The sequence below is a fragment of the Ciceribacter ferrooxidans genome (assembly GCF_004137355.1).
Classification (GTDB): domain Bacteria; phylum Pseudomonadota; class Alphaproteobacteria; order Rhizobiales; family Rhizobiaceae; genus Allorhizobium; species Allorhizobium ferrooxidans.
Genome location: NZ_SDVB01000170.1, coordinates 466,826 through 687,767, shown reverse-complemented (window position 1 = coordinate 687,767; position 220,942 = coordinate 466,826). Strand labels below are relative to the sequence as shown.

The window sequence follows — 220,942 nt, the reverse complement described above, 5'->3', positions numbered from 1 at the left end:
TGCAGCGCCCCCGAGCGCAGCACCTCGCGGGCTGCGAGCCCGTAGAAGAGGGCGGTGAGGAAGAGCAGCAGGTTCTTCAGCACGCTGAGCACCGCGATCGAAAGCCCGAAGGCCGAGATCATGCCGTGTTGCAGCCAGTCGTAGAGCGGCGGCTGGCGGCCGTAGCCGAACGCGAGGAACTGCGAGATGTAGACGAGCTCGGACTCGTCCACTTCGAGCGACGGCGGCAACGCGATGCGCAGGAGAACCGCCAGCAGGTAATAGCCGGCGACGGCGGCGAGCACGATGCCGAGCGCACGACTGCCGCCGACGGCTTGCCTCATTCGGCGCTCTCCCGGGTGATGACCTCCCGGACGATGTAATTCGGTGTCTCGTCACCGCGATAGTAGGCGCGCGCCAGCATTTCTGCGAGGATGCCCGTCGTGATCAGCTGCAGCGACGACAGGAACAGCATAACGGCGATCAGGAACAGCGGCCGGGTGCCGATGTCGTTGCCGAGGATGAACTTGTCGACGAAGAGATAGGCGAGGATGAGGCTCGAAACGGCGCCGATGCCGAGGCCGAGCGAACCGAAGAAATGGCCCGGCCGCGCCTTGTAGCGCATGAAGAACATCACCGAGAGCAAGTCGAGGATGACCCGGAAGGTGCGGGAGATGCCGTATTTGGAGACGCCGTACTGGCGGGCGTGATGGGTGACCGGCATTTCGCCGATGCGCGAGCCGGGCACGACGCCGGCGACCCAGGCCGGGATGAAGCGGTGCATTTCGCCCATCAGTTGCACCTGCTTGATGATCGCGCCGCGATAGATCTTCAGGCTGCAGCCGTAATCGTGCAGCTTCACGCCGGTGAAGCGGCCGATCAGGTAATTGGCGATCCACGACGGGACCTTGCGCATCAGCAGGTCGTCCTGGCGGTTCTTGCGCCAGCCGACGAGAAGGTCGAGCTTGCGCTCCTCGAGCGCGGCGACCATGCCGGGAATGTCCTTCGGATCGTTCTGCAGGTCGCCGTCCATGGTGGCGATCAGGCGTCCGGCGGCGGTGTCGATGCCGGCCTGCATGGCGGCGGTCTGGCCGAAATTGCGCTGCAGTTCGACGATCTTGAGCTCCAGCCCCTCGCGGTCGAGCGACTGGCGCGCCCGCGCGACGGTGGCGTCGGCGCTGCCGTCGTCGACGAGCACGAGTTCCCAGGGCTTGCCGAAACCGGCCATGGCGGCGCTGATACGCTCGATCAGCGGACCGACGCTTTCTTCCTCGTTGAAGAGGGGTACGACGATCGAAAGTTCGAGCGCGTTCTCTGCGCCCTCACGGGCGCCGGCGGATACGGTACGGCCGTCCAATTCTTCTGCTCCTCGGCTGCTCATCGCGGTCTCTTTTCGCTGGGTGATAGTCTCTATTGCCCGATCGGGATAGGGCCGAAAAGCCACAACATGGTGAAATGATCCCAGAAATCCGGCGGTTTCGCCGCTCAACGCCCCTTCGGAACCAGGTAGGAAAACGCGACGTGGTAGAGGTCGCCCGTCCGTCCGTAATGATAGGGCAGGGCGACCTCGCCCGTCTCGGCGACGGTGAATGTCGTGCTCCCGGCGATCCACGAGGCGAGCGCCTCCGGCTGACGCGGCTCGGGACGGCCGTCGCGCGTGCGCCAGACGACGAGCACGGGACGGGTGGCGTCGACGACGGGCTCGACGGGACCTTGTCCGGGCACGAAGACGGGCAGGTCCGGCCGGTGCAGGCGGATATTGCCGGCCATCTGCAGGTCGGAGGTGATGACGACAGCGGGAGCGGCGGCAGCCTCGGCGAGCATATGCTCGATCGCCGGGCCGTAGGGCACGTTGATCTTCTCGTAGCGGCCGATCATCCCGAGCACGGGGATGCGCAGGAAGAGAACCGCCGGCACCAGCACCATGACGGCGAGCGCGACCGGCAGGAACCGGCGGAGGGCGGCCGAAACGTCGGTACCGGCGGCCTCGGCCTTCAGCGCGAGATAGAGCGGAAGCGCGAGATAGAGCGGCGTCAGCCAGCGGTCCTTGATGTTGGTCGCGCCGAAGAACACCATCAGTATGAGCGCGACTGCGGAGATCAGGAAGATGCGCGCGAAAAGCCGCGTCCATTCGCTGCGGGCGCGCAGGATTGCCTTCAGGTCTTCGCGGAAGATGAGCGCGAAGGGAAGGAGGGTCAGCGCCGAGAAGCCGATGAAGGCGAGGACAAGCGACGCGAGCCCGGTCAGGATCTGTTCGGCCCGGCCCGACGTTTCCTCGGAAGTGAGCTTGCCGAGCGTGCGGCCGGTCGCGTCGCCGACATGGTCGAGGAACCAGAGCCCGTGCGGCAGGAAGACCATGACCGCGACGAGGCCGGCGAGAAGGATGCGCCAGTCGAACAGGCGGCGGAAGGCGGGCTCCGGCAGCACGGCGAGGGCGGCTGCGGCCGGCAGCAGCACGAAATTGTATTTCGAGATCACGCCGAGGCCGACGGCGAGGCCGGTCAGCAGGTAGGAGAGGGAGGTGCCGGTCGTGAGCGTGCGGAGGAAGGCATAGAGGAAGAGGCTGGTCGCGAAGATGACGGCGACGGTGTGGGAAAGGTCCCGCTGCGCCTCGAAGCTGACTTGTGGGATGGTGAGGAGGCCGAGCACGGCGACGATCGCAAGCTCGCGGTTGCGCAGGACGGTATTCGCGGCGAGGCCAAAGAAGACGTAGGACGCAAAGAGCATCAGGTTCTTGAGGAGGGCCAGCGAGAAGAGCGTCGGGCCGAGGAGCGCGACGACCCCGTATTGCAGCCAGTTGTAGAGCGGCGGCTGTGAATTATAGCCGGCGGCGAGCCACTGTGCGAGGAAGAGCTGTTCGCCCTCGTCGAGGTCGAGCGAACGCGGCAGCAGGAGCCGCAGCGCCAGATTGGCGGCGAAATAGACGGCGAGCAGCGCGAAGACGAGATTGGGACGCTGCCTCAGGGATGCGAGCACCGGGATGTCCTTGTCATGACGGCTTCCGGGCGGCGGTTCCGAGGGCGGCGGCAGCGCGAGGCGGCTCGGGCGCGGCGGCAGGGCTCCGGAAAACTCTGGCGTTTGCTCTCGCGGTTGTTATAGGAACGGGTCTTCGAGTGCAATCCGGAAGTGCCTGGCCGATGCAGACAGACGAGAAAGCCGCAGCGCCGTCGGCCCTTGCGCGTCACCGCGTGACGATCGTCGCGGTCGCCGCCGTGCTCTTCTATCTCGGCTTCGTGCAATATCTCTGGGGCTGGCGGCAGATCCTCGGCCAGTGGAACGAGATCGGTTACGGCCCGGCAGTGCTGGCCTCGGCGCTCCTCGTCTCCACTTACTTTGCCCGGACCTACCGGCTCTACGACTATTTCCCTGCCGAGACAAAAGGGCGCTTCGTTGAGCTCTTCCACGTGGCGCAGGTGCACAATCTCCTGAACATCATGCTGCCTTTCCGGAGTGGCGAGACCAGCTTTCCGCTGCTGATGCGTTCGGAATTCGGCGTGCCGCTCTTGCACGGGACGTCGGCGCTTCTCGTCATGCGGCTTCTCGACCTCCACGCGCTGCTGGCCGCCGGCGGACTCGGCCTCGTCGCCGCCTCCGGCAACCGGGCGCTTGCGGGTGCCGTCTGGCTCGCCTTCCTGCTGTCGCCGCTTCTCGCCTACCAGCTCAAGGCGCCGGTCCTGGCACTTGCCAAGCGCCGGCTGACCGGCAAGCTGCTCCGCATCACGGAAGGGCTGGAGGACGGATTGCCAGCCTCGACCCTCGGCCTCGTGCGGGCCTGGGGCATGACGGTGCTCAATTGGGGCGTCAAGGTTCTGGTGCTCGCCTGGGTGCTCGGGCTGATGGGCGTCGGGCCGATCGCCGCGGCCTTCGGCGGCGCCCTCGGCGGCGAGCTTTCCTCGGTGCTGCCCGTCCATGCGCCGGCCGGTGTCGGCACCTATCCGGCCGGCATCGTCGCCGGTGCCGTCTCTCTCGGCGCCTCCACCGCCCGGCCGGCGATGGACATTCTCGGACGCGCGAGCGTCAATCTGCACTTGATCCTGATCATCTCGGCGTTGCTCGGCACGCTGCTTTCGGTGGCGCTCTCCACGCTCGACCGTCTGCGCCGCGGCGGCTGAGGCCGGGCGAGCGCCGCCCGGCCGGTTGTCGCTTGACGGAGGCCGACCGCCTTACTGGAAGGCCGTCTCGAAGAAGCTTCTGAGCTTGCGTGAATGCAGCCTTTCCGGCGGCATGGCGCCGAGCTTCTGCAGCGCCCGGATACCGATCTGCAGGTGCTGACTGACCTGCGTCCGGTAGAAGGCGGTCGCCATGCCCGGCAGCTTCAGTTCGCCGTGCAGCGGCTTGTCGGAGACGCAGAGCAGCGTCCCGTAGGGGACGCGGAAGCGGAAGCCGTTGGCGGCGATCGTCGCCGATTCCATGTCGAGGGCGATGGCACGCGACTGCGACAGGCGCTTGACCGGTCCGCGCTGGTCGCGGAGCTCCCAGTTGCGGTTGTCGATCGTGGCGACGGTGCCGGTGCGCATGATGCGCTTCAGCTCGAAGCCCTGGTAGCCGGTGATCTCCTCGACGGCCTGTTCGAGCGCCACCTGCACTTCGGCGAGCGCCGGGATCGGCACCCAGACCGGCAGGTCGTCGTCGAGCACGTGGTCCTCGCGGACATAGGCGTGCGCGAGCACATAGTCGCCGAGCCGCTGGCTGTTCCTCAAGCCCGCGCAGTGGCCGAGCATCAGCCAGGCATGCGGGCGCAGCACGGCGATATGATCGGTGATGGTCTTGGCGTTCGACGGGCCGACGCCGATGTTCACCATGGTGATGCCGGCATGGCCGGGCTTCTTCAGGTGGTAGGCCGGCATCTGCGGCAGGCGCGGCGTGCCCTGTCCGGCTTCGGGCTCGCTCTGGCCGGCCAGCGTCTCGATATTGCCGGGCTCGACGAAACAGGTGTAACCGCCGCCGCCTTCCGCCATCAGGTTGCGGGCGAAGGCACAGAACTCGTCGATGTAGAACTGATAGTTGGTGAAGAGCACGAAGTTCTGGAAATGCGCCGCGCGCGTCGCCGTGTAGTGCGAGAGCCGGGCGAGCGAATAGTCGATGCGCTGGGCGGTGAAGGGTGCCAGCGGATGCGGCTCGCCCGGCTGCGGCTCGTATTCGCCGTTGGCGATTTCGTCGTCGGTGGTGGTCAGGTCCGGCGTGTCGAAGATGTCGCGAAGCGACAGGTCGGCGAGCCCGCTTGCCGCCGCCTCGACATGGGCACCTTCGCCGAAGGCGAAATGCAGGGGGATCGGCGTCGACGATTCCGAGACGAGGACCGGCACCTGGTGATTGCGGATGAGAAGCGCGATCTGCTCTTCGAGATAGTGGCGGAAGAGATGCGGCTGCGTGACCGTGGTGGTGTAGAGTCCCGGCGAGGTGACATGGCCGTAGGAGAGGCGGGAATCGGCATGGCCGAAACTCGTCGTCTCGATCGCCACCTGCGGATAGAAGGCGCGGTAGCGTCCGGCGATCGGTGCGCCCTTGGCGATCCCGCCGAAGGCATCGATCAGGAAGGCGGTATTGCGCTCGTAGAGAGCCGTCAGCGCGTCGACTGCCGGCTTCGCTTCAGTGAAGACCCGCGGCTCATAGGGCTCGGGACTAATGAAATTGATGGGTGTCTGTGTCGAGATTCGCTTGTTCATGCGTCATTATAGAGTGGACTTTCTGACAAGCAAACGACGTGGGGCCGCCGGCGGTGGATCGAGTGGCCGGCCCCTGCCGCCGTTTCAGCTCATCGACTGCCGCTGCAGGCTGACGAAGAGGACGAAGCCGGCGCCGGCCTTGCCGATCACCGGACCCTCGGCCTTGGCAAATCCGAGGGCGGTCAGCGGGCCGAGCATCAGGGCGGCGAAGAGAGCGATCCTGAGACCGGAAGCAGCGGACTGGAGGAGCGTTGCGGACATGATCGGTTCCCTCAGGAAGGCATTGTTGTTGTTCAATGATGCCGTTTTGACACGCGGCGTCTGAACGCGCGCTGAGATGCCGGTTCATCGGCCGTTCATCGTCCGGGCCGCGGCCCGGCAGGCGGGCGGTCACGCGGACGTGAGGCGCAAGTGGGGGCGCCGGACTTGACGGTGGCGGCATCATTCCCAAATTGTGGAGGCATTCCCCATGCGCGACCGGCCGAGGGCCGGTGAAATGATCCGAAATCCTTTGTGCCAATCCGGAAAACCTTCTTGAAGGAAACATTCATGGCCGCACCGATCGAACTCTATTACTGGCCGACGCCCAACGGCTGGAAGATCTCCATCATGCTCGAGGAACTCGGCGTGCCCTACGAGGTCCGCTACGTCGACATCGGCAAGGGCGAACAGTTCGCGCCCGACTTCCTGAAGATCTCCCCGAACAACCGCATGCCGGCGATCATCGATCCCGACGGTCCGGACGGCGCGCCGATCTCTGTCTTCGAGTCCGGTGCCATCCTGCAGTATCTCGGCCGCAAGTACGGCAAGTTCTACCCGACCGACGAGCGCGCCCGCGTCGAGGTCGAGCAATGGCTGTTCTGGCAGGTCGGCGGTTTGGGTCCGATGGCCGGCCAGGCACACCACTTCCGCCAGTATGCGCCGGAGAAGATCGAATACGGCATCAACCGCTACACCAACGAGGTGAACCGCCTCTACGGCGTGATGAACAAACGGCTCGCCGACCGCGAATTTCTGGCCGGCGAATACTCCATCGCCGACATGGCCTCGATCGGCTGGGTCGTGCCCCACAAGAACCAGGGCCAGGACCTCGACGATTTCCTGAACCTGAAGCGCTGGTTCGAGACGATGATGGCGCGTCCCGCCGTCGAGCGCGGCATTGCCGTCGGCCAGGAGAAGCGTCGCAACGTCGCGACCGACGAAGAGGCGAAGAAGGTGCTGTTCAATCAGACGGCCCGCTGACCGTCACCTTCTGAAAACAACAAAAAAAGGCCCGGAGGTCGCAAGGACCGCCGGGCCGTTTTGCTTCTCGCGCAGGCTCGTTCAGAGGCGCGACCAGGTCTGGCTCTTGCAGAGGATCGAGAGCACGCAGCCCTTCATCTTCAGCGCGTTGCCGGAGACGGTACCGTAGCCCGAATAGGTCTTGTCGGTTTCCGGATCGGTGATCTCGCCCTTGTAGCTCTCGCCGTTGCCGCTCATCTTGCCGATCTGCTTGCCGGCGAACTTGCCGCTCTTCAGCGTGACGCAGAAGGCGCCGCCGCAGGGCGCGATCTGCGCCGTGGAACCGCTTGCCGTTTTCCAATTGCCTTCGATGGGCTCGGCGGCCTGGGCCGAGACGGCTCCGAACGCCAGCGCCATCGCCAGTATGATCTTCCGCATGTAACTCTTCCTCCCGAAATGATGCCCCAAGGCTGTGCGGACGGCCCGGCCTTCGCGAAGACAGGGGACGCTCTTCCCTTCCTCGCCCACTCCGGGGCCGTCTCGACGTGGAAAATTATCTTACGCGGACGTAAAGGTAAATAGGGCTTCCGGCCCAAAATCTCGGGGGTCCGAGAGGTGTGCTGGCCACGTCTCGCACCGCGACGACGCCAAGACAATCGATTTCGTGGTTAGCGTTCGGTTGACGTCGAGATCTGAACGAAAGGTTAAAGGCGCTCGGAATTCCTTAATTTCCAGCGTCTCCAATGCTTAACGAAAACCCAATTTTACCAAGCATTTGTACTTTGTTTTCAGCAAATTAAGCATGGCTTTTAAGCGCCCGTTGAAGGCCCCGTGGCATAGTGGAGCCATCAAACGAGCAGGGAAACTGCCGAACCGGAAGCCTCCACAAAACGCCGCAAAAAGACGGCCGGGAGGCGGACGGAAAACCCCGAAAGGGGAAACAGGGAAAGAAAAGAAACGACAGGCAAGACAGGGACAGAACCGATGGCACGCTCAGACATGCAGACTTCCGAAACGACCTTCGCCGCAGGCGACCTGCGCCCCGAAGCGCTCTGTGACATGGGGCTCATGTATGCGACCGGCCGCGGTTGCGCTCCCGATCTCGTCTCGGCCCACAAGTGGCTGAACATCGCGGCGATCCGCGGTTGCGACCGCGCCGCCGAGCTCCGGGCCGATCTTGCCCGGTCGATGACGAAGGCCGATCTCGCCACGGCTCTTCGCGAAGCCCGCGAATGGATGACGATGCACTGAGCCGCAGGAATTCTCCCCCGGCACCCGCCGGGGGACCTGAGACACGACCCTGGGGGAAACGGGGGTACGTGGGAGGGTTTCGGAAACGGAATCCAATGACGAAAGGTCCGCGACCGGCAAGCCGGCGCGGCCCTTTTCGTTTCTCCGGGAAAGCCTCGGCCGCTCAGAGCGTCTTCAGCACCTTCGGCAGGCTCGCTTCGAAGAGATCGAGGTCAGCGGCGAGGCCGGCACTCACGCGGATGCAGCGGTTGAGGGGCGCCACGCCCGGCATGCGGATGAAGACACCATGCTCCATCAGCCCGTCGACGATGGCGCGGGCGCGGACGCCGTCGCCGCCGCAGTCGATCGCGACGAAGTTCGTCGCCGACGGCAGCGGATCGAGCCCGTTCGCGCGCGCGATCGCGCTGATGCGGTCGCGGGCGGCGGAGATGCGCCCGAGCACCTCGGCGAGATAGGCCTGATCGGCAAGGGCTGCGAGCGCCGCCTCGGTCGAGAGGCGCGCCATGCCGAAATGGTTGCGGATCTTGTCGAAGGCCAGGACGGTGCCGGGCGTGCCGATCGCATAGCCGACGCGGGCGCCCGCAAGACCGTAGGCCTTCGAGAAGGTGCGGGTGCGCAGCACGTTCGGCAGGTCGATGAGGTCGCCGATCGGCGGCGTCGAGCCCGCGGGTGCGGTCTCGCAATAGGCTTCGTCCAGCACCAGCAGCGTCGTTTCCGGCAGCGCGCGGGCAAAGGCGGTGATGCTCGCCGCATCCCACCAGCTCCCCATCGGATTGTCGGGGTTGGCGAAATAGACGAGCGGGGCGTTCTCCCGCTTCACCGCGGCAAGCAGGCCTTCGAGATCCTCGCGGTCGTCGACATAGGGAACGGTGACCAGCCGCCCGCCGAAGCCGTTGACGTGGAAGTTGAAGGTCGGGTAGCCGCCGAGAGAAGTCACGACCGGCATCCCGGGCTCGATGACGAGGCGCACGATCAGCCCAAGCAGGCTGTCGACGCCTTCTCCGACGGCGATATTCGCCGGTGCCGTGCCGAGATGGGCGGCGAGGGCCGTTTTCAGGGCGTGGTTTTCTGGGTCGTTGTACTTCCAGATTTCGCCGGAGCTGGCGGCGATTGCCGCGAGTACCGAGGGCGCCGGGCCGAAGCCGCTTTCGTTAGCGCCGATACGGGCGAGCACCGGTCGGCCGCGCTGGCGCTCGATGGCCTCGGGGCCGACGAAGGGAACGGTGGAGGGCAGGGCGCTGATCAGCGGCGTGAAGCGCGAGAAGGCGGTCATTCGGCAAATTTCCCGGCGAGTTGCGAAACGCCGGTACAATAGGAACAACGGTGGCGGGCGCAAGGCCGGATTGACCGCTTTCGGTTCAGCGGCGCTTCGCCTGATCGAGATTATCGCCGATCATGAAATCGGCGCGCACGATCCGGTGCAGCATGTTCTCCGGAAGCGCCATGATGAACTTCACGCCGATCCGGCTGCCGTTGCGGTAGATCTCGGCGCAGCCGATCCGTTCGGAGATGCCGAGCACCTGGAGATAATAATGCTCCGGAAGGCCGATGGTGGTCGTGACGTGAATGCCCGCTCCACCCTGCGAGATGTCGACGATCTCGCAGTGACGCATGGTGATGCCGGAAAGACCGCGGTTCACCGCGACGATGCGGGCCGGACGCTTGACGTAGAAGCGTTCCCATCGTCGTTCGTACATTTCCGATTGCACCTTCGCCAGATGCGTTGCGCGCAGCATGCTCACGTCCCAAAACCCCCGAAAGACGGCGCCTTTTGTCGAGGCTGCAGCAAAACCGTTGTCTTGCCGTCAACGGAATCCATCGCCTTTTAGCGAAATGGCATTTTGCTGGATTTCCGGGGATCGGGACGTCGCACAGGGCGTTATTATTTGATCACAATCAATGTTGCGAGGTTCCGACTGGCCTAGCTTTTGAAAGAACGGAGGCCCTTGCCGCTGCGTGCGGGAGGGAAGCACCGGGGCAGGTATATTCGAGCTTGCTTGAACAGGCCGGACGACATGCCTACAATCATCAAAAAGGGGCGTATGGCCCCGCAACCAAGGAGGCAGACATGAGCCGGATCGTTATTGGTCGGAAAGCCTGGGTGGTGGTATGCGACGGCGGTAAGGCGCTGTTCCTGCGCAATGACGGGGACGCCGATCTCGTCAACCTGACGGTCGCCGATCACATGGGCCAGCATGTCGAGGCGACCCGGGATCTCGGCGTCGACCAGCCGGGCCGCGCCTTTTCGTCAGCGGGAACGCACCGCAGCGCCATGGGGGAAACCGACTGGCACGATCAGGCCGAGACGGACTTCCTGAAGGAGATCGCCGAAAAGGTTTCCGAACTGGTCGAGGCACATGAGATCAAGGCGCTCATCCTCGTGGCGCCGCCGAGGGCGCTCGGCATCCTGCGCGATGCGCTGGACGGGCTGCCGGAGGGCGTCATTCGCGCCGAGGTGGCCAAGGACATGGTGAAGGAGACCGTTCCGGAAATCGAGAAGCACCTCGCTTCGCTCGAATAGTCGTCGGCGAGAGCAAACGAAAAACGCCTCCGGTCTTGCGGCCGGAGGCGTTTTCGTTGAGTGGCAGAGGCATTTCCTAGAGTTCGAAAGACAACCGTACCACGTGGTGCAGGAATTCCGGGTCGATCAGCATGTTGAAGCCGACGGTCACCTTTTCCTCCTCCCGGCGGATGAAGGTGCAGCCGATCTCATCATGAATGCCGAGGATCTCGAGGAAGAAGTGGTTGGGCAGCATCACGTGCGGGCTGAGCTCGATCTCGGCGCCGTAGAGCGAGATCGTCCTGACGAGGCAGCGCAGCGAATTCTTGGTGCTCAGGTGACGGCCGACGAAGACGATCTTGCCGGGCCGGTCGACCGAGTATTTCTCGTAGACCTGGTCCTGCGGAATTTCCCTCTTGGCGTCCGGTGTGATCCTCAGAGGCATGTTACCCTCCCTGAATTGACGTCATGCCTTCAATCTAGCGAAAGATTACTGACGTTTTCTCAACGCCGCCGCTCAATTTTTCCCGCTTCGGGGCGGCCGCCCGCGTCTGTTCCCGCGGCGCTCCTTGACAGACCGGCGCCGGCACCCCATTAAAAGGGCCGGTTGAGGCGCCGGCCGCTCGCGGGTGAAAACCTTTGGTGAAGTCCTCCCTCGTTCATGGAAAGCCCATCACGTGCATGCGTCATGGGGTAATGCGAGCCCCCTGTTCAAGAATACGCGTGCGACGGAAGAAGGAGGCTGCCATGACCATGGCCCATCTGACCATTGACGATTTGAAATCCCAGGCCCGCCGGCTGCGCGAGGCGATGTCCGCCGCGGGAACGCCGCTGACCCACAGCGCCGCGCTCGAGCTTGTCGCGAAAAGCCACGGCGCGCGCGACTGGAACACGCTGTCCGCACTTGCCGCCAGAACCGACAACGTGCCGGCACCGCCCGCCACCGTCGGCGCGGTCGTGACCGGCGAGTATCTCGGCCAGCGATTCCGCGGCAAGGTGCTTGCGCTGCGCAAGCTCTCGAACAGCGACTACCACGCGATCACGCTGCATTTCGACGAACCGGTCGATATCGTGACCTTCGACAGCTTCTCGGCGTTTCGCCAGCGCGTCAGCGGTACGATCGACGGGCGCGGGGTCTCGCCCCAGCGCACCTCGAACGGCCGTCCGCACATCGTGCTCGACGCATAGCGCCGGTCGGTTCCCACCCTTATCAAGTTCAAAGACGCGGTCCGGAACGGCTTCATTGCCGGTCCGGCGCCCGTCGTCAGGATTCGTCATGACATCCCAATCCCTCGGAAACCCCTATCTCGCCGGAAGCATTCCCCGGCTCTTCCTGCGCACGGCGACGCCGATCGTCGCCATCATGCTTCTGAACGGCCTCTACGTGATCGTCGACGCCTGGTTCCTCGGCGCCTATGTGGGTGCTGCGGCGCTTTCCGCGGTCACGCTTCTCTTTCCCGCACTGATGGCCATGCTGGCATTGCAGTCGCTTGTCGCCTCGGGCATGGCGAGCATTCTCGCCCGGCGTCTCGGTGCGGGAGACGGGGCGGGAGCGTCCTCGGTCGTCGCCTCCGCGCGCCGGCTGGCACTCGCGATCGCGGCCCTTCTCAACCTCTTCTGCTGGACGCTCGGCCGGGATCTCATCCCTCTGGCGGCCGGTGGCGACGGGGAAGTGTCGATGCTCGCCGAGGCGTTCATGGGGGTCGCGGTCGTGGCTCATCCCGTGGCGATGCTGTTGGCCGTCGAGATCGACCGGCTGCGCTGCGAGGGGAGGATCGCGATCATGACCCGCATCACGGTCGCCGCCGCACTCCTCAATATTCTCCTCAACTGGCTGATGATCGCCGTGCTCGGGCTTGGTGCGGCGGGCTCGGCGCTGAGTTCCGCCACCGCCCAGGCGGCGTGCCTCGCGGCCGTCCTCACATGGCGCAGGCGCCACGCGGCAGGGGATGCGAAGGAGAGCGGGCGGCGGAGCCTCGGGGAGATGCGCGGTATCCTCGCCCTCGGTGCGCCGGCAAGTCTCGGGCTTCTCGGCATCTCGCTCGCCTCGGCCGCGATCATCGTCAATCTCGCGCACTGGCAGACGGTGCACTACGTCGAGACCGTGGCCGCCTACGGCATCGTCACCCGCATCCTCTCCTTCGCCTACCTGCCGTTGATGGGGCTGGGGCTCGCCTTCCAGACGATCTGCGGCAACAATTTCGGTGCCGGAGAGCGTCAACGGGTGGCCGGGAGCCTGGCGATCGCCGTCGTTTCGGCCTTCCTCTACTGCTTCGCCGTCGAGGTGCTCGTCGTGCTGGCGGCCGGGCCGATCGGCCGGACGTTTTCCGGCGATGCGTTGGTGGCGGCCGAGTTCGTACGGATCATCCCGTGGATGCTCGCGGTCTATGTCCTGTTCGGCCCGGTGATGATGCTCGGGGCCTATTTCCAGGCGATCGGCGATGCGGGACGGGCGGCCCTCTTCGGACTGGCGCGGCCGTACCTGCTCTCGATCCCGCTCACCTTCCTCTTGCCGTTCTTCTTCGGCGAGGCGGGGATCTGGCGGGTCGCGCTCTTTGCCGAGACGGGCATGCTGGCGCTGACGGCGCTGGTGATGGTACACGGCCGGCGCCGCGGCCTGCCTTACGGATTGCTGCCGCGCTGAGCGGCGGAGGTCGCGGCGTAAGGCATTGACACGGCGCGCGAAGTCACAGCAAGGTTCGCCCATGCCGATGCCCGAAGAACTCGCCGACTGCCTCGTCCTCAACACGGTTTCCGCAGCGCGCGCTCTGCTGCGCCGCTACGACGCCAGGCTGAAACCCTTCGGCGTCACGGTGCAGCAGTTCTCGCTTCTCGGGGCGATCCGCTCCCACCCGGAGGAGCCCGTAGCCTCGCTGGCACAGCGCATCTCGCTGGACCGCACCAGCCTGACCCGCAATCTGGACCTCCTCGAACGCAAGGGGCTCGTCCGCCGTCTGTCCGGCACCTCCGGCAATGCCAGGTTCTGCACGCTGACGGAGGCGGGCGACGCATTGCTCGACCAGCTCGTCGTCGAATGGCGCAACGCCCAGCCCGGCCTCCTGACCGGCCTTACCGCCGAAGAGATCGCTACCTACCTCAAGGTCGCCCGCCATCTGGCGCGATGAGTCTTTGCTCATGGCGGCAAGTTGCGTCTTGTGTCGTGCATATGCACAGTGTAAATGCACGGCAGCAAACAATGCAAGCAGGAGATCGCGGATGCATGAACCAATCGTCATAACGGGCCTCGGTGCCGTCTCGCCCCTGGGCGCCGGCGTCGATGCCACCTGGAGCCGGCTGCTTGCCGGCGAGAGCGGCATTCGCACCAATACGCGCTTCGACACCGAAGGCTGGAAATGCCAGATTGCTGGGCTGGTGCCGGGCCGCGCGGAGGACCCGCACGGCTTCGATCCCGAGGCGGCGATGGATCCGAGGGAACTCCGGCGCAGCGACCTCTTCATCCATTACGCCATGGCGGCGGCAAAGGAGGCGCTGGACCAGGCCGGCTGGCATCCGGAAGAGCCGGCAGACGGCATGCGTACGGCGACCATCATCGGCACCGGCGTCGGCGGCGTGCCGGCGATCACGGCGGCGACGGAGCTGATCCGCACCTCCGGCACGCGGCGCCTCTCGCCCTTCGTCGTTCCCTCCTTCCTGCCCAATCTCGCGGCCGGGCAGGTCTCCATCCGCTTCGGCTTTCGCGGCCCGTCAGGCGCCCCCGTCACGGCCTGCGCCGCCTCCGCGCAGGCGATCGGCGATGCCATGCGCCTGATCCGCAACGGTGAGGCCGACATCGCGCTCTGCGGCGGCGCGGAGGCTTGCGTGGACCCGGTCGCGATCGGCGGCTTTACCGCGGCAAAGGCGCTCTCCTTCGGCTTCAACGACGAGCCGCATCGCGCCTCCCGTCCGTTCGATGCCCATCATGACGGCTTCGTCCTTTCCGAGGGGGCCGCCATGCTCGTCATCGAGCGGCTCGGTCATGCCGAGGCGCGCGGCGCCCGTCCGCTGGCGGTGCTCTCCGGTTACGGCACCACCACCGACGCCCACCACGTGACGGCGGGCTGGCCCGACGGGCGCGAGGCGGCCCGGGCGATGGAGCTGGCGCTTGCCGTGGCAGGGCTCGCGCCGGAGAAGATCGGCTACGTCAATGCACACGCGACATCGACGCCGGTCGGCGATGCGGCGGAACTGGCAGCGCTGGAGAGGGTCTTCGGACCGCGCGGTGGCGGCGTTGCGGTGAGCTCCACCAAATCGGCGACGGGGCACATGCTCGGGGCAGCGGGCGCGATTGAGGCGGTCTTCTCGGTGCTCGCGATCCGCGACGGCCTGCTGCCGGCCGGCCTCAATATCGAGGAGCCGGCGCCGGAGGCGGAAGGCTTCAACCTGCTGACCGGCACGGCGTCGCCGGTTCGCGTCGACCATGTCCTGTCGAACGCCTTCGGCTTCGGCGGGGTGAATGCCGCTCTGGTGTTCAGCCGTTTCGCGTGACGCTCAAAGAAGAAGCCGCGCCGGTCCCCCGGCACGGCTTCGTTCTCGTCGGGAATGTCGCCAAGGCTTACTGGAACGCCTGCAGGCCGGTCTGGGCGCGGCCGAGGATCAGCGCATGGATGTCGTGCGTGCCCTCGTAGGTGTTGACGGCTTCGAGATTCATGACGTGGCGGATGACGCCGTATTCGTCGGAAACGCCGTTGCCGCCGTGCATGTCGCGGGCGACGCGGGCAATGTCGAGCGCTTTGCCGCAATTGTTGCGCTTCATCATCGAGATGAGTTCGGCGGGTGCGCGATGCTCGTCGAAGAGGCGCCCGAGGCGCAGCACGCCCTGCAGCCCGAGGGCGATCTCGGTTTCCATGTCGGCGAGCTTCTTCTGGACGAGCTGGGTGGCGGCGAGCGGCTTGCCGAACTGCTTGCGGTCGAGCGTGTACTGCCGCGCGGCATGCCAGCAGAATTCGGCGGCACCGAGCGCGCCCCAGGCGATGCCGTAGCGGGCGCGGTTGAGGCAGCCGAAGGGACCGGCGAGACCGGCGACGTGCGGCAGCAGGTTTTCTTCCGGAACGAAGACTTCGTCCATCTGGATCATGCCGGTGACGGAGGCGCGCAGCGAGAACTTGCCTTCGATCTTCGGCGTTTCGAAGCCCTTCATCCCGCGTTGGAGGATGAAGCCCTTGATCTTGCCGTCATGGGCGTCGGACTTCGCCCACACCACCGCGACATCGGCGATCGGCGAATTGGTGATCCAGTTCTTGGCGCCGGAGACGAGATAGCCGCCGTCGACCTTCTTCGCACGGGTGATCATCGAGCCCGGATCGGAGCCGTGGTCGGGTTCGGTGAGGCCGAAGCAGCCGACCCACTCGCCGCTTGCAAGCTTCGGCAGGTATTTGGCGCGCTGTTCGTCGGTGCCGTAGGCGAAGATCGGGTGCATGACGAGCGACGACTGCACCGACATGGCGGAGCGGTAGCCCGAATCGACGCGCTCGACCTCGCGGGCGACGAGGCCGTAGGAGACGTAATTGGCGCCGACGCCGCCGAATTCCTCCGGAATGGTCGGACCGAGAAGACCGAGTTCGCCCATCTCGGTCATGATCTCGCGATGGAAGATCTCGTGACGGTTCGCCTCAGTCACGCGGCTCGCGAGTTTGTCCTGGCAGTAGGCGCGGGCGGTGTCGCGGATCATGCGCTCTTCGTCGGTCAACTGTTCCTCAAGGAGGAAGGGATCGTCCCAGACGAAGGCGGCCATCTTGGCGCGCGCCTGTTCCGGAGTTGCTGGATGGTGGTCTGTCATGTCGCCGTCCCTGCATGAATTCGATGGATTTTGGCCTATTGCTACATCACCTTTCATGGAAGGAAAAGCCTTAAATTTGCGGCGATTAGCCAAAATCGTTTGAATTTTCCGGGCGCATGACATCATTCTATTTTGGAATGATGTGGGCCAATCCTTTGACCGCGAAACGAAAAAGGCCCGACACCTCTTCCAAGGTGCCGGGCCTTCGCTTCATCCCTGGTGGATCAGAGATAGAAATCGGAGGTGTACATCTTCGAGAGGCCGGACACCGCCACCTGAAAGTCGGCGACGCCGTCGCCGTTCACGTCGCCGGAGAGCACGCCGCCGGAGAACCGCAATTCGCCCTCGGTGTGGCTGAAGGCCGCCGTGCCGATGAAGTCGAAGGCCTGGTTGCCGGAAAGGCCGCTGTCGGCGTCGATCGAGCGGAGATCGATCCTGTCGCTTTCGCTGTGATAAAAGTCGGTGATGACGTCGCGAGAGGTGCCGACGCGGCTGTCGGTGAGCTTGGTGAAGTGGAAGATGTCGGCGCCGGTGCCGCCGGTCATCACGTCGCGGCCGGCATCGCCGTAGAGCCGGTCGTTGCCCGAGCCGCCGTAGATGCGATCATTGCCGTTGCCGCCGAGCAGGATGTCGTTGCCGGCATAGCCGTTCAGAAGGTCGTTGCCGTTGTCGCCCCAGAGCGTGTTGGCGACGTTTGATCCGAGGATCGTGTCGGCATAGCCGGTGCCGACGGCGTTCTCGATGCTGATCAGCGTCTCTTCCTCATAGCCCGTCGCAGTGGCATAGCCGTTGCCGAGATCGATCTTGACACCGTAGCCCCTGAGGTCGGCGTCCCCGTCCTGGATCTTGTAGCTGATCAGGTCGGTGCCGGTGCCGCCGTGGAAGGTGTTCTCCCAGCCGACCGAGTAGAAGCGGTCGTTGCCCGCCTCGCCGTTATAGATGCTCTGGTACGTGTAGACCTGGATCGCGTCATTGCCGTCGCCGGCATTGACCTGGTCGACGTAGTCCGCCGCGGTCGAGAAGCCGGTGCCGAGATAGACGTCGTCGCCGAGGCCGAGATAGATGCGGTTGCCGCCCTCGAAGGTGTTTTCGACCCAGTCGTTGCCGCTGCCGGCGTTCACGTAGTTGAACCCGCCATAATTGCCGCCCAGGTTCAGGTAGATCCGGTCGTTGCCGCCATAGGCGTAGATATTCACGTAAGGGTAGCCGTCCTGGTAGATGACGTCGTTGTAGCTCGTGCCGTAAATGTTGGTTGCCATCGGGATATCCTCCTGGATGCGGGCTTGGCAGGGATAGTCGCCTCGCATGGCTGAATGCAGGCTGAACGGCGGAATTGTCGTGGCAGGAGCGCTGTTTGCTTGACGGGCCGGCGGCTTTGGCGGTACCCCTTGAAGCCATTCCTTGCCGGCGGGCCGGCGACTTCCCACGCCATTTTTCGGATTTTGCAGGAGAGCAACGTGACGGGCAGACTGGTCATCGTCGGGGCAGGTCAGGCGGGATTTGCGGTCGCCGCCAAGCTGCGGAGCCTGAAGGACATGCGGCCGATCACCATTCTCGGCGCCGAGGACTGCCTTCCCTATCAGCGCCCGCCGCTCTCGAAGAAATACCTGCTCGGCGAGATGACCTTCGACCGGCTGCTGTTCCGTCCGGAAAGCTGGTTCGCCGAAAATGCGGTCGAGATCCGGCTGTCGACGCCGGTCGAGGAGATCGCCCGCGACGAGAAGGTCGTGCGTCTCTTCGACGGAAGCGCAATCCCTTATGAAACGCTGGTGCTGGCGACCGGCGCGACACCACGACGGCTGCCGGCTGCAATCGGCGGCGATCTCGACGGTATCTACACGGTTCGCGACCGCAAGGATGCGGACCTGATGGCCGGAGAGATGAAGGAGGGGCGCCGGCTTCTCATCATCGGCGGCGGCTATATCGGCCTCGAGGCGGCGGCGGTTGCCCGCAAGCTTGGCGTCGAGGTCACGCTGATCGAAATGGCCGACCGCATTCTCCAGCGCGTCGCGGCGAAGGAGACGGCGGACGCCATGCGCGCCATCCACCGGAAGAACGGCGTCGACATCCGCGAAAAGACCGGCCTCGTGCGCCTGATCGGCGAGGCGGGCAGGGTCAAGGGAGCCGAGCTTTCCGACGGATCGGTGCTCGACGTCGACTTCGTGATCGTCGGTATCGGCGTGACGCCGAACGACCGGCTGGCCGTCGATGCCGGTCTCGACACCGCCGGCGGCATCGTCGTCGACGCCTTCGCCCGTACCTCCGATCCGTCGATCTACGCGGCCGGCGACTGCACGGTCTTCACCTGGAGGGGCGCGCAGGTGCGGCTCGAATCGGTGCAGAATGCCGTCGACCAGGCGGAGGCGGCTGCCGCCGTCATCGCCGGCGGCTCCGAGCCCTACGACCCGAAGCCGTGGTTCTGGTCCGACCAGTATGACGTCAAGCTGCAGATCGCCGGCTTCAACATGGGCTATGACGAAACCGTGCTGCGGCCCGGCAGCCGCGAGGAGAGCCTCTCCGTCTGGTATTATAAAGAGAGACAATTGATCGCCGTCGATGCGATCAACGACGCCAAGGCCTATGTGACCGGCAAGAAGCTGCTGGAGCTCGGCCGAAACGCCGACAAGGCGGTGGTCGCCGACCCCGCCTTCGATCTCAAGACGCTGCTCTCCTGAGGTGAACCGATGGCTCCCCGTGAAAACCTGTTCAAGACGGCAATCCGCGAAGGCCGGCCGCAGATCGGTCTCTGGCTCGACATGGCCGATGCGCTCGCCGCCGAGATCGCCGGCCATGCCGGTTTCGACTGGCTGGTGATCGACGGGGAGCACGGGCCGAACGACCTGCGCAGCATTCTCGCCCAGCTGCAGGCGCTCTCGTCGTCCACCGCCGAGCCGGTGGTGCGCGCGCCGGTCGGCGAAACCTGGATGATCAAGCAACTGCTCGATATCGGCGCGCGGACGCTGCTGATCCCGATGGTCGATTCGGCCGAACAGGCGCGTGAGCTGGTGCGGGCGGTGCGCTATCCGCCGCATGGCGTGCGCGGCGTCGGGGCCGCCGTTGCTCGCGCCTCGGCCTTCAACACCATTCCCGACTATGCCGACACCGCCTCCGACGGTATCTGCCTTCTCGTCCAGGCCGAAAGCAGGGCGGCGATCGCCGATCTCGAAAACATCGCCGCAGTCAACGGCGTCGACGGCGTCTTCATCGGGCCGGCCGATCTCGCCGCCGACATGGGCTTCCTCGGCCGGATGGATGCGCCGGAGGTGCAGTCGGTGATCGAAGACGCGATCGCCACCATTGTGAAGGCCGGCAAGGCCGCCGGCATCCTGACCTTCAGCGAAGAGCTCAACCGCCGCTATCTCGCACTCGGCGCGAGCTATGTCGCGGTCGGCGCGGACGTCACGGAATTCTCCGGCGCGCTGCGCAGCCTGCGGTCGCGCTATCGCGACGGCGGGGGCGACCCCGACCTGGCCACCCGCGCTGGCTATTGACCGGCAGCGCGGGTCAAGCCGCAGGGGAGGCGACGTCTGAGACGCCACCGCGGCGCTTTTGCGAGATATCTGCGAATTTGGGAAGGGCGATGCCCGGACGGGCGGAGAACGACGCTGCCGAAGGGCCTCCGCAGCGATTACTTGGCGGAAGCGGCGCGCTCCAGGATCGGAACGCACATATCGAGATCATGGGAGGCGAGGTGCGCATAGCGCATGGTCATCTGCAGGGTCTGGTGGCCGAGCCACATCTGGACGCGGCGGATATCGATGCCGCCCTGCACGAGGCGCGAGGCACAGGTATGGCGCAGAATGTGCGGAACCACGTCCTTGTCGTCACCGAGCCCGATCGCATCCTTCGCCTGGTGCCAGGCGATGCGGAAGCGCTGCTGGTCGATGTCGCTGAACGGTCCCGGCTTGCGCTTGTCGGAGGCGGCGATCGCCTTCGCCGCACGATGGGTGAGGGGGACCGAACGGCTGCGCCCGGACTTGGTGACCCAGAAGGTGACACGGCTTTCGGTGATGTCACCCCAGCGCAGGTCGAGGCCCTCGCTCAGGCGCGCACCGGTATCGACGAGGAAAATGCAGAAGCGGTAGTAGAGCTCGGACTGCGACCGGATCTCGCTGAACAGCGCAGTTTCTTCTTCTCCGTCGAGGAAACGGATGCGTCCGGCCTTTTCTTTCTGCCGCTTGAACTCCGGCAGGCTGTGTATGTCGCCCATCTTGTACGCCTTTCGCAGTAGCTTGCTTAAGGCCGCCATCTTGCGGTTGATGGTGGCATTGCTGTTACCGCGCTTGCGCAACTTACCAATCAGTTGGTCGAGCATTTCCTGGGAGAAGGAGGAAAAGCTCGGAGTATCCAGAAGATCGTGAAGCTCACTAATGAAATTGGTGACATTGTATTTATGGCTGCCGTTGAGCCAGAGGAGATCGCCGTACTTGCCGAACATGGCCCGCAGCGAGGTCTCCTTCACCTCCATCGGCGTGTTGAGGCGATACTGGTAGTGAACAAGATAGGACGGCAGTTCGACCTGCTGATCGAAATCCAGTGTCTTCGTCTCTGCCTTGCTCACACTCAAATCCCTCAAGAACGCAAAAACCCTCGTCCCGCAAAAGCGCGGGCTCATAAAGCTATGCCTAAAATCTATCTTCAACAACCATGCAAATGCGCGGGGTAGTCATTCCATGCCAATGCAGACTGTGGACTTATCCAGACCTCCTTCTCTCTTTCAGGTATGATCTCTGATGCCGAAATCGCTGCGAACAAAGGAAAGATCTTCAGACCCGACGCCTCCCACGATCGGGAAAGGTCCGGCTCGAAAGCCGGACCTCAATTTCACGTGATCGCCTGACGATCAGAACGAACGCTGCAGGCGGAAGAAGCCTTCCCATGCACCGTCGTCGCCAGCGGCGTCGGAGTCGCCGTACTGAACGGAGACCTTGGCGTCGAGGCCGGTAGCGATCGCGTAGTCGAGGGTTGCACCAGCCTTCCAGGCGTCGACGTCGACGAAGCCGACATCCCACCAGTACTGGGCACCGGGGGTCAGGGTCAGCTTGTCGGTGAGCTTGGCAGCGTACGAAGCAGCGACGGTCCATTCAGACGCGCTGTAGTACTGGTTGACGCCGGTCGAGTAGATGGCGGCAACGCCGAGGGTGCCCGGGCCGACTTCAGCTTCTACGATACCGCGGATAGCGCCGTCTTCGCGAGCGAAGTCATAGGCGCCGAGCAGGTAGGCGGTAACCGGACCGAAGGTGGCCGAAACCTGACCTTCGATGCCGACGCCGTCGTTTTCAAACGGAGCCGAAGCGATCAGTTCGTCAACGAAGACGCCGACCTTGAAGGCGTCGGCAGCGTATTCGTAGCCGATCGCGTTGATCAGGTTCGAACCGAGTTCGTCGGTTTCACCATTGAGGCCGGAATCCCAGTAGTTGTACATGTAGCCGACCTTGAAGCCGCCGACGGTGATGTAGGCTTCGTCGAGCTCAAAGGCGGTGTTGTCGTAGTCTTCGTCACCCCAGGACTTGAACGCGAAGTAGGAACCGATGGTGCCGAGTTCCGAATCGTTCTTGGCCTCTACAGAGAGGTAACCACGCGTAGCGGCATCCCAGAAGTCTTCGTCGGTGTTGTTGTCATAGCCCCAGTCGAGCTGAGCACGGACGTAACCACCGATCTTGAGGCAGGTTTCGGTGCCGGGGATGTAGAAGTAGCCGGTGCCGAAAGCGTCGCAAACGCGAACGTATTCCATCGGCTCGGGCTCGGCAGCAACGATAGCGTCGGCAGCCTGGGCGCCGGAAACTACTGCGAGAGCAGCAGCGGAGCCGAGAAGAAGGCTCTTGATGTTCATATTGACCTCCAGTCAAGTTTCGTATGGGTCTGGGTTCTTTGGCTGAAGGACAGCATTCCCTGCCCCATCCCCGTCGGTTTCAGAAGACGGACGATCCACCGCCTCGCTTCCGAGATTGAAAATACAAAACGCGACCGGTCATGCAATCACCAAACAGCCGAAAGGAAGTTATCGCACCCCCCTTCCCAACGGGCTGTTGCCGAAAGGACACAAACCGGCCTGCGGACCGGCGAACTTCTTTACCCTTTATTAAGAAAGTCCTTTCTTATGCGGCACTTAACGAAGCCCCGCGGCGGGCGGGCTCATTTGGGGATCGCGCCGATTCTGCTTCTCTCTTGCGGAAGGACAGGCGGTTTTCCGGACGGAAGACATGCAAGATGAGTGGTCGGGTGTCCCGAATTGGCACGCGGACGCCCTGGTCCAGGGGATCGAATCTGCCTTTCGGGGCGATTGGCACCGAATCGCCGAGCCCTCGAGCGGACGATTCTTTGCCGGAGGAGCTCGGCGGCGCCGGACCATAGGGAAAATGTGAAATCCGGCGAAAAGGCCTTGCAATCGGACCCTTATGCAAATAATCAGGCCGCACCGGAGAGGTGGCCGAGTGGTCGAAGGCGCTCCCCTGCTAAGGGAGTATACGTCAAAAGCGTATCGAGGGTTCGAATCCCTTCCTCTCCGCCACTTATGTCTGTGTCGACGTCGTCGATCCTATGCCCCGCGCGGCACACTTCATCTTTACCCCTTTCCTTTGATCGCAGCACCCGCTGAGCACTGTCTCGAGCGACCGTGAAGCCGTGCATTTCAGACCTCTAACGTCATCGAGAACTACGCCGAACGAGGCTTTCTCTTCGGGAGGAGAAACTGCCTGTCCAATTAAGATATTGATTCTGAAATTAATTATTGATCTTTGATCGTGGCCTCCCCTTAAAATTGACTGGAGGTCAATATGAACATCAAGAGCCTTCTTCTCGGCTCCGCTGCTGCTCTCGCAGTAGTTTCCGGCGCCCAGGCTGCCGACGCTATCGTTGCTGCCGAGCCCGAGCCGATGGAATACGTTCGCGTTTGCGACGCTTTCGGCACCGGCTACTTCTACATCCCCGGCACCGAAACCTGCCTCAAGATCAGCGGTTCGGTTCGCGCTCAGTTGAACTGGGGCTATGACAACAACACCGACACCAGCGACTGGGATGCCCGTACGCGCGGTCTCGTTCAGTTCGACGCCAAGAACGACTCGGAAGTCGGCACGATCAGCTCGACGGTCGTTTTCTACGCCTGGGGTGAAGAAGACGGCACCAACAGCGCCTTCCAGCTCGACGAAGCTTCGATCTCCGTCGGCGGCTTCAAGGTTGGTTACTTCTACAACTACTGGGATTCCGGTCTCGCTGGCGAAACCGACTCGCTCGGTTCGAACCTGATCAACTCGATCGGTTACGAATACGCTTCCGACGCCTTCAAGGTCGGCGTTTTCGTTGACGAGCTGCACGCTTCGGCTGCTGGCGAAACCGACGGCGTCGGCATCGAAGGCCAGGTTTCGGCTACCTTCGGTCCGGTTACGGCCTACCTGCTCGGCGCCTACGACTTCGCTCGCGAAGACGGCGCTGTCCGCGCTATCGTAGAAGCTGAAGTCGGCCCGGGCACCCTCGGCGTCGCCGCTGTCTACTCGACCGGCGCGAACCAGTACTACGACGCTTCGGAATGGACCGTTGCTGCTTCGTACGCTGCCAAGCTCACCGACAAGCTGACCCTGACCCCCGGTGCCCAGTACTGGTGGAACTACGGTACGGTTGGCGAAGGCTTCGCCAATGTCGACGCCTGGAAGGCTGGCGTAACCCTCGACTACGCAATCGCTTCCGGCCTCGATGCCAAGGTTTCGGTTCAGTATGCTGACACCGACGCCGCTGGCGACGACGGCTCGTGGGGTGGTTACTTCCGCCTGCAGCGTTCGTTCTAATAAGATCACCTGATCTTATAGGGAAAGCCCGGCCTTCGTGCCGGGCTTTTTCGTTTGCAAAGATGGAGATGAGGCTTCGCGCGTGCGCCGCGACGGTGAAGGTCAACCGACGCTTTCGACGAAAAAGCGGTGGATGTCCTCCGGCAACTCGTCGAGATGCAGGAGCGGGGCGTGCCCCTGACCGGCCGCCGTCGACCACCGCAGCGCGGGGTGGTGCCGCATCATCTGCCTAACCGTTTCCTCGGACAGAAGCGTCGAGTGCTCGCCGCGGATCGCCATCAGCGGCAAGCCGGCGAAACCCTCGAACTGTGGCCAGAGGTCCGGCAGCGGAGCGCTGAAATCCGCAGCGACCGTCGCCGCGGCAATCGCCGGATCGCAGTCCGCCTCGATCACGCCGTCCCGCTCGCGGTAGATGGCTTGCGCCATCTCCTGCCAGTCGTCGTCGCCGAGCGCCGGGAAATGCGGTCCGTGGACGGCCTGCAGATGCACCGCCGCCTGCCCGAAATCCGAGAACCGGGCGGTTCGCCCGAGATAAGACTGTATGTGCCGCAGTCCCTCCGCCTCGATCACCGGGCCGATGTCGTTCAGGATCGCAGCTGCAAGCAGGTCGGGTTTCAGCGCGGCGAGGATATGGAGGATGAGGCCGCCGCGCGAAGTGCCGATGAAGGCGGCGCGGGCAATGCCGAGTGCCGCGCAGACGGTGATCACGTCGCCGGTCTCGACCGGGACCGTGTAGCGGCTCGGGTCCGGATCGCGATCGGATGCCCCGCGGCCGCGCGAATCGATCGTCACCACCTTGAAGGGACGCTCGGGATGGTTCGCCAGCCATTGGGCAAGCGGGGCAAAGTCGCGGCCGTTGCGGGTGAGCCCGGCGAGGCAGACGACCGGCGTTCCGCCGACCGCCTCGCCGAAGATGCGGCCGCGCAGCGTCAGCCCGTCCGGAACCGTCACCTCGAACGCTGCGCTCCCGTCTGCCGCCATGTCATCCTCCCGGTCTTCACCTGCAGGGCGGCCAGGTTGCCGCCTTGTCGTAAAGTTCCACGAAAACAGTGGGTTGTCGAGAGACGGCCTCAGCGCCCGTAGCGCAGGTCGTGGACGATGTCGGCCTTCTGTCCGAGGCGGGTCTTGTAGATCTGGTAGTTCTCCATCACCCGCTGCACATAGTTGCGCGTCTCGGGGAAGGGGATGCGCTCGATCCAGTCGACGACCTCGTCGATCGATTTACCGCGCGGGTCGCCGTAGCGGGCGATCCATTCAGGCACGCGCTTCGGCCCGGCATTGTAGGCGACGAAGGTGAGCACGTAGGAACCGCCGAACCGGTCGATCTGTTCGCCGAGATAGTGCGCGCCGAGCGTCGCATTATAGCCGGCGTCGGAGGTGAGCTTTTCCGGGGAATAGGCAAGGCCGTAGCGCCCGGCAACGCCTCTCGCGGTCCCCGGCATCAGTTGCAGGAGCCCGCGGGCGTCCGCCGGCGATACGGCCGCCGGATTGAAGGCGCTTTCCTGACGCGCGATCGCGTAGGCGAGCGCCTTGCCCGAACCCGCGATATTGGCGGAGCTCGGAATGACGCCGATCGGGAAGGCGAGTGCGGGCACGTCGATGCCGCGGGCATAGGCGGCCTTGCCGATCTGCAAAGAGAGCTGGTGGCCGACGCTCTTCTCGGCCTTGGTGGCGAGAAGAGCCAATTCGCCGGGGCTGTCGAGTTGTTGGGCGAGCGCCCGGTAGAGGCTTTCCGCCCGCCAGCCGTGGCCGGCCGCCTCGAAGCGTGCGATCGCCTGCACCGCCTCGCGATTGGCGAAGGTCTGCCGCTCCTCGGGCGTCGGCGCGGGGTAGGGGATGGCGAGCCCCGGCGACTCGAGCCGTGCGGCGGCAAGCTGGCCGTAGAAGGTGCTCGGATAGCGCGCCGCCTTCAGGAAAAAGTCCTTCGCATCCGCCTTGCCGCCCGCCTCGGCGGCGCGGCCGAGCCAGTACCAGGCGCGTGAAACCGAAAGCGGCTTTTGCGACACGGTGAGGATCTTGCGGAAATGCGTCGCTGCGGTCTCCGCGTCGCGAAGGCCGCGCAACGCATACCAGCCGGCGTGGAATTCCGCGTCGACGATGTCGCTCGATTCGGCCGCGGTATGGCGCGACGCGAGGCGGTAGGCCGCCTTGAAGTCGCCCTGGTCGGCGAGGCCGCGGGCGACGATGCGCTGCTCGTTCCACCATTCGGTGGTGTTGACGAGCGCGGCGGCATCGCGCGGCGCCTTCGCGAGCAGGGCGGCCGCTTCCTCGTACTTGTCCTGGCGGCGAAGATGTTCGATCCGCGCGAAGAGCAGGGCCGGGTCCTTCGCCCAGCGCGGATCGACTGCCTTGAGAAGCTGCGGAGCCTTCGACGAGCGATTGAGCGCCGCCGCCCACGCACTGTAGAGCGACTGCGCCTCGCCGAGGGTGGAGAAGCGTTTCGCCTGCGTCACGCGTCCGCGATAGAGGAGATAATCCATCCGCGTCTTGTGGTCGGCGGTGGTGAGCAGCCCCGAAAACTCCTTGAGGATCCGGTCCTCCGTCGGCTTGTCGAGCGCCTCGCCGTGCCAGATCGCGCGAAGCGTGCGGGCAGCCGCTGCCCGGTCACCGGTGGCGAGCTCTGCCCGCGCCAGGATCACCGCGCCTTCCGGCGTTTCCGGTTTCGTCGCCCCGAAAGCGGAGAGGACGGCATCGGCCGGCGGGCTTTCGCGGTAGAGCGCCCGTTCGGAATTGGCCCGGAAGGCTAAAAGCCCCGGCCAGCCCTTGAGCTCGCGTTGGGCCGCGGCGATGGCGGAAGAGGGGATTCCCGGCAGGCCGGACATGGCGATCGACCAGGTGAGCATGTGCCGGTCGAGCGAGGCTCCCATGCGGTCGCGGATGGCGAGCGCCTCGGCGCCGTCCTTGTTCGAGAGCGCGTCGAGCCCTTCTTTCAGCAGCGGATCGGCGACCGGCAGGCGTCCCGTCCGCGGGTTCGCGCCGGTGATCTCGAAGGTCGGCATCAGGGCCGCCTCGATCGGGCGCATGGCGGGCTTCGAAAGCGGCAGGGGCACGGCGCCGCCGTCCGGCGGGCCGGCCATGGCGGCCGTCGCCGCCAGCCCGAAACCGAAGGCGGAGGTCAGCAGAAGCGCTCTTTTCATCCCCGTACCCGATGGCAGATGTGGAATATCTCCATTAGCTGCCGAGCATATTAACGAAACCTTACCGCGGCGCCAGATTTTCCCGCTTTTACGCCGCCTGAAACTGTCATAAAACCGCGCCCGGTGCGCTTGCCGCGGCCCGGAGGCCGCAATAAGCTGCGCGCGTTCGTAACCGAGGAATGCGGCCGAAGCATGAATGCCGGCCGTGAGGAGTTTTATGCATGTTCCAGGGATCCATTCCTGCTCTCGTGACGCCGTTTACCGAAACCGGTGCGGTCGACGAGGCAGCCTTTGCCGCGCATGTGGAATGGCAGATCGCCGAAGGCTCGACCGGTCTCGTGCCGGTCGGCACGACGGGTGAATCGCCGACCCTTTCCCATGCGGAGCACAAACGGGTCGTGGAACTGTGCGTCGAGGTGGCAAGCAAGCGGGTTCCGGTGATCGCCGGCGCCGGCTCCAACAACACGAACGAGGCGATCGAGCTTGCGCAGCACGCCGAAGCCGTCGGCGCCGATGCGCTGCTCGTCGTCACCCCCTATTACAACAAGCCGACGCAGAAGGGCCTCTTCGCCCACTATGCGGCGATCGCAGAAGCCGTGAAGCTGCCGATCTTCATCTACAACATTCCCGGCCGTTCGGTGATCGACATGAGCCCGGAAACCATGGGCAGGCTCGCGAAGGCGCACAAGAACATCGTCGGCGTAAAGGATGCGACCGGCAAGATCGAGCGTGTCTCCGAGCAGCGGATCACCTGCGGAACGGATTTCATCCAGCTCTCCGGCGAAGACGCGACGGCGCTCGGCTTCAACGCGCACGGTGGCGTCGGCTGCATCTCGGTGACGGCGAACGCCGCCCCGCGGCTCTGCGCCGAATTCCAGGCGGCGACGCGCGCCGGCGACTACAAGAAGGCGCTCGAATACCAGGACCGGCTGATGCCGCTCCACAAGGCGATCTTCATCGAGCCCGGCCTCTGCGGCGTCAAATACGCGCTCGCCAAGCTCGGCCGGATGAGCCGCACGGTGCGCCTGCCGCTCTTGCCGACGCTCGAACCCGCCACCGAAGCGGCGATCGACGCGGCACTCGCGCATGCGGGGCTGATGGGGTGAAGGAATGAGGAGAGGCCGGGGCGACCCGGCTTTTTTTGTTGGCGGACGGGCAGGGGCCGACACGGTCAGTCTGCTTCGGCTCAAAGGGCGTGATGGTTGCAATTCAAAGGCAGGGGTGGCCGGAAGAATCCCCAAGCGGAATGATCTCCTGCATTTAAGAGCGCGAAGACATTCTATTAGCTACTATGCCCAAAACCCCCGGATCGGGAAACTCCGCTGACCAACCTGCAGCGAACGATATGTCATTAGAGTTTGGTCGCTTCTCTGGAGGCAGATGGGTAAGCTTGATTCTTGCGGGTAGAGCCGCAGCCTCACCTACGAACAGAGCTTCTCGTCGTGGCAACGATGGCAGTAGTTTTGTCAGGCCCGCCATCGTGTCCGGCAGAAAGCGCCCGACGTGTTCTTGGTCAGTACCGTTCGTGAGGCGTAAGACGACCCAAGAATTGCACTGTGATAACACTGTGCTCTCCACATCGGATGGTCGCTGGGAAACTAACATCAAGCCGATCCCATATTTGCGCCCCTCTCGCGCAATCCTCCGTATGGCGTCCTGAGCAGCAGCATATTGAGCCTCTCCTCGATCCGGAACGTACCGGTGAGCCTCCTCGCAGACGACCAGAATTGGATCCTTCTCGCGTTCTTCTCGCGTTTGCGCGAGCTTATAAGAAAATAGTAATCTGGCAATCGCTGCCGTCAAGGGGCCGGCCACCTCCGTGGGGAGGCCAGAGATATCTATGATGCGAATAGGCGCGTTTGGCCTTTCTGCATCGGCTCCTACGAACTGAGCAAGAACATCGGCCAGGCTCGGATCACCATCGGCATAGTTGCGCATCAAGAAGTCAATTCTAGCATCTAGGCGCAATACAGATAACTTATCGAGGATCGACGCAAATTTCTGTTGAAATTCACTGTCAGTTACAGGCTGCCAAGCGCCGTTCTGCCTTCTATTATTTTGGCAAATTTCGATATGTCGCTTGAATTCATCAAGGTCAAACGGGACGGGCCAATCCCTGTCGAACTCCGCAATCGCCGCAGCATCTACACCGTTGGCGGGCCGAGGCAGATCGGGATGTCCAACAGCGTCTGTTTTGCGCCCGGCAGCACTGGCATCAATCACCAGCTTAAGCATATGCATTCGGGCATGCGACAAGGCTTTGTAGACGACGTTTGCTTGAGAGGTTGCCTCGAATTCTCCCTTTCCGACAACCAAACGTCGGAACTCATCACTGGACATGAGCCAGTAGGGCAACTTTATCTGTCGCGTGCCTGCAGCCCCCGCATCGGCATCGTCGTAAGCACGATACACAATAGCCTTATCGCCGAAAGCAGCTCCGTACTCCCCATGAGGGTCGATGATGATGACTCTGGGCTTAGAGGTTGGGCCACCTTCGACAGCCCGGTGGTCCAGAACGGCATGAAGGATAGCAGCCACTGCCGTGGATTTACCTGAACCGGTGGAGCCGAGAACTGCAAAATGCTGCCCAAAAAGTTTGTCCATATCTGCGTGGCAAGCGACACCTTCAGCCCCGACATAAGCGCCAAAACTGATGAAGCGATTAGGTCCATCGCCACCTTTCTTTTCAATGGCAGTGTAAAGACGGCGCGTCTCCGAGGCGGTGACTAAATACGCCGCCTGCAACGGAAGTGGGGAGTTGCGGACACCCCTATCAAACGACAAAGTTTCGTCGCTCATTTGCCATCGGGCCTCGCCGAAGAGGTCAGCTTCCAACACACGGCGATCCGAGGCCTCAGAGGCGCCTTGGGCAGCGGCCTCCTCTTCTGTTTGCAGGCGCAAAAGACGCACCATGGCGAATAAGATTGTTCGTCCCATGTGCAGCTTGATGAGGCTGCCGATCTGCCCAACAGAGTAAACGGTTCCCCCGTGTGTCTGCACGAGCTCAGTCAAGCTGCGCCGAAGCGATATCTTGAGGGTAGTGCCCGATGTTTCAAAGACGGTTCCGATCTGCAGATTTGGATTGAGACCAAAATCGCTCATTCGATCACCTCTGCAATATCCGTAGGCAACCCATTCTCCAGTAGCGAAGTTGTACCCTCAAAACTCCACCAATCTCGTTTGATTGTGACTGTAGGAGGGAAGAAAGGACCTGCACTTCCCCGATAAAGTCCATCCTCCGCCAGGACGAATATCCTCTCGCCTGCGCGACTTTCCCCCCATCGCTTTAGCTTGGCATTACGGGTTTTAGATAGCGCAACAAGGGTAGTCTTGCTGTCAATGTGTAGGAGATTTTGCTCAATGATTGCATCAATATGATCATCACCAAAAGAATACCCGCAAACGAACAAGACCTGCTGCCGTTCCGCAGACAGAAGACCTCGAAAGCGTTGAAACATGAATCCAAATGGATCTTCGCGTGAAGCCATATATTTCGTAGACTGTGGGTAGATGACTACGTTGCCGTTACTATCAGAGCGGTCAGGGTAAGCATCATCATGTCGAACCCTAAATACGCGGCCATTTTCCTTGCCACTTCTGTACCAGTCAATGGAGCCGTGAAGCTTCGTGATCACGGCTTTGACCGTCGACACGCCCGCCGCCAAAGGCAACGACTGTTCATCCCATCCTGCAATTGCGCCACCTGAGAAACCATCGATATACGAAATGAGTTCGAGAGCCAGCGCATCCTCAATAAGTGTATCATAATTCGTGGTTATGAACTGGATTGCTTCACGTCGCTCGTCGAGACCTGCCCGGTTCACCTTGTATAACGCCCGAATAAAACGACGGTGGTGATCGATCTTAACGATAGGCTTTCCAAGTTTCCCTTCCTGCTCGGGAGATGTTGCAGAAGCAGGAATATAACCCCAACGCAATGTATCCCTGATGTGTCGCAAGATTGTATGATGCGCCGCCTGCAGTTTCGTCTTATGTACCCGATCAGAACCGACAACCGCTGAAGCATCTTTCGCACGCTCTGCAAGAGCTATGAGATCACCGAGATGACTTAATACATGCTCTATATGTAGCGCATCAGGAAGATCATCTCGAATCGCTTTGACCAGCGCCAACGCTTCTGTGTCCGCGGGATTTGTCTCGAGTAAATGAAAAATTCGACCTGTCAGAGGATACATGAGAGGTAGTCCGGCACCGCAGCTAATACCGGCGCCGGTGAGCCATACTTGCCGTGGCGAACGAATGTGTCGATCCAACTGGCGCGCAGCTTCAACGTCGTTGCTCATGATCCCCCCAATTCGAACAGTACGGTAACTTTCGGTTGAATCTACCGCAACAACTTATTTTCTCGTCAAGCAATAACTATGACCCGATAAGCGAGTTGTTTCAAAAACCATAGGGTTAAAGAAGGTGTTGGGCATGCGCGAACAGGCGGGAAGCATCGCGGTAATTCTGTAGATGGGGTGAGCCCATTCAAGTCAAGATTACAGCTCTTAGTTCAGTCGCTGCCGCAGAGATTATCATCTAAGGTGTCTGCTTCCAAACGCAGCAAGAGGCGCCTTAACACCCGAAACGCTGGCCTAAGGCGCCCCATCACGCCCACCCGCCTTTATTTCCCCGCCGCTCTGTACTACATCCATGCGACAAGAGCCGGCGGGTGCCCGTCGCCGGTCAAGAGAAGAACGGTCCGGGCAGATTGGAAGACGAGATCATGGCCCCCAAAGGCAGCCAGCGCACGGTCAACAAGATTGTCGCGGAGAACCGCAAGGCCCGCTTCAATTACGAGATCATCGACACCTATGAAGCGGGGCTGGTCTTGACCGGCACCGAGGTCAAGTCGTTGCGCGAAGGCAAGGCCAACATCGCCGAATCCTATGCCTCCGACGAGGGCGACGAGATCTGGCTGATCAACGCCTATCTGCCGGAATACCTGCAGGCGAACCGCTTCAACCACGAGCCGCGCCGTCGCCGCAAGCTTCTGCTCTCGAAGCGCGAGATCAACCGTCTGCGCGCCGCCGTCAACCGCGAGGGCATGACGCTCGTGCCGCTCAAGGTCTATTTCAACGAGAAGGGCCGCGCCAAGCTCGAACTCGCGCTCGCCAAGGGCAAGAAGCTGCACGACAAGCGCGAGACCGAGAAGGAGCGCGACTGGAACCGCCAGAAGAGCCGGTTGCTGAAGGCCGGCTGATGAGCGGAACCCCTGCCGAACTCTTGAAGGTGACCGTCGGTCCCTTCGTCTTCGTCGCCCGCTTCGAGATCGAGAAGGCGCCGGAAACCTGCCGTATCTTCAAAAGCTTCCTGCCGTTCCGCAACCAGACGATCCATTCCCGGTGGAGCGGCGAGGCGGTCTGGGTGCCGCTCGGCGATTTCGCGTTCGGCGCCGGCTTCGAGAATCATACCAGCCACCCCTCGCGCGGCGACATCCTGCTCTATCCGGGCGGGTTCAGCGAGACGGAGCTGCTCTTCGCCTATGGCAGCTCGCACTTCGCCAGCAAGATGGGCGTGCTTGCGGGAAATCATTTCCTGACGGTGGTCGAGGGCCGCGAGCACCTGGAGCCCATGGGCCGCATGGTGCTCTGGCAGGGCGCCCAGGATATCGCCTTCGAACCGCTTTCGGCGTAACCGGCGTCGTCGCTACTCCGCGGCTTCGACCCGTCCCCGCCCGGCGGCCATCCGCCGTTCGTGTTCGAGAAGCCAGCGCTTGCGCCACAATCCACCCCCGTAACCCGTGAGCCCGCCGTCGGCGCCGATCACCCGGTGGCAGGGGATGACGATCGCGATCTGGTTGGCGCCGTTGGCGCGCCCCACCGCCCGGACGGAGCCGGGCCGGCCCATCGCGGCAGCGAGTATGCCGTAACTTTGCACGGTACCGGGTGAGATCTGCCGGAGCGCCTCCCAGACCGCGCGTTCGAACGGTGTGCCGTGGCCGGCGATGCGCACGTCGAAGGCGGCCCTGTCGCCGTCGAAATACCGTTTCAGCTCCTGCTCCACGAGATCGATCGGTGCGGCGCGCCCGAGCACGATGCCGCAGCCGGTCCTCTCCCGAATGCGCCGGATTTCGGTCGGCAGGGCAGGGCGGTCGGCGAATTCGAGGAGATGCAGCGCATGGTCGTCGGCAATCGCCATCATCGGACCGATCGGCGTTTCGATCCAGTCGGCCTTGAGGAGGCCCTTGCCGCGCAGGTGACGCGGCGCGCTGCCGATGAGCTGGGTGATCGCCGCGCGAAAGCCGCTGCCGGATTCGAAGCCGGCGTCGAGCTGCGCCTCGATGACCGGGGCACCCTCGGCAAGCGTTTCGGCCGCGAGCCCGACGCGGCGCAGCCGGGCGATTTCGAGGAAGCTCATGCCGAACTGCCGCTTGAAGGCGCGCCGCACGGTCGAAAGATCGAGCCCCATCGCCAGAAGATCGCTCTCGCGCCAGCGCCGCTCCGGCTCGCACTCCAGCGCTTCGAGGAGCGAAGTGACGGTCGGGTCGTTGTCCTTGTAGCGCAGCATCGGCCGGCAGCGCAGACAGGGTCGGTAACCTGCTTCCAGGCAGGCGGCGATGCTCTCCTCGAAGATGCAGTTCTCGCGTTTGGGCTTGCGGGCCGGGCAGGTCAGCCGGCAGAAGATCCGCGTCGTGGTGACGCAGACCCAGGCGAAGCCTTCATAGGCCGCATCGCGCTTCAAAAGCGCGTCATAGAGGGTGTCGTCGGTGGGTCGGTTAAACAGCATGCATCTGTTTTACCCCGGACGGCGAACGAATGCCGCCGGAAAAAGAGCATGGATTCTCTTTTCCGGCGGTTCGTGAACAGGAACGTCAGGCCGCGTAGGACGGGCGGTACTGCGTCGATGCCGGCGTGTGGACCTGCGAACGCGAGACATTGAAGCGCGACAGCAGGCTGTTCAGGTGTCCGGCGATCTGGTTGAGTTCGTGGGTCGAGGCATTGGTTTCCTCGACCATCGCGGCGTTCTGCTGGGTCATCTGATCCATGCTGTTGATCGCCTTGTTGATCTCGCTGATGCCGGAGGACTGCTCCTGCGACGAGGTGGCGATCGCCGTAATGTGCTCGTTGATCGCGTGCACCTGGCCGCCGATGGTGCGCAGGGCCTCGCCGGTGCGATTGACGAGCGAGACGCCGTGCGCGACGTCCTGCGACGAGCGATCGATCAGGATCTTGATCTCGCGGGCGGCCGAGGCGGAGCGTTGTGCGAGCTCACGGACCTCCTGCGCGACGACGGCAAAACCGCGCCCGCTTTCGCCGGCGCGCGCCGCTTCCACGCCGGCATTGAGCGCCAGCAGGTTGGTCTGGAACGAAATCTCGTCGATGACGCTGATGATCTGGGTGATCCTGCGCGACGATTGCTCGATCTCACCCATCGCGCTGATCGCTTCTTCGACGATCTCGCCGGAGCGAACGGCTTCCTGCGCGGAGGCGTGCACCACGGTCATCGCCTCCTGGGTGCGCTGGGCGGCCTGCCGGGAAACGGCGGTGATCTCGTCGAGCGCGGCTGCCGTTTCTTCGAGCGCTGCGGCCTGCTGTTCGGTGCGCTGCGCCATGTTGTCGGTCGCCGCGGAAAGCTCGCGCGTGCTCATCGATACGCGGTCCGTCTCGTCGACGATCGCCGCAAACGCGGTGCCCAAAGCTTCCAGCGCCTGATTGTAGTTGTCGCGCAGGCGGGCGAAACGCGGCGAAAGGGGCTGGCTGATGCTGGCGGAAAGGTCGCCCGTTCTCAGGGCGTCGAGGGCGCGGTCGATCGCGGTGAGCGCCTCTTCCTGCTCCATTTCCAGAGTGTGGCGTTCCTGCTCGGCCTTCTCACGCTCTTCGGCGAGTGCCTGCAGATAGACGGAAATCGAATAGTCCATGTCGAGCATGGCGGCCTTCAGCACGGCGCTGATGCCGTCCGAAAGGCGCTTGGCCTTCTTCGCCTGCAACATGCCTTTCAGCTCGCTCTTGACGACCGCATCGAGAAGACCCTCGAGCACGAGCGCATAGCCGCCGATGTACCATCGCGGCTCGAGGCCGAGCCGGGCATGGGTCCTGCCGATGGCGGTGACCGCGCCGACATACTGTTCGTCGAACCGGCCCGAGGTGATCAGCGCCCAGTGATTGCGCTGCTTTTCCTTGGCGTGGGAAATGTGTGCATCGCTTGAAAAGAAGCGGGCTGTCTCCGGGTGCGCTTTGGCCGCCGCGTAGAAGGCGTCGAGCGCGGGGCCTACGGAGGCGTTGATTGCGGGTTGAAGGGCGATCAGCGTTTCAATTTGCGCTTTATCAATTTTCAGAAAAGAGAGGCGGTCTGCAAGGTCGGAACGGGTCCGTGAGGCACTGGTCATTGGTATACTGCTGTCTGTCAATGCTGTGCGGTGGCGAGCCGCGAGGCGAATTCCGGAAGCAATTCTTCCGTATTTCACCCTCCTCTCAAATGTTTAAGAAACAAATAAATAGTGTGAGGGCTACGTATTCGCGCCGGATCTATGCCCAAAAAAGATGCGAACGACGAAAATCCCGGCACGTCGCGGTGCCGGGTTCGGGCGGCTGACGGAACAGCCGAGGTTCCTATTCCTCGATGTCTTCGCCGGGATCCGGCTCGACCGGCGCGCGCGCCATGCGCTCGCTCGGATCGCGGCCGATCTCGGCCTTGAGGCTGACGAGATCGATGAAATGATCGGACTGGCGGCGCAGGTCGTCGGCGATCATCGGCGGCTGCGTGGCCATGGTCGAGACCACGGAAACCTTGCGCCCCTTGCGCTGCAGCGCCTCGACCAGCGTGGTGAAATCGCCGTCGCCGGAAAAGATCACCAGGTGATCCGCCGTCTCGGCCTGCTCCATCGCGTCGATGGCAAGCTCGATGTCCATGTTGCCCTTGACCTTGCGGCGCCCCATGGAGTCGGTGAACTCCTTCGCCGGCTTGGTGACGACCTTGTAGCCGTTGTAGTCGAGCCAGTCGATCAGGGGACGGATGGACGAATATTCCTGGTCCTCGATCAGCGCCGTATAATAATAGGCGCGCAGCAGGTAGCCGCGCTTCTGGAAGGCCTTCAACAGCTTCCGGTAGTCGATGTCGAAGCCGAGGCTCTTGGAGGCCGCGTAGAGATTCGCGCCGTCGATGAAGAGTGCAAGCTTTTCGCGTGGGTCAAACATGCGCAATATCCCTTTGGATTTAAACGAGCAATGCGGAAAACCTATGCAAAGTCAGGATGTTGTCCTTGACGTATGAACGGCCCGGTAAAATTATGAACTGTTCATATAAGAATCATGTAGTGCACGACGGATCACATTCCAAGCACGTTTTGGTTGAGGCGTGAAAATTTTCCATGCAGATTGCAGCGTGGATTGGGGTGCAATGTCACGCTGCGATCAAGGAAAAACTTGAATTCGCCGCCCATTGATTGTATCGGGCGTGTTAATCCCGAAAGATCATGACCGTAAAGGACAGGCTATGGCCCGTGTCACCGTTGAAGATTGCATCGACAAAGTAGAGAACCGCTTCGAGCTCGTTCTGCTCGCCAGCCATCGTGCACGGCAGATCTCGCAGGGTTCGCAGATCACCGTCGATCGCGACAATGACAAAAATCCGGTCGTCGCCCTGCGCGAGATCGCCGACGAGACCCTTTCTCCGGGCGACCTCAAGGAAGACCTCATCCACTCGCTGCAGAAGCATGTCGAAGTCGACGAGCCGGAACAGGATGCAGGCGCGCTTCTTTCCGCCGCCGCCACGCGCAGCGAGGAAGAGGAAGACCTGCCGGAAACCGTGACCTTCGACCAGATGTCGGAAGAAGACCTTCTGGCCGGTATCGAAGGCCTTGTTCCGCCGGAAAAGAGCGACGATTACTAATCGTCAAGCAATGTCGGGTTAAGCTTGCGCCGACGACAATGTGCTCATGTGCGCCGACCCCACGGGTTGGCGCGCTTTTCGTTTGTTGGAGTGGCTTTGGATGATGCGGCAATACGAGCTCGTGGAGCGGGTTCAGAAATACAAGCCCGATGCCAATGAAGCGCTGCTGAACAAAGCCTACGTCTATGCGATGCAGAAGCACGGCAAGCAGACCCGTGCGAGCGGCGACCCCTATATCTCCCATCCCCTCGAAGTCGCAGCGATCCTCACCGAGATGCGTCTCGACGAATCGACGATCGCCGTCGCCCTGCTGCACGACACGATCGAGGATACGACGGCGACCCGCGCGGAGATCGACGAGCTCTTCGGCGAAGACATCGGCCGGCTGGTCGAGGGACTGACCAAGCTCAAGAAGCTCGACCTCGTCACCAAGAAGGCGAAGCAGGCGGAAAATCTCCGCAAGCTCCTGCTGGCGATTTCCGACGACGTGCGCGTGCTTCTCGTCAAGCTCGCCGACCGCCTGCACAACATGCGCACGCTCGAGCACATGAAGCCCGAGAAGCGCGCCCGCATCTCCGAAGAGACGATGGAGATCTATGCGCCGCTCGCGGGCCGCATGGGCATGCAGGACATGCGCGAGGAGCTGGAGGACCTGTCCTTCCGCTACATCAATCCCGAAGCCTACGAGACAGTCACCGAGCGCCTGGCGGAGCTTTCCCGCCGCAACGAGGGGCTGATCAAGAAGATCGAGGACGAGCTGCGCGATCTCCTCGTCGCCAACGGGCTGATCCACGCGGCGGTCAAGGGGCGGCAGAAGAAGCCCTATTCCGTCTTCCGCAAGATGCAGTCGAAGTCGCTCTCCTTCGAGCAGCTCTCCGACGTCTACGGCTTCCGCATCCTCGTCGACGACATTCCGTCCTGCTATCGCGCGCTCGGTATTGTCCACACCCGCTGGCGCGTGGTTCCCGGTCGCTTCAAGGATTACATCTCGACGCCGAAGCAGAACGACTACCGTTCGATCCACACCACCATCGTCGGGCCGTCGCGCCAGCGCATCGAACTGCAGATCCGCACGAAGCGGATGCACGAGATCGCCGAATACGGTATCGCCGCGCATGCGCTCTACAAGGACGGCGAGGGTGGCGGCGACGGCGAACTGCTGTCGCGTGAAGGCAATGCCTATTCCTGGCTCCGCCATACCATCGAGGCGCTGGCCGAAGGCGACAACCCTGAGGAATTCCTCGAGCACACCAAGCTCGAGCTTTTCCAGGACCAGGTCTTCTGCTTCACGCCGAAGGGCAAGCTGATCGCGCTTCCGCGCGGGGCAACCCCGATCGACTTCGCCTATGCGGTGCACACCAACATCGGCGATACGACGGTCGGTGCCAAGATCAATGGCTCGATCATGCCGCTGGTCACCCGCCTCAACAACGGCGACGAGGTGGAGATCATCCGCTCCGGCGTGCAGGTGCCGCCGGCCGCCTGGGAGGAGATCGTCGTCACCGGCAAAGCCCGTTCGGCAATCCGCCGCGCCACCCGCATGGCGATCCGTAAGCAGTATTCCGGCCTCGGTCACCGCATCCTCGAACGCACCTTCGAGCGCGCCGGCAAGATCTTCTCGCGCGACGCGCTGCGGCCGGTGCTGCACCGTCTCGGCCACAAGGACGTCGAGGACGCGATCGCCGCCGTCGGCCGTGGCGAGATGTCCTCGATCGACGTGCTGCGGGCGGTCTTCCCCGATTACCAGGACGAGCGCGTGACGGTGAAGCCGGCAAGCGACGAGGGCTGGTTCAACATGAGTGGTGCCAACAGCATGGTCTTCCGCCTGCCGAACAAGGGCAAGCTTGCGGAAGGTGTCGGCGAGGGGCCGGAACCTCTGCCGATCCGCGGACTTTCGGGCAGCGCGCAGGTGCATTTTTCGCCGGCGGGCGCCGTGCCCGGCGACCGTATCGTCGGCATCATGGAAGACGGCAAGGGCATCACCATCTATCCGATCCAGGCCTCGGCGCTGCAGCGCTTCGACGAGGAGCCCGAACGTTGGATCGACGTCCGCTGGGACCTCGACGAGGCCAACAAGGCGCGCTTCATCGCGCGCATCCTGATCAATGCGATCAACGAGCCCGGCGCGCTCGCCAAGGTCGCGCAGACCATGGCCGGCCTCGACGTCAACATCCGTACCCTTACGATGACGAGTGTCGCCATCGACTTCACCGAAATGGCGATCGACGTCGAGGTCTGGGACCTCAGGCAGCTCAACCAGCTGATTGCGCAGCTGAAGGACCTCGACTGCATCTCGACCGTCAAGCGCGTCTACGACTGAGCCGCTCTCGCCAGCGCGCTGGACGAGGGCTTGTCGCTGTGGTGAACTGCACCGACGGGGCAGGGAGGCCGAAGGGGATGTCGAAGACGGCGGTGATCGGTTGCGTGCTGGCGATGCTCGTCGCCGTATCGGGAGCACGTGCGGCGGAGGGTGACGAAACCCTGCTCTACGGTCGGGAGCTGCGCGCCGGCGAGATCGCCTCCACCTGCTTCGCCCGCCGCTATGACAAGACGCATCTGCAGGGCCATCCGCGGCAGAATGTAACGGAGATGCGCGTTCTTGCCTACCGGCCGGACTGGCCGCATGCGGCGAGCATCGTCAACCTCGAATTCCGGTTCCGCGGCGTCTCGGAGGCCTTCCAGCTTTCGGGTGAGTGCCGCGCGGTCTCCGGCAAGGCGACGGCGCTCGACTGCGCAGTCGAATGCGACGGTGGCCTCTTCAGCATGCGGCGGGATGCGTCCGGAGCGCTGATGGTCGACATTCCCGCCGGCCTTGCACTCTGCGACGGTGACGAGGCCCTGCCGGCCGGTGCGCGCTTCGGTTCCGACGACCGCCGCTTCCGGCTTGCCGCAGAGACGCTCGCCACCTGCCGCGATCTGATCTGGGACGACGAAATCCGACCGAAGCTGCTGCAGTCCGGTTCGCCCTGAACAGAGGGGCCTTGTGCCTCGCAATTAAGCAGAACGTTAGCTGGATACATGTCGTCATGCGATTTCTGCATGGCTGGGCACCGCTTCTATGCGTGGTGCTTTGTGCGCTGCACCATTATATTCGTGACCAGTGGAAATGATGAAAGAAGAGAGGGAAGACAATGTTTGCTCCCATTCGTAAACTCGCCCGCGCCCTGCACGTCCCGACCATCGCCGAACGCGAAGCAGCCTATCTGAACGGCTCGCGCGACCTGGTCGACCTGGAATACCGCCAGCGGCAGATCGACCGCGGCCTGTTCCGCAACAGCCGCTGATCGTTGGCAAACGTTGCGCGCCGTAAAGGGCGCGCAAACGAAGAAGCGGTGACGATCCGGTGAATGAAGCCGGTCCGCCCTTGTGTGGCGACGGACAGATACACTAAATGTGGCCCATGTCTCGTCGTCGCCGCAAAGCTCCGGATTTTCGCGCGCCCCTGCCGGGCGCGTGCGCGTTCTCCGTCTCGCCGCTTTCCCTGCCGGCGGAACGGGGCCGGTTGCGGTCACCCGAACCGGGGCCGCGATGATGTCCGCAAAAGTGCAGGGGGCCTCATGATCATCGGCATCGGCAGCGATCTCGCCGACATCCGGCGTGTCGAACGCTCGATCGCGCGTTTCGGCGAGCGTTTCACCGGGCGTTGCTTCACCGACGCCGAGCGCAAACGCGCCGATGCAGGCAAGAACCGCGCAGCCTCATACGCCAAGCGCTTTGCCGCCAAGGAGGCGCTGTCCAAGGCGCTCGGCACCGGCATGTCGCAGGGCGTCTTCTGGAAGGACATCGGCGTCGTCAATTCCGCGCACGGCAAGCCCTCGCTCGTGCTGACCGGTGCCACGGCGGAGCTCCTGCGCTCCATGACGCCGGCGGGCCACGAGGCCGTAGTCCATCTCACCATGACCGACGAATTTCCTTACGCCCAGGCCTTCGTGGTTATCGAAGCGCGGCCGGTTGCGCCGTGACGGAGCGTTTGGCGTCATTCCGGCCGTTGCGCCGGCGGTGCGGCGGAATTTCACGGGCTTTCCCGTTGCCGCCGCGGGCCGAAGCGACTAGACAGGGCGTAATTTTGCGAAGAAGGAACCAAGCGGCGTGACCGAGCAAGCTGAAAAGAAAGCCAGTGGGCTGTGGGAAAACATCAAGGTCATCATCCAGGCTCTTCTGCTGGCGGTGATCATTCGTACCGTCCTCTTCCAGCCCTTCACCATCCCGTCCGGCTCGATGATGCCGACGCTGCTCGTCGGCGACTACATCTTCGTCAACAAGTTCGCCTACGGCTACTCGAAGTATTCGCTGCCCTTCTCCCCCGACCTCTTTGAAGGCCGGATCTTCGCCAGCGAGCCGAAGCGCGGCGACATTGTGGTCTTCCGCTTCCCGCCGAACCCCGACATCGACTACATCAAGCGCCTGATCGGGCTTCCGGGCGATCGCATCCAGGTCATGGGCGGAGTGCTGCTCGTCAACGGTCAGCCGGTACCGCGCGAGCCCGACGGCAGCTTCACCTCCGACTACCGCCAGGATCCGGGCGCGGACGTGCCGGTGTTCCGCGAAACGCTCGAAAACGGCGTGACCTATGACACGCTCGACCAGTCGCCGACCTCGCGCGGCGACAACACCCGCGAGTTCATCGTGCCGGAAGGCCATTACTTCATGATGGGCGACAATCGCGACAACTCGCTCGACAGCCGCTTCGACGTGGGCATGGTGCCTGCCGAGAACCTCGTCGGCCGCGCGTCGATGATCTTCTTCTCGCTCGGCAACGACACATCGTTCCGCGAAGTCTGGAAGTGGCCGGCCAACATGCGCTGGGATCGGCTGTTCAAGGTCGTTCAATGAAGAAGGCAAGGGGGCTCTCGGCGGAGGACAGGGCGCAGGCCGAGGCCGTGATCGGCTACGCCTTCACCGACAAGGAGCGGCTCGATCGCGCGCTTACCCATGCGAGCGCCACGCTCGCCCGGGGCGGCGATTACGAGCGGCTGGAATTCCTCGGCGACCGCGTGCTCGGCCTCTGCATCGCGGAGCTCCTGTTTTCCTCCTTCAGAAACGCGACTGAGGGCGAGCTTTCCGTTCGCTTCAACCAGCTCGTCAGCGCCGAGACCTGCGCGGCGATCGCCGACGAGCTGCAGCTTCACCGCTTCATCCGCACCGGTGCCGACGTCAAGAAACTCACCGGCAAGAACATGCTGAACGTCCGCGCCGACGTGGTGGAAAGCCTGATTGCCGCGATCTATCTGGATGCCGGTCTCGAGGCCGCGCGTGCCTTCGTGCTGAAGCACTGGAGCGCACGGGCCGCCCGTGCCGACGGCGCGCGGCGCGACGCCAAGACGGAGCTGCAGGAATGGGCGCATGCCAAGCGTGGTGCCACCCCCGTCTACAAGGTTGCGGAACGCAGCGGACCGGATCATGATCCGCGCTTTACCGTGACCGTCGAAATTCCGGGGATCGCCCCCGAAACGGGAACCGAACGTTCCAAGCGCGCGGCCGAGCAGGTCGCCGCCACGAAAATGCTGGAGCGCGAGGGCGTCTGGCAGAAAACCGCCCCTTGAGGCTGATGGATATCTATGACCGACAATGACAACATGACCGCTGCGGGCGGCGAGCATTCCGGCGATCAGCCGACCCATTCGGGCTTCGTCGCCCTGATCGGCCCGACCAATGCCGGCAAGTCGACGCTCGTCAACCGCCTGGTCGGCGCCAAGGTGTCGATCGTCAGCCACAAGGTGCAGACGACGCGCGCGGTGATGCGCGGCATCGCCATCCATCAGAACGCCCAGATCGTGTTCATGGACACGCCCGGCATCTTCAAGCCGCGCCGCAAGCTCGACCGGGCGATGGTGACGTCTGCCTGGGGCGGTGCCAAGGACGCTGACCTGATCCTGCTCTTGATCGACAGCGAGCGGGGATTGCGCGGCGATGCCGAGGCGATCCTGGAGGGTCTGAAGGAGGTTCCGCAGCCGAAGATCCTCGTGCTCAACAAGATCGACCGGGTTCAGCCGGAACAGCTGCTGAAGCTCGCCGCGGCTGCCAACGAGGCGGTCAGGTTCGAGCGCACCTTCATGATCTCCGCGACCACGGGTTCTGGCTGCGAGGACCTCATGGACTATCTGGCCACGACGCTGCCGGAAGGCCCCTGGTACTATCCGGAGGACCAGATCTCGGACCTGCCGATGCGCCAGCTCGCCGCCGAGATCACCCGCGAGAAGCTTTTCCTGAGGCTGCATCAGGAACTGCCCTACGCCTCCCATGTCGAGACGGAGAAGTGGGAAGAGCGCAAGGACGGCTCGGTGCGCATCGAGCAGGTGATCTATGTCGAGCGCGAGAGCCAGAAGAAGATCGTGCTCGGCAAGGCCGGCGAGGCGATCAAGGCGATCTCCACCGCCTCGCGCAAGGAGCTCTCGGAAATCCTCGAGCAGCCGGTGCACCTCTTCCTCTTCGTCAAGGTCCGGGAGAACTGGGGCAACGATCCCGAGCGTTACCGCGAAATGGGTCTCGAATTCCCCAAGGGCTGACCGGCCGGGCCGCGGTCAGGCCTTCAGCCGCCGCGCCACCATCTTCGCGATCGGCGGTCCGATCAGGATGATGATGAAGAGACGCGCCGTCTGCAGGGCCATCACGAAGGAGATGTCGACCGGCGTCGAGGCGGCGATGATCGCGACCGAATCGAGCCCGCCGGGGCTGGTCGCGAGATAGGCGGTCAATAGGTCGACGCCGAGCGTCGCCCAGAGCAGGACCGCGAGCGCGCCGCAAAAGGCAATCAGCACGACGATCGAGAGCATGATCTGCGGCAGGGCATTGGTCGCATGGCGGAGAATCCGCCGGGTGAAGCCGAGGCCGATCTTCCAGCCGAGCACGCCGTAGGAGATGGCGAGCAGCCATGGTGGCAGCTCGATCTGCAGGTAGCCCGTCGTCGAGAGTGCGGCGGTCGTGATCATCGGCAGCAGCATGGTGCCGGCCGGGATATTGAGGAGCGCGCCGGCGGCGCTTGCCGCGAAGGCGACGGCAAGCGTTTCGATGAGCGCAAACATGTCGACCGGACGGAACCAGTCGATCGGCTGGGCTTCCCCGCCGGCCGCATGGAAGGCGAGCGCCGCGATGACCGAGGCGGCGGAGGCGACGCAGACCACGCGGAGATACTGCATGAAGGCGACGAGGCGGGCATCCGCGCCGTAGGCCTCCGCCATCAGCATCATTGCCGAGGCGGCGCCGGCGGACGTGCCCCAGATCGCGGTGGTGCCGGGCAGGACGCCGCTACGGGCCATCAGATAGCCCGTGACCGTGCTGGCCAGCACGATCGCCAGCACGACCGAGAGAAAGAGCGGCCAACCGTGCAGGAAGGTCTCGGCAATCTTCAGGTCCAGCGCGCGGGCGATCACGCAGCCGATCATCGAGTGCGCGGCGATGTATGGGAGGCGTGGAACCGAGAGCCGCGCGCCATTGGTGGCGACGGTGATCGCCGCCAGCATGGGGCCGAGCAGCAGGGCGCCGGGAATGCCGATCTCTTCGAGTATCGCGGCAAGCACGACGGAAAGCAGGAGGAGGATCGCCCAGCGCAGCACCGCCGGCAGTCGTGTCAGCAGGCCGGGTTCCAGCGCGGGTTCGGTCGACGGGCGGTCGTCAGATGACATTCGGGGGAGGCTCGCATCGGGAAGGGCGTCGTGCTCCCGCTACTATACCGATTCCTGATGAAATGTATCGCGCAGGTGCAGGAATTCGCTGCCGGATCGCCTTCTCGGCGCCGATGGAGCTGTGCCCGGCGGCCGATTTGGTATAGAACGGCCTCATGCAATGGAGTGACGAAGCGATATTCCTGGGCGCCCGGCGCCACGGCGAAACGAGCATCATCGCCGAGATGATGACCCGCGAGCACGGCCGGCATCTCGGCCTCGTGCGCGGCGGACGCTCCCGCACCATGCAGCCGATGCTGCAGCCGGGAAACCGGCTCGACGTCGTCTGGCGCGCCCGCCTCGACGAGCATCTCGGCGAATACCGGGTAGAACCGCTGACGTTGCGGGCCGCCCGGCTGATGGAGACGGCGACCGCCGTCTACGGCGTGCAGGCGCTCGCGGCGCTCTTGAGGCTTCTTCCGGAGCGCGATCCTCATCCGCATCTCTTCGGAATGCTAGACATCATCCTTGAACACCTGCACGAGGCACAGGCAGCGGGCGAACTCTTCATCCGCTTCGAGCTTGCAGTGCTGAACGATCTGGGTTTCGGGCTCGATCTCGCCCAGTGTGCGGCGACCGGCACGCGGGAGGAGCTCGTCTACGTTTCTCCGAAATCGGGCCGGGCCGTCTGCCGGGAGGCGGGAGAGCCTTGGGCGGACAAGATGCTGGCTCTGCCGCCTTTTCTTTCCGCCGGTGGGTCGAGTGCGGCGACGTCCGAAAGCCTGGCCGATGCTTTCCGCCTGACGGGTTTCTTTCTCGGCAGGCACGTCTACGAGCCGCGGGGCATTACGCCCGGCGCTGCTCGCGAGGGCTTTCTTCAGGCGGCATTGAAGGCCTTGCGTGCCGGCGAGCCGGAGAGCGCATTGGCGGCGTGCGAGAAGATCGCCTGACCGTCTCCACCGTTCTTCTTCATGTGGTCGTGGATCGCGAGCTGCAGCTCGACGATGTTGCGGTAGGTGCCGCCATCCAGCTCGATGACCGGAAACTTGACCGCGATGAACTTGATCCGGTCACCGTCCGGAACGGAAATCCCGACCGGGACTCCGGCATATTCGATAACTCTCTTTTCCATAATCAATATCCCCGCCCGCGCATCCCGCGCGGACAATCGTTGGACTCAGCTTGTGAAGTTCAGTGATTGTTCGGCGTCACATTCGACATACGGATCGGCATTTGCCGGCCGTGCGCACGCCATTGGGGGATAGATGCCAAGGACGGGCGGCATGAAGGAATACAACACGCATTTCGCTGACCTCCTTTTGGCAGGGACTCGTTGATCGGGCGTCCCGGGTTGAAACTGTTGGTCCGTCGATCGAACCAGCTGGCTCAAGGTAGGCGCGAGGTGCTTCTCCGTCAACCTTCAGGGGATGAAAAATAAAATAATATTTTGTGACACCGGGATTGTGAGTGCATTGCGGCAAAAAATCATCGCCTTTGCCGCAATTGCTAAAAAATGTGTTCGATCGTGAAGACTCACGCCGCAGCCGGCAGCGCCCGCTCCACCGGACGTTCGGCGATCGGCCAGTGGACGATGGCCGCGAACACACCGAGCGCCACGCCGAACCACCAGACGGTGTCGTAGGAGCCCATCCGGTCATAGAGATAGCCGCCCATCCAGACGCCGAGGAAGGAGCCGATCTGGTGGGAGAGGAACACCAGTCCGCCGAGCAGGCCGAGATGGCGCGTGCCGAACATGATCGCGACGAGCGCATTGGTCGGCGGCACGGTCGAAAGCCACAGCAACCCCATCACGATCGCGAAGACGATGACCGAGAGCGGCGTTTGCGGCAGGAGCAGGAAGGCCGTGACCGCGACCGAGCGCGCGAGATAGATGTAGGCAAGGAAGTAGGGCTTCGAATAACGCTGGGCGATGAAGCCGGAAGCGAGCGAGCCGATCACGTTGAAGAAACCGATCAGCGCCATGGCGATCACCGCGTAGCGGGCGTCGATGCCGATATCCCCGAGATAGGCCGGGAAGTGGGCGGTGATGAAGGCGACCTGAAAACCGCAGACGAAGAAGCCGCTGGTCAGCAGCAAGTAGCTGCGGTGGCCGAGGGCTTCCCGCAGAGCTTCGGCGACCGTTTGCTGGGCCTGCGCCTTCGACTGGGTACCGGAATTGGCATTGCCGCGCAGCGGGTAGGCGAGCAGCGGCACGATGAGCATCAGGGCGCCGAGCCAGACGAGACTGTCGGACCAGCCGAAGTTGGAGATCAGCGCCTGGCTGAGCGGTGCAAAAAGGAACATGCCCGCCGATCCCGCGGCGGTGCCGATGCCGAAGGCGAAAGAGCGCTGCTCGGGCGTGACGTTGCGGGCAAAGGCCGACAGTACGATGCCGAAGGAGCCCGCGGCGACGGCAAGACCGACGAGCAGGCCGCCGCCGATATGCAGCCAGACCGGCGAAGATGCATGAGCCATGACGGTCAGGCCCGCGGCATAGAGCAGGCCGGAAAGCGTCAGCACCCGCCCGGTGCCGTACTTGTCGGCGAGCGCGCCGAAGAACGGCTGGCCGAGCCCCCAGGCGAGGTTCTGGATCGCCATCGCAAGCCCGAAGGTCGAGCGATCCCAACCGGTGTCGGAAAGCATCGGCAACTGGAAGAAACCCATGGCCGAACGAGGCCCGAAGGTCATCATCGCGATCAGCGAGCCGCTGACGATAATCAGCCAGGGCATGGGGTTTCGCGTGGTCGTGGTCGTCATGGATTCCGTCTCCTGTGTCGGCAGCAGACGATAGAGCGCGTGAGGATCACGGAAAAGCGCGTTTTCCTGAATGAACCATCAGGGGAATTGATGGCCGTCAATATCGGGTCGCAGGGAAGTTATGGGTTGGCCGCGCCGTCACCGCTGCTTGATCGCCCAGCCTTCCGGCCGCGTATCGACGACGGTCACGGCATCGCCGAGCGCGATCTTTCCGTCGCCGCGGGGCACGGCGTTCCAGCCGAAGAGCGGACCCGGAACGCGGCGGTCGGCCGACATGCGCAGGCGCCCCATCGCCGGCATCGGGCTTGCGCCCTCGCGGGAGCCGGTCTGCTGGTCCTGGGTGGTGATGACGCAGCGCGAACAGGGTTTGACGAGATCGAGCCGCAGGCCGGCGATCTCGATCGCAGTCCAGCCATCCTCGGCCCAGGCCTCGTCGCAGTCGACGACGATGTTCGGGCGGAAACGCTCCATGCCGACGGTGCCCTCGCCATGAGTCTCCATGTCGGCATTGAGCGCCCTCAACGATCCGGTGGTCGTCACCAGCACCTGGTAGCCGTCGGCGAACGCGACCGGCGTCTCCGGGCCTGCCCATTCTGCGCTCGCGGTGCGGTGCGCCGCGCCGTCGAAGAAGACGAGCTTCAGCTCCCGTCCGAACCACTCCGAGAGACGGGCATTGACGCTCTCGTCGGCGACCGCGGCGCTGACGATCGATTTCCACACGGCAACGTCCATGCGGCGGTCGGGATGGGGTGGCGCCACCATCATCTCGCGGCCGTCGTCGAGGCGCAGCATGAGGTGAGAAGAGGCGGGCAGTGCCGTGAGGCGGGCAAGCTCCGGCAGCTCGCGCTGGGTGACGAAGTGGCCGTCCGGCCCCGTCAGCATCATCCGACGGTCGCCGCCAAGCCCGCGGGCGTCGATCGAGGCGGCGGGCAAGGGAATGCCGCGGGCGCTCTTCAGCGGATAGATGTTCAGTTGGATGACCTGCATGATGATCCCTCAGATTTCGTCGATGAAGAGGTCGAGGATATGACGGAGGCGCTCGTGCCGCTCGCGTGCGAGCGCCCGCCCGCTTTCCGTCTGGAAGCCGTCGGCGAGCCGGAAGAGCTTCGTCTCGAAATGGTCGATGGCGAAGCGCTTATCGTCGAGCGGGCGGTTCTCGCCGAGCGGGTCGGCGGGGTCGTAGAGCGCCGAGCCTAGCCGTCCGGCGATGTAGAAGCAGCGCGCCGCACCGATCATACCGATCGCGTCGAGCCGGTCGGCATCCTGCAGGATCTTCGCCTCCGGTGTCTCCGGCGTGATGCCGGCGGAAAAGCTGTGAGCCTCGATGGCATGGCCGACGCGACTGATGTCGGTGTCCGTCCATCCGAGGTCGGCGAGGATATTTGCCGCCTTCTCCGCCGCCAGCCGCGAGGCGCTCGCCCGAAGCGGCGAGTTCTTCTCGACGGCCACGCAGTCGTGCAGGAGGACCGCGGCGGAAAGAATCCGGGTGTCGCCACCCTCGTTTCCGGCGATCCGCATGGCGTTGCGGAACACCCTCAGAACATGGGCGACATCGTGCGAGCCGTCATCGCTGTCGGTGGCATGGGCAAGGAGTTCTGCCGCAAGCGCCTCATGCGGGGCGAAGGCATCGGCGATCGGAGGACGGGACATCGGCGGGGAACCTGCAGGAGCGTGGAGGGCGGCTTCTCTCCTCCCGTACCCGCGTCCCCGCCGAAGCGCAATGCCGGCTCCGTCGCCCGCCGTGCCGCCATGTCGCATGTCATCGGAACGACACCGCCTCTTGCAACTTGTCACAAAAGTTTCTAAATCGAGCGTACCGGCACGCGCCGGTTTTCTTTGACTTTGCTTATGCTCAAATTGAGCATAAATGGAAGCCGGCGACGGCGGGGAGATCAGGATGCAACAGGTGCAAGGTGCGACCGCCGCAAAGGCGCCGGCTGGCAGTGCCGCCGAACGATACGGAATTCTGGAGCGCCCGGACCTCTCCTTCACCCCGGCCGTGGCCAAGGAAACCGAGCATCTCTACGAGCGCGTCAAGAGCTTCATCCCGGCGATCGAATGGCCGGTCTTCGCCCCCTATGTGCACGCGATCAACCGGCTGAAGAAAGAGCGCGGCGCAGTCATCCTCGCCCACAATTACCAGACGCCGGAAATCTTCCACTGCGTCGCCGACATCAAGGGCGATTCGCTGCAGCTTGCCCGCGACGCGACCCGCGTCGACGCCGGGATCATCATCCAGTGCGGCGTGCACTTCATGGCCGAGACGTCGAAGCTGCTCAATCCGGAGAAAACCGTGCTGATCCCCGACGGCAGGGCGGGGTGCTCGCTGTCGGAATCGATCACCGGTGACGACGTGCGGGCGCTGAAGGCGCGCTATCCCGGCGTGCCGGTCGTGACCTACGTCAACACCTCGGCCGACGTGAAGGCGGAAACCGATATCTGCTGCACCTCGTCGAACGCGGTCGCCGTCGTCGACAGCCTCGAATCGGACACCGTGCTCTGCATCCCCGACGAATACCTGGCGATGAACGTTGCCAAGAAGACGAAAAAGAAGATCCTCACCTGGCAGGGTCACTGCGAAGTGCACGAGCGCTTCACCGCCGAGGAATTGCTCGAGTACAAGGCCGCCGATCCGTCGATCGAGATCGTCGCCCATCCGGAATGCCATCCGAGCGTGCTTGCGGTTTCCGACTATGCCGGCTCGACCTCGGGCATGATCGACTACGTCAAGACGAAGCGCCCCGGCCGCGTGCTGCTGGTCACCGAGTGCTCGATGGCCTCCAACATCCAGGCGGAGGTCAAGGACGTCGACTTCGTCAAGCCGTGCAACCTCTGTCCGCACATGAAGCGCATCACGCTGCCGAAGATCCTCGACAGCCTGCTCTTCATGACCGAGGAAGTGACCGTCGATCCGGCGATCGCCGGCCGCGCCCGGCTCGCTGTCGAACGGATGATCAACCTGAAGCAATAGCAGTACCCGCAAGATCGGCCCTGGGCCGGGGGAGACCAGTCAGATGCCCACCAATATCGAATCCATCCGGCCGCAGTCGTGGCAGGGCATCGACGACATCGTGATCGTCGGGGGCGGGCTTGCCGGCCTGTTCTGCGCGCTGAAGCTCGCGCCGCGTCCCGTCACCGTGCTGGCGGCCGCGCCGATCGGCCACGGCGCCTCCTCCGCCTGGGCGCAAGGCGGCATCGCCGCGGCGATGAGCCCCGGCGATACCGTCGAGAAGCACCTTGCCGATACGCTCGCCGCCGGTGCCGGCATCGTCGACGAGAAGATCGCCCGGCTGATGATCTCGGAAGGGCCGGACCGCATCCGCGACCTTCTCTCCTACGGCGTTCCCTTCGACCGTGATCTCGAAGGCAAGCTCCTGCTCTCGCGTGAGGCCGCCCATTCCGAGCGCCGCATCGTGCGGGTGAAGGGCGACCAGGCCGGCAAGGCCATCATGGAAGCGCTGATCGCCGCCGTCCGCAACACGCCGTCGATCCGCGTCATGGAAGGCTATGTCGTCGAGGAACTGGTGGTCGAGGGTCGCTTCGTTTCGGGCGTCATCGCAAGGCCCGACGCCGGCAAGTCCAAGACCCGCGTTGCCTTCCCGGCACGCGCGGTGGTGATGTGCTCCGGCGGTGTCGGCCACCTGTACCAGGTGACGACCAATCCGGCGGAGGCGCGCGGCGCAGGCCTCGGCATGGCGGCGAAGGCCGGCGCGATGGTCGCCGATCCCGAATTCGTCCAGTTCCATCCGACCGCGATCGACATCGGCCGTGATCCCGCACCGCTCGCAACCGAAGCACTGCGCGGCGACGGCGCGATCCTCGTCAATGCCGCCGGTCATCGCTTCATGACCGACCTGCATCCCGATGCCGAACTCGCCCCGCGCGACATCGTCGCCCGCGGCGTCTTCGCGGAGGTGAAGGCCGGCCGCGGCGCCTTCCTCGACTGCACCAAGGCGGTCGGCGCGCATTTCCGGGAGCTCTTCCCGACCGTCTACGCCTCCTGCATGGAAGCGGGCATCGACCCGGTGACCCGGCCGATCCCGGTGGTTCCGGCCGTCCATTACCACATGGGCGGGGTGCTGGTGGATGCCGATGGCAAGACGACCGTCGACGGGCTCTGGGCGGCGGGCGAGGTCACCTCGACCGGCGTGCACGGCGCCAACCGGCTCGCCTCCAACTCGTTGCTCGAAGCCATTGTCTTTGCCGCTCGCATCGCCGAGAACATCAAGGGCATCCTGCCGGAATCGACGCTCTACGAATGGCCGAAGAACGCCGGGGAAAACGACGAACTGGTGACGCTGGAGGACAGCCCGCAGTTGGCCGAACTGCGCCGGCGGATGTCGGAGGAAGCGGGCGTCATCCGCACAGGCGAGGGGCTGAAGGCCCTTATCCGCGACATCGCAAGGCTGGAGCGCGAGAACACCCGCATCCGCTTTTCCAACATGGTGGCCGCCGCAAAGCTCATTGCGACCGCCGCCTACCGCCGTCAGGAGAGCCGCGGCGGGCATTTCCGCGCCGACTGCCCCGATACGGTCGAGAGCTGGCGCCACCGCACCTACATGACGCTCAAGGATGCCGAACAGACGGCCGCCGAGATCGCCGGATAACGGGACAAGGGGAGTGACGACCATGACCGCAGAGATCTTCCGGCCCGTCCTTCCGGTGCTGATGATCGAGGACCAGGTGAAGGCGGCGCTCGTCGAGGATCTCGGCCGTGCCGGCGACATCACCACCTATGCGACGATCGCGCCGGAGCGAGTCGCGACAGCCGAGATGAACAGCCGCGAGGAGGGCGTCGTCGCCGGAATCGAGCTTGCCCGCGCAGCCTTCCGCATCGTCGATCCCGCCGTCGTCTTCGAGGCGATGGCCGCAGACGGCGACCGGGTCGGTCCCGGGACGCCGATCGCGCGGGTGAGTGGCCCCGCCCGCTCGCTGCTCTCGGCCGAGCGCGTGGCGCTCAACTTCCTCATGCATCTTTCGGGCGTCGCCTCCTACACGGCGCGCTTCGCCGCCGAGATCGCCCATACGCGCGCCAGGGTCACATGCACCCGCAAGACGCTGCCGGGGCTCCGGGCGGTGGAGAAATATGCCGTTCGTCTCGGCGGCGGCTCGAACCACCGCTTCGGCCTCGACGACGCGATCCTCATCAAGGACAACCACATCGCCGTCTGTGGAGGCGTGGCCGAGGCGGTGCGCGCGGCCCGGGCCTATGCCGGCCATCTGGTCAAGGTCGAGGTGGAGGTCGATACGCTGGAGCAGATGCGCGAGGCGCTGACGGCGGAACCGGACGCGATCCTCCTCGACAACATGGGGCCGGACACTCTCCGCGAGGCCGTGGCGATCAATCGGGACCATAGCGGTCTCGACGAGGCTCGCTATTGGGCTGCGGGCCGCCGGGTGATGCTCGAAGCCTCGGGCAACGTCAACCTCTCGACCATCCGCGTGATCGCCGAGACGGGTGTCGACTATATCTCGACCTCGAAGATCACGATGGCCGCGCCGACGCTCGATATCGGGCTGGACGTCACGATCGCCTGAGGCCCGTTGCGAACATCGCGGCGACCGCTCAATTCTCGTCGGCCGGGCGTTCGGGCGGCGCGATCTGCGGCGGCGTTCCACGAAGCGTCACCTGCGGCAGCGGGATCGAAATTCCGTTTTCGTCGAAGGACTTCTTCACCTTCTTGATCATCTCGCGCGAGGTCGGCCAGAAGTCCGAAGCACTCGTCCAGTACCACACGGTGAGGACCACCGCGCCCTCGGTCAGCTGGTCCACATGGGTCGCGACGGGTGGGTCCTTGAAGACGCGCGGATCGGATTCGGCGTGGTCGCGCATGATGCTCTCGGCGAGGTCGATGTCGTCGTCGTAGCCGATGCCGATCTTGAACTCGAAGCGGCGTGTGGCTTCGCGGCTGAAATTGGTGATCGGCACGTTCCAGAGCGTGGAGTTCGGCGCGAGCCGGTAGAGCCCGTCGGGCGTGCGCAGTTCCGTCGCGAAAAGGCCGATCTCGACGATCGTGCCGGAGATCGTGCCGGTGTCGATGTATTCCCCGACGCGGAAGGGCCGGAGCACGAGCAGCATGATACCGGCGGCGATGTTCTGCAGCGTGCCCTGCAGCGCCAGCCCGATGGCGAGACCCGCGGCGCCGAGTGCGGCGATGATCGAGGCCGTCTGCACGCCGAACTGGGCGAGCACGGTGACGAAGACGAGAAGCAGCGCGCTATAGCGCACGACATTGGCGAAGAAGCGCGCCAGCGTCTCGTCGATGCCGCGCACCTGCAGGAGACCCCTGTGGGTCCAGCGGCTCAACTGCCGCGAGAGCCACCAGCCGAGGAACAGCAGGAGAAGCGCCGCGACGATGGAGAAGGAGTATTGCACGGCGAGTCGGCTCGCCTGCGCCAGCGCCGCCTGCGTCGCGAGTACGACTTCGTTCGTTTGCAGCTCCATGCGCGGTGCTCCCTTGCCGTTGGTCTGAACGGCTACATGGGGCACGCGCGGACGAGGTCAACCGGTGCTGCGTCCTCCGACTTTGAGGCCGGGAGCAGGGCGTTCCTCGAGGATTCGGTGGCGGAAGCGGAAAAGCGCGGCCGGGCGCCCGCCGGTCGCGGCCATGGTGCCGCCGGTCGGCTCGACCAGTTCGGCACCCTCGACGAGGCGGCGGAAATTCTGCTTGTGGAGATGGCGGCCCGAGATCGCCTCGACGGTCGCCTGCAATTCGGTGAGCGTGAATTCCGGCGGCATCAACTCGAAGACGACGGGGCGGTACTTGAGCTTGCCGCGAAGCCTGGCGATCGCCGTCGCCATGATGCGTCGGTGATCGAAGCGCATCGGCACGCCGAGCCGCGCGGTTAGCCCGGTATGCCAGACGCGACCATCGGCCACCGCTTCGTCGATGAGGCCGGCCTCGTAGAGCAGCTCGTAGCGTTCCAGCACCCGCTCCTCGTCGAAGGGGAAATCATCGAGCCCGAAGGCGAGCTTGATGCGCGAGCGCCGCGACAGCCGGGCGGCTCCCGCGGCATCGCCGCCGGCCTCCTCCGCCCATTGCCGCAGCGCCGGCAGGATGATCTGGTCGAGGAGGACCGGGCGCCCCTGACGCCAGTCCTCCCACGGAAGATAGCTGTACCAGTCGCGCCAATGAACGCCGGCCGCAGAGAGCGCCGGCGTCCGTTCCGGGTCCATGCGCGTCAGCGCCAGATAGCCGACGGAAACGAGATGCGGGCCGGCATCGCCGGGCATCTTGTGCCGGCCGCGGTCGCCGAAGGTGTAGAGCTGCTCGATATAGCCCATGTGGAGCGCGGTCCGCGCCTCCACGGCGACGCGCAGCGACATCTCCATTGTGCGGTAGCGCGCCGGGTCGAACGGCCCGAACGGCAGGCTTTCGAGTTCGCTCGCCGGATCGCTGACGACGAGGATCTGCGGATTGCCGCCGGAAACGGCGACGATCGCCGCGTCGAGGCTGATCTCGATCGGCGAGCTTGCCGCCGCCGTCATGGCAGGCGGCCTCCGGAAGGCGTCAGCGGCAGAACGAAGGGTGCATTGCCGTCGGCATCCGCACCGCGGCCGATCGCCCTGACCGCCGCAACGAGCCTTCCGCCGCGCCCGAGCAGCCGGTCGCCGATCTCGACGATGCGGGCGTTCGGCGTCGCATAGGGCGAGACCTGCCGAAGGCGCGTGGCGAGGTCCACCTCGTCGTCGTCTGGCCGGACCGCGAGGCTCGCGACGAGTGCTGCCGCCGGCGAGCGCGACACGCCCATCCAGCAATGGACGACGAGGGGCGCTGCCTGGTCCCAATTTCGGGCGAAATCGATGATCTGCGCGACATGCACCTCCTGCGGCGCGACGAGATCGCCGGTGCCGGCGAAACTGATGTCGTTGACGCCGAGCTTCAGGTGCCGCGCCGGGTCGATCACGCCGGGCCGATGGAAATCCTGCCCTTCCGCAAGCAGGCTGATCATTTCCCTCGCCTTGTGACGAACGGCCATTTCCGCGATGCGGGCGAGGGGGGAGACGACGATCGCGCTCACGGTGCCGCCTTTTTTGCTTGCATGCGTACCGCCTCGATCGCCTCGAAGCGCTCGACGAAGCGCTTCTGAGCTTCGAAGGCCGGGACCGGTGCAACCATCAGCGTGGTGCGGTCGAAGCCGCGCGGCTGCCCGAAGAACTTCCGCGCTTCCGCCGGCTCGAAGCCGGCCAGCTCCGTCGCCTCGAAATAGGCGGCGATCCGGTCCGCCTTCTTGATCTCGTCCTTGAGGTCACGCGAAGGATGCGGCGGCAGGCCGAAGCGCAGGTGCACGGCCGCTTCGAGCCGCTTCTCGACCACCTTGTAGTCGCCGCCGACGACCGCCTTGAAGGGCGAGATCATGTCGCCGATCACATATTCGGGCGCGTCGTGCAGCAGCGCCATCTGCAGGTCGTCGGCGCTCGCCTTCGGATGGCTGCGGCGGAAGATCTCCTCGACGAGAAGGCTGTGCTGGGCGACGGAAAAGGCATGGTCGCCGGAAGTCTGGCCGTTCCAGCGGGCGACGCGGGCAAGGCCGTGGGCAATGTCGGTGATCTCGACATCGAGCGGCGAGGGGTCGAGCAGGTCGAGCCGCCGGCCGGAGAGCATCCGTTGCCAGGCCCGCGACTTCATCTGCGTGAGCGGCGGCACCGGTCAGGCCTCCTCGGCGACGGTCGGGAAATCGAGACCCGACCAGGCCGGAAGGTCGACGGTCAAAGCGGTTTCTCCCGCGAGAACGGGTACGCCCGTCGCAAGCGCTTCGCCGACGCGGTCGATGCGGACGATCGCAAGGCCGCGCGCTCCGTGGACCGAACCGAGCGTGCCGACGGGCTTTCCGCCGGCGGTGATTTCCGTGCCCGGCGCGGGCAGGGCCGCCTCGCCGCCGATGAGCACGACGCGCCGGCGGGCCGTCCCGCGATGCTGCATCCGTGAGACGACCTCCTGGCCGACATAGCAGCCCTTCTTGAAACCGACGCCGCCGTTGCGATCCATCAGGACGTCATGCGGGAAGGCGTCCTGGAGTGCGAAGTCGGCACCCGATTCGGCAATGCCCGCGGCGATCCGGAGATCGAGGTAGGCGCTGTCATCCTCCCCGGCGTGCCGGCCCGGCCGGCGGCCGAGCACCGCCCCGGCGATCGCAAACCGCTTGTCCAGAAGGGCGGCAGTGTCGCGTTCTTCGCCCCAGGAGACGGTGACGCCGGCTTCCGGCTCGGCCGCGATCGTGACTGCCGAGCGCAGCTTGTACATGGTGAGTCGTTTGACGAGATCGGCCTGCTGACCTGCCGCGGTTTCAAGAAGGAAACCGTCGCCGTCGCGCGAAATCAGGAAATCGAAGAGGATCTTGCCCTGTGGCGTCAGGAGCGCTCCGGGCCGGGCTTCGCCGGCAGGCAGCGCCGCCACGTCGGTCGTGACGAGGTTCTGGAGAAAATGTTCGGCCTCCGGTCCGGAAACCCGGATGAGGGCGCGATCGGGAAGAAACGCTGCTGGCATCGTCTGCGATTTTCCGAAGTTGCGATGTCAGAGAGTTAAGGTCTCGGCGGGCAAACGGCAAGCGCCGGCGTCAGTCGCCGGCCGTGAAGAATTTCCACTGACCGTCCGGCGAGATGCCGGCGCGGAAGAAATTGTAATTGCCGGATTCCTGCATGTCCGCGAAGTCGCCGGCGGTGACGATCCGGAAGAGTTCCACCTTCTCCGGCGGCGTCAGCGTGGCGAGTGGCTTCTCGGCGAAATAGGGCCAGACATACATCTCCTCCGGCGTACCGGCATTGACGTGGACGAAGCCGGTGGAGAGCACGTCGAGTAGGATCGCGAGGATTTCGACGCCCTCGCTGTCGCCCGAAAGGCCCTTGAGCGTGGCGATCGGATCGGGATCGGCCGAATCGAGCATGACCTGCGTCTGGTTAGGGCCGGGATTGAGAAGGGGCCTGAGCCGCTCGATGTCGCCGGATGCGGCCGCCTCTATGATCAGCTGCCGCAGCTTGCGCACCGGCTCCGGCGCCTTTTCGATGTCGTAGATCACCTCGGGCGGCGGCCCCTGGTCCTCGGGAGCGCCTTCGGTCGCATCGGTTCCGTCCGTCGTGTCCGCCTTGTCGTCCTGCGTGCTGATCAGCGGGTCGGGGTCCGGGATGCCGGTGACGCTGCCGGAGGGCGGCGCGGCTCCGGGCACGTCCTCGACCGTTGGGACGGGGTTCTGCGCCGGCTCTCCGCCGACCTGCTTCAGCTCGGAAAGCGCGGCCGCACTTCCTACGGTTCCGATGAGCATGACGCCCGCGAGGAGGGTGGTCACCAGACGTCGCAAATCGCGCTGCCGGCCGGCCCGGGCGGACACCTTTCCCATAGCCGTCCCTCTTTGTCGATTACTGGATGTTGCGCGTCGGGGAGAACTCGCCAGCGACCATGCGGGCCTTGAGCTGCTCGAGGATGGCCTCGGCGCCTTCCTCACCGTGAATGCGAATCGTCTCGCGCATGGCGAGCGCGAAGGCCGCGTCCGCGATGATTTCCGGCTCGATGCCGTCGGCCATACCGTCCGCCCAGGCTTCGTTCTGGTACTCGAGGGCGGCCTGCATCTTCTCGTGAACGATCATGTCGTCGATGTCGTTGCGGCGCGGTTCCATGATACTCATCCTCGATGCGGTCAGTTCTTACTCACGTGTTAACAACACTAGCAGCCTTTTCCTGAAACGACACGGGGTCGCGTCGAAACAGGTTAATTATTCGCTAATTTCCGTAACGGGTTGCGATTTCCGTGGCAAGTGTTGCGCCTTCGGCACGGTAGCGTTCGGCAGCCGTGACGGCCGAAGGCGTGCAGGTCGTATAGACCGATGCGAAGGAGCGATAGCCGCGATTGTAGGCCGCAACCATGCGTTCGCGGCGTTTCGGCTCGCCTGCGGTCTCCGTTTCCAGCAGCTTTTCCATCTGCCGGCGCCATTCCGGTTCGCTGGACCCGCTGCAGAGATTTCGAAGATACTGGACCGCGCCGATGACCTCCGAAAGGCGAATCAGTTGGCTGTCGTAAGGGGCGGGCTTTTCCTGCGGTTCCACCGGCGGCGGCGGCGCCTCCTGCGCAACCACCGGCAGGGCGCCGAGCAACGCGACGAGAAGGGCGACGGCCACGGCGGTGGAGAGGCGCGGGCGCGCGTTGATGTCAGCGCTCATCACGGGCACGCGCCAGCCGTTCGAGGCAGTCGATGATGCTCGGCGGCACGGGCAGCCCGGCAATCTCGTCGGGCCGGTACCAGCCGAGATCGGAGGCATCGTCTGCGGCGAGCGCCTCGGTATCACCCTCTACGTCGACCAGGAAGACCGAGAGCAGGAAGCCGCCGCTGCCACTCTCCGCCTCGGCGGCGAGTTCGTAGCGATGGAAGAGCCGCGGGTTCTCTCCGCGGAGGCCCGTCTCCTCCTGCAGTTCGCGCAGCGCCGTCTCGGCGGGCGTTTCGCCGGGTTCGGCCCTGCCGCCCGGAAAGGCATAGAGGTCGGCGGCGGGCGGGTTCAGCCGGCGCACGAGGAGGAAGCGGCCGTCACGCTCGACGATCGCCGACGAGGCTGAGGCGAAGGTCGTCCTGGTCATGCTCATGAATATCGGTTGTCCTCTCCTGCAAGAGGCGACGTCCGTCGAAGCGGCGCCGCCTCACCGAGTATTGCTGTATCCGGCGGACGGTTGCAACGCCCCGCCGCCTTCTCCTTGACCCGTTGCCGCCATGGTGCCATCAATCCGCGCATGTGCGGACGCTTTTCCCTGTCGGTGATGCCCGAAGAGGTGCGGGACGCGCTCGGGCTCTTCGAGCTCGACGCGTTTCCGGCGCGCTACAACATCGCGCCCACCCAGCCGATCCTCGTGGTGATCCAGTCGGAGCGCCGCGAGCCCGGAAGCAACATGCCGGAGCGCCGGGCGATGCTGGTGCGCTGGGGGCTTTTGCCGTCCTGGGTGAAGGACCCCAATGACTTTCCGCTGCTGATCAACGCCCGTGCGGAGACGGCGATCGGCAAGGCCTCCTTCAAGGCGGCCATGCGCCATCGTCGCGTGCTCGTCCCGGCCTCGGGCTTTTACGAATGGCACCGGCCGGAAAAGGGAAACGACGAGAAATCGCAGGCCTACTGGATCAGGCCGCGCAACGGCGGCGTCATCGCCTTCGCCGGCCTGATGGAGACTTGGTCGTCACCGGACGGTTCCGAGGTCGATACCGGCGCCATCCTGACGGTCGGCTCCAATCGCTCGATCGCCCGCATCCACGACCGGATGCCGGTGGTCATCGCCCCGGAGGATTATGACCGCTGGCTGGATTGCCGGAGTTACGAACCGCGTGAGGTCACCGACCTCCTCGCCGCACCGGCCGACGATTTCTTCGAGGCGGTTCCCGTGTCGAACCTCGTCAACAAGGTGAGCAACACGGGACCTGCAGTTCAGGCAGCCGTCGCCGAGAGCCTGCCGCCGGTCGAGAAGACGGACGGCGCGGCGGGATCAGGCCAGATGTCGCTGTTCTGACCGCCGTCGATCAGCTATGCGGCCTTCTTCGAGGAATTGCGCTTCAACATCAGCGCCGCCGCAACGACGGCCTTGAGGCCGAGCGGTCGGTAGTTGCCGTCGAGATTCTGCTTCGGGGGCGCGGCCTCGGCCGCCTTCTTCCCAGTCATTTCCGTTCTCCTGAATTGCTTCCAGTCCCTATGATTTTTTTATAGTTTTGCCTTAGAACTTGGTCGAAACGACGGTTCCGGCAAATCACGTTTCGTCAACGCGGACATAATCCGAGAGCAAAGCACGTGACAGTGATTCGCCCGGATGATGGCGGGAGGCGGATAGAGACTTCAGAGACCGCGGTCAAGTTCCGCTTCGTTGCTGTCGCTGCCCTCGCCGACGTCGTCCATGACGACCAGCGTTCCGAACCGCCTGTGCCAGGCGCGCGCGCCGAGCGGCAGTGTGAAGAGGTAGGCGACGACGGTGACCGAGAGCACTTCCCAGGTGAAGCTCATGAGAAGGGCGACGTAGAGCACGATGCCGAGCGTCACCGGCAGGACCAGGTCACGGCGGATCTTCCGCGTCTCGGACTTGCCGGACCAGACCGGCAGCCGGCTGATCAGCAGGGCGGCGATCAGGACGGTGTATCCGGCGGCGATGTAGGCGACGGATGTGGTCGGTTGCACGCCGAGGAAGCCGAGGTAGATCGGAAGGAGCACGATGAGCGCGCCGGCCGGGGCGGGGACGCCGACGAAGTATTCCGACTGCCAGGGCGCCTTGTGGTCCCGCTCCGCCATCACGTTGAAGCGGGCGAGCCGGAGGCCTGCGGCAATCGCGTAGATGAGGGCGGCGATCCAGCCGATGGAGCGGGCCTGGTCGAGGATGAAGACGTAGAGCACGAGCGCCGGTGCAACGCCGAAATTGACGATGTCGGCAAGCGAGTCCATCTGGGCGCCGAATTTCGACGTCGCCTTCATCATCCGTGCGACGCGCCCGTCGATGCCGTCGATGAAAGCAGCGGCAAGCACCAGCATCACCGCGAGTTCGTAGCGGTTCTCGAAGGCGAGGCGGATACCGGTGAGGCCGGAGCAGATCGCAAGCACCGTGATGAGGTTGGGCACGATGAGGCGCAGCGGGATTTCCCGGAGCCTCGGGCCGCGGGCGCCGTCATGGCTGTTCCTCGGTTCGCTCGGCGGTACTTGCGCTTCCATCTCGCCCTCCTTGCCTCCGCGATCAGCTGCGGCGGCTGACGACGGGGCCCTTGGCCGAGCCGAATTCGGCGATCACCGTTTCACCGGCGACGGCCGTCTGGCCGAGTGCCACGCGCGGCTCGGCGCCGGCAGGCAGGAAGACGTCGAGGCGTGAGCCGAACCGAATGAGGCCGAAGCGCTCGCCGGCGTTGAGCGTTTCGTTCGGGTTGGTCCAGCAGACGATGCGGCGGGCCACGAGACCGGCAATCTGTACGACACCGATATTGCCGCGCACGGTCTCGATCACCAGGCCGTTGCGCTCGTTTTCCTGGCTCGCCTTGTCGAGCTCTGCGTTGAGGAAGGAGCCTTCGCGATAGGCGATGTTGGTGACGCGGCCACGCACCGGCGCGCGGTTCACATGGCAGTTGAAGACGTTCATGAAGACGGAGATGCGCAGCATCGGCTCGTTGCCGAGCTGAAGCTCTTCCGGCGGAACGACCATCTGGATCGAGGAAACCTTGCCGTCTGCCGGGCTGATGACGAGATCGTCGTCCTGCGGCGTCACGCGCTCGGGATCACGGAAGAAGTAGGCGCACCAGACGGTCAGCACCATGCCGACCCAGAACAGCGGCTCGGAAATCCAGCCGAGAACCAGGGAGCCGGCAAAGAAGGCGGCGACAAAGGGATAGCCTTCCTTGTGAATCGGAACGATGGTGTTGCGGACGGTGTCGAGCAAATTCATGGGGATCGTCTCCTTGCGGAAAATCAGGCCTGCTGACTAGCGCGAAAGCCCGTCCGGGGCAATGGCGCCGGCTCAAAAGACCGGGTACGCGGCAATCTGTATCATTCGGGAACAACCGCGTCCGACATTTGGCAAGTGTCATGCACCAAGCATCAACGGTTGTTCCCTAATATCGGTGCCGGATCGTCGGATGCAAGAACGTATCCGGCGGCTCGTCACTGCGCCTTCTACTTGGGAATTATTCCTTATGCACGGTTCCTACAGCACCGTGGGGGTGAATGCTCGGCAGGAAACCTCCCCGCTTCACTGGCTCTCCACGGAGGAGCGGTCGATTCCGCCCGAACTGGAAGAACTCGGGCTCCGAGAGGGCAGGCCTGCCGGAGCGGGAGCGACGATCTGCTTCGTGTCGCTTGGCACCGTCCATTCCGTGTCGACGGCCGTCGCGGTCCGCAGGGTCCTCGGTCCGGACGACTATCTGATCGGTGTCGCCGACCCGGCGACCGGCGAAACCCGTGCGGAGAACATCCTTCAGGCGGGGTTTGACGACGTCCTGCTGCTCGGCCGCCCCGGCGATGTCGCCCTTTGCGTCGCGCGGGCTCGCGCCGCACTCGCACGACGGCTGCAGATGCGGCGCGAGCAGGCGCACGTCGCACTGGAGCGCGATTATCTGCAGGCCTGCATCGACAGCCTTCCGACACCGATCTTCTTCAAGAACGCCGAGGGCATCTATGTCGGTTGCAACAAGGCCTTCGAGGGTTTCATCGGACTGCCGGCGGAGAAGGTGATCGGAAGCTCCGTCTATGACGTGGCGCCGGAGGATCTGGCGCGCCGCTACCAGCAGGCGGATGATGCGCTTCTCGCCCGTGGCGGCGAGCAGGCCTACGAATGCGAGGTGCGCTACGCCGACGGCTCTCTCCATCACGTCGCCTTCCACAAGGCGGCGATCGCGTCGGAGGACGGACGCCTTCGCGGGATCGCCGGGGCCATGCTCGACATCACCGATCGCAAGAACCTCGAAGGTCGGCTGATCGACGCTGCCGAACGTGATCCTTTGACCAATGCCTACAACCGCCGTAAGTTCTTCGAGATCGCCACCGAGGCGATCGATCTCGCCCGCAGGGAAGGGCGGCCGGTCTCCGTCGCGGTCGTCGACCTCGACCGCTTCAAGTCGATCAACGACCAGTTCGGCCATGCGGAGGGCGACCGGGTGCTGTGTGCGACTGCGGCCCTGCTCGAAAGCGCCGCAGGCGAGGGCATCACGGTGGCACGGGCCGGCGGCGAGGAGTTCTACGTGCTGTTTCCCGGCCTTGCCCTGATGCGGGCGGCGGAGATTGCCGAAGCCATGCGCCGGCAGGTGTCGGATGCCGGCTTCGTTCCGGCGTTCGACGAGACGACCGGAACGCTCAGCATCGGCGTCGCGGAGCTCGATCCGTTGCGCGGCACCCTCTGGGACGCCCTGACGGAGGCCGACGAGGCGCTCTATCGGGCGAAGCGCAGCGGGCGCAATCGCATCTGCATCGCCATGCGGCAGTCGGGCTACGCCAGCGCAGGCTGACGGCGGTCAGAGCGCCGGCGTGCGGCGGACCACGACGCCCATGTCGTCGCTCTCGCGGACCTGGCGCAGATGTTCCTCGGCCTGTGTCGCTTCGCGCTGGCGGTTCCACATCGAGGCATAGAGCCCGTTCATGGCGAGCAGTTCGCCGTGGGTTCCCCGTTCGGCGATCTCGCCGCCCTTGAGCACGATGATTTCGTCGGCACCGATGACGGTGGAGAGCCGGTGGGCGATGACCAGCGTCGTGCGGTTTTCCGAAACGACGTCGAGGGCCGTCTGGATCTCCTGTTCGGTCGTGGTGTCGAGCGCCGACGTCGCCTCGTCGAGGATGAGGATCGGCGGCGCCTTCAGCACCGTGCGGGCGATCGCCACGCGCTGCTTCTCGCCGCCCGAGAGCTTCAGCCCACGTTCGCCGACCTTGGTCTGGAAGCCGTCCGGCAGGTCGCCGATGAAGCGGGCGATCTGGGCGACTTCGGCCGCAGCCTGGATTTCCGCGTCGGTCGCGGAGGGCCGGCCGTAGCGGATGTTGTAGGCGATGGTGTCGTTGAAGAGCACGGTGTCCTGCGGCACCATGCCGATCGCCGAGCGCAGGCTCTTCTGGGTCACCTCGCGGACATCCTGTCCGTCGACGGTGATCGAACCCTTCTGGATGTCGTAGAAGCGGTAGAGCAGGCGCGAGATGGTCGACTTGCCGGCACCTGACGGGCCGACGACGGCGACCGTCTTGCCGGCCGGAACCTCGAAGGAGATGCCCTTCAGGATCGGCCGCTGCGGATCATAGGCGAAGTGTACGTCCTTGAAGCTGATGGCACCGTTCGCGATCGCGAGGTCAGGAGCGCCGGGCTTGTCGGTCACCTCAGGGTCGACTTCGAGGAGGTCGAACATCTGCTCGATGTCGGTGAGGCCCTGGCGGATTTCGCGGTAGACGAAGCCGATGAAGTTGAGCGGCATGGCAAGCTGCAGCAGCATGGCGTTGACGAAGACGAAATCGCCGATCGTCTGGTCGCCGCGCTGCACGGCGAGTGCCGACATCACCATCATGATGGTCGTGCCGATGCCGAAGATCGCCGTCTGCCCGAAGTTCAGCCAGCCGAGCGAGGTCCAGACCTCGGTCGCCGCCTTCTCGTAGCGCTCCATCGACTTGTCGTAGCGCTTGGCTTCCATCTCCTCGTTGCCGAAATACTTGACGGTCTCGAAGTTGAGGAGGGAGTCGATCGCCTTCGTATTGGCTTCCGTGTCGCTGTCGTTCATCGACCGGCGGATGCCGATGCGCCAGTCGCTCGCCTTGATCGTGAACCAGATATAGGCCCAGACGGTGATCGCGGTGACAGCGAGGTAGGAGAAGCCGTAGCCCCACCAGAAGATCACCGCCGTCAGCAGGAATTCGAGCAGGGTCGGCACGGAGTTGAGGATCGTGAAGCGGACGATCGTCTCGATGCCCTTGGTGCCGCGCTCGATGATGCGCGAGAGGCCGCCGGTCTTGCGCTCCAGGTGAAAGCGGAGCGAGAGCTGGTGGATGTGGACGAAGGTGCGGTAGGCGAGCTGGCGCACCGCATACTGGCCGACGCTGGCAAAGAGCGCGTCACGCAGTTGGTTGAGGCCGACCTGGGCGATGCGGGTGAGATTGTAGAGGATGACGAGCGCGACGGCGCCGAGCAGGAAGGCGGGTAGCAGCCCGACCATGTCGAGCCGGCCGTTCAGCGCATCGGTCGCCCATTTGAAGAAATAGGGAACGAGAAGCAGGACGAACTTCGAGACGACGAGGAAGACGGTCGCCCAGACGACGCGGGCCTTGAGGTCCGGCCGCCCGGTCGGCCACATGTACGGCCAGAGATTGACCAGCGTTTCGAGCGGATTGGAGGCATCCGCCGATACGGTCTTCTTCTTCGTCATGTTGCCTGCCCCTCGCGTCAACCGTCCTCAGATGAAATCGGCGGCCTCCCGGAGGCCGCCGACTTTCGCCACATAGGGTTTCGAATATGCGCGTGCAATGGAGGACCCCGAAACTTTTGACGGGTCCCGCCGCCGCGCCCGTCAGTCGATTGTCTCGCCCTTCAGCCGCTTGCGATGCAGCTCCTCCGCATTCGGAAGCGCATCGTGCGGCACCTGGAAGACCTGGCCCGGCTCGATGAGGTCCGGATTGGTGATCTTGTTGGCGTTGGCGAGGTAGATCGTCGTGTAACGAACCCCGAGACCGTAGACGCGGCGCGATATCTGCCAGAGCGTGTCGCCGCGGCGGATGATGACCGTGTTCTTGCTCTCGGTGAGCGGCGCCTGCTCGATCGTCTTCGGAGCATCGGCGGCCGTCTCCGTCGGAGCCTGCGCCGGTTCCGCTGCCGGAGCCGGTGCCTGTGGCTCGGCGGCCGGTGCGGTGCTTGCGTTGGGCGCGGCCTGTGCCGCGGGCTTCTCCGCAGTCGTTTGCGCTTCGGCGACCGCTGCGGCCGGCAGCGGCTCGAGGACGGCGTTGATCAGCTCCGCCACCTTCGGCAGCCCTTCGCGGACCGCATCGGCGTCGGCCGCAAGCGCCTTCAGCGCTTCGAGGGCGTTGCGGGCACGCGCCGCCGTCTGCGTGACGAACTGGGCATAGTCGGAATCGACGCCCGCGCCGAGGCGATAGTCGATGAGCGACTGGAGCCCGATCTCGGTCGCCGAACGCGCGGCCGCGACTTCTTCGGCTGCCGGCTTCTTGCCGTCGGCAAAGAGCCCCTGGAGGATCCCGAAGGCCTTGCCGACCGAACCCCGCATGGTTTCGAAGGTTGCGCGGTCGAGCGGCACCATGGCCTCCGGCTGACCGGCTCCGGCCGTTTTCGACTGCGCGACCACGGCGACCTGATGCCCTTCGGGACGGTTGAACGGCACGGAGGCGCGCACGAGCACCTTGCCGTCTGCGTCGAGCAGTTCCGCGCGGATCGTGTGATCCCCGACCGCGAGCGCAGTGGTGCCTTCGATAACGAAGTGCCCGGTATTGTCCGCTGTTGCCGCACCAATCAGGGCGTCATCCGCCCAGGCGCGAACCGCGCTGCCCGGTGCCGCCGTGCCGGCGACGAAGATCCGGTCGCCTTCGATCTCGACGGCGCTGACCTGGACTTCCGGAGCCGGTGCCGGCTTGGTGGCCTCGGTGGGCTGCTGTGCCGTCGCCTCATTCTGCGGTTCTGCCGTGGCCTGCGGTGCTTCGGCCGTCTGCGCCGCCGGCGTCTCTTCGGCCGGAACGCGCGCCTTCTTGTCGGCCTGGTTGACCGTTTCCGGTGCCGTGATCACGCGGCTTGCCTCGCCGGGCCTGGTAACCATGGCGAGCAGGTTGCCGTTGCCGTTCTCCGGAATGGAAATCGTCGCGACCTCTTCCGAGGTGACGGGCTTGCCGTCCTTGCCGGTGACGCGCAGCTGCAGCGAATGGTCACCGGGCGAAAGCGGCTTGTCGAGGATGACGGCGAAATCGCCGCTAATGCCCACTTCGGTTTGGAAAATCACGGTGTCGCCGTCGAGAATCTCGAGTTTGGCGCCCGGTTCGGCATTACCGGCGATGACGGCCGAGCCGTCCGGCTCGACACGCAGCACGTCGAAGCGCGGAACAATCGGGCCGGTCGTCGCCGGTGCCTCGGCTTGAGCCGGCTGCTCCGTCGTGGCCGGCGCCTCGGTCTGCGGTGCCGGAGCTTCGGGCGCCGTCACCGCCTTGCCGGCGAGCGCGTCGACGACCGTTCCGATCGCAGCGCCTGCGGCAGCCGGGTCGGAGGGCAGGGTCTTGAGGAGGGCGAGCGCCTTTTCAGCATTTCCGCGTGCGGCCGTCATCGTTTCCTTGAGGCTGGCTTCGAGCGCCTCGGGGACGTCGAGGGCGGCGAGAGCGGCGAGCGCCTTTTCGGCCTCCGCCTTCGCACCGGCATAGGCTTCCGCCGCCGGCACCTTGCCGTCGGCAAAGAGCGACACGAGTGCCTGGGCGGCCTTCTCGGCTTCGGCTTTCAGTCGTCCCATCTTTTCAGTCGCGACCGTCGCCAGGTCTTCCGCCGGTTTGGCGGGTTCGCTCGCAGGCGTTTTCGCAGCATCGCCGCTTGCCGTCGTCGGGGCGTTGTCCTTCCCGTCGTCCGAAATTCTCGGCATGACGAAGAACACCATCAGGATCGTCGCAATCGCGAGCACCAGCAAGGCCAGCAAGCCGGCACGATTTTTCATCATAGTCACTCTCCGGGCGGAAAGGCCGCCATATCCCTTGGAATTGCTAGCCTTATCTCGCCGCTTTCACAAGCTTTCTCAACGGTTGGCGGCTTTGCGCCGACAGCTTTTTCCTCAATTCGGTTGACCTTGACGGCGCATGATTGTCTTTCTTCCTTCATGAGCAAAAACATGAATACGATTCGATCCGTCTGCGTTTATTGCGGCTCCCAGCCGGGGCGCGATCCCGACCATATCGCCGCCGGCCGCGCGCTCGGCCGGTCGATCGCCGCGCACGGGTTGCGGCTCGTCTACGGCGGCGGCACCCGCGGCATCATGGGCGCGGTCGCGGGCGGCGTGCTGTCGAACGGCGGTCAGGTCACCGGCATCATTCCCGAATTCCTGGTGGACATGGAGGCGACACGCCATTCCCTCGGCCAGCTCAACGAACTGATCGTCACCGAGGACATGCATGCCCGCAAGCACAAGATGTTCGAGCGCGCCGACGCCTTCATCACCCTGCCGGGCGGCATCGGCACACTGGAGGAGATCGTCGAGATCATGACCTGGGCGCAGCTCGGCCGTCACGAAAAGCCGATGGTCTTCGCCAACATCAACGGTTTCTGGAACCCGATGCTGGAACTGCTCCGCCACATGCGCGAGCAGGGTTTCATCCACACCGCGGAGCGGGTGCAGCCGCTCGTCATCGACAATGTCGAGGACATCATCCCGGCAATCATCGAGAAGGTCGAGGGCGCGCGTGACCTCGACGGCGCCGACGAGGTCATCGCGAAGCTCTGAGCGCGAAGTTACTGCTTGCGGTACTGCCTCAGCATCGGCCAGACGAAGATGCCGAGCGCCAGCCAGATCAGCGGGAAAGCGATCATCTTGGCGGCGCCGAAGGGCTCCTTGAAGACGAAGACCGCGATCAGGAAGATCATCGTCGGCGGCAGGTACTGCATGATGCCGATGGTCGAGAGTCGCAGGAGCTTGGCGCCGTTGGCGTAGAAGAGCAGCGGTACGGCGGTCACCAGGCCGGTTCCGAGCAGGAGCAGTGCGTCAGCCGCGCCGGTCGCGAAGAAATGGCCGTGGCCGGTCGCGCCGAGATAGGCGATGTAACCGAGCGCGGGTACGCTGAGCAGCAGCACTTCGAGAAGAAAGCCCTGGTTCGGCCCGATCGGCAGGGTCTTGCGGAAGAAGGCGTAGAAGCCCCAGGAGAAGGTGAGGCCGAGCGCCACCCACGGCAGCCCACCGGCGTCGTAGGTCAGCACCGCAACGGCGATGGCCGCGAGCGTGATCGCCACCTTCTGCGCCGGCGCAAGTTTTTCCTTCAACAGCACGGCGCCGAGGAAGATCGAGAAGAGCGGGTTAATGAAGTAGCCGAGCGCGGTGTCGAGTGCGCGGCCGGCGCCGATCGCCCAGACATAGATGCCCCAGTTGATGCTGATGAGCAGCGCAGTGACGGCGGCCATGCCGAGCATGCGCGGATTGCGGATGGCGAGCTTCAGGTCGTCCGTGCGCCGGAGGATAAGGAGCACGCCGCCGGCGATCGGGATCGACCAGAGAATGCGGTGGGCGATCACCTCGGTCGGCGGAATGTGTGCGACCGCCTTCATGTAGAACGGCAGGAATCCCCAGAGCATGTAAGCGGCGAGCGCGAAGGCGAAGCCGCGCGCGCTGTCTTCGTTCTTGACCTCGACTGCGGTGTCGGTCGCCATGGCGTTTCCATCCTTTGTTGTTTTAGGCGCTTGCGATACTCCATGCGTCACGAATGGACAAATTCATTCCGGTGAAGGGTCGGTGACCGGAATTGAACAGCGGATCGCGCACCGCGAGGCCTGTCGCGGCGCGTCATCACCTGGCGAATGTCAACTGCGGACCTACTCCGCCGCGATCTTGCCGGCGAGCTGGCGGTTCTTCATCAGCTTGTAGACGATCGAATCCATCAGCGCCTGGAAGGAGGCGTCGATGATGTTTTCCGAGACGCCGACCGTCCACCAGCGCACGCCCGTCGCATCGCCGGATTCGATGAGCACGCGGGTGATCGCCTCGGTGCCGCCATTGAGGATACGCACCTTATAGTCGGTGAGCTCGAGGTCGCCGATCTCCGCCTGGTACTTGCCGAGGTCCTTGCGAAGCGCGATGTCGAGCGCGTTGACCGGACCGTCGCCTTCGGCGACCGACATGACGCTCTCGCCGTCGATGACGAGCTTCACGACGGCCTCCGACACGGTCTTCAGGTGTCCGTTGGCGTCGAAGCGCCGCTCGACCATCACCCGGAAGCCGTCGATCGAGAAGAAGTCCGGAACCGTGCCGAGCGTGCGGTGGGCGAGCAGCTCGAAGCTCGCATCCGCGCCCTCGTAGGCATAACCGGTCGCCTCGCGCTCCTTGACGATCGAGATCAGCCGGTCGAGGCGCGGATCGTCCTTCTCGACCGCGATGCCACGGCGCTTCAGCTCGTTGATGAAGTTCGCCTTGCCGCCCTGATCGGAGACCATGACCTTGCGGAAATTGCCGACGCTCGCCGGATCGACATGCTCGTAGGTGCGCGGGTCCTTGAGCAGGGCGGAGGCGTGGATGCCGGCTTTCGTCGCGAAGGCCGAGGCGCCGACATAGGGTGCCTGGTGGTCGGGCGAGCGGTTCAACAGCTCGTCGAAGGCGTGCGACAGCCGGGTGAGGCCGGCAAGCTTCTCGCGGTCGATCGCCGTCTCGAAACGCTCGGCATAGGTCTCCTTGAGACAGAGCGTCGGGATGAGCGTCACGAGATTGGCGTTGCCGCAGCGTTCGCCGATGCCGTTCAGCGTTCCCTGGATCTGCCGCGCGCCGGCCTCGATCGCCGCAAGCGAATTGGCGACGGCCTGGCCGGTGTCGTTGTGGGCGTGGATGCCGAGCGCGCTGCCCGGCACGCCGGCGGCGATGACGGCGGCAACGATCGTGCCGACCTCCGGCGGCTGCGTGCCGCCATTGGTGTCGCAGAGCACCACCCAGCGTGCGCCGGCCCCGTAGGCGGTCTTCGCGCAGGCGACGGCATAGTCCGGATTGGCCTTGTAGCCGTCGAAGAAGTGTTCGCAGTCGACCATGGCGGTCTTGCCGGCGGCGATCGCCGCCTCGACGCTCTCGCGGATGCTTTCAAGGTTCTCCTCGTTGGTACAGCCGAGCGCCACCTTGACGTGATAGTCCCAGCTCTTGGCGACGAAACAGACTGCATCGCTCTTCGCCTGCAGGAGCTGGGCGAGCCCCGGATCGTTGGAGGCGGAAATGCCCGCTCGCTTGGTCATGCCGAAGGCGACGAAAGCGGCCCGGTTCGTGCGCTTCTGCGTGAAGAAAGCGGTGTCCGTCGGGTTGGCGCCGGGATAGCCGCCCTCAACATAGTCGAAGCCGAACTCGTCGAGCATCGAGGCGATGGCGATCTTGTCCTCGACGGAAAAGTCGATGCCCGGCGTCTGCTGTCCGTCGCGGAGCGTCGTGTCGAAGAGGTAGATCTTTTCGCGTGTCATGCTGCAATCCTCAGGCAAACGCTCGTATTCGGGGTTTCACCCCCCTCTGTCACTGCGTGACATCTCCCCCACAAGGGGGGAGAGTGGTGGCCGCTGGTGCCGCGCACCCCACCTCCCCCTTGAGGGGGGAGGTCGCCGCGAAGCGGCGGGTGGGGGTGAACCACACCGCGAGTTCGGCGCGTGGGTCCGGGGTCCAAGCTACGACCGTCACCCCACCCCGGAGCTTCGCTCCGACCCTCCCCCTCAAGGGGAGGGTGAGGCCGCGCCGCATCCCCAGGCCGATCTCCCCCCTTGTGGGGGAGATGCCCGGCAGGGCAGAGGGGGGTGGCAAGGTCGATCGTCATTTCAATCCTTCCCCGCAAACCGGTCGGTCGCGCGGATGAGCTGGTCGAGGATGCCGGGTTCGAGATAGGCGTGGCCGGCGCCCTCGATCAGGTGGAAATCCGCCTTCGGCCAGGCCTTGTGCAGCTGCCAGGCATATTTCGCCGGGCAGGGCATGTCGTAGCGGCCGTGGATGATGACGCCGGGGATGTCCTTGAGCTTCACCGCATCGCGCAGTAGCTGTCCTTCCTCCAGCCAGCCGGCATGGACGAAGAAATGGTTCTCGATGCGGGCGAAGGCGAGCGCGAATTCCGGATCGTAGAAGTGGTCGGAATAGTCCGGGTTCGGCAGCAACGTGATCGTCTCGCCCTCCCAGGAACTCCAGGCGACGGCGCAGCGCAACTGCTCTTCACGATTGGTGCCGGTGAGCCGCCGGCGATAGGCCGCCATCATCTCGTGGCGCTCGTTCGCCGGGATCGGCGCCTGGAAGCGCTCCCACTTGTCGGGGAACATTTCCGAGACGCCGAACTGGTAGTACCAGTCGAGCTCGGCCCTGGTCAGTGTGTAGACGCCGCGCAGCACCAGTTCGGAGACACGCTCGGGATGCGTCTCGGCATAGGCGAGCGCCAGCGTCGAGCCCCAGGAGCCACCGAAGACGAGCCATGTTTCGACGCCCATCATCTCGCGCAGCCGTTCGATGTCGGCGACGAGATGCCAGGTGGTGTTTGCCTCGATGGAGGCGTTCGGGGTCGATTTCCCGCAGCCGCGCTGGTCGAAGAGGATGACGTCGTAGAGGGCCGGATCGAAAAGGCGCCGCTGCGTCGGGCTGATCGCGCCACCCGGACCGCCATGCAGGAAGACGGCGGGCTTGGCGCCCTTCGTGCCGACGCGTTCCCAATAGACGCTGTGGCCATCGCCGACATCGAGGAAGCCCGTCTCGAAGGGTTCGATCTCGGGATAGAAGCCGCGCAGTTCGTTGGTCATGATCGGTCCTCTCGGGGCGGCCAGGCCGCCGTATCGTGGTCGGGATGCTGGTGATTGCTGCGGCCGACGGCGGCGGTCCCGCCCGGCAGGTCGGAGCGGTCGGTCTCGCGTTCCGGCAGGCCGAAGAGCCGGTCGAAATAGGAGACCCTCGATTCGACCCCGTCCTGCGACACCGGCGCGCAGGCCTCGGGATCGTCGAGGCTGCCGATGGTGACGCTGATATAGGGCGAGCCGACGGTCTTGAAGAAAAGCGGCGTGCCGCATTTCGCGCAGAAGCCGCGGCCGCAGGGATCGGAGGAGCGGAACCAGCTCGGCTCGCCGCGGGTCAAGAGGAAATCCTCGTTGCGGGTGCCGGCGAGCGCCATGAAGAAGTTCCCGCCGGCCTTCTGGCACATGCGGCAGTGGCAGATGTGCGGATAGCCGAGTTCGCCGGCGATGCGATAGCGCACGGCACCGCACTGGCAGCCGCCGGAATGGACTTCGCGGGTGCTCATGCCTTGTCCTCCTCGGGCGGCCAGACGGTGGTGTCATGGTCTGGATGCTGGAAGGAGACGACGGCGGCGAAGGCCTCCTCCATTGCCGGGCTGCTGTAGGCCGGCTTTTCGAAGAGATGGTCGATCCACGGCAGGCGCTTGTCGTGGTTCACCTGCACCTGCGGTTCGAGGAGCTCCGGATGGTCGAAGGCACCGATTGCAAGTTCGATCTCTTCGCCCTGCTGGTAGGTGAGCGGCGTGCCGCACTTGTTGCAGAAGCCGCGCTTCACCTTGGCAGAGGAACGGAAGAGCGTCGGCTGTCCGCGCGTCCAGGTCAGATGTGCATGATCCGCCGTCACCAGTGCTCCGAAGAAGGAGCCGAAATGCTTCTGGCACATGCGGCAATGGCAGATCGACGGCCGTCCGAGCTTATCCGCCCGGAACCTGACCGCGCCGCATTGGCATCCGCCGGTGAATACGCCTTCCATGAAGCTTCTCCGCGCTTTCTATTTCAACATGACGTAGGCGACGACCGCCACGGTGACGACGAGGACAAGAACGCCCTTGCCGATCAGCCCATAGAGCAGCCATTTCGGCATTTCCGTGCCCGGCTTCTTCCCGGTCATCGCTTGTCCTCCGGCCATGTCTCGGTGTCGTGATCGGGGTGCTGGAACGAGACGATCTCTTCGAGGAACGGCGCGTTGTCGAGATCGTCCAGCGTGGAAAGCTCCGGCAGTTCATGCAGATGGTCGAAGAAGCCGAGCTTCGCCTCGACGCCGTACTGGATCGCAGGCGGCACGGCGGCGGGATCGTCGAAGGCGCCGGCCGCGATCGCCATCCCGTCCGGTGCCTCGTAGGTCAGCGGCGTGCCGCAGTCCCCGCAGAAGCCGCGCAGGACGAAATTGGAGGAGCGGAACTTTTTCGGAGCACCGCGGGTCCATTCGAAATCCGTGCCTCGTACCGAAACGAGCGGGGCGAAATAGCTGCCGAACGCCTTCTGGCACATGCGGCAGTGACAGATCGAAGCGTCCTTCAGCGCACCACGGACGCGGAAACGCACCGCGCCGCACTGGCATCCACCGGTATGGATCGTGTCAGTCATGACAGTCCTCCCGTGAGTCTGGCGCCGGGTTACCCCCCTCTGTCACTTCGTGACATGTCCCCCACAAGAGGGGAGACTGGGGCTGCCGACGCCGTGAAAGCCTCACATTGCGGTGTTCGCCCCGAGCCGAAACGGTCAACGCAACCCGATCTCCCCCCTTGTGGGGGAGATGCCCGGCGGGGCAGAGGGGGGTATCGAGGGCCACCAGTGCCAACATGATTACCGCTTGACCTCCCAGGTCGTGACCCGCTCGCCGGTGACGGGGTCCTTGCCGTCCTTGAGCTGGATGCCCTTGGCCAGAAGATCGTCGCGGATCTTGTCGGCTTCGGCGAAGTTCTTGGCTTTGATAAGCGCCAACCGTCGTGAAACGATACTGTCGATCTCGCCTCCGTCTAGTTTGCTTTCTTCGCTGATAGCCTCCAGCGTAACGGCACCGTGCTCATGCAATACGACTTTGACGTGATCGCTCGCGAGCTCAGGAAAACGAGTTTGGAAAAGCTCATTGAGTTCAGTTCGCGAGCGATTGCGTGCGTCAATCTCGCCAGCCCAATTATAGTAGTTAAGCACTAACGCGCGCGCGTCCTCGAGTGTCTCCCCATACTTGCTCAGCAGTTGGGGACGAGCGCTATGCATGCGTGCATCGAAATATGCTTCTTTGAGGTAGCTTCGGAAAAGCCCAAGCCAGATAAGATTGCTACCCAACTCATTCGCGGCGTTAGGATTCCCGGCGGCTTGTTGCGCCAAATGGTCGATATGGACAATAGCTTCCTGAAAGTTGAGGTCGTCGGACAGCGCTGCCACCACTTCCGGAGATGGAGCGACAGGGGATTGCCCGACGTAAAGACCATTTTGAAACTTGGCATCGGCGTGGTTGGCAAATGTCTTAACCCATCCAGAAAGCTTGTCTCTCCAATAGTTTAGCTTGGCCTCACTAAAATCAATGGGCTGGCGATAGTGTGTCGCCAACATGGTTAGGCGGATCACTTCACCCGAAATTGGCTTCCTGGACGTGCCAGCCAGCAACTCGTTGATGGTGACGAAATTGCCCTCCGACTTCGACATCTTGCGGCCCTCGACCTGCAGGAAGCCGTTGTGCATCCAGACATTCGCCATCACATGCGTGTTGTAGGCGCAGCAGGACTGGGCGATCTCGTTCTCGTGGTGGGGGAAGATGAGGTCGAGGCCGCCGCCATGGATGTCGAACTGGTGCGGTTTCGCCTTGCCCCTCGGCGACAGCCGCTCGCGGGCCTCCTGCCAGAGATAGCGGTCGGACATCGCCGAGCATTCGATATGCCAGCCGGGGCGGCCGTAGATCGAGACGGCGCTGCTCGCGACGGTGAAGGCGGCAGCCCAGCCGGGTTCGGTCGCCGCCGACTCCTTCCAGAGCACGAAATCGGCCGGATTGCGCTTGTGCGCCTCGACAGCGATGCGCGCACCCGCCTGCTGGTCCTCGAGCTTGCGCTTCGAAAGCTGGCCGTAATCCGGCATCGAGGCGGTCGAGAACAGCACTTCCTGGCCTTCCGCGCCTCTCGCCACATAGGCATGGCCGGCGTCGAGGAGCCGCTGGATGATCTCGATCATTTGCGGGATGTTGTCGGTCGCCCGCGGCTCGACGTTGGGCGAGAGCGTGCCGAGGGCCGCCACGTCCTTGTGGAACTGGCTCTCGGTCTTTTCGGTGACGGCGCGGATCGCCTCGTTGAGGCTCATCGAGCCGTCGGCGATGCGGGCGCCGAAGTCGCGCAACGCCCGCGCGTTGATCTTGTCGTCGACGTCGGTGATGTTGCGCACGTAGGTCACGTGGTCTTCGCCGTAGACATGCCGGAGCAGCCGGTAGAGCACGTCAAAGACGATCACCGGCCGTGCATTGCCGATATGGGCGAAGTCGTAAACGGTGGGGCCGCAGACATACATGCGCACGTTCGTCGGGTCGATCGGCTCGAAATCGACCTTCTCGCGCGTCAGTGTGTTGTAAAGCTTGAGGCTCGCGGCCATCGAATGTCTCCCAAAATCAAACTGCCGGCTGGGCCGGGTCGTTTGTCATCTGGGACTGTTCAGGAGACGAAAACGGCCGGGCCAGCGGTTGCGCTAGCGAATAATAATCCCGCAAATGCAGATCGTCGTTTTCATGGCGAGCGTTATGGCGCGCCGGCTGTAATTGGTCAAGGGCCCATGCCTCGGGTTCCCGCCGGTGCCACACTCAGGGCGCGGCCGGTGCCTTGAGCCTCAGGGGCAGGAGGCCGAGCACCATGGCGCAGCCGGCGATGATCACCGCCGCTCCGGCGAACTGGATCGTGGTGAGCCGCTCGCCGAGGACACCGGCCCCGACGAGGACGGCGACGACGGTGACGGCGAATTCGACGCTGATCGCGCGCGTCGCGCCGATCCGGGAGACGAGGCCGAAATAGACGACATAGGTGAGTGAACTCATGACGCCCGCGAGCACAACGAGATAGAGGTAGTCGATCGGAGCAGGCACGCCGGGCACCGGAACCAGATAGACGAGCGGCAGGGTGAGAAAGCCTCCCGAGAGGAACGCGCCGATCGTCACCTCCCACGCGCCGGTGGTCTTCAGGTGCCGGCTTGCGTAATTGCTGCCGAAGGCCGCCGAGAAGGTGGAAAACAGCATGCCGAGGCAGCCGAGCACGAAGGTGCCGTCAATCGGTGCCGCCGGAAAGCCGACCAGCATCACGATGCCGAGGGTGCCGAGAACGAGACCGACGACGCGCGCTCGCGTGATCCGCTCGATCCCCCAGAGCTGCCCGATGACCATGGAAAAGAGCGGGATGGCGGCCACGAAGATCGCCGCCATGGCGGTGCCGATCAGCGGCGTCGAATAGGAAAGGCCGATGAGCTGGCCGGCGACCGTCGTCGCCCCGACGGCGAGGAAGGGCAGGGGGCCGCCGGAGAAATCGAGCCGGCGTCCGGTCGCCTTCGCCGCGGCGAGCAGGATCAATCCGGCGAGGAAGCAGCGGAAGGTGACGGCGCCGATCCAGCCGAAGGCCTCGACGACCTTCAGGAGCAGCAGGAAGGACAGCCCCCAGGCGAGCGCGAGAAAGACGTAGCCGACGATGTCTCTGGGTCGCATAGGGAACCGATCACGGAAGGAGGGGAGTCACGGAGTTCCTAACCCCGGCTGGCGATAGGACAAAGCACTCAGTCCGGTTGACCGAGCTCCATCCACTGTTGCATCGCATCGATGACGTCGACCGTCGGATATTGCCGAATGTCATCCTCGGACGCGCCGGAAGACAGTTCACGTGCCCAGTACCATTCCTGGAACACGACATAGCGGCTCTCGATCAGGGTGGCGCCTCGTTGTGGTGCGCCGGCCTGCCGAATCAGCCATCCCCGAACTTTGCGGAGTGCGGTCTGAAAATCGCCGGAGTGGGCTTCGATGTCCCAACCCGCTATGTCCGAGAGGCACTTCTGGTAGTCATAACGTCGCTCTTCGAGCACAAGGATGCATTTGCTGGAAAGCGGCGCCGGGCCGAACGTCTTGCAGCCATAGTCAATGCCGAGTTCGAAAGGCATATTCATGCGGGCGAACGCGCCCTTGGCCTTTGCCTTGTTTCGGCTGAGGTCGTGGATGCCGTATTGCGATGTGCGGATGATGTCTTCGATGCGGCTCAGGCGGTTAAGCGCATTGTCGCCGTTCTGGGGAGCGAGGCGAGGGCGAAAGCCGAGATAGGTGACGCAAAAGGCAACCGCCTGCAGGATCGGCGCATAGTCGTCATCGAACGGGCAGTTTATGAAAACCGAGCGTTCGAACATCGAGGTTGCCGTCAGCCTTTGGGCTGCGCAGGGTCATTACCGAAAGAGCTTCTCTCGCGAATGCGCCCGTCTTTTCCGTGGATGTAGAGTTCGGTCCCATGTGACCTGGCAATCTCGCGGGCAGTTCTGATTGCTTCGTCCTGCGTCGAGTGCAGACTGCTTGCTCGCGACGCGCCCGAGCTGAGCACGCCCCATTTTCCCGATCTCGGCACTACGTGTTGTGCTTTCGACTTTGCCATCGTGCTCGCCCGCGTGAATATCTTTGAATGTAGTCGAAGCGGAACAGTCCCGCTAGAGGCTTCCTTCACTCCGGCATGCGGTAGTCGACGAGGCGGTTCTCGCGCACGGCGAAGAGTTTGCCGGTCTCGGTGAGCTCCGGACCGCAGAGCGGCAGGATCCGGGCGGCGACCTCGGACGGGTGCGGCAGCGTCGACGGGTCCTCGCCGGGCATGGCCTGGGCGCGCATGGCGGTGCGGGTGGCGCCCGGATCGACCGAGACGACGCGCAGCGGCAGGCGCTGCGTTTCTCCGGCCCAGGTGCGGGCGAGCGCCTCGACGGCGGCCTTGGAGGCGGAGTAGGGACCCCAGAACGGCCGGCACTTGTGGGCGGCCGCCGACGACATGATGAGAGCGCGGCCCTGGTCGGACTTGGCGAGCAGCGGCTCGACCGAGCGGATCAGCCGCCAAGTGGCGGTGACGTTGATCGTCATCACCTTTTCGAAGACCTTCGCCTCCACATGGCCGATCGGCGAGATCACGCCGAGGATGCCGGCATTGGCGATGAGAATGTCTAGCTTGCCCCAACGCTCGAAGATCGAGGCGCCGAGGGTGTCGATCGCCTGCATGTCGGCGAGGTCGAAGGGCACCAGCGTCGCCGAACCGCCGACGGCCTTGATCGCATCATCGAGTTCCTCGAGCCCACCGACGGTGCGTGCGCAGGCAATCACATGCGCGCCGGCCCTGGCGAGTTCGAGCGCGGTGTAATAGCCGATGCCGCGCGATGCGCCGGTCACGAGCGCGATGCGGTCCTTCAGATTGACGGTCATGGAGTGTCCTGACGGTTGGGCGCTCAGCCGTTGCTGGCCAGCATGGAAACCTTGCGGCCGACCTTTTCGCCTTCCCGGTCAAGGAGGCGGGTCGGATAGTCGCCGGTGAAGTAATGGTCGGTGAACTGCGGCCGTTCCGGATCACGCGGCGCTCCGCCGACCGCCCTGTAGAGCCCGTCGATCGACAGGAAGGCGAGCGAATCGGCGCCGATATACTTCGCCATGGCATTGACGTCGGCATACTGGTTGGCGAGCAGCTTGTCGGCGTCCGGCGTGTCGATGCCGTAGAAATCGGGATGGAAGATCATCGGCGAGGCGACGCGGATGTGCACTTCCTTGGCGCCGGCATCACGGATCATCTGCACGATCTTGAGCGAGGTGGTGCCGCGCACGATCGAATCGTCGACCAGCACCACGCGCTTGCCCTCGATCATCGCGCGGTTGGCGGAATGCTTGAGCTTCACGCCGAAGGCGCGGATCTGCTGGGTCGGTTCGATGAAGGTGCGGCCGACATAGTGGTTGCGGATGATGCCGTATTCGAACGGGATGCCGCTCTGCTGGGCATAGCCGAGGGCGGCCGGCGTGCCGCCGTCCGGAACCGGCACCACGACGTCTCCTTCGACCGGAGCTTCCTTGGCGAGGTTGATGCCCATGTTCTTGCGCGTCGTATAGACGTTGCGGCCGCCGACGACCGAGTCCGGCCGGGCGAAATAGACGTATTCGAACAGGCAGAGCCGTTCCGGCTGGGGCTTGCTCGGCTTGCGGGCGTCGATGGTGATCGAGCCGTCCGGCTGGATTTCGCAGATGATGACTTCGCCGTTCTCCACGTCGCGGATGAACTTCGCGCCGATGATGTCGAGGGCGCAGGTTTCCGAACAGAAGATCGGCTTGCCGTCGAGCTCGCCCATCACGAGCGGCCGGATGCCGATCGGGTCGCGGGCGGCGATCAGCTTGGTGCGGGTCATCGCCAGCATCGAATAGCCGCCTTCCATCTGGCGGATGGCGTCGATGAAACGGTCGGCCGTGGATGAATGGCGCGAGCGGGCGATGAGGTGCAGCACGACTTCGGTGTCCGAGGTCGACTGGCAGATGGCGCCGGTGGCAATGATCTGGCGGCGTAGCGTCAGCCCGTTGGTGAAATTACCGTTATGGGCAATGGCGATGCCGCCTTCTTCCAGTTCGGCGAACAGCGGCTGCACGTTGCGGAGCGCCACTTCGCCCGTGGTCGAATAGCGGGTGTGGCCGATCGCGACCGTGCCCGGCAGTTTCGCCAGCGTCGCCGGATCGGTGTAATGGTCGCCGACGAGGCCCATGTGCTTTTCGGTGTGGAACTGCTGGCCGTCGAAGGAGACGATGCCGGCCGCTTCCTGTCCGCGGTGCTGCAGCGCGTGCAGGCCGAGCGCCGTCAGCGTCGACGCGTCGGGATGTCCCAAAATGCCGAACACCCCGCATTCTTCATGCAGGGTGTCGCCGTCGAGACCGTCTTCGAGGGAGGTGAAATCAGACTGGTTCATGGAAGCAGGCCTTTGCTCGGTGCGGGACAGGTACACTATACACGGTTCTCAGAGCGCTTTCGCCGGATGATCCCGCTCCGGCGGCGCCCGATTTGTCTTTCACGTCCTATATAGGAAGCGGCAGCCGCCGCTGCCCGTCAGTTTTCGGCCGGTGGCGTCGTCTCTGCCGGCGGAGCGAGGGTCTGCGACGGTGCCGCCTGTCCGGCCGGCGCCTGGTCTGCGGGTGCCTGCTCGGCCGGCGCTTCGCCTTCTGTTGGTTCCTTGCCGAGGATGCGGGCGCGCAGCTGCGGCTCGATGTCTTCCGGCAGCACCGCTTCGAGCTTCAGCACCAGCGCGTCGAGGAACGGTTTCGACTTGGCGTTGTTGACCCAGTCCGGGCGGTGCTTGACGTCGATCAGCCAGTTCCAGAAGGCGACCGCGACCACCAGCAGCAGGATGCCGCGGGCCGCACCGAAGAGGAAGCCGAGGGTGCGGTCCAGCGCGCCGATGCGGCTGTCGATGATGAAGTCGGCGATGCGCGTGGTGATGAAGGAGATGACGATCAGCGCGATCAGGAAGACGATGCCGGCGGCACCGGCAAGCGCGATGCGCTCGTCGCTCGTGTAGTTCTTGATGTAGGGAAGCACCAGCGGATGCAGGTAGTAGGCGGCGGCGACGGCGCCGACCCAGCTTGCGATCGAAAGCACCTCGCGGGAGAAACCGCGAACCATGGCGAGAACGGCGGAAAACAGGACTACGCCGATGACAATACCGTCAAAAATAGTGATGGGCATCTAAATCAACTCCAAGACGGCCGGCCCCGGCCTGCGTGATCGTCATCGCGTTCGGTGATCCCATACACCGCATTGCGGCCGAAAAAGGATCAATTGCCGTCCATCTCCTCTACGGCCCTCACCCTGGACCCGGCGATGCGCGCGACCAGGTCGGGAAGGCTTTCGATCTCGCTCCACCGCCCCGCCGTGCCTTTCGGCAGATCGGGCGAGGCCGAAGGGAGCACCGCACGTGCAAAGCCGAGCTTTTCCGCTTCCTTCAGCCGTTGGGCCGTGTGCGCAACCGGCCGGACGGCGCCGGACAGGCTGACCTCGCCGAAATAGACGCAATCGGCGGGAAGGGCAAGTCCGGCCAGCGAGGAAACCAGGGCCGAGGCCACAGCCATGTCCGCGGCCGGTTCCGAGATGCGGTATCCGCCGGCGACGTTGAGGTAGACGTCGTGGCTGCCGAGCCGCACGCCGCAATGGGCCTCCAGCACCGCGAGGATCATCGAAAGGCGGGAGGAATCCCAGCCGACGACGGCCCGTCGCGGCGTGCCGAGCGAGGTCTGGGCCACCAGTGCCTGCACCTCGACGAGAACCGGCCGCGTGCCTTCCATGCCGGCAAAGACGGCGGCTCCCGGGGCTTTTTCGTTGCGTTCACCGAGGAAGAGCTCGGACGGATTGGCGACTTCGCGCAGGCCGCTGTCCGACATTTCAAAGACGCCGATCTCGTCCGTCGGGCCGAAGCGGTTCTTGACGGTGCGCAGGATGCGGTAGTGATGGCCGCGATCGCCCTCGAAGTAGAGGACCGCGTCGACCATGTGCTCGACGACGCGCGGGCCGGCGATCTGTCCGTCCTTGGTGACATGGCCGACGAGCACCATGGTGGCGCCGGTCTGCTTGGCAAAGCGAATCATTGCCTGCACGCCGGTGCGGACCTGGGTGACGGTGCCGGGCGCCGAATCGGCGGTGTCGCTCCACAGCGTCTGGATGGAATCGATGATGACGAGGTCCGGCCGTTTGCCCTCGGCGAGGGTCGCCAGGATGTCCTCGACATTGGTTTCGGCGGCGAGCAGCACGTCGGTCTCCGCCGCCTGCAGGCGCTGCGCCCGCAGCCGGACCTGCGCGACCGCCTCTTCGCCCGAGACATAGATGACGCGCCGGCCCTTGCGCGAGAGCGCGGCTGCCGCCTGCATGAGAAGCGTCGACTTGCCGATGCCCGGATCGCCGCCAATCAGAACGGCCGAGCCGCGCACGAAACCGCCGCCGGTCGCCCGGTCGAGCTCGGCCATGCCGGTCGGGATGCGCGGCGCCTCCTCGATCTCGCCGGAGAGCGAGGTGAGCGTCACCGGCCGCCCCTTCTTCGGCACCTTGCCGGGGCCGGCACCGATGCCGCCCATCGGGTCTTCCTCGACGATGGTGTTCCACTCGCCGCAGCCGTCGCACTTGCCGGCCCAGCGGGTGTGGACGGTGCCGCAGTTCTGGCAGACGAATTGGGTTCGGGCTTTGGCCATGGATCAGGTTTCGCTTTCGGGGAAGTCTTCGGTGGTGGTGTCCTGGCGGCCGTGCATCACGCGGAGGACAGTGACGGCTTCGTCGGTGACACGGACAAAGAAGCGCCGGTTTCGATAGACGAAGACACGGATGTCGCCGCCCATGTCTTTCACGCTCGCGCCGGTGAGGCCGAGGCGCGCCAGGTTTTCGATCTTGTTGTAGAGGTCAAGCGCAAACCGGTTGGCAGCGACCGGGCTGAACCTTGCAATATGGCGATAGATCGACCGGAGATCCTGCCGTGCCTTTCTCGACCAGACAACCTCACGGCTTTTGGGCATCGTTCTCGGCGCGCTGCAAATCCGCCAGGAACTCCTCGGCACTTTCGTAGGTGTGGACGCGGCCGGCTTCCACGTCGTCGACCCCTTCCTGGATCAGCATGCGAAGGTCCGCTTCGTCCCGTTCGCGCAAGAGCCGGAGACCTGCGGTCACCACCTCTTCGGCGCTGTCGTAGAGGCCAGAGCTGATCTGCTTCTCGACGAACTTCTCGTCGCGCTTATTCAACTGGATGTTTGGCACGGTCAGCTCCGCTTGGCAGATGGTGCAAGGGTCGTTCGCGAGAACAATAGCAGAACAAATCCCTGCTTGCCAGAGGTCAATTCTCGTCTTCGAGATAGTGCCGCTCGTAGCGAAGACCGAGGCCGACGAGCATTTCGTAGCCGATCGTGCCGCCGGCGCGGGCGACCTCGTCGACCGGCATGTTCGGGCCGAAAAGCTCGATGTAGTCGCCGGCCCTGACCGCACCATCCGGCAGGTCGGTGACGTCGAAGATCGTCAGATCCATGGTGACACGGCCGGCGACCGGCACGCGCTTGCCGGCGATGAAGCCGCTGGCGCCGGGGATGTTGGTCTGGCGGAGCGGAACGCCGCTGCCCGAGAGGCTGCGCAGATAGCCGTCGGCATAGCCGGCCGAGGCGATCGCGAGCCGGCTGTCGTGGGCAAGCGTCAGGGTGCCGCCATAGCTCACCGTCTCGCCCGCCGCCGCCTCGCGGACCTGGAGAATGCGCGCCTCGGCCTTGGCGACCGGGCGCATCGGGTTTGCGACGCCGTTGACGGCCTCGCCGCCGTAGAGCGCGATGCCCGGACGGGTGAGGTCGAAGTGGTAATCGGACCCGAGGAAAATTCCAGCAGAAGCTGAAAGACTTGATTCGATCCCTTCGAAAGCGGCGCTAACCTCGCGGAAAGATTCCAGTTGCCGGCGGTTCATCGGCGATGAGGGGTCGTCCGCGCAGGCGAGATGGCTGAGCACGAGCACCGGCGAGAAGCTCGCCGGACGCGATACGTCGCCGGCCAGTTCGAAGGCTTCCTTCATGCTGAGGCCGAGCCGGTTGAAGCCGGTATCGACATGCAGCGCACAGGGGTGGTCGCCTCGTTCCGAGACGGCCGCCATCCACAGCGCGAGCTGTTCCTCGGAGGCGATCACCGGCACGAGGTCGTTGTCGAAGAAGGTCTGCTCGGCACCGGGCCAGAGGCCGGAGAGCACGAAGATGCGCGCGTCCGGCGCATAGGCTCGCAGTGTCGCTCCTTCCGAAGGAACCGCGACGAAGAAATCGCGCGCGCCCGCCTCGTAGAGCGTGATGCCGGCGTCCTCGATCCCCATGCCGTAGGCGTCCGCCTTGACGACCGCAGCAGTGCGCGCGCTGCCCGAGCGCCGCGCCATGTCGCGCCAGTTGTCGGCGAGTGCGCCGAGATCGACGGTGAGCCGCAGCGGCGCGTTGAGAAAGTCTTCGGGAAGCTCCGGGATTTCGGTGAGAGCGGTCATCTGGCACTATGCATCGTATGGGGGGAAGCGGAAGGGTCGGAGAGGCGACCCGGCGACAGCCCGACCCTATCACTTTTGTTCAAGACTGGAATGGTCGAGTGCGGTAATATTTTGCGATGCACAACGTTTCGCAGACAGAGGCGGCGAGCGGCATGCCGCTGACGATGGCCGAACGCACCAATTTCTGGCGCGACGGCCGCTTTGCGGGCATGGAATGCCTAAGCGCCACCTTCCGCACCCACGAATACGCCCCGCACGCCCACGACACCTTCTCGATCGGCGCGATCGAAAGCGGCAGCCAGATCGCCCGCATCCGCGGCAGTCGCGAGGAGACCGGCCCCGGCCATCTCTACCTCATCAACCCGGAAGTCGTGCATGACGGCGCGCCGGGGGCGGACGGCTATCGCTACCGCATGATCTACCCGAGCGAGGCGCTCTACCGCGATGTCCTCGAAGACGTCACCGGCAAGGCCTGCCACGGGACGCCCGCTTTCGCCCGCGGCACGCCGCTCGACCCGGAACTGGCGCATGCCTTCCACCGGGCGCACCTTGCGCTGGAAGACAATGTCGGCGCGCTCGAGGCGGAGGAGAGCATGTTCTCGGTGCTCGCGGCGATCTTCGTCCGCCACGGCAGCCGGCGCATCTCGCCCGTCGATACGCGCGAGCGTACCGCCGTCTGGCGCGCGCGCGACCATCTCTCGGAGAATTTCGCGAAAGACATCGGCCTCGACGAACTCGCGACGACGGCCGGCCTGTCGCGCGCGCACCTGATCCGCGCCTTCCGCAAGGAATTCCATATCACCCCGCATGCTTTCCTGACCGACATAAGGGTGCGGCAGGCACGCACCCTCTTGCGGCTCGGGCGGCCGATCGCCGATGTCGCCCTCGATTGCGGCTTCGCCGACCAGGCGCATTTCAGCCGGCATTTCAAGGCGCGCACCGGCGTCACCCCCGGCCAGTTCCGCAAGGGCTGATCACTTTCCTTCAAGACCCGTCGGTCGCCTTTGCCTATGAGCAGGGTCTCATCGACAAACAGGATGCCTGACATGCCGGACCATCGTGGCGGCCGCGCCGCCGAAGTCTTCTCCGCCATGCGCCGTATGGCGCCGCTGATTACAGCCGTGATCCCGATCGGCCTCGTCTTCGGGGCGGCGGCGGCGGGCAACGGCCTTTCGCCGCTCGAAGCGACGCTGATGAGTGCGCTGGTCTTCGCCGGCGGTTCGCAATTCGTCGCCATGGATATCTGGACGCATCCGGCGAGCTGGGCGGCACTCGGCGTCTCCGCCTTTCTCGTCAACATCCGCCACGTCCTGATGAGCGCGTCGCTCGCGCCGAAGCTCGGGCATTTTCCCGGCTGGCGGAAGTATCTTTCGGTGCTCTTCCTGACCGACGAAGGCTGGGCGGTCGCCGAAACCCACGCGGCGACCGCCACGCTCACACCGCTCTGGTACGCCGCCGCCGTCATTCCCTTCTACCTCGCCTGGGTGGCGTCCGGCCTTGCCGGTTCGCTCGCCGGCGCCTTCCTCGGCGATCCGGCCGTCACCGGGCTCGATTTCGTCTTCTCAGCCGTCTTCATCGTGCTCGTCATGAATTTCTGGAAGGGCGCGCGCACCGGACTGGTACTCCTTGCAAGCGGGCTCTCTGCCGTGCTGGTGCATGCGGCCGTGCCGGGCGTCTGGTATATCCTCGCCGGCGCACTGGCCGGTGTCGCCACGGCCGTTCTCATGCCCGAGCGCAAGGAGGTCACGGCATGACGCTCGATCCGCAGACCCTTCTCGCGATCCTCGCCATGGCGGTCGCAACCGCCGCCACCCGCATCGGCGGGCTCGTCCTCTTCGGCTTCCTGACGCTCGACCGGCGGCAGAAGCGGGCGATGGAGGCGATCCCGCCGGCGGTGCTGATGGCAGTCGTCGCACCCACGGCGCTCGCCACCGGACCGGCGGAGACGATCGCCGCGGCCATCACGGCGCTGGCGGCGCTCCGCCTGCCGCTGCTCGCCGCAACCGCACTCGGCGTCGCGGCCGTCGCGGCGTTGCGGGCAATGGGGCTCTGAAGCCGGCCCGCGACGTTACAATCGTCAGCGAGCCGAATAGGCGACCGCGGCACGGCGCTCCAGGTATTTGCTGAACTTCGACAGCGGGAAGCAGATGACGAAATAGATCAGAGCCACGAAGCCATAGACGATGAACGGCTGGAAGGTCGCGTTCGTGACGATCGTTCCCGCCTTTGACAGCTCGACAAAGCCGATGATGGAGGTCAGCGCCGTGCCCTTGACGACCTGGACGGAAAAACCGGCGGTCGGAGGGATGGCGATGCGAAGCGCCTGGGGCAGGATGACGAGGCGCATCTGCTGGACATGGTTGAGGGCGAGGCTTTGTCCGGCCTCCCATTGGCCCTTCGGGATCGATTCGACGCAGCCTCGCCAGATCTCGGCCAGGAATGCGGCGGTCCAGCAGATCAGAGCCGCCGCTGCCGCAAGCCATGCCGGTACGTCGATCCCGAAAAGCCCGAGGCCGAAGAAGGCGAGAAACAATTGCATCAGCAGCGGCGTGCCCTGAAAAAGCTCGATATAACCGCGCGCCAGATTCCGGACGAATTTCGACTTGCCGATCCGCAGGAACAGGATCGCCAGCGCGACAACGCCGCCGCCGAGGAACGACACCATGGACAGTACCAGTGTCCAGCGGGTGGCCAGCAACAGATTGCGCAGGATATCCCAGGTCGAAAAATCGCTCATCGTGCCGGCACTTTCGGGAATATCCGGCGGCCGACCAGGGCGAGCAGTTGGCGCAGGATGATCGCCAATGCCAGATAGATTGCTGTCGAGAGCGTGTAGGCCTCGAAAGCCCTGAACGTGCGCGACTGGATGAAGTTGGCCGCGAAGGTAACGTCTTCGGCGGCGATCTGCGAGACAACCGCCGATCCGAGCATGACGATGACGATCTGGGAGGAGAGTGCCGGCCAGATGCGCTGCAACGCCGGCACCAGTACGACGAGGCGGAAAGTCTGCAGGGGCTTGAGAGCAAGCGCGGCCCCGGCCTCGAACTGGCCCTTGGGCGTCGCTTCGATACCGGCGCGGATGATCTCGCAGCTGTAGGCGCCGAGATTGATGATCATTGCAAGATTTGCGGCCTGCAGTTCGGAAAACCGAACCCCCAAAGAGGGCAAGCCGAAGAAGATGAAGAAGAGCTGGATCATGAACGGCGTATTGCGGATCAGCTCGACATAGGCGGCGACCGGCGGGCGCAGCATTCGCGGTCCGAGTGTCCTTGCCCAAGCGCACAGAACTCCGAGAAGGACGCCGACCACGGCGCCAACCAGTGTCAGTTCGACGGTGATGAGAAGGCCGTTGAAGATGATGGGGCCGTATTCCCAGACCCAGCCGAAATCGAAAATATAGTGCACGGCGCCCGCCTGTGTCTGCAGAATGGGCCGCCACCCGTCCAGGCGGGCGGCGGTGTCCGGTCAGTCGATCAGAGATCTGCCGGCAGCGACGTGCCAAGCCACTTCTCGGCAATCGTGTTCAGCGAGCCATCCGCCTTGGCGGCGGCGATGATGCCGTTGACTTCTTCGAGCAGGGCGGGTTCGTTCTTGTTTAGGCCCACATAGCAGGGCGAGTTTTTGATGAGGAACTTGGGTTCCGGCCGCTTCGGCGGGTTCTTCTCGAGAATTGCGGCGGCGACCACGTTGCCGGTCGCAACCGCCTCGACCTGTCCGGAAAGGAAGGCGGAGATCGTGCCGTTATTGTCCTCGTAGCGCTTGATGGTGGCGTCTTGCGGCGCGACCTTCGTCAGTTCGAGATCCTCGATGGCGCCGCGAGTCACGCCGACGGTCTTGCCGGCGAGATCGGCGGCCGATTTGATCTCCAGACCCGCCGGAGCGAAGACGCCGTTGTAGAAGGGGGCGTAAGCCGCAGAAAAATCGATCACCGCCTCGCGCTCGGCATTCTTGCCAAGGCTCGATATGACCAGATCGACCTTGTTGGTTTGCAGATAGGGGATGCGGTTGGCGCTGGTCACTGGAACGATCTCGACCTCGACGCCGAGCTTGCCCGCGATCAGCGTCGCCATGTCGATATCGTAGCCCTTTGGTGCCATGTCTGCGCCAACGCTGCCGAAGGGTGGGAAATCCTGCGGTACGGCGACGCGCAGCTTGCCGCTGGATTTGATGCTTTCCAGCGCGTCGGCCAGGGCTGGAAGCGGTCCGGCGAGAGTGGCCGCGACGACGGCTGCTGCGGCGACGGCACGTGCCATGAAGGTTCTGCGTTGCATGAAATGCTCCTGTTCTATCTGGAACAGCAGGAGCAATCCGCGTGCCACTTTCGCCGAGCCTGTAAGGACGCAGTGTCGTCCGGTTTCTCAGGATTTGCCGAAATGCCCCGGAAGGCCGGGAATTTGACAAAACGCAATCGAATTCGCGCAGGGGCGTCGGAGACGCCGTCGCGCAAGGTGAAACCCTGCCGCATCCCGCGACCACAACCTGTAAGATCGATGATCTTTGAAAGCCTGCTATCAGCAGAAGCAGATGCAGGATTTCGATGATCAAAAGATGGGCACGCGGCCCTTCGCGTCAATGCTCTTCGTACTGCGTGAAACTCGGGTCGGCGAGGTCGGCGAAGCGGGTGTATTCGGCCTGGAAGGCGAGCTTGACGGTGCCGGTCGGCCCGTGGCGCTGCTTGGCGATGATCACGTCCGCCGTGCCCTTGACCTTGTCCATCTGCGCTTCCCATTCGGCATATTTCGGGTCGGCGGGATCGCGCGGTTCCATGTTCTTCACGTAGTATTCCTCGCGGAACACGAAGAGCACGACGTCCGCGTCCTGTTCGATCGAGCCCGATTCACGCAGGTCCGAGAGCTGCGGGCGCTTGTCGTCGCGGCTTTCGACCTGACGGGAGAGCTGCGAAAGCGCGACGATCGGCACGTTGAGTTCCTTGCCGAGCGCCTTGAGGCCGGTGGTGATCTCGGTGATCTCCTGCACGCGGTTCTCGCCGGCCTTCTTGGAGCCGGTCATCAGCTGCACGTAGTCGACCACCAGGCAATCGAGGCCACGCTGGCGCTTCAGGCGACGGGCGCGCGCGGCGAGCTGGGCGATCGAAATGCCGCCGGTCTGGTCGATATAGAGCGGCACCTTCTGCATGGTCTGCGAGAAGCCGACGAGTTTTTCGAAGTCGTGCTCCGTGATGTCGCCGCGGCGGATCTTCGAGGACGAGACCTCGGTCTGCTCGGACATGATACGGGTGGCGAGCTGTTCGGACGACATTTCGAGCGAGTAGAAGCCGACGACGCCGCCGTTCCTGGCCTTGAAGGAACCGTCGGGCAAGACCTCCGGCTCGTAGGATGCCGCAATGTTCCAGGCGATGTTCGTCGCAAGCGAGGTCTTGCCCATGCCCGGCCGGCCGGCGAGGATGATAAGGTCGGAGCGCTGCAGGCCGCCCATCTTCGAGTCGAGCGAATGGATGCCGGTGGAAATGCCGGAGAGATTGCCGTCGCGTTCGAAGGCGGCGCCGGCCATGTCGACGGCGAGTGCCACCGCATCGCTGAAGGCCTGGAAGCCGCCGTCGTAACGGCCGTTCTCGGCGAGCTCGAACAGGCGGCGTTCGGTGTCCTCGATCTGCGCCTGCGGCGGCATGTCGAGCGGCGCATCATAGGCGATGTTGACGACGTCCTCGCCGATCTGGATCAGCGCGCGGCGCAGTGCCAGATCGTAGATCGCGCGGCCGTAGTCCTCGGCGTTGATGATCGTCACGGCCTCGGAGGCGAGGCGGGCGAGATACTGCGCCACCGTCAGGTCGCCGACCTTCTCTTCCGCCGGCAGGAAGGTCTTGATGGTGACCGGGTTCGCCGTCTTGCCCATGCGGATGATCTCCGAGGCGACCTCGAAGATCTTGCGGTGCAGCGGCTCGTAGAGATGAACGGGCTTCAGGAAGTCCGAGACGCGGTAATAGGCGTCGTTGTTGACCAGGATCGCGCCGAGAAGCGCCTGTTCGGCCTCGATGTTGTTCGGCGCTTCGCGATAGAGCGGTTCGGCCTGCTGGGGGGGCGTGATCTTGCGCACAGCGTCGTTCATTGTGGGCTACCGTTTCCCTCTTTCGTGCTCGTCGACAGCCATCCGGTTTGACGATCGACGACAGGATAGTCAACAGCAATCGGGCGATTCCACGCCCGCTCGCGCGGCGGACGGCCGATGCCGGCAGTTGTCCCTTTTATCCACAGGCCGGCGGGTTTTCCGCGTGGACAGGCGGGAATTCCGCTTGCGTACCGCTGGCGGGCGCGAATCGCCTGGCAGGGCTGATTCTACACCGTGGCGGAAACGTTCGGAGGGGATTCTGCGGTGCGCCCCCCGCAAAAGAAAACGCCCGGGCCAGAGTGGCCCGGGCGTCCAAATCCGGCTTGCGACGGATATTATTCCTGTTCGCCTTCGAATTCGGCTTCCGGGTTGAAGAAGTCTTCCGGACGCAGGGCGTCTTCGTCGACGCCGTAGATCGCGTCAGCCGAGGTCAGGCTTTCGCCCTTGGCCTGGCGTTCGGCTTCTTCGGCCGAGCGGGCGACGTTGAGCTCGATAGACAGCTCGACTTCGGCATGCAGGTGCAGGGTGACCTGGTGCAGGCCGATCGACTTGATCGGCTGGTTGAGTTCGACCTGGTTGCGCGAAACGTTGAAGCCTTCGGAGGCCAGGATCTCGGCGACGTCGCGAGCAGCGACCGAGCCGTACAGCTGGCCGGTTTCGCCGGCCGAGCGGACGACGATGAAGGACTTGCCGGAGAGGGCGTCGGCGACCTTCTGGGCTTCCGACTTGCGCTCGAGGTTGCGGGCTTCCAGCGTGGCGCGTTCGGCTTCGAAGCGGGCCTTGTTGGCGGCGTTGGCGCGCAGCGCCTTGCCCTGCGGCAGGAGGTAGTTGCGGGCAAAGCCGTCGCGAACCTTCACGGTTTCGCCCATCTGGCCGAGCTTGGCGATGCGTTCGAGAAGAATGACTTCCATTTTCGTTTCCTTTCAGTCTCAAGTTCAGGTGTTGCGGTTGTCAGGTTTGTCGGCGGATCGCGCCGGCGTCAGCGCCACGGTCCGCCGGGTGTCCGACAGGCCGAGGACGAGAATGAAGAAGGCGGGCAGCAGAAGCAGCGCCGAGAGATAGGCGAGCACCAGCGCCGGCACGCGCCAGTCCTTGCCGCGGGTGCGCAGGTGCAGGGAGGCGAAGCCGGCGACGAGGAAACCCGCGCCGAAGGCGCCGCAGACGGTCGCGCCGACAAGGGCCGGCACGCCGCCGTAAAACGTCGCGAGAATGCCGGCCAAAAAGACGAAGAGCGCGTTGCGGTTCATCCTGAGTGCCGACGGGATGTCCTCCCTCGGACGCAGGCCGTGGCCGGAAGCGGCGACGATCCGCACGGCGACGTAATAGGCAGAAAAGAGCATCAGCACCCAGGTGCCGCCCTGCACGACCGGCAGCATGGTCAGCATCAGGCGCTTCAGCTGCGCGACGCTCGCCGCATCCGGCGCCATTGCGGGGTTCTCGCCGCCCTGGACCGACTGCAGCAGCGTGTCGACCATCTGGCTGACCAGGTCCGGGCCGTAGCCGATCATGATCCCCAGGACGACGACGGCGAGCGCAACCAGCGAGCAGAGATGCAGCAGGATGTCGGAGAGCGGATACCAGGCCATCAGGTTCTGCGGTCCGCCGAGCTCGGAAGCCGGGCGCGCGAGGTTCGCAAGATGGCTGAGCCAGCCCGCCGGCAGCAGGGTGAAGATCGCCATCGCGAAGGCGAAGAGCGGCGAGACTGCGAGCGCGCCGATGGCGGCGGCGGTGATGACGGCGGTGATCGCGGCGATATTGCCCCAGCCGAGGCCGACGATGAGAACGGGAAGGGCGGAGGCCGCGTAGAGAAGGGAGGCAAACGACGGCTGCGCGTTCGCGCCCAGCACCAGCAGGGCGGCGGTGATGCCGGCGAGAACGCCGGTCAGCAGCAATGTCGCATTCACCTGTTTCACGTCGCTGTCCTGCTTTTCGAAGCAGTTAGGGGAAAATCCGGATTCAACTTGCGAGGTCCGGTCCCCAACATGGGTTTTCAAAGGTGCCGATCCGCGCCCATCGCGGAAGGGCGAAATCGACCCGCCGACCATTGGTCAGCGGGTCGAAATGTCGGATTACGCTACGACGTAGGGCAGCAGGCCGAGGAAACGGGCGCGCTTGATGGCCTGGGCCAGTTCGCGCTGCTTCTTCTGCGAAACTGCAGTGATACGGGACGGAACGATCTTGCCGCGCTCGGAAATGTAGCGCTGCAGGAGACGAACGTCCTTGTAGTCGATCTTCGGTGCGTTCGCGCCCGAGAAGGGGCAGGTCTTGCGACGACGGTGGAACGGACGGCGTGCCGGAGCAGAGGATGCATCAGCCATTGTGTTTTCTCCTTGTGCTCGAAATTACGCGCGGTCTTCGCGCGGACGACGCTCGAAGCCACCTTCACGGGGGCCACGGTCCGGACGCGGGCCACGGTCGCCGAAGTCGCGGCGCGGGCCACGATCGTCGCCTTCACGGCGCGGACGGTCGTCGCGGTCACGCTTCTGCATCATCGCGGACGGGCCTTCTTCGTGGGCTTCGACGGCGATGGTCATGTAACGAAGAACGTCTTCGTTGATGCGCATCTGGCGTTCCATTTCATGGATGGCGGCCGCCGGAGCGTCGATGTCCATGAGGGCGTAGTGCGCCTTGCGGTTCTTCTTGATGCGGTAGGTGAGGGACTTCAGGCCCCAGTTCTCGATGCGCCCGACCTTGCCGCCGTTAGCTTCGATGACGCCCTTGTACTGTTCGACGAGGGCATCAACCTGCTGAGCGGACATATCCTGCCGGGCAAGGAATACATGTTCGTAAAGAGCCATTGTAAGCTTTGCCTTTCTTGCGGTTGTCGTCACCCGGATCCGGCGCTAAGCCTCAACGACTGCTCTTGGAACTGGAAAACCAGGCAAGAAAAGCGTTTGATCGAGACGGTCGAGAGCGGAGACACGGGAGGCCGGCAACCCTTCGATGCCTGCGATCCTTGGTTCAAGGACCTGCCCTCCGTTCAGCCACCAGCCGAAAGACCGGGTGTTTTGAACAGCGCGCTTATACGGATTTTTCCGGGAAAGGCAAGGCTGAAATCCGGTGACGCACCGCGGCTCAGGTCAGGAAAGCCAGATATCCGGCGTAGGAGAGGAGCAGCGCGACCCCGAACAGGCGGCCTACCGGCCGGTCGAGCAGGATGGCAGCCGTGAGGAGGATGGCTGCGGCCAGCATCACCGGGACGTCGAGCCGGGGAAAGCGCGGCGCCACGGGAACGGGCAGCACCAGCGCCGTCAGGCCGAGGATGAAAAGAATGTTGAAGATGTTCGATCCGACGACATTGCCGACAGTCACATCCGATTGCCGGCGGGATGCCGCGACGACGGCGGTCGCGAGTTCCGGCAGGCTGGTGCCGACCGCGACGACCGTCAGCCCGATCACCGCCTCGGAGACGCCGAAGTCGACGGCTAGCTTCGTTGCGCCGCGAACGAGCAGTTCGGCGCCGGCAAACAGCGCCATAAGGCTCGCGGTGATCAGGATGACGATCCGCGACCACGGCAGTTCCTCGCCTTCGATCGTCTCGACGATGCGCGTCGACGGATCGCGCCGGGCCTTGCGGTAGCCCTGCCGCAGATAGACGCCGAGGAGAACCACCATCACCAAGCCGGCAAGCCGTCCGACGGCGCTGAACTGCACGAGCAGGAGCATCAGCACCGTGGCGGCGAGCATCACCAGCGCGTCACGCCGCACGGCACCGTCCCATTCCTTCATCGGCGAGATGACGGAACCGACTCCGATGATGAGAAGCGTATTGGCGATGTTGGAGCCGACGACGTTGCCGAGCACGAGGCCCGGTGAGGCCGCGAAGGCGGCCCGCAGCGACACCAGGAGCTCCGGCAGCGACGTGCCGAATCCGATGACGACCAGCGAGACGAGAAGCGTCGGAATATCCAGCCGGCGGGACAGGGAAACGGTGCCGCGCAGCAGCCATTCCGCGCCGAAATAGAGGCAGACCAGGCCGCTCGCTACGAGGAAGTAATCCATGTCGCTCCGCTTCGCCGTCCAGACCGCTCCATTGGAGCAGCCCGGACGGTCATGCGCAACCTGTAATGGCGTCTTCTGCCTGCTTCGTGATGCCGCGGGCGGTCTCACATCGGCATGGGATAAAAGCGATGGACCTTGGCGATCTCGGCGAGCACCTCGTCGGAGAGCGTAAGGTCTGCTGCCGAGACGTCGGTCTTCAGTTGTTCCATGCTGGTCGCGCCGATGATCACCGAGGCCATGAATGGCCGGGTGAGGCAGAAGGCGAGTGCCATCGCGGACGGATCGAGGCCGTGCTTGCGGGCGATCTCGACATAGGCGCGTGTCGCCGGCTCCTGGCGTGGTTGCAAGCGCCCGCCGATATCGCCGTTGATCGAGCCGCGGGAGCCCGCAGGCTTTTGTCCGTCGAGATATTTGCCCGAGAGAATGCCGCCGGCCAGCGGCGAATAGGCGAGCAGGCCGACATCCTCATGGTGCGAGACCTCGGCGAGGTCGAGATCGAAGCTCCGGTAGAGGAGGTTGTATTCGTTTTGCAGCGTCGCCACGCGCGGGAGACCCTTCTTTTCCGCGAGCGCGAGATACTTGAGTGTGCCCCAGGCCGTCTCATTGGAAAGGCCGATCGCACGGATCTTGCCGGCCTTCACGCAGTCGTCGAGCGCGGACAGCTTCTCCTCGATGTCGGCGACCGCCTTCTCGCGATCCTGCTTGAACGGATTGTAGGTCCACGCCTGGCGGAAGTGGTAGTGGCCGCGGTTCGGCCAGTGGATCTGGTAGAGGTCGATATAGTCGGTCTTCAGCCGCCTCAGGCTCGCATCGACCGCCTCGCGGATCGCCGCGCCGGTGATCGGCTCGCCGCCGCGGATATAAGGCCGTCCGGCGCCGGCGACCTTGGTCGCCAGCACGACATCCTTGCGCTTGCCGGTTTTCTCGAACCAGTTGCCGATGATCGTCTCGGTGTCGCCGTAGGTCTCGGCGGAGAGCGGGGTGGTCGGGTAGAGTTCGGCCGTGTCGAAGAAATTGATGCCGCGGTCGAGCGCGTAGTCCATCTGCGCGAAGGCTTCCGCCTCGGTGTTCTGCGAACCCCAGGTCATCGTCCCCAGGCAGATTTCGGACACGGTGATGCCGGTGCGGCCAAGTTTGTTGTACTTCATGAAGACGTTTCCGTTGCTGGAAAGAATATCGGAGGGCGGGAATAGCCTTCCGAATCTAGGTCGATTTCGCTGCACTGCAAGCGCGTTCTTTCCATGCCTGCACCGGCACGCCGATCCCGCTCTTCCGCCTCTGGACAACGCACTGCGAGCGGGGCAAAGCGGCCGGCCTGCACTTGACTCCCTTTGAAAACCCGTCAAAGGGAGAGAAAAAAGTCAGGGAAGAACATAATCCCGAGAAGGATTGGACCATGAGTGTGGCATTTACGTTCCCCGGCCAGGGCAGCCAGGCCGTCGGCATGGGCAAGGAGCTTGCGGAGACCTATCCCGAAGCCCGTGCGGTTTTCGAGGAAGTCGACGAGGCGCTCGGCGAGAAGCTCTCCTCCGTCATGTTCGACGGCCCTGAAGAGACCCTGACGCTGACCGCCAACGCCCAGCCGGCGCTGATGGCCGTGTCGATGGCCGTCATCCGCGTGATGCAGGCTCGCGGCCTCGATCTCAAGTCGAAGGTCGCCTTCGTCGCCGGCCATTCGCTCGGCGAATATTCCGCGCTCTGCGCCGCCGGCACCTTCTCGCTCGCCGATACTGCCCGGCTCCTGCGCATCCGCGGCAATGCCATGCAGGCTGCCGTTCCGGTCGGCGAGGGCGCCATGGCCGCAATCATCGGGCTCGAGCACGGCGACGTCCAGTCGATCTGCGTCGAGGCTTCTGCCGTCGGCCCCTGCCAGATCGCCAACGACAACGGCGGCGGCCAGCTGGTGATTTCCGGCGGCAAGGCCGCGGTCGAAAAGGCAGCTGCCCTTGCGACCGACAAGGGCGCCAAGCGCGCCATCATGCTGCCTGTCTCCGCACCCTTCCATTCCGCCCTGATGGGCCCGGCCGCCGAGGCCATGCGCGAGGCGCTCGCCAAGGTCGAGAAGAAGGACCCGGTCGTGCCGCTGATCGCCAATGTCCGCGCCGCGCCCGTCACCGCCGCTGACGAGATCGCCGCCCTGCTGGTCGAACAGGTCACCGGCCAGGTCCGCTGGCGCGAGACGGTCGAATGGTTCGCCGCAAACGGCGTCACCACCCTCTATGAACTCGGCTCCGGCAAGGTCCTGACGGGGCTTGCCCGCCGCATCGACAAGTCCGTGAACGGCATCGCCGTCAATACGCCGGCGGATATCGACGCCGCGCTCGCTGCTCTTCTCGCCTGATACCCCGTTTCAAAAAACAAGGATTGCGATCATGTTTGATCTGACCGGCCGCAAGGCTCTCGTCACCGGCGCAACCGGCGGCCTCGGCGAGGAAATCGCCCGCCAGCTGCACGCGCGCGGCGCCATCGTCGGCCTGCATGGAACGCGCGTCGAAAAGCTCGAGGCGCTCGCCGCCGAGCTCGGCGACCGGGTCAAGGTCTTTCCGGCGAACCTGTCGAACCGCGACGAAGTGAAGGCTCTCGGCGAGAAGGCGGAAGCCGATCTCGAAGGTGTCGACATCCTCGTCAACAATGCCGGCATCACCAAGGACGGCCTCTTCGTGCGCATGAGCGACGAGGACTGGGACAGCGTGCTCGAGGTCAACCTGACGGCGGTCTTCCGGTTGACCCGTGAACTCACCCATCCGATGATGCGCCGCCGCTTCGGCCGCATCATCAACATCACCTCGATCGTCGGGGTTACCGGCAATCCGGGTCAAACCAATTACTGCGCCTCGAAGGCCGGCCTGATCGGCTTCTCGAAGTCGCTCGCCCAAGAGATCGCCACCCGCAACGTCACCGTCAACTGCGTCGCGCCCGGCTTCATCGAGAGCGCCATGACCGGCAAGCTCAACGAGAAGCAGAAGGACGCCATCATGGGGGCGATCCCGATGAAGCGCATGGGCACCGGCAGCGACATCGCCGCTGCCGTCCTCTATCTTGCCTCCAACGAGGCGGGCTACGTCACCGGCCAGACGCTTCACGTCAACGGCGGCATGGCGATGATCTGACGCCTGCGCACAATGTGCGCGGGATTTGCATGTTGAGCAGCCTCTCGCCGGTAATTTTCAGGCTTTGCGAAGGGCTTAAAGCATGTTAAGCGGGCCAAGACTGTGTACAGTCGCCCCGAAATGACAGGCGGCAGTTGTGCCTAGGTTGCTGTTCGTTGTGGATTGGGCTGAACGAGTTTGCCGGTGAGGTTGCAAAAGCATCGATCGCCGGTTTGATACAGGGTAGGGGACCGTCGCGGCGCCCCGATGTAAAGAAGGTCGAGGAAACCGACATGAGCGATATCGCAGAACGCGTGAAGAAAATTGTAATTGACCATCTCGGCGTTGATGCCGAGAAAGTCGTCGAAGGCGCAAGCTTCATCGACGACCTGGGCGCCGACTCGCTCGACACGGTCGAATTGGTCATGGCTTTCGAAGAAGAGTTCGGCGTTGAAATCCCGGACGACGCGGCCGATTCCATCCTGACGGTCGGCGACGCGGTAAAGTTCATCGAGAAGGCTCAGGCCTGATCGTTGGCATGCAAGGCAGGCGGATCGCCCTAGATCCGGCCTGCGGAGGCCCGCTCCTGGCGGGCCTTGCTGTTTTCAGACCGAAAGAACAGGTGGGCTGCGGACTATGAGACGGGTCGTTATCACCGGTACCGGCATGGTATCGCCTCTGGGGTGTGGAACCGAGGTGACGTGGTCGAAACTCCTGGCCGGGCAGAGCGGCGCGCGCCGCGTGACCGAGTTCGAGGTCGATGACCTGCCGGCACAGGTCGCCTGCCGTATCCCGACCGAAGGCGAGGGCGCGTTCAGTCCCGACGACTGGATGGAGCTCAAGGAGCAGCGCAAGGTCGACAATTTCATCATTTACGCGATCGCTGCCGCCGACATGGCGCTCGAGGATGCCGGCTGGCACCCCAAGAGCGACGAGGACCAGATCGCGAGCGGCGTGCTGATCGGCTCCGGTATCGGCGGAATCGAAGGGATCGTCGAGGCGGGATTCATCCTGCGCGACAAGGGTCCGCGCCGCCTGTCACCGTTCTTCATTCCCGGACGTCTCATCAACCTCGCGTCCGGCCAGGTCTCCATTCGCCACAAGCTGCGCGGCCCGAACCACTCGGTCGTCACCGCCTGCTCGACCGGCGCCCATGCCATCGGCGACGCGGCGCGCCTGATCGCGCTCGGCGATGCCGATGTGATGGTCGCCGGCGGCACCGAATCTCCGATCAGCCGCATTTCGCTTGCCGGCTTTGCCGCCTGCCGCGCGCTGTCGACCGCCCGCAACGACGATCCGACCCGCGCCTCGCGTCCCTACGACAAGGACCGTGACGGCTTCGTCATGGGCGAGGGCGCCGGCATCGTTGTGCTGGAAGAGCTGGAGCACGCAAAGGCCCGCGGCGCCAAGATCTATGCCGAGATCGTCGGCTATGGCCTTTCCGGCGACGCCTACCACATCACGGCGCCGTCCGAAGACGGTGAAGGCGCGCAGCGCTGCATGGCGATGGCGCTGAAGCGCGCCGGCCTGACACCGGCCGACATCGATTACATCAACGCCCACGGCACCTCGACCATGGCCGACGTCATCGAGCTCGGTGCGGTCGAGCGGCTCGTCGGCAATTCCGCCTCGAAGATCTCGATGTCTTCGACGAAATCGGCGATCGGTCATCTGCTCGGCGCCGCCGGCGCCGTCGAGGCGATCTTCTCTGCGCTCGCGATCCGTGACAATATCGCGCCGCCGACGCTCAACCTCGACAATCCCGAAGTGGAAACGGCGATCGACCTCGTGCCGCACAAGGCGCGCGAGCGTCAGATCGATGTCGCGCTTTCCAATTCGTTCGGATTCGGAGGCACCAATGCCTCGCTGGTCCTGCGTCGCTACCAGGGATAACCTGCCGGCGGGCCGGATGCGCCGGAACGACGCTTTCGGGAAGGATGCCGTGTACCGGTTTTCGCCGCAATGTCCGGCGAAAGAGCGGCTGGACCGAAATGAAGAGGAGTGCCGGTGAGCGAGATCGATCAGAACAGCGGGAATGAAGTCGGCCGCGGCGCGGAGCCCGCGTCCAAGGGACCGATCATTCCGAAATCGCCGGCCGAAGCGCTGAAGCCGGAACGGGTTCCTGCACCTCCGAAGCGCTCGCGCAAGGCGCGCAGCCAGCTGGTGATCTTCCTCAATTTCCTGATGACGCTGACGGTCACGGTTTTCGTGATCGCCGTCGCCGGTTTCTATTACGTGATGTCGGCCTATCAGGAGCCGGGACCGCTGCAGGCGAATGTCAATTTCGTCGTGCGCAACGGCGCCGGTCTCAACGAGATCGCCAACAATCTCGAGCGGAGCGGCGTCGTCACCGATTCCCGCATCTTCCGCTATGTGACGGCCACCTATCTCGACGAGAACGAGACGCTGAAGGCCGGCGAATACGAGATCAAGGCGAAGGCTTCGATGAAGGAGATCATGGATCTCCTGAAGTCGGGCAAGTCCATCCTCTACGCGATCTCCTTCCCGGAAGGGCTGTCGGTCAAGCAGATGTTCAAGCGGCTCGCCGACGATCCGGTGCTCGAAGGCGAACTGCCGGCGGAACTGCCGGCCGAAGGGGCGCTGCGGCCCGACACCTACAAGTTCTCCCGCGGCACGAAGCGCGACGAGATCATCAGCCAGATGATCGCGGCGCAGCAGAAGGTCATCGACCAGGTCTGGGAGAAGCGCGACCCCGATCTGCCGCTGAAGAGCAAGCTCGAACTGGTCACGCTCGCCTCTATCGTGGAAAAGGAAACGGGCAAGCCGGATGAACGCGCCCATGTCGCTTCCGTCTTCTACAATCGTCTGCAGAAGGGCATGCGTCTCCAGTCGGACCCGACGATCGTCTACGGCCTCTTCGGCGGCGACGGAAAGCCGGCCGACCGCCCGATCTTCCAGTCGGACCTGAAGAAGGAAACGCCCTACAACACCTACCTGGTGAAGGGCCTGCCGCCGGGGCCGATCGCCAATCCGGGCCGGGAGGCACTCGAAGCGGTCGCCAATCCCTGGCGCACCAAGGACCTCTACTTCGTGGCCGACGGCACTGGTGGACACGTCTTCGCGGCGACGCTCGAAGAGCACAACGCCAACGTCAAGAAGTGGCGCAAGATCGAGGCGGAGCGTGGGGTCGAACCCGACGTGGTGATGGACGCTCCGGCGCCGAACAACTAGCGGTCCGATACCGGCGTCCGCATTCCCGGGCTCCGGCCTGCACGGCGAACGCCGGATGAATCCTGTCCTTCAGAGCCTACGGAGTAGAGCGATGGCACTGCAATCCATGACCGGCTTTGCCCGCAGCGAAGGCACCAGCGGGCGCTACCGCTGGGCCTGGGAACTGCGCTCGGTCAACGGCAAGGGACTGGACATCCGGTTACGCCTGCCGAGCGGCATGGAAGCTCTGGAAGTAGAGGCGCGTCAGCGCCTGTCCGAAGCGCTCTCCCGCGGCAACCTGCAGGTGACCCTTTCCGTCACCATCAGCGAGAACCGTGTCGAGGCCGTCGTCAACGAGGACGCGCTTGCAGCCGTCCTCAAGCTGCGCGATGCGCTCGGCTCCTCGGTCATCGATCCTTCGCCGATGCGCCTCGATGCACTTCTCAGCATCCGTGGACTCGTCGAATTCCGCGAGGCTATCGACAGCGAGGAGATCATCGCCGCGCGTGACGCGGCAATCCTCGACGGGCTTTCGAGAGCCGTCGCCGCGCTCGGCGACATGCGCCGGCGGGAGGGTGATGCACTCGGCCGTCTTCTGTCCGGACACGTCGACAGGATCGAAGAGCTCGCCCGTCGCGTCGAGGCAGATCCGTCACGCTCGCCGGAGGAGATAGCCCGCAAGCTCGAGGCGCAGCTCCAGGCACTCCTCGAAAGCGCCCCGTCGCTCGACCGCGACCGGCTGCACGCCGAGGCAGCGCTGCTGGCGACGAAGGCGGACCTCCGAGAGGAGATCGACCGGCTGAAAGCGCATGTCGCCGCCGCCCGCGAGCTTCTCGCCGAAGGCGGCCCGATCGGCCGCAAGCTCGATTTCCTGGCGCAGGAATTTAACCGCGAATCGAATACCATCTGTTCCAAGTCCAATGCCGTCGCGGTGACCTCCGCCGGCATCGAACTGAAGGTCGTCATCGACCAGTTCCGGGAACAGGTCCAGAATTTGGAGTAGACAATGGGTAAGCCGAAGGGGGGCGTGGTGGAGATCGCCAGGCGCGGATTGATGCTGGTGATCTCGTCGCCGTCGGGCGCGGGCAAGTCGTCGATCGCGCGCACGCTGCTCAGCCAGCCCGACATGCAGATCAGCGTGTCGGTGAGCGTCACTACGCGCGAGCGGCGCCACAGCGAGGTGGAAGGCGTCCACTACCGTTTCGTCTCGCAACGCGAGTTCGAGGCATTGCGCGCCTCCGACTCGCTGCTCGAATGGGCCGAAGTTCACGGCAATTTCTACGGTACGCCGCGCGATCCGGTGGAGATCGCGATGGCCGAAGGCCGTGACATGCTCTTCGACATCGACTGGCAGGGCGCCCAGCAGCTGCAGGAAAAAATGCCGGCCGACGTGGTGTCGATCTTCATTCTGCCGCCGACCATGGCCGAACTGCAGTCGCGCCTGCATCGGCGGGCGGAAGATACGGAAGAGGTGATCCAGACGCGGCTTGCCAATTCGCGTTCCGAAATCGAGCACTGGCGGGAATACGACTACGTGATCGTCAACGACGACCTCAACACCGCGATCGACTCGGTCAAATCGATCATAAAGGCGGAGCGGCTGCGGCGCGACCGGCGCCACGGCCTGTTCGACTTCGTCAACGGACTCATCACCGAGGCATGACGACCGGAGGCATTGCCTCCGGCCGACCCTAATTCAGATGCTGCAGCTTGTCGGGATTGCGGACGACGTAGATCGCCGCGATCTTCCCGTCGACGATATCGAGCGCCGTCGTCTGGAGCTCGCCGTCGGCCTCCAGCGAGATGAACCCGGGCAGGCCGTTGATGAACCCGGCGCGGACGAGTTGCGAGCCGTTTTTCCGGAACAGATCGGCGAGGTGGCTGTGCAGCCTGATGACCGCCTCGACGCCGAAGACAGGCGCGCCGGCCGCAGCGCGTTTTCCGCCGCCGTCGGCATGGACGCTGACATCGGCCGCGAGCATTGCTCCGAGCGCTGTCATGTCGCCGCTGCGCGAGGCCGCGAAGAAGGCCTCGGCGAGTTCGATGCCGCGTTTCTTGTCGACCTGGAAGCGTGACCGCGCCTCGCGCACATGGCCGCGCGCACGGGCGGCGAGCTGCCGGCAGGCGGCCGGGTCCCGCTCGATCGTGGTGGCGACTTCCTCGAAGGCGAGGCCGAATACGTCGTGCAGCAGGAAGGCCGCGCGCTCCAGAGGGGAGAGCCGCTCCAGTGCCAGCATCAGCGGCAGCGTGACGTCTTCCTCCTCCTCTTCCTCCACTACCGGATCGGGAAGCCAGGGGCCGACATAGGTCTCGCGCTGGCGCCGCGCCGATTTCAGCTGGTCGAGGCAGAGCCGCGTCACCGTGCGGCGAAGGAAGGCCTCCGGCTCTCGAACGGCCTGGCGGTCGGCCCCCATCCAGCGGATGAAGGCCTCCTGCACCATGTCCTCGGCGTCGGCCACCGAACCGAGCATGCGGTAGGCGACGCGGACGAGTTTCGGACGCAGCGGGTCGAAGCTCGCCGCCGCGTCCTCCTGGGGCTGGGGCGCCATCAGGCCGCCACCTCCGCCTGGACTGCCTTCGCCACGGCGGGGTCGACCCACAGGCCGAAGCCGACGGCGAGACGGTTCCAGCCGTTGATGACGTTGATCATCAGTGTGAGCTTCACCTGTTCGTCCTCCGTGAAATGTGCCTTCAGCGCTTCATAGGCGCGGTCGTGCGAATGGCCTTCCGAGAGCCGGGTCAGGGCGTCAGTCCAGCCTAGCGCGGCGCGCTCGCGATCGGAATAGCAGGGTGCCTCGCGCCAGGCGGAGAGGAGATAGATGCGCTGCTCGCTCTCGCCCTTCGCCCGCGCTTCGACGGTGTGCATGTTGAGGCAGTTGGCGCAGCCGTTGATCTGCGAGGCACGGATCTTCACGAGCTCGATGAGGCTGGGCTCGAGGCTGGCGGCGGCGTCCATCGACACACCCATCCACTTCTTCATCAGGGCGGGAGCGGCGGAGAAGATATCAAGTCTTGCACTCATGGTTCGTATCCTTCTGTTGGTTACGACACCATGACGAGCGAGCATCGCCCGATGTGACATGCCGGCGAGTTTTTCCGAAAATTCCTGCGTGGAGGTTCACGCCGCCTCAGAGCGAATTCGCCAGCCGGACGAACTCTTCCACCGACAGCGTCTCGGCCCGCCTCGCCGGATCGATGTCGGCCTTGACGAGCAGGGCCTCGCCGCCGAGGGATTTGAGGCTCTGGCGCAGCATCTTGCGTCGCTGGCCGAAGGCGGCCTGCGTCACGCGCTCGAGCCGTTCCGCCGAGCAGGGCAGGGGATTGGCCTTCGGAACGAGATGAACGACGGTCGACGTCACCTTCGGCGGCGGCGTGAAGGCCTGCGGCGGCACGTCGAAGGCCATGTGGGCGTCGGTCCGCCAGCCGCAGAGCACACCGAGGCGGCCGTAATGGTCGTCGTCCTCGTGCGCCACGATGCGCTGGCCGACTTCCTTCTGGAACATCAGCGTCAGCGACTGCCAGAACGGCGGCCAGGCCTTCGGCAGCAGCCAGTTGACCAGCAGCTGCGTGCCGACATTGTAGGGCAGGTTGGCGATTATCTTGACCGGACCTTCGGGCACGAGCGCCTCGAAATCGGTCTTCAGCGCATCGCCCTCGATCACCTCCAGCCGGCCCGGATAGTGCTCGGCGACCTCGGCGAGTGCCGGCAGGCAGCGGGCGTCGCGTTCGACGGCGATCACCTTTTTGGCGCCGAGCGCGAGGATCGCGCGGGTGAGGCCGCCCGGTCCGGGGCCGACCTCGAACACGGTCACGCCTTCGAGCGAGCCTGCGGTGCGGGCAACCTTCTGCGTCAGGTTGAGATCGAGCAGGAAGTTCTGGCCGAGCGCCTTGCGGGCGTCGAGCTCATGGCGACGGATGACGTCGCGCAGCGGCGGAAGACCGTCGAGGGCCGCCATCAGGAGGCGGCGCCCGCGGGGCGGGAGATCTCCGAAGCGAGCTTCAGTGCGGCGACGAGGCTGTCGTGGCGGGCGATGCCGGTGCCGGCGATGCCGAAGGCGGTGCCGTGGTCGGGCGAGGTGCGCACGAAGGGAAGACCGAGCGTCACGTTGACGGAGTCGTCGAAACCGAGCGCCTTGACCGGGATCAGCGCCTGGTCATGGTACATGCAGATCGCGACGTCGTAGCGACGGCGGGCCTCGTCGTGGAACATGGTATCGGCGGGCAGCGGCCCGAAGGCGTCGATCCCTTCCTCCCGCAGTTGCATGATCGCCGGATGGATGATCTCCTCGTCTTCGAGCCCGATCGCCCCGCCTTCGCCCGCATGAGGGTTGAGCCCGGCGACGGCAAGCCGCGGCGAGGAAAGGCCGAAACGCTCCTTGAGATCCCTGGCGGTGATGCGGCAGGTGTCGAGGATCAGCGTCTCGGTCAGCGCGGCCGGAACGTCCTTGATCGGAATGTGAATGGTGACCGGTACGGCCTTCAGCTTCGCCCCGGCAAGCATCATCACCGGACGGAAGCTCTGTCCCGTGGCGCGGCTCGCGAGATGGGCCAGGAACTCCGTATGGCCCGGAAAGCCGAAGCCGGCTTCATAGAGCACGGCCTTTGCGATCGGGTTGGTGACCATGCCGCGCACCTTGCCGTCGAAGCAGAGCTGAACGGCCTTCTCGATCGCGGCGATCGTCGACTTGGCGGTCGAAACGTGCGGGCTGCCCGCCACCACGTCGACGCCGGTCGGAACCGGCAGCACAGGGAGCGCGTCGGAGAAAACGGACACGGCGCCGGCGGCATCGGTCTCCTTCAGCGGAACGTCGATGTCGAGCTGTCGGGCGCGAACAGCGAGAACGGCCGGATCTCCAATGAAGAGGAACGGCGGCAGGTCGTGAACCGTCCGCTCCAGCCAGGCCGAAAGTGCGATATCAGGACCCACGCCCGCCGGGTCCCCCTGGCTGAGTGCGAGAGGAAGGCTCTCGGTCTGTGTCATCGTCGATTGCCCCGGGGATCAGCGATAGACGATCTGCGCCTTGGAGCGCAGGTCGTCGAGGTACTTCTTTGCGTTCGGATTGTCCGCTGGCTTATCCTTGCCGAGGTCTTCGGCACGGAAGACGACTTCCGCCGCGACGTCGTCCGACACCTGGCGCTGGTTGCAGATCGCCAGGTACTCGACGCCGCGTTCGGTGACGCGCGTTCCGGTCGTCGTGCCCTTCGCCTTCTCGATCAACGGCTTCCAGTCGTCCGGCAGTTCCGGCGCGAGGACGCGGCCGAGATTGCGGATCGACACGTCGCGGTAGTTCTTGGCGAATTCCATCGCCTGGTCGCAACCGGGGAACTTCGACCGCGAGGCTTCCGCCTCCGACTTGCGCTTGCCGACGATGCCCTTCTTGTTCGCAGGGACGACGAAGATCACCTGCTTCAGGAAGTATTCCGTGGTGACCGGCTTCTCCTTGCGCTCCAGGAGACGCGTCGCGACCTCCTGGCTTGAAAGCTTGCCGCGGGAACCGTAGCGGGCGTTGACGAGGCGCGGCCAGCTCATCGAGACGGCGATATACGCCTTGAAGTGGTCGGCCGTGACGCCGGCCTGGCCCAGGATGCCGGTGAGTTGCTGGACGGAGAGCTTGTTGGAACTCGCGAAACGGGCAAAGGCGGCATCGACCTCATCGGTGCTGACCGACATGCCGACACGTGCGATCTCCTGCCGCTTCAACGTCTCGTCGACCATCTCTTCGCGCGCCATCTTCTTCAGGTCGCCCTTGCGGCGCTGAAGGCGCAGGAAGGCGACGCGCTTGGCGACGTCACCCGTGGTGATCGCCGTCTTGTTGACGACCACGGCGACCTCGCTTGCCGCATGGGCGACGGGAACGCCGGGCAGCGGGCCGGGACCCGCGGTGAAGGCGAGCGCTGCCGCACAGAGAAGCAGGATACGTGTCTGCTTTTTGCCAAAAGTCATTGGCATTCCTTTCCCTCGGGCGCGCATTCGTCGGCGCGACCCGGCATTTCGTTGGCCACCGAAGTATAATGTGCCGCAGGGATTGCACAATCCGTGCGGCGAAACAATGACATTCGCGCCGGCCCGCCGCCGGTGTTCGCCGCGGATGCTCGAGGGGATGACCGCGATACGCTCATGCCTGACCGCTCCGGCCCCCGATCAATCGAAGCCGGCGAGGTTGGTCTTGCCGACGCGCACGTCGCCGAGTGTGCGGAAGGTCAGCCGGGCGCCGATCGTCCAGTCGCTCGCGGACTCGTCTTCCGGGTCGCGCTTGTCGGAATAGACCAGCGAGAAGATCGTGCATTCGTCGGCATAGGAGATGCCGATCCCCTTGCGGTTGATCGTGGCGTTGTTGATGTCCCAGGTGAGCGAACCGAAGACCGACCAGTATTCGTCGACCTTCACCGAGCTTGCTGCCTGCAACTCGTCGTTCTTGTCCTTGAAGCCATATTCCGGCTGTGCGGCGATCTGCGTGTAGGTGAGGTTCGCCAGCAGTCGGTCGTTGGTGAAGCCGAGGCTCGCATCGGTGCGGCGCACGTCGAACGTTCTTTCGTCGAAACGCGCATTCGCGCTCAGCGTCAGGCCGTTCGGTATGTCGATCCCGGCCATGCCGACATAGTCGGAGCGGTCGGTCTCCAGACCGGAATCGGCGCCCGCATGGACGAGATCGTCCGTCGCAAACGAGTTCAGGCCCGCAAGATGGTAGGACTGGCCGAAGATGGCGCGCAGGCCGAGGCCGTTGTCGAGCGTGCCGGTATAGCGAATGCCGACATTGGCGCGGGTGCCGCCCTCGACGCGGTCGAAACCGGAGAACTTGTCACGCTCGAAGAGATTGGTGGCGTCGAAGACGAAGCTCTGCGCGTCCTCGTTCGGCAGTCGGCCAGCGAGCTGCTCGTCGTTGCGCGCATAGATCTGCGCGATCGGCTCGACGATGTGGCTGCTGTTGTCGGTGGTGATCAGGATCGGATACCGCGCCTCGAGCCCGGCCGTCAGCATGTAGCGGGTCGCCGTCGCCTCGTCATAGTAGTCGCCGGTATAGCCTGTCGGGCTGTTCATATCGAGCCAGTAGGCGTCGCCGCGCCCGGCAAGCAGCGGCGTGAGCTGAAGCCCGCCGGGGACGGAGAAGGTCCGCTTCCACTCGGTCTCGGTGGTCAAGCGACTCATCGAGCCCTTGAGCCCGCGGAAGCGGTCACTGATGCCGTCCGCATCCGTGTCGACTTCGTCGGTCTTGAAACGCGACAGCCCGGTGAAGTTGAGCGTGCCGGACAATTGTCCGCCTGCCACCGGCTCCGGTGCCACATAACTGTAGTCGAGAGACGGCAAAACGACCGGCTGGCGTTTCTCGGCATTGCTCTCGGGATCCGCGTCCTGCACGTCGAAATAGTAGCCGTGCAGGTCGAAATAGTTCCGTTCGCCGAGACCTGTCAGGTAGACGTCGTTGGCATGGGTCGTGCCGTCGAGGCCGTCGAGATTATAGGTACGGGCGAAGTTGTTGTCGCTCTGCAGCATGACATCCCAGCCGAACGTCCAGCGGGGATTGATCTTGAACTCGCCCTTGGAGGCCACCATGCCGCGCTGGTCCCTGCGCGCGTCGCTGGTGCCGGCGTCGAAATTCTCGCTGTTGAGCTGCTGGATGCCGGCGAAGCGGATCGTCGCCGTTCCCTTCTCGAAGCGCTGGCGGACTTCCGTCTCGAGCAGCAGGCCCTGGCTGGTGAAGCCGGTCGCGCGGATCGTCGCGTCGCGCTGGTTCGAAAGGGCGATATAGTAAGGAACCGTCAGGCCGAAGCCGAGGTTTTGCGAGGTCTGCATTTCGGGAAACAGGAAGCCCGATTTGCGCTTGACCGTGTGATCCGGCACCTCGATGAAGGGGAGCACCGCCACCGTCTTGCCGAAGAGCTCGAAGCGGGCCTTTTCGAGACGGATCGTGTGGGTCTCTCCGTTCTGCACGACACGCTCGGCCTTGACCTGCCAGAGCGGCGGACGCTCTGGGTGATCGGCGCAGGGAAGGCAGGCCGTATAGACGCCCTTGTTGAGAATGATGTCCCGGCCGCCGACGCGCTGGCCGCTTTCCGCCGCGAGCCGCGTATTGTCCGTCGTCTCGATCCGGAGCGCCTTGAGGAAACCGTCCGCGAAGTTGTCGGTGACGTCCATCGTGTCGGCATAAAGGCGGTTACCGCCCGGTTCGACCAGTTCGATGTTGCCCGTCGCCGTCATGCGGCCGCTCTTCTGATCGTACTCCACCTGGCGCGCGACCATCTGGTAGCCGGCATAATTGATCTGCACGGCGCCGCGCGCCACGACGCGCTCGGCGTCACGGTCATAAACGAGTTCGTTGGCGGCAAGCAGAAGCTTCGCGTCCTCGGGAATGCTGGGTTCCAGATTGCGCAGCTGCCCGCTGTCCTGCGCGCGCACTTCGGCCGTCGAGGACAGGTAGGAGCACACAGCGGCACTCGTCAGCAGGGCCAGGAACAGCCTTCTGATATTTCCGCGGTCTGTTACCGCCACTAACCATCCTCCTGGTGAAGCAGGATCGTCGCTCCGAGTGCCATCGCTACGACGACGGGTACCCATGCCGCGACGAATGGCGGCATGACACCGCTGCTTCCGAATGCTTTGACAAGCGTGGTTACAACATAAAGCACGAAGCCCGAAAGGATTCCACCCAGAATCACCGACCGGGACTGGTTGAATCTACTGAATTTTAACGAGACGGTGGCGGCGATCAGGGTCATGGCGACGAGCAGGAACGGAAGCGAGAGCAGCGAGTGAAACTGCGTTTCAAGCGCTTTGGTCGAGACGCCGAACGATCGTGCAACTGCAATTTTCTGAGAAAGATCATAAAAAGCAACAGTCTCCGGCTGTGCAAGCCGCTGCTGGACGAACTCCTGTTTCAGATTGGTACTGACCTTGGCTGTCGCGAGCCTTGTCGGAACTTCGCCCGGCCGCGTCTCGGTGACGTCGGTAAGAAGCCAGTAACCATCTTTCAATTTTGCCGATCGTGCATCCTGCCGCAGGATGATCCGGCCGTCGCTGTCGAAGTGGATGAGGACGGCATCCGTGATCAGGGTGCCATTGTCCAAAACGGTCCTTCCGCCGATGACGACGTCGTCCTTGCCGCTGATCTGGCGAAGCCACGGAACCGCGGTCGTCTCCTTACGGCGATTGCTCGCCTCCCGCCAGGTCGATTCGATGTTGAATGCCTGGCTCTGTCCCCAGGCAGCCAGCGGATTGATGACCAGCGTGGTGACGAGGCCGACCATCAGCGCCCCGACGACGAAGGGCATCATGAACTGCCAGACCGATATGCCGGCGGCGCGCGCGACGACCAGCTCCGACTTGCGATTGAGCGCGATCAGCGTCGTCATGCCGACGAAGAGGGCGACGAACGGGATGGTCTGCTGCAGGATCAGTGGCAGGCGCAGCGCCGTCAGATAGAGAACGCCGGGCAGCGAATAACCGGTGAGGCCCGCGAACCGACCTGTCGTCTCGCTGAAATCGATCAGATAGATGATCGAGGTCACGCCGACGAAGAACCAGAGCGTCGTCACGACGTAGCGGCGGAAGAAGTAGCGGCCGAGTGTGAAGATCATCGTGCCTCTTCCTCTCCGCTTGTCTCGCTGCCGGCAAGCCGCACGTTGATCGCACGCATGGCACGCGCCGTGCTGTCGGAGAGTGGGCGCGGCAGGCGCCAGGCCTTGCCCTGCCAGAGTTTCAGCGCCGCGATGCCGCCGCTGACGAGCGGCAGGAGATAGATGAGAGGCGCATAGGCCTCGTTCTTCTCCGTCAGCTTCACCGTGTAATTGCCGAGCCAGAAGATGACGAGCGCGATCGTCAGCGCCGTCGCCATCGGCGGAATGCGCGCCTCGCGATGGGAGCGGGCATTGCCGGAAAGGGCAAGCGCGATCAGCGCGAAGACGAAAGGAAAGGTCCAGGTCGTGAGTCGCTTGTGCAGCTCGCTCCTATACTCGCCGTAGTTCCGCTTGACGTCCGGGTCCGTCATGTCGGGGCTGAAGAGGTAGGGCAGGTCGCGGTCGAGGGCGTGCAACTGCGCCTGGCCGCGCGTCTGTGTCAGGTCTGAAAGGTCGAAGGAGTAGGAATCGAAACGCACGACCGAGACGTTGCCGTCCGGCGCCTTGCGGTGCACTTCGCCGTCGCGCATCACCAGCGCGGTGCCGGTCTCGTCGACGGCGCCTTCGCGTGCGTAATAGATGAGGTCATAGGCCGGGTCGCGGGAATCGGCGACGAGAAGCCCTTTCAGGACGCGGCCGGACAGCCGCTCCGAAATCTGCACGTAGAGGCCGTCCTCGATGCGGCGGAAGGTCTTTTCCTCGATGACGGTCGACAGGAGGTCGGCATAGGCGGCGGCGACCATCTCGCGGGCCGCGACCCGCAGCTTCGGTTCGACGAAATTCGCCATGAAGAAGGAGAATATCGAAAGCAGGATCGTGAATACGACGATCGGCCGATTGATGATGCTGCGCGGCGCCCCTGCCGCGTCGATCACGGCCAGTTCCGAATCGTTGTTCATCGCCGAAAGCGTCTGGGTGATGCCGATCACCAGCGCGAAAGGCAGCACCGCCGGGATGATCGTCGGCAGGATCAGGGTGGCGAGCTTCATGAACGAACCGACCGATTGTCCGCTGTCGGTCACCAGATTGATTCGCCCAAGCACCTGCGTGGTCCAGATGATCGCCAGGACCGGCAGCAGGGCGGTGAGCATCATCTGAAAGACGCGCCGCAGGATGTAGTGTTCGAGAAGCTTCATTCCATTTCCCGAGGGCGTGACGATCGGGCCGCGCCGGCGACTGAGGACACCGGTTCTCTACGACGGTTGGGGCGATTTGGCGACAGGACCGATGCGGATTTTCGTGTGTCTACCGCTCAATTTTCCGTTTTCGCGATATTTCGAACACGGCGAAGACGGCCGCGAAGACGACGAGCGAGGAGAGCCAGCCGAGCACGACGTCTGAGAGATAATGGCCGCCGAAGGCGAGCCTCATCGCCGGTGTCACCAGCGCGACGACGAGGATCGGCGGCGCGAGGACCGGACGGAGCTTCGCCGGCAGGAAGAGGAGGAGGCAGGCGACCCAGCCTGCACCCGCGGCCTCGCCCGAGATGAAGGAGCAGTTGTTGTCGCACTGCCCCATGAAAGAGCCAGCAGGCACGAAGGGCAGGTCGCCGCCGAAGAGGTCGGTCTGGTAGGGGCGGGGGCGCCCGGAAAAGCTCTTGAGCAGCAGGTTCACCAGCACATAAGGGCCGAGGAGGAGAGCCGCGAGCGCGAGGCCGAGCTGCTGCAGCCTTGCCGCACCGTAGGCCGCGCTGCGCCGGGCGAGGCCGTTGACGAGAATGCCGAGGAGCAGCGCGCCGGCGGCGGCGGGTACGTAGAAGAACACCTTCCTCACGGCGACGGCGAGAGGATCCTTGCTCCACGGAAAGCTGCCGCAGACGGTGCTTTGCGCATGGGCACCGGTGCAGGGACCGGGCTCGAAGAAGGCGGCGGCGACGGCGCGGTCGATGTCCGGCCAAAGATAAAAGACGAGCAGCAGCGCCCACCAGAGCACGAAAAGGGCGACGGCGGCGCGGAGCATCTTTCGCGTTCCGGTCTGTTGCAGGTGCCCGCTCTCGGCGGCTTGTAGGTCGATCTTCACGTCGGTTGTTTCCGGTCTTTTCCAGGCGGTGCGACCCTATCCGCTTCCCCGCCCGCCAGGCAAGAGGGGGAGGCGGCAGGTCTTGCCAACGGTGCAAAGAGCGGTATGTCGGGACAATTGATGCTTGCGTTCATGACCGAAAGGGCCATGATCCCGGCTTTCGTTTCGACCTTCCCCCGGAGTCTCCATGTCTTCCAAATTCGACATTTCCTTTGCCAAGGACCACCGGATCAGCGGCGGGCTCGCCGTGCTTCTTCAGGTTCAAGGAGCAGACGCGGCCGCCGGCGCCGAGGTTGCGGACCCCGAGGGCGTGATCGCCAGGGCCGCCAAGATCGGCAAGTTCACCGGCAAGGCGCGCGCCGCACTCGACATCCTCGCACCGCATGGATCTTCCGCCGACCGGATCGTCGTGCTCGGGCTCGGCAAGGCCGCCGAGATCACCGCCCATGACTGGCTGCGCGCCGGGGGTGCGGCGGCCGGCACCTTCAAGTCCGCCGAAAAGGTGACGGTCTTCTTCGACGCGCCGGGCCTCGACGCGGACGGCAAGGCCGCCGCCGACTTCGCGCTCGGAATGCTACTGCGCAACTATGATTTCGACACCTACAAGACCCGCAAGGGCGACGACAACGGTAACGGCAAGTCCGAGCCGAAGGAGGTCAAGGTGACGATCGTCACCGCCGAGGCGTCTGCGGCGCGCAAGGCGTTTGCCGACAACGAGGCGGTCGCTCAGGGCGTGATCCTCGCCCGTGACCTCGTCAACGAGCCCGCCAACGTGCTGGGGCCGGAGGAATTCGCCGACAAGGCGAAGGCGCTCGAAGCCCTCGGCGTCGAGGTCGACATCCTGACCGAAAAGGACATGAAGAAGCTCGGCATGGGCGCGCTGCTCGGCGTCGCCCAGGGTTCGGTCAGGCCGCCGCGGCTCGCCGTCATGCAGTGGAAGGGCGGCAAGCACAAGGACAAGCCGATCGCCTTCGTCGGCAAGGGCGTGGTCTTCGACACCGGCGGCATCTCGATCAAGCCGGCCGCCGGCATGGAGGAGATGAAGGGCGACATGGGCGGCGCCGCAGCCGTCACCGGCCTCATGCATACCCTCGCCGCCCGCAAGGCGAAGGTGAACGCCGTCGGTGTCATCGGCCTCGTCGAGAACATGCCGGACGGCAATGCCCAGCGCCCCGGCGACATCGTCACCTCGATGTCCGGGCAGACGATCGAGGTCATCAACACTGATGCCGAAGGCCGCCTCGTGCTGGCCGACGCACTTTGGTACTGCAACGACCGCTTCAAGCCCGCCTTCATGATCAATCTCGCGACGCTCACCGGTGCGATCACCGTCGCGCTCGGCAATCTGCACGCCGGCCTGTTCTCGAACGACGACACGCTTTCCGGACAACTGCTGGCGGCGGGTCTTGCGACCAACGAGCGCCTGTGGCGGATGCCGCTCGGCAAGGATTACGACAAGCTCATCGATTCCAAGTTCGCCGACATGAAGAACACCGGCGGCCGCCAGGCCGGCTCGATCACGGCGGCGCAGTTCCTCAAGCGCTTCGTGCAGGAGACTCCCTGGGCGCATCTCGACATCGCCGGAACCGCCATGGGTTCGCCGAGCGACGAGATCAACCGCTCTTGGGGATCGGGCTTCGGCGTCCGGCTCCTCGACGAGCTGGTGCGCGCGCACTACGAAGCGTGACGGGAAGGGCGGGCGTCTTGGCCGAGATCCTCTTCTACCATCTGACGGAATCGAAGCTCGAGGACGCCCTGCCGCCGCTTCTCGAAAAGAGCGTCGAACGCGGCTGGCGGGTGGCGGTGCAGACCGCCGATCCCGCCCGCCGTGACGCGCTCGACGCCCATCTCTGGACATGGCGCGACGAAAGCTTCCTGCCGCACGGAACGGATGCCGCCGAAGACGCCGAGCAGCAGCCGGTGCTGTTGACCGTCTCGCCGGAAAATCTCAATGCGGCGAGCGTCCGCTTCCTCGTCGACGGCGCCGAGCCGCCGGAAGCGCTGGACTATGATCGTGTCGTCTTCGTTTTCGACGGCTACGACCAGACGCAGCTCGAAGCCGCTCGCGCGCAGTGGAAGAAGCTGAAGGGCGAGGGCCATACGCTAACCTACTGGCAGCAGACGGCCGAGGGACGCTGGGAAAAGAAGGCCTGAGCCAGACCCGCCGTCAGTATTGGCGGAGATCGGTCTGCGAGAAGCCGTCGCCGGCGTAAAGGAGTGGCACGTTGGCCGCCCGGCTGCCCGCATAGGAGAAGCAGTCGCCGAAGTTCAGCGCTGCCGGATGACGGCCCTTGCCATAGAGGGCGAAGGCCTCGAGCGCGCTCGCCGCCATCTCCTCGGTGACCGGCGTGACGCGGATTTCGAGGACGTCGAGGAATTCCTTCACCAGCCGGTCGGCCGTCGGAGGTTCGAGCTCCAGCCTCTTGCCGAGCACGGTCGTCGCCTCGAAGACGGCGGTCGGCGTCGTCATGCGCGGCGTGGCGCTGGCGTCAAGACGTTCGATGAGCGCGCCGGCCTCCGGTGCGTCGATCAGGATCGCGACGATGGCGGAGCTATCGACGAACATCGGCGTCTCCCCACATCTGATCCAGGAAGGCTTTGTCGTCGAAGGGGCGGAGGCTCGCATGGTCGGCGAGCGCATACTTCTCGCGCAGCCGCGCGACCCGTTCGCCGAGCGAAGGCTTTGCCAGCTCCTCATCGATCACACGCTGCAGCGCGAGGCGGATCGCCTCGGTCTTGGTCGGCGCTTTCAGGATCGCCCGGGCCTGTTCGGCCAGGGCGTTGACGCTCTCGTCACGCACGTAGAGAGGCATGGTGATTCCCTCGGGATATACGGTTTCATCATACCGTATATTCAGGGGTATTCAAACCTCAGCCTGCCATCGCCTCTTCGTATTCAGTCGACAGTTCGAGCCACTGTTCCTCGGCCGCCGAAAGCTTCGCTGCGGCCTCGCCGCGCTGCTTTGCCTTTTCCGCCGCCTTGGCCGGGTTCTTCTCGTAGAGCGTGGGATCTGCAAGTTCCGCATCAAGCGCCTGAATCAAAGTCTCTAGTTTCTTCGTCAGGGACTCGATTTCGTTGATCTTTTTCCTGAGCGGCGCGAGGCTCGCCCGCTTGTCGGCGGCGGCCTTGCGCTGGTCGGCCTTGTTCACCTGGGCGCCGGTATCGGCCTTGTCCTTCTCATCCGGCTTGCGCGCCGCGGCGACCACAAGGCTGCGATAATCCTCCATATCGCCGTCGAAGACGCTGACGGTGCCGTTGTTGACGAGCCACAGCCGGTCGACCGTCGCCTCGATCAGATGCCGGTCGTGGGCGATCAGGATGACGGCGCCGTTGTAGTCGTTGAGTGCTTCGATGAGCGCCCGGCGGCTGTCGATGTCGAGATGGTTGGTCGGCTCGTCGAGGATCAGGAGATTCGGCGCGTGGAAGGCGGAGAGCCCCATCAGGAGTCGCGCCTTTTCGCCGCCGGAAAGATCCTTGGCGGCGGTCGCCATCTTCTCTGTCGCAAGTCCCATCTGCGCGACGCGGGCGCGCACCTGCGCCTCACCCGCCTGCGGCATCAGCCGGCGCACATGGTCGACCGGCGTCTCGTTCGGCACGAGGTCGTCGAGCTGGTGCTGGGCGAAGAAGCCGACGGAGAGGTTCGGCGCGAGCTTCATCTCGCCGGCCTGCAGGTTGAGGCGTCCGGCGATCAGCTTGGCGAAGGTCGACTTGCCGTTGCCGTTCGAGCCTAGGAGCGCGATGCGGTCGTCATTATCGATGCGCAAATTGATGTTCTTCAGGATCGGCTTGCCGAGCTCGTAGCCGACGGCGCCGCCGGAGATCGCGACGATCGGCGAGGCTGGCTGTTTCTCCGGTTCCGGGAAGGTGATCGGCTGGACGTGATCCTCGATCACGGCCGCGACCGTGCCCATGCGCTCCAGCGCCTTGATGCGGCTCTGCGCCTGCCGCGCCTTCGACGCCTTGTAGCGGAAGCGGTCGATATAGCTCTGCAGGTGCTTACGCGCCGCGTCGCTCTTCGCCTTCGCCTTCATCTGCAGTTCGTTGGCTTCTGCCTTCTGCCGCTCGAACTGGTCGTAGCCGCCGCGATAGAAGGTGAGCTTCTTCTGGTCGAGATGGACGATCGCGTTGACGGCGGTGTTCAGGAGGTCGCGGTCGTGGCTGATGATGATGACGGTGTGCGGATAGCGCCGCACGTAATCCTCGAGCCAGAGCGTGCCTTCGAGATCGAGATAGTTGGTCGGTTCGTCGAGGAGCAGGAGGTCCGGTTCGGAAAAGAGCACGGCTGCGAGCGCCACGCGCATCCGCCAGCCGCCGGAAAACGACGAGGCCGGGCGAAGCTGTGCCTCATGGTCGAAGCCGAGGCCGGCGAGGATCGTCGCGGCGCGCGCCTCAGCCGAATGGGCGCCGATATCGGCGAGCCGCGTCTGGATCTCGGCGATGCGGTGGGGATCGGAGGCCGTCTCTGCCTCCTTCAGGAGTGCGGCGCGCTCCTTGTCGGCAGCCATGACGATCTCGATGAGCGCGTCTTCGGTGCCTGGCGCTTCCTGCGCCACCTGGCCGATGCGGGCGTTCTTCGGGATGGTGATCGATCCCGTTTCGGCGGAGAGTTCGCCGGTGATGATCTTGAAGAGCGTCGACTTGCCGGCGCCGTTGCGGCCGACGAGGCCCGCCTTCGTGCCCTCCGGCAGCGAAACGGTCGCGTGGTCGATCAGGAGCCGCCCGGCAATGCGGGCCGAGATGTCGTTGATGGTAATCATGGCCTTGGCTTTTGGCGGAAGCGCTCGCCAAAGGCAAGACGGGACCGGCCCCGCCGGCGGTGTAGGTATGCGGGCTCTGCGCCGGGGTGTCCGGCAGGCAACATTCTCCGGCCGTTGCCGCCTTGGAGTGTCAGGCGGCGCGGCGGCCGCTGACGCCGGGCGCAAAACACGCGATGGGCGCGCGCGGGTCCGCCTTGGCGACGGTGAGGGCCTGTTCCGCCTGGGAGACGAGATGTTGCGCGCTCTCGGCACCGTCACTGAGGGCGATCCCGATCGACAGCCCGAGTGCCCCGTTATCCTCGCCGGCCGCGGTCGCGAAGACCAGCCCATTCTCGACCGAATCGTGGATGCGTCCGGCGATCGCCCGCGCGGCGGCGATATCGACCTCGGCGAAGAGGAAGGCGAATTCGTCCGCCCCGATGCGGGCGACGAAGTCGTTCTTCTTGATCGATTTGCGCAGGATCGCGGCGAGCCGCTTGAGAATGCGGTTGCCGGATTCCGTTCCGTAATCGCGGTTGACGGCGCCGAACCCGTCGATATCGGCGATGAGAAGGGCGACGCCGTGCGGCAGTTCTCCGGACTCGTAGAGGCTCTCGATGCGGTTGGCGAAGGCGATGCGGTTCGGCAGCCCGGTCAGGCGATCGCGCAGGATTTCGGCCTTGGCCGCTCGTGCCGCGCGCTCCGCGGCATCGAGCCGGTCGAGCCCGGCCTTCAGCGCCTGTTCGGCCCGGCTTTCGCTCCGGAGAAGCTCGGCGGCGGAGGATTGCAGGAAATCGATGTCGGCGAGGAGATCCTCGACGCTACAATCCCGGTCCTCGCGAACCGAGTGCAGGATCGTCTCCATGGCCTTGACGAAGGCCTGCTTCTCGCGAATGGCGGCGGCCATCTCGTCTGCGGCCCCGGAGAGGACACGCGCGGCCTCCACGCAGGATTTCTCCTCAATGAGCCCACAATGGCCGGTAAGCCGGTAGGCGAGGCCGATCCGGTCGAGTGCATGTTGCGGCGGGCTCGCCGCAAGCGAGGCGACGTCGCGGGCGAGCGCCGGATCATGGCCGAAGAGCGCCTCGTGGAAGAGCTCGTAATTGCGCGGCAGGGCGTCGACCTTGAGCCGCGCCATCGCCTGCGTGACGCGCTGCAGCCGGTCCGTCGCCTCGTTCTCCGCCGATGCCGTCCCTTCGTTCCGATGGCCCATCCCGCTTTCCCCGTCCAAAGCTCGTTTACTTCCCTGGCTTTTTCCGGAAACCAGATGAGGCGGAAAGCCTGTGCAATCCGTAAACAGCTGGGGACGCTGGCGTGCGATGAACAACGGAGTTTGCCGGAACGGTTAAAGGACCGTCTCCAGACAGGTCAGATCCACTGCTGCCCTTCCTGCCGCTGGAAGTAGACGAGGTCGAGGATGAGGGACGGCTTGCCGAGCGCCGTCAGCGCCATATGCGCCTGACCACGGTGATGGGTCTGGTGGTTGAAGAAATGTGCGACGGCGGCGCCGAGCTTGTGGCTGATCGGCTCCGGCTTGACGATGGTCGTGTAGGAGATGCGGGCGTCGAGCGACGCCTCGTCGAGCCCGTCGACCCAGCGGATGATGCGCTCGTCCTCGGCCTTTCGGGCGGCGGCGAGCTCGGCGAACGTTTCATAGGGGCGTTCGTCCAGCGCCCGCGGCACGGGGCCTTCGCCGGTGAAGCGCCGCATCCAGACACGGTCGCCGACGAGGATGTGGCTGAGCGTGCCGAAGAGCGAGCCGAAGAAGGCGCCGGTGTCGCGGAAGAGCTCGTCCTCGGTGAGCTCCGCGGCGGCGGCGTAGACCCGCTCGTTGGCCCAGCGGTTGTAGGCGGCGAACATCTGGCAGTGCTGCAACATTTCGGGTCTCCGGAACGAGTGACGCCTCAGTCTAGGCGAGGGGAACTGAAGCGTGGGTGATGGGTTCGATGAAATTTCCTGATTTGATTGCGCCGCGGCCATGCCCTTGAATGCCGGCGATCATTCTTGGAACAAGGAGCCTCGCGATGTCCAGAACCCTTTACTCGCTTTGCGGCAGCGATCTCTCCCGCCCATTCTCTCCCCATTGCTGGAAAGTGGTGATGGCTCTGAAGCACAAGGGGCTTTCCTATTCCGAGCGGCCGCTGCCGTTCACGGCCATTCCCGATATCGAAAACGGCGCGACGCGGACGGTGCCTCTGCTGCGCGACGGCGACCGCCTGATCTCCGACAGTTTCGCCATCGCGCTCTATCTCGACGATGCCTATCCCGACGAGCCGACGCTGTTCGGCGGCGAGGGCGGCAGGGCCATGGCGCGTTTCGTCGAGGGCTTTTCGCAGACGGTGATCCATCCGGCGATCACCCGCATCGCCATCATGGACATCCACGACATGCTCGACGAGGCGGACCAGGCCTATTTTCGCCGCAGCCGCGAACAGCGCTTCGGCATGCCGATCGAGGAGGTCGCGGCCGCCCGTGAGCAGGAGATCGCGGCCTTCCCCGGCAAGTTCACGCCGCTGCGCCACATGCTCAACTTCCAGCCGTTCATCGGCGGCGACGGTCCGCTCTTCGCCGATTACATCCTCTTCGGCGCGCTGCAGTGGCTGAGGATCACGACCGGTTCGGTGCACCTGCCGCAGGACGATCCGGCCTATGCCTGGTACGAGCGCTGCCTCGACCTCTACGACGGCGAGGCGCGGAAGGTGGCGTGACGCCTCTCAGCGGCCGTAGGTCACGGTGATCGCGGCCTTGGCGAGCGCGTTCGCATTAGTCATGAAGCCGATCAGGGCGCCGCTCGCATTCTGGTCGAGATCGAGCTTGTCGACCGAGAGCGCAGTGACCGTGAAGATGTAGCGGTGCGTCTCTCCGGCCGGCGGGCAGGCGCCGAGATAGCTCGCGAAGCCGGCATCCGCCCGGCTTTGCACGGCGCCTTCCGGTGCACCCTTGTCCGGCGTGATGCCACGTTCCAGCCCGGTGACGGAGGCGGGAATGTTGAACATCGCCCAGTGCCAGAAGCCGGAGCCCGTCGGCGCGTCCGGATCGTAGGCGCTGACGACGAAGCTCTTCGTGCCCTCCGGTGCATTCGACCAGGAGAGCTGCGGGGAGACATTGCCGCCGGTGCAGCCGAAGGCGTTGGCGACCTGGGCTTCGGCAAGCGCGCCGCCGTCGCGGATATCGGCGCTCGAAAGGGTGAAGTCCGCAGCCCGTGCGGCAAAGCCGGAGAGGCTCGCGATGGCGGTTGCGAGAACGAGGGATTTCAACATGGCATGGCTCCTTTGCTTTGGAGCCCTACCGTAACCGGCACTTCACTCCGCCGCGGCTCTCGGACGCTCGACTTCTGCCCCGGAACGCTCGCCGTCATCTGCGGCGGAGCGGATGTCGCGCGGTGACAATCCGAAGCGGGCGCGGAACCGTGCGGCGAATTTCGACGCCGAGCCGTAGCCGACGTCGAGCGCCACACGGTTGATCGGCAGTTCGCTCGCCTGGAGGAGGGCAAGCGCGGTCGTCATACGGACGTCGGCGATGATTTCCGTGAGGCTGGTGCCGAGAAGGGCGAGCTTGCGCCTCAGCGTCTGCTCGCTCATCGCAAGCGCACCGGCGACGCCTGCCGCCGGCCAGTCTCCGGCGATATCGGTCCGCACGAGCGCGCGGATGCGCCAGATGAGATGTTCGCGCATGTCCGGCAGGAGCCCGATCCCGCGCGCCTGCAGGCGGATCACCAGTTCGCCGAGGACATGGCGATGAACGCTCTCCGGCGTGGCGGTTCCCTCCACCATGGTCTGACGCGCGCGGGCAAGCGCGTCGAGGAAGCCGTCGTCCGGCGCGATATGGACGGCGCCGGTCGTGGGCCTCGCCGCGGGATCGGCATAGGCGACGACGAGCGCCGGTGCGAGGCTGAGCGCCTCGGCGTGATAGGCACCCGTCTCTCCGACGCCGTTGACGATCACGCATTCGAGCCCCTGCGGCACGAAGACCGCTTCGCCCGGACCGGCGACGACCTCGTCATGGTCCGTGATGACGCGCTTCCAGCCCTGCCTGACGAGGATGACCGCCGGCTCGTCGATCTGGAACTGCCGGAAGCGGCTGCTCGACGCCTGTAGGATCGAGCAATGGACGGCAAGTCCGGGCAAGGCCGCGATGGAGCGGCCGGCGCCGTCTGGAGGACTTTTCATGGAGGACTCCTGTCGATTGCCGCGTCGCCGGACCGCCCGGGAACGGTGCTCGGCCATGTCGGCGGGCAATGATATGACGGTCTCGTGAAATTCGTCCATCCCCCTTGTTTTCGGGGCTTGAGGCGGGTAGATACCGCCCACTTTCCCGTAGGACAAAAGGATGAGACCCATGGCGATTGAACGCACTTTTTCGATGATCAAGCCGGACGCAACGAAGCGCAACCTGACGGGCGCGATCACCAAGATGCTCGAAGATGCGGGCCTCCGCGTCGTCGCGTCGAAGCGCGTATGGATGAGCAAGCGCGAAGCCGAAGGCTTCTACGCCGTTCACAAGGAACGTCCCTTCTTCGGCGAACTCGTTGAAGGCATGACCTCGGGCCCGACCGTCGTACAGGTCCTCGAAGGCGAAGGCGCCATCCTGAAGAACCGCGAGATCATGGGCGCGACCAACCCGGCCCAGGCCGCCGAAGGCACCATCCGCAAGACCTTCGCGCTGTCGATCGGCGAAAACTCGGTTCATGGCTCGGACGCTCCGGAAACCGCCGCCGAGGAAATCAAGTACTGGTTCTCCGACACCGAGATCGTCGGCTGAATCGAGTCCTGAGGCTCTCGCCTCAAGCTATTGAAGATATTCTGGAAGCCGGGGCGGAAACGCTCCGGCTTCCGGCTTTTCGTGGTCCGCCTGTTACGTCCCGGAAGCCGGCGCCGGGCAATCCTTGTCCGGGTCGAAATCCTGGCTGCCATCGCCCTTGAAGACTTCCGGATTGGGCGTGTAGATCGGCCCCACCACCAGCGGCTTGGCCGGCAGGATGCTCTGGTCGAGCGTCGAGGTTACGCTGGTTTCGATCGTCTGGATCACCGCGTCCTCGTCGTCGAGGATGCGGATCGTCACGGCGTAAGGCTTGTCCTTGACGACGCAGTGGACCGGTGGGCTCTCGAGCGACACCTTCTCCCAGAAGGGGAAGATCTTCGAGCGTGCGACGAGTGGCGGGCCGCCGGCCGGGTTCTCGTAGGTCGTCTCGGCGAAGCTCTCCTCCGGCAGCGGACCGTTGCGCGCAAGCGTGATGACGTAGGTCGCAGCGGCGATGCGGTAGTTGAAGATGAAGACACGCCCCGAGACCTGGAGCGGCTCGTTCGCGTCCTCGCGCTGGCAGCCCGCGAGTGGCAACAGCGCGAGCAGGGCGGTGGCGATCCATCGCGTTCTCATGACAAGGCTTCCTTCTTCTTGCGATAATGGCGGTGCGCCTTCGTGCGGTTGCCGCAGACCGCCATGTCGCACCAGGTGCGGCTGCGGTTCTTGCTGCGGTCGAGGAACAGCCAGCCGCATTTGGCGCAGATCTTGATCCGGTCCTGTTCCGGCGCCGACACGAGCCGGAGCGCGGAGAACGCGGTTGCGGCATCGAGCGCATCGCCGCTCTCCGCCGCACGCAGGTTCGCGGCGATCGCCTCAAGAAGGGAGGCAAGCCGCTCGCGCGTGTCGAGGCCGGCCGCGCGGGCGCGGAAATAGCCGTCGATCTCCTCACGCAGGCGGATGAACCGTTCCCGGCCGCCGGGCGTCAGCGGTGCGAGCTTTGCAAGGAGATCGTGCTCCGCGCCATGCGTGCGGGCGGCCGGAACGAACAGGTCGAGTTGCGCCGGATCGTCGAAACGATCGACGCGGCGGTCGGGGTCGAAGCGGAGGACGACGCTGTTGGCGACGTCGAAAGCCAGTGTTCCACCGGAGAAGCGATGAGGGGTCCAGGAGAAGGTCATGGCAGAATTATAACTGGTAAAATCAAAAATGGTAGTTATAAATCTCTCGAAAGAAGAGAGGGATCATGGCTTATCTGTTGCAGCAACTCGCCAATGCGGTGCCGGTCGCCGCGCTCTATGCGGCGCTCGCCTTCGGCTATTCGCTCGCCTTCGCCATGACGCGCCGTGCCGACATCACCTTCGGTGCGCTCTTCGCCTTCGCCGGACAGATCTATGTCTTCTTCGCCCACGCCGGCTGGAACCAGCTCTATCTCGTGCTGCCGGCGGCGCTCGCCCTCGGCGCCGCGGCCTCCTTGCTCTATACGTTCGGCGCCGCGGTGCTGATCGGCCGCCACGTGATGTTGCCGCTGCGGCGGGCCTCGCCGAACACGGTGATCGTCGCCTCGCTCGGCGTGCTCGTAGTGCTGGAGGAGATGGTGCGGATCGCCATGGAGAGCCGCGGCCTGTGGCTCTCGCCCTTCCTCAACCGCGAAGTCGTCTTCTGGGCCGACGGTGGCTTCAAGGTGACGCTGACGCTCATCCAGCTTTTGAATGCCGCGATAATGGTCTCGCTCGTCTTCGTGGGCCACCTGCTTCTCACACGCACCCGCCTGGGCCGGGTCTGGCGCGGCGTCGCCGACGATCCGCTGGCCGCCGAGATGTGCGGGACGGATGCGCGCGCCGTCTTCGTCTGGTCCTACGTCGCCTCGGCGGCGATCGCCGCCGTCTGCGGTGTGCTCGCGACTTCGTATTACGGCACGATGGATTTCGGGGCGGGGCTGATGTTCGGCCTCAAGGTGGTGCTGGTGGCTGCGGCCGGCGGCTATTCGGTGCCGCTGCGCTCGGCGCTCGGTGCCGCCGCCGTCGCTCTCGCCGAGACGCTCTGGAGCGGCTACGGCCCCATCCTCTGGCGGGATCTCGTCATTGTCGGAGGCTTGGTGACCGTGTTGGTGATCAGCCGGCAGGAGCGGGCGATCCCCTAAGAATGGCGCCTATCGCCACTTGTCGAGCGCGCGGGTGTCGGCGTCCTTGGCCGAGACCCAGTCTCCGGCGGAACCGTCGCGCCGGTGCTCCTTCTTCCAGAAGGGGGCGGAAGTTTTCAGATAATCCATCATGAACGCGGCGCCATCGAAGGCGGCTTGACGATGCGGGGCGGCCGCAATGACCAGCACGATATTCTCGCCGGGCGCGATCTTGCCGTAGCGGTGGATGGCGGTGAGGCAGAGAAGCCCGAAGCGCTCGATGGCGATGCCGGCGATGCGCCGCATCTCCGCCTCCGCCATGCCGGGATAGTGTTCGAGCTCAAGGGCGGAAAGCGTGCCGGCCTCGTCACGGCAAAGGCCGACGAAGCTGACCACGGCACCGATATCCTGGCGTCCGGCCGTCAGCGCCGCGGTCTCGGCAGTGGCGTCGAAATCCTCGCGCTGGACGCGGATGCTCGGCGCGGCAGCCATCTCAGCCACCCGTCATTGGCGGAAACAGGCCGATCTCGCGGGCGCCGGCGATCGGCTCGTGGTGCTCCACGTGCTCCTGGTTCACTGCGACGCGGATCGCCTGCGGAAACTGGAAGGCGGCCTCGTATTCCTCGCCGAGCCCGCTCAGGTACTGGATGAGGTCGCCGGCCGTGACGACGCTCTCCGGCAGGTCGAGCTCTTCCTCGCCCTTGCCGATCCTCTCCCGCACCCATGCGAAATAGACGAGCTTCATCGCAGTCAGTCCACCATGTGCTTCACGCCGGCACGGAAGTAGTCGTAACCGGTGTAGATCGTCAGCAGGGCTGCGATCCAGAGAAGCGTGATGCCGGCTTCCGTCGTATAGGGCAGGAATTTGTCACCGGCGGGGCCGGCGAGCAGGAAGGCGATGGCGACCATCTGGATCGTCGTCTTCCACTTGGCGATGCGGGTGACCGGCACGCTGACCTTGAGTGCCGCCAGATATTCCCTGAGCCCCGAGACGAGGATTTCGCGGCAGAGAATGGTGATCGCCGCCCAGAGCGACCAGCCGGCGATGGTGCCGTCGGCTGCCATCAGCAGCAGGACGGAGGCGACCAGCAGCTTGTCGGCGATCGGGTCGAGCATGCGGCCGATGTTCGAGGTCTGGTTCCAGATGCGCGCCAGATAGCCGTCGAAGAAGTCGGTGACCGAGGCGATGATGAAGAGCGTCAGTGCCGTCCAGCGAGCCCAGTCGGAGCTCGCGAGTCGTCCCTCGACGAAGAAGCAGAGAACGATGACGGGAACCGCGACGATGCGGCCATAGGTCAGCAGATTGGGGATGTTTAGTGCGCGGGACGCCATGAAAGACCTGTGATTTCTCAATTCGGGTGTAGATGACGGTTTTCTCTCATCACCGTCAACTGGTGACCCACCGGTTTTTTCGTCTTCCGTCACATAGACCTGCGGCGGAACTGAGATGTTTGTGATTCCGACACGCGCAATTCTGCACGCGCGCATGTCGGGGATTGATCGCCGGCGGCCGGGCCTATTCCGTGCCGCTCTCGTGAAAGTGATTGTAGATCTGGCGGGCGACGGCTTCGGAAATGCCCTCGACCGAAGTGAGGTCGCTGATCGCCGCTCGCGAGACGGCCTTCGCCGTGCCGAAATGCTGGAGAAGCGCCCGCTTGCGGGACGGGCCGATTCCGCCGATCTCGTCGAGCGGGTTCTTGACCATCTCCTTCTTGCGCCGCGCCCGGTGCGAGCCGATCGCGAAGCGGTGCGCCTCGTCGCGCAGCCGCTGGATGAAATAGAGCACGGGGTCACGCGGCGGCAGGGTGAAATCGGGCCGCCCCTCGATGAAGAAGCGCTCGCGGCCGGCGTCGCGGTCGACGCCCTTGGCGACGCCGATCGCCGTCACGCAGTCGCGGATGTCGAGGTCGTCGAGGATGGCGCGCACAGCCGTCATCTGGCCCTGGCCGCCGTCGATCAGGATGACGTCCGGCCAGGCGGGGAACTGGCTTTCCGCATCTTCGGCCGGCGGCTGGCTGCGGTCGGGCTTGCCCTCTTCCTTCAGCAGGCGCGAGAAACGCCGCGTCATCACCTCCCGCATCATGCCGAAGTCGTCGCCGGGGGTGATGTCCGTCGAGCGGATGTTGAACTTGCGGTACTGGTTCTTCACGAAGCCTTCCGGCCCCGCCACCACCATGCCGCCGACGGCATTCGTGCCCATGATGTGCGAGTTGTCGTAGATCTCGATGCGGCGGGGGACGTAAGGCAGGCCGAAGGTCTCGGCAAAGCCTGCGAGCAGGCGCGATTGCGAGGCCGTTTCTGCAAGCTTGCGGCCGTGTGCCTCGCGGGCATTGGCGACCACGTGGTCGAGAATGTCCTTTTTTTCGCCGCGCTGCGGCACGAGCACCTGCACCTTGTGGCCGGCGCGCTCGGAAAGGGCGGCGGCGAGCAGGTCCTGTTCCTCGATCGTTTCCGAGAGCAGCACCTGCCGCGGGCAGGGCTTGTCGTCGTAGAACTGCGTGAGGAAGGCGCCGAGCACCTCGGCGCCGGAAAGCTGCGGGTCCGCCTTCGGGAAATAGGCGCGGTTGCCCCAGTTCTGGCCGGTGCGGAAGAAGAAGACCTGTATGCAGGAGAGCCCGCCTTCGTGATGGATCGCGAAGACGTCAGCCTCTTCGATGCCGGCCGGGTTGATGCCTTGGTGGCTCTGCACGTGGGAAAGTGCCGCCAGCCTGTCGCGGAAGACGGCTGCGCGCTCGAAGTCGAGGTTTTCCGCTGCCTCGTTCATCGCCTTCGCGATCGCCGCCTTGACGTTCTGGCTCTTGCCGGAGAGGAAGTCCTTCGCTTCCCGGACGAGCCCGGCATAGCCTTCATCGCTGATCTCACGCGTGCAGGGGCCGGAGCAGCGCTTGATCTGGTAGAGCAGGCAGGGGCGCGTGCGCGTCTCGAAGACGCTGTCGGTGCAGGTGCGCAGGAGAAAGGCCCGCTGCAGCGAATTGATCGTGCGGCCGACGGCGCTCGCCGAGGCGAAGGGGCCGAAATAGTCGCCCTTGCGGGCACGCGCGCCCCGGTGCTTGAAGATCGCCGGCGCCCGGCTGTCGCCGGTGATCAGGATATAGGGAAAGCTCTTGTCGTCGCGCAGCAGGACGTTGAAGCGCGGCCTCAGTCGCTTGATGAGATTGGCCTCGAGCAGCAGCGCCTCGACCTCGGTCCGGGTCGTGACGAATTCCATATGCGCCGTCTCGCGCACCATGCGTGCGATACGGTTGGAATGCACGCGGCCCTGCGCATAGTTGCCGACGCGCTTCTTGAGGCTGCGGGCCTTGCCGACATAGAGCACGTCGCCGTCGGCGTTCATCATTCGGTAGACGCCGGGGCTGTTCGGCAGCTTCTTGACGAACTCGCCGATCAGTTCCGCACCGGAGAGGCCTTGGTGGTCGATGCCGCCCTCGTTCCAGTCGATCGGAAGCGCGGACACGGGCGATTCGCTCTCGACGACGCCTTCGTCCTCATCCTCGGTCCCGTCATAGAGAACGCCGCCGTCCGGCAGCTTTCCTCCCGTCATTCCACAATCTCCGTGCCCGGCCTCTGCCAGGCAAGATGCTGGCCGCCGTCGACGGCAATCATTTGGCCGGTGATCGACGGCGTGTCAAAAAGAAAGCGGATCGTCCGCCCGAATTCCGCAAGCTCCGGTCCGCGGCCGAGCGGTAGGGCGTCGATCTGCGCCTGGAAGTCCGCTTCCTCCTGCCGGGTGCTGCGGAATGTCGGCCCCGGACCGATGCCGTTCACGCGGACCTTCGGCGCGAAAGCCTGCGCCATCGTCCGAGTCGCCGCAAGCAGGGCGGATTTCGACAGCGTATAGGAATAGAAGGAGGGCGTGGGTGCCAGCACCCGCTGGTCGACGATGTTGACGATCAGCCCCCGTGCGTCGTCCGGCACCTGCCGGAAGAAGGCCGCGCCGAGGATCGACGGCGCGCGGACATGCAGATCGAAATGGGCGGAGAAGCTCTCCGCGTCGAAGGCGCTGGCATCGTCTTCCAGAAACACCGAGGCATTGTTGACGAGGAGCCCGATCGGACCGAGAGCGGCATTGGCGGCATCCATGAGTGCGGCCGTCTGCGCGATGTCACGGAAATCGGCGGCAAGCACCGCCGTCCGTGTGCCGTCGCGCCGCAAGTCGTCTGCAAGCGCTTCGGCGTCGTCCACCGAACCGTTGACGTGGATGGCGACGGCGAAACCGTGGCGCGCCAGATCCTCGACGATTGCGCGACCAAGTCTTTTTCCCGAACCGGTGACGAGGGCGGTCTTCGGTATGCCTTTTTCCATTTCCGCTCTGCTTTCGACTTCTGATGAACTGCCTCGCATATATGTCGTATCGCTCATTCTTAAATAGGGAATGCAAATTCTTTTCGATATCCTCGCCTGCGTTCTACTTGGTAAGACTGAAGTTCAATTGTGATATTAACGAGTATTAATCGAAACAACATTAAACATAGTTAACAAAAAGTTTGTTGCGGTTTAGCAACATCTAATTTCCGTCATTTCTGTGCCACAATGAATTCACAATTCGGCTCTTCCAATTCCTCAATTGGCCGCCACATTTATTCTCGGAACGGGCGAGGTAACCCGCTCAATTGTTCATGCCGCCACTTTGAAATGTTCGCCTGCGGCAACGGACTGAAAAGGAGACTAGTATGCGTAAACTCGTTATGATCCTCATGGCAACCGCCGCCGGTGTCGCGACGTTCTCGACCGCTCAGGCCGCCGATGCCGTCGACCAGATCCCCGAGGCTCCTGCCGCGACCGAAAGCTACAGCGCGCCCGTCAGCAACTGGGCCGGTGCCTATGTCGGTGCGACCGCGAACTACGACTGGGGCCGTTTCGGCAGTGGCGATTATGACGCCAAGGGCTTCGGTGGCTCGCTCTACGGCGGCTACAACTTCCAGAACGGCCAGATCGTCTACGGTGCGGAAGCCGACATCGCCTATACCGGCGAAGACGGTGACGCCGGTACCGGCCTGACCGGTACGCAGGGCGTGAACGGGTCTCTCCGTGGCCGCGTCGGCTACGACATGAACCCCTTCCTGATCTATGGTACGGCCGGTCTCGCGCTTTCGAACAACAAGCTCGAGAGCGCCACCGACTCGGATGAGAAACTTGCCGCCGGTTACACCGTCGGTGCCGGTGTCGAAGCCATGGTCACGAACAACATCACGGCTCGCGTCGAGTATCGCTACACCGACTACCAGTCTCGCGACTTCGACCTCGACGGTGCGACCGTCTCGCGTGGTTTCGACGATCACAGCGTCAAGGTCGGTATCGGCGTCAAGTTCTGATCGCCGCAAGACGACATCACGAGAAAAGCCGGGCCCAGCGCCCGGCTTTTTTTGTTCTGCTTTGCCGTTGTCGGTTGGCGATCACGCCTGCGGCTTCAGTTCCGCATAATCCTCGAAACGCTTCTCGAATTTCTGCGGCCAGGCGGCCAGCGCCGTGCGCCCGTCCTCCCACTCGCCGGGGAAGCGGAGCATCAGGTAGCCGATCAGCGCCGCCAGGGAAAAATGCCCGCCGTGAAGCGACTTGCCGGTTTTCGGCAGGTTGGCGTTCAGGTAATCGAGCCCGCGGCTCACCTTCTGCCATTGCCGGTCGATATAGGGCTGATGCACGCGTTCTTCCGGGCGCTGGCGCCGTTCGTAGACGATCGCGACGAGGCAGTCGGTGATCCCGTCGCAGAGCGCTTCCAGCACCTCCGCCTCGGTGCGCTTGCGTCTTTTGCGCGGATAGAGCCCGCCCTTCGAGCGGCGATCGAGATAGTGCATGATGGCGACGTTGTCGAAGATCGGCCCGTCCTGATCGGAAAGAAGCGTCGGGATCTTGCCGAGCGGATTGTTGTCGATCAGTTCCGGCGGGTCTTCGCTGGTGGCGACCCGCACCACCTCTGCTTCGATGTCGAGATAGCGAAGCGCCATGCGCACTTTCGAGGAATAGGGCGAGGTGGAGGAGCAGAGGAGTTTCATCGTTCTTCCAGTTCGGTTGTTCACCGTGCCGGCGGCACCGCGACAGAGGGGAGGGAACAGGCCTGCGCGTCGATCTCCGGACAGTCGCGGAAAGCGAGTTGCGGTGTCAGGCAGACGCGGATTTCGGAAAGCTTGCCGCGTTCGCAGGTGAGCGCCAGCGCCCGGCGGGACAAGCCGGCATTGACGCTGGTGAATTGCGTCTCGATCGCATCGATGTCGACAGTCTGCGTTCTCTCCGCCGCTTTCAGCGTGTCGGGAATGCGGACGCGCTGGTAGGCGGCGCGGGTGAGCGCGAAATACTCTGCCTGGCTAAGTCCGGTGCAGGTGCCGTGCTTGCGCCACTGATGGCCGATCAGCCCCATGCTCGGCATGATGTCGAAGAGCGTGCGTCCGAGCTTGTCCGGCACCCGGCGCGGCTGGTCGCTCGGGCAGTCTTCCGGATAACCGCGCTCGTATTGCGGCCAGAGACCGTGGACCACGAGCCCGTAGCGCTTTCCGTCGCCGCATTGGTCCCGGTTGCCGGAGGCCTTGGGGCTCGCACAGAAGGTCGGCGACCAGGAAAGAGCGAGCACATAGAAGTCGAACCCGGAACGCTTCGGCGGATCGTCCGCTCTCGCACCGTTCGGAAGGATCAGGATGGCACCGGCGAGAGCCGCCGCGCGCAGCGGGTTCAGTTTGGCAGGCAAGCGCATCGGTCAGCGGAGCGATGCGCAGCGGGCGCCGTAGACGTGCCACGGATCGAGGCCGTCGGTACAGAACTCGACGGACGAACCGAGACCCGCGAAGCCCCATGTGCTTTCGATCAGATACCAGAGATTGCGACCGAGGCCGTCGCTGGTGGTGACCGTTGCATGACAGAAGCGCCGCTCGACACGATGGGTCTCGTCAGGCGGCCGGAAACCGGTTTCGCGGATGATGCCGAAGTCGGCGATCGAGAGATCCGTCTTCAGAAACTGCCGGTTGTTGCGGGAGAATCGGCTTTCGACTGAACCGACCACGGCCGCATCGTCGCAACGCGGTGTCGCGGCCTGGCTGTCCGTCACCGAAAGCGCCGCGGCGGCGACCGCAAGGCATGCTCTGACGAGGAATTTCGCACCCATGGCCCTCTCCTGTTTGCCGCCAGAATGTTGTCAAACAGGAAGGAGGTCAAGGGCGATCGATGCCGCGGGCGACGGCTTCGTCAGCTCTCGCCGCGCAGCCAGAAGCAGCGCTGCGAGGCGAAACGATCCTGCGCCAGGACGCGCTTCAGTTCGGGCAGCAGCAGATGCAACTCGTCCTTCAGCGTGAAGGGCGGATTGACGATGATGAGGCCCGAACCGCTGAGCCCTGTCGTCTCGCGATCGCTGCGCACGGAAAGCTCGGCGCAGAGCATTTTCGGGATCTCGAGCGCCTTCAGCGCCTCGTGGAATTCGGCGATCGGGGCACCCTTCTTGATTGGATACCAGAGGCAATAGGTACCGGTTGCAAAGCGCCGATACGCTTTCGCGAGGCCGTCGACCAGGCGTTCGTATTCGCCCGCCTCCTCGAAGGGCGGATCGACGAGCACGATGCCGCGCTTTTCCTTCGGCGGCAGATGCGCGCCGAGCGCCAGCCAGCCGTCGAGTTCGGTCACCCGCACCTGGTAGTCACCCTCGAACAGCCGGGCGAGCGCGCGGCTGTCGTCCGGATGAAGCTCCATCGCCGAGAGCCGGTCCTGCGGACGGAAGAGCATCCGCGCGAGCTTCGGCGATCCCGGATAGAGGGTGATCGGTCCTTGCGGATTGAGCGTACGGATGGCGTCGAGATAGGGTGCGAGCAGGGCCGCGACGCCCTCCGGAAGTTCGGCCTCCATCAACCGGCCGATGCCGTCGCGCCACTCGCCGGTCTTCTGCGCCTCCTCGGAGGAGAAGTCGTAGAGCCCGATGCCGGCATGCGTGTCGAGCACCCGGAAAGCCTTGTCCTTCTGCTGCAGATAGACGATCAGGCGCGCCAGCACGGCGTGCTTCAGCACATCGGCGAAGTTGCCGGCGTGGTAGATGTGGCGGTAGTTCATCTGTGTTTCCGATGGCTCTTATGAATTCTTGGAATGGACCTTTAAGGCGCCTGCCGCTTGCCATATACATGCGGGCATGAACTTAGCGAGCCCCATCCGAACCCGTTCCGTCGGTCATACGGCCTGTCCGCACGACTGTCCATCCACCTGCGCGCTCGACGTCGATATCGACGAAAACGGCCGCATCGGACGCGTCCGCGGGGCCGCCGACAACGATTACACCGCCGGCGTCATCTGCGCCAAGGTCGCCCGCTACGCCGAGCGGCTCTACCATCCCGGCCGCCTGCTGACGCCGAAGCGGCGCAAGGGCGGCAAGGGCGAGGGTGTCTGGCAGGAGGTTTCCTGGGACGAGGCGCTCGACGAGATCGCCGACGCCTTCGTCAAGGCCGAGCAGGTGCATGGCAGCGAGGCGGTCTGGCCCTATTTCTACGCCGGCACGATGGGGCAGGTACAGCGCGACTCGATCGAGCGTCTGCGCCATGCCAAGCGCTATTCCGGCTTCATGGGCACGATCTGCACCAATATGGCCTGGACCGGTTATGTGATGGGCACCGGGGCGCTGCGCGGCGTCGACCCGCGCGAGATGGCGAAGGCCGATTGCGTCGTCATCTGGGGCACCAATGCGGTTGCCACCCAGGTCAACGTGATGACGCATGCGACCCGCGCCCGCAAGGAGCGCGGCGCCAGGATCGTCGTCGTCGACGTCTACGACAACCCGACGATGAAGCAGGCGGATCTCGGCCTCATTCTCAGGCCCGGAACCGATGCGGCGCTCGCCTGCGCGGTCATGCACATCGCCTTCCGCGACGGTTATGCCGATCGCGCCTACATGGAGAAGTTTACCGACGATCCGGCGGGGCTCGAGGCACATCTCGCCACCCGCACGCCGCAATGGGCGGCGGCAATCACGGGATTGTCGGTCGAGGAGATCGAGGCCTTCGCCCGGCTCGTCGGCACGACGAAGAAGACCTTCTTCCGGCTCGGCTACGGCTTTGCCCGCAGCCGCAACGGCACGGTGTCGATGCATGCGGCGCTCTGCGTGCCGACCGTCCTCGGCAGCTGGCAGTACGAGGGCGGCGGCGCCTTCCACAACAACGGCGACATCTTCCGTCTGAACAAGGCGGAACTGACGGGCACCTCCTATCTCGATCCCGACGTCCGTGTCCTCGACCAGTCGCAGATCGGCCGGGTGTTGACCGGCGACGCGGAGGCGTTGCGTCACCGCGGACCGGTGACGGCGCTCCTGATCCAGAACACCAATCCGGCGAACGTCGCGCCGGAGCAGCGCCTCGTGAAGCGGGGCTTCCTGCGCGATGACCTGTTTGTTGCAGTCCACGAGCAGTTCATGACCGAGACGGCCGAGCTCGCCGACATCGTGCTGCCGGCGACCATGTTCGTCGAGCACGACGACATCTACCGTGCCGGCGGGCAGAGCCATATCCTGCTCGGCCCGAAGCTCGTCGAGCCGCCGGCGACGGTGCGCACCAATCTCTTCGTCATCGAGGAACTCGCCAAACGCCTCGGCGTCGCCGACCGTCCGGGCTTCGGGCTGACGGAGCGCGAGCACATCGACCGCATGCTGAAGGCGAGCGGCAAGCCGGGCTTCGACGTGCTGGCCGAAGAGAAGTGGTTGGACTGCCAGCCCTCCTTCGAGGAGGCGCATTTCCTCAATGGTTTCGGGTATCCCGACGGCAAGTTCCGCTTCCGCCCCGACTGGGCGCGGGCCCCGGCACCGAACCGGCCGCCGGCCTCGGTCGGCATCCTCGGACCGGTCGACCAACTCCCGACCTTCCCCGATCAGGTGGACATCATCGAGGTGGCGGATGCCGAGCATCCCTTCCGGCTGGCAACTTCGCCGGCGCGCAACTTCCTGAATTCGAGCTTCTCCGAGACCCGTACCTCGGCCGAGAAGGAGGGCAGGCCGGAAGTGATGATCAATCCGTCCGACGCCGCACGACTGGGTGTCGAGCCCGGCGATCTGGTCCGCCTCGGCAACCGTCGCGGCTCGCTGCGCATCCACGCCCGTGTGACGGAGGCGGTGAAGCCGGGCGTGTTGGTCGCCGAGGGGATATGGCCGAACAAGGCGCATGTCGACGGCGAGGGCATCAACGTGCTGACCGGAGCCGACGCGGTCGCGCCCCACGGTGGTGCCGCCTTCCATGACAACAAGGTCTGGCTCGCAAAGGACGCCGCATGAGCAAGTTCGACCGCACCGGGATCACCATTCGCAAGGACGAGACGCTCTGGAAGGGCTGGAGCCATTTGCGGCGCGTCACCTTCGACTATCGCCGTGACGACGGCCGCGAGAGCGAACTCGTCTGGGAGGTCTTCGATCGAGGCCGCGCCGTGGCGATATTGCTGTTCGATCCGACGCGCGACACGGTCGTTCTCGTGCGGCAGTTCCGCATTCCCGTCCACCTGATGGGAGACCCTGCCTTCCTGCTGGAGGTTCCGGCCGGCGCCGTCGACGACGAGGAGCCGGAAGCAGCGGTCTGCCGCGAGGTGCTCGAGGAAACCGGCTACCGGATCGATAGCCCACGTTTCCTGTTTGCTGCCTACAGTTCTCCGGGATCACTGACGGAGAAGATCTATTTCTACGCCGCAACCGTCACCGCGGCGGACAAGATCGCAGCAGGTGGTGGCGTCGACCACGAGCATGAGGATCTCGAACTCTCGGAGGTCGCCCTCGACGAGGCACTCGAAATGATCGGGACGGGCGCGATCTGCGACGCCAAGACGATCATGCTGCTGCAATGGGCGGCGCTGAACCGGGAAAAACTTGTCCGCGCGGGCGAACTGCAGGTGCAGGAAGGGTAGGGGCGGCACACGTCGCACCGCCCCCGCGATTTCCTCAGAACGTGCCCTTGAGGCCGAAGGATACCGACATCGACTGGAAGGTTGCGCCGGCGGCGTCCTGCTCCGAACCCACGAGGGTGTCCGTCGTCGTGTCGTAGTACTTCATGTCGCCATAGGCGTGAAACACCTGCTGGTAGGCACCGGAGACGTAGAGCGACGCGCTCTCGGTCAGCGCGTAGTCGACGGAGACCTTGGCGCCGAGCATCGGGGCTGCCTTCATGCTGTCGTAGAAGCGCAGGTCACGCTGCCAGTGATCGTCGATGTCCTCGATGCCGAAGCTCAGGCCGCCTTCCAGGCCGCCGCTGATCGTGAACTTGCCGACCTTGTGCTCGCCGTTGACACTCAGGAAGCCAATCGGGATCTGCTGCTGGTAGCTGATGCCCTTTTCGCCGGGCGTGAAGGTGCCGGTCAGGTCGCGGAAGAGCGGGTCGCCGCTCGAATAGATGTAGGAACCGCCGTATGCGGTCCATTTGACGTCGGTGTAGCGGAAGCCGAGGCCGACGGCGAGATTGGTGCTGTCGTCGCTGTAGACGGCGCGGTCGACTTCCAGCGAGCCGCTGAAATAGTGGTCGAGCTGGGTATCGGGGTGGGTGGACCGGTCGCTCCACTCGTCGTGCGTCGCGCTCATCCAGTCGTAGTCGACCATGTGACCGTCGCCGCCGGTGCCGACGTTGAAATCGCCTCGGACGCTCCAGTTCTTGTCGAGCTGGGCGTCGGCACCGATGGTGAAGAGCGTGATACCCTTGCTCTGCCAGTTAAGCTCGCTGAGCTTCTTGCCGTTGTTGTAGACGAATTCGTCGGCCTTGACGTTGGCGAGGCCGACGCCGCCGAAGATCACGAAGCTTCCGTCGGACGAGGAGAACAGCGTGTCCTCCGCGAGAGCCGCAGTCGGCGCAGTAAGGAGAAGGCAGCAGGCGGCTGCCGATTTGAAGTTCCGGTAATGCATTGAGACCCCCACGGCTGAACATTTCGTGAATTCTCAATACGAGAGGAAGGCCTTTCCCATCAACGGCTTGGAAGGGCCATATCTGGGTTCGTTGCAGTCCAAAACTGGTTCTAAGTCTGCCTTTCCTGCGATGCCGGGACCCGATGGATCGCTCCTGCATCTCTGGCGGTCGCTGTTGACGCTCCCGCCGTGGCCGTTATCTTGCGGCATCTCTCTCGACCGGAAGGAAATGGTTATGGCGGATGGAGCGCCGAAATGGGCCCTCGTGACGGGTGCGACGGGCGGTCTCGGCCGCGCCTTCTGCGAAGCGCTCGCCCGGCGCGGCTATAATCTCGTGGTCTCGGCGAGGCATGCGGCTCCCCTCGAAGAGCTCGCGGAAGCGCTTCGTTCCGGCCATGGCGTCGAGATCGCCGTCGAACCGGCCGATCTCGCCGACGCGGGCGCAGCGCAGGTGCTGAAGCGCGCCGTCGAGGCGCGTGGCATTGCGGTCGAGACGCTGGTCAACAATGCCGGCTTCGGGCTTCACGGACGCTTCCACGCTCAGCCGACGGAGGCGGTCGGCGGCATGGTGGCGGTCAATGTCGCCGCCCTCACCGAACTCACCCACGCCTTCGCCGCCGACATGGCGGAGCGCGGCGGCGGTCATGTCCTGCTCGTCGCAAGCACCGCGGCCTTCCAGCCGATTCCCGGTTACGCGGTTTATGCCGCCAGCAAGGCCTATGTGCTCTCGTTTGCGCATGCGCTGCACGAGGAACTGCGCCGGCGCAAGGTCGTCGTCTCGGTGCTGTGTCCGGGGCCGACGGAGACGGAATTCTGGGCGCGCGCCGGCCATGTCTTGAAATGGGGCGCCCGTGCCGACCTCATGCAGCCGGGGCCGGTCGTGGAAGAGGGGCTTCGGGCGCTCTATGCCGGCAGGCCGGCCGTGGTCACCGGTCTCGCCAACCGTATCATGGCATTTTCGACGCGGCTTGCTCCGCGCAGCCTCCAGGCGAAGGCGGCGGAAGTCTTCATGGGATCGCGCAAGAAGAAAGGCTAGTCGTGGGGACGGCGGGTCTCAGGCGGAAACGAGCGTCGCCGACGGTTCGCCGAAGAAGCCGGCGCGTTCGACCGTGCCGTCGGCGCGCATGTGCACCTTGCCCTCGGCGACGAGTTTCAGCGCGAGAGGATAGGTTCGGTGTTCGACGGTGAGCACGCGCGCCGCCAGGCTGTCTTCCGTGTCGTCGGGAAGGATCGGCACGACCGACTGGGCGATCACCGGGCCGTCATCCATGCCGGCCGTGACGTAATGCACGGTGCAGCCGCTGACGCGCATGCCGGCGTCGATCGCCCGTTGATGCGTGTGCAGCCCCGGAAAGAGCGGCAGCAGGGAAGGGTGAATGTTGAGGATGCGCCCCTCATAGGGCCGGATGAAATCGGCCGACAGAAGGCGCATGTATCCGGCGAGGCAGATCAGGTCCGGCGCGATCTCGCCGAGCTTCGCGAGGATCGCCGCCTCATGTTCCGCTTTCCCGGCATAGGCCTTGCGTTCGAAAACGAAGGTCGGGATACCCTTCGCCGCCGCCTTCGCAAGGCCGCCAGCGGACGATTTGTCGGAGATCACGCCGACGATTTCGGCAGGAAAGTCGGCGGCTTCCGTTGCCGCCAGCAGCGCCATCATGTTGGAGCCGCCGCCGGAAATGAAGACGACGACGCGTTTGCGCGACGCGGTCATAGGGCGAGCGTGCCCTTGTAGACGGTGCCCGCCGCACCTTCGGCGCGGGCGACCATGCGGCCGAGCGTGACGACCGTCTCACCTTCGCCGGCAAGCACTTCGGCAACGCGGGCGGCATCCTTCTCGGCGACGACGACGATCATGCCGATGCCGCAGTTGAAGGTCCGCAGCATCTCGTTCTGGGCGACGCCGCCGGTCTTTGCGAGCCAGGAGAAGACGGAGGGCACGCGGAAGGCGCCGAGGTCGATCTCAGCAGCAAGATGCTTCGGCAGTACGCGCGGAATGTTCTCCGGGAAGCCGCCGCCGGTGATGTGGGCGAGCGCCTTCAGTGCTCCCGTTTCGCGGATCGCCTTCAGGAGCGGCTTCACGTAGATCCGGGTCGGCGCAAGCAGTGCCCTGCCGAGGCTTGCACCTTCGGCGAAGGGTGCCGGAGCATCCCAGGAAAGGCCGGAAAGTTCGACGATCTTGCGCACCAGCGAGAAGCCGTTGGAATGAACGCCCGAGGAGGAGAGGCCGAGGATCACGTCGCCTTCGGCGATGTCGCCGGCGGGCAGGAGCTGTCCGCGCTCGGCCGCACCGACGGCAAAGCCCGCGAGGTCGTAGTCACCGCCGGCGTACATACCGGGCATTTCGGCGGTTTCGCCGCCGATCAGCGCGCAGCCGGCTTCCCGGCAGCCGTCGGCAATGCCGCCGACGATCGCCGCACCCTGGTCGGGATCGAGCTTGCCGGTGGCGAAATAGTCGAGGAAGAACAGCGGCTCGGCGCCCTGGACGACGAGGTCGTTGACGCACATCGCGACGAGGTCGATGCCGACCGTGTCGTGGATGCCGGCGTCGATGGCGATCTTGAGCTTGGTGCCGACGCCATCATTGGCGGCGACGAGGACCGGGTCCTTGAAGCCGGCGGCCTTGAGATCGAAGAGGCCGCCGAAGCCGCCGATCTCGCCGTCGGCGCCTGGGCGGCGCGTGGACCGGACGGCCGGCTTGATCTTCTCGACCAGCAGGTTGCCGGCATCGATGTCCACACCGGCGTCGCTATAGGTCAGACCGTTCTTGCCGTTCTCGGACATGGGGCTCTCCAATCGGGTGTCGTCGTTCTCCCGCGCAATGGCATGACCGGGGCGGGGATTCAAGGGAAATACCGGGAAATCCCGGTGAAAAAGCAGGTATGCCGGCGTCTGCGCGCCGGCCGGAGAAGATTTTCGTTCCCATTCGGCCGGCCATGGGCTAAGGAGCGCGCCGTAACGCATACCGGTCGCAGCCTACCCGGTCAAAACAAGGACGAACAACATGAAAACCATCGTGGTCTGCTCCGGCGGACTGGACTCCGTTTCGCTCGCCCACCGGATCGCGGCGGAACACGAACTTCTGGCCCTCATTTCCTTCGACTACGGACAGCGCCACAAGAAGGAGCTGGACTATGCGGCCGACTGCGCCGCCCGGCTCGGCGTGCCGCACGAGATCATCGACATATCCGCTGTCGGACGGCATCTGAGCGGTTTTGCGCTGACCGACACCATCGACGTGCCGGACGGCCACTACGCCGAGGACACCATGAAGGTGACCGTCGTGCCGAACCGCAACGCCATCATGCTGGCGATCGCCTTCGGCGTCGCTGCGGCCCGCAACGCGGATGCCGTGGCGGTGGCCGTGCACGGCGGCGATCACTTCATCTATCCCGACTGTCGCCCGGGCTTCATCGACGCCTTCCAGGTGATGCAGGATGCGGCCCTCGACGGCTATGCCGCGGTGCGGCTCTTCGCCCCTTACGTCAACGCCTCGAAGGCGGACATCGTCGCGGACGGCGCGCGCCACGGCACGCCCTTCGAGCGGACCTGGTCCTGCTACAAGGGCGGCGAGCGCCACTGCGGCCGCTGCGGGACCTGCGTCGAGCGGCGCGAGGCCTTCCATCTCGCCGGCGTGAGCGACCCGACCGGCTACGAGGACCCGGATTTCTGGGCGGCGGCGACCGGTGCCTTCAGCGCCGAAGAGGTCCGCTGATGTACCGCATCACCAAGGAATTCCATTTCTCCGCGTCGCACCAGTTGAAGGGCCTGCCGGCGGATCATCAATGCGCGCGCCTGCACGGCCACAACTATGTGGTCGAGGTGGAGCTTTCGGCCGCCGAACTCGACGAGCACGGCTTCGTGCGCGACTATCACGAGCTGGCGCCGCTGAAGCGCTACATCGACGAGGCCTTCGACCACCGCCACCTGAACGACGTGCTCGGCCACGACAAGGTGACGGCCGAGTGCCTCGCCCGGCATTTCTACGACTGGTGCAAGGTGCGGCTGCCGGAAACCTCGGCGGTCAGGGTAAGCGAGACGCCGAAGACCTGGGCGGAATACCGGCCATGACGGAGACATCTTCCCTGACCGTCCTGGTGAGCGAGATCTTCGGGCCGACGATCCAGGGCGAGGGGGTGCTGATCGGCCTGCCGACCGTCTTCGTGCGCACCGGCGGCTGCGACTACCGTTGCAGCTGGTGCGACAGCCTGCATGCCGTCGAGAGCCGGTTTCGGCACGACTGGAAGCCGATGTCGACGGGGGACATCTGGAGCGAGGTCACGCGGCTTTCCGGCGGCGAGCCGCTCACCGTCTCGCTCTCCGGCGGCAATCCGGCGATCCAGCCGCTCGGCGACCTGATCGACCTGGGGCACAGCGAGGGCTACCGCTTCGCGCTCGAAACCCAGGGATCGCTGGCAAGGCCGTGGTTTGCCCGGCTCGACACGCTGGTGCTCAGTCCGAAACCGCCGTCGAGCGGCATGGCGTGCGATAGGACCATTCTCACCGATTGCGTGGAAGCGGCGGGCGACGGACCGCAGACAGTCCTGAAATTCGTGGTCTTCGACGTGGAGGACTTCGCCTTCGCCCGCGAGGTATCGGCACATTTCCCGGCGCTTCCCGTATACCTGCAGCCGGGCAACCATACGCCGCCGCCGGCCGACGGCGAGGGAAACGTTGATCTCGATGGCCTGACGGAGCGCATGCGCTGGCTGGTCGACGCGGTTGCCGGCGAGCGCTGGTTTGCCGCCCATGTCCTGCCGCAGCTTCACGTCATGCTCTGGGGAAACCGGCGGGGCGTCTGAGCGGCTCTTCCTTGCGCGGCGGTGAAGGGGGATGGGGCGCGGCGGCCCTTGACCCTTACGCCTCCGCCATTCTACTTCCTAGCCGGACGATCGCAGCGGAGCCCCGAGCATGACCCAGCACATTTCCGGCGTTACCCTGAAGCGACAGGCCTTTTTCGGGCTCGCGGCGCTTGCCGGCTTCATCCTGTTCCTGTTCCTGTTCCGCACCATCCTTCTGCCGTTCATCGTCGGCATGGCGCTCGCCTATTTCCTCGATCCCGTCGCCGACCGGCTGGAACGGCTCGGCCTCAACCGCTTCATGGCGACGACGGTCATTCTGGTCGCCTTCATCTTCGTCTTCGTGCTGGCGCTGATGATCATCATTCCGGTGCTCGCCACCCAGCTCAATGATTTCATCCAGCATGTTCCGGGCTATGTCAGCGAGTTGCAGAACTTCATCGCGACCTCCAACGCCCGCTGGCTGCCGGGATGGCTCGACGGCCAGATGGCGACGATCAAGGAGAATTTCTCCAAGCTGCTGACCGAGGGCGCCGGCTTTGTCGCCACGCTGGTGGCGCAGATCTGGAATTCCGGCAAGGCGCTCGTCGACATTGCCGCACTCCTGGTCGTGACCCCTGTCGTCGCCTTCTATCTCCTGCTCGACTGGGACCGGATGGTGGCGAAGGTAGACAGCTGGGTGCCACGCAACCAGGTCGGTGCGGTCCGCGAGATCGCCACCGAAATGGACAAGACGATCGCCGGCTTCGTGCGCGGGCAGGGATCGCTCTGCCTCATCCTCGGTATCTATTATGCCGTCGGCCTTTCGCTGATCGGCCTCAATTTCGGGCTGCTGATCGGCTTCTTCACCGGCATGATCAGCTTCATTCCCTATGTCGGCTCGACCGTCGGCCTGGTGCTGGCCGCCGGCGTCGCGCTGGTGCAGTTCTGGCCCGATTACGTCCATCTCGTCATCGTGGTGATCTTCTTCTTCTCCGGCCAGTTCCTCGAAGGCAACATCCTGCAGCCGAAACTCGTCGGCCAGAGCGTCGGGCTGCATCCGGTGTGGCTGATGTTCGCCCTCTTCGCCTTCGGCGCGCTCTTCGGTTTCGTCGGCGTGCTCGTCGCCGTGCCGGCGGCGGCGGCGATCGGCGTCCTTGTCCGCTTTGCCCTGGGGCGGTATCTTGAGAGCGATCTGTATTATGGACAGGCGCCCGGCCGCGGTGGCGAGCAGGAGCCCGGTGCTTCAGAGAAGTAAATGAGTGAAAACAAGAAGTTTGGGGCGAAGCTGAAAGTGGCGGAGCAGCTTCCGCTGGTGTTCGGCCATGCCGCTGCGACCGGCCGCGACGACCTGCTGGTCTCAGGCCGTCTGGAAGCGGCCGTCGCCATCATCGATTCCTGGCCGCATTGGCCGTCGCCCGTGGTGATCCTCGCCGGTCCCGCGGGGTCGGGGAAGTCGCATCTTGCCGAAATCTGGCGCGAGCAGAGCGGCGCCGTCGACATCCATCCGGTCACCGGTTCGCACGCGGCGCTCGCCGCGGCCGCAGGCCCGGTCCTCTTCGAGGATGCCGAGCGGCGCGGCTTCGACGAGGTCGAGCTTTTCCACGTGATCAACAGTGTGCGCGAGAACGGCACCAGCCTCTTGATGACGTCCCGCACCTGGCCCCTGTCCTGGGCCGTCGCGCTGCCCGACCTGCGCTCGCGGCTGAAGGCCGCCACCATGGTCGAAATCGGCGAGCCCGAGGAGGAACTCCTTGCGCAACTCATCGTCAAGCTCTTCGCCGACCGGCAGCTTGCGATCGACGACCGCATCGTCGGCTATATCGTGCAGCGGATGGAGCGGTCCTTCGCCGCCGCCCAGGACGTGGTCGATCGCATCGACCGGTTGGCGCTGGCGCGCCGGGCGAAGATTTCGCGGGCGCTAGTCGCGGAGGTCCTCGACGAGTTCCACGGCGACGACCATCACGATTGAGTTGTCACAGTGCCGTCTTGAAGCTGTTATAGTGGGCGCCAGAGGGCGAACAAAGGACGGAATCATGGATAACGTTGTAACCGAGGCGGAGACGGTCGGGGCAGAGGCGAGCGCCGAAACGGAAGACCTGATGACCAGTCCTTCGCGTTTCATCAACCGCGAATTCTCCTGGCTGCAGTTCAATCGCCGCGTTCTCGAAGAAACGCTGAACACCGCCCATCCGCTGCTCGAGCGCGTGCGCTTCCTGTCGATTTCCGCAACCAACCTCGACGAGTTCTTCATGGTGCGCGTCGCCGGCCTCGAAGGGCAGGTGCGCCAGGGCATCACCATCCGCAGCCCCGACGGCAAGACGCCGCTCGAACAGCTCGAGGAGATCCTGAAGGAGATCGATAATCTGCAGATGGAGCAGCAGGCCTCGCTCGCCGTGCTGCAGCAGTATCTCGCCAAGGAAGACATCCTCATCGTCCGTCCGGCCGCCCTTTCCGACGAGGATCGCCTCTGGCTGGAGACAGAATTCGAGGAATCGATCTTTCCGGTGCTGACGCCGCTTTCGATCGATCCGGCGCACCCGTTCCCCTTCATCCCCAATCTCGGCTTCTCGATGGGCCTGCAGCTCGAGCGCAAGCAGGGCCGCGAGCCGATGACCGCGCTCCTGCGCCTGCCGACCACGCTCGACCGCTTCATCCGGCTGCCGGACGACAGCAACACGCTTCGTTACATCACGCTGGAAGATGTCGTCGGCATGTTCATCGACCGGCTCTATCCCGGCTACGAGGTCATGGGCTTCGGCACGTTCCGGATCATCCGCGACAGCGATATCGAAGTCGAGGAAGAAGCCGAAGATCTCGTGCGCTACTTCGAGACGGCGCTGAAGCGCCGACGCCGCGGTTCGGTGATCCGCATCGAGACGGATTCGGAAATGCCCGCGGCGCTGCGCCAGTTCGTCGTCCATGAGCTCGGCGTGCCGGAGAACCGGGTGGCGATCCTGCCCGGCCTGCTGGCGCTCAACACGCTTTCCGAGATCGCCAAGGCGCCGCGTGACGACCTGCGCTTCGAACCCTACAATGCCCGTTTCCCCGAGCGCGTGCGCGAACACGCCGGCGATTGCCTGGCGGCGATCCGCGAGAAGGACATGGTGGTTCACCATCCTTACGAGTCCTTCGACGTCGTCGTGCAGTTCCTCCTGCAGGCGGCGCGCGATCCGGACGTGCTGGCGATCAAGCAAACGCTCTACCGTACCTCCAACGACAGCCCGATCGTCCGCGCCCTCATCGATGCGGCCGATGCCGGCAAGTCGGTGACGGCGCTGGTCGAACTCAAGGCGCGCTTCGACGAAGAGGCGAACATCCGCTGGGCGCGCGATCTCGAACGCGCCGGCGTGCAGGTCGTCTTCGGCTTCATCGAACTGAAGACGCACGCCAAGATGTCGATGGTGGTGCGCCGCGAAGAGGGCAAGCTCAGGACCTACTGCCACCTCGGCACCGGCAACTACCATCCGGTCACGGCGAAGATCTACACGGACCTTTCCTTCTTCACCTGCAACCCGAAGATCGCCCACGACATGGCGAACGTTTTCAACTTCATCACCGGCTATGGCGAGCCGGAGGAAAGCATGAAGCTGGCCGTCTCGCCCTATACGCTTCGCCCGCGTATCCTCAAGCATATCGCCGAGGAGATCGAGCATGCCCAAGCCGGTCGTCCGGCGGCGATCTGGATGAAGATGAACTCGCTCGTCGATCCGGAGATCATCGACGCCCTCTACCGCGCGAGCCGGGCGGGCGTGGAAATCGACCTTGTGGTGCGCGGCATCTGCTGCCTGCGTCCGCAGGTGCCGGGACTTTCGGACAATATCCGGGTGAAGTCGATCGTCAGCCGCTTCCTCGAGCACAGCCGCATCTTCTGCTTCGGCAACGGCTACGGCCTGCCGTCGGAAAAGGCGCTCGTCTATATCGGCTCCGCGGACATGATGCCGCGCAATCTCGACCGGCGCGTGGAAACGCTGGTTCCGCTGATAAATCCGACGGTTCACGAGCAGGTTCTTTCACAGATTATGCTCGGCAATCTGATTGACAACCAGCAGAGCTACGAGATACTGCCCGACGGTACCTCCCGCCGCATGGAAGTGCGCCCGGGAGAGGAACCGTTTAATGCGCAGCAGTATTTCATGACCAATCCCAGCCTTTCGGGCCGGGGCGAAGCGTTGAAATCGAGCGCGCCGAAGCTGATCGCCGGTCTCATCTCCGGCCGAAAGAAATAACTGGTACTTCATGACACGATCAGAAGCGCAGGGACGTTTACCCGGTATCGCCCCTGTCTCCGTCATCGACATCGGCTCGAACTCGATCCGCCTCGTCGTCTATGAAGGGCTTTCCAGGTCGCCTGCCATCCTGTTCAACGAAAAGGTTCTCTGCGGGCTCGGCAAGGGGCTCGCCTCGACCGGGCGCATGGACGAGGAGGGCGTGCGTCGCGCGCTCGCGGCACTCCGGCGTTTCCGTGCACTCTCCGAGCAGGCGCAGGCCACGTCCATGTATGTGCTGGCGACGGCTGCCGCGCGGGAGGCTGCCAACGGCCCGGATTTCATCCACGACGCCGAGGCGATCCTCGCTCACTCGATCGAGGTTCTGAGCGGCGAACAGGAGGCACTCTATTCGGCGCTCGGCGTCGTCAGCGGCTTCCATGATCCGGACGGCATCGCCGGCGACCTCGGCGGCGGATCGCTCGAGCTCATCGACATTCGCGGCCGCGAACTCGGCAAGGGCGTCACGCTGCCGCTCGGCGGTCTTCGTCTGTCCGAGACGGCAGAGGGCTCGATCGCCAAGGCTCGCACGATTGCCCGGCGGCTGATCCGGGAAACCACCATGCTTGAGAAGGGCGAGGGGCGCACCTTCTACGCGGTCGGCGGGACCTGGCGAAACGTCGCCAAGCTCCACATGGAGAAGCGCAACTATCCGCTCCACATGATGCAAGGCTACGAGCTGCCGCATGACGAGGTCGTCCGCTTCCTCGACGAGATCATCGCCAACGGCGACAGCCGCGATCCGGCCTGGCAGGCGATTTCCAAGAGCCGTCGTGCGCTTCTACCCTACGGCGCCATCGCCATGCGCGAGGTGCTCGACGCGATGAAGCCGGCGAAGGTCTCGTTTTCGGCACAGGGCGTGCGCGAAGGCTATCTCTATGCGCTGCTTTCGGAAGAAGACCGCGCGGCCGATCCGCTGCTCGCCGCCGCGGACGAACTGGCGATCCTGAGGGCCCGTTCGCCCGAACATGCCCGCGAACTCGCCGACTGGACCGGTCGGATGATGCCATTCTTCGACATCGACGAGACGGTGGAGGAAGGCCGCTACCGGCAGGCCGCCTGCCTGCTTGCCGATATCAGCTGGCGCGCGCATCCGGATTACCGCGGCCTGCAGGCGCTGAACATCATCGCGCATTCGTCCTTCATCGGGATCACCCATCCCGGCCGTGCCTTCATCGCGCTCACCAACTACTACCGCTTCGAGGGTCTCAACGACGACGGCCAGACGGGGCCGCTCGCCGCGATCGCGACCGAGCGTCTCCTGCAGCGGGCGAAGCTCGTCGGCGGTCTGCTGCGGGTCGTCTATCTTTTCTCCGCCTCGATGCCGGGCGTGGTCGACAATCTCACCTTCGCGCGATCGTCGAAGCCGGACCTTGACCTCGAATTTGTCGTGCCGCCGCAGTATCGCGGCTTTGCCGGCGAGCGGCTCGAAGGACGCCTTCAGCAGCTCGCGCGGCTGACCGGCAAGCGCCTCGCCTTCCGTTTCGAGTAACGGGCGAGACATCGTCGGCCCCGTAGCTGAAGGGGAAGGGTTGCTCGGCTTTTAGGCGATCCGTTATTCTTGCCGTAACCCTGTATCTTTCCTCGAAAATGCGCCCAGTTTCGGCCGTTGTGTCGGGCGTCTCGCGGCGTAGTCTGCGGCCATCGGACACAACGAGGTATTTATCGTGTCGACCTACAGCATCAGTTTCAACAACACCGCCGGCTCGTCCGGCATCACGATCTATCAGAAAGCGCCGAAGACGGGCGATCAGTCCAGCGTCGCCTGGCAGACGAAGTCGCCGGTCGAAAGCCCGAAAACCCAGGTTGACTGGACTGTGGAGTACACGGCCGGTCCGTCGGCAGCACCGGGCGCATCGGGTGCGGCTCTCTACGATCCGAACGGAACACCCCAGTCGCTGGAGACCGGATCGACTTTCGTCATGAAGCTCTGATCCGCGAACTGTCGCGCTTAGACGGGCCGGTGCGGGATCACGCGCCGGCCCTTTCGATTCCTGCCGCGGTTTTAAACTGTCGGCTCACGCACCGTCTTCATCCTGCGGGAGATGGAAGCCGTCGCCCCAGTCGGCCCGCCGCGCCTCGCGGAAGAGGTCGCCGTCCCGCCGGCTGACGGTGAGTTCGCCGATGCCGCCGTCGGAACGGCAGAGCTTCAAGCGGACGAGCCCGCTTGCAACGCGCGGCGGCGCAAGAACCCGCGCGGGAGGCGGCTCGGCCGGCATCCGCGAAGCGGCGATGAAGATGTATTTCTCGTCTTCCCAGGGCACATCCGCCTGCTTGGCGAGGCGATGAAGACGCGAGCGCGCCACGCGGCGGGAAAAGTGGCACCAGTCGGTACCCGCGATCGCGCAGGGCGCGGCGTGCGGGCAGGGCGCAACCACATGAGCGCCGGCCTTGATCAGCGTGTCGCGGACGATCTGGATACGCCGCCAGCCGGCGGGCGTGCCGGGCTCGACGATGACGAGTGTCTGGCCGGTGAGCGCCCAGAGCTTGCCCGTGACGTCCGCAATGGCCCCTTCGGCGATCTCGTCGAGCACATAGGCAAGCGTCACGAGGTCCGCCGGAGCCTTGACGGGAAGCGCGCCCGTGACATCGCCGGCAAGCCATGTCGAGGCGACGGTCGAGGATCTTGCGAGCGCCTCGCCGACAGTGCGGATCGATGCACTCGCCTCAACGATCGTCGCCTGACGGAGCTCCGGCCAGCAGTCGGCAGCCGCCCAGAGCGCGGTGCCGGGGCCGGCGCCGACGTCGAGCAGCGTTTGCGGCGCGAAGGTGGGCGAGGCCTCGGCCACCATGTCGAGCGCGGCGCGGACGGCGGCAAACGTTGCCGGCAGGCGGGTGGCGAGATAGGCCTTGGCCGCGAGCGTCCCGTCGATATGGAAACGCCCGTCGCGGATTTCGCGGCGGTAGCGGTCGGAAAGCGTCTGGCTGGCGCGGGTCAGGCGGTCGAGCGCTTCGCCTTCGAGGGCGTCGTCGACGGCGCGGCGCAGGGCGGCGGGCAGTTCCATGGTGTCTTCAGCGCCAGTTCAGCCTCAGAACTCCACCGCTTCGACGCGCTTGTCGACGAAGCGCAGGCCGACGCCGCCGGAGATGAGCTTCAGGGCGAGATCGCCGAAGAGTTCGCGGCGCCAGCCGTGCATCGCCCCGACATCGGCCTTGTCGCCCTCGGCGGCGATCCGTTCCAGGTCCTCGGTATTGGCGATGACCTTCGCCGCGACGCCGTGCTTCTCCGAGGTGAGGCGCAGGAGTACCTTCAGAAGCTCGACCGAGGCGGCTGCCCCGTCGGGCGCCTGGACGTGACGATGCACATGCGGCATCTCCGCCTTCGGCAGCGCGAGCGCCTCGTTGACCGCTTCGATGATAGCAGCGCCCGCATTCGAGCGTTCCCAGCCCTTCGAGATGGTGCGCAAGCGGCCGAGCGCCTCGGCATCCTTAGGCTGCTGCTGGGCGATCTCGTAGATCGCGTCGTCCTTCAGCACGCGGGAGCGCGGGACGTTGCGGTTGCGGGCCTCGCGCTCGCGCCAGGCGGCGACATACTTGATCACGGCGAGTTCCTGCGGCTTTCGGAGCCGCATCTTCAGCCGTTGCCAGGCATCATCCGGGTGCAGGTCGTAGGTTTCGCGCGACTCGAGGATGTTCATTTCCTCTGTGAGCCAGTCCGCGCGGCCCTCCCGTTCGAGCTCCTCCCTGAGCCTCAGGTAGACGTCGCGCAGGTGCGTGACGTCGGCGAGCGCGTATTCCAGCTGCTTGTCGGACAGCGGCCGGCGGCTCCAGTCGGTGAAGCGCGAGGTCTTGTCGATGTGGACGTTCTTCACCTTCTGCACGAGCTGGTCGTAGGAGACCGAATCCCCGAAGCCGCAGACCATCGCCGCAACCTGCGTGTCGAAGATCGGATGCGGGATCAGGTTGCCGAGGTGGAAGATGATCTCGATGTCCTGCCGGGCGGCGTGGAACACCTTGACGACGGAGCTGTCGGCCATCAGCGCGAAGAAGGGAGCGAGATCGATACCCTTGGCGAGCGGATCGACGATTACTTCGAGGTCCGGGCTCGCCATCTGGATCAGACAGAGTTCCGGCCAGAACGTGGATTCACGCAGGAATTCGGTGTCGATGGTGATGAAGTCGGACTTGGCGAGCTTTGTGCAGGCTTCCTCGAGGGCAGCGGTCGTTTCGATCATGTCGTCTCGGTCTTGATGGAATTTGCGATCCACCTTCCTTCCGCGTTCGCCCCGCGATGTCAATATGAACGGCCGGTTCCGGCCGCCGCGGGGGCATTTCCGGGCGAAGTGACGCGGCAAAGCGACAGAAGAGGGTCAGCGCCTAGCCTCGCGCAGGGCCGCGACGTTCTCGCGGTGCACCTCTTCGTAAGGAGCGAAATAGCCGATCCAGCCCTTCTCGATCTCGGGCGCGACGAAGACGGAGAGGGGCTCGCTATCGATCGCCGGGTCGTCGAGGCGGGAAAGCAGGCGTTCGAGATAGGCCTTGGTGGCCGAGATGAGGCTCGCCTCGTAACCTCCGGCGGCGATCACCGCCTCGGCGCCGTGGTTCGGCAGGATGCGGCGGAAGGGTAGGGCTGCCAGCCGGTCGAGCTCGGCGATGTGGGTGCGTGTGTGCTCGGGTTCGGAAATGTAGGTGATGGTGTCCTCCAGCGTGTCGCCGGCAAGCAGCACGCCGAGATCGGGAATGAGGATCACGGTGCCGTCGGCGCTGTGGATGTCGAAACGCATCAGCCGCAGTTCGAGCCCCGCAAGGTCGAGCACCAGTTCGTCCTCGAAAAGGCGGGTCGGAAGAATGAGCGGCGAGATCGGCGGGGTCTTCGCGGCGAGCATCTCGCGGTTTGCCAGCATCGCCTCGTGTGTCAGCCGGTTGGCGATGATCTCGCAATCGGAAAAGACCGCATTGCCGGCGATGTGATCGGTATGCCAGTGGCTGAGCACGACGCGGATCGTCTCGACACCGAGGCCCAGGAGATGCGCGCGGATCGCGCGGGCATGGTCGAGCGAGATATGGGTGTCGTAGACGATCGCCTCATTGCCGGAGACGATCGCGAAGCTGGCGACGCCCAGCGAATAGGCCCCGTCGTCGACCCAGTTGGGCTCCTTCGACCAGAGCCGCACGCCTTCGATCCGGCCGTCGTAATAGGCGTAGAGGCCGCGATAGGGTTCGTGGACGCGCAGGGTGTCGGTGAGCGACGGCATGGAACGTCTCCGGTCGGGCAACGCGGGAAGACCCGCTATACCACCCGCACGAAACTCGTCATACCCGTCTTCTGGTGCTCGATGATGTGGCAGTGTAGCACCCAGTCGCCCGGATTGTCGGCGACGACGGCGAACTGCACCTTCTCGTCGGGAAGCACGAGATAGGTGTCGGAGACGAGCGGCAGCACCGCCCGCGTCGACGAGGAGATCACCTTGAAGTTCATCCCGTGCAGATGGATCGGGTGTGCATGCGGCGTGACGTTTTCGAGATTGAAGACATAGGTCTTTCCGAGCTTCATCTCCGCAAGCGGCGCCATCGGATCGGCGCTGTCGCCGGGATAGGGCACCTTGTTGATCGCCCAGAAGGAATAGCCGAGCGAACCGCAGATCGAATCCTTCGCCGCCTGTTCGGCGGTGGCGCTGAGGATCAGCGGCACCTCGGTCGCTGCCGAAAGATCGGGTTCGGGCTGCGGATTGGCGGCGAGCGGCGGCACGTCGCCGAGGCTCCGCTTCAGCGAGGCGCCGACGGCCCTGAGCCGTGCGACCGTCTTCGGCGTCGATGGCCGGACGTCCTCGATCGTGACCGTCGCGCCTTCGTCGTCGGGCATGCGCAGGACGAGATCGAGGCGCTGGCCGGGCGAGACGACCGCCATGTCGAGCGGCATGATCGAAGGCGCCGGCTGGCCGTCGATCGCGACGATCACCGCCTCTGCACCTGTGAGTTTCAGGTTGAAGATGCGCGTGACGTCGGAGGCGAGGAGACGAAGCCGGACGAGACCGCCGGCCGGCGCGTCGTAGCTCGGCTCTACCTGCCAGTTGGCGGTGCGGACCGTGCCGAAGGTGCCGGCCTTGGCCGCGTCGCGCGCCTTGAACTGCTCGATGAACTGCGAATTGCCGCCGAGCCGCCAGTCGCGCAGGTTGAGCGCGATCTCACCGTCGAACACGGGGTCGCCCAGGTCCTCGACGATGAGCATGCCGGCGAGCCCGCGGCCGATCTGCGTCAGCGTGTTGCAGTGGGGGTGGTACCAGAAGGTGCCGGCATCCGGCGGCGTGAAGGTGTAGTCGAAGCCGTCGCCGGGATAGACGTAAGGCTGGGTCAGGAAAGGAACGCCGTCCATCGCGTTTGCGATCCGCAGGCCGTGCCAGTGGACGGTCGTCGGCTCCTGTAGCCGGTTCTCGAAACGCGCGGAGAACGGTTCGCCGCGCCGCGCCCTGATGACCGGCGGCGCCACGTCCGCCGGCGAGGTGGACGTCCGGTAGCTCATCACCCCCTTGCTCGGCGCCTTGCCGTCGATCATCGCCGCCAGTTCGTAGGCTTCGAGAAGCAGCGGGTCGGCCGTCGCACCGGCGAGCGCGCGGGTGATGCCGGGTGCAAGCGCGACACCCGAGGCATAGGCGCCGCCGACGGCGGCGGCCTTGAGGAGATTGCGGCGGGTCAGCGGAAGCATTCGGGATACCGTGCGGATGAAGATGTCTCCCTTTTAAAGTTGAGAGCAAAATTCATCAATACAGCTTCGATCGCCAGACTGCCGCAGTCAGTCCTGTCTTTCCGACGGCGGCGCCGCGAGCTTGCTGAAGAAGGTCGAGGTGCGCAGGAGGTTGCGGAAGCGCGGCCGCCGCGCGGTGGCCGGTACCCCTTCGCGGACGCTCATCCGAAGCAGCGTGTAGACCATGAAGATGCCGAGCACGACGGTCGTGTAGATGAAGAGTGCCTGCGGCCCGAAGTAGTCGAGCATGAAGGACGCGAAGAGCGGCCCGACAACGGCGCCGGCCGACCAGAAGAACAGGGTGCCGGCGGAGACGAGCGCGTGCTGGCCGGGCGCCGCGTGGTCGTTGGCATGCGCCGAGCAGAGCGAATAGAGCGGCATCGCGAAGGCACCGAAGATGAAGATGCCGACATAGTTCAGCAACTCGTTCGATCCGGCGACGAAAGTGATGAAGAGCCCCGCCGCGAAGGCGCCGAAGGTGGCGATCAGGATGATCCGCCGCCGGTCGAGCTTGTCGGAATAGTGGCCGAGCGGGTATTGCAGCACGACGCCCGCGAAGATGCCGACGCTCATGAAGGTTGCGATCGACGTCACGGAAAAGCCGATGCCGTCGGCATAGACCGGCCCGAGCGAGCGGAAGGTCGAATTGGTGAGCCCGACGACGATGCAGCCGACGGTCGCGAGCGGCGAGACCTTCCAGAGCAGTTTCAGGTCGAAGCGCACCGCCTCTGGCGGTTCGGGGCTCGATCGGTCGGCAAACGAGATCGGCACGAGCGAAAGCGTGAGCGCCATCGAGACGATCGCGAAGAGCTCGAAGCCGCTGATACCGACAGCCGGGATCAGGTATTGCGCGAACGTCACGGAGCCGAGGTCGACGAAACGGTAGACGGAAAGCGTGCGGGCACGCGTAGCATTGGTGACGCGGGCGTTGAGCCAGCTTTCCACGACGGCGAAGAGGCCGGCGAAGCAGAGGCCCTGCAGGAGCCGCATCGCGAACCATGAGGCCGGATGGATTGCGAGCAGCATCGAGATCGAGGCGGCGGAAGCGATCGCCGCGAGCGCCGAGAAGGTGCGGATATGGCCGATCGCCCGGATGATGCGGGTGACGTAGATGCAGCCGATGGCGAAGCCGATGTTGTAGCCGGTGCCGATCACCCCGATGGTGGAGGTTGAAAAGCCCTCCTGGAGCGCTCTCAGCGAAATGAACGTCCCCTGCAGGCCGTTGCCCCCGATCAGGATGCCGGCGGTGATGAGCAGGGGGATGAGCGGGCGGATGTCGTTCATGAGGGCCTGAGCGGATTGGCGGTGCCGTCTTTGAGTCGCTGCCGAGACAGGATGCCATATCTAGACCAGCCGCTTCTGCCGTTATAGCCGAAATAGCGACCATATCTGCTCCAGCCTTGACAAATCAGACAGCACGTGCGCTTTTCCGCCCGATTTTCTTTCGGCAGTTCGGGGCGCTTTTTTCACCTTTCTTGCCGACGCCCAAGTCCAGGATTTAGCAAAATGCATCGTTACCGCAGCCACACCTGTGCCGCTCTCCGCAAGTCCGATGTCGGCAACACCGTCCGGCTTTCCGGCTGGGTTCATCGCGTTCGCGACCACGGCGGCGTGCTCTTCATCGACCTGCGCGACCACTACGGCATCACCCAGGTCGTCGCCGACCCGGACAGCCCGGCCTTCAAGCTCGCGGAAACCGTGCGCGGCGAATGGGTCATCCGCATCGACGGCCTCGTCAAGGCCCGTTCGGAAGACACGATCAACAAGAACATGCCGACCGGCGAGATCGAGCTTTACGCCCAGGAGATCGAAGTCCTGTCGGCGGCCAAGGAACTGCCGCTGCCGGTCTTCGGCGAGCCGGACTATCCGGAAGACGTTCGCCTGAAGTATCGCTTCCTCGACCTGCGCCGCGAGACGCTGCACCGGAACATCGTCAGGCGCACGCAGATCATCGCCGACATGCGCCGGCGCATGGGCGAGATCGGCTTCGCCGAATATTCGACGCCGATCCTGACCGCCTCCTCGCCGGAAGGGGCTCGCGACTTCCTCGTGCCCTCCCGTATCCATCAGGGCAAGTTCTTCGCGCTGCCGCAGGCCCCGCAGCAGTACAAGCAGCTGCTGATGGTCGCCGGCTTTGACCGCTATTTCCAGATCGCGCCGTGCTTCCGCGACGAGGACCCGCGCGCCGACCGCCTGCCGGGCGAATTCTACCAGCTCGACCTGGAGATGAGCTTCGTCACCCAGGAAGACGTCTGGACGACCATGGAGCCGGTCATGCGCGGCGTCTTCGAGCAGTTTGCCGACGGCAAGCCGGTGACGCAGGAATTCCCACGCATTCCTTATGACGAGGCGATCCGCAAATACGGCTCCGACAAGCCGGACCTGCGCAACCCGATCGTCATGGAGAGCGTGACCGAGCATTTCGCCGGCTCCGGCTTCAAGGTCTTCGCCAACATGATCGCCTCGAACCCGAAGGTCGAGGTCTGGGCGATCCCGGTGAAGACCGGCGGTTCGCGCGCCTTCTGCGACCGCATGAACGGCTGGGCGCAGTCGCAGGGCCAGCCGGGTCTCGGCTATATCTTCTGGCGCCAGGAAGGCGCGGTTCTCGAAGGGGCCGGCCCGCTTGCCAAGAACATCGGCGAGGAACGCACCGAGGCGATCCGCACCCAGCTCGGCCTCGACGAGGGCGACGCCTGCTTCTTCGTCGCCGGTGAGCCGGCGAAGTTCTACAAGTTTGCCGGCGAAGCGCGCAACCGCGCTGCCGAGGAGCTGAACCTCATCGACCGCGACCGCTTCGAACTCTGCTGGATCGTCGATTTCCCGTTCTTCGAATGGAACGAGGACGAGAAGAAGATCGACTTCGCCCACAACCCGTTCTCGATGCCGCAGGGCGGCATGGAGGCGCTTGAAGGTCAGGATCCGCTGTCGATCAAGGCCTACCAGTACGACATGGTCTGCAACGGCTTCGAGATCGCCTCGGGTTCGATCCGTAACCAGTCGCCGGAACTGATGGTCAAGGCCTTCGAGATGGTCGGCCTTTCGAAGGCCGACGTCGAGGAACGCTTCGGCGGCATGTACCGCGCCTTCCAGTACGGCGCTCCGCCGCACGGCGGCATGGCGGCCGGCATCGACCGCGTGGTGATGCTGCTCGTCGGCGCGAAGAACCTGCGTGAGGTCACCCTGTTCCCGATGAACCAGCAGGCGCAGGACCTCTTGATGAACGCGCCCTCGGAGGCGACCCCGACGCAGCTGCGCGAACTGGCGCTGCGCGTCATACCGCAGCCGAAAAAGGACTGAACCGATCCTTTGCTCAAATGAAGAAGGCCCCGGAAGCTTTTGCTTTCGGGGCCTTTTTCGTTTCGTGTATCAGTTCTTCGGCAAGGCGTTGTCGAGGAAGAACCACTGGTCCAGATGCTCGCGGATCACGGCCTCGATGGTGTCGTTGAGAAGCTGGATGTCGTCGAGCAGGCGCTCGCCGTTCTTCTCCTCCGGCGGCAACGTGATCGGCGGCAGCGCACGGCAGACGAAGCGGAAGCCGTCCGTGCGCAGATTGTACCATGGGCAGATGGTGGCGCCGGTCATCCGCGCGAGACGCACGGTCATGGCGAGATTGCCTTCCAGATGCGGCTTGCGGCCGAAGAGGGGGCCGCGCAGCTTGCCGGCGACGCCTTCGTCGCAGAAGGCGGAGACGATGCCGCCCTTCTTCAATGCGCTGACCGCAGGGCGGATGCCCTGGAGCCCCGGAGGCAGGAAGTTCAATCCGTTCTTGCGCCGGACGCGCTCCGATATCCACGCCTTGGCCCGGCCGGGAGGTGGTGTGTAATTGATGTAGGGAACGAGGCCGGCGCGCTGCAGCACGATCGGCCCGATCTCCCAGTTGCCGAGGTGCATGCCGACGAAGATGACGGGGCCACGCTTGGCGGCGTCCACAACCCAATCCATGTTGTGGACCTCGATGCGCTCGGGATGTTTCGCAAGGCGGTTTATCACCGAGAACTCGGTCATGATCCGCCCCTGCGCGCGACAATTCTCGATGAACAGCGCCTCCTGCTCGGCAGGGCTGAGGTGCGGGCAGAGGGCCGCGATCGTCGCGCGGGCACGCTTCTCCGCGACCTTGTGGAAGCGCGGGATGGCGAAGACGCCGAGCCGTGCGCCGAAGGCCGAGCACGCGTCCATCGGCAGCAGCTTCAGCCCGAAATGCCCGGCAAGGTGAAGGAGGTTCCAGACGTTGTCCGAAAGCCAGTAGCGGACGAAGCGCTTGCGCCGGTCGCCACCGGCGAACCAGTCGGCGAATGCGGGCCGCTGTTCCTCCGAATAGATCCACGCCTTGCGCTTGGCCGCTTTCGCATTCGACGTCTTGTCTTCCGATGCCATTGTCGGCCTCCTTCAGCGCCGGTGCAGCGTCACCGGCAGCCCGCCCTTCGGGCGGAGGGTGAGGCGGCAGAGCGGTTCCACCTTGTGGCCGGCATCGACGCGAACACGGAAACGCTGGGCGAGGACGGCAAGGCAGAGGATCGCCTCGGTGAGGCCGAAGTTCATGCCCGGGCAGACGCGCGGGCCGCTCGCGAAGGGGATGTAGCTGTAGGGCACCGGCCGGCGGCCGTCGAGGAAGCGCTCGGGCCGGAAGAGGTGCGGGTCCTCGAAGAGGCTCGGCGTGCGGTGCAGGAGCCAGGGCACGATGAGCACGAGCGAGGCCGGTTCGATCGGCATGTCGCCGATCGTGTCGGCCTGCTTGGTCTGGCGGGCGAGGATCGGCACCGGCGGATAGAGCCGGAGCGTCTCCTCGATCACCGCGCGGCAGTAGTCGAGCTTCGGCACGTCGTCGATCGTCGGGGTACGGTCGCCGCAGACGCGGGCGATCTCCTCGTGCACAGCCTGTTCCGCCCAGCCGGCGCGCGACAGCAGATACCAGGCCCAGGTGAGAGTCGCCGCGGTCGTCTCGTGACCGGCCATGAAGATCGTCGCCGCCTCGTTGCGGAGCGCGACGAGGTCGAGCTTCAACTCGGGGCTGCGCTCCTGACGGCGGATCAGGAGTTCGACCATGGAATTGTGGTCGCCGCTTCCGGCGAGATGGTCCTCGACCACCTTGTCGATGATGCGGTGGATGCGCTTGACCGACCGGCGGAGCGAGGGCGTGCGCAGCACCGGCAGGCCTTCGTCGAAGCCGATGAAATAGCCGAGATTGATCGAGTCGATCAGCGACTGGTAGCTCGTGAAGCTGTCGGTGACCGCATCTGCGCTCTCCTTGCCGAGATTGTTGCCGAAGACGCTGCGCGAAATGATCTCGGCCGTCAGCCCCGCCATCTCGTGCAGGACGTTGACGTTCGCCCCGTCCGGCATGCCGCGCCAGCGCTCGACGAGCTCACCGGCGGTCTTCTCCATCACCGGCCCGAAGCTCGGCACGCGGTTGGTGTGGACGATGTCGTTGACGAGGGCACGTCTCTGCTTCCAGGTCTCGCCGTCGGAAATGAAGAGGCCGTCGCCGAGCAGGTATTCGAGCGCCCGGCGCATCTGCGGGCTCTTGCGTTCATAGTTCTCATGGCGCTTCACCACGACCTGGCGGATCAGGTCCGGCGCGTTGACGAGCACGATCTGCCGGCCGAGCACGCGGGTGGCCGTCACTCGCTCGGTGAAGTCGGCGGGGCGCCAGATCGACAGAAAATCGACGCGGGCCTGCAAGAGGAGCCGCAGCCAGTCGCCGCTCTTGCCGTCGTAATAGGCGGCGTGCGCGGGTTCGAACGAGGTGTCGTTCAGTCTTTCGGTGATTTCGACCGGTCGTGGGCGCCAGGCAAACATTGCGCGATAGATTCCATGGTTGTCGGTGGGCAACCAAGGATTGACGGGACGGGCTAGATCGTCAATCGCACGGCGCTGAAAGTACCACTAGCTGTGACGAAAGGGCGCGGCAAGCCGCGCCCTTTCCAGAGCAACAGATGATTTGGCGAAACGGTGCCTCAGTCGTTCGCCGTCACCTTGGCGCCGAGCACCTTCGGCAGAGTGTCCGGGGCCCCCATGGCGGCGCCCATGATCATCGGGAAGGGGACGGCCTTTTCCGGTGTGGCCGAAATCGTCAGGCTCTTCGGATCGTCGATGTAGCTGTTGACGGCCGCGGAGACTTCGTTGGCGAAGGCGCCGAGATTGGCCTGGCCGAGCATGATCGGCACCATGGCCTTCACCATCTGCGCCATTTCCTCGCCGGACGTGCCCTGCTGCTTGCCGGCGAATTCCAGGCCGCGGCTGGTGATGCCGTCGTCCTCGAAGCGGATCTCGGCATTGTTGAACGACATCTGCTGCATCAGCCCGAGCATGGCGAGGCCGGCGGCCTGCTGTGCCTGCTCGTTTTGCGGCTGGGATTGCATCGTGCGGGCGGTCTCTTGCATCTGCTTGACGAGATCCATCGTGTAGCCCGAGACGCTGAAGGCGAGGTTCAGCATGCCGACATTGGCGAAGTCGAAGGCGTATTCCTCGACCTTGATCGTACCCGTGGCGAGCTCCCAGCTGCCCTTCATCGTGACTTCGCCGTCGATCGTCTTCAGATTGAGGGCCTCGATGGCTTCCTTGCTCTTGGCGTCCTCGACCGATGCAAGATCGGCCTTGATGCCGGTGATGTCGCCCTCGAATGTCATCGACTTCTCGTCCTCGGCGACGTCGAGCGTGCCGCTCGCTTCCTCCATCGAGAAGACCTCCTTGCCGTCGACGACGACCTTGACCTGCCCGCTATGGGCTTCGTCATAGAGCATCATCGAGGAGAGATCGTTGCCTTCGGTGCTGCCGGGCACCCAGACGCCGGCGAGGTAGAGGTCATCGACCGTCACGGACGACTTCTCTTCGGTGAAATTGACCGGAGGAAAGTCGATGCGCTCGATGGAATAGGCGCCGCCGTCTTCCTCGGAGACGTTCGTCAGCGTCAGGTCACCGAGATTGACGCTCGACTGGTTCTCGCCGAGCGTCGTGAACTTGGCGCCCTTCAGGAGGACGTCGCTGCCGTCGACTTCGACCGACTCGGCCGAGATCGTCGCACTGCCGGCCGCATAGGCGGCGTTGATCTTCTTCAGCAGGTCCTGGCCGTCCAGCGCCCAGGCATGGCCGGAAAGGGTGGTCAGGAAGGTTCCGGCGAGGAAAAGCTTGGTCGCCCGGGACTGTGTCATAATGAATCCTCTTGAAATCGGTGTAATCACTGAACCTTTTGGTTGCGCGGGAGCCTACTGTCTGCTGCGGGAGAAGTATAGCGGGAAAGTTGGACCGTTCCGGCAAGGTTAATCGTCCGCCCGCCACCACCGCGGCTCGTTGTCCCGAAACGGCCGTAATCCACAATCGGATCAGCGGGATTCCTTGCCGTCCGGGGCCATCTCCGCTAGCAAGGAGGCATGGGAAAGAGCCTTTTGCCGCCCGGTGACGGCGGCGACAATATTCAACCGGTGGATTTGAGGGCAGCGCTCGAGGAGCGCTACCTTGCCTATGCGCTGTCGACGATCATGCACCGCGCGCTCCCCGATGTGCGCGACGGGCTGAAGCCGGTGCACCGGCGCATCATCCATGCGATGAGCGAGATGGGCATCCGCCCGAACTCGGCCTTCAAGAAGTGCGCCCGCATCGTCGGCGACGTCATCGGTAAGTTCCACCCGCATGGCGACCAGTCGGTCTATGACGCGCTGGTGCGTCTCGCGCAGGATTTCTCGCAGCGCTATCCCGTCGTCGACGGGCAGGGCAATTTCGGCAATATCGACGGCGACAGCGCCGCCGCCTATCGTTACACCGAAGCGCGGATGACCGAGGTCGCGGCGCTGCTGCTCGAAGGCATCGACCAGGATGCCGTCGACTTCCGTCCGACCTACAACGAGGAAGACGAGGAGCCGGTCGTCCTGCCGGGCGCCTTCCCGAACCTGCTCGCCAACGGCTCCTCGGGGATTGCCGTCGGCATGGCGACATCCATTCCGTCGCACAATGTCCACGAAATCTGCGATGCGGCGCTCTATCTCATCAAGAATCCCGGCGCCACCGTCGAGGAGCTGATCGCCGATCCGGCGAACCCGCAGCGCGGCGGCATCGAAGGACCGGATTTCCCGACCGGCGGCATCATCATCGAGAGCCGCGAAAGCATGGTCGAGACGTATCGCACCGGCCGCGGCGGTTTCCGCGTCCGGGCGAAATGGGAGACCGAGGACCTCGGCCGCGGCGGTTACCAGATCGTCGTCACCCAGATTCCCTACCAGGTGCAGAAGTCGCGGCTCATGGAGAAGATCGCCGAGCTGCTGATCGCCCGCAGGCTGCCGCTGCTGGAAGACGTCCGCGACGAATCGGCCGAGGACGTGCGCATCGTGCTGGTGCCGAAGAGCCGCACGGTCGACGCCACGCTGCTGATGGAGTCGCTGTTCAAGCTGACGGAACTCGAAAGCCGTATTCCGCTCAACATGAACGTGCTCTCGATGGGCAAGGTGCCGAAGGTCATGGCTCTGAACGAGGTCCTGACCGAATGGCTCGACCACCGCAAGGACGTGCTCGTCCGCCGTTCGCGCTTCCGGCTCGCGGCGATCGATCGGCGTCTGGAAATCCTCGGCGGCCTGCTGATCGCCTATCTGAACCTCGACGAGGTGATCCGCATCATCCGCGAGGAGGACGAGCCGAAGCCGGTCATGATCGCCAGATGGGACCTGACCGACGTGCAGGCGGAGGCGATCCTCAACATGCGGCTGCGCAATCTGCGCAAGCTCGAGGAATTCGAGATCCGCAAGGAACACGAGGAGCTTTCGACCGAGAAGGCCGAGATCGAGGCGCTGCTCGCCTCCGACGACAAGCAGTGGCAGACGGTTGCCTGGGAGATCGGCGAGGTCAAGAAGAAGTATGCCAAGGCGACGGAACTCGGTCGCCGCCGCACCACCTTCTCGAATGCGCCGGAGGCCGATGTCGAGGCGATCCAGCAGGCGATGATCGAGAAGGAGCCGATCACCGTCGTCGTTTCGGAAAAGGGCTGGATCCGTGCCCTCAAGGGTCATATTTCCGATACGTCAAGCCTGACCTTCAAGGAGGGCGATGCCCTCCGGGTCGCCTTCCCGGCGCAGACCACCGACAAGATCCTGCTCGTCACCACCGGCGGCAAGGTCTTCACCCTCGGCGGCGACAAGCTGCCCGGGGGCCGCGGCCACGGCGAGCCGATCCGCATCATGGTCGACATGGAAAATGACCAGGACGTGCTGACCGCCTTCGTGCACGATCCGTCGCGCAAGGTCATGCTCGCCTCCACGGCGGGCAACGGTTTCGTGATCCCGGAAAGCGAGATGGTCGCCAATACCCGCAAGGGCAAGCAGATCATGAATGTCGGTATGCCTGACGAGACGAAGCTTGTCGTGCCGGTTTCCGGTGATCATGTCGCCGTCGTCGGCGAGAACCGCAAGCTCCTGGTCTTCCCGCTGGTACAAGTGCCGGAGATGTCGCGCGGCAAGGGCGTGCGCCTGCAGCGCTACAAGGACGGCGGTATTTCCGATGTGAAGTGCTTCGCGATCGCCGACGGCCTGACCTGGGAAGACAGCGCCGGCCGCGTCTTCACCAAGAGCAAGGACGAACTGGTCGAGTGGATAGGCGACCGCGCCTCCGCCGGCCGGCTGGTGCCGAAGGGCTTCCCGCGGAGCGGCAAGTTCTCCGGCTGAGATCAGCGACGCGGGACGGTGTGATCGGCAAGAAACCGCCGGGCACCGTCCTCGTCGATCTCGCCGGCGGCGACGGCCAGAACGAAGGCTATCACATCGGCCTGACTGGCTTCCACGGCATATCCGTTTATGGCGAGGAACGTGTAGGCGGCAAGGAAGCCCGTGCGCTTGTTCCCATCGGAAAAGGGGTGATTGCGTACGATGCCGTAAAGATAGGCTGCGGCCAGCGCCGTCATGTCTTTCTCGCCGTAGGCGGCCTTGTTCAACGGACGAGCCAATGCTGCCTCGAGCGCGTTCTCGTCCTTCAGTCCGGCCAGACCGCCGTGCTCGGCCAATTGCTCGGCGTGCATGATCTCGATCGCCTCGCGTGACAGCCAGCGCGGTCGACTCACTTTGCGAGCTCGCGAAGGGCAATACGGTATTTCTTCATGCCTTCGCGGGCCGCCTTCAATTGCTCTGCAAGATCTGCCGTTTCAGGTACGAGTTGCACAATGCCGTCCACTTCCTTCAACTCGACGCTGTCGCCTGCCTTGAGCCCCAGCCGGTCGAGAACTTCCTTCGGAATGATGATGCCTTCCGAATTGCCGATCTTGCGAATGGTGATGTTCATAAGTGATCCTCATGTTGCAACGGCGTTATAACATGGCTATCCCCATTATGAAAAGGAATCTCCGCCCTTCCTGCCGCCTTCGAGCAGGACGTGGCGGTTGAACACTGCGCGGGACTTCCAGTAGCGGCTGCTCGGCCACACCACCCTCAATTTTGCCGGTGAGTTTTCCTCTCGTGGGGGTTGATCGTTGTCGCGGTATCGTTATCCTTCGGTTGTATCGTTTCTCCCTTGATCGATGGAAGGTGGCCGGATGCTGACGCGACGTGGAATCTTGACCGGAGGCTCCGCGGCGCTGGCGCTCGGTGGCGTCGGCATCGTCGTCGAGGCCAGGCGTGCGGCGGCTCGCTATGAGCGCTTCGCGCGAGACCTGCGCGTGCCGCTGACGGCGCCTGCGACCGATCGCGGTCTCGTTCGCTATGCCACGCTCGCGGCCAATGGGCATAATACCCAGCCCTGGCTTTTTCAGACCTCCGGTCGCGGCATTGTCATCCGTCCGGATTTTTCCCGCCGCACGCCGGTCGTCGATCCCGACGATCATCACCTCTATGTCAGCCTCGGCTGCGCCGTGGAAAATCTCGCGATCGCCGCGATCGCGACGGGCCGCCCCGGCGCGGTTACCGTGACACGGGACGGGAATGATACGGGGGCGTCGCTGACCTTCCTGAGCGATGGAATGTTCGCCGATGCGGACACCTGGAAGATGTTCACGGCAATCCCGCGGCGGCAGTCGACGCGCAGCGCCTACGACGGGCGGCCTGTGCCGCCGGCCGACCTCGAGCGGCTCCGCAAGAGCGCCACCGTCGACGGCGTCCAGGTGGCCATGGTGACCGAGCGTGGCGCAATCGGCCGCATGCGTGATCTCGTCATCGCCGGCAATGACGCGCAGATGGCGGATCGCGCCTTTGTGGCGGAACTCAAGCAATGGATCCGCTTCAGCCCCTCGGCGGCGATCAAGCGGGGTGACGGGCTCTACGCGCCGGCGAGCGGTAATCCCGCTCTGCCGGAATGGCTCGGGCCGTACGCCTTCGACCTGGCCTTCAAGCCTCGCAGCGAGGCGGACAAATATGTCCGGCAGATCGACAGCTCCGCGGGGATCGCCGTCTTCTCCGCCGCGCCGGAAAACCCGACCGGCTGGATTGCGGCGGGACGGGCCTGCCAGCGCTTCTGCCTGACAGCGACGGCGCTCGGCATCCGCACCGCATTCGTCAACCAGCCGGTGGAGGTCACGAGCCTGCGCGCGGATGTGGCGAGTGTCGCCGGGTTGGAGGGACGCCGTCCCGATCTCGTGCTTCGTTTCGGCTATGCGCCGGCCTTGCCCTATTCGCCTCGCCGGCCGGTCGAGGCGGTGATCATGCGCGATGCCTGAGGTCAGACGCCTGGCTGCAGGCGGCGGGAGGTTCGGAACAGCAGCCGGCCATCGCCGATGCGGTGCAGCGGGCGCGGCGCGGTTGGATTTTGTCACCGGACAGGAGGAATTTCCGTCGTGGAGCCCACTCCACAAGGCCGTTACGACGCATCCGGAGTAAGTATCCGCCGCATCCCGAAGGGATATGGCGAAAATCGCCCATGTCGGCGCTGCAAAACCTCGGCGGAAACCGGCTCTAGTCTTCGGAGGCTTCCGAGGAGGTGTAGCGCTGCCATCCCTGGCTCAGGAGGTGCTCCTGTGGCTGGAAGCGGATCTTGTAACCCATCTTGTCCGACCCTTTGACCCAGTAGCCGAGATAGACGTGCGGTAGGCCGAGCGCTTTCGCCCGGTTGACGTGGTCGAGCACCATCAGTGTCCCGAGGGAACGCTTTTCCATGGCCGGATTGAAAAACGAGTAGACCATGGACAACCCGTCGCTCATGAAGTCGCTGAGCGCGACCGCCACCAGTTCGCCTTTCGGCTTCCCCTTGAGGCCGTCACCCGGAGCGCGCACCCGGTATTCGATGATCCTGGTCTGCACATGGGTGTCCTCGACCATGATCGCATAATCGAGCGCCGTCATGTCGGACATGCCGCCGCTCTGGTGGCGATGGTCGAGATAGCGGCGGAACAGGCTGAACTGCTCCGAGGAGGGCTGCGCCGGAAAAGCCGTTGCCACGATATCGCGGTTGACCGCGAGCACACGGCGGAACGACCGACCGGGCGTGAATTCGTTCGCCAGGATACGGACGGAGATGCAGGCACGGCAGGATTCGCAGGCCGGCCGGTAGGCGATATTCTGCGAACGGCGGAATCCGCCCTGCGTCAGCAGATCGTTCATCTCGGTCGCCCGTGGTCCGACGAGATGGGTGAAGACCTTCCGCTCCTTCTCGCCCGGCAGGTAGGGACACGGCGCGGGCGCCGTCAGGTAGAACTGCGGGGAAGGGGACGTTTGGGTGTTCATCGTGGCCGGGGCCCGATCCTTTCGCGACTACAGTCCATAATACCATGGCGCAAGAATGGAAAACGTCAACCATATGATGACGACGAGCGGTGTCCCCGCCTTCACGAAGTCAGCGAACCGGTAGTGGCCCGGCCCCATCACCAGCAGGTTGGTCTGATAGCCGACGGGGGTCGCGAAGGAACAGTTGGCGGCATAGATCACCGCGGCGGCAAAGGCTCCGGGCGGTGCGCCGACGCGGCGCGCGACGTCGAGCGCGATCGGCATGAACAGCGCGGCGACAGCGTTGTTGGAGAGGATATTGGTCAGCACCGCCATCAGCAGGAAGAGTACCGAAAGGACGACGGCACTCGGCGCGCCCTCCAGCAGGGCGATCGTTTCCCGCGCGATCAGTGAGGCTCCGCCGGTGTGCTCCAGCGCCGTCGCGAGCGCGATCGCCGTGCCGATCATCAGATAGATCTGCTTGTCGAAGGCGCGGCTCGCCTGGTTGAGCGTCAAGCAGCCGAGTGCGATCATCAGGCCGGCGCCGACGATCGCGTTGACCACGATCGGCGAGATGTCGAAGGCCGAGAGGAGCACGATACCGGCGAAGATTGCCGCGGCGATCCTCGCCTTTCGCTTCTGCGGTACGGATTCGGCGGAGTGCTCGAGCAGAAGAATGTCGTGGTTGCCCCGCATGGCGGCAAGCGCGTCCATCGTGCCGCCGATCAGCAGCGTGTCGCCGGCTTCGAGCCGGATCTCGGAAAGCGCGGTGCGCGCCATGCGGCTCTTGCGCTGCACGCCGAAGACGGCGACGTCGAACTGGGCCTGAAGCCCCGAGAGCTGGATGGTGCGGCCTTCGTAGCGCGAGCCGGGAGCGATCACCGCCTCGACGATGTGGTAATGGGCGCCCGGCGGCACGACATCGATATTGCTGCTGTAGCCGTCCTCGCCTTCGAGCCCCGTCGTTCCCTTCTCGCCCTTGGCAATGGCATCCATGAAGGCCTTGCGCGTGCCCGTGACCAGCAGAATGTCGCCCGGCATCAGGGTGATGCTTTCGAAGGGCGGGCGGATCGGCACGTCGCGGCGCAGGAGCAGCCGCGGCGTCAGATCGCGGATCTCCGGAAAGAAGCCCGCCTTGGAGGTCATGCCGATATAGCGATGCCCCGCCGTCAGGAGGATCTCCCCGACGAACTGCGTGCCGGTGACTTGGTTCTCGCGTGATGCCGCCGATATGCGGTCCTTGAGAAGGCGCGGCATCACCACGAGCACATAGGCTCCGCCGACGAGGGCGAGAATGAGGCCCATGCCGGTCAGGTCGAAGAAGCCGATCTGGAGCCCCTGCTGCGCCGCAAGCCCGGCCGCGATCATGTTGGTGGAAGAGCCGATGACCGTCGTCATCCCGCCGAGGATGGTGATGAAGGAGAGCGGCATGAAGATCTTGTAGTTCGGTACCCGCTGCTGCGCTGCGACCACCGTCAGGATCGGAATGAAGATCACCACCACCGGCGTGTTGTTGAGGAAGGCGCTGGTGGTGCCGGTCACGCCGAGGATGATGGTGATGGTGAGCCATGGCCGGTTGGCACCGAGATTGCCGAGAACGCGGGCAGGGCGCTCCAGGGCATCCGTCGCGAAGAGGCCCTGGCCGACGATGAGCAGCGCTATGACCGTTGCGAGCGCCGGATTGCCGAAGCCTGCAAGCAGCGCATCCGGCCCGAGCACGCTTCCGTCCGGAGTGCGCATCGGAAAGGCTCCGAAGATCGCGAGAAGGGTGGCGAGCGAACCGAGCGAGACCGCCTCGACCGAATAGCGGTCGCTTGCGAAGGCGACGATCGTGGCGAGGATCACGACGAAGGTGGCGACGAGATGGAAATCCGGCATTCAATGGTTCCGCTGCAGGGGCCGGCCGGATCGGGCGGTCCGGGCACGGCCCTTTATGTCGATCCAAGGGCGAGCCGAACAGTCCTAGCGTTTCAAATGTCGCGAGGTCCAGGAAATATTCTTGCGCGGTGGAGAGCCGGGGCAGGTTGCCCGTGCGCCGGCCCCGATATCGCAGCCTTCGTCAGGCCGTGCGGATCGTGGCGGTCCCGACGAGGAAATCGTGGGCCAGACGCGACCGTTCGGTGAAGAGGCCGGCAAGCAGAATGAGCGGCGTCAGCACCGAGTTCAGGATCCAGAAAAGCGCGAGATGCGCGATCGCGGTCACGAAGTCGATCTTGCGTCCGTCGAGCCGGACCATGGCGATCCCCATGGCGCGCATGCCGGGTGTGGCCTGGAACGGTCCCGCCAGCGATATGCCGAAATAGAGGCCGGCGACGATGAAAAACAGGATCGGGTAGAGAAGGAAGCCGAGGCCGAGCGTCAGGATGCCGACGAAAAAGACGAGCACGGCAGCCGGGATCCACAGGAGCGCGATGATCAGGTAGTCGATGACGAAGGCGAACACGCGCCGCGACAGCACTCCGCTATAGGCCCGCCAGTCGTCGGGGGCCGCATAGAGCGGATTGGGATTGTAGGTCATGAACATGCGCTCCTTTTGTTTGAAGACGCATATGGGGTGCCGGGCGGACGTTGGCAATCCGCCCGGGCAAGGGTATCGCCTTTATTTTGCAAGCTTTCTTGCGACATCCATCGCAAAGTAGGTGAGGATGCCGTCGCAGCCCGCCCGCTTGAAACAGAGCAGCGTTTCCATCATCGCCTTCTCTTCGTCGATCCAGCCGTTCATTGCGGCTGCCTTGATCTGCGCGTATTCGCCGGAAACCTGGTAGGCAAAGACCGGCAGGCCGAAGGCTTCCTTCATTCGCCAGCAGATATCGAGATAGGGCAGGCCAGGCTTCACCATCAGCATGTCGGCGCCTTCCTCGACGTCGAGGGCCGCATCGCGGATCGCCTCTGTGCCGTTCGCCGGATCGATGTAGTAGCTCTTCTTGTCGCCCTTCAGCAGGCCGCCGGTCGAGATCGCCTCGCGATAGGGGCCGTAGTAGCAGGAGGCGAACTTGGTTGCATAGGACATGATGCCGACCGACTGGTGGCCGGCGGCGTCGAGGCCGCGGCGGATCGCGCCGATGCGGCCGTCCATCATGTCGGAGGGGGCGATGATGTCGGAGCCGGCGTCCGCCTGCAGCACCGCGGCCCGGACGATCTGGTCGACCGTTTCGTCGTTGACGATTTCGCCGTCGCGCAGGATGCCGTCGTGGCCGTGGCTGGTGAACGGGTCGAGCGCCACATCGGTGATGACGCCGATGTTCGGCACTGCCTTCTTGATCGCCGCGGTCGCGCGATTGATGAGGTTGTTGGCTTCGAGGATCTGCGAGCCGGTCTCATCGCGCAGGTTCATTTCGACGTTGGGGAAGGTGGCGAGTGCCGGGATGCCGAGATCGGCCGCCGCCTTCGCCGCTTCCACCGCCTTGTCGACGGTCATGCGGTTGACGCCAGGCATTGCGGCGATCGGTTCGACGATGCCGGTGCCCGGAATGATGAAGATCGGCCAGATCAGGTCGTCGACGGTCAGCCGGTTCTCGAGTACGAGCCGCCGCGTCCAGTCGGCCTTGCGGTTGCGTCGCATCCGCCGGTGACCGGTGATCTCGTCGACAAGGTGGGTTTTGTCCTGCGTCATGGCACTCGTCCTCGCTTGATGGCTCAAACCGCCGGCTGCATAGCACGAGACCGGAGCCGTGCAAAAGTAAACGTCGTCGCAGCCCCTTCGGGCGTCGCCGCTTCGACCGATGCTCTGTGGGCGAAGGCCGGCAGTCGCCGCCTTTTCACCGGAAGTCGCTGGCGGCAGCTCCGGCGTCCGCCTATGTTTTGCGGATGGAAGCTGATTCGCCGCACGTGCCGAAACGCAGCCTGACGGAGACATTGTTCGTGACCTTCCTCCGGTTGGTCGCGGTCTCCTGCCTGTGGTTCGGCCTTCAATACTGGGCGATGCTCGTCGGCTATTCGTTCGGCGGCAGCGCCCGCTTCGATCTCCTGAACCTGCCGTGGAAAGTCGCCGCCAGCAGCCTCGCGGTCGTCTTTCCCGTGGCTGCCCTCGGACTCTGGCTCGCCGTCTCCTGGGGGCCGGTGATCTGGGTCGTCGCGGCCGGCGGCCAGATCCTGATGTACGGTATCTGGAGCAACATCTACGGCGGTAACAGCCTCGTCGTTCCGATGCACTCCGCGGTGGTCATCGTCTACCTGGCGTTCCGCGCCGCGCTCTGGCTGGAACAGCGCCGCAAGGCGAAGGAGATAAGGGTTGATTTACCCTGATCGACACTCCGGTTTCGGTAAGCTCCTGTTAAGCCTGCATTTTAAATAGAATTTTAGGCGCATTCGATAGTGTCTCTCACAAGGCGGGAAGAAAACCAAAAGCCGCCAGACAAACAGTGAGGCAGATCGACATGAACACGAAACTCAAGCCGCAGCCGGCAACACATGACCCGCATGACGATGCAATCCGCTCGCTCTATCTGGAATCGCTCCACCTGGTCGAGCGGCTGCATCGCCGTCTTCTGGACGTCATCAAGGACGAGTTCGACCGTCAGGGTCGCTCGGACGTCAACGCCGTCCAGGCCCTCCTTCTCTTCAACATCGGCAATTCGGAGCTGACCGCCGGCGAGCTGCGCTCGCGGGGCTACTATCTCGGCTCGAACGTGTCGTACAACGTCAAGAAGCTGGTCGACCTCGGTTTCATCAATCACCAGCGCTCGCGCATCGACCGTCGTTCGGTCCGCATCAGCCTGACCGACAAGGGCCAGGAAGTCGCCGAGACCGTCGCCCGCCTCTACGAGCGCCACATCGGTTCGATCCAGAAGGTCGGCGGCATCGGTTCGGACGAATTCACCCAGATGAACAAGCTCCTGCAGCGCCTCGATCGCTTCTGGAACGACCAGATCCTCTACCGCCTCTGATCCACCGGGGCATTTCGAGGTACTGCATTTTCCTCCAGTCATGCAGTCGCACGACGAGGCGCCTGGCGCGGCAATCTGCCCGCCACGGCGCCTGCGTGCGTTGGACGGCGCGGCGCGACACGCATTCGTGAATGGCCACCGGTGACACGAATTGGCCATATTGATATGGGAGCGCCGGGGAAGAGAAAACGCCGCGTGGCCCTCCCGCTCGGACGGTCGATTTCCGGGGTACCGGCAAGACGCGTGCGCGTTTGTTAACCATGCCTGTGTATAGGCTGGCTGTCTGTCCTTTTTGGGAAAATGGTAGGGAATATGTCGAATAAGCCTGCAAATCTTGCCATGTCGCGTCGTGCTCTGCTGCGTGGCGCCGCCGTTGCCGGTGCTGCCGTGATTGCCGGGCAGGCGGCAGCGCAGACGGCGATCGACGACGTCATCAACGCGCCGCGCCGCGGGAACTGGGACGACCAGTTCGACGCGCAGGTTTCGCGTGCAAATGCCAACGTCGTGTCGAATACGCCGGTCCTCAGCCCCAGCAACGTCATGCATGTGCAGCAGGCGATCGCCAACTACCAGGCGATCGTCGCGAATGGTGGCTGGCCGCAGGTCAATCCGGGTGTCAAGCTGAAGCTCGGCGTCATCGATCCGTCGGTCCAGACGCTGCGCCAGCGTCTGATGATTTCCGGCGACCTGCCGCGTTCGGCGGGCCTCTCCGACTCGTTTGACACCTATGTCGACGGTGCCGTGAAGCGGTTCCAGGCCCGTCATGGCCTTCCGGACGACGGCGTTCTCGGCGAATTTACCCTGAAGGCGCTCAACGTTCCGGCCGATACCCGCCTGATGCAGTTGAACGTCAACCTGCAGCGCCTGCAGGACATCGTCAGCAAGCAGCTCGAAGCCCGCTACATCATGGTCAACATTCCGGCTGCCTATGTCGAGGCTGTCGAGAACGACCGCGTGGCGCTGCGCAACACCGCAATCGTCGGCCGCATCAGCCGTCCGTCGCCGCTGGTGAGCTCCAAGGTTTCCGACATCATCCTCAACCCGTACTGGACCGCGCCGCGCTCGATCGTCGAGAAGGACATCGTGCCGCTGATGCAGAAGGACCCGACCTATCTGGCGCGCAACAGCATCCGCCTGATCGACGGCAACGGCAACGAGGTGGCACCGGAAACGATCGACTGGTTCGCTCCCAAGGCACCGAACCTGATGTTCCGCCAGGACCCGGGCAAGATCAACGCGATGTCGGCGACGAAGATCAACTTCCCGAGCCCGGACGCGGTCTACATGCACGACACGCCGACCCAGGGCCTGTTCAACAAGCTCATGCGGTTCGAGTCCTCGGGCTGCGTGCGCGTGCAGAACGTCCGCGACCTCATCGTCTGGGTGCTGAAATACACGCCCGGCTGGAGCCGCCAGCAGATCGAGCAGGTCATCGCATCGCGTGTCAACACGCCGATCCCCCTGAGTGACGAAGTCGGCGTCCACTGGGTCTATCTGACCGCCTGGTCGGCGAAGGACAACGTCGTCCAGTTCCGCGACGACATCTACCAGCTCGACGGTAACGTCCAGCTCGCGCTCGACACCAATATCGGCGTCGAACAGGTCGCCGGCTCGATCTCCGTCGACGACGACCTCGTGCCGCAGCAATAAGGGCATTTGCCGCTCTCCTTTGAAGCCGCGCCTCTCTGGGACGCGGCTTTTTTCGTCCGCGCGGGGCGTTATCGCTCTTTGATGCTCAAATGTCGTAAGCCGTATTGCCCTCGGTCCTGCGGGAGGCTAAGACCCCTTGGCATCAACCCGTTCAGGAGCCCTCTACTATGTCGAACACCGATGCCTTCTTCTCCCGCCCGCTCGCCGAGGTCGATCCCGAAATCTTCGGCGCGATCGAGAAGGAACTGGGTCGCCAGCGCCATGAGATCGAGCTGATCGCTTCCGAGAACATCGTCTCGCGGGCCGTGCTCGAGGCGCAGGGTTCGATCATGACGAACAAGTATGCCGAGGGCTATCCGGGCAAGCGCTATTACGGCGGCTGCCAGTATGTCGACATCGCCGAGGAACTGGCGATCGAGCGCGCCAAGAAGCTCTTCGGCGTCAACTTCGCCAACGTCCAGCCGAATTCCGGTTCGCAGATGAACCAGGCGGTCTTCCTGGCGCTCCTGCAGCCGGGCGACACCTTCATGGGTCTCGACCTCAATTCCGGGGGACACCTGACCCACGGCTCGCCGGTCAACATGTCCGGCAAGTGGTTCAACGTCGTCTCCTACGGCGTGCGCGAAGGCGACCATCTGCTCGACATGGACGACGTGGCCGAGAAGGCGCGCAAGCACAAGCCGAAGCTGATCATCGCCGGCGGCACCGCCTATTCCCGCGTCTGGGACTGGAAGCGCTTCCGCGAGATCGCCGATGAAGTCGGCGCCTGGCTGATGGTCGACATGGCCCACATCGCCGGTCTCGTCGCCGGTAGCCAGCATCCGTCGCCGTTCCCGCACTGCCACGTCGCGACCACCACGACCCACAAGTCGCTGCGCGGCCCGCGCGGCGGCATGGTGCTGACCAATGACGAGGATATCGCGAAGAAGATCAACTCGGCCGTCTTCCCCGGCCTGCAGGGCGGCCCGCTGATGCACGTCATCGCCGCCAAGGCGGTCGCGCTCGGCGAAGCGCTGAAGCCCGAGTTCAAGGACTATGCGGCGCAGATCGTCAAGAACTCCAAGGCTCTGGCAGACACGCTTATGGCTGGCGGCGTCGACATCGTTTCGGGCGGCACCGACAACCACCTGATGCTCGTCGACCTCCGCAAGAAGAACGCAACCGGCAAGCGCGCCGAGGCGGCCCTCGGTCGTGCCTACGTCACCTGCAACAAGAACGGCATTCCCTTCGATCCGGAAAAGCCCTTTGTCACCTCGGGCGTTCGTCTCGGCACGCCGGCCGGCACGACCCGCGGCTTCAAGGAAGCCGAGTTCCGCGAGATCGGCAATCTGATCATCGAAGTTCTCGACGGCCTGAAGGTCGCGAACTCCGACGAGGGCAACGCCGGCGTCGAGGCTTCCGTCCGCGAAAAGGTCGTGGCCCTCACCGGCCGCTTCCCGATGTATCCGTACATGTAAGGAGAGCGGATGCGCTGCCCTTTCTGCGGATCGGACGAGACCCAGGTCAAGGACTCGCGGCCGGCGGAGGACAACACGTCCATCCGCCGGCGCCGCATCTGCCCGGATTGCGGCGGCCGCTTCACCACCTTCGAGCGGGTGCAACTGCGTGAACTGACGGTGGTCAAGAAGACCGGCCGCAAGGTTCCGTTCGACCGCGACAAGCTGGTGCGGTCCTTCGAGATCGCGCTGCGCAAGCGGCCGGTCGACCGCGACCGGATCGAAAGGGCGGTCTCCGGCATCGTGCGGCGGCTCGAAAGCTCAGGCGAGACGGAAATCTCGTCGGAGGCGATCGGCCTGCAGGTCCTCGAAGCGCTGAAGAGCCTCGACGATGTCGGCTTTGTTCGCTACGCCTCGGTCTATCGGGACTTCTCTCATGCCGAGGATTTCGAGCACGTGATCGCCGAAATCAACGCCAAGATCTCCCGCGACCACGGGATGGAGTGAACCGTGGACGCCGCTTCCGACGACCGGCGGTTTATGGAAGCGGCGCTGCGTCTCGCGCTCACGCATCTGGGACGAACCTCCACAAATCCCTCCGTCGGCTGTCTGATCGTCAAGGACGGTGAAATCGTCGGCCGCGGCGTGACGGCCGAGGGCGGGCGCCCCCATGCCGAAACGCAGGCGCTGGCCGAGGCCGGCGAGAAGGCGAGCGGCGCGACCGCTTATGTGACCCTCGAACCGTGTTCGCACTACGGCCGGACGCCGCCCTGCGCCAACGCGATCGTCGCCGCCGGCATCGCCCGCGTGGTCATTTCCGTGCTTGATCCCGACCCGCGCGTCTCCGGACGCGGCGTGAAGATCCTCGGGGAAGCCGGCATCGAGGTGGTCACCGGTATTCTCGAGGAGGAGGGGCGCAGGGCGCTTGCCGCCTACCTCACTCGACAGATCAAGAAACGTCCGCAAGTGCTTCTGAAGCTTGCCATATCGTCCGACGGTATGATCGGCCGGGAAGGCGAGGGGCAGATCGCCATCACCGGGCCTCAGTCGCGCGGACAGGTGCATCTCCTGCGAGCCGAGACCGACGCCATCCTCGTCGGTATCGGCACGGCGCTCGCCGACGACCCGGAACTGACCGTCCGCTTGCCCGGTCTTGAGCGCTATTCGCCGGTTCGCGTCGTTCTTGACCGCAATCTCGACCTCCCGGTCACCTCCAAGCTCGTGCGCTCGGCGCGAGACGTTCCGGTGATCGCGGTCGCCGCCGAAGGAGCGCATGGCCCGGCCGCAGAATCCCTGCGTGCCCGCCGCGCAACGCTCGAAGCCCAAGGCGTCGAAGTGGTGGAGGCAGACGATGTCGAAGGCCTGCTCTTCGGGCTGGTCTCGCGGGGCATTTCGTCCGTCCTGGTCGAGGGCGGAGCGAAGACCGCGAGAGCTTTCCTCAATGCGGGGCTGGTCGATCGCATCCTGTTGTTCCACGGACCGGGAGCGATCGGTCCGGGCGGTATTGCCGCACCGGTCGACACCGACCATATACCGGAAGGTTTCAAGCACGTGCGGTCGGCAGTCTTCGGCGCCGACCGTTTCGACGACTACGAGAGAGGGATCTGATGTTCACCGGCATCGTCACCGATATTGGCACCGTCGAGTCCGTCACGCCGCTGAAGGAGGGCGTCCGGCTCCGTATCGCCACGAGCTACGATCCGGCGACCATCGACATGGGGGCGTCGATCGCCCATGCCGGCACCTGCCTCACCGTGACCGGCCTGCCGGAGCAGGGCAGCAATGCCCGCTGGTACGAGGTCGAGGCCTGGGAAGAGGCGTTGCGTCTCACCACCATCGGCAGCTGGATGAAGGGGACGCGCGTCAATCTCGAACGGTCGCTGAAGATCGGCGACGAGCTCGGCGGTCACATCGTTTCGGGTCATGTCGACGGTACCGCCGAGATCCTTTCCGTGGCACCGGAGGGCGATGCCGTGCGTATCCGCCTGCGGGTGCCGGAGCACCTCGCCCGTTTCGTCGCGCCGAAGGGTTCGGTGGCGCTCGACGGGACCTCGCTCACCGTCAATGCGGTCGACGGCACAGATTTCGACATCCTGCTGATCCGCCACACGCTGGAGGTCACCACCTGGGGCGAACGCAAGGCGGGCGACAAGGTGAACTTCGAGGTCGATACCATGGCGCGTTATGCGGCGCGGCTTGCGGAATTCCCCGACCGGACAACCGGCTCCGTTTCCGCCGGCTGACGCCGGCGTTTCTGCGGGATAGGCCGAAACGCGCGGACGCCCCGCGGGAAAACCCGCGAGGCGCCTTCGATCCTGCCGCAAGGGCCGGTCAGCGGAGATAGAAGACGAAGCTGCCGTCGGCGGCCCGTTCGGCGCCGACGATGTTGCCGATCTCGACGTTCTCGGCGCTCAGTTGTCGGCGAAGGCTGTGGTTCGACTCGATCGATGCCTGCAGGTCGCGGGCGGACATCGAGGCGGGGCTCACGTCCTTGTATTCCGCGAGGACAGGGCTGCGATGGTCGAGCGACGACAGCTCGACCACGTTGAACGCGGGCCTCGCCGTGGAGCGGAGCGCGTCGTCGACAGCACGCGGTGTCGCAGCGTGGCTGTAACCGGCGACGGAAAGAACGGCGAACAGGGTGGCGGAGGCAATCTTGGTAAAGCGGTTCATGACTTTTCTCCTTTGATGAAGTCAGCGGAACGGGAGGGTTTCCGTGGCGCTTACGAAGAGAGATATGAGCCCCTTCCAGATCAAGTTCCAATCACTAAGCTGTTGAATTCGATTAAACAATCGTAATGCGCGATGCCATCAAATCGCCTCTTTGGAGGCGTCGTCCGCGCGCCGTTTCGGCGGCGTCGTTTCGCATTTGGGCAAGGCCGGTTTAAAAACACTTGCCAATGGCGGGCGGGCATGGTTTGACCGCGGTCTGTTCGGGCCGCGCCCGATTTTCCCCGTTTCCAGGATCATACCCATGCCACAGACGCAATCGGCTCCCCATCTCCTGATCGTAGAAGCCCGTTTCTACGACGATATGTCGGACGCGTTGCTCGACGGAGCGAAGGCGGCGCTCGGCGAGGCGGGCGCGACCTATGACGTCGTAACCGTGCCCGGCGCGCTGGAGATTCCCGCGGCGATTGCCATGGCGCTCGACGGTGCGGATGCCGGCGGCACGGAATATGACGGCTTCGTCGCGCTCGGCATGGTGATCCGCGGCGAGACCTACCACTTCGATATCGTCTCCAACGAATCCTCCCGGGCGCTGATGGATCTGGCGGTCTCGGAATCGCTGCCGATCGGCAACGGCATCCTGACCGTCGAGAACGAGGCGCAGGCCTGGGCGCGGGCCCGCCGTTCGGAGATGGACAAGGGCGGCTTCGCCGCTCGCGCCGCGCTGACGATGATCGCGCTCAAGCAGAAACTGGGTGGCTGACCGATGGGCAAGGACGAAAAGCAGCAGCCGACGATCAAGGTCGCGAACCAGCGAGGTGCCGCACGCCTCGCGGCCGTGCAGGCGCTCTACCAAATGGACATCGCCGGCTCTGGCGTGCTCGAAGTCGTGGCGGAGTACGAAGCTCATCGGCTGGGACAGGAAATCGACGGAGAGACCTATGTGAAGGCCGATCCTTCCTGGTTCCGCTCGATCGTGTCCGGTGTCGTGCGCGACCAGACCAAGATCGACCCGCTGATCAGCAACGCCCTGCAGGACGACTGGCCGCTATCGCGCATCGACAGCACCGTCCGCGCCATCCTGCGCGCCGGCACCTTTGAGCTTCTGGAGCGCAAGGACGTTCCCGTCGCCGTCATCGCCACGGAATATGTGGAGATCGCTCGCGCCTTCTTCGAAGGGGAGGAGCCGAAGCTCGTCAATGCGGTGCTCGACCGTATCGCCAAGCAGGTTCGCGGACCCGCCGGAAAGTGAAGAACAGGCGATAGGAGCCTTAAATGAGCGCTGTCGAAGCAGGCGGGCTTGAGACGCAGCTGAGTTCAGCCAAGCGCAATGTCTTCATCCTCACGGCTGCCCAGTCTATCCTCGGCTCGGCCGCGCCCTTAAGCTTCTCCGTCGGCGGTCTGGCCGGCTTCCAGCTGCTCGGTGCCGACAAGTCGCTCGCGACGGCTCCGCTCACCGGTTTCAACGTCGGCGTCGCCATCGGCGCGATCGTGGTGGCGCTGGCCTCGCGTTTCCTCGGCCGCCGGACGAGTTTCATGTTCGGGGCGCTCATGGGTGCCGTCGGCGGCACCGTCGCGACGCTCGCGCTGTTCCGCTCCGACTTCTGGCTCTTCGCCTTCGGTCTGCTGCTGATCGGCCTTTCCGGCGGCTTCACCCAGAAGATCCGCTTTGCCGCGGCGGATGCCTCGCCGACGTTCTACAAGGGCAAGGCGATCTCCTGGATTCTCGCCGGCGGGATCATTTCGGCGATCGTCGGTCCGCAGCTTGCGATCTGGATGAAGGACTACTTCGCGCCGGTCACCTTCGCCGGCGCCTTCACGGCCATGGTGCCGCTGATGCTCGCCGCGATCGGGGTTCTCTCCTTCCTGAACCTGCCGGCCATGAACGGCCGCAGCGGCATCGACGGCGCGCCCGCACGCCCGCTGCGCGAGATCGTGATGACGCAGCGCTTCATCACCGGCATGATCTGCGGCGTCAGCTCCTATGCGCTGATGACGTTCATGATGACGGGCGCACCGCTCGCCATGGTGGTCGGCTGCGGCTTTTCGTCCGATCTCGCCACCCTCGGCATCCAGTGGCACGTGATCGCGATGTTCGCACCGAGCTTCTTCACCGGCGTGCTGATCTCGCGTTTCGGCACGGAGAAGGTGGTCATCGCCGGACTTGTGATCCTGATGGCCTGCGCCGTCGTCGCCCATATGGGCGTCGAGCTCTGGAACTTCTGGGGTGCGCTGGTGCTGCTCGGCGTCGGCTGGAACTTCGGCTTCATCGGCGCGACAGCGATCGTCGCATCCAGCTACCGCCCACAGGAGGCCGACAAGGTCCAGGGTTTCCACGACATCATCCTGTTTGGTCTGGTGGCGCTTTCCTCGTTTTCGTCGGGCAAGGTCTTCACCGCCTATGGCTGGTCCGTCATGAACCTCGTCATCTGGCCGGTCACCATCGTCTGCCTGGTGCTGGTGCTGCTGCAGATGCGGGCCGCGCGCCCAAGCGCCTGAAAAAACCGCGACATTTCGCCTGTTTCCATCGCGTCGACCGCAAAATGCGGCTCTTGACGCCATTCGATCCTCCACGCAATCTCGCGTCCGGGCCGATCAGCTTCTGAGGAGGGGCTTGAGTCCGGCGAAGGGACCGCGCGGCGCGACAGTGCGTCCGGGCGAATTTGGAGGTATTGCGAATGACAGTACTTGTAGGCGTTATTCTATGCGGGTTGCTCTCGATCGCCTATGCGATCTGGGCGACGCGCTCGGTGCTTGCCGCCGACCAGGGCAATACGCGTATGCAGGAAATCGCGGGCTTCATCCGGGAGGGGGCGCAGGCCTATCTCGCGCGTCAGTACATGACGATCGCCGCGGTGGGGGCCGTGGTGTTCGTCGGCACCTGGCTGCTGCTCTCGGGAACCGCCGCCGTCGGCTTCCTGATCGGGGCGGTCCTCTCGGGCGCTGCGGGCTTCATCGGCATGCATGTGTCGGTGCGCGCCAACGTCCGCACCGCCCAGGCTGCATCGGGCAGCCTTTCGGCAGGCCTCGACATCGCCTTCAAGTCGGGTGCGATCACCGGCATGCTGGTTGCCGGTCTCGCGCTTCTCGGCGTCTCCATCTACTTCTACATCCTGACGGCAGTGCTCGGCCATGAACCGGGCTCCCGCGAGGCCATCGACTCGCTGGTCGCTCTCGGTTTCGGCGCCTCGCTCATCTCCATCTTCGCCCGTCTCGGCGGCGGTATCTTCACCAAGGGTGCGGATGTCGGCGGCGACCTCGTCGGCAAGGTGGAAGCCGGTATTCCGGAGGACGACCCGCGCAATCCGGCGACGATCGCCGACAACGTCGGCGACAATGTCGGCGACTGCGCCGGCATGGCGGCCGACCTCTTCGAGACCTATGCCGTCTCCGTAGTCGCGACCATGGTGCTCGCAGCGATCTTCTTCGCCGGCACTCCGGCGCTCGAAACGGCGATGATCTATCCGCTCGCGATCTGCGGCGCCTGCATCATCACTTCGATCGTCGGTACCTTCTTCGTGAAGCTCGGTGTGAACGGCTCGATCATGGGCGCGCTCTACAAAGGACTGATCGTCACCGGGCTCCTCTCGCTCCTCGGGCTCGGCGCGGCCACGTCGCTCACCATCGGCTGGGGTACGATCGGCACGGTCGCCGGCGCCGATGTCACCGGATGGAACCTCTTCATCTGCGGCATTCTCGGCCTCGTCGTCACGGCCCTCATCGTGGTGATCACCGAATACTATACCGGCACGAACAAGCGTCCGGTGAACTCGATCGCCCAGGCCTCCGTCACCGGCCACGGCACCAACGTCATCCAGGGCCTTGCGGTCTCGCTCGAGTCGACCGCTCTTCCTGCGATCGTCATCGTCGGCGGCATCGTCGCGACCTACCAGCTCGCCGGCCTGTTCGGAACCGCCATCGCGGTGACGACCATGCTCGGCCTCGCCGGCATGATCGTCGCGCTCGACGCCTTCGGCCCGGTCACCGACAATGCCGGCGGTATCGCCGAAATGGCGGGCCTGCCGTCGGAAGTGCGCAAGTCCACCGACGCGCTCGACGCTGTCGGCAACACCACCAAGGCGGTGACCAAGGGCTATGCGATCGGATCGGCCGGCCTCGGCGCGCTGGTGCTCTTCGCGGCCTATTCGAACGATCTGCAGTTCTTTGCAACCAACAGCGACCGCTATCCGTATTTCGCGGGTATCGGTGACATCTCCTTCAGCCTGTCGAACCCTTATGTCGTCGCCGGCCTGATCTTCGGTGGCCTCATCCCGTATCTCTTCGGCGGTATCGCCATGACCGCCGTCGGTCGCGCCGCCGGTTCGATCGTCGAGGAGGTTCGCCGTCAGTTCCGCGAGAATGCCGGCATCATGCAGGGCACGGTGAAGCCGGATTACGGTCGCGCCGTCGACATGCTGACCAAGGCGGCGATCCGGGAAATGATCGTGCCGTCGCTGCTGCCGGTTCTGGCGCCGCTCGTCGTCTATTTCGGCGTGCTGCTCATCTCCGGCTCCAAGGCCTCGGCCTTCGCCGCGCTCGGCGCCTCGCTCCTCGGCGTGATCGTCAACGGGCTCTTCGTCGCGATTTCCATGACCTCCGGCGGCGGTGCATGGGACAATGCCAAGAAGAGCTTCGAGGACGGCTTCATCGACAAGGACGGGGTCAAGCACCTGAAGGGTTCGGACGCCCACAAGGCGTCCGTCACCGGCGATACCGTCGGCGATCCCTACAAGGATACCGCAGGCCCGGCCGTGAACCCGGCGATCAAGATCACCAACATCGTGGCACTCCTTCTGCTGGCGATGCTCGCCGCCTGATAGGGGTGACGGGGTAACAGGCAAAAACGAAGCCCGCGGAAAGCGATTTCCGCGGGCTTTCTCTTGTGGCCGTTCCTGACATTCGACCGGCATCCCTTCGGGCGCCGGCAGGTGCCGGATCAAAGATTGTTGAACAGGTTCTTGACGGAGTTTGCCGCGCCGCCGCCACCCGAAAGGATCTGCTGCAGGAAGGTGAGGTCCTTGCCGCCCGTCGGTGTGGTGCGGGAAATCGTGTCGAAGACCTTGCCGTCCTTCAGCGTGTAGTTGGCGCGCCGGCTGACGACGCCGTCCTTGTCGAAATAGATCGCGAGCACCTGCTGGTCGACCAGCTTCGGCTTCATGAAGGCCACCGAACGGGTGCGCTTCTGCGAGATGTAGTAGAAGACCTCCGCATCGAAGGTCGCGGTGGTCGAAGGCGTGCCGAGCGAGAGGAGCACCTGTTCGCGGCTCGAGCCTTCGGGAACCAGGTCGAGAGAGGCCTGGTCGACGATGTAGCCGTTATGGAAGACTTCGGAGGTCTTGCAGCCGGAGAGACCGCCCGCTACGAGGGCGATGGCGAGGGCGGCGCCGAAAAATCGCCTGTCCGATCTGATGTATCGCATTTCCAACCACACGTCTCCCAATGACTTTTCCGTTGGAGCGCCGGGGCGCCCGCGAACCTGTTGCGCTATCATTGTGGCCTTTCCGGGGAAGACCGGCGACACAACGAAGCTCCTCGCTTCGGCTCGTCCGGCGCATGGCGTGCATGGCAGACGGCGCAAAACGGCATTGCAATTCGCGTCTGCTTCGGTAAACCAGCTTTCGCAATCATGCAACACGACCATGGGCCGGCGCGGATGTTCCCGCGGCCCTTTTTGGCAGAATCGATGCTATTCGGATTTTTCCGGCAGAAAAAGCACAACAGGCAGATCATGGAACGGCAATATGCGGCGCTCACGGCGGCGGCGCGTACACCGTATTTCTACACCGACCTCTCGGCTCCCGACACGGTCATGGGCCGTTTCGAGATGCTCTCGATCGTGCTGATTCTGTTCTTCAGGCGCACGTCGAAATCGGCGCGCAGCGGTCAGGAACTCGCCCAGGAGATCATCGACGCCTTCTTCCAGGACGTCGATCATTCCATCCGCGAACTCGGTGTCGGTGATCCCGGCGTGCCGAAACGGATGAAGAAGCTCGCCGGCCGCTTTTACGGTCGCGCCGAGTCCTATGGCGCCGCGCTCGACAAAGGTGACGAGCAACTGTTGGCGCAGGCGCTCGTGCGCAATATATATCCCGAAAGGGGCGAGGACGCCCCCGACATGCATGGACTGGCCCGCTGGATGATCGAGGAGGAAGCGCATCTGCGCGATATCCCCGAAGAGAGCGTCGAGACCGGATCCGTCACATTGGCCGTTCCCGGAGGGCCTCGACCGCAATGAGTTCACACCACAAGCATGCCGGCGATGCGGCCTTTTCCTATCTGGTGAAGGTCGGCCACGTCTCGGCAAACCCCGTCCAGGTCCATGTCGAGGCCGACGAACGCGAGCGCCGTGCGCTGGCCGCACTCTGGAACGTGGAAGCGGTCGAGAGCCTCGGCGCCGACCTGCAGATCGCACGCTGGAAGAAGGACGGCATCCGCATCAAGGGTCGGGTGAAGGCAGAACTGGTGCAGGCCTGCGTCGTCACGCTGGAGCCGGTGGTTTCGCAGATCGACCAGGAGATAGACCAGGTCTTCGTGCCGGAGGGATCGCGCCTTTCCCGGATACTGACGAACGAAGCGGGCGAGATGATTCTCGATCCCGAGGGCCCCGACATGCCGGAAACCTTCACCGGCGATACGATCGATGCGGGCGCGCTGGTCGCGGAATTCGCCGCACTTGCGATCGATCCTTACCCGCGCAAGTCCGGCGCCGCCTTCGACGGCCATGTCGAGGACAGCGGCGAGAGCGACCGCAAGCCGTCGCCCTTTGCCGTCCTGAAGGACTGGAAGAAGGATTAATTCGCGGTTCGCAAACGGAAACGGTCGCCACAAATCGGTTGTGCGGGACCGCAAAAACGGTATTTTGGCCGAAATTTCGCCGGGCAGCGAAAGGAAGGATCAGACGAGAGTGATCAGAATTTCCCTTGATTTGATGGGAGGCGACTTCGGCCCTGAGGTTGTCATTCCCGGCGCCGCCAAGGCGCTGGAACGTCATCCGGGCGTCAGCTTTGTCATGTTTGGCCAGCAGGAGAAGTGCGCGCCGATCCTCGCGCGGTATCCGACGCTGAGGGAAAGGTCGGTCTTTCATCATTGCGAGATCGCCGTCGCCATGGACGAGAAGCCGAGCCAGGCACTTCGTCGCGGCCGCTACAAGTCGTCCATGTGGAAGGCGATCGAAGCGGTGAAGGCGAAGGAAGCCGATGTCGCGGTCTCCGCCGGTAATACCGGCGCGCTGATGGCCATGTCGCTGTTCTGTCTTCGCACCATGGCAAACATCGAGCGTCCGGCGCTGGCCGGCATCTGGCCGACGCTCAAGGGCGAGAGCATCGTGCTCGACGTCGGCGCCACCATCGGGGCCGACGCCCAGCAGCTTCTCGACTTCGCCGTCATGGGCGGGGCGATGGCCCGCGCTCTCTTCGAGATCGAGCGCCCGATGGTCGGCCTGCTGAATGTCGGCGTCGAGGAGGTCAAGGGCCAGGAAGAGGTCAAGGAAGCGGGCCGGCTGATCCGCGAGGCCGGTCTCGACACGATCAATTATTACGGTTTCGTCGAAGGCGACGACCTCGGCCGCGGTACGGTCGACGTCGTGGTGACGGAAGGCTTCACCGGCAACGTCGCTCTGAAGACCGCCGAGGGTACGGCGCGGCAGATCGCACAATACCTGCGGTCGGCGATGTCACGCACCCTGCTCGCCCGGCTCGGTTATCTTCTCGCCAAGGAGGCGTTCGATCGCCTGCGCGAGAAGATGGACCCGCGCAAGGTGAACGGCGCGGTCTTCCTCGGCCTCAACGGAATCGTGATCAAGAGCCATGGCGGCACCGATGCGGAGGGCTTTGCGGCCGCGATCGACGTCGGCTATGACATGGCCCGCAATGGCCTCACACAAAAGATTGAAAACGACTTGAAAGAGTATCATGCACGGCACTCCTCCAGTGCAGGGCCCGAAGCAGCATGATCGGTGGAGTTTGAAAGCATGATCCGTTCTGTCGTTCGCGGTTTCGGGGCAGCGCTCCCGAAGCGGGTGATGACCAATCGCGAGTTGGAAGACATCGTCGAAACCTCTGACGAGTGGATCGTGCAGCGCACGGGCATTCGGCAGCGTTATGTCGCGGGCGAGGGGGAGACGACTGCCTCCCTCGGCGCCGATGCGGCGCGCGCCGCGCTCGAAAACGCCGGCATGTCCGCCAGCAGTATCGACCTCATCATCTGTGCGACCTCCACGCCGGACAATACCTTCCCGGCGACCGCGGTCGACATCCAGAACCGTCTCGGCATCCATCACGGCTTCGCCTTCGACATGCAGGCGGTCTGCAGCGGCTTCGTCTATGCGATGGCGACCGCCGATCTCTACATCCGCGGCGGCATGGCCAAGCGCGTGCTCGTCATCGGCGCGGAAACCTTCTCGCGCATCCTCGACTGGAAGGACCGCACCACCTGCGTGCTCTTCGGCGACGGCGCGGGTGCGCTGGTGCTCGAAGCGGAAGAGGGTAACGGCACCAATGCCGACCGGGGCGTGCTGACGGCGCAGCTGCGCTCCGACGGCGTCCACAAGGAAAAGCTCTATGTGGACGGCGGGCCGTCGACCACCGGCACGGTCGGCCATCTGCGCATGGAAGGCCGCGAGGTCTTCAAGCACGCCGTCGGCATGATCACCGACGTCATCGAAGCGGCCTTCGAGGCGGGCGGGGCGACCGCCGACGACATCGACTGGATGGTCCCGCATCAGGCCAACCGCCGTATCATCGACGCTTCGGCCAAGAAGCTCGGCATCCCGGCGGAAAAGGTCGTCGTCACTGTCGACCTGCACGGCAACACGTCCGCCGCCTCCATTCCGCTCGCTCTGGCGACCGCCGCCGGCGACGGACGCATCAAGAAGGGCGATCTCGTCCTGCTCGAGGCGATGGGCGGCGGCTTCACCTGGGGCGCCGTGCTCGTTCGCTGGTAACAGCGGCGACCAAAAATCGGATGTCGAACAAGAGCTTGACCGTCAAGCTCTTCGGCAATACTGTCATCGCGATTTGAGAAGATGACTGTTTCAGGCGGGCGGATCACATGGCTGGGAAGACAGTTACCCGAGCGGATTTGGCGGAGTCGGTTTTCCGTAAGGTGGGCCTGTCCCGCACGGAATCGGCTGAACTCGTCGAGACGATCATCGACGAAGTTTGCAATGCCATTGTTCGCGGCGAAACCGTGAAGCTGTCGTCGTTCGCCACCTTCCAGGTGCGCAGCAAGAACGAGCGTATCGGCCGCAATCCGAAGACCGGCGAGGAAGTGCCGATCTCGCCGCGCCGTGTGATGACCTTCAAGGCGTCGAACGTGCTGAAACAGCGTATCCTGCGGGCGCATCTTTCCCGCAAGGCCAAGCAGAAGCCACAGAACCCGGCCTCCTGAGACCGATTGCGGTGGAGCGCTGGGCCTCGACGCTCCGCGGATACTTGAAATCTTCTGGATAAATCGTTGAAATGCTCCGAATCATGGCTCGGAGCAGTGCTCCGTACGAGCCGCGTAAAGGACGGGAGCTGAGCCTTGGACAAGAGTCCGGATGCGTTTCGCACCATCAGCGAGGTCGCCGATGACCTCGATCTGCCGCAGCACGTCCTGCGTTTCTGGGAGACGCGCTTCCCGCAGATCAAGCCGATGAAGCGGGGAGGCGGACGACGCTATTACCGGCCCGACGACATCGAGCTCCTCAAGGGTATCCGCCATCTGCTCTATGATCAGGGCTACACCATCAAGGGCGTGCAGAAGCTCCTGAAGACCAACGGCAACAAGTTCGTCATGGCGGTCGCGAGCGGCGATGTCGCGGCGATGGAGACCCTGGTGGCCGCAAGCAGCGGCAAGCAGGAAGAACCGCGCCTTGCCGGGCCGGAAGAGGACCAGATCGTCGGCCGCCCGAAGGCGCGCAGCACCGGCCGTTTCTTCGGCTTCGGCGGCAACGGCGACGACGTGCCCGAGCTGACCAATGGCAAGGCTACGGTTGGCAAGGAAGACCGCGCCCTGCTGCAGGAGGCGCTCTTCGACCTGCTCGAATGCAAGCGCCTGCTCGACCAGGTGCGTTGAGCCATTCTTGGCGGCAAATCTTCTCTCGCGTACTTTTTCCCTTGCACAGCCGTAACCTAGCCATTAAGGAGAACGTGCTTTGCAAGAAGCTGGTCGGGGCGTAGCGCAGCCCGGTAGCGCACTTGACTGGGGGTCAAGGGGTCGCTGGTTCAAGTCCAGTCGCCCCGACCATTTAAATTCTTGATATCCCAGTACAATCATCCGAACGAATAGACATGTTGCACCGCCTGGCGGAGCCGCGGGCGAGCGTATGTCGCCGCCGCGCGGCGGCATTCAGCGCCGTGGCGGACGCGCCGGATACCGGTCGTAATCAGATGCTGTCAGTCGTCGTTGGTGGCGTTGAGCCTCTCCGGCGGAATACCTTCGTCGCCGGGTTCCCGTTTCGTCAGGCGCACCCCGTCGCCGCCGATCGCGCAGTCGCCGTCGGCGAGGAATGTGACGCCGAGGCGCTGGAGCGCGCCATGGAGCGCCGAGAGCGCAGCGGCATCGACGGCCCTACCGGTGACCGGCGATTCGCACTGCAGGATGACGAAAGCGGAGACGCCGCTTTTCGCCGACAGCTCATCGACGCTGATGCCGAGAAGCGCCCTTGCGGCGCGGACCTGTGCAGGCGAGATCGTGTTCATCATCATGATCCACTATATGCCGCTGTGTCTCCCAAAATCAATTCGGTCGGCGGTGCGACGAGCTCCCGGTAGACCGCGAGCGTCCGGCTCACCATGACGTCGAGCCCGTAGCGCCCGGCTCGCGCCAGTGCGCCGGCCGAAAGCCGCGCACGCGTGGCCGGGTCGCCGAGCGCCGCCATCGCAGCGGTCAGATCAGTCGGGTCGTCGTGGTTACCGACGAGGAGGCCGTTGACGCCGTGTTCCAGCACGGTCGTCACGCCGCCAACTTCGGTGAGGATCAGCGGTTTGCCGGCGGTCGCCGCCTCCAGCATGACATAGGACATCGCCTCGTAGCGGCTCGGCATCACGAGCGCGTCAAAGGCCTGGATCGCATCATTTCCGGAAAGCTCGGCGGTGAGGCAGATGCGATCGGAGAGCCCCGTCGCGGCGATCTGCCGGCGCAGTTCCGCCTCCATCTCCCCGGATCCGATCATCAGCAGGTGAGCCTGCGGCATCTGGGGTGCCATGCGTGTGAAGGCGGCAATCAGCCGTTCCGGCGCCTTTTGCGGCTGCAGCCGGCCGACGAAGCCGAAGACGACGGCCTCGTCGGGGATGCCCCAGCCGGCACGCAGTTCCGCGCGGCGGTCGCTCGGAACCGGCGCGACGCCGTTGACGACGACGCGCAGTTTCTCGGCCGGGATGCCGAGCGAGATCGCGTGATCGTATTCGCTGTCGGAGACGCAGATCACGCGCTCGCTGAGATGACGGCCGAGAAAGCGCTCGACCGCGCCGTAGACGAGCCGCCCCTTGCTGCCGAGCGTCGGGTCCATGGTGCGAAAGGCATGCGGCGTATAGACCCGGGGCGCATGGCGTCCCGGCAGCCGGAGGCGCGTGAGCGCGCCGGCCTTGGAACTGTGGCCGTGGATGATGTCGAAGGGCCCCTCCCGCTTGATGATCTCGCGCAACTGCCACCAGGCGACCGCGTCCCAGGGACCGACGGCGCGCCGCATCGGAAGGGCGATGACGCGGTGAAGATTGCGGGAGAGGAGGTCCTCGACGAAGCGAGCCTCTGCCCGCACCGGCGAGTAGACGGCGGTCACGGCATGGCCCTGCTCGGCGAGCCCGCCGCACAGATCGATGAAGTGGCGGCCCGATCCGCCGCCGCTCGGCTCCAGCACCTGAAGAACGGAGAGGGGGCGTCCCGGCTGATGTGGCGCGGCGGTCAAATCATTCGCCTTCCGAGGCTTTTCTGATGGCGCCGCTCGAGCGCTCCGCATCCCCAGACGATGCCGAGCAGCAGGTAGAAATGGCGCCAGTGATCGATATCGATGACGTTGCCGATTGCCGCATGGCCGATGATGGTGATCCAGGCGATCATCAGATGCGGTTGCCAGGGGCGATCGCGCAGGAGGAAGCGGAAACCGATCCGCAGCGTCCAGAGGATGAGAAGGATGAAGGTGACGAAGCCGAGCCAACCGTAGCTCGTCAGCGTCTTCAGCCAGATATTGTGTTCGTCTTCCGGAAAGATCGTGCTGAAGACCATCGGCCCGATGCCGAGCGGCCGCTCCATCGACATGAGGAAGCCGAGACGGTGGCGCTCGAAGCGGCCGAGATGGCCGCTGTCATATTCCTGGATGCCGGTGCGGCTGAGGAACAGGTCGCGCACCTGCTCGACCTGGAGCGCGATGGCGAGAGCGAGCACGAGCACGACGACCGCGGCGATCGTCAGCATCAGGATCTTCAGCCGGAAGGCACCGGTGCGCTCCTTGAGCAGCAGGATGAAGACCAGCGCGACGGCGGAGAACAGGAAGAGAGCCCAGGCGGCGCGCGAAAAGGACAGGAAGACGCCGAGCGCCACCACCAGCAGGCCGGCGACCTTGAAGGGGGCATCGATCAGGCGCCCGGTCAAAAGGCCGTGGATCAGGTAGAGCGAGGGGGCGATGAGGAAGGGGCCGAAGACGTTCGGGTCCTGAAAGGCACCCATGGCGCGGTCGTAGCGGGTGAAGACCTCGGCGCCCGGAAAGGCGTGGAAATAGCCGAGGATGCCGAGCATGGAGGTGACGATTGCCGCAACCACCCAGGCATCGAAGATCAGATTGAGACGCCGCGCGTCATCCTCAATCACGGCCGCATAGAAGACCGCGGTCAGGGCGAGAAAGGTCGAAACGGCAAGATACATCGGCCCGTCGCCGAGGTCCTGCATGACCGTCAGCGAGAGGATGCCGCCGACGTTGAAGACGAGGAGCAGGGCAACTAGCGGCGCTGTTCCGCGGGAAATCCTGAGGCCGAAGAGGAACCAGAGGGCGACCTGCCCCACCATCCACAGTTCGTAGGGCGCCGGCTCGGAAATCACGAAGCCCGAAAGGAACACGCCGACGGCGAGGCTCGCCGCACCGATCAGCGACACGATCGCCGCGGACGAGGGCGGCCGCTGGCCGGCAAGGGCGTGGTTCGCACTCAATAGGCGTTTTCCGTGTTGAGCAGCCGGAAAGGCGTGAGGAACAGGATCTTGAGATCGAGGAACAGCGACCAGTTTTCGATGTAGTAGAGGTCGTAGGCGGTGCGCAGCTTGATCTTCTCGTCGGTATCGACCTCGCCGCGCAGGCCATTGATCTGCGCCCAGCCTGTGACGCCGGGCTTGACGCGATGGCGAGCGAAGTAGCCTTCGACAATCTCGGAATATTTGCGGTCGCGGGTCTGCGCGAGCACGGCGTGCGGGCGTGGCCCGACGAGCGACAGGTTGCCCTTCAGCACGTTGAAGAATTGCGGCAGTTCGTCGATCGAGGATTTGCGCAGGAACCGTCCGACGGGGGTCACTCGCGGGTCGTTCTTCGTCACGGCCTGACGGGCGGTCGGATCGCTCATTTCCGTGTACATGGAGCGGAACTTCAGGACGCGGATGATCTCGTTGTTGAAGCCGTGCCGCTCCTGGATAAAGAAGACCGGTCCCTTGGACGTTGCCTTGACCGCGATCGCGGCGGCCACCATCACCGGCCAGAGAACGGCGAGAGCGAGCAGGCTGAAGGTGATGTCGAACACCCGCTTGGCGACGGAATCCCAGTCGCGGATCGGCTTGTCCATGATGTCGAGCATCGGCACCGCGCCGACATGCGAATATGCGCGCGGCCGGAAGCGCAGGCTGTTCGAATGGGCGGCGAGGCGGATGTCGACGGGCAGAACCCAGAGCTTGCGCAGAAGATGCAGGATGCGTTCCTCGGCGCTGAGCGGCAGGGCGATGATCAGCATGTCGATGCGGGCGAGGCGGGCGAATTCGACGAGTTCGGCGAAGGTGCCGAGCTTCGGATAACCTGCGACGACGGTCGGCGACCGGGCGGTGCCGCGATCGTCGAAGATGCCGCAGATGCGGATGTCGTTGTCGGGCTGCATTTCGAGGGCACGGATCAGGTCCTTGGCCGGTTGCCCGCCGCCGACGATGACCGCGCGGCGCTCCATGACGCCGTTTCGCGCCCAGCGGCGGAACCGGAAGCCGAAGAGCACACGCTCCGCGAGCAGGAAGGCGCTGCCGACCACGAACCACGCGATCAACCAGTCACCGAAGGCGAGAGCATGATCGCCGGCGAGGAAGAGGACGAGGGCGGAAACCACCATCGCCACCATGAACGATCCCCAGATGCGCGGGACGGAACGCAGCGGCGCCCTGAGCGCCGGGACCTGGTAGCTGTCTGCGATCTGCATCATGAGGACGGTAGCGCCGGAGGCAAGGACGACGATGGCGAGATCGGCCCAGAGATTGGTCGTCGATGCGTCCGCGGCGAAGTAGAAAGTACCGAGACCGAGCGCGAGGAGGCAGAGGAATTCGAAGAGCCTCATCTGCCCGATGATGATCGCCGGCGAGTAGTTTCCTTCGCTCAGATGGTTGGCGACCTGCCTGGCGAGCGCGTTGATCTTGCCGCTGTCCTCAGGCGCAGCGGTAGCGTCGCCACCGCTGCCCTGCCTGACCTTTCGGCGCAGTCTATCGATGTCGAATTGCTGATGCTTTTCCATCTGGTTCATCGCCGGCTTGGGCCCCGTCGGCCACATTGTGGCAAGAAGGTCCTAAGAATCCTTTAGGGCGCGCGTATTGTCCCGTTCTGATACGCCATGGCGTCTCTTTGCGACAGTCTGGCTGCGTGGAATCCGGGAAATTTGACACCGATCAAGGAAGCATGAGACGCATCGTGGCTGAAAAGGCGACAAGAGAAAAAGAGAGCGACGCCCATGGACAAGAAGCACGCGTTCAACATCGGCTATTTCCTGTTTGTCTTCACGCTCCTGCTGGCGTTCCAGGCCTGGCTCGGCTACCGCGACTATGCGCAGGTCTCCTACAGTGAAATGATGCGGATGGCCGAGGACGGCCGGATCGCCTCCGTGACGCTGACGGAGACGAGGATCGAGGGCGAGTTCAAAGAACCCCAGAACGGCAAGAAATACTTCATCGCCAACCGTGTCGATCCGCAGCTTGCGGCAATCTTCGAAAAGGCCGGCGTCAAGGTTTCGGGGGCGACGGACAGCAATTGGCTGACGACGCTTCTTTCCTGGATACTCCCCGTCGTTGTCTTCTTCACGCTCTGGTCGTTCTTCTTCCGCGGCATCGCCGAGCGGCAGGGCATGGGCGGCCTCATCAACATCGGCAAGTCGCGCGCGAAGATCTACCTGGAGCGCAAGACCGGCGTGACCTTCGATGACGTCGCAGGCATCGACGAAGCAGAGGCCGAGCTGCAGGAGATCGTCTCCTTCCTCAAGGACAAGGATCGCTACGGCCGGCTCGGCGCGCGCATTCCGAAGGGTATTCTCTTGGTTGGACCGCCCGGCACGGGCAAGACGCTGATGGCGCGCGCGGTTGCGGGAGAGGCGGGCGTGCCGTTCTTCTCGATCTCCGGCTCCGAATTCGTCGAGATGTTCGTCGGCGTCGGTGCGGCGCGCGTGCGCGACCTCTTCGAGCAGGCCCGCGCCGCTGCCCCGTGCATCATCTTCATCGACGAACTCGACGCGCTCGGGCGAGCGAGAAACTCCTTCGGTGGGTTCGGCGGCAACGACGAGAAGGAGCAGACGCTGAACCAGTTGCTCGCCGAGCTCGACGGCTTCGACCCGCGTGTCGGGATCGTCCTGCTCGCGGCGACCAACCGGCCGGAAATCCTCGATCCGGCGCTGATGCGCGCCGGCCGCTTCGACCGCCAAGTTGTGATCGATCGGCCGGACCGGAAGGGTCGGGAAGCGATCCTCAGGGTGCATATGAAGGGCGTCCTGATCGATCAGGGCGTCAAGATTGACGACATTGCCGGCCTGACGCCGGGTTTCACCGGCGCCGATCTCGCCAATCTCATCAACGAGGCGGCGATCGTCGCCACCCGTCGCGGCGCGACGCAGGTTGCGATGGAGGATTTCGTCGCCGCCGTTGAGCGGATCATCGCCGGTTCGGAGCGCCGGAGCCGCATCCTCAACCCCGAGGAGCGCGAGCGCGTCGCCTATCACGAGATGGGCCATGCGCTGGTCGCGGCATCGCTCGAGCGTGCCGACCCGGTGCAGAAGGTGTCGATCATTCCCCGGTCGATCGGCGCCCTCGGCTACACCTTGCAGAGACCGACGGAGGACCGTTTCCTGATCACCGCCGGCGAACTGAAGGAGCGCATGGTGGCGCTGCTCGCCGGCCGCGCGGCGGAGGATCTGATCTTCGGCGAGATATCGACGGGCGCTGCCGACGACCTCGCCAAGGTCACCGACATCGCCCGCGAGATCGTCACCCGTTTCGGCATGGACGAGTCCGTCGGGCAGGCCGTTCTCGAGCCGCAGCGCCTGCAGTGGCTGGACGACAGCCAGATGCGCATGCGGCCCAAGGATTATTCGGAAGCGACCGCGCGGGAAGTGGACCTCGCCATCCGCACGATGATCGAGGAGGCCTATGCCGAGGCGAAGCGTATCCTCACCGCCAGGATCGACCGGCTCAGGGAAGGAGCGAAGCTGCTGCTCGAGAAGGAAACGCTGACGCCCGACGATTACCCGCCGCTCGCCAAGGAGGCCGTTCCGGCGAAAGCCGGGAACTGAGGCGGACGCCGTTCAGATCGCAGCGAGCCGCTCGCGGTAGAAGCCGAGCATCTTCTCGGCCATGACGGACGCGGAGAATTTCGTCTTGAACGCCGCGGGGTCCGGCATCACGGACTTCGCCCATCCGGGGGTCGTCAGCGCCTTCGCCATCACGCGGGCGAGGTCGGCCGCATCGCCCCGCTCGGCCAGCGCTTCGCTGTCAGGGCCGAGGACCTCCGGGATGCCGCCGACACGCGAGGCAATCAGTGTCTTTCCGGCGGCCAGCGTTTCGAGCACGATGTAAGGCATGGATTCCGCTCGCGATGGGACGACGACCATGTCCGAGGTCGCAAAGGCCTCCTTGATCGGCATTGCCGGGAGGAGGCCGACGCGACGTCCGAGCCCCTTCTGCACCAGCGTGGTCTCGTATTTGTCGCGGTCCGGGCCATCGCCGATGACAAGCGCCGACAGCGGTCGGCCGACCAGCCGTTCCGTGCGGGCGAAGGCGTCGATGAAGATGTCGGGCCCTTTCAGGTCGCGCAGCATGCCGACATAGATGTAGTCGACGCTGTCGGAGCGCGTTGGGATCTGCTCGAAGTCGGTGTCGCTGATCCCGTTGTGGATCGTCCGCCAGTCGCAGCGAGGCTTGCCAACCTTGTTCTCGTAGGTCCGGTGCTCGAAGTCGCAGACGAAGACCAGCGCATCGCCGAAACGCTCCAGCAGCCGTTCGAGTGCGAAGATGCCCCACCCGGCGAAGGTCGCCTGCTCGTAGTGCAGGCTCCCGCCGTGGGGCGTGTAGAAGCGGGCGACGCGATACCTTCGGACCCGCAGGGCTGAGCCGACGATGCGGACCAGGGCGCCGCCTTTGGCGCCGTGGCCGTGCAGGATGTCAGGCTGCAAGCTCTTTATTTCTTTGTAGCTGCTGCGGACGGTGGCGAGATCGCCGAAGCCGACCGAACGGCGAATGGGAATGCGTGTGAGGCCGAGCGCGAGGAACGGCCGGATCTGTTCGAAGAGCCGTTCCTCGTGCTCGCTGCCCGTCAGACTGTCGCAGACGATGCCGACCTGGTGGCCGGCGCGGCTATGCTGTTCTGCGAGGTCGCGCACGTGGCGGAAGATTCCGCCCACGGGTGATCGGAAGCAGTGGACGATGCGGAGCGGTGGACCTTCAGGCATGGATCAGAAGAGCCGTTCTCGCACATAGACCGTGTCGCCTGCGAGGATCGGATCGGTGATCGGCACACGGCCGGTCATGATCTCGCCGTTGACGTTGCGCGTGATGTCGACATCTCTCTGGTTCGCTCTGGCTGTGAAGCCTCCGGCGACGGCGACGGCATTCTGAACCGTCATGCCCGCCACGTAGGAATATTGGCCCGGCTGTCCGACTTCGCCCATGATGAAGATGGACCGGTAACGGTCGATCTCGATGCTGACGTCGGGATCGCGCAGGTAGCCCTGGCGAAGCTTCTGGGCGATCGTGCCCTCGAGCTGGGCGAGGGTCGAGCCGCGAGCGGCGACCTGCCCGATCAACGGGAAGGCGATATAGCCGGCCTGATCGACCGTGTAGGTATTGGTGAGGTTGTCCTGTTCGAAGACCGTAATTCTCAGGCGGTCGCCGCTGCCGAGGCGATAGGGCTCGATCGTCGACTCGTGAAAGGCTTTCGGCGCCGGCTGATAGCTAGTGCAGCCGGCAAGCGCCGCCAACGCCACGGCGAAGACGATAGACATGATCCGCTTTATGACAACAGCCAGTTCCATTGCGCTGTTCGCGCTCCCGAGTCGGTGCTTCCAAACTTGTCCCGTTATCCTTCGGTTAGGGTTAATGGCGGGTAAAGAAGTGGCGGCAGAATGGAGCACTGACGCGTCCGCTGGTCGGCGAGGTTAACTCTTGCGTTACCATAGTCGTTTACGTTTGGCCGAAATCCGGACCGGGAGTGCAGTATGTCGAGCGTAGGCAGCAGTCGTCAGGACGAGGATATCGATCTTGCCCAGTTGTTCCGTGCCGTCTGGCAGCGGAAGGGGCGGATTCTTGCCGCGACGGCGCTTGCCGCGGGCCTCGCATTCGTTGCGGCGAATGCCATCTCTCCGCGTTACAAGGGCGAAACGCGCATCCTGATCGAGGTGCGCGAGCCGAATTTCATGGGGCAGGGCGCAAACAGCGCCGACCTGCAGCCGCTTCTCGACGAGTTGAATATCGCAAGCCAGGTGCAGGTGCTGCGCTCGGTCGATCTCATCAAGCAGGTCGCCCGCGACCTGAAGCTCTACGAGCGGGAGGAGTTCGATCCGGTCGCCAGCCCCTCGGCTGTCGACGAATTCCTGGTTCTCGTGGGACTGAAGAAGAACCCGCTGGAACGCGCGCCGGAGGATCGTGTCGTCGACACCTTCCTCGAAAAGCTCTCCGTCTACCAGGTCGAGCGTTCCCGCGTGATCGCGGTCGCCTTCACCTCCAAGGATCCGGAGCTTGCCGCCGCGATCCCGAACGCGATGGTCGACGTCTATCTCTCCCTTCAGCGCGGCGCGAAGCTCGACTCGAATTCGCAGGCCGCCCGCTGGCTCGAACCGGAGATCGCCAACCTTCGCGAGAAGGTGAAGGAGGCGGAGCAGAAGGTCGCCGACTATCGCGCCGCCCACGACATCGTGCAGATGTCCGATACCGAGACCTTTTCTGGCCAGCAGTTGAACGACATTTCGGCCGAACTCGCCCGTGTCCGTAGCGAAATGGCCGACGCGGAGGCCAAGGCCGAGAACGTGCGCGCCGCACTCGCCGCCGGTCGCCCCGCCGACATGATCGACGCGGTCGCCAGCAATGCGACGATCCAGCGGCTGAAGGAAAGCGAAGCCGGCATCCGCGCGCAGATTTCCGAGCTTTCGATCACGTTGCTCGACGGCCATCCGCGGATCAAGGCCTTGCGGGCGCAGGTCGCCGGCATCCGCCAGCAGATCGCCTCGGAGGCGGCGAACGTCGCGGCGAGCCTCGAGAACGACGCGGGCGTCGCCCGGCTGCGTGAGAAGCAGCTCGTCGCCAAGCTCAACATGCTGAAGGCCGACTACGCTCAGGCCGATTCGAACCAGGTCGGTCTCCACGAACTAGAGCGGGAGGCGGCGGCTCAGCGGCAGCTTCTCGAAACCTATCTCGCTCGCTACCGCGAGGCGACCACCCGTCTGGAGAGCGCGGCGAGCCCGGCAGATGCGCGTGTGATCTCCAAGGCGAGCGAGCCGATCGAACCCGATTTCCCGAAGGTGATCCCGATTACCATCGTTGCGGCTCTCGCCGTCCTGGTACTTTGCGTCGTCGCCGTCATGCTGACGGAACTCTTCAGCGGTCGCGCCTTCAAGCCTGCCAATGGCGGCGGCCCTGACGGAAGTCGTGACCGTGAACGGCCGCCGGAGCGCGAGCCTGGTGCGTATGAGGAACCTCGAACGGCGCGTCCCCGGCGAGATTTGCCCGCCAACCTGCTGTCGGTCGCACCCGACAGGGCCCTGACCGCCGAAATGGAAGAGGCACTCGATCTGCCTCCGGCCCCGGTCCCCGCGGTTGCGGCAGCCGTGGTGGAAGACAAGGACGAATTCTCGATCGAGTCGGTCGCGACCTACCTGATGGCGAGCGGCGTGCGGACCGCACTCGCCATCTCGCCGACCGGCGACGACGGTTCGACCGCGACCGTCATGCTGGCCCGCGAAATTGCCGAGGGTGGTCGTCAGGTCGTGCTGATCGACATGACCGGGTCCGGGTGTCCGACAACGCTGATGGCGTCGCGCAAGGACCTGCCGGGGATCACCGATCTGCTGTCGGGCACAGCCGCCTTCGGCGACACGATCCACCCCGACCGGCTCTCCTCCGCCCATATTGTGCCGAAGGGTACCTCCGATATCCGCCGCGCGATGCGCGGTGCCGACCGGCTGTCGATGATCACCGATGCGCTGGCCGAAGCCTATGACCTCGTCATCGTCGAATGCGGCCCGGCCAATGCGGAAGGCGTGGCGCGGCTCAGCCGCAACCACCCGTACGAGATCATCCTTTCGGCACCTCGGCCGGACATGAAGGACCTCGCAGCGATCATGGACGAGTTCGAAAAGGTCGGCTACGCCGATCTGGTCTTGATGACCGCCGGCGGCCTTCAGGGGCGGGGTGAGCGCGAACGCAGCGCCGCCTGATCCGAATGGCGACTGTAGCTCGCGTTACTCGCCGGGTTCGGTCGCCGGTTCCCTGTCCGCGCGCGCACGAAAACGCTGGATGAAGGCGTAGAGCGCCGGGTGACGCTTGACGGCCGCCTTCGTCCTCGTCACCAGCTGAAGCCCGGCCGCGGCGATGCGCCCCCTGGCGGAGACCGGCAGCAGGACGTCGTGCTGCACCGTCTCGGTCGTGCACCAGCGGCGCTTGTAGCACTGGTCCCCGACACCGAAATCGAAGATCGCGGCACCTTCGCCGATCACCTTCTCGATCATCAGGAAGAAGAGCAGTTCGCCCGGGCTCGTGTCGGGTACGAGGTGTTCGTCGATCGAGCCGAACTGGCAGATCACGTGGTCGTTCTTGCGTGAAAGACCCGCAATCGCCGCGATCTTGCCCTCGTTTTCTCCCTTGAGGCGGATTGCGTGCAGTTGCAGCGGCGTATCGCAGCCATCCGGAGCGACCTGCAACAGGTTGCGGAAGAAGGCCTGAACGTCGTCGGGCCGGAAGACGTTCGGAAGGCCGTGCGTTTCGAAACGGACGGCCTTCTGGCGGAAGAAGAGGTCGATCAGTGCCGCCTTTTCCGGATCGGTCGCGGCGACGATGTGCTCGAACCCGCCATGCGCTTCCATCTTGCGGCACTGGTTGCGGTACATCTTGCGGCGGCGCTTGGCATTCAGCTGGCGGATCGTCGTCTCCATGTCCGCGGCGAGCGTCAGCTGAAAGGCGTGGTTCTGGTTCTCGACGGATGGCAGCGCCGCGAAGGGATGGTGCTCACCGCGCCAGTCGAAGGGCATGTTCTGCAGCCAGACGAGATCGGCGTGCCCGCTGAGCGCCCGAACGATCGACTGAGCTACCGATCGGGCGACTTGCGCACTGCTGCGCGCGCGGAAGGTGGGCGTGAAGAGGCCGTTGTTGATGTTGTTGAACGGCCCGGCGATATAGCGCGCGATGCGGACGGAGCGCGTGGTGACGATTTCGAGCGGGAGGATGAAGCAAGTCTCGCCGGCGATCGTGCCGCGCAGGATGGCGAGCGGATGGTCGTGGCTGCGTACCCAAGCGGCGCACCAGTCATAGCCCTGATGCAACGATGTGAAGGAATCACCCTGCAGGCGCCGCCACTCGATTTCGAGCGGCTCCATGCGGTCGAAGACTTCGATTTTCAGATCCCCGGCAGTGCCGATGGTCATGGTCCTGGCGGCCCCCACAGCCCTCGGCTTCCCTTGCGAGAGAGGTTCGGCAGCCATGCGATGATTGTCAAGGATGGAGGCTTGCAAGGGGTTTCTCCGGCGCAGAAAGTTCGTGCCGAATGCTAGTCCGTCGCCGCCATACAAACATTAAAGCGCATGGTGCGATCCGCAGCTTCCGCGGAACGCGGTTAGCAAGTGGTAACCTGACGTGGTGGCGAAGGCCTATTTCCGGACGGGACCCGCCATCCACTTGATGATGAGCATGGCAGGAAGCACCCAGAGAAGACCCGACAGCAGGAAATAGAGGAAGTGGACCCACCACGGAGAGGTGGCGAGCAGGGCCGAGGCGATCGTGGTCGCAACCAGCGCGTAGAGGATGACGAGGCAGATGATCAGGATCGTCCCGATGAATGAACGCAGTTTTGCAGGCATCGTCACTTGTCCTCTGTTCCGGATGCTTCCGCCGCGAGATCCTTAGATCACGAATGCCGGAGCGGCCGGCTGTCGCCAGCATCCGGGGCTTGTTTTGCACGGGGAACTCGGGCAAATCAACAGCCGATGAGAGGAAGCGACATGGCAAGCACGACCGATCCTGTTGAAGCAAGGGTGCTCGAAACGATCGAGCGGGGAGAGAGAAACCGGCGGGCGATCCGCCTTTGGCTCGCCTTCGTGCTCTTCGCGCTCTTCTGCCTGGTGCTCGTCGGGGGAGCGACACGGCTCACCGATTCGGGCCTTTCGATCACGGAATGGAAGCCGATCCACGGCGTCATCCCGCCGCTCAATGCCGAGCAGTGGGACGAGGAATTCCGCCTCTATCAGCGGATTCCTGAGTATGCACAGATCAACAAGGATATGACCGTCGACGACTTCAAACGGATCTTCTGGTGGGAATGGGCGCATCGGCTGATCGCCCGCGGCATCGGCGTGATCTTCGCGGTGCCGCTGTTCTTCTTCTGGGTGACCGGCCGTATCGAGCGGCGGCTCAAGGGGCCGCTCCTCGGCATTCTGGCGCTCGGGGGCTTTCAGGGCTTTATCGGCTGGTGGATGGTTTCTTCCGGCCTTGCCGAGCGCGTCGACGTCAGCCAGTACCGGCTGGCCACGCATCTCGTCATTGCCTGCCTGATCTTCTCGTTGTGCATGTGGATCATGCGCGGGCTTGCGCCGCACTCCGCCGACGAACCGCCGACGGAGAGCTCCGGCACCTGGGCGGCGGCGATCGCGATCCTTGCCTTCTTCCAGATCTATCTCGGCGCGCTGGTCGCCGGACTGGACGCCGGCCTTACCTACAACACCTGGCCCCTGATGGATGGCGCGATCATCCCGGGCGACCTCTTCATCCAGCAGCCGGCCTGGCTCAATCTCTTCGAAAACCCGAAGACGGTGCAGTTCGTTCACCGCCTCGGCGCCTACGTGCTCTTTGCCGCGGCGCTCATGCACATGATCGGATCGCTGCGGGCGGCACCGGATACGACCCACGCAAGGCGTTCGGTCGTGCTCTTCCTGCTGATCACCGTCCAGGCGGCGCTCGGCATCACCACGTTGCTCACGCAGGTGCAGCTCCATGTCGCGCTCGCCCATCAGGCGGGTGCGCTGATCGTGCTCGGCTTCGCCGTCGCGCACTGGCGGGGCTTCGTCGGCGCCTATCCGCCGGAAGTGGCGATCGCCGTCCGCGACTGACGATCGCCACTGATGTCTCAGCCGAAGCGGTAGCCCGAATAGGGCTTGCCGCGGAATTCGCCGCGGAACACGTGACGGCCGGCATCCGCCCCGGCCGCCCCGACCGCGACGAACAGCGGAACCAGATGATCGTGGTCCGGCACATGGCAGGCGAGCGCATCCGGGTTTCGGTCCCAGGTCGAGAGCTGTGCCACTCTTTCGCCCGGATCGGACATCTCGACCGTCTGCGACAGCCAGTCGTCGAAGCGGACCGCCTGCTGCCTGTGTTCCGGCGTATCGCGGAAGAACATCCGCATGTTGTGGTAGCTCATGCCGGAGGCGAGGATCAGGATGCCTTCGTCGCGCAGTGGCTCCAGCGCCTTGCCGATCGCCACATGGCTCTCGACGTCGAGCGTGTTCTTCAGCGAAATCATCACCACCGGCACGTCCGCATCGGGATAGGCGACCATCAGCGGCACGAAGACGCCGTGGTCATAACCGCGGGTCGCATCCTCTGCGGCGGGAATGCCGGCCTTCTCCAGAAGCGCCTTCGCCCGACGCGCCACCTCGGGCGAACCGGGGGCCGGATAGCTCAGGCGGTAGGTTTCCTCCGGAAAACCGGAATAGTCGTAGAGCATTCCCGGATGTGCCGCGGTGGAGACGGTCGGAACCGGCTCCCTTTCCCAGTGGCCGGAGACCACGAGAATGGCCTTCGGGCGACGGCCGATCTCGGCATCGAGGCCTTTCAGGAAGGCGTCGAGGTCGCCCCAGGGCTTCTTGCCGTCTGGACCTGCCGGGAAATCCATGAACGGCCAGGGACCGCCGCCATGGGGGATGAAATAGACGGGAAAACGTTCGCTGCTCATGTCGCGCCTCATCTGTTGTCCAACAGATATAGCGATCGGTCCATGCCGTGACGATCCATCGTTCCGGCGACGAATTGTTCGACGTTTTCGAACGCAAACTCGTCGTGCTGGAGCGTGCTGTGAACGATGCCGCGGCAATCGCTCCGGCCGGTTACTCCGGCTTGTGGCAGACCGCCTCGATGTTATGCCCGTCCGGGTCGAGCACGAAGGCGGCGTAATAGTCGGGATGGTAGTGCGGCCGCAATCCGGGTCCGCCATTGTCCCGCGCCCCGGCCGCCATGGCTGCCGCATAGAAGGCATCGACCGCCGCGCGGTTCGGCGCGGTAAAGGCGATGTGGACCTGGCCCGTGCTGCGCCCGCCGGTGCCGATCCAGAAGGACGGTTTGCCGGCGGAGCCGTAGCCGGCGCCCTCATAGGTGCCGCCGGTCTCCTCCGCCGTCACCGCCATGATGCAGGAGGCGCCGATCGACGGCATCACCGCGTCGTAGAAGGCTTTCGACTTGGCATAGTCCGAAACGGACAGTCCGACATGGTCGAGCATCGTGAACTCCTTCTCGTCGTTGCGATGCCCGCCGGCGACCTCACGCCGAGAGCATCAGATCCATGTTCTGCACGGCAGCCCCCGAGGCGCCCTTGCCGAGATTGTCGAGCAGCGCGACGAGGTTGACATGGGCGCCGCCCGGGGTGCCGAAGACGAAGAGCTTCATCGTATCCTGCCCGACCAGTTCCTCGGCGTCGACGCGGGCAAGTGCCGCACTCTCATCAAGGGAAACGACACTGACGATGTCCTGGCCTGCATAATGCGCGGCGAGGGCGGCGTGGATCGTCGCGATCGTCGTTCCTTCCTTCAGGTCGTCTTGGAAGAGCGGCACCTGGACGATCATGCCCTGGGCGAAGCGGCCGACGGAAGGCGAGAAGAGAGGTGCGCGGTCGAGAAGACCGTGAACCTTCATCTCCGGTACGTGCTTGTGCTTCAGCGTCAGCCCGTAGAGGAAATTGTTGGCGGTGATCGCGTCGGGACGGCTCTGGTCTTCCATCTGGGCGATCATCTGCTTGCCGCCGCCGGTGTAGCCGGACACGGCATTCACCGTCACCGGATAGCCATCCGGCAGGATGCCGGCAGCCCTCAGCGGACGAATAAGGCCGATGGCGCCGGTCGGATAGCAGCCGGGATTGGAGACATAGCGGGCGGAGCGGATCTTCTCCTTCTGCGCCTTGTCCATCTCGGCAAAGCCGTAGGCCCAGTCCGGATGGACCCGGAAGGCGGTCGAGGCATCGAGCAGCCGCACATTGTTGTTGGCTGCCGTCATCTCATAGGCCTGTTTCGAGGCTTCGTCCGGCAGGCACAGGATCGCGATGTCGGCGCTGTTCAGTAGATCTTCCCGCATCTTCTCATTGCGCCGCTCCGATTCCGGGATCGACAGCAGTTCGATGTCGCGACGAGCGGCCAAGCGCGTGCGGATCTGCAGACCCGTGGTGCCGTGTTCGCCGTCGATGAAGATCTTCGCTGCCATTTTTCCTGTCCTGTCAGTGCTTTGGATGAGAGTTCGGACTCTGTTTGTGAGTGTGTTGAATCAATATGTCAGGCGCGTGTCGCAAGCTTTTCCGCGCGCAGACCGAGCATATACATCGCAACCGTTGCGCCAGCAATTGCGGTGATGTCGGCGTGGTCGTAAGCCGGTGCCACCTCAACGATGTCCGAGCCGCGGATGTCGAGAGCGCCGAGCTTGCGCAGCACCGAGAGCGCCTTCGCCGAAGACGGCCCACCCGCGACCGGCGTGCCCGTTCCGGGCGCATACGCCGGATCAAGGCAATCGATGTCGAAGGTGAGATAGCAAGGACGGTCTCCGACATGGGCGAGGATCGTATCGGCGATTGCCTGGGCGCCCATGTCCTCGACTTCCCATCCGTGGATGATGCGGATGCCGAAATCCTCCGGCGCGTGGGTGCGGATGCCGATCTGGATCGAGCGCGTCGGATCGACGACGCCCTCGCGCACCGCCCGGCAGACGAAGGAGCCGTGGTCGATCCGCTTGCCGTCGTCGTCCCAGGTGTCCTGATGCGCATCGAAATGGACGAGCGCCAGCGGCCCGTGCTTGGCCGCATGCGCCTTCAGGAGCGGCCAGGTGACGAAGTGGTCACCGCCGATGCCGAGAAGATAGGCACCCGAGGCGATGATCTTCGCCGCCTCCTTCTCGATCAGGGCAGGGGTCTTCTGATGATTGCCGAAGTCGAGAAGCACGTCGCCATAGTCGATCACTGCCATCTGCTCGAAGAGATCGCGCGAGAAGGGATATTGCGGATCGTTGTCAAAAATCGCCGATGCCCGGCGAATCGCCTGCGGCCCGAAGCGTGCGCCGGGGCGGTTGGAGACGGCCGCATCGAAGGGAATGCCGAGGACAACCGCGTCGACATCCTTCAGCGTCTTGGAGTACTTCCGCCGCATGAAGGAGAGGGCGCCGGCGTAGGTCGGGTCGGTGGCGGCGCTACGGATGGCCTTGGCCGTAAAGGCGTTGTCGATGGATTTGCTGACCATGGTGTCTCTCGAAGGGGTCCTTGCCGTGCGCTTCGGATATTAGGGGCGGGCGACGCGAATGCCAGAGGTTTCTTCCGGCGACCGCAGGCCGCACAAACGAAAAAAGGCGGAGCCGAAGCCCCGCCTTGATTTCCGTTTCCGGTTTCCCGCGATTAACGCTTGGAGAACTGGAACGAACGACGGGCCTTCGCCTTGCCGTACTTCTTGCGTTCGACGACGCGGCTGTCGCGGGTCAGGAAGCCGCCCTTCTTCAGGACCGAGCGCAGGCCCGGCTCGAAGTAGGTGAGCGCCTTGGAGATGCCGTGACGAACGGCACCGGCCTGGCCGGAGAGACCGCCGCCGGTAACCGTGGCGACGACGTCGAACTGACCGGTGCGGGCAGCGGCGACGATCGGCTGCTGCAGGATCATCTGCAGGACCGGACGGGCGAAATAGGTGCCGAATTCACGACCGTTGATGGTGATCTTGCCGGTGCCCGGCTTGACCCATACGCGGGCGATCGCGTTCTTGCGCTTGCCGGTCGCGTAGGAGCGGCCGAGCGAGTCGACCTTGCGGACGTGAACCGGAGCGGATGCTTCCTGGGTCGTGCCGAGGTCCTTCAGGGAAGAGAGATCAGCCATTATCAGGCGCTCCTTACGTTCTTGCTGTTCAGCTTGGCCACGTCGAGAGCGACCGGCTGCTGCGCTTCATGGGGATGGTTGGAGCCGGCGTAGACGCGCAGGTTCTTCATCTGGCGACGGCCGAGCGGGCCACGCGGGATCATGCGTTCGACGGCCTTTTCGAGGACGCGTTCCGGGAAACGGCCTTCGAGGATGGCGCGAGCGGTGCGTTCCTTGATGCCGCCCGGGTAACCGGTGTGCCAGTAGTACTTCTTGTCGGAGTACTTCTTGCCGGTGAAGACGACCTTGTCGGCATTGATGACGATGACATTGTCGCCGTCGTCAACGTGGGGGGTATAGGTGGCCTTGTGCTTGCCACGCAGGCGCATGGCGATGAGGGTGGCGAGACGACCGACAACGAGGCCTTCGGCATCGATGAGGATCCACTTCTTCTCCACCTCTGCAGGCTTCTGAACGAAAGTAGACATCTTTCTTCACTTTCCGTTTTGGACCCCTCTACGCGAGACGCGTCAGGGGCGTTTCTTGTTGCTTGGTTTCGTGAGCCCGAAGGTCACGAAAAAGAATGCAGCCCGAAAGGGCCGCAGACTGCGCAGGCTTATACTGTGGTGGCTGAAAGCGGTCAAGACAGTCGTTTCTGTCGATCCTAGAATTGTTCATTTGAAATCAATGCGTTATGTATGTGGTAAAATAATACCGCATTATTTTGCGCCGTTCTGCGGGCGATTGCCGGCCGAAGGCTACGGCCGGGCCTCCCTCGGCGGGATCGAATAGGTGGCCGTCGCCTGGGCGATCAGCGTCTCCGGGTCGCCCTGGTGGAGAAGGGCGTCGACCACGGCGAGCCGCTTGCCGAGCTTCAGGATGCGGCAATCGCAGGTGATCGGCTCCGGCTTCGGCAGCCGCAGGAAATTGATGTTGAGGCTCGTCGTGACGGCGAGCGCCACAGGTCCGATATGGGCGAGGATCGCCACATAGGCGGCGACGTCTGCGAGTGCGAACATCGACGGTCCCGAGACGGTTCCGCCCGGACGCAGGTGGCGGTCGGCCGGATCGAACCGCATCGTGGCGTTGCCGGGCGCAATCGCAGTGACGGTGAAGACTCGCCCGTCCGTATGGATCTGCGGGAAGTCCGTCTCCAGGAAGGCGGAGACCTCCTCGACGGTCATGACAGGCTGCATGGCGGGTTCCGTCCGGTTCTATTTGCAGTCAACGAGGCTCTGGTGCGCCGGTGTGTTTTTATGGCAGGCTTCGGCGGCGATGCAAACACGACGATGGGAGAGGTCATGTCCGAAGTTGTGCCATTGAGGAGAGAGGGCGGAGAGGAACGAAAGGGCCCGGTTCTCGTCGATTTCGCCGATGGGGTCCTGCGCCTGACCCTCAGCAATCCGCCGGCCAACGTTCTTTCGATCGCCCTCATGGAGGCGATGATGGCGGAACTCGACAAGGCTGCCGCCGAGAAGGCGGTACGCGTCGTGGTGATCGCCGCCGCCGGCAAGCTCTTCTCCGCCGGCCACGATCTCAAGGAAATGACCGCGCATCGCAGCGATCCCGACCGTGGCCGCGATTTCTTCGACAGGACCATGCGCCTCTGCGCCGCCCTGATGCTGAAGATCACCCATCTGCCGAAGCCGGTCATCGCCGAGATCGACGGACTTGCGACCGCAGCCGGCTGCCAGCTCGTCGCCTCCTGCGATCTCGCCGTCTGCACAGACACGTCGCGGTTCTGCACGCCGGGCGTCAATATCGGCCTCTTCTGCTCGACGCCGATGGTCGCCGTCAGCCGCGCCGCCCATCGCAAGAAGGCGATGGAAATGCTCCTGACCGGCGAGACGATCGACGCCTCGACCGCCAAGGATTTCGGCCTCGTCAACCGGGTCGTGCCGAAGGAGTACCTGGGCCAGGTGGTCGCGAAATACGCCGCCGTCATCGCCTCGAAGTCGCCGCTGACGCTGAAGATCGGCAAGGAAGCCTTCTATCGCCAGATCGAGATGCCGCTCGAAGAGGCCTACGACTATGCCGCACGGGTGATGGTGGAAAACATGCTCGCCCGCGATGCGGAGGAGGGAATCGGGGCTTTCCTCGACAAGCGTCACCCGGAATGGAAGGGAGAATAGCGGCGTCGCAAACCGACGCGACCACAGCGCCGGGGCTGGACTTGCTCGCGCGAAACGGTAGCTAAAATTGATGACTGTCAAAAACTGTTGAATTTTAGGTGCTTACGAATAAGATTCATCTAATATTAATGTGAACGAAAAGAATACATAAAGAGAACGAAGCATACTTCGTATCATGTGCAATGGAGCGCGTCATGACAATGGAGCGACGCATTTCGATCATTACCCTCGGCGTCGATGATCTGGAGCGCAGCACCGCCTTCTACGAGCGCCTCGGGTGGGCCCGATCGTCGGCCTCGCAGGAGGCCATCACCTTCATAAAACTCAAGGGAACCGTGCTGGCGCTCTTCTCGCGGGCGGCGCTGGCGACGGATGCAGGCGTGCCTGCCGGCGCTGGCGGTTTCTCGGGTGTGACGCTGGCGCAGAATGTGGAAAGCCCGGCGGAGGTCGACCGGGTCATCGACTTTGCCGTGTCCTGTGGAGCGAGCCTGGTGAAGTCGCCGCGAGAAGTCTTCTGGGGCGGCTATTCAGGCTATTTCGCCGATCCGGACGGCCATCTCTGGGAAGTGGCGCACAATCCCTTCTTCCCTCTCGACAAAGAGGGGTACCTTGTCCTGCCTGGTTGACGGCCGGCCCCCGGGTCCGCCTCGGGGGCCGCACCCGCATGCGACGCCCGGACCGTCGGCGCCGGGTGTCGCACACAGCCGCCCGACACACGGTCGGACGGTCAGGGGACCGCGTGCGTAGGACTGTTCGGCTGCTGATCCCTTTGCTGCTGCTCGCGCATCCGGTCCCGGTCGGGCTTGCAGGTCAGGACCCGACAGAACCGCAGATCGCGGCTCGGGACACTGACGCGGTCGGTGATCTCGTTCGGTTTGCAGAACTGGCGGCTGGAGACATAGGTGCCATAGAGCATATGACCGCGCAGGCGCTCCGACGGGTAGGTGAGAACCACGGCGCCGTGGGCGCGAACGGTCTCCTGCACCTGTGCGCAGGTCATGTTGGTGGAGGTATATTTGGGCAGCGCGAAGGCCGACGTGGCCAGGGCGACGAGTGGAATGGCAAGCAACAGCGGTCTCATCTTCGTCTTCCTTTCAGGCGTTTCGATGTTTGTCATGCGCAGTCTCGAATAGCAGTGCCCGAATGTTGTCATTGTAGTTTAGAAAATAAGAATAAGCTAATAAAAAGAGGAAAGAAAGGAGCCTCAAAGCCATGAATCACGACCGGTACGACGACGCCTACATCTCGGACATTCTGACCAGGACGCGGACCATTGCACTTCTCGGCGCATCGCCGAACGCGGCCAGGCCGAGCCACGGTGTCATGCGTTTTCTGCTCTCCAGGGGCTACAAGGTCATTCCCGTCAACCCGGGGCAGGCGGGCAAGGAAATCCTCGGTCAGCCCGTTGTCGGACGGCTCGCCGAAATCGGGGAGCCGGTCGACATGATCGATGTCTTCCGCGCCGCCGAGTATCTCGATGCCGTCGTCGACGAGGTGCTCCAGATGAAGCCGCTGCCCAAGGTGCTGTGGGGGCAGCTTACCGTTCGTGATGACGCCGCGGCCGGAAGGGCCGAGGCCGCCGGGATCAAGGTCGTCATGGACCGTTGCCCGGCGATCGAGATTCCCCGCCTCGGCCTCTAGTGCAGGCGGACCTCGGGGATCGCCCTCAGCACGTTGAGGTCATCGGAATTGGCGCAGTAGTCGACGAATTCCGTCGGTGCCGTGCCGTCCTTCAGGTCGGTGCGGCACTGGCGCTTGGCATGGCAACGTGAACAGTTGATCTGCATGTCGCGGAAAAGGGCGCGGAAGCGAAGCTCGACCTCGGTCGGGTCGATGAGCAGCGCCCGCATCATCTCCGGCATCTCGTCGGCCGCGTGCGGCCCGGCCTTGGCGAGTTCGACGAGCTGTTCGGGCGATATGCCGCAGTCGTGGGCGATGTCGCTGATGGTCTTCTCGTCGAGCGCGGCGATCATTTCGGCTTCGCTCGCGCCCTCCCATCCCCTCGTGATCCATTCGACGATCCTGGCAAGCGGCCCGCGGGAATGGTCGTTCGTTGTTTGGCCCATGGCAAACCTCCGTCGTTTGTTGAGATGATCTGCCGCCACGGCGGAGTTGCATTGATTTCGATCAATATTCGTCGATCGTGCCGCCTTGCGGGAAATAAGAAATCACGATTAACTCGCGCCGGCAGCCGTTGAGACTGACTGGATTCCAGAAAGGGAGGCTTGAATGCCTGACAGAAACCCGGGATTTTCGACTTTGGCGGTGCATGCGGGAGCGCAACCGGATCCTGCGACCGGCGCCCGGATCACGCCCATCTACCAGACGACGGCCTACGTCTTCAACGACGCGGACCATGCGGCAGCGCTCTTCGGGCTGAAGCAGTTCGGCAACATCTATACCCGCATCATGAATCCCACCCAGGCGGTTCTCGAAGAACGGGTGGCGGCTCTCGAGGGCGGAACTGCCGCCCTGGCGGTGGCCTCCGGGCACGCCGCGCAGATGCTCGTCTTCCACACGATCATGCAGCCGGGTGACAATTTCGTCGCGGCGAAGAAGCTCTACGGCGGCTCGATCAACCAGTTCGGCCACGCCTTCAAGAGTTTCGATTGGCAGGTCCGCTGGGCCGACACGGCCGATCCGGAGAGTTTCGAGGCGGAAATCGACGGCCGCACGCGGGCGATCTTCATCGAGAGCCTCGCCAATCCCGGTGGCACCTTTGTCGATATCGCAGCGATCGCTGAAGTCGCCCGCAAGCACGGCCTGCCATTGATCGTCGACAATACCATGGCGACGCCGTATCTCCTGCGGCCGCTGGAGCACGGTGCCGACATCGTCGTCCACTCGGCGACGAAGTTCCTCGGCGGGCACGGCAACTCCATGGGCGGTATCATCGTCGACGGCGGCACGTTCGACTGGTCGAAGTCCGGCAACTATCCGGCCCTGTCGAAGCCGCGCACCGAATATGGCGGCGTGGTCCTGCACCAGGCCTTCGGCAATTTCGCCTTCGCCATCGCCTGCCGCGTGCTCGGCCTGCGCGATCTCGGGCCGGCGATCGCGCCGATGAACGCGTTCCTGATTCTGACCGGAATAGAAACCCTGCCGCTGCGCATGCAGCGTCACTGCGACAATGCGCTGAAGGTCGCCACATGGCTGAAGCAGCATCCGAAGGTCGCCTGGGTGAACTATGCCGGCCTCGACAGCGACCCGAACCATGCGCTCCAGCAGCGCTACTCGCCGAAGGGCGCGGGCGCCGTCTTCACCTTCGGCGTCAGGGGCGGTTACGTGGCCGGCAAGGCGCTGGTCGAAGGGCTGCAACTCTTCTCGCATCTCGCCAATATCGGGGACACCCGCTCGCTGGTCATCCATCCGGCCTCCACGACCCATGCCCAGCTCACCGAAGCGCAGCAGATCGCGGCCGGTGCCGGGCCGGACGTGGTGCGGCTCTCAATCGGCATCGAGGACGCGGCCGACATCATCGCCGACCTCGAGCAGTCGCTCGCCAAGGTCTGACCGGCAGAAAGGAACGCCGCGTCCGGAAGGGCGCGGCGCAGGGTGGTCATTCATGAGCTATGCTCTCGCATTCGACATCTCCGCCGTCGAGCCGGAGGAGGGGGCACCCGCCCCCGACCGGCTGATTTCGGGCGATCCGCATTTCCTTACCTGGAATCTCGAGGAGGCCGACGGCGGCGTCTATGCCGGCGTCTGGCAATCGACGCCGGGCAAATGGCGCATCCTCTACGACGAATGGGAGTATTTCCACGTTCTCGAAGGGCATTCGATCGTCACAGAGGATGGCGGCGAGCCGGTCCATCTCACGGCCGGCGACCGGATGATCCTGAGACCGGGCTTCAAGGGAACCTGGGAAGTCGTTGAAACGACTCGCAAGGATTACGTGGTCCGTCTCTGAGCGGAGGCACCGGCCCGACCGCTGCCGGGCCGGCTGAGCGTCAGGCCGCAGCGCCGGTCTTTCGTTCGGCTTCCGCCTGGTGTTCGGCCGCAAGCGCCGCATCTTCCTCCGTCACCCGCCGGTAGGCGTCACGTGCGGTCATGAGATCGATGTAGCGGCGGAAGACGGGACGATCAGGCACCAGCCCGAACATCGTCGTCCAATGAAGCGCCACGCCCCAGAGCAGGTCGGCGGCAGTCATCCGTTCGCCGAGAAGGTACGGCCCTGCCGCCAGCGCACCCTCCAGTGCGTCCAGCATGTCGTCATAGCTGCTGTACGGCGTTTCGTTCGGGCTTGCCGGCTCCCGCTGCAGGTAGCGGTCGATCAGGGCCGGCTCGAAGCAGTTGCCGTAAAAGACCATCCAGCGGAGATAGGTGCCGCGGTCGGGGTCGTCGATGGCGGGCGCGAGGCCCTTCTCCGCGAAGAGATCGGCGAGGTAGAGGTAGATCGCCGCCTGTTCCGTGACGAGCGTCCCGCCATGCAGGATGGCCGGAACCTTGCCCATCGGATTGACGGCAAGATAGTCGGGTTGGCGCTGCTCGCCGGCCTTCATGTTGAGCACGTGGAGTTCGTAGGGAACGCCCAGTTCCTCGAGAAGCAGGCGCGCGCCGGTGGCACGCGTCTGCGGTGAATAGAAGAGGGTGATCGGTTCGCGCTTGGTCATCGTTTTCTCCTTCACTGTTTGAAGCGATGACGGCAGTGTGGCGCATCATACCTGTCAGTTTTTGTCATGTTGGTTTAGGATAATCGCCGCAACGGAGATTTTTTGCGATGCGCGCCGTGCGGCTGATCAACATCCTGACCACTCTGCAGGCGAAGGGCCTGGTGACCGCCGAGACGCTCGCGGCGGAAAACGGCGTTTCGGTCCGCACGATCTACCGGGATATCGATGCGCTGTCGCTCTCCGGCGTTCCTGTGTACAGCGAGCGCGGGTCCGAGGGCGGCTACCGCCTGCTCGACGGCTATCGCGTGCGCCTGAACGGCCTTTCGCCGGGGGAGGCGGAGGCGATGTTCCTCTCCGGCGTGCCGGGGGCTGCCGCGGACCTCGGCCTCGGATCGTTGATGGCGGGCGCCCAGAAGAAGCTGACGGCGGCGCTGCCGGAAGACCTTCGCCAGAGCGCTGCCCGCATGCAGGGCCGGTTCCATCTCGACGCGCCGACCTGGTTCGGCGAGAGCGAGCGGCCGGCACATCTTCAGGCGATCGCCGATGCGGTATGGAATTGCAAGCTTGTCCGCATGCGCTATCGCAGCTGGAAGGCCGAGAAGAATCGCGAGGCCGAGCCGCTCGGCGTCGTTCTGAAGGGCGGCGCGTGGTATATGGCGGCGCGGGTCGACGGCGCCGTGCGGACCTATCGCATCGCCCGTATTCTCGACCTCGTCGTCACCGAGGAGCGCTTCCAGCGCCCGGACGATTTCGACCTTGCCGGCTACTGGACGGAGAATACCCAGAGGCTGGAAGCCGAACTGCATCCGAATACGGCGACCCTGCGCGTCTCCAAATGGGGCCTGCGGCTCCTGGAGCATATCTCTCCCTCCTATGTCCGTGCGCGCATGGAGACGGGGAAAGACGAGCGGAATGAAGACCGGTGGATCGTCACGTTGCCCTGTGGCCAGTCGCAACACGCCGTGTCGGAATTCCTGCGGCTCGGCGCAGAGGCCGAGGTGCTCGGACCGGACACGCTACGCGAGGCGATGCGGGAAACGCTGGAGAGACTGGCTGAATTCTATGACCGCGGCGCTCCGTGATCCGCCGAGGCTATCGGGCACAGCGACATGATCTTGTCGAGGAGACCCGGAAAACGGGCCTCCAGATCGTCGGCTCGCACGGTATTGATGTTCTCCACGCCCTGCTTGTGGGTGCGGATGAGACCGGCTTCCCGCAGAATACGCAGATGGTTGGAGAGCGTCGAGCGCGGCATGTCGTTGCAGGGCGCGACCGAACCGCAGTTCTGTCCATCCTGTGCATTCATGAGCTTGCGCATGATCCCCATGCGGGCCGGATCCCCGAGGGCGGCGAGAACCGCGGTGAGCGACATATCCTCGCGGCTGGGATGAAAGAACTGAGCCATGCAGCGTCTCTATCATTTCCGTTGACAGGCTTCAATATTTCAATAAAACCGAAATACCGAATAACGGTAATAATGAATTAAAGAAACTCAGGAGACGCAAATGGACATGCAATTCGACGGCAAGGTCGTGGTCGTCACGGGCGGTTCGACCGGCATCGGCTATTCCGCGGCAAGGCTCTTCCTCGAAGCGGGCGCGGCGACGGTCTATGTGACCGGCCGCAATGGAGCCAAGTTGAGTCAGGCCGTCTCGGCGCTGGGAGACAAGGCGGTTGCGGTCGTCGCCGATTCGGCGAAGATCGAGGATCTGGAACATCTGCGGGCCCGGATCGAAGCAGACGGGCGCAAGATCGACGTCCTGTTCGCCAATGCGGGCATCGCCGAGAACAACGACATAGGCACCACCGACGAAGCGCTGTACGACCGCATCTTCGACGTCAACGTGAAGGGCGTGTTCTACACCGTGCAGGCCCTGCTACCGGTCATCCGCGACGGCGGCAACATCGTGCTCACGGGTTCCATCGTCGGCAACAAGGGCATGGAGAAACTGAGCGCCTACAACGCCTCCAAGGCGGCGGTGCGATCGTTCGCCCGCAGTTTTGCCAACGACCTGAAGGGCAGGGGCATTCGCGTGAACACGCTGAGCCCGGGTGTCACCCGCACGCCGATCATGGAGAACGGTCTGAAGATGGACGAGGAGCGGATCGCCGGCTTCGAAGCCTACCTGCAATCTGCCTCTCCGATCGGCCGCATGGCCCATCCAGACGAGATTGCCGAAGCGGCTCTTTTCCTGGCTTCGCCGAAGGCAAGCTACATCAACGGGGTTGAGCTTTCCGTCGACGGCGGTCTCGCCCAGATCTAGCGTTATCGGATACGACGGCTCGCCGGGCGGCCTTCACGAGGCCGAGCCCGGCGGCTACCATTCGAGATCGAGCCGCTCCAGTCCGTGGAAGTGGTAGACGTCCTTGACCGTCGGCCGGCGGGCGAGCCGCAAGCCGGGCAGGCGCCGGAAGAGGATCGGCAGCACGAGGTTGAGTTCGAGGCGCGCGAGCGGCGCGCCGATGCAGAAATGGATGCCGGCGCCGAACGAGAGGTTCACGCCCTCGTCGCGGTCGGGCCTGAAGGTCAGCGGATCGGTGAACTTGGCCGGATCGAGATTGGCGGCGGCGAGGATCAGGCTGACCTTGTCACCGCGCTTGAAGGAGACGCCGTCGACTTCTGCCGGCTCCAGGCAATAGCGCTGGAAGATGTGGACCGGCGCGCAGATGCGCAGCGTTTCCTCGACGGTCCGCTCCGTGGTCTTCGGATCGCAGAAGAGTGTTGCCGGCTCGATGCCGCTTTCCAGGATCACCCGCACGGAATTGCCGATCTGGTGCACCGTCGCCTCGTGCCCGGCATTGAGCAGCACGATCGTCGTCGAGACGAGTTCGTCTTCGGTGAGGAACTGCCCCTTGTGCTCGGTGTGGATCATGTGGCTCAGGAGATCGTCCCGAGGTTCCGCCCGCCGCGCGGCAATCATCGAGCGGACGTAATCGGCGAATTCACGCGCCGAACGGTCCGCAGCCTCCTCGTCGGCGCGACTGCGTTTGAACATGTACATGCCGACATAGTCGTGGCTCCACTTCAGGAGCTGCGGCCCCATCTCCTCCGGAATGCCGATCATGCGGGCGATCATCGTCACCGGAATGATGTCGGCAAAGGAGGAGAGAAGCTCCGTCTCGCCGTCCTTCTCGAACCCGTCGATCAGCCGGTTCGCGAGCGCCTCGATCTCCGGCGTCATCTTCTCGATGTGCCGGGAGACGAAGGCGCGGTTGACGAGTGTCCTGAGCCGCGTGTGCTCGGGCGGCTCGAGTTCGAGCAGCGAATGTGCCTCGGCGGCATCGAAATGCCGGGTATGGGCGAGCGGCTCGGGCATTCCGATCTCCTCGCGGGTCGCGATGTGGAGGATCTGACGGCCGAACCGCCGGTCTCTCAGCAGCGCGTTCACCGTATCGTAGCCGGTGCAGAACCATTGCCGCTGCTCTTCCCAGTAGAAGGTCGGGCACGCGGCATGTAGTGCCGCATAGGTGTGGTTCGGTTCGCTGTAGAAGGCGGGATCGCGGGCGTCGAGGAAGACGCGGCGGGTTTCGGGATCGATGCGGAGGAATGACGAGAGACTGGACATGCCCGATGCCTAGCGCAATCCGCCGTGGTCCGAAAGGCCGCCGAAGCCTTCTCCGTTACTCTCCGACAGCGACGCCCTCCCGGCGCGGATCGGCGCTGCCGGCAAGTCCGGCGGCAGTGATCTCGATCGCATGAAGGCCGGACGTCATCTCGCCCGCCTTGATCTCGTATCCGAGTGCCTTCAGCGGCTCCGCCATCTGTTCCGCTGCCGTCCCGGCCTCGAGTTCGTAGGGACCGAAGCGGTTTATGAAGTGGGGCTGCGCGACGATATTCTCGACCGGCATGCCCCAGTCGACATAGGCGATGAGCGCCTGGGCGACGTAGCCGATGATCTGGCTACCGCCCGGCGACCCGATCGCCAGCAGGGGTTTTCCATCCCTGAGAACGATGGTCGGCGACATGGAGGAGCGCGGACGCTTGCCCGGCTCGACGCGGTTGGCGACCGGCAGGCTGCCGTCATGGGTCTTGAAGGAGAAGTCGGTGAGCTCGTTGTTGAGCAGGAAGCCGTTGGTCATCAGCCGCGAGCCGAATCCGCTTTCGATCGTGGTGGTCATCGAGACGACGTTGCCGTCCTTGTCGACGATCACGAAGTGGCTGGTCGAGGGCAGCTCGATCGCTTCGCCCCGGCCGAAGAGCAGGGCGTGATCCCATTCCGGTTCGCCGGCCGTCACCGCATCGGGGGCGAGCGCCTTGTCTCCGTCGAGAAGAGCTGCGCGCTGGCCGAGATAGTCCTTGCCGATGAGCCCCTTGATCGGCGAGGGGACGAAGTCGGTGTCGGCGAGATAGCGTTCGCGATCCGCGAAGGCGAGGCGCTGTGCGTCGCCGATGATGCGCCAGCTCTCGACGTTGTCGGGGCCGAGTGCCTTGAGGTCGAAATTCTCGACCATTCCGAGGATCTGCCCGACGGCGACGGCGCCGGAGGAGGGTGGCCCCATACCGCAGACGTCGAGCGCCCGGTAGGTCACGCAGACCGGCTGCCGTTCGATAATTCGGTAATTAGCGAAGTCGACAAGGGAAAGGACGCCGGGATTGTCGACGGCCTCGCGCACGGTCTTGACGATCGCTTCGGCGATCGGCCCCTTGTAGAACGCGTCGGCGCCGCCCTCGGCGATCGCCTTCAGAGTCTCCGCGTAGGCCGGATTTTTGAGGATTGTGCCTTCTTTCAATGGTGCGCCGGAGGCATCGTAGAAGTAGTTGCGCGGCCCGTCGTATTTCTTCAGCCGCTCGCCTTCCGCCGCAACCAGCGAGGCGAGACGAGGCGAAACGGCAAAGCCGTCGGTGGCGAGCTTTTCGGCGGGTTCGAAGAGTTGCGCCCAGTCCGTCTTGCCGTAGCGCTTGTGCACCTCGGACAAGAGTTTCACGGTGCCCGGCGTACCGACGGAGCGCCCGCCGACCACCGCATCCATGAATTTCAGCGGCTGCCCCTCGGCATCGAGGAAGAGCTTCGGCGTCGCCTCCATGGGCGCGGTCTCGCGCCCGTCGAAGGTCGTCAGCTTGCCCGAAGCGGCGTCGTAATAGACGAGGAAGGCGCCGCCGCCGAGGCCGGAGCTCTGCGGCTCGACGAGGCCGAGCACGGTCTGGACGGCGACCATCGCGTCGATCGCATTGCCGCCCTTCGAGAGGACGGCGCGTCCCGCCTCCGCAGCGAGAGGATTGGCGGCCGCGACCATGAAGCTTTTTGCCTCCGTGCGGGCGGCGGCGGCAAATCCCGTCGCGCGTTCCGGCGCCATGGTGTCGGAGGCCTGCTGGGCGAGACTGCTGACCGGCAGGACGAGAAGGGAAACGAAGATGCTGTTGAGAAGGAATTTCCGCATGACCACTCCGTTCTCCCGATCGTCGCGACCGGGTTCGCTTCTGTTTGCACGTGAGGATTGTAGGTCGCGCCATGCTTCAGGCAAGGCCTTGGCTCGCACCGAACGCGTCTTTGATGCGCAAGGCGCGGGCCGTGTTGCTGCGTAGCCTGCGGAATGCCGGCGGCCAGGTTCAGGAGCCGAGCACGTCGTGCTCGTCGGAAGCCGCCTTGGCGAGCATGCGCAAGGCCGCGACCTGACGATCCGTGTGGTCGTCGATGAGATCGGCCGTGTCGGTGTGCACGGACAGGATCTTGTCTCCGGTCCAGACCGCGCAACGGTTGCGGCCCCTGTCCTTGGCGACATAGAGCGCGCGGTCGGCGCCGCTCAGCAACCGGTCGAGATCGGCGCCGCCGGCCGGCATGGTCGCAATGCCGATGCTCGTCGTCACCTCTATTTCGGTCGAGGCAGCGGCGATGTGCGTGGCTGCGAGCGACTGGCGGATCGTTTCGCCGACCAGGGCGGCGTGGCGGGGTTCACCTACCCGCAGGATGGCCGCGAACTCCTCGCCGCCGCTTCGACCGAACACACCACCCTCGGGGATAAGGCTGGCGGCCCTGCGGGCGAATTCGACGAGGACCGCATCGCCGGCCTGATGGCCGTGGGTGTCATTGATCTGCTTGAAGTGGTCGAGATCGAAGACGATGACTGCAAGCACCGGCCGCTCGCGGACAGGAACGGAACGGAGGCGCTCATACGCCTCCAGAAGACCGCGCCGGTTATAGACGCTGGTCAGCGGGTCTGTGCGGACCAGTTCCCTCAAACGCTCTTCCGAACGGTCAATCAACATCTTGGCGAGGATGACGATCGCGGAGACGAAGCCGGCGATTCCGATCACGATGACGAAGCCGTTGACGTTGACGTCCTGGAAGTCCTGTGGGTCCTGCCGCCAGGTTCGGACCGCGAACAACAGGTTGCTCATCACATGGATCGCCCAGACGCCGCTCAGCATGAAGCGGTAGCGTCGCGAGCTCGTGCCGCCGCGCACGATGACGACGCTCATCAGGGCGAAGCCGAGCGCTGCGCTGACGCTGTAGAGCATCAGGCGGTGGGAGAAGTCCTCGCGGATGAACGGAAAGAGGTTTCCTATAATCCAGAGAAGCGGCGGAAGGACGGCCCAGGGCGGCGTGGTCTTTCCGTCGAACCTTCTGAGTGCACCGATAAGGAAGGCAAAGGCAGTGAGGGTGACGGCGTTGGCGATCTGGATGGAAAGAAAGTCGGGGATCGTCCCGCGGGCGCCGACCAGCGCCAGTCCCGACGCATGGGAGATCAGCCCCAGCCCGAACAGCAGGAAATGTCTGTCCTTCAAACCGTGCAGCCATACGGCGACAAGTAGCGCGCCCATTGAAGCGGCCTGTATGGTCCAGAGGAGAACCCCCGTTCTGACGTCGAGCACAGTCGTGAGCCTTGGTGACGATGGAAGGACATTCCGAGCAAGGTGATCAATACTCGTTAAACAGTTGCTACCAGTCGCCGACTGTTTTTGCCTTGAATCCGGTTTTCCCGAGGTGTTCGGCGGTTTTTTACTTGCCGTTCACCATAGGACGCCGTTCCTGTGCAGGACGGCCGCGGCGCACATCATCTCCGGCAGCGAGAGGGATGCCGCGGCTCGCATCGGGCGAGGCTGCGCGGATCAGGCAGAACAAGGCCGGACACACCGCTCGCGGCGCTCTGTTCCGGCTGCAGGCGGGGAATGCGACGTGGCCGGAAACGGGGATTGTCGGCCCTTCCTCGGCCTTGGCGGTCACCCCGTGACGGTTAAGGATATCGGCGTCACACGTCTTGAAGTCCGGGGCTTGGACACTCTATGTAGGGATTGACACGACAATACATGATTCCCGCTGCGGCTTCCGTGTCCGGGAAGACAGTGCGAAGAAGGACGGACATGACAAATCCAGTTGATACCGCCATGGCCCTGGTGCCGATGGTTGTCGAGCAGACCAACCGCGGGGAGCGGTCCTACGACATTTTCTCCCGCCTGCTGAAGGAGCGGATCATCTTCCTGACCGGTCCCGTCGAAGACCAGATGGCGTCGCTCGTCTGCGCGCAGCTGCTGTTCCTGGAAGCGGAAAACCCGAAGAAGGAAATTGCGCTCTACATCAACTCTCCGGGTGGTGTCGTCACCGCGGGTCTCGCAATCTACGATACGATGCAGTTCATCCGTCCGGCCGTATCGACCCTCTGCATCGGTCAGGCGGCCTCCATGGGTTCGCTGCTGCTGGCCGCCGGTGAGAAGGGCATGCGCTTTACCACGCCCTATTCCCGCATCATGGTGCATCAGCCCTCCGGCGGTTTCCAGGGGCAGGCCTCCGACATCGAGCGGCACGCCCGCGACATCATCAAGATGAAGCGCCGCCTGAACGAAATCTACGAGAAGCACACCGGTCGCACCTATGACGAGGTTGAACAAACGCTCGATCGGGACCATTTCATGGAAGCGAGCGAGGCGAAGGACTGGGGGATCGTCGACAAGATCCTGACCTCCCGCCAGGAAATCGAGGGGGCGCCGGCGGCCTGAGGGCCGCCCGTCCGCGCGGCTCGGGATGGACCGTTGACCCCCTTGTGAACGAAGGAGGGGGTTTAATCTCCCGGGGAACGCGCTAATAGTAGTAATTAAGGCCATGTTGAAGTTTTGTGACATAGCCTTGCGATTTGAAGGGGTTTTCGTTGCCGCCGGTCAACAGGCGCATAATGCGTCCGCCGGTTAGTACCCCCAAATCGAACTGGCTCCAGCCGATTGCGGCGTTTTGCGGTTGGGGCGGTGTAAGTGGTCCGTGTTCCGTTTCGAGGGCGGCGCGGCGTGCCGGAAGGAAAGAGACATGAGCAAGGTCAGCGGAAGCAACGGCGGTGACTCCAAGAATACCCTCTATTGTTCGTTCTGCGGCAAGAGCCAGCACGAAGTCCGGAAGCTGATTGCCGGACCGACCGTGTTCATCTGCGATGAATGCGTCGAACTGTGCATGGACATCATCCGCGAGGAGAACAAGAGCTCGATGGTGAAGTCCCGCGACGGCGTACCCACGCCCCAGGACATCATCAAGATTCTCGATGAATACGTCATCGGGCAGCAGCAGGCGAAGAAGATTCTCTCGGTCGCCGTGCACAACCATTACAAGCGCCTGGCGCACGCCTCCAAGGGCGGCGACGTCGAACTGGCCAAGTCGAACATCCTGCTCGTCGGCCCGACCGGCTGCGGCAAGACCTATCTTGCCCAGACGCTCGCACGCATCATCGACGTGCCGTTCACCATGGCGGATGCCACGACGCTGACCGAAGCCGGCTATGTCGGCGAGGACGTCGAGAACATCATCCTGAAGCTCCTGCAGGCCGCCGACTACAATGTCGAGCGCGCCCAGCGCGGCATCGTCTACATCGACGAAGTCGACAAGATTTCGCGCAAGTCCGACAACCCGTCGATCACCCGCGACGTCTCTGGCGAAGGCGTTCAGCAGGCGCTTCTTAAGATCATGGAAGGAACGGTCGCTTCGGTTCCCCCGCAGGGTGGCCGCAAGCATCCCCAGCAGGAATTCCTGCAGGTCGACACGACGAACATCCTGTTCATCTGCGGCGGTGCCTTCGCCGGTCTCGACAAGATCATCTCCGCCCGCGGGGAGAAGACCTCGATCGGCTTCGGCGCGACGGTGTCTTCTCCTGAAGATCGCCGCGTCGGCGAGGTGCTGCGCGATCTTGAGCCCGAGGATCTGGTGAAGTTCGGCCTCATCCCCGAATTCATCGGTCGTCTGCCGGTGCTCGCGACGCTGGAGGACCTCGACGAGGATGCCCTGATCCAGATCCTGTCGGAGCCGAAGAATGCGCTCGTCAAGCAGTACCAGCGCCTGTTCGAGATGGAGGACGTGGAACTGAACTTCCACGAGGACGCCCTTCGCGAGATCGCCAAGAAGGCGATCGTCCGCAAGACCGGCGCCCGCGGCCTGCGTTCGATCATGGAAAAGATCCTGCTCGACACGATGTTCGAGCTGCCGGAACTGGAAGGCGTCCGCGAGGTCGTCATCTCGGAGGATGTCGTCCGCGGCACGTCCCGGCCGCTCTACATCTATGCCGACCGCCAGGAAGAAAAGGCCAACGCCTCGGCGTAAGCTGTTCGATCTGCAACCGTGAGTTTTTCGGGGAGGCCCGCATTCGTGCGGGCCTCTTCGTTTTTCGTGGAATCGGACGAAAAAGTGCGACAGAACGCCGTCCATTGCGCTCGCGGCAGGTTTCGCCTGCGCCTTACATCGGCTAGAAAACACGGGCGACCTGCATGTGCCAGAGTGGCGTGCCCGGCCCCGGGGCCGGTATCATACGTCACCAGCACATGCGGCATCCGCCCCGGCTTCAGCCTCGGACTAGCTCCGGGCGTTACTCGGGAGTGATGATTTTCTATTTGTAACGCTTCCGTCACAAACCCGACGGGCGGTGTTTAAGCAGGCTTGAATTCATGCTCGCGCCTATCCACTTGTTGGTAGAGCGAAAAGGAATGCCCGTCCGGCCTTGGCTGACGGGAACAGTCTCTCCACAAGGGGAGACTACGGAAAGGAAACAACATGACCGAAGTTACGTCTGTCGCGGCCGAGAGCAATACCTACCCGGTTCTGCCGTTGCGCGACATCGTGGTCTTCCCGCACATGATCGTGCCGCTGTTCGTCGGCCGCGAGAAGTCCATTCGCGCGCTCGAGGAAGTCATGGGTTCCGACAAGCAGATCATGCTGGCGACCCAGATCAACGCCGGCGATGACGATCCGGAACCCTCGGCGATCTACAAGGTCGGGACCGTCGCCAACGTCCTGCAACTGCTGAAGCTTCCCGACGGTACCGTGAAGGTGCTCATCGAAGGCCGCGCCCGTGCGAACATCGAGGAATACACCGACCGCGAGGAGTTCTACGAAGCCCGGGCTCATATCCTGGCTGAGCCCGCCGAGGATGCCGTCGAGATCGAGGCGCTGAGCCGCTCGGTGGTCTCGGAGTTCGAGAACTACGTCAAGCTCAACAAGAAGATCTCGCCCGAAGTCGTCGGTGCCGCAAGCCAGATCGAGGACTACTCGAAGCTCGCCGACACGGTCGCCTCGCACCTGTCGATCAAGATCACCGAAAAGCAGGAAATGCTGGAAACGGTGAGCGTCAAGGCACGCCTTGAAAAGGCGCTCGGCTTCATGGAAGGCGAGATCTCCGTTCTGCAGGTCGAAAAGCGCATCCGCTCGCGCGTCAAGCGCCAGATGGAGAAGACCCAGCGCGAGTACTACCTCAACGAGCAGATGAAGGCGATACAGAAGGAGCTGGGCGAGGGCGAGGACGGCCGCGACGAGATGGCCGAACTCGAGGAGCGCATCAACAAGACCAAGCTTTCCAAGGAAGGCAAGGAAAAGGCAGAAGCCGAGCTCAAGAAACTGCGCCACATGAGCCCGATGTCGGCGGAAGCGACCGTCGTGCGCAACTATCTCGACTGGCTGCTCGGCCTGCCGTGGGGCAAGAAGTCGAAGGTCAAGATCGACCTCAACGCCGCCGAGAAGATCCTCGACGAGGATCACTACGGCCTGGACAAGGTCAAGGAACGCATCGTCGAGTATCTCGCCGTACAGGCACGCGCGACGAAGCTGAAAGGCCCGATCCTCTGCCTCGTTGGCCCTCCGGGCGTCGGTAAGACCTCGCTCGCCAAGTCGATCGCCAAGGCCACCGGCCGTGAATACGTCCGCATGGCGCTCGGCGGTGTGCGCGACGAAGCCGAAATCCGCGGCCACCGCCGCACCTACATCGGCTCGATGCCCGGCAAGGTCATCCAGTCGCTGAAGAAGGCGAAGCGCACCAATCCGCTCTTCCTGCTCGACGAGATCGACAAGATGGGTATGGATTTCCGCGGCGACCCGTCGGCAGCGCTGCTCGAAGTGCTCGATCCGGAACAGAACGCGACCTTCATGGACCACTACCTCGAGGTCGAATACGATCTGTCGAACGTGATGTTCATCACCACGGCGAACACGCTGAACATTCCGGCGCCGCTGATGGACCGTATGGAAATCATCCGTATCGCCGGCTACACCGAGGACGAGAAGCTGGAAATTGCCAAGCGGCACCTGCTGCCGAAGGCGATCAAGGAACACGCCCTGCGCCCCGAGGAGTTCTCTCTCTCGGATGATGCGATCGTCTCGATCATCCAACAGTACACCCGCGAGGCCGGCGTCCGTAACTTCGAGCGCGAGCTGATGAAGGTCGCCCGCAAGGCGGTCACCGAGATCATCAAGGGCAACGTGAAGTCGGTCGCGGTCACCGCGCAGAACATCCACGACTATCTCGGCGTCCCGCGCTTCCGTCATGGCGAGGCCGAGGGCGAGGATCAGGTCGGTGTCGTCACCGGGCTGGCCTGGACCGAGGTCGGCGGCGAACTGCT

General features: G+C 64.3%; 224 protein-coding genes and 2 tRNA genes (2 of these 226 cut by a window edge). 91 read left to right on the top strand and 135 right to left on the bottom strand.

Annotation, left to right across the window (positions count from 1 at the left end):
- The 3 genes from EUU22_RS07835 to EUU22_RS07825 form a co-directional block, all read right to left on the bottom strand.
- A protein-coding gene (locus tag EUU22_RS07835) for a glycosyltransferase family 39 protein (RefSeq protein WP_129331440.1) crosses the window boundary here: on the bottom strand, positions 1-323 show its 5' portion. 1,177 nt of this gene lie to the left of the window's left edge; 323 of the gene's 1,500 nt are visible here — the first part of the coding sequence; its start codon is at positions 321-323; its stop codon lies off the left edge, out of view.
- Entirely contained in the window at positions 320-1,360 is a 1,041-nt protein-coding gene (locus EUU22_RS07830; protein WP_129331439.1) for a glycosyltransferase family 2 protein, read from the bottom strand. The genes EUU22_RS07835 and EUU22_RS07830 overlap by 4 nt, the downstream gene beginning before the upstream one ends.
- 104 nt (positions 1,361-1,464) lie before the next feature.
- Positions 1,465-2,955, bottom strand: a complete 1,491-nt coding sequence (locus tag EUU22_RS07825) for an ArnT family glycosyltransferase (protein ID WP_165351105.1) — start codon at positions 2,953-2,955, stop codon at positions 1,465-1,467.
- A 161-nt stretch (positions 2,956-3,116) separates the two neighbouring features.
- On the opposite strand from EUU22_RS07825, the gene EUU22_RS07820 reads away from it, so the two are divergent.
- Complete coding sequence (locus EUU22_RS07820) at positions 3,117-4,091, top strand: lysylphosphatidylglycerol synthase domain-containing protein (RefSeq protein WP_129331437.1); 975 nt, start codon at positions 3,117-3,119, stop codon at positions 4,089-4,091.
- Between the two features lie 51 nt (positions 4,092-4,142).
- Here the strand turns inward: EUU22_RS07820 and EUU22_RS07815 are convergent, their stop codons facing one another.
- Positions 4,143-5,645 (bottom strand): AMP nucleosidase, encoded by a 1,503-nt coding sequence (locus EUU22_RS07815; RefSeq protein WP_129331436.1) that lies wholly within the window; start codon positions 5,643-5,645, stop codon positions 4,143-4,145.
- Positions 5,646-5,729: 84 nt separating this feature from the next.
- Positions 5,730-5,906, bottom strand: a complete 177-nt coding sequence (locus tag EUU22_RS25215; RefSeq protein ID WP_165351104.1) for a hypothetical protein — start codon at positions 5,904-5,906, stop codon at positions 5,730-5,732.
- Positions 5,907-6,194: 288 nt separating this feature from the next.
- Between EUU22_RS25215 and EUU22_RS07810 the strand changes: the two genes are divergently transcribed.
- Positions 6,195-6,887 carry a glutathione S-transferase N-terminal domain-containing protein gene (locus EUU22_RS07810; RefSeq protein ID WP_129331435.1) on the top strand — a complete coding sequence of 231 codons (693 nt, stop codon included), beginning with the start codon at positions 6,195-6,197 and terminating at the stop codon, positions 6,885-6,887.
- An 81-nt stretch (positions 6,888-6,968) separates the two neighbouring features.
- On the opposite strand, the gene EUU22_RS07805 is transcribed toward EUU22_RS07810, so the two are convergent.
- Positions 6,969-7,304, bottom strand: a complete 336-nt coding sequence (locus EUU22_RS07805; RefSeq protein WP_129331434.1) for a DUF2147 domain-containing protein — start codon at positions 7,302-7,304, stop codon at positions 6,969-6,971.
- Between the two features lie 546 nt (positions 7,305-7,850).
- On the opposite strand from EUU22_RS07805, the gene EUU22_RS07800 reads away from it, so the two are divergent.
- Positions 7,851-8,117 (top strand): SEL1-like repeat protein, encoded by a 267-nt coding sequence (locus EUU22_RS07800; protein ID WP_129331433.1) that lies wholly within the window; start codon positions 7,851-7,853, stop codon positions 8,115-8,117.
- A gap of 163 nt (positions 8,118-8,280) precedes the next feature.
- On the opposite strand, the gene EUU22_RS07795 is transcribed toward EUU22_RS07800, so the two are convergent.
- Together EUU22_RS07795 and EUU22_RS07790 are read right to left on the bottom strand one after the other, a co-directional pair.
- On the bottom strand, positions 8,281-9,390 hold the full coding sequence (locus EUU22_RS07795) for a pyridoxal phosphate-dependent aminotransferase (RefSeq protein WP_129331432.1): 1,110 nt from the start codon (positions 9,388-9,390) through the stop codon (positions 8,281-8,283).
- Between the two features lie 85 nt (positions 9,391-9,475).
- Positions 9,476-9,859, bottom strand: a complete 384-nt coding sequence (locus tag EUU22_RS07790) for a PilZ domain-containing protein (protein ID WP_129331431.1) — start codon at positions 9,857-9,859, stop codon at positions 9,476-9,478.
- Positions 9,860-10,185: 326 nt separating this feature from the next.
- Between EUU22_RS07790 and EUU22_RS07785 the strand changes: the two genes are divergently transcribed.
- The gene (locus tag EUU22_RS07785; RefSeq protein ID WP_129331430.1) at positions 10,186-10,638 is read left to right on the top strand and encodes a baeRF12 domain-containing protein; all 453 of its coding nucleotides are present in this window, start codon (positions 10,186-10,188) and stop codon (positions 10,636-10,638) included.
- A 76-nt stretch (positions 10,639-10,714) separates the two neighbouring features.
- Here EUU22_RS07785 and EUU22_RS07780 read toward each other — a convergent pair whose 3' ends face one another.
- Positions 10,715-11,062 carry a hypothetical protein gene (locus EUU22_RS07780; protein ID WP_129331429.1) on the bottom strand — a complete coding sequence of 116 codons (348 nt, stop codon included), beginning with the start codon at positions 11,060-11,062 and terminating at the stop codon, positions 10,715-10,717.
- Between the two features lie 302 nt (positions 11,063-11,364).
- On the opposite strand from EUU22_RS07780, the gene EUU22_RS07775 reads away from it, so the two are divergent.
- From EUU22_RS07775 to fabF (EUU22_RS07760), 4 genes are all read left to right on the top strand, one after another.
- A complete protein-coding gene (locus EUU22_RS07775; RefSeq protein WP_112690984.1) occupies positions 11,365-11,805 on the top strand; it encodes a glyoxalase superfamily protein in 441 nt (146 codons plus the stop codon).
- A gap of 88 nt (positions 11,806-11,893) precedes the next feature.
- The gene (locus tag EUU22_RS07770) at positions 11,894-13,261 is read left to right on the top strand and encodes an MATE family efflux transporter (protein WP_129331428.1); all 1,368 of its coding nucleotides are present in this window, start codon (positions 11,894-11,896) and stop codon (positions 13,259-13,261) included.
- A gap of 61 nt (positions 13,262-13,322) precedes the next feature.
- Positions 13,323-13,742 carry a MarR family winged helix-turn-helix transcriptional regulator gene (locus tag EUU22_RS07765; RefSeq protein ID WP_129331427.1) on the top strand — a complete coding sequence of 140 codons (420 nt, stop codon included), beginning with the start codon at positions 13,323-13,325 and terminating at the stop codon, positions 13,740-13,742.
- A 91-nt stretch (positions 13,743-13,833) separates the two neighbouring features.
- Positions 13,834-15,102, top strand: a complete 1,269-nt coding sequence (fabF, locus tag EUU22_RS07760; protein WP_129331426.1) for a beta-ketoacyl-ACP synthase II — start codon at positions 13,834-13,836, stop codon at positions 15,100-15,102.
- 67 nt (positions 15,103-15,169) lie between these two features.
- Here fabF (EUU22_RS07760) and EUU22_RS07755 read toward each other — a convergent pair whose 3' ends face one another.
- Positions 15,170-16,393 carry an acyl-CoA dehydrogenase gene (locus tag EUU22_RS07755; RefSeq protein ID WP_129331425.1) on the bottom strand — a complete coding sequence of 408 codons (1,224 nt, stop codon included), beginning with the start codon at positions 16,391-16,393 and terminating at the stop codon, positions 15,170-15,172.
- A 224-nt stretch (positions 16,394-16,617) separates the two neighbouring features.
- Entirely contained in the window at positions 16,618-17,652 is a 1,035-nt protein-coding gene (locus EUU22_RS07750; protein ID WP_129331424.1) for a calcium-binding protein, read from the bottom strand.
- 198 nt (positions 17,653-17,850) lie between these two features.
- Between EUU22_RS07750 and EUU22_RS07745 the strand changes: the two genes are divergently transcribed.
- Both EUU22_RS07745 and EUU22_RS07740 read left to right on the top strand, forming a co-directional pair.
- Positions 17,851-19,068 (top strand): NAD(P)/FAD-dependent oxidoreductase, encoded by a 1,218-nt coding sequence (locus EUU22_RS07745; RefSeq protein WP_129331423.1) that lies wholly within the window; start codon positions 17,851-17,853, stop codon positions 19,066-19,068.
- Between the two features lie 9 nt (positions 19,069-19,077).
- Positions 19,078-19,884: an aldolase/citrate lyase family protein gene (locus EUU22_RS07740; protein ID WP_129331422.1), complete on the top strand. Its 807-nt coding sequence runs from the start codon at positions 19,078-19,080 to the stop codon at positions 19,882-19,884.
- Between the two features lie 137 nt (positions 19,885-20,021).
- Here EUU22_RS07740 and EUU22_RS07735 read toward each other — a convergent pair whose 3' ends face one another.
- Both EUU22_RS07735 and EUU22_RS07730 read right to left on the bottom strand, forming a co-directional pair.
- Positions 20,022-21,008, bottom strand: a complete 987-nt coding sequence (locus tag EUU22_RS07735) for a tyrosine-type recombinase/integrase (RefSeq protein ID WP_129331421.1) — start codon at positions 21,006-21,008, stop codon at positions 20,022-20,024.
- A gap of 228 nt (positions 21,009-21,236) precedes the next feature.
- Positions 21,237-22,226: a porin gene (locus tag EUU22_RS07730; RefSeq protein WP_129331420.1), complete on the bottom strand. Its 990-nt coding sequence runs from the start codon at positions 22,224-22,226 to the stop codon at positions 21,237-21,239.
- A gap of 587 nt (positions 22,227-22,813) precedes the next feature.
- Here EUU22_RS07730 and EUU22_RS07725 point away from each other — a divergent pair.
- Positions 22,814-22,904 (top strand) — tRNA-Ser (locus tag EUU22_RS07725).
- A gap of 265 nt (positions 22,905-23,169) precedes the next feature.
- Positions 23,170-24,174, top strand: coding sequence for a porin (locus tag EUU22_RS07720; protein ID WP_129331419.1), 1,005 nt, complete (start codon positions 23,170-23,172; stop codon positions 24,172-24,174).
- Positions 24,175-24,276: 102 nt separating this feature from the next.
- Here EUU22_RS07720 and EUU22_RS07715 read toward each other — a convergent pair whose 3' ends face one another.
- Both EUU22_RS07715 and EUU22_RS07710 read right to left on the bottom strand, forming a co-directional pair.
- Entirely contained in the window at positions 24,277-25,155 is an 879-nt protein-coding gene (locus tag EUU22_RS07715) for an alpha/beta fold hydrolase (RefSeq protein WP_129331418.1), read from the bottom strand.
- Positions 25,156-25,244: 89 nt separating this feature from the next.
- The gene (locus EUU22_RS07710) at positions 25,245-27,311 is read right to left on the bottom strand and encodes a lytic transglycosylase domain-containing protein (protein WP_129331417.1); all 2,067 of its coding nucleotides are present in this window, start codon (positions 27,309-27,311) and stop codon (positions 25,245-25,247) included.
- 221 nt (positions 27,312-27,532) lie between these two features.
- On the opposite strand from EUU22_RS07710, the gene dapA reads away from it, so the two are divergent.
- Entirely contained in the window at positions 27,533-28,417 is an 885-nt protein-coding gene (gene dapA / locus EUU22_RS07705) for a 4-hydroxy-tetrahydrodipicolinate synthase (protein WP_129331416.1), read from the top strand.
- A 154-nt stretch (positions 28,418-28,571) separates the two neighbouring features.
- Here dapA and EUU22_RS07700 read toward each other — a convergent pair whose 3' ends face one another.
- Together EUU22_RS07700 and EUU22_RS07695 are read right to left on the bottom strand one after the other, a co-directional pair.
- The gene (locus EUU22_RS07700; RefSeq protein WP_129331415.1) at positions 28,572-30,413 is read right to left on the bottom strand and encodes an ATP-binding protein; all 1,842 of its coding nucleotides are present in this window, start codon (positions 30,411-30,413) and stop codon (positions 28,572-28,574) included.
- A complete protein-coding gene (locus EUU22_RS07695) occupies positions 30,410-31,615 on the bottom strand; it encodes an SIR2 family protein (RefSeq protein ID WP_129331414.1) in 1,206 nt (401 codons plus the stop codon). The genes EUU22_RS07700 and EUU22_RS07695 overlap by 4 nt, the downstream gene beginning before the upstream one ends.
- Before the next feature lie 425 nt (positions 31,616-32,040).
- Between EUU22_RS07695 and smpB the strand changes: the two genes are divergently transcribed.
- Together smpB and EUU22_RS07685 are read left to right on the top strand one after the other, a co-directional pair.
- Entirely contained in the window at positions 32,041-32,517 is a 477-nt protein-coding gene (smpB, locus tag EUU22_RS07690; RefSeq protein WP_112686763.1) for an SsrA-binding protein SmpB, read from the top strand.
- Positions 32,517-32,951 (top strand): DUF3830 family protein, encoded by a 435-nt coding sequence (locus tag EUU22_RS07685; RefSeq protein WP_129331413.1) that lies wholly within the window; start codon positions 32,517-32,519, stop codon positions 32,949-32,951. The genes smpB and EUU22_RS07685 overlap by 1 nt, the downstream gene beginning before the upstream one ends.
- Positions 32,952-32,963: 12 nt before the next feature.
- On the opposite strand, the gene EUU22_RS07680 is transcribed toward EUU22_RS07685, so the two are convergent.
- From EUU22_RS07680 to EUU22_RS07670, 3 genes are all read right to left on the bottom strand, one after another.
- Positions 32,964-34,043: a bifunctional transcriptional activator/DNA repair enzyme AdaA gene (locus tag EUU22_RS07680; protein WP_129331412.1), complete on the bottom strand. Its 1,080-nt coding sequence runs from the start codon at positions 34,041-34,043 to the stop codon at positions 32,964-32,966.
- Between the two features lie 85 nt (positions 34,044-34,128).
- The gene (locus EUU22_RS07675) at positions 34,129-35,643 is read right to left on the bottom strand and encodes a globin-coupled sensor protein (RefSeq protein WP_129331411.1); all 1,515 of its coding nucleotides are present in this window, start codon (positions 35,641-35,643) and stop codon (positions 34,129-34,131) included.
- 223 nt (positions 35,644-35,866) lie between these two features.
- Positions 35,867-36,451: a LabA-like NYN domain-containing protein gene (locus tag EUU22_RS07670; protein ID WP_129331410.1), complete on the bottom strand. Its 585-nt coding sequence runs from the start codon at positions 36,449-36,451 to the stop codon at positions 35,867-35,869.
- A 298-nt stretch (positions 36,452-36,749) separates the two neighbouring features.
- On the opposite strand from EUU22_RS07670, the gene rpoZ reads away from it, so the two are divergent.
- The 8 genes from rpoZ (at position 36,750) to era (ending at position 43,651) form a co-directional block, all read left to right on the top strand.
- The gene (gene rpoZ, locus EUU22_RS07665; protein WP_129331409.1) at positions 36,750-37,145 is read left to right on the top strand and encodes a DNA-directed RNA polymerase subunit omega; all 396 of its coding nucleotides are present in this window, start codon (positions 36,750-36,752) and stop codon (positions 37,143-37,145) included.
- A gap of 100 nt (positions 37,146-37,245) precedes the next feature.
- The gene (locus EUU22_RS07660) at positions 37,246-39,465 is read left to right on the top strand and encodes a RelA/SpoT family protein (RefSeq protein WP_129331408.1); all 2,220 of its coding nucleotides are present in this window, start codon (positions 37,246-37,248) and stop codon (positions 39,463-39,465) included.
- Between the two features lie 77 nt (positions 39,466-39,542).
- Complete coding sequence (locus EUU22_RS07655) at positions 39,543-40,115, top strand: hypothetical protein (RefSeq protein WP_129331407.1); 573 nt, start codon at positions 39,543-39,545, stop codon at positions 40,113-40,115.
- 161 nt (positions 40,116-40,276) lie between these two features.
- Positions 40,277-40,429: a DUF3563 family protein gene (locus EUU22_RS07650; protein ID WP_129331406.1), complete on the top strand. Its 153-nt coding sequence runs from the start codon at positions 40,277-40,279 to the stop codon at positions 40,427-40,429.
- A gap of 273 nt (positions 40,430-40,702) precedes the next feature.
- On the top strand, positions 40,703-41,107 hold the full coding sequence (gene acpS / locus EUU22_RS07645; RefSeq protein ID WP_129331405.1) for a holo-ACP synthase: 405 nt from the start codon (positions 40,703-40,705) through the stop codon (positions 41,105-41,107).
- A gap of 127 nt (positions 41,108-41,234) precedes the next feature.
- The gene (lepB, locus tag EUU22_RS07640) at positions 41,235-41,978 is read left to right on the top strand and encodes a signal peptidase I (RefSeq protein WP_129331404.1); all 744 of its coding nucleotides are present in this window, start codon (positions 41,235-41,237) and stop codon (positions 41,976-41,978) included.
- Positions 41,975-42,688, top strand: a complete 714-nt coding sequence (gene rnc, locus EUU22_RS07635) for a ribonuclease III (protein ID WP_129331403.1) — start codon at positions 41,975-41,977, stop codon at positions 42,686-42,688. The genes lepB and rnc overlap by 4 nt, the downstream gene beginning before the upstream one ends.
- 15 nt (positions 42,689-42,703) lie before the next feature.
- Positions 42,704-43,651 carry a GTPase Era gene (gene era / locus EUU22_RS07630; protein WP_129331402.1) on the top strand — a complete coding sequence of 316 codons (948 nt, stop codon included), beginning with the start codon at positions 42,704-42,706 and terminating at the stop codon, positions 43,649-43,651.
- 15 nt (positions 43,652-43,666) lie between these two features.
- Here the strand turns inward: era and EUU22_RS07625 are convergent, their stop codons facing one another.
- Positions 43,667-44,767: an AbrB family transcriptional regulator gene (locus EUU22_RS07625; RefSeq protein WP_112686793.1), complete on the bottom strand. Its 1,101-nt coding sequence runs from the start codon at positions 44,765-44,767 to the stop codon at positions 43,667-43,669.
- 155 nt (positions 44,768-44,922) lie between these two features.
- Between EUU22_RS07625 and recO the strand changes: the two genes are divergently transcribed.
- Complete coding sequence (gene recO, locus EUU22_RS07620) at positions 44,923-45,696, top strand: DNA repair protein RecO (RefSeq protein WP_129331401.1); 774 nt, start codon at positions 44,923-44,925, stop codon at positions 45,694-45,696.
- On the opposite strand, the gene EUU22_RS07615 is transcribed toward recO, so the two are convergent.
- The 4 genes from EUU22_RS07615 to EUU22_RS07600 form a co-directional block, all read right to left on the bottom strand.
- Positions 45,624-45,878: a hypothetical protein gene (locus EUU22_RS07615; RefSeq protein WP_129331400.1), complete on the bottom strand. Its 255-nt coding sequence runs from the start codon at positions 45,876-45,878 to the stop codon at positions 45,624-45,626. The two genes, recO and EUU22_RS07615, sit on opposite strands and share 73 nt — an antisense overlap.
- A 401-nt stretch (positions 45,879-46,279) precedes the next feature.
- Positions 46,280-47,503 carry an MFS transporter gene (locus EUU22_RS07610; RefSeq protein WP_129331399.1) on the bottom strand — a complete coding sequence of 408 codons (1,224 nt, stop codon included), beginning with the start codon at positions 47,501-47,503 and terminating at the stop codon, positions 46,280-46,282.
- Between the two features lie 138 nt (positions 47,504-47,641).
- Positions 47,642-48,490: an MOSC domain-containing protein gene (locus tag EUU22_RS07605; RefSeq protein ID WP_129331398.1), complete on the bottom strand. Its 849-nt coding sequence runs from the start codon at positions 48,488-48,490 to the stop codon at positions 47,642-47,644.
- Positions 48,491-48,499: 9 nt separating this feature from the next.
- Entirely contained in the window at positions 48,500-49,153 is a 654-nt protein-coding gene (locus EUU22_RS07600; protein WP_129331397.1) for an HD domain-containing protein, read from the bottom strand.
- 247 nt (positions 49,154-49,400) lie between these two features.
- Here EUU22_RS07600 and nadA point away from each other — a divergent pair, with 247 nt between their 5' ends.
- Genes nadA through nadC form a run of 3 tightly spaced genes read left to right on the top strand, consistent with a single transcriptional unit; the run spans position 49,401 to position 53,041 of the window.
- Positions 49,401-50,474 carry a quinolinate synthase NadA gene (gene nadA / locus EUU22_RS07595; RefSeq protein WP_129331396.1) on the top strand — a complete coding sequence of 358 codons (1,074 nt, stop codon included), beginning with the start codon at positions 49,401-49,403 and terminating at the stop codon, positions 50,472-50,474.
- A 43-nt stretch (positions 50,475-50,517) separates the two neighbouring features.
- A complete protein-coding gene (locus tag EUU22_RS07590) occupies positions 50,518-52,110 on the top strand; it encodes an L-aspartate oxidase (protein ID WP_129331395.1) in 1,593 nt (530 codons plus the stop codon).
- Between the two features lie 22 nt (positions 52,111-52,132).
- Positions 52,133-53,041 (top strand): carboxylating nicotinate-nucleotide diphosphorylase, encoded by a 909-nt coding sequence (nadC, locus tag EUU22_RS07585; protein WP_129331394.1) that lies wholly within the window; start codon positions 52,133-52,135, stop codon positions 53,039-53,041.
- A 28-nt stretch (positions 53,042-53,069) separates the two neighbouring features.
- Here the strand turns inward: nadC and EUU22_RS07580 are convergent, their stop codons facing one another.
- From EUU22_RS07580 to EUU22_RS07540, 9 genes are all read right to left on the bottom strand, one after another.
- A complete protein-coding gene (locus EUU22_RS07580; protein WP_129331393.1) occupies positions 53,070-53,948 on the bottom strand; it encodes a mechanosensitive ion channel family protein in 879 nt (292 codons plus the stop codon).
- 57 nt (positions 53,949-54,005) lie between these two features.
- The gene (locus EUU22_RS07575) at positions 54,006-54,992 is read right to left on the bottom strand and encodes an NUDIX hydrolase (protein WP_129331392.1); all 987 of its coding nucleotides are present in this window, start codon (positions 54,990-54,992) and stop codon (positions 54,006-54,008) included.
- Positions 54,989-55,525, bottom strand: coding sequence for a tyrosine phosphatase family protein (locus EUU22_RS07570; RefSeq protein WP_129331391.1), 537 nt, complete (start codon positions 55,523-55,525; stop codon positions 54,989-54,991). Before EUU22_RS07570 ends, EUU22_RS07575 begins: the two co-directional genes overlap by 4 nt.
- The gene (locus EUU22_RS07565) at positions 55,522-56,133 is read right to left on the bottom strand and encodes an HD domain-containing protein (RefSeq protein ID WP_129331505.1); all 612 of its coding nucleotides are present in this window, start codon (positions 56,131-56,133) and stop codon (positions 55,522-55,524) included. Before EUU22_RS07565 ends, EUU22_RS07570 begins: the two co-directional genes overlap by 4 nt.
- Before the next feature lie 21 nt (positions 56,134-56,154).
- A complete protein-coding gene (gene ygfZ / locus EUU22_RS07560) occupies positions 56,155-56,991 on the bottom strand; it encodes a CAF17-like 4Fe-4S cluster assembly/insertion protein YgfZ (protein WP_129331390.1) in 837 nt (278 codons plus the stop codon).
- A 70-nt stretch (positions 56,992-57,061) separates the two neighbouring features.
- Positions 57,062-57,838: a hypothetical protein gene (locus tag EUU22_RS07555; RefSeq protein WP_129331389.1), complete on the bottom strand. Its 777-nt coding sequence runs from the start codon at positions 57,836-57,838 to the stop codon at positions 57,062-57,064.
- Between the two features lie 19 nt (positions 57,839-57,857).
- The gene (locus EUU22_RS07550) at positions 57,858-58,115 is read right to left on the bottom strand and encodes a hypothetical protein (protein WP_162698977.1); all 258 of its coding nucleotides are present in this window, start codon (positions 58,113-58,115) and stop codon (positions 57,858-57,860) included.
- Between the two features lie 103 nt (positions 58,116-58,218).
- The gene (locus EUU22_RS07545; RefSeq protein ID WP_129331388.1) at positions 58,219-58,656 is read right to left on the bottom strand and encodes a TIGR02301 family protein; all 438 of its coding nucleotides are present in this window, start codon (positions 58,654-58,656) and stop codon (positions 58,219-58,221) included.
- Complete coding sequence (locus tag EUU22_RS07540) at positions 58,646-59,074, bottom strand: NUDIX hydrolase (protein ID WP_245484925.1); 429 nt, start codon at positions 59,072-59,074, stop codon at positions 58,646-58,648. The genes EUU22_RS07545 and EUU22_RS07540 overlap by 11 nt, the downstream gene beginning before the upstream one ends.
- A gap of 144 nt (positions 59,075-59,218) precedes the next feature.
- On the opposite strand from EUU22_RS07540, the gene EUU22_RS07535 reads away from it, so the two are divergent.
- Entirely contained in the window at positions 59,219-59,983 is a 765-nt protein-coding gene (locus EUU22_RS07535; RefSeq protein ID WP_129331503.1) for an SOS response-associated peptidase, read from the top strand.
- Between the two features lie 14 nt (positions 59,984-59,997).
- Here EUU22_RS07535 and EUU22_RS25960 read toward each other — a convergent pair whose 3' ends face one another.
- The 3 genes from EUU22_RS25960 to EUU22_RS07525 all read right to left on the bottom strand — a co-directional run bounded on the left by EUU22_RS25960 (position 59,998) and on the right by EUU22_RS07525 (position 61,885).
- Entirely contained in the window at positions 59,998-60,132 is a 135-nt protein-coding gene (locus tag EUU22_RS25960; RefSeq protein WP_280956477.1) for a hypothetical protein, read from the bottom strand.
- Positions 60,133-60,303: 171 nt separating this feature from the next.
- Positions 60,304-61,164 (bottom strand): CDP-diacylglycerol--serine O-phosphatidyltransferase, encoded by an 861-nt coding sequence (pssA, locus tag EUU22_RS07530; protein WP_129331387.1) that lies wholly within the window; start codon positions 61,162-61,164, stop codon positions 60,304-60,306.
- A 22-nt stretch (positions 61,165-61,186) separates the two neighbouring features.
- Positions 61,187-61,885, bottom strand: coding sequence for a phosphatidylserine decarboxylase (locus EUU22_RS07525; RefSeq protein ID WP_129331386.1), 699 nt, complete (start codon positions 61,883-61,885; stop codon positions 61,187-61,189).
- Positions 61,886-62,132: 247 nt separating this feature from the next.
- On the opposite strand from EUU22_RS07525, the gene EUU22_RS07520 reads away from it, so the two are divergent.
- Positions 62,133-63,440 carry a GGDEF domain-containing protein gene (locus EUU22_RS07520; protein ID WP_165351103.1) on the top strand — a complete coding sequence of 436 codons (1,308 nt, stop codon included), beginning with the start codon at positions 62,133-62,135 and terminating at the stop codon, positions 63,438-63,440.
- A gap of 6 nt (positions 63,441-63,446) precedes the next feature.
- Here EUU22_RS07520 and EUU22_RS07515 read toward each other — a convergent pair whose 3' ends face one another.
- The 3 genes from EUU22_RS07515 to EUU22_RS25210 form a co-directional block, all read right to left on the bottom strand.
- Positions 63,447-65,330, bottom strand: coding sequence for an ABCB family ABC transporter ATP-binding protein/permease (locus EUU22_RS07515; protein ID WP_129331384.1), 1,884 nt, complete (start codon positions 65,328-65,330; stop codon positions 63,447-63,449).
- Between the two features lie 141 nt (positions 65,331-65,471).
- The gene (locus EUU22_RS07510) at positions 65,472-67,604 is read right to left on the bottom strand and encodes a LysM peptidoglycan-binding domain-containing protein (RefSeq protein WP_129331383.1); all 2,133 of its coding nucleotides are present in this window, start codon (positions 67,602-67,604) and stop codon (positions 65,472-65,474) included.
- A 2-nt stretch (positions 67,605-67,606) separates the two neighbouring features.
- Positions 67,607-67,774: a hypothetical protein gene (locus tag EUU22_RS25210; protein WP_165351091.1), complete on the bottom strand. Its 168-nt coding sequence runs from the start codon at positions 67,772-67,774 to the stop codon at positions 67,607-67,609.
- On the opposite strand from EUU22_RS25210, the gene EUU22_RS07505 reads away from it, so the two are divergent.
- Positions 67,761-68,381 (top strand): LOG family protein, encoded by a 621-nt coding sequence (locus tag EUU22_RS07505; protein WP_129331382.1) that lies wholly within the window; start codon positions 67,761-67,763, stop codon positions 68,379-68,381. The genes EUU22_RS25210 and EUU22_RS07505 overlap by 14 nt on opposite strands.
- An 8-nt stretch (positions 68,382-68,389) precedes the next feature.
- Here the strand turns inward: EUU22_RS07505 and rarD are convergent, their stop codons facing one another.
- From rarD to alr, 17 genes are all read right to left on the bottom strand, one after another.
- Entirely contained in the window at positions 68,390-69,298 is a 909-nt protein-coding gene (gene rarD, locus EUU22_RS07500) for an EamA family transporter RarD (RefSeq protein ID WP_129331381.1), read from the bottom strand.
- Positions 69,299-69,460: 162 nt separating this feature from the next.
- Positions 69,461-71,077, bottom strand: coding sequence for a citramalate synthase (gene cimA / locus EUU22_RS07495; protein WP_129331380.1), 1,617 nt, complete (start codon positions 71,075-71,077; stop codon positions 69,461-69,463).
- Positions 71,078-71,422: 345 nt separating this feature from the next.
- Positions 71,423-72,382, bottom strand: a complete 960-nt coding sequence (pip, locus tag EUU22_RS07485; protein WP_129331378.1) for a prolyl aminopeptidase — start codon at positions 72,380-72,382, stop codon at positions 71,423-71,425.
- Entirely contained in the window at positions 72,379-72,876 is a 498-nt protein-coding gene (locus EUU22_RS07480; RefSeq protein WP_129331377.1) for a GFA family protein, read from the bottom strand. Before EUU22_RS07480 ends, pip begins: the two co-directional genes overlap by 4 nt.
- The gene (locus EUU22_RS07475) at positions 72,873-73,343 is read right to left on the bottom strand and encodes a GFA family protein (RefSeq protein ID WP_129331376.1); all 471 of its coding nucleotides are present in this window, start codon (positions 73,341-73,343) and stop codon (positions 72,873-72,875) included. The genes EUU22_RS07480 and EUU22_RS07475 overlap by 4 nt, the downstream gene beginning before the upstream one ends.
- A gap of 134 nt (positions 73,344-73,477) precedes the next feature.
- Positions 73,478-73,957 carry a GFA family protein gene (locus tag EUU22_RS07470; protein WP_129331375.1) on the bottom strand — a complete coding sequence of 160 codons (480 nt, stop codon included), beginning with the start codon at positions 73,955-73,957 and terminating at the stop codon, positions 73,478-73,480.
- A gap of 219 nt (positions 73,958-74,176) precedes the next feature.
- Positions 74,177-75,949, bottom strand: a complete 1,773-nt coding sequence (gene cysS, locus EUU22_RS07465; RefSeq protein WP_129331374.1) for a cysteine--tRNA ligase — start codon at positions 75,947-75,949, stop codon at positions 74,177-74,179.
- Positions 75,950-76,154: 205 nt separating this feature from the next.
- Positions 76,155-77,042 carry a DMT family transporter gene (locus EUU22_RS07460; RefSeq protein WP_129331373.1) on the bottom strand — a complete coding sequence of 296 codons (888 nt, stop codon included), beginning with the start codon at positions 77,040-77,042 and terminating at the stop codon, positions 76,155-76,157.
- A gap of 68 nt (positions 77,043-77,110) precedes the next feature.
- A complete protein-coding gene (locus tag EUU22_RS07455; RefSeq protein WP_129331372.1) occupies positions 77,111-77,728 on the bottom strand; it encodes a hypothetical protein in 618 nt (205 codons plus the stop codon).
- Between the two features lie 11 nt (positions 77,729-77,739).
- Positions 77,740-77,967, bottom strand: a complete 228-nt coding sequence (locus EUU22_RS07450; protein WP_129331371.1) for a DUF2188 domain-containing protein — start codon at positions 77,965-77,967, stop codon at positions 77,740-77,742.
- A gap of 65 nt (positions 77,968-78,032) precedes the next feature.
- Positions 78,033-78,773, bottom strand: coding sequence for an SDR family NAD(P)-dependent oxidoreductase (locus EUU22_RS07445; RefSeq protein WP_129331370.1), 741 nt, complete (start codon positions 78,771-78,773; stop codon positions 78,033-78,035).
- A 23-nt stretch (positions 78,774-78,796) separates the two neighbouring features.
- Positions 78,797-80,287, bottom strand: coding sequence for an amidophosphoribosyltransferase (purF, locus tag EUU22_RS07440; RefSeq protein WP_129331369.1), 1,491 nt, complete (start codon positions 80,285-80,287; stop codon positions 78,797-78,799).
- 137 nt (positions 80,288-80,424) lie between these two features.
- Positions 80,425-81,060: a CvpA family protein gene (locus tag EUU22_RS07435; RefSeq protein WP_129331368.1), complete on the bottom strand. Its 636-nt coding sequence runs from the start codon at positions 81,058-81,060 to the stop codon at positions 80,425-80,427.
- An 89-nt stretch (positions 81,061-81,149) separates the two neighbouring features.
- The gene (gene radA, locus EUU22_RS07430; RefSeq protein WP_129331367.1) at positions 81,150-82,553 is read right to left on the bottom strand and encodes a DNA repair protein RadA; all 1,404 of its coding nucleotides are present in this window, start codon (positions 82,551-82,553) and stop codon (positions 81,150-81,152) included.
- Between the two features lie 3 nt (positions 82,554-82,556).
- Positions 82,557-82,871: a type II toxin-antitoxin system RelE/ParE family toxin gene (locus EUU22_RS07425; RefSeq protein ID WP_129331366.1), complete on the bottom strand. Its 315-nt coding sequence runs from the start codon at positions 82,869-82,871 to the stop codon at positions 82,557-82,559.
- Positions 82,855-83,109, bottom strand: coding sequence for a type II toxin-antitoxin system ParD family antitoxin (locus EUU22_RS07420; RefSeq protein ID WP_129331365.1), 255 nt, complete (start codon positions 83,107-83,109; stop codon positions 82,855-82,857). Before EUU22_RS07420 ends, EUU22_RS07425 begins: the two co-directional genes overlap by 17 nt.
- A 76-nt stretch (positions 83,110-83,185) precedes the next feature.
- Positions 83,186-84,352: an alanine racemase gene (alr, locus tag EUU22_RS07415; protein WP_129331364.1), complete on the bottom strand. Its 1,167-nt coding sequence runs from the start codon at positions 84,350-84,352 to the stop codon at positions 83,186-83,188.
- A 152-nt stretch (positions 84,353-84,504) separates the two neighbouring features.
- Here alr and EUU22_RS07410 point away from each other — a divergent pair, with 152 nt between their 5' ends.
- From EUU22_RS07410 to EUU22_RS07400, 3 genes are all read left to right on the top strand, one after another.
- A complete protein-coding gene (locus EUU22_RS07410; RefSeq protein WP_245484933.1) occupies positions 84,505-85,326 on the top strand; it encodes an AraC family transcriptional regulator in 822 nt (273 codons plus the stop codon).
- 72 nt (positions 85,327-85,398) lie between these two features.
- Entirely contained in the window at positions 85,399-86,106 is a 708-nt protein-coding gene (locus EUU22_RS07405; protein WP_165351102.1) for an AzlC family ABC transporter permease, read from the top strand.
- The gene (locus EUU22_RS07400; RefSeq protein WP_129331361.1) at positions 86,103-86,405 is read left to right on the top strand and encodes an AzlD family protein; all 303 of its coding nucleotides are present in this window, start codon (positions 86,103-86,105) and stop codon (positions 86,403-86,405) included. Before EUU22_RS07405 ends, EUU22_RS07400 begins: the two co-directional genes overlap by 4 nt.
- Before the next feature lie 24 nt (positions 86,406-86,429).
- Here EUU22_RS07400 and EUU22_RS07395 read toward each other — a convergent pair whose 3' ends face one another.
- The 10 genes from EUU22_RS07395 to EUU22_RS07350 form a co-directional block, all read right to left on the bottom strand.
- Positions 86,430-87,089 (bottom strand): amino acid ABC transporter permease, encoded by a 660-nt coding sequence (locus EUU22_RS07395; RefSeq protein WP_129331360.1) that lies wholly within the window; start codon positions 87,087-87,089, stop codon positions 86,430-86,432.
- Positions 87,086-87,757: an amino acid ABC transporter permease gene (locus EUU22_RS07390; protein WP_129331359.1), complete on the bottom strand. Its 672-nt coding sequence runs from the start codon at positions 87,755-87,757 to the stop codon at positions 87,086-87,088. Before EUU22_RS07390 ends, EUU22_RS07395 begins: the two co-directional genes overlap by 4 nt.
- A 68-nt stretch (positions 87,758-87,825) precedes the next feature.
- Positions 87,826-88,623, bottom strand: coding sequence for a transporter substrate-binding domain-containing protein (locus tag EUU22_RS07385; RefSeq protein WP_129331358.1), 798 nt, complete (start codon positions 88,621-88,623; stop codon positions 87,826-87,828).
- A gap of 298 nt (positions 88,624-88,921) precedes the next feature.
- Positions 88,922-90,418 carry a replicative DNA helicase gene (locus tag EUU22_RS07380; RefSeq protein WP_129331357.1) on the bottom strand — a complete coding sequence of 499 codons (1,497 nt, stop codon included), beginning with the start codon at positions 90,416-90,418 and terminating at the stop codon, positions 88,922-88,924.
- A gap of 335 nt (positions 90,419-90,753) precedes the next feature.
- On the bottom strand, positions 90,754-91,329 hold the full coding sequence (gene rplI / locus EUU22_RS07375; RefSeq protein WP_129331356.1) for a 50S ribosomal protein L9: 576 nt from the start codon (positions 91,327-91,329) through the stop codon (positions 90,754-90,756).
- A 24-nt stretch (positions 91,330-91,353) separates the two neighbouring features.
- Positions 91,354-92,331: a DUF2232 domain-containing protein gene (locus EUU22_RS07370; RefSeq protein ID WP_129331355.1), complete on the bottom strand. Its 978-nt coding sequence runs from the start codon at positions 92,329-92,331 to the stop codon at positions 91,354-91,356.
- A 156-nt stretch (positions 92,332-92,487) separates the two neighbouring features.
- Positions 92,488-92,736 (bottom strand): 30S ribosomal protein S18, encoded by a 249-nt coding sequence (gene rpsR, locus EUU22_RS07365; RefSeq protein WP_028736123.1) that lies wholly within the window; start codon positions 92,734-92,736, stop codon positions 92,488-92,490.
- Between the two features lie 24 nt (positions 92,737-92,760).
- Positions 92,761-93,216 carry a 30S ribosomal protein S6 gene (gene rpsF / locus EUU22_RS07360; protein WP_112686884.1) on the bottom strand — a complete coding sequence of 152 codons (456 nt, stop codon included), beginning with the start codon at positions 93,214-93,216 and terminating at the stop codon, positions 92,761-92,763.
- A gap of 277 nt (positions 93,217-93,493) precedes the next feature.
- The gene (locus EUU22_RS07355) at positions 93,494-94,420 is read right to left on the bottom strand and encodes a calcium/sodium antiporter (protein ID WP_129331354.1); all 927 of its coding nucleotides are present in this window, start codon (positions 94,418-94,420) and stop codon (positions 93,494-93,496) included.
- A 104-nt stretch (positions 94,421-94,524) separates the two neighbouring features.
- Positions 94,525-95,568, bottom strand: a complete 1,044-nt coding sequence (locus EUU22_RS07350) for an aldo/keto reductase (RefSeq protein ID WP_129331353.1) — start codon at positions 95,566-95,568, stop codon at positions 94,525-94,527.
- 248 nt (positions 95,569-95,816) lie between these two features.
- Here EUU22_RS07350 and fabD point away from each other — a divergent pair, with 248 nt between their 5' ends.
- The 7 genes from fabD (at position 95,817) to gmk (ending at position 102,343) form a co-directional block, all read left to right on the top strand.
- Positions 95,817-96,761: an ACP S-malonyltransferase gene (fabD, locus tag EUU22_RS07345; RefSeq protein ID WP_129331352.1), complete on the top strand. Its 945-nt coding sequence runs from the start codon at positions 95,817-95,819 to the stop codon at positions 96,759-96,761.
- 31 nt (positions 96,762-96,792) lie between these two features.
- Positions 96,793-97,530, top strand: a complete 738-nt coding sequence (gene fabG / locus EUU22_RS07340) for a 3-oxoacyl-[acyl-carrier-protein] reductase (protein WP_129331351.1) — start codon at positions 96,793-96,795, stop codon at positions 97,528-97,530.
- A gap of 272 nt (positions 97,531-97,802) precedes the next feature.
- Positions 97,803-98,039: an acyl carrier protein gene (locus tag EUU22_RS07335; RefSeq protein WP_027507378.1), complete on the top strand. Its 237-nt coding sequence runs from the start codon at positions 97,803-97,805 to the stop codon at positions 98,037-98,039.
- 106 nt (positions 98,040-98,145) lie between these two features.
- Positions 98,146-99,402: a beta-ketoacyl-ACP synthase II gene (gene fabF / locus EUU22_RS07330; protein ID WP_129331350.1), complete on the top strand. Its 1,257-nt coding sequence runs from the start codon at positions 98,146-98,148 to the stop codon at positions 99,400-99,402.
- A gap of 123 nt (positions 99,403-99,525) precedes the next feature.
- On the top strand, positions 99,526-100,701 hold the full coding sequence (gene mltG / locus EUU22_RS07325) for an endolytic transglycosylase MltG (protein ID WP_439329130.1): 1,176 nt from the start codon (positions 99,526-99,528) through the stop codon (positions 100,699-100,701).
- A gap of 91 nt (positions 100,702-100,792) precedes the next feature.
- A complete protein-coding gene (locus EUU22_RS07320) occupies positions 100,793-101,683 on the top strand; it encodes a YicC/YloC family endoribonuclease (protein WP_129331348.1) in 891 nt (296 codons plus the stop codon).
- Positions 101,684-101,686: 3 nt separating this feature from the next.
- Positions 101,687-102,343, top strand: coding sequence for a guanylate kinase (gmk, locus tag EUU22_RS07315; RefSeq protein ID WP_112686900.1), 657 nt, complete (start codon positions 101,687-101,689; stop codon positions 102,341-102,343).
- 28 nt (positions 102,344-102,371) lie between these two features.
- Here the strand turns inward: gmk and EUU22_RS07310 are convergent, their stop codons facing one another.
- The 9 genes from EUU22_RS07310 to EUU22_RS07270 form a co-directional block, all read right to left on the bottom strand.
- On the bottom strand, positions 102,372-103,229 hold the full coding sequence (locus EUU22_RS07310; protein ID WP_129331347.1) for a sigma-70 family RNA polymerase sigma factor: 858 nt from the start codon (positions 103,227-103,229) through the stop codon (positions 102,372-102,374).
- Entirely contained in the window at positions 103,229-103,702 is a 474-nt protein-coding gene (locus tag EUU22_RS07305; RefSeq protein WP_129331346.1) for a carboxymuconolactone decarboxylase family protein, read from the bottom strand. Before EUU22_RS07305 ends, EUU22_RS07310 begins: the two co-directional genes overlap by 1 nt.
- 106 nt (positions 103,703-103,808) lie before the next feature.
- Positions 103,809-104,636, bottom strand: a complete 828-nt coding sequence (gene rsmA / locus EUU22_RS07300) for a 16S rRNA (adenine(1518)-N(6)/adenine(1519)-N(6))-dimethyltransferase RsmA (RefSeq protein ID WP_129331345.1) — start codon at positions 104,634-104,636, stop codon at positions 103,809-103,811.
- A complete protein-coding gene (pdxA, locus tag EUU22_RS07295; RefSeq protein WP_129331344.1) occupies positions 104,636-105,661 on the bottom strand; it encodes a 4-hydroxythreonine-4-phosphate dehydrogenase PdxA in 1,026 nt (341 codons plus the stop codon). Before pdxA ends, rsmA begins: the two co-directional genes overlap by 1 nt.
- 18 nt (positions 105,662-105,679) lie before the next feature.
- A complete protein-coding gene (locus tag EUU22_RS07290; RefSeq protein ID WP_129331343.1) occupies positions 105,680-106,624 on the bottom strand; it encodes a SurA N-terminal domain-containing protein in 945 nt (314 codons plus the stop codon).
- A 198-nt stretch (positions 106,625-106,822) separates the two neighbouring features.
- The gene (locus tag EUU22_RS07285) at positions 106,823-109,168 is read right to left on the bottom strand and encodes an LPS-assembly protein LptD (RefSeq protein WP_439329128.1); all 2,346 of its coding nucleotides are present in this window, start codon (positions 109,166-109,168) and stop codon (positions 106,823-106,825) included.
- Positions 109,168-110,253 (bottom strand): LPS export ABC transporter permease LptG, encoded by a 1,086-nt coding sequence (gene lptG, locus EUU22_RS07280; protein ID WP_129331341.1) that lies wholly within the window; start codon positions 110,251-110,253, stop codon positions 109,168-109,170. The genes EUU22_RS07285 and lptG overlap by 1 nt, the downstream gene beginning before the upstream one ends.
- Entirely contained in the window at positions 110,250-111,428 is a 1,179-nt protein-coding gene (locus EUU22_RS07275) for an LptF/LptG family permease (RefSeq protein ID WP_129331340.1), read from the bottom strand. Before EUU22_RS07275 ends, lptG begins: the two co-directional genes overlap by 4 nt.
- 109 nt (positions 111,429-111,537) lie before the next feature.
- A complete protein-coding gene (locus EUU22_RS07270) occupies positions 111,538-112,311 on the bottom strand; it encodes a phosphatase PAP2 family protein (protein WP_245484924.1) in 774 nt (257 codons plus the stop codon).
- A 187-nt stretch (positions 112,312-112,498) separates the two neighbouring features.
- Between EUU22_RS07270 and EUU22_RS07265 the strand changes: the two genes are divergently transcribed.
- Together EUU22_RS07265 and EUU22_RS07260 are read left to right on the top strand one after the other, a co-directional pair.
- The gene (locus tag EUU22_RS07265; RefSeq protein WP_129331339.1) at positions 112,499-113,998 is read left to right on the top strand and encodes a leucyl aminopeptidase; all 1,500 of its coding nucleotides are present in this window, start codon (positions 112,499-112,501) and stop codon (positions 113,996-113,998) included.
- Between the two features lie 17 nt (positions 113,999-114,015).
- Complete coding sequence (locus EUU22_RS07260; RefSeq protein ID WP_129331338.1) at positions 114,016-114,465, top strand: DNA polymerase III subunit chi; 450 nt, start codon at positions 114,016-114,018, stop codon at positions 114,463-114,465.
- A gap of 13 nt (positions 114,466-114,478) precedes the next feature.
- On the opposite strand, the gene EUU22_RS07255 is transcribed toward EUU22_RS07260, so the two are convergent.
- The 5 genes from EUU22_RS07255 to EUU22_RS07235 all read right to left on the bottom strand — a co-directional run bounded on the left by EUU22_RS07255 (position 114,479) and on the right by EUU22_RS07235 (position 118,926).
- A complete protein-coding gene (locus EUU22_RS07255) occupies positions 114,479-114,877 on the bottom strand; it encodes a type II toxin-antitoxin system VapC family toxin (protein ID WP_129331337.1) in 399 nt (132 codons plus the stop codon).
- The gene (locus EUU22_RS07250; protein WP_129331336.1) at positions 114,864-115,124 is read right to left on the bottom strand and encodes a type II toxin-antitoxin system VapB family antitoxin; all 261 of its coding nucleotides are present in this window, start codon (positions 115,122-115,124) and stop codon (positions 114,864-114,866) included. Before EUU22_RS07250 ends, EUU22_RS07255 begins: the two co-directional genes overlap by 14 nt.
- Positions 115,125-115,182: 58 nt before the next feature.
- The gene (gene abc-f / locus EUU22_RS07245) at positions 115,183-117,069 is read right to left on the bottom strand and encodes a ribosomal protection-like ABC-F family protein (RefSeq protein WP_129331335.1); all 1,887 of its coding nucleotides are present in this window, start codon (positions 117,067-117,069) and stop codon (positions 115,183-115,185) included.
- Positions 117,070-117,199: 130 nt separating this feature from the next.
- Positions 117,200-118,261, bottom strand: a complete 1,062-nt coding sequence (locus EUU22_RS07240) for a GGDEF domain-containing protein (RefSeq protein ID WP_129331334.1) — start codon at positions 118,259-118,261, stop codon at positions 117,200-117,202.
- Between the two features lie 155 nt (positions 118,262-118,416).
- The gene (locus EUU22_RS07235) at positions 118,417-118,926 is read right to left on the bottom strand and encodes a DinB family protein (RefSeq protein WP_129331333.1); all 510 of its coding nucleotides are present in this window, start codon (positions 118,924-118,926) and stop codon (positions 118,417-118,419) included.
- 146 nt (positions 118,927-119,072) lie between these two features.
- On the opposite strand from EUU22_RS07235, the gene EUU22_RS07230 reads away from it, so the two are divergent.
- Complete coding sequence (locus tag EUU22_RS07230; protein WP_129331332.1) at positions 119,073-119,756, top strand: glutathione S-transferase family protein; 684 nt, start codon at positions 119,073-119,075, stop codon at positions 119,754-119,756.
- Positions 119,757-119,762: 6 nt separating this feature from the next.
- Here EUU22_RS07230 and EUU22_RS07225 read toward each other — a convergent pair whose 3' ends face one another.
- Together EUU22_RS07225 and EUU22_RS07220 are read right to left on the bottom strand one after the other, a co-directional pair.
- Entirely contained in the window at positions 119,763-120,305 is a 543-nt protein-coding gene (locus EUU22_RS07225; protein WP_205687862.1) for a YbhB/YbcL family Raf kinase inhibitor-like protein, read from the bottom strand.
- A 45-nt stretch (positions 120,306-120,350) separates the two neighbouring features.
- Positions 120,351-121,217 (bottom strand): helix-turn-helix transcriptional regulator, encoded by an 867-nt coding sequence (locus EUU22_RS07220; RefSeq protein ID WP_165351101.1) that lies wholly within the window; start codon positions 121,215-121,217, stop codon positions 120,351-120,353.
- A gap of 169 nt (positions 121,218-121,386) precedes the next feature.
- Here EUU22_RS07220 and ndk point away from each other — a divergent pair, with 169 nt between their 5' ends.
- Entirely contained in the window at positions 121,387-121,809 is a 423-nt protein-coding gene (gene ndk, locus EUU22_RS07215; protein ID WP_129331329.1) for a nucleoside-diphosphate kinase, read from the top strand.
- A 93-nt stretch (positions 121,810-121,902) separates the two neighbouring features.
- On the opposite strand, the gene EUU22_RS07210 is transcribed toward ndk, so the two are convergent.
- Complete coding sequence (locus EUU22_RS07210; protein ID WP_129331328.1) at positions 121,903-122,424, bottom strand: hypothetical protein; 522 nt, start codon at positions 122,422-122,424, stop codon at positions 121,903-121,905.
- Complete coding sequence (locus tag EUU22_RS07205) at positions 122,421-122,969, bottom strand: CGNR zinc finger domain-containing protein (protein WP_129331327.1); 549 nt, start codon at positions 122,967-122,969, stop codon at positions 122,421-122,423. Before EUU22_RS07205 ends, EUU22_RS07210 begins: the two co-directional genes overlap by 4 nt.
- Positions 122,970-123,034: 65 nt before the next feature.
- On the opposite strand from EUU22_RS07205, the gene EUU22_RS07200 reads away from it, so the two are divergent.
- Positions 123,035-123,931, top strand: a complete 897-nt coding sequence (locus EUU22_RS07200) for a branched-chain amino acid ABC transporter permease (RefSeq protein ID WP_129331326.1) — start codon at positions 123,035-123,037, stop codon at positions 123,929-123,931.
- A gap of 9 nt (positions 123,932-123,940) precedes the next feature.
- Here EUU22_RS07200 and EUU22_RS07195 read toward each other — a convergent pair whose 3' ends face one another.
- The 5 genes from EUU22_RS07195 to EUU22_RS07175 all read right to left on the bottom strand — a co-directional run bounded on the left by EUU22_RS07195 (position 123,941) and on the right by EUU22_RS07175 (position 128,212).
- Positions 123,941-124,402, bottom strand: a complete 462-nt coding sequence (locus EUU22_RS07195; RefSeq protein ID WP_129331501.1) for a molybdenum cofactor biosynthesis protein MoaE — start codon at positions 124,400-124,402, stop codon at positions 123,941-123,943.
- Between the two features lies 1 nt (position 124,403).
- Positions 124,404-124,655 carry a molybdopterin converting factor subunit 1 gene (gene moaD / locus EUU22_RS07190; RefSeq protein WP_129331325.1) on the bottom strand — a complete coding sequence of 84 codons (252 nt, stop codon included), beginning with the start codon at positions 124,653-124,655 and terminating at the stop codon, positions 124,404-124,406.
- 5 nt (positions 124,656-124,660) lie between these two features.
- A complete protein-coding gene (gene pgsA, locus EUU22_RS07185; RefSeq protein ID WP_129331324.1) occupies positions 124,661-125,242 on the bottom strand; it encodes a CDP-diacylglycerol--glycerol-3-phosphate 3-phosphatidyltransferase in 582 nt (193 codons plus the stop codon).
- Positions 125,243-125,426: 184 nt separating this feature from the next.
- Positions 125,427-127,451, bottom strand: a complete 2,025-nt coding sequence (gene uvrC / locus EUU22_RS07180) for an excinuclease ABC subunit UvrC (protein ID WP_129331323.1) — start codon at positions 127,449-127,451, stop codon at positions 125,427-125,429.
- Entirely contained in the window at positions 127,448-128,212 is a 765-nt protein-coding gene (locus tag EUU22_RS07175) for an SDR family oxidoreductase (protein ID WP_129331322.1), read from the bottom strand. Before EUU22_RS07175 ends, uvrC begins: the two co-directional genes overlap by 4 nt.
- 368 nt (positions 128,213-128,580) lie before the next feature.
- Between EUU22_RS07175 and EUU22_RS07170 the strand changes: the two genes are divergently transcribed.
- The gene (locus EUU22_RS07170) at positions 128,581-129,222 is read left to right on the top strand and encodes an outer membrane protein (RefSeq protein ID WP_129331321.1); all 642 of its coding nucleotides are present in this window, start codon (positions 128,581-128,583) and stop codon (positions 129,220-129,222) included.
- 81 nt (positions 129,223-129,303) lie between these two features.
- On the opposite strand, the gene EUU22_RS07165 is transcribed toward EUU22_RS07170, so the two are convergent.
- From EUU22_RS07165 to EUU22_RS07150, 4 genes are all read right to left on the bottom strand, one after another.
- Positions 129,304-129,900 (bottom strand): glutathione S-transferase family protein, encoded by a 597-nt coding sequence (locus EUU22_RS07165; RefSeq protein WP_129331320.1) that lies wholly within the window; start codon positions 129,898-129,900, stop codon positions 129,304-129,306.
- Between the two features lie 20 nt (positions 129,901-129,920).
- On the bottom strand, positions 129,921-130,592 hold the full coding sequence (locus tag EUU22_RS07160; protein WP_129331319.1) for a ribonuclease T2 family protein: 672 nt from the start codon (positions 130,590-130,592) through the stop codon (positions 129,921-129,923).
- Between the two features lie 3 nt (positions 130,593-130,595).
- A complete protein-coding gene (locus EUU22_RS07155) occupies positions 130,596-131,000 on the bottom strand; it encodes a hypothetical protein (protein ID WP_129331318.1) in 405 nt (134 codons plus the stop codon).
- A gap of 80 nt (positions 131,001-131,080) precedes the next feature.
- On the bottom strand, positions 131,081-131,932 hold the full coding sequence (locus EUU22_RS07150) for a 23S rRNA (adenine(2030)-N(6))-methyltransferase RlmJ (RefSeq protein WP_129331317.1): 852 nt from the start codon (positions 131,930-131,932) through the stop codon (positions 131,081-131,083).
- A gap of 76 nt (positions 131,933-132,008) precedes the next feature.
- Between EUU22_RS07150 and EUU22_RS07145 the strand changes: the two genes are divergently transcribed.
- Positions 132,009-134,129: a molybdopterin-containing oxidoreductase family protein gene (locus EUU22_RS07145; RefSeq protein WP_129331316.1), complete on the top strand. Its 2,121-nt coding sequence runs from the start codon at positions 132,009-132,011 to the stop codon at positions 134,127-134,129.
- Complete coding sequence (locus EUU22_RS07140; RefSeq protein WP_129331315.1) at positions 134,126-134,749, top strand: NUDIX domain-containing protein; 624 nt, start codon at positions 134,126-134,128, stop codon at positions 134,747-134,749. Before EUU22_RS07145 ends, EUU22_RS07140 begins: the two co-directional genes overlap by 4 nt.
- Positions 134,750-134,783: 34 nt before the next feature.
- Here the strand turns inward: EUU22_RS07140 and EUU22_RS07135 are convergent, their stop codons facing one another.
- On the bottom strand, positions 134,784-135,734 hold the full coding sequence (locus EUU22_RS07135; RefSeq protein ID WP_129331314.1) for an omptin family outer membrane protease: 951 nt from the start codon (positions 135,732-135,734) through the stop codon (positions 134,784-134,786).
- Between the two features lie 235 nt (positions 135,735-135,969).
- Here EUU22_RS07135 and EUU22_RS07130 point away from each other — a divergent pair, with 235 nt between their 5' ends.
- Complete coding sequence (locus tag EUU22_RS07130; RefSeq protein WP_245484922.1) at positions 135,970-136,770, top strand: SDR family NAD(P)-dependent oxidoreductase; 801 nt, start codon at positions 135,970-135,972, stop codon at positions 136,768-136,770.
- Positions 136,771-136,788: 18 nt separating this feature from the next.
- Here EUU22_RS07130 and purN read toward each other — a convergent pair whose 3' ends face one another.
- Both purN and purM read right to left on the bottom strand, forming a co-directional pair.
- Entirely contained in the window at positions 136,789-137,445 is a 657-nt protein-coding gene (purN, locus tag EUU22_RS07125) for a phosphoribosylglycinamide formyltransferase (protein ID WP_129331312.1), read from the bottom strand.
- Positions 137,442-138,515 (bottom strand): phosphoribosylformylglycinamidine cyclo-ligase, encoded by a 1,074-nt coding sequence (gene purM, locus EUU22_RS07120; RefSeq protein ID WP_129331311.1) that lies wholly within the window; start codon positions 138,513-138,515, stop codon positions 137,442-137,444. Before purM ends, purN begins: the two co-directional genes overlap by 4 nt.
- Before the next feature lie 220 nt (positions 138,516-138,735).
- On the opposite strand from purM, the gene queC reads away from it, so the two are divergent.
- The 8 genes from queC to EUU22_RS07080 all read left to right on the top strand — a co-directional run bounded on the left by queC (position 138,736) and on the right by EUU22_RS07080 (position 146,711).
- Positions 138,736-139,446 carry a 7-cyano-7-deazaguanine synthase QueC gene (gene queC / locus EUU22_RS07115; protein WP_129331310.1) on the top strand — a complete coding sequence of 237 codons (711 nt, stop codon included), beginning with the start codon at positions 138,736-138,738 and terminating at the stop codon, positions 139,444-139,446.
- Complete coding sequence (queD, locus tag EUU22_RS25805) at positions 139,446-139,802, top strand: 6-carboxytetrahydropterin synthase QueD (protein WP_129331309.1); 357 nt, start codon at positions 139,446-139,448, stop codon at positions 139,800-139,802. Before queC ends, queD begins: the two co-directional genes overlap by 1 nt.
- On the top strand, positions 139,799-140,533 hold the full coding sequence (queE, locus tag EUU22_RS07105; protein WP_129331308.1) for a 7-carboxy-7-deazaguanine synthase QueE: 735 nt from the start codon (positions 139,799-139,801) through the stop codon (positions 140,531-140,533). The genes queD and queE overlap by 4 nt, the downstream gene beginning before the upstream one ends.
- 109 nt (positions 140,534-140,642) lie before the next feature.
- Positions 140,643-141,767 (top strand): AI-2E family transporter, encoded by a 1,125-nt coding sequence (locus tag EUU22_RS07100; RefSeq protein ID WP_129331307.1) that lies wholly within the window; start codon positions 140,643-140,645, stop codon positions 141,765-141,767.
- Positions 141,768-142,481, top strand: a complete 714-nt coding sequence (gene hdaA / locus EUU22_RS07095) for a DnaA regulatory inactivator HdaA (RefSeq protein ID WP_129331306.1) — start codon at positions 141,768-141,770, stop codon at positions 142,479-142,481. It abuts the gene before it with no gap.
- Between the two features lie 64 nt (positions 142,482-142,545).
- On the top strand, positions 142,546-144,738 hold the full coding sequence (locus tag EUU22_RS07090; protein WP_129331305.1) for an RNA degradosome polyphosphate kinase: 2,193 nt from the start codon (positions 142,546-142,548) through the stop codon (positions 144,736-144,738).
- 10 nt (positions 144,739-144,748) lie between these two features.
- On the top strand, positions 144,749-146,269 hold the full coding sequence (ppx, locus tag EUU22_RS07085; RefSeq protein ID WP_129331304.1) for an exopolyphosphatase: 1,521 nt from the start codon (positions 144,749-144,751) through the stop codon (positions 146,267-146,269).
- A gap of 175 nt (positions 146,270-146,444) precedes the next feature.
- Positions 146,445-146,711 (top strand): hypothetical protein, encoded by a 267-nt coding sequence (locus tag EUU22_RS07080; protein WP_129331303.1) that lies wholly within the window; start codon positions 146,445-146,447, stop codon positions 146,709-146,711.
- Positions 146,712-146,795: 84 nt separating this feature from the next.
- Here the strand turns inward: EUU22_RS07080 and EUU22_RS07075 are convergent, their stop codons facing one another.
- The 5 genes from EUU22_RS07075 to EUU22_RS07055 all read right to left on the bottom strand — a co-directional run bounded on the left by EUU22_RS07075 (position 146,796) and on the right by EUU22_RS07055 (position 152,743).
- Positions 146,796-147,782: a small ribosomal subunit Rsm22 family protein gene (locus EUU22_RS07075; RefSeq protein ID WP_129331302.1), complete on the bottom strand. Its 987-nt coding sequence runs from the start codon at positions 147,780-147,782 to the stop codon at positions 146,796-146,798.
- Positions 147,783-147,806: 24 nt separating this feature from the next.
- Positions 147,807-148,952 carry a ribonuclease D gene (gene rnd, locus EUU22_RS07070; RefSeq protein WP_129331301.1) on the bottom strand — a complete coding sequence of 382 codons (1,146 nt, stop codon included), beginning with the start codon at positions 148,950-148,952 and terminating at the stop codon, positions 147,807-147,809.
- Positions 148,953-149,087: 135 nt separating this feature from the next.
- Positions 149,088-149,972, bottom strand: a complete 885-nt coding sequence (locus EUU22_RS07065; RefSeq protein ID WP_129331300.1) for an MBL fold metallo-hydrolase — start codon at positions 149,970-149,972, stop codon at positions 149,088-149,090.
- Between the two features lie 35 nt (positions 149,973-150,007).
- The gene (locus EUU22_RS07060) at positions 150,008-151,420 is read right to left on the bottom strand and encodes a multicopper oxidase family protein (RefSeq protein ID WP_129331299.1); all 1,413 of its coding nucleotides are present in this window, start codon (positions 151,418-151,420) and stop codon (positions 150,008-150,010) included.
- Positions 151,421-151,507: 87 nt separating this feature from the next.
- Positions 151,508-152,743, bottom strand: a complete 1,236-nt coding sequence (locus tag EUU22_RS07055; RefSeq protein ID WP_129331298.1) for an MFS transporter — start codon at positions 152,741-152,743, stop codon at positions 151,508-151,510.
- Between the two features lie 222 nt (positions 152,744-152,965).
- Between EUU22_RS07055 and aspS the strand changes: the two genes are divergently transcribed.
- A complete protein-coding gene (gene aspS, locus EUU22_RS07050) occupies positions 152,966-154,756 on the top strand; it encodes an aspartate--tRNA ligase (protein WP_129331297.1) in 1,791 nt (596 codons plus the stop codon).
- A 69-nt stretch (positions 154,757-154,825) separates the two neighbouring features.
- On the opposite strand, the gene EUU22_RS07045 is transcribed toward aspS, so the two are convergent.
- The 3 genes from EUU22_RS07045 to EUU22_RS07035 form a co-directional block, all read right to left on the bottom strand.
- Positions 154,826-155,833, bottom strand: coding sequence for a lysophospholipid acyltransferase family protein (locus EUU22_RS07045; protein WP_129331296.1), 1,008 nt, complete (start codon positions 155,831-155,833; stop codon positions 154,826-154,828).
- Positions 155,834-155,845: 12 nt separating this feature from the next.
- Complete coding sequence (locus EUU22_RS07040; RefSeq protein ID WP_129331295.1) at positions 155,846-157,255, bottom strand: cytochrome P450; 1,410 nt, start codon at positions 157,253-157,255, stop codon at positions 155,846-155,848.
- Positions 157,256-157,413: 158 nt separating this feature from the next.
- Complete coding sequence (locus tag EUU22_RS07035; RefSeq protein WP_129331294.1) at positions 157,414-158,607, bottom strand: aq_1923 C-terminal domain; 1,194 nt, start codon at positions 158,605-158,607, stop codon at positions 157,414-157,416.
- A 219-nt stretch (positions 158,608-158,826) separates the two neighbouring features.
- On the opposite strand from EUU22_RS07035, the gene parC reads away from it, so the two are divergent.
- Positions 158,827-161,103, top strand: a complete 2,277-nt coding sequence (parC, locus tag EUU22_RS07030) for a DNA topoisomerase IV subunit A (RefSeq protein WP_129331293.1) — start codon at positions 158,827-158,829, stop codon at positions 161,101-161,103.
- A 2-nt stretch (positions 161,104-161,105) separates the two neighbouring features.
- Here the strand turns inward: parC and EUU22_RS07025 are convergent, their stop codons facing one another.
- A complete protein-coding gene (locus tag EUU22_RS07025; protein WP_129331292.1) occupies positions 161,106-161,495 on the bottom strand; it encodes a type II toxin-antitoxin system death-on-curing family toxin in 390 nt (129 codons plus the stop codon).
- Positions 161,492-161,713, bottom strand: a complete 222-nt coding sequence (locus EUU22_RS07020) for an AbrB/MazE/SpoVT family DNA-binding domain-containing protein (RefSeq protein WP_129331291.1) — start codon at positions 161,711-161,713, stop codon at positions 161,492-161,494. Before EUU22_RS07020 ends, EUU22_RS07025 begins: the two co-directional genes overlap by 4 nt.
- Positions 161,714-161,963: 250 nt before the next feature.
- Between EUU22_RS07020 and EUU22_RS07015 the strand changes: the two genes are divergently transcribed.
- Positions 161,964-163,079 carry an Acg family FMN-binding oxidoreductase gene (locus EUU22_RS07015; RefSeq protein ID WP_245484921.1) on the top strand — a complete coding sequence of 372 codons (1,116 nt, stop codon included), beginning with the start codon at positions 161,964-161,966 and terminating at the stop codon, positions 163,077-163,079.
- A 235-nt stretch (positions 163,080-163,314) separates the two neighbouring features.
- Here the strand turns inward: EUU22_RS07015 and EUU22_RS07010 are convergent, their stop codons facing one another.
- From EUU22_RS07010 to hemB, 4 genes are all read right to left on the bottom strand, one after another.
- Positions 163,315-164,082: an arginyltransferase gene (locus EUU22_RS07010; RefSeq protein WP_129331290.1), complete on the bottom strand. Its 768-nt coding sequence runs from the start codon at positions 164,080-164,082 to the stop codon at positions 163,315-163,317.
- Positions 164,083-164,109: 27 nt separating this feature from the next.
- Positions 164,110-165,939: an SLC13 family permease gene (locus EUU22_RS07005; protein ID WP_129331289.1), complete on the bottom strand. Its 1,830-nt coding sequence runs from the start codon at positions 165,937-165,939 to the stop codon at positions 164,110-164,112.
- 181 nt (positions 165,940-166,120) lie between these two features.
- Positions 166,121-166,579 (bottom strand): RDD family protein, encoded by a 459-nt coding sequence (locus EUU22_RS07000; RefSeq protein WP_129331288.1) that lies wholly within the window; start codon positions 166,577-166,579, stop codon positions 166,121-166,123.
- A gap of 81 nt (positions 166,580-166,660) precedes the next feature.
- Positions 166,661-167,674 (bottom strand): porphobilinogen synthase, encoded by a 1,014-nt coding sequence (gene hemB, locus EUU22_RS06995; RefSeq protein WP_129331287.1) that lies wholly within the window; start codon positions 167,672-167,674, stop codon positions 166,661-166,663.
- Positions 167,675-167,868: 194 nt separating this feature from the next.
- Here hemB and EUU22_RS06990 point away from each other — a divergent pair, with 194 nt between their 5' ends.
- The 7 genes from EUU22_RS06990 (at position 167,869) to EUU22_RS06960 (ending at position 174,276) form a co-directional block, all read left to right on the top strand.
- A complete protein-coding gene (locus tag EUU22_RS06990) occupies positions 167,869-168,306 on the top strand; it encodes a DUF6163 family protein (RefSeq protein ID WP_129331286.1) in 438 nt (145 codons plus the stop codon).
- 131 nt (positions 168,307-168,437) lie between these two features.
- Positions 168,438-168,947 (top strand): transcriptional regulator LdtR, encoded by a 510-nt coding sequence (gene ldtR / locus EUU22_RS06985; protein WP_112687282.1) that lies wholly within the window; start codon positions 168,438-168,440, stop codon positions 168,945-168,947.
- A 312-nt stretch (positions 168,948-169,259) separates the two neighbouring features.
- Positions 169,260-170,597 carry a L,D-transpeptidase family protein gene (locus tag EUU22_RS06980; RefSeq protein ID WP_129331285.1) on the top strand — a complete coding sequence of 446 codons (1,338 nt, stop codon included), beginning with the start codon at positions 169,260-169,262 and terminating at the stop codon, positions 170,595-170,597.
- 167 nt (positions 170,598-170,764) lie between these two features.
- Entirely contained in the window at positions 170,765-172,054 is a 1,290-nt protein-coding gene (glyA, locus tag EUU22_RS06975; protein ID WP_129331284.1) for a serine hydroxymethyltransferase, read from the top strand.
- Between the two features lie 9 nt (positions 172,055-172,063).
- Positions 172,064-172,540, top strand: coding sequence for a transcriptional regulator NrdR (nrdR, locus tag EUU22_RS06970; protein WP_112687028.1), 477 nt, complete (start codon positions 172,064-172,066; stop codon positions 172,538-172,540).
- A 3-nt stretch (positions 172,541-172,543) separates the two neighbouring features.
- Positions 172,544-173,641, top strand: coding sequence for a bifunctional diaminohydroxyphosphoribosylaminopyrimidine deaminase/5-amino-6-(5-phosphoribosylamino)uracil reductase RibD (gene ribD / locus EUU22_RS06965; protein WP_280956474.1), 1,098 nt, complete (start codon positions 172,544-172,546; stop codon positions 173,639-173,641).
- Positions 173,641-174,276, top strand: a complete 636-nt coding sequence (locus EUU22_RS06960) for a riboflavin synthase (protein WP_129331283.1) — start codon at positions 173,641-173,643, stop codon at positions 174,274-174,276. Before ribD ends, EUU22_RS06960 begins: the two co-directional genes overlap by 1 nt.
- 88 nt (positions 174,277-174,364) lie before the next feature.
- On the opposite strand, the gene EUU22_RS06955 is transcribed toward EUU22_RS06960, so the two are convergent.
- Entirely contained in the window at positions 174,365-174,706 is a 342-nt protein-coding gene (locus tag EUU22_RS06955) for a hypothetical protein (protein WP_129331282.1), read from the bottom strand.
- 301 nt (positions 174,707-175,007) lie between these two features.
- On the opposite strand from EUU22_RS06955, the gene EUU22_RS06950 reads away from it, so the two are divergent.
- The 4 genes from EUU22_RS06950 to EUU22_RS06935 all read left to right on the top strand — a co-directional run bounded on the left by EUU22_RS06950 (position 175,008) and on the right by EUU22_RS06935 (position 179,520).
- Positions 175,008-175,466: a 6,7-dimethyl-8-ribityllumazine synthase gene (locus EUU22_RS06950; RefSeq protein ID WP_129331281.1), complete on the top strand. Its 459-nt coding sequence runs from the start codon at positions 175,008-175,010 to the stop codon at positions 175,464-175,466.
- Between the two features lie 3 nt (positions 175,467-175,469).
- Positions 175,470-175,955 (top strand): transcription antitermination factor NusB, encoded by a 486-nt coding sequence (gene nusB / locus EUU22_RS06945; protein ID WP_129331280.1) that lies wholly within the window; start codon positions 175,470-175,472, stop codon positions 175,953-175,955.
- 23 nt (positions 175,956-175,978) lie between these two features.
- Positions 175,979-177,202 carry an MFS transporter gene (locus EUU22_RS06940; RefSeq protein WP_129331279.1) on the top strand — a complete coding sequence of 408 codons (1,224 nt, stop codon included), beginning with the start codon at positions 175,979-175,981 and terminating at the stop codon, positions 177,200-177,202.
- 179 nt (positions 177,203-177,381) lie between these two features.
- Positions 177,382-179,520: a sodium-translocating pyrophosphatase gene (locus tag EUU22_RS06935; RefSeq protein ID WP_129331278.1), complete on the top strand. Its 2,139-nt coding sequence runs from the start codon at positions 177,382-177,384 to the stop codon at positions 179,518-179,520.
- Positions 179,521-179,639: 119 nt separating this feature from the next.
- Here the strand turns inward: EUU22_RS06935 and EUU22_RS06930 are convergent, their stop codons facing one another.
- Complete coding sequence (locus EUU22_RS06930) at positions 179,640-180,134, bottom strand: outer membrane protein assembly factor BamE (protein ID WP_129331498.1); 495 nt, start codon at positions 180,132-180,134, stop codon at positions 179,640-179,642.
- A gap of 195 nt (positions 180,135-180,329) precedes the next feature.
- Here EUU22_RS06930 and EUU22_RS06925 point away from each other — a divergent pair, with 195 nt between their 5' ends.
- The 7 genes from EUU22_RS06925 to EUU22_RS06895 all read left to right on the top strand — a co-directional run bounded on the left by EUU22_RS06925 (position 180,330) and on the right by EUU22_RS06895 (position 184,930).
- Positions 180,330-180,938, top strand: a complete 609-nt coding sequence (locus EUU22_RS06925) for a ubiquinol-cytochrome C chaperone family protein (protein WP_129331277.1) — start codon at positions 180,330-180,332, stop codon at positions 180,936-180,938.
- Positions 180,935-181,498, top strand: a complete 564-nt coding sequence (locus EUU22_RS06920; protein WP_129331276.1) for a YceD family protein — start codon at positions 180,935-180,937, stop codon at positions 181,496-181,498. Before EUU22_RS06925 ends, EUU22_RS06920 begins: the two co-directional genes overlap by 4 nt.
- A 109-nt stretch (positions 181,499-181,607) precedes the next feature.
- Positions 181,608-182,654, top strand: coding sequence for a phosphate acyltransferase PlsX (gene plsX, locus EUU22_RS06915; protein ID WP_129331275.1), 1,047 nt, complete (start codon positions 181,608-181,610; stop codon positions 182,652-182,654).
- Positions 182,655-182,672: 18 nt separating this feature from the next.
- Positions 182,673-183,644 (top strand): beta-ketoacyl-ACP synthase III, encoded by a 972-nt coding sequence (locus EUU22_RS06910; RefSeq protein ID WP_129331274.1) that lies wholly within the window; start codon positions 182,673-182,675, stop codon positions 183,642-183,644.
- 107 nt (positions 183,645-183,751) lie between these two features.
- Positions 183,752-184,090, top strand: coding sequence for an integration host factor subunit alpha (locus EUU22_RS06905; RefSeq protein WP_129331273.1), 339 nt, complete (start codon positions 183,752-183,754; stop codon positions 184,088-184,090).
- A 135-nt stretch (positions 184,091-184,225) separates the two neighbouring features.
- On the top strand, positions 184,226-184,759 hold the full coding sequence (locus tag EUU22_RS06900) for a MerR family transcriptional regulator (protein ID WP_129331272.1): 534 nt from the start codon (positions 184,226-184,228) through the stop codon (positions 184,757-184,759).
- A gap of 94 nt (positions 184,760-184,853) precedes the next feature.
- Positions 184,854-184,930, top strand: a tRNA-Pro gene (locus EUU22_RS06895).
- A gap of 149 nt (positions 184,931-185,079) precedes the next feature.
- Here EUU22_RS06895 and EUU22_RS06890 read toward each other — a convergent pair.
- From EUU22_RS06890 to EUU22_RS06875, 4 genes are read right to left on the bottom strand one after another with little or no spacing between them, the layout of a single operon-like run.
- Complete coding sequence (locus tag EUU22_RS06890) at positions 185,080-185,385, bottom strand: hypothetical protein (protein WP_129331497.1); 306 nt, start codon at positions 185,383-185,385, stop codon at positions 185,080-185,082.
- Between the two features lie 2 nt (positions 185,386-185,387).
- Positions 185,388-186,590, bottom strand: coding sequence for a glycosyltransferase family 4 protein (locus EUU22_RS06885; protein ID WP_245484920.1), 1,203 nt, complete (start codon positions 186,588-186,590; stop codon positions 185,388-185,390).
- Positions 186,587-187,825 (bottom strand): O-antigen ligase family protein, encoded by a 1,239-nt coding sequence (locus EUU22_RS06880; RefSeq protein ID WP_245484919.1) that lies wholly within the window; start codon positions 187,823-187,825, stop codon positions 186,587-186,589. The genes EUU22_RS06885 and EUU22_RS06880 overlap by 4 nt, the downstream gene beginning before the upstream one ends.
- On the bottom strand, positions 187,822-189,378 hold the full coding sequence (locus tag EUU22_RS06875; protein WP_129331270.1) for an undecaprenyl-phosphate glucose phosphotransferase: 1,557 nt from the start codon (positions 189,376-189,378) through the stop codon (positions 187,822-187,824). Before EUU22_RS06875 ends, EUU22_RS06880 begins: the two co-directional genes overlap by 4 nt.
- 204 nt (positions 189,379-189,582) lie before the next feature.
- Between EUU22_RS06875 and ftsH the strand changes: the two genes are divergently transcribed.
- Positions 189,583-191,406 (top strand): ATP-dependent zinc metalloprotease FtsH, encoded by a 1,824-nt coding sequence (gene ftsH, locus EUU22_RS06870; RefSeq protein ID WP_129331269.1) that lies wholly within the window; start codon positions 189,583-189,585, stop codon positions 191,404-191,406.
- A 12-nt stretch (positions 191,407-191,418) separates the two neighbouring features.
- Here ftsH and EUU22_RS06865 read toward each other — a convergent pair whose 3' ends face one another.
- Entirely contained in the window at positions 191,419-192,561 is a 1,143-nt protein-coding gene (locus tag EUU22_RS06865; protein ID WP_129331268.1) for a glycosyltransferase family 4 protein, read from the bottom strand.
- A gap of 3 nt (positions 192,562-192,564) precedes the next feature.
- On the bottom strand, positions 192,565-193,143 hold the full coding sequence (locus EUU22_RS06860; protein WP_439329127.1) for a polysaccharide biosynthesis/export family protein: 579 nt from the start codon (positions 193,141-193,143) through the stop codon (positions 192,565-192,567).
- Positions 193,144-193,326: 183 nt separating this feature from the next.
- On the opposite strand from EUU22_RS06860, the gene EUU22_RS06855 reads away from it, so the two are divergent.
- Positions 193,327-195,540 (top strand): exopolysaccharide transport family protein, encoded by a 2,214-nt coding sequence (locus tag EUU22_RS06855; protein WP_129331267.1) that lies wholly within the window; start codon positions 193,327-193,329, stop codon positions 195,538-195,540.
- A 24-nt stretch (positions 195,541-195,564) separates the two neighbouring features.
- Here EUU22_RS06855 and EUU22_RS06850 read toward each other — a convergent pair whose 3' ends face one another.
- Entirely contained in the window at positions 195,565-196,800 is a 1,236-nt protein-coding gene (locus EUU22_RS06850) for a GNAT family N-acetyltransferase (protein WP_129331266.1), read from the bottom strand.
- A gap of 165 nt (positions 196,801-196,965) precedes the next feature.
- Positions 196,966-197,175: a DUF2842 domain-containing protein gene (locus EUU22_RS06845; RefSeq protein ID WP_112687064.1), complete on the bottom strand. Its 210-nt coding sequence runs from the start codon at positions 197,173-197,175 to the stop codon at positions 196,966-196,968.
- Positions 197,176-197,316: 141 nt separating this feature from the next.
- Between EUU22_RS06845 and EUU22_RS06840 the strand changes: the two genes are divergently transcribed.
- The gene (locus EUU22_RS06840) at positions 197,317-198,420 is read left to right on the top strand and encodes a COX15/CtaA family protein (protein ID WP_129331265.1); all 1,104 of its coding nucleotides are present in this window, start codon (positions 197,317-197,319) and stop codon (positions 198,418-198,420) included.
- 17 nt (positions 198,421-198,437) lie between these two features.
- On the opposite strand, the gene EUU22_RS06835 is transcribed toward EUU22_RS06840, so the two are convergent.
- From EUU22_RS06835 to EUU22_RS06805, 7 genes are all read right to left on the bottom strand, one after another.
- Positions 198,438-199,265 (bottom strand): DODA-type extradiol aromatic ring-opening family dioxygenase, encoded by an 828-nt coding sequence (locus tag EUU22_RS06835; RefSeq protein WP_129331264.1) that lies wholly within the window; start codon positions 199,263-199,265, stop codon positions 198,438-198,440.
- 151 nt (positions 199,266-199,416) lie between these two features.
- On the bottom strand, positions 199,417-199,806 hold the full coding sequence (locus tag EUU22_RS06830) for a VOC family protein (protein WP_129331263.1): 390 nt from the start codon (positions 199,804-199,806) through the stop codon (positions 199,417-199,419).
- A 40-nt stretch (positions 199,807-199,846) separates the two neighbouring features.
- Positions 199,847-200,779 carry an N-acetyl-gamma-glutamyl-phosphate reductase gene (argC, locus tag EUU22_RS06825; protein WP_129331262.1) on the bottom strand — a complete coding sequence of 311 codons (933 nt, stop codon included), beginning with the start codon at positions 200,777-200,779 and terminating at the stop codon, positions 199,847-199,849.
- A gap of 68 nt (positions 200,780-200,847) precedes the next feature.
- Positions 200,848-201,801 (bottom strand): agmatinase, encoded by a 954-nt coding sequence (speB, locus tag EUU22_RS06820; protein WP_129331261.1) that lies wholly within the window; start codon positions 201,799-201,801, stop codon positions 200,848-200,850.
- Between the two features lie 152 nt (positions 201,802-201,953).
- Positions 201,954-202,421, bottom strand: a complete 468-nt coding sequence (rpsI, locus tag EUU22_RS06815) for a 30S ribosomal protein S9 (protein WP_129331260.1) — start codon at positions 202,419-202,421, stop codon at positions 201,954-201,956.
- 2 nt (positions 202,422-202,423) lie between these two features.
- Complete coding sequence (rplM, locus tag EUU22_RS06810; RefSeq protein ID WP_112687076.1) at positions 202,424-202,888, bottom strand: 50S ribosomal protein L13; 465 nt, start codon at positions 202,886-202,888, stop codon at positions 202,424-202,426.
- 270 nt (positions 202,889-203,158) lie between these two features.
- On the bottom strand, positions 203,159-203,596 hold the full coding sequence (locus EUU22_RS06805; RefSeq protein ID WP_129331259.1) for a PaaI family thioesterase: 438 nt from the start codon (positions 203,594-203,596) through the stop codon (positions 203,159-203,161).
- A gap of 105 nt (positions 203,597-203,701) precedes the next feature.
- Between EUU22_RS06805 and EUU22_RS06800 the strand changes: the two genes are divergently transcribed.
- Both EUU22_RS06800 and EUU22_RS06795 read left to right on the top strand, forming a co-directional pair.
- Positions 203,702-204,532, top strand: a complete 831-nt coding sequence (locus tag EUU22_RS06800) for an enoyl-CoA hydratase (RefSeq protein WP_129331258.1) — start codon at positions 203,702-203,704, stop codon at positions 204,530-204,532.
- Positions 204,533-204,726: 194 nt separating this feature from the next.
- Complete coding sequence (locus tag EUU22_RS06795; RefSeq protein ID WP_205687860.1) at positions 204,727-205,158, top strand: VOC family protein; 432 nt, start codon at positions 204,727-204,729, stop codon at positions 205,156-205,158.
- Between the two features lie 101 nt (positions 205,159-205,259).
- On the opposite strand, the gene EUU22_RS06790 is transcribed toward EUU22_RS06795, so the two are convergent.
- Positions 205,260-205,649: a hypothetical protein gene (locus EUU22_RS06790; protein WP_129331257.1), complete on the bottom strand. Its 390-nt coding sequence runs from the start codon at positions 205,647-205,649 to the stop codon at positions 205,260-205,262.
- 95 nt (positions 205,650-205,744) lie between these two features.
- Here EUU22_RS06790 and EUU22_RS06785 point away from each other — a divergent pair, with 95 nt between their 5' ends.
- The gene (locus tag EUU22_RS06785) at positions 205,745-206,173 is read left to right on the top strand and encodes a CoA-binding protein (RefSeq protein ID WP_129331256.1); all 429 of its coding nucleotides are present in this window, start codon (positions 205,745-205,747) and stop codon (positions 206,171-206,173) included.
- Here the strand turns inward: EUU22_RS06785 and EUU22_RS06780 are convergent.
- A complete protein-coding gene (locus tag EUU22_RS06780) occupies positions 206,170-206,598 on the bottom strand; it encodes a DUF6455 family protein (RefSeq protein ID WP_129331255.1) in 429 nt (142 codons plus the stop codon). The two genes, EUU22_RS06785 and EUU22_RS06780, sit on opposite strands and share 4 nt — an antisense overlap.
- A 163-nt stretch (positions 206,599-206,761) precedes the next feature.
- Between EUU22_RS06780 and EUU22_RS06775 the strand changes: the two genes are divergently transcribed.
- On the top strand, positions 206,762-208,045 hold the full coding sequence (locus tag EUU22_RS06775) for an O-acetylhomoserine aminocarboxypropyltransferase (RefSeq protein WP_129331254.1): 1,284 nt from the start codon (positions 206,762-206,764) through the stop codon (positions 208,043-208,045).
- 52 nt (positions 208,046-208,097) lie between these two features.
- Positions 208,098-208,442, top strand: a complete 345-nt coding sequence (locus tag EUU22_RS06770) for a cupin domain-containing protein (RefSeq protein WP_129331253.1) — start codon at positions 208,098-208,100, stop codon at positions 208,440-208,442.
- A 40-nt stretch (positions 208,443-208,482) separates the two neighbouring features.
- Here EUU22_RS06770 and EUU22_RS06765 read toward each other — a convergent pair whose 3' ends face one another.
- A complete protein-coding gene (locus tag EUU22_RS06765; RefSeq protein WP_129331252.1) occupies positions 208,483-209,145 on the bottom strand; it encodes a glutathione S-transferase family protein in 663 nt (220 codons plus the stop codon).
- Positions 209,146-209,252: 107 nt separating this feature from the next.
- On the opposite strand from EUU22_RS06765, the gene EUU22_RS06760 reads away from it, so the two are divergent.
- Positions 209,253-210,227 (top strand): helix-turn-helix transcriptional regulator, encoded by a 975-nt coding sequence (locus EUU22_RS06760; RefSeq protein ID WP_129331251.1) that lies wholly within the window; start codon positions 209,253-209,255, stop codon positions 210,225-210,227.
- On the opposite strand, the gene EUU22_RS06755 is transcribed toward EUU22_RS06760, so the two are convergent.
- Complete coding sequence (locus EUU22_RS06755) at positions 210,206-210,550, bottom strand: ArsR/SmtB family transcription factor (RefSeq protein WP_129331250.1); 345 nt, start codon at positions 210,548-210,550, stop codon at positions 210,206-210,208. The two genes, EUU22_RS06760 and EUU22_RS06755, sit on opposite strands and share 22 nt — an antisense overlap.
- Positions 210,551-210,650: 100 nt before the next feature.
- Between EUU22_RS06755 and EUU22_RS06750 the strand changes: the two genes are divergently transcribed.
- Positions 210,651-211,409 carry an SDR family NAD(P)-dependent oxidoreductase gene (locus tag EUU22_RS06750; RefSeq protein ID WP_129331249.1) on the top strand — a complete coding sequence of 253 codons (759 nt, stop codon included), beginning with the start codon at positions 210,651-210,653 and terminating at the stop codon, positions 211,407-211,409.
- 54 nt (positions 211,410-211,463) lie between these two features.
- Here the strand turns inward: EUU22_RS06750 and EUU22_RS06745 are convergent, their stop codons facing one another.
- The 3 genes from EUU22_RS06745 to EUU22_RS06735 form a co-directional block, all read right to left on the bottom strand.
- Positions 211,464-212,711 carry a cytochrome P450 gene (locus EUU22_RS06745; RefSeq protein WP_129331248.1) on the bottom strand — a complete coding sequence of 416 codons (1,248 nt, stop codon included), beginning with the start codon at positions 212,709-212,711 and terminating at the stop codon, positions 211,464-211,466.
- A gap of 55 nt (positions 212,712-212,766) precedes the next feature.
- Positions 212,767-214,524 carry a gamma-glutamyltransferase gene (gene ggt, locus EUU22_RS06740; RefSeq protein WP_129331247.1) on the bottom strand — a complete coding sequence of 586 codons (1,758 nt, stop codon included), beginning with the start codon at positions 214,522-214,524 and terminating at the stop codon, positions 212,767-212,769.
- Positions 214,525-214,693: 169 nt separating this feature from the next.
- On the bottom strand, positions 214,694-215,905 hold the full coding sequence (locus EUU22_RS06735) for a GGDEF domain-containing protein (RefSeq protein ID WP_129331246.1): 1,212 nt from the start codon (positions 215,903-215,905) through the stop codon (positions 214,694-214,696).
- Between the two features lie 540 nt (positions 215,906-216,445).
- Here EUU22_RS06735 and EUU22_RS06730 point away from each other — a divergent pair.
- The 3 genes from EUU22_RS06730 to lon all read left to right on the top strand — a co-directional run.
- The gene (locus EUU22_RS06730; RefSeq protein WP_129331245.1) at positions 216,446-217,078 is read left to right on the top strand and encodes an ATP-dependent Clp protease proteolytic subunit; all 633 of its coding nucleotides are present in this window, start codon (positions 216,446-216,448) and stop codon (positions 217,076-217,078) included.
- A 301-nt stretch (positions 217,079-217,379) separates the two neighbouring features.
- Positions 217,380-218,657, top strand: a complete 1,278-nt coding sequence (gene clpX, locus EUU22_RS06725) for an ATP-dependent Clp protease ATP-binding subunit ClpX (protein ID WP_112687108.1) — start codon at positions 217,380-217,382, stop codon at positions 218,655-218,657.
- A gap of 447 nt (positions 218,658-219,104) precedes the next feature.
- Positions 219,105-220,942 carry the 5' portion of an endopeptidase La gene (lon, locus tag EUU22_RS06720; RefSeq protein WP_129331244.1) on the top strand. It continues 583 nt past the right edge of the window, so only the first 1,838 of its 2,421 coding nucleotides appear in the window; the start codon lies at positions 219,105-219,107; its stop codon lies beyond the right edge, outside the window.

Coding starts and splice junctions, on each gene's coding strand:
- EUU22_RS07830 (WP_129331439.1), bottom strand. CDS start 1,360: ATGAGCAGCCGAGGAGCAGAAGAATTGGACGGCCGTACCGTATCCGCC.
- EUU22_RS07820 (WP_129331437.1), top strand. CDS start 3,117: ATGCAGACAGACGAGAAAGCCGCAGCGCCGTCGGCCCTTGCGCGTCAC.
- EUU22_RS07815 (WP_129331436.1), bottom strand. CDS start 5,645: ATGAACAAGCGAATCTCGACACAGACACCCATCAATTTCATTAGTCCC.
- EUU22_RS25215 (WP_165351104.1), bottom strand. CDS start 5,906: ATGTCCGCAACGCTCCTCCAGTCCGCTGCTTCCGGTCTCAGGATCGCT.
- EUU22_RS07810 (WP_129331435.1), top strand. CDS start 6,195: ATGGCCGCACCGATCGAACTCTATTACTGGCCGACGCCCAACGGCTGG.
- EUU22_RS07805 (WP_129331434.1), bottom strand. CDS start 7,304: ATGCGGAAGATCATACTGGCGATGGCGCTGGCGTTCGGAGCCGTCTCG.
- EUU22_RS07800 (WP_129331433.1), top strand. CDS start 7,851: ATGGCACGCTCAGACATGCAGACTTCCGAAACGACCTTCGCCGCAGGC.
- EUU22_RS07795 (WP_129331432.1), bottom strand. CDS start 9,390: ATGACCGCCTTCTCGCGCTTCACGCCGCTGATCAGCGCCCTGCCCTCC.
- EUU22_RS07785 (WP_129331430.1), top strand. CDS start 10,186: ATGAGCCGGATCGTTATTGGTCGGAAAGCCTGGGTGGTGGTATGCGAC.
- EUU22_RS07780 (WP_129331429.1), bottom strand. CDS start 11,062: ATGCCTCTGAGGATCACACCGGACGCCAAGAGGGAAATTCCGCAGGAC.
- EUU22_RS07775 (WP_112690984.1), top strand. CDS start 11,365: ATGACCATGGCCCATCTGACCATTGACGATTTGAAATCCCAGGCCCGC.
- EUU22_RS07770 (WP_129331428.1), top strand. CDS start 11,894: ATGACATCCCAATCCCTCGGAAACCCCTATCTCGCCGGAAGCATTCCC.
- EUU22_RS07765 (WP_129331427.1), top strand. CDS start 13,323: ATGCCGATGCCCGAAGAACTCGCCGACTGCCTCGTCCTCAACACGGTT.
- fabF (WP_129331426.1), top strand. CDS start 13,834: ATGCATGAACCAATCGTCATAACGGGCCTCGGTGCCGTCTCGCCCCTG.
- EUU22_RS07755 (WP_129331425.1), bottom strand. CDS start 16,393: ATGACAGACCACCATCCAGCAACTCCGGAACAGGCGCGCGCCAAGATG.
- EUU22_RS07750 (WP_129331424.1), bottom strand. CDS start 17,652: ATGGCAACCAACATTTACGGCACGAGCTACAACGACGTCATCTACCAG.
- EUU22_RS07740 (WP_129331422.1), top strand. CDS start 19,078: ATGGCTCCCCGTGAAAACCTGTTCAAGACGGCAATCCGCGAAGGCCGG.
- EUU22_RS07735 (WP_129331421.1), bottom strand. CDS start 21,008: ATGAGCCCGCGCTTTTGCGGGACGAGGGTTTTTGCGTTCTTGAGGGAT.
- EUU22_RS07730 (WP_129331420.1), bottom strand. CDS start 22,226: ATGAACATCAAGAGCCTTCTTCTCGGCTCCGCTGCTGCTCTCGCAGTA.
- EUU22_RS07720 (WP_129331419.1), top strand. CDS start 23,170: ATGAACATCAAGAGCCTTCTTCTCGGCTCCGCTGCTGCTCTCGCAGTA.
- EUU22_RS07715 (WP_129331418.1), bottom strand. CDS start 25,155: ATGGCGGCAGACGGGAGCGCAGCGTTCGAGGTGACGGTTCCGGACGGG.
- EUU22_RS07710 (WP_129331417.1), bottom strand. CDS start 27,311: ATGAAAAGAGCGCTTCTGCTGACCTCCGCCTTCGGTTTCGGGCTGGCG.
- dapA (WP_129331416.1), top strand. CDS start 27,533: ATGTTCCAGGGATCCATTCCTGCTCTCGTGACGCCGTTTACCGAAACC.
- EUU22_RS07700 (WP_129331415.1), bottom strand. CDS start 30,413: ATGAGCGATTTTGGTCTCAATCCAAATCTGCAGATCGGAACCGTCTTT.
- EUU22_RS07695 (WP_129331414.1), bottom strand. CDS start 31,615: ATGAGCAACGACGTTGAAGCTGCGCGCCAGTTGGATCGACACATTCGT.
- smpB (WP_112686763.1), top strand. CDS start 32,041: ATGGCCCCCAAAGGCAGCCAGCGCACGGTCAACAAGATTGTCGCGGAG.
- EUU22_RS07685 (WP_129331413.1), top strand. CDS start 32,517: ATGAGCGGAACCCCTGCCGAACTCTTGAAGGTGACCGTCGGTCCCTTC.
- EUU22_RS07680 (WP_129331412.1), bottom strand. CDS start 34,043: ATGCTGTTTAACCGACCCACCGACGACACCCTCTATGACGCGCTTTTG.
- EUU22_RS07675 (WP_129331411.1), bottom strand. CDS start 35,643: ATGACCAGTGCCTCACGGACCCGTTCCGACCTTGCAGACCGCCTCTCT.
- EUU22_RS07670 (WP_129331410.1), bottom strand. CDS start 36,451: ATGTTTGACCCACGCGAAAAGCTTGCACTCTTCATCGACGGCGCGAAT.
- rpoZ (WP_129331409.1), top strand. CDS start 36,750: ATGGCCCGTGTCACCGTTGAAGATTGCATCGACAAAGTAGAGAACCGC.
- EUU22_RS07660 (WP_129331408.1), top strand. CDS start 37,246: ATGATGCGGCAATACGAGCTCGTGGAGCGGGTTCAGAAATACAAGCCC.
- EUU22_RS07655 (WP_129331407.1), top strand. CDS start 39,543: ATGTCGAAGACGGCGGTGATCGGTTGCGTGCTGGCGATGCTCGTCGCC.
- EUU22_RS07650 (WP_129331406.1), top strand. CDS start 40,277: ATGTTTGCTCCCATTCGTAAACTCGCCCGCGCCCTGCACGTCCCGACC.
- acpS (WP_129331405.1), top strand. CDS start 40,703: ATGATCATCGGCATCGGCAGCGATCTCGCCGACATCCGGCGTGTCGAA.
- rnc (WP_129331403.1), top strand. CDS start 41,975: ATGAAGAAGGCAAGGGGGCTCTCGGCGGAGGACAGGGCGCAGGCCGAG.
- era (WP_129331402.1), top strand. CDS start 42,704: ATGACCGACAATGACAACATGACCGCTGCGGGCGGCGAGCATTCCGGC.
- EUU22_RS07625 (WP_112686793.1), bottom strand. CDS start 44,767: ATGTCATCTGACGACCGCCCGTCGACCGAACCCGCGCTGGAACCCGGC.
- recO (WP_129331401.1), top strand. CDS start 44,923: ATGCAATGGAGTGACGAAGCGATATTCCTGGGCGCCCGGCGCCACGGC.
- EUU22_RS07615 (WP_129331400.1), bottom strand. CDS start 45,878: ATGGAAAAGAGAGTTATCGAATATGCCGGAGTCCCGGTCGGGATTTCC.
- EUU22_RS07610 (WP_129331399.1), bottom strand. CDS start 47,503: ATGACGACCACGACCACGCGAAACCCCATGCCCTGGCTGATTATCGTC.
- EUU22_RS07605 (WP_129331398.1), bottom strand. CDS start 48,490: ATGCAGGTCATCCAACTGAACATCTATCCGCTGAAGAGCGCCCGCGGC.
- EUU22_RS07600 (WP_129331397.1), bottom strand. CDS start 49,153: ATGTCCCGTCCTCCGATCGCCGATGCCTTCGCCCCGCATGAGGCGCTT.
- nadA (WP_129331396.1), top strand. CDS start 49,401: ATGCAACAGGTGCAAGGTGCGACCGCCGCAAAGGCGCCGGCTGGCAGT.
- EUU22_RS07590 (WP_129331395.1), top strand. CDS start 50,518: ATGCCCACCAATATCGAATCCATCCGGCCGCAGTCGTGGCAGGGCATC.
- nadC (WP_129331394.1), top strand. CDS start 52,133: ATGACCGCAGAGATCTTCCGGCCCGTCCTTCCGGTGCTGATGATCGAG.
- EUU22_RS07580 (WP_129331393.1), bottom strand. CDS start 53,948: ATGGAGCTGCAAACGAACGAAGTCGTACTCGCGACGCAGGCGGCGCTG.
- EUU22_RS07575 (WP_129331392.1), bottom strand. CDS start 54,992: ATGACGGCGGCGGCAAGCTCGCCGATCGAGATCAGCCTCGACGCGGCG.
- EUU22_RS07565 (WP_129331505.1), bottom strand. CDS start 56,133: ATGAAGTCGCGGGCCTGGCAACGGATGCTCTCCGGCCGGCGGCTCGAC.
- ygfZ (WP_129331390.1), bottom strand. CDS start 56,991: ATGCCAGCAGCGTTTCTTCCCGATCGCGCCCTCATCCGGGTTTCCGGA.
- EUU22_RS07555 (WP_129331389.1), bottom strand. CDS start 57,838: ATGGGAAAGGTGTCCGCCCGGGCCGGCCGGCAGCGCGATTTGCGACGT.
- EUU22_RS07550 (WP_162698977.1), bottom strand. CDS start 58,115: ATGGAACCGCGCCGCAACGACATCGACGACATGATCGTTCACGAGAAG.
- EUU22_RS07545 (WP_129331388.1), bottom strand. CDS start 58,656: ATGAGCGCTGACATCAACGCGCGCCCGCGCCTCTCCACCGCCGTGGCC.
- EUU22_RS07540 (WP_245484925.1), bottom strand. CDS start 59,074: ATGAGCATGACCAGGACGACCTTCGCCTCAGCCTCGTCGGCGATCGTC.
- EUU22_RS07535 (WP_129331503.1), top strand. CDS start 59,219: ATGTGCGGACGCTTTTCCCTGTCGGTGATGCCCGAAGAGGTGCGGGAC.
- EUU22_RS25960 (WP_280956477.1), bottom strand. CDS start 60,132: ATGACTGGGAAGAAGGCGGCCGAGGCCGCGCCCCCGAAGCAGAATCTC.
- pssA (WP_129331387.1), bottom strand. CDS start 61,164: ATGGAAGCGCAAGTACCGCCGAGCGAACCGAGGAACAGCCATGACGGC.
- EUU22_RS07525 (WP_129331386.1), bottom strand. CDS start 61,885: ATGAATTTGCTCGACACCGTCCGCAACACCATCGTTCCGATTCACAAG.
- EUU22_RS07520 (WP_165351103.1), top strand. CDS start 62,133: ATGCACGGTTCCTACAGCACCGTGGGGGTGAATGCTCGGCAGGAAACC.
- EUU22_RS07515 (WP_129331384.1), bottom strand. CDS start 65,330: ATGACGAAGAAGAAGACCGTATCGGCGGATGCCTCCAATCCGCTCGAA.
- EUU22_RS07510 (WP_129331383.1), bottom strand. CDS start 67,604: ATGATGAAAAATCGTGCCGGCTTGCTGGCCTTGCTGGTGCTCGCGATT.
- EUU22_RS07505 (WP_129331382.1), top strand. CDS start 67,761: ATGAGCAAAAACATGAATACGATTCGATCCGTCTGCGTTTATTGCGGC.
- EUU22_RS25210 (WP_165351091.1), bottom strand. CDS start 67,774: ATGTTTTTGCTCATGAAGGAAGAAAGACAATCATGCGCCGTCAAGGTC.
- rarD (WP_129331381.1), bottom strand. CDS start 69,298: ATGGCGACCGACACCGCAGTCGAGGTCAAGAACGAAGACAGCGCGCGC.
- cimA (WP_129331380.1), bottom strand. CDS start 71,077: ATGACACGCGAAAAGATCTACCTCTTCGACACGACGCTCCGCGACGGA.
- pip (WP_129331378.1), bottom strand. CDS start 72,382: ATGACCAACGAACTGCGCGGCTTCTATCCCGAGATCGAACCCTTCGAG.
- EUU22_RS07480 (WP_129331377.1), bottom strand. CDS start 72,876: ATGAGCACCCGCGAAGTCCATTCCGGCGGCTGCCAGTGCGGTGCCGTG.
- EUU22_RS07475 (WP_129331376.1), bottom strand. CDS start 73,343: ATGGAAGGCGTATTCACCGGCGGATGCCAATGCGGCGCGGTCAGGTTC.
- EUU22_RS07470 (WP_129331375.1), bottom strand. CDS start 73,957: ATGACTGACACGATCCATACCGGTGGATGCCAGTGCGGCGCGGTGCGT.
- cysS (WP_129331374.1), bottom strand. CDS start 75,949: ATGGCCGCGAGCCTCAAGCTTTACAACACACTGACGCGCGAGAAGGTC.
- EUU22_RS07460 (WP_129331373.1), bottom strand. CDS start 77,042: ATGCGACCCAGAGACATCGTCGGCTACGTCTTTCTCGCGCTCGCCTGG.
- EUU22_RS07455 (WP_129331372.1), bottom strand. CDS start 77,728: ATGTTCGAACGCTCGGTTTTCATAAACTGCCCGTTCGATGACGACTAT.
- EUU22_RS07450 (WP_129331371.1), bottom strand. CDS start 77,967: ATGGCAAAGTCGAAAGCACAACACGTAGTGCCGAGATCGGGAAAATGG.
- EUU22_RS07445 (WP_129331370.1), bottom strand. CDS start 78,773: ATGACCGTCAATCTGAAGGACCGCATCGCGCTCGTGACCGGCGCATCG.
- purF (WP_129331369.1), bottom strand. CDS start 80,287: ATGAACCAGTCTGATTTCACCTCCCTCGAAGACGGTCTCGACGGCGAC.
- EUU22_RS07435 (WP_129331368.1), bottom strand. CDS start 81,060: ATGCCCATCACTATTTTTGACGGTATTGTCATCGGCGTAGTCCTGTTT.
- radA (WP_129331367.1), bottom strand. CDS start 82,553: ATGGCCAAAGCCCGAACCCAATTCGTCTGCCAGAACTGCGGCACCGTC.
- EUU22_RS07425 (WP_129331366.1), bottom strand. CDS start 82,871: ATGCCCAAAAGCCGTGAGGTTGTCTGGTCGAGAAAGGCACGGCAGGAT.
- alr (WP_129331364.1), bottom strand. CDS start 84,352: ATGACCGCTCTCACCGAAATCCCGGAGCTTCCCGAAGACTTTCTCAAC.
- EUU22_RS07410 (WP_245484933.1), top strand. CDS start 84,505: ATGCCGCTGACGATGGCCGAACGCACCAATTTCTGGCGCGACGGCCGC.
- EUU22_RS07405 (WP_165351102.1), top strand. CDS start 85,399: ATGCCGGACCATCGTGGCGGCCGCGCCGCCGAAGTCTTCTCCGCCATG.
- EUU22_RS07400 (WP_129331361.1), top strand. CDS start 86,103: ATGACGCTCGATCCGCAGACCCTTCTCGCGATCCTCGCCATGGCGGTC.
- EUU22_RS07395 (WP_129331360.1), bottom strand. CDS start 87,089: ATGAGCGATTTTTCGACCTGGGATATCCTGCGCAATCTGTTGCTGGCC.
- EUU22_RS07385 (WP_129331358.1), bottom strand. CDS start 88,623: ATGCAACGCAGAACCTTCATGGCACGTGCCGTCGCCGCAGCAGCCGTC.
- EUU22_RS07380 (WP_129331357.1), bottom strand. CDS start 90,418: ATGAACGACGCTGTGCGCAAGATCACGCCCCCCCAGCAGGCCGAACCG.
- rplI (WP_129331356.1), bottom strand. CDS start 91,329: ATGGAAGTCATTCTTCTCGAACGCATCGCCAAGCTCGGCCAGATGGGC.
- rpsR (WP_028736123.1), bottom strand. CDS start 92,736: ATGGCTGATGCATCCTCTGCTCCGGCACGCCGTCCGTTCCACCGTCGT.
- rpsF (WP_112686884.1), bottom strand. CDS start 93,216: ATGGCTCTTTACGAACATGTATTCCTTGCCCGGCAGGATATGTCCGCT.
- EUU22_RS07355 (WP_129331354.1), bottom strand. CDS start 94,420: ATGGATTACTTCCTCGTAGCGAGCGGCCTGGTCTGCCTCTATTTCGGC.
- EUU22_RS07350 (WP_129331353.1), bottom strand. CDS start 95,568: ATGAAGTACAACAAACTTGGCCGCACCGGCATCACCGTGTCCGAAATC.
- fabD (WP_129331352.1), top strand. CDS start 95,817: ATGAGTGTGGCATTTACGTTCCCCGGCCAGGGCAGCCAGGCCGTCGGC.
- fabG (WP_129331351.1), top strand. CDS start 96,793: ATGTTTGATCTGACCGGCCGCAAGGCTCTCGTCACCGGCGCAACCGGC.
- EUU22_RS07335 (WP_027507378.1), top strand. CDS start 97,803: ATGAGCGATATCGCAGAACGCGTGAAGAAAATTGTAATTGACCATCTC.
- fabF (WP_129331350.1), top strand. CDS start 98,146: ATGAGACGGGTCGTTATCACCGGTACCGGCATGGTATCGCCTCTGGGG.
- EUU22_RS07320 (WP_129331348.1), top strand. CDS start 100,793: ATGGCACTGCAATCCATGACCGGCTTTGCCCGCAGCGAAGGCACCAGC.
- gmk (WP_112686900.1), top strand. CDS start 101,687: ATGGGTAAGCCGAAGGGGGGCGTGGTGGAGATCGCCAGGCGCGGATTG.
- EUU22_RS07310 (WP_129331347.1), bottom strand. CDS start 103,229: ATGGCGCCCCAGCCCCAGGAGGACGCGGCGGCGAGCTTCGACCCGCTG.
- EUU22_RS07305 (WP_129331346.1), bottom strand. CDS start 103,702: ATGAGTGCAAGACTTGATATCTTCTCCGCCGCTCCCGCCCTGATGAAG.
- rsmA (WP_129331345.1), bottom strand. CDS start 104,636: ATGGCGGCCCTCGACGGTCTTCCGCCGCTGCGCGACGTCATCCGTCGC.
- pdxA (WP_129331344.1), bottom strand. CDS start 105,661: ATGACACAGACCGAGAGCCTTCCTCTCGCACTCAGCCAGGGGGACCCG.
- EUU22_RS07290 (WP_129331343.1), bottom strand. CDS start 106,624: ATGACTTTTGGCAAAAAGCAGACACGTATCCTGCTTCTCTGTGCGGCA.
- lptG (WP_129331341.1), bottom strand. CDS start 110,253: ATGATCTTCACACTCGGCCGCTACTTCTTCCGCCGCTACGTCGTGACG.
- EUU22_RS07275 (WP_129331340.1), bottom strand. CDS start 111,428: ATGAAGCTTCTCGAACACTACATCCTGCGGCGCGTCTTTCAGATGATG.
- EUU22_RS07265 (WP_129331339.1), top strand. CDS start 112,499: ATGTCTTCCAAATTCGACATTTCCTTTGCCAAGGACCACCGGATCAGC.
- EUU22_RS07255 (WP_129331337.1), bottom strand. CDS start 114,877: ATGTTCGTCGATAGCTCCGCCATCGTCGCGATCCTGATCGACGCACCG.
- EUU22_RS07250 (WP_129331336.1), bottom strand. CDS start 115,124: ATGCCTCTCTACGTGCGTGACGAGAGCGTCAACGCCCTGGCCGAACAG.
- abc-f (WP_129331335.1), bottom strand. CDS start 117,069: ATGATTACCATCAACGACATCTCGGCCCGCATTGCCGGGCGGCTCCTG.
- EUU22_RS07240 (WP_129331334.1), bottom strand. CDS start 118,261: ATGGGCCATCGGAACGAAGGGACGGCATCGGCGGAGAACGAGGCGACG.
- EUU22_RS07235 (WP_129331333.1), bottom strand. CDS start 118,926: ATGTTGCAGCACTGCCAGATGTTCGCCGCCTACAACCGCTGGGCCAAC.
- EUU22_RS07230 (WP_129331332.1), top strand. CDS start 119,073: ATGTCCAGAACCCTTTACTCGCTTTGCGGCAGCGATCTCTCCCGCCCA.
- EUU22_RS07220 (WP_165351101.1), bottom strand. CDS start 121,217: ATGAAAAGTCCTCCAGACGGCGCCGGCCGCTCCATCGCGGCCTTGCCC.
- ndk (WP_129331329.1), top strand. CDS start 121,387: ATGGCGATTGAACGCACTTTTTCGATGATCAAGCCGGACGCAACGAAG.
- EUU22_RS07210 (WP_129331328.1), bottom strand. CDS start 122,424: ATGAGAACGCGATGGATCGCCACCGCCCTGCTCGCGCTGTTGCCACTC.
- EUU22_RS07205 (WP_129331327.1), bottom strand. CDS start 122,969: ATGACCTTCTCCTGGACCCCTCATCGCTTCTCCGGTGGAACACTGGCT.
- EUU22_RS07200 (WP_129331326.1), top strand. CDS start 123,035: ATGGCTTATCTGTTGCAGCAACTCGCCAATGCGGTGCCGGTCGCCGCG.
- EUU22_RS07195 (WP_129331501.1), bottom strand. CDS start 124,402: ATGGCTGCCGCGCCGAGCATCCGCGTCCAGCGCGAGGATTTCGACGCC.
- moaD (WP_129331325.1), bottom strand. CDS start 124,655: ATGAAGCTCGTCTATTTCGCATGGGTGCGGGAGAGGATCGGCAAGGGC.
- pgsA (WP_129331324.1), bottom strand. CDS start 125,242: ATGGCGTCCCGCGCACTAAACATCCCCAATCTGCTGACCTATGGCCGC.
- uvrC (WP_129331323.1), bottom strand. CDS start 127,451: ATGACGGGAGGAAAGCTGCCGGACGGCGGCGTTCTCTATGACGGGACC.
- EUU22_RS07175 (WP_129331322.1), bottom strand. CDS start 128,212: ATGGAAAAAGGCATACCGAAGACCGCCCTCGTCACCGGTTCGGGAAAA.
- EUU22_RS07170 (WP_129331321.1), top strand. CDS start 128,581: ATGCGTAAACTCGTTATGATCCTCATGGCAACCGCCGCCGGTGTCGCG.
- EUU22_RS07165 (WP_129331320.1), bottom strand. CDS start 129,900: ATGAAACTCCTCTGCTCCTCCACCTCGCCCTATTCCTCGAAAGTGCGC.
- EUU22_RS07160 (WP_129331319.1), bottom strand. CDS start 130,592: ATGCGCTTGCCTGCCAAACTGAACCCGCTGCGCGCGGCGGCTCTCGCC.
- EUU22_RS07155 (WP_129331318.1), bottom strand. CDS start 131,000: ATGGGTGCGAAATTCCTCGTCAGAGCATGCCTTGCGGTCGCCGCCGCG.
- EUU22_RS07150 (WP_129331317.1), bottom strand. CDS start 131,932: ATGAACTACCGCCACATCTACCACGCCGGCAACTTCGCCGATGTGCTG.
- EUU22_RS07145 (WP_129331316.1), top strand. CDS start 132,009: ATGAACTTAGCGAGCCCCATCCGAACCCGTTCCGTCGGTCATACGGCC.
- EUU22_RS07140 (WP_129331315.1), top strand. CDS start 134,126: ATGAGCAAGTTCGACCGCACCGGGATCACCATTCGCAAGGACGAGACG.
- EUU22_RS07135 (WP_129331314.1), bottom strand. CDS start 135,734: ATGCATTACCGGAACTTCAAATCGGCAGCCGCCTGCTGCCTTCTCCTT.
- EUU22_RS07130 (WP_245484922.1), top strand. CDS start 135,970: ATGGCGGATGGAGCGCCGAAATGGGCCCTCGTGACGGGTGCGACGGGC.
- purN (WP_129331312.1), bottom strand. CDS start 137,445: ATGACCGCGTCGCGCAAACGCGTCGTCGTCTTCATTTCCGGCGGCGGC.
- purM (WP_129331311.1), bottom strand. CDS start 138,515: ATGTCCGAGAACGGCAAGAACGGTCTGACCTATAGCGACGCCGGTGTG.
- queC (WP_129331310.1), top strand. CDS start 138,736: ATGAAAACCATCGTGGTCTGCTCCGGCGGACTGGACTCCGTTTCGCTC.
- queD (WP_129331309.1), top strand. CDS start 139,446: ATGTACCGCATCACCAAGGAATTCCATTTCTCCGCGTCGCACCAGTTG.
- queE (WP_129331308.1), top strand. CDS start 139,799: ATGACGGAGACATCTTCCCTGACCGTCCTGGTGAGCGAGATCTTCGGG.
- EUU22_RS07100 (WP_129331307.1), top strand. CDS start 140,643: ATGACCCAGCACATTTCCGGCGTTACCCTGAAGCGACAGGCCTTTTTC.
- hdaA (WP_129331306.1), top strand. CDS start 141,768: ATGAGTGAAAACAAGAAGTTTGGGGCGAAGCTGAAAGTGGCGGAGCAG.
- EUU22_RS07090 (WP_129331305.1), top strand. CDS start 142,546: ATGGATAACGTTGTAACCGAGGCGGAGACGGTCGGGGCAGAGGCGAGC.
- ppx (WP_129331304.1), top strand. CDS start 144,749: ATGACACGATCAGAAGCGCAGGGACGTTTACCCGGTATCGCCCCTGTC.
- EUU22_RS07075 (WP_129331302.1), bottom strand. CDS start 147,782: ATGGAACTGCCCGCCGCCCTGCGCCGCGCCGTCGACGACGCCCTCGAA.
- rnd (WP_129331301.1), bottom strand. CDS start 148,952: ATGATCGAAACGACCGCTGCCCTCGAGGAAGCCTGCACAAAGCTCGCC.
- EUU22_RS07065 (WP_129331300.1), bottom strand. CDS start 149,972: ATGCCGTCGCTCACCGACACCCTGCGCGTCCACGAACCCTATCGCGGC.
- EUU22_RS07060 (WP_129331299.1), bottom strand. CDS start 151,420: ATGCTTCCGCTGACCCGCCGCAATCTCCTCAAGGCCGCCGCCGTCGGC.
- EUU22_RS07055 (WP_129331298.1), bottom strand. CDS start 152,743: ATGAACGACATCCGCCCGCTCATCCCCCTGCTCATCACCGCCGGCATC.
- aspS (WP_129331297.1), top strand. CDS start 152,966: ATGCATCGTTACCGCAGCCACACCTGTGCCGCTCTCCGCAAGTCCGAT.
- EUU22_RS07045 (WP_129331296.1), bottom strand. CDS start 155,833: ATGGCATCGGAAGACAAGACGTCGAATGCGAAAGCGGCCAAGCGCAAG.
- EUU22_RS07040 (WP_129331295.1), bottom strand. CDS start 157,255: ATGTTTGCCTGGCGCCCACGACCGGTCGAAATCACCGAAAGACTGAAC.
- EUU22_RS07035 (WP_129331294.1), bottom strand. CDS start 158,607: ATGACACAGTCCCGGGCGACCAAGCTTTTCCTCGCCGGAACCTTCCTG.
- parC (WP_129331293.1), top strand. CDS start 158,827: ATGGGAAAGAGCCTTTTGCCGCCCGGTGACGGCGGCGACAATATTCAA.
- EUU22_RS07020 (WP_129331291.1), bottom strand. CDS start 161,713: ATGAACATCACCATTCGCAAGATCGGCAATTCGGAAGGCATCATCATT.
- EUU22_RS07015 (WP_245484921.1), top strand. CDS start 161,964: ATGCTGACGCGACGTGGAATCTTGACCGGAGGCTCCGCGGCGCTGGCG.
- EUU22_RS07010 (WP_129331290.1), bottom strand. CDS start 164,082: ATGAACACCCAAACGTCCCCTTCCCCGCAGTTCTACCTGACGGCGCCC.
- EUU22_RS07005 (WP_129331289.1), bottom strand. CDS start 165,939: ATGCCGGATTTCCATCTCGTCGCCACCTTCGTCGTGATCCTCGCCACG.
- EUU22_RS07000 (WP_129331288.1), bottom strand. CDS start 166,579: ATGACCTACAATCCCAATCCGCTCTATGCGGCCCCCGACGACTGGCGG.
- hemB (WP_129331287.1), bottom strand. CDS start 167,674: ATGACGCAGGACAAAACCCACCTTGTCGACGAGATCACCGGTCACCGG.
- EUU22_RS06990 (WP_129331286.1), top strand. CDS start 167,869: ATGGAAGCTGATTCGCCGCACGTGCCGAAACGCAGCCTGACGGAGACA.
- ldtR (WP_112687282.1), top strand. CDS start 168,438: ATGAACACGAAACTCAAGCCGCAGCCGGCAACACATGACCCGCATGAC.
- EUU22_RS06980 (WP_129331285.1), top strand. CDS start 169,260: ATGTCGAATAAGCCTGCAAATCTTGCCATGTCGCGTCGTGCTCTGCTG.
- glyA (WP_129331284.1), top strand. CDS start 170,765: ATGTCGAACACCGATGCCTTCTTCTCCCGCCCGCTCGCCGAGGTCGAT.
- nrdR (WP_112687028.1), top strand. CDS start 172,064: ATGCGCTGCCCTTTCTGCGGATCGGACGAGACCCAGGTCAAGGACTCG.
- EUU22_RS06960 (WP_129331283.1), top strand. CDS start 173,641: ATGTTCACCGGCATCGTCACCGATATTGGCACCGTCGAGTCCGTCACG.
- EUU22_RS06955 (WP_129331282.1), bottom strand. CDS start 174,706: ATGAACCGCTTTACCAAGATTGCCTCCGCCACCCTGTTCGCCGTTCTT.
- EUU22_RS06950 (WP_129331281.1), top strand. CDS start 175,008: ATGCCACAGACGCAATCGGCTCCCCATCTCCTGATCGTAGAAGCCCGT.
- nusB (WP_129331280.1), top strand. CDS start 175,470: ATGGGCAAGGACGAAAAGCAGCAGCCGACGATCAAGGTCGCGAACCAG.
- EUU22_RS06940 (WP_129331279.1), top strand. CDS start 175,979: ATGAGCGCTGTCGAAGCAGGCGGGCTTGAGACGCAGCTGAGTTCAGCC.
- EUU22_RS06935 (WP_129331278.1), top strand. CDS start 177,382: ATGACAGTACTTGTAGGCGTTATTCTATGCGGGTTGCTCTCGATCGCC.
- EUU22_RS06925 (WP_129331277.1), top strand. CDS start 180,330: ATGCAACACGACCATGGGCCGGCGCGGATGTTCCCGCGGCCCTTTTTG.
- EUU22_RS06920 (WP_129331276.1), top strand. CDS start 180,935: ATGAGTTCACACCACAAGCATGCCGGCGATGCGGCCTTTTCCTATCTG.
- EUU22_RS06910 (WP_129331274.1), top strand. CDS start 182,673: ATGATCCGTTCTGTCGTTCGCGGTTTCGGGGCAGCGCTCCCGAAGCGG.
- EUU22_RS06905 (WP_129331273.1), top strand. CDS start 183,752: ATGGCTGGGAAGACAGTTACCCGAGCGGATTTGGCGGAGTCGGTTTTC.
- EUU22_RS06890 (WP_129331497.1), bottom strand. CDS start 185,385: ATGAACACGATCTCGCCTGCACAGGTCCGCGCCGCAAGGGCGCTTCTC.
- EUU22_RS06875 (WP_129331270.1), bottom strand. CDS start 189,378: ATGAACCAGATGGAAAAGCATCAGCAATTCGACATCGATAGACTGCGC.
- ftsH (WP_129331269.1), top strand. CDS start 189,583: ATGGACAAGAAGCACGCGTTCAACATCGGCTATTTCCTGTTTGTCTTC.
- EUU22_RS06865 (WP_129331268.1), bottom strand. CDS start 192,561: ATGCCTGAAGGTCCACCGCTCCGCATCGTCCACTGCTTCCGATCACCC.
- EUU22_RS06860 (WP_439329127.1), bottom strand. CDS start 193,143: ATGGAACTGGCTGTTGTCATAAAGCGGATCATGTCTATCGTCTTCGCC.
- EUU22_RS06855 (WP_129331267.1), top strand. CDS start 193,327: ATGTCGAGCGTAGGCAGCAGTCGTCAGGACGAGGATATCGATCTTGCC.
- EUU22_RS06850 (WP_129331266.1), bottom strand. CDS start 196,800: ATGGCTGCCGAACCTCTCTCGCAAGGGAAGCCGAGGGCTGTGGGGGCC.
- EUU22_RS06845 (WP_112687064.1), bottom strand. CDS start 197,175: ATGCCTGCAAAACTGCGTTCATTCATCGGGACGATCCTGATCATCTGC.
- EUU22_RS06840 (WP_129331265.1), top strand. CDS start 197,317: ATGGCAAGCACGACCGATCCTGTTGAAGCAAGGGTGCTCGAAACGATC.
- EUU22_RS06835 (WP_129331264.1), bottom strand. CDS start 199,265: ATGAGCAGCGAACGTTTTCCCGTCTATTTCATCCCCCATGGCGGCGGT.
- EUU22_RS06830 (WP_129331263.1), bottom strand. CDS start 199,806: ATGCTCGACCATGTCGGACTGTCCGTTTCGGACTATGCCAAGTCGAAA.
- argC (WP_129331262.1), bottom strand. CDS start 200,779: ATGGCAGCGAAGATCTTCATCGACGGCGAACACGGCACCACGGGTCTG.
- speB (WP_129331261.1), bottom strand. CDS start 201,801: ATGGTCAGCAAATCCATCGACAACGCCTTTACGGCCAAGGCCATCCGT.
- rpsI (WP_129331260.1), bottom strand. CDS start 202,421: ATGGCTGATCTCTCTTCCCTGAAGGACCTCGGCACGACCCAGGAAGCA.
- rplM (WP_112687076.1), bottom strand. CDS start 202,888: ATGTCTACTTTCGTTCAGAAGCCTGCAGAGGTGGAGAAGAAGTGGATC.
- EUU22_RS06805 (WP_129331259.1), bottom strand. CDS start 203,596: ATGCAGCCTGTCATGACCGTCGAGGAGGTCTCCGCCTTCCTGGAGACG.
- EUU22_RS06800 (WP_129331258.1), top strand. CDS start 203,702: ATGTCCGAAGTTGTGCCATTGAGGAGAGAGGGCGGAGAGGAACGAAAG.
- EUU22_RS06795 (WP_205687860.1), top strand. CDS start 204,727: ATGACAATGGAGCGACGCATTTCGATCATTACCCTCGGCGTCGATGAT.
- EUU22_RS06790 (WP_129331257.1), bottom strand. CDS start 205,649: ATGACAAACATCGAAACGCCTGAAAGGAAGACGAAGATGAGACCGCTG.
- EUU22_RS06785 (WP_129331256.1), top strand. CDS start 205,745: ATGAATCACGACCGGTACGACGACGCCTACATCTCGGACATTCTGACC.
- EUU22_RS06780 (WP_129331255.1), bottom strand. CDS start 206,598: ATGGGCCAAACAACGAACGACCATTCCCGCGGGCCGCTTGCCAGGATC.
- EUU22_RS06775 (WP_129331254.1), top strand. CDS start 206,762: ATGCCTGACAGAAACCCGGGATTTTCGACTTTGGCGGTGCATGCGGGA.
- EUU22_RS06770 (WP_129331253.1), top strand. CDS start 208,098: ATGAGCTATGCTCTCGCATTCGACATCTCCGCCGTCGAGCCGGAGGAG.
- EUU22_RS06765 (WP_129331252.1), bottom strand. CDS start 209,145: ATGACCAAGCGCGAACCGATCACCCTCTTCTATTCACCGCAGACGCGT.
- EUU22_RS06760 (WP_129331251.1), top strand. CDS start 209,253: ATGCGCGCCGTGCGGCTGATCAACATCCTGACCACTCTGCAGGCGAAG.
- EUU22_RS06755 (WP_129331250.1), bottom strand. CDS start 210,550: ATGGCTCAGTTCTTTCATCCCAGCCGCGAGGATATGTCGCTCACCGCG.
- EUU22_RS06750 (WP_129331249.1), top strand. CDS start 210,651: ATGGACATGCAATTCGACGGCAAGGTCGTGGTCGTCACGGGCGGTTCG.
- EUU22_RS06745 (WP_129331248.1), bottom strand. CDS start 212,711: ATGTCCAGTCTCTCGTCATTCCTCCGCATCGATCCCGAAACCCGCCGC.
- ggt (WP_129331247.1), bottom strand. CDS start 214,524: ATGCGGAAATTCCTTCTCAACAGCATCTTCGTTTCCCTTCTCGTCCTG.
- EUU22_RS06735 (WP_129331246.1), bottom strand. CDS start 215,905: ATGGGCGCGCTACTTGTCGCCGTATGGCTGCACGGTTTGAAGGACAGA.
- EUU22_RS06730 (WP_129331245.1), top strand. CDS start 216,446: ATGACAAATCCAGTTGATACCGCCATGGCCCTGGTGCCGATGGTTGTC.
- clpX (WP_112687108.1), top strand. CDS start 217,380: ATGAGCAAGGTCAGCGGAAGCAACGGCGGTGACTCCAAGAATACCCTC.